196 protein-coding genes, 2 tRNA genes and 1 pseudogene (2 of these 199 cut by a window edge) are annotated in these 230,686 nt (G+C 71.9%); 115 read left to right on the top strand and 84 right to left on the bottom strand.

The window, feature by feature from the left end:
- Positions 1–603: the 3' portion of a CotH kinase family protein gene (locus A3CE_RS0147425; protein ID WP_020647167.1), read on the top strand. It extends 1,050 nt beyond the left edge of the window; the window shows 603 of its 1,653 coding nt (coding positions 1,051–1,653); the start codon falls outside the window, past its left edge; its stop codon occupies positions 601–603.
- Here the strand turns inward: A3CE_RS0147425 and A3CE_RS0147420 are convergent, their stop codons facing one another.
- Positions 604–1,482, bottom strand: coding sequence for a DUF3616 domain-containing protein (locus A3CE_RS0147420; RefSeq protein ID WP_020647166.1), 879 nt, complete (start codon positions 1,480–1,482; stop codon positions 604–606).
- A 135-nt stretch (positions 1,483–1,617) separates the two neighbouring features.
- On the opposite strand from A3CE_RS0147420, the gene A3CE_RS0147415 reads away from it, so the two are divergent.
- Positions 1,618–2,256 (top strand): hypothetical protein, encoded by a 639-nt coding sequence (locus A3CE_RS0147415; RefSeq protein ID WP_020647165.1) that lies wholly within the window; start codon positions 1,618–1,620, stop codon positions 2,254–2,256.
- Between the two features lie 6 nt (positions 2,257–2,262).
- Positions 2,263–3,174, top strand: coding sequence for a hypothetical protein (locus tag A3CE_RS0147410; RefSeq protein ID WP_020647164.1), 912 nt, complete (start codon positions 2,263–2,265; stop codon positions 3,172–3,174).
- Between the two features lie 16 nt (positions 3,175–3,190).
- Here A3CE_RS0147410 and A3CE_RS53010 read toward each other — a convergent pair whose 3' ends face one another.
- Positions 3,191–3,796: an RNA polymerase sigma factor gene (locus tag A3CE_RS53010; protein ID WP_020647163.1), complete on the bottom strand. Its 606-nt coding sequence runs from the start codon at positions 3,794–3,796 to the stop codon at positions 3,191–3,193.
- Positions 3,797–3,931: 135 nt separating this feature from the next.
- On the opposite strand from A3CE_RS53010, the gene A3CE_RS0147400 reads away from it, so the two are divergent.
- The 4 genes from A3CE_RS0147400 (at position 3,932) to A3CE_RS0147385 (ending at position 9,345) form a co-directional block, all read left to right on the top strand.
- Positions 3,932–6,703 (top strand): AfsR/SARP family transcriptional regulator, encoded by a 2,772-nt coding sequence (locus A3CE_RS0147400; RefSeq protein WP_020647162.1) that lies wholly within the window; start codon positions 3,932–3,934, stop codon positions 6,701–6,703.
- Positions 6,704–6,723: 20 nt separating this feature from the next.
- Complete coding sequence (locus A3CE_RS0147395) at positions 6,724–7,029, top strand: hypothetical protein (protein WP_020647161.1); 306 nt, start codon at positions 6,724–6,726, stop codon at positions 7,027–7,029.
- 19 nt (positions 7,030–7,048) lie between these two features.
- Positions 7,049–8,875 (top strand): RiPP maturation radical SAM C-methyltransferase, encoded by a 1,827-nt coding sequence (locus tag A3CE_RS0147390; protein WP_020647160.1) that lies wholly within the window; start codon positions 7,049–7,051, stop codon positions 8,873–8,875.
- A 68-nt stretch (positions 8,876–8,943) separates the two neighbouring features.
- Positions 8,944–9,345: a DUF6294 family protein gene (locus A3CE_RS0147385; RefSeq protein ID WP_020647159.1), complete on the top strand. Its 402-nt coding sequence runs from the start codon at positions 8,944–8,946 to the stop codon at positions 9,343–9,345.
- 28 nt (positions 9,346–9,373) lie between these two features.
- Here the strand turns inward: A3CE_RS0147385 and A3CE_RS0147380 are convergent, their stop codons facing one another.
- Entirely contained in the window at positions 9,374–10,039 is a 666-nt protein-coding gene (locus tag A3CE_RS0147380) for a hypothetical protein (protein WP_020647158.1), read from the bottom strand.
- Positions 10,036–11,304 (bottom strand): P-loop NTPase family protein, encoded by a 1,269-nt coding sequence (locus tag A3CE_RS0147375; RefSeq protein ID WP_020647157.1) that lies wholly within the window; start codon positions 11,302–11,304, stop codon positions 10,036–10,038. Before A3CE_RS0147375 ends, A3CE_RS0147380 begins: the two co-directional genes overlap by 4 nt.
- Positions 11,305–11,450: 146 nt before the next feature.
- On the opposite strand from A3CE_RS0147375, the gene A3CE_RS0147370 reads away from it, so the two are divergent.
- A complete protein-coding gene (locus A3CE_RS0147370; protein ID WP_020647156.1) occupies positions 11,451–12,059 on the top strand; it encodes an NAD(P)-dependent oxidoreductase in 609 nt (202 codons plus the stop codon).
- Between the two features lie 63 nt (positions 12,060–12,122).
- On the opposite strand, the gene A3CE_RS0147365 is transcribed toward A3CE_RS0147370, so the two are convergent.
- A complete protein-coding gene (locus A3CE_RS0147365; RefSeq protein ID WP_020647155.1) occupies positions 12,123–13,031 on the bottom strand; it encodes a LysR family transcriptional regulator in 909 nt (302 codons plus the stop codon).
- Positions 13,032–13,058: 27 nt separating this feature from the next.
- On the opposite strand from A3CE_RS0147365, the gene A3CE_RS0147360 reads away from it, so the two are divergent.
- From A3CE_RS0147360 to A3CE_RS53000, 3 genes are all read left to right on the top strand, one after another.
- Positions 13,059–13,841 (top strand): inositol monophosphatase family protein, encoded by a 783-nt coding sequence (locus tag A3CE_RS0147360; RefSeq protein ID WP_020647154.1) that lies wholly within the window; start codon positions 13,059–13,061, stop codon positions 13,839–13,841.
- 236 nt (positions 13,842–14,077) lie between these two features.
- Positions 14,078–14,419: a nuclear transport factor 2 family protein gene (locus A3CE_RS53005; protein ID WP_020647153.1), complete on the top strand. Its 342-nt coding sequence runs from the start codon at positions 14,078–14,080 to the stop codon at positions 14,417–14,419.
- 60 nt (positions 14,420–14,479) lie between these two features.
- Positions 14,480–17,329, top strand: coding sequence for an AfsR/SARP family transcriptional regulator (locus A3CE_RS53000; protein WP_245589738.1), 2,850 nt, complete (start codon positions 14,480–14,482; stop codon positions 17,327–17,329).
- Positions 17,330–17,419: 90 nt separating this feature from the next.
- Here A3CE_RS53000 and A3CE_RS0147345 read toward each other — a convergent pair whose 3' ends face one another.
- Positions 17,420–17,623 (bottom strand): hypothetical protein, encoded by a 204-nt coding sequence (locus tag A3CE_RS0147345; protein WP_020647151.1) that lies wholly within the window; start codon positions 17,621–17,623, stop codon positions 17,420–17,422.
- Positions 17,624–17,870: 247 nt separating this feature from the next.
- Here A3CE_RS0147345 and A3CE_RS0147340 point away from each other — a divergent pair, with 247 nt between their 5' ends.
- Positions 17,871–19,082 carry a helix-turn-helix domain-containing protein gene (locus tag A3CE_RS0147340; protein ID WP_020647150.1) on the top strand — a complete coding sequence of 404 codons (1,212 nt, stop codon included), beginning with the start codon at positions 17,871–17,873 and terminating at the stop codon, positions 19,080–19,082.
- Positions 19,083–19,195: 113 nt separating this feature from the next.
- Here the strand turns inward: A3CE_RS0147340 and A3CE_RS52995 are convergent.
- From A3CE_RS52995 to A3CE_RS0147280, 12 genes and pseudogenes are all read right to left on the bottom strand, one after another.
- Positions 19,196–30,757 (bottom strand): annotated as a pseudogene (locus A3CE_RS52995) (amino acid adenylation domain-containing protein); the annotation flags it as partial.
- Between the two features lie 13 nt (positions 30,758–30,770).
- Positions 30,771–31,979: an MFS transporter gene (locus A3CE_RS52990; protein WP_020647148.1), complete on the bottom strand. Its 1,209-nt coding sequence runs from the start codon at positions 31,977–31,979 to the stop codon at positions 30,771–30,773.
- 23 nt (positions 31,980–32,002) lie between these two features.
- Positions 32,003–33,175 (bottom strand): cytochrome P450, encoded by a 1,173-nt coding sequence (locus tag A3CE_RS0147325; protein ID WP_020647147.1) that lies wholly within the window; start codon positions 33,173–33,175, stop codon positions 32,003–32,005.
- Positions 33,176–33,254: 79 nt separating this feature from the next.
- Positions 33,255–34,013 (bottom strand): thioesterase II family protein, encoded by a 759-nt coding sequence (locus A3CE_RS52985; protein WP_020647146.1) that lies wholly within the window; start codon positions 34,011–34,013, stop codon positions 33,255–33,257.
- Positions 34,010–34,276, bottom strand: a complete 267-nt coding sequence (locus A3CE_RS0147315; protein WP_020647145.1) for a phosphopantetheine-binding protein — start codon at positions 34,274–34,276, stop codon at positions 34,010–34,012. The genes A3CE_RS52985 and A3CE_RS0147315 overlap by 4 nt, the downstream gene beginning before the upstream one ends.
- 10 nt (positions 34,277–34,286) lie before the next feature.
- Positions 34,287–34,481 carry an MbtH family protein gene (locus tag A3CE_RS0147310; protein WP_020647144.1) on the bottom strand — a complete coding sequence of 65 codons (195 nt, stop codon included), beginning with the start codon at positions 34,479–34,481 and terminating at the stop codon, positions 34,287–34,289.
- Positions 34,482–34,496: 15 nt separating this feature from the next.
- Positions 34,497–38,822, bottom strand: coding sequence for a non-ribosomal peptide synthetase (locus A3CE_RS52980; protein ID WP_020647143.1), 4,326 nt, complete (start codon positions 38,820–38,822; stop codon positions 34,497–34,499).
- Positions 38,819–43,528 carry a non-ribosomal peptide synthetase gene (locus A3CE_RS53885; protein WP_020647142.1) on the bottom strand — a complete coding sequence of 1,570 codons (4,710 nt, stop codon included), beginning with the start codon at positions 43,526–43,528 and terminating at the stop codon, positions 38,819–38,821. The genes A3CE_RS52980 and A3CE_RS53885 overlap by 4 nt, the downstream gene beginning before the upstream one ends.
- 81 nt (positions 43,529–43,609) lie before the next feature.
- The gene (locus A3CE_RS52970; protein WP_020647141.1) at positions 43,610–44,845 is read right to left on the bottom strand and encodes a glutamate synthase-related protein; all 1,236 of its coding nucleotides are present in this window, start codon (positions 44,843–44,845) and stop codon (positions 43,610–43,612) included.
- Positions 44,842–45,837, bottom strand: a complete 996-nt coding sequence (locus A3CE_RS0147290) for an asparagine synthetase A (protein ID WP_020647140.1) — start codon at positions 45,835–45,837, stop codon at positions 44,842–44,844. The genes A3CE_RS52970 and A3CE_RS0147290 overlap by 4 nt, the downstream gene beginning before the upstream one ends.
- On the bottom strand, positions 45,834–47,102 hold the full coding sequence (locus A3CE_RS0147285; protein ID WP_020647139.1) for a hypothetical protein: 1,269 nt from the start codon (positions 47,100–47,102) through the stop codon (positions 45,834–45,836). Before A3CE_RS0147285 ends, A3CE_RS0147290 begins: the two co-directional genes overlap by 4 nt.
- Complete coding sequence (locus tag A3CE_RS0147280) at positions 47,099–47,527, bottom strand: cobalamin B12-binding domain-containing protein (protein ID WP_020647138.1); 429 nt, start codon at positions 47,525–47,527, stop codon at positions 47,099–47,101. The genes A3CE_RS0147285 and A3CE_RS0147280 overlap by 4 nt, the downstream gene beginning before the upstream one ends.
- 317 nt (positions 47,528–47,844) lie before the next feature.
- Here A3CE_RS0147280 and A3CE_RS0147275 point away from each other — a divergent pair, with 317 nt between their 5' ends.
- From A3CE_RS0147275 to A3CE_RS0147265, 3 genes are read left to right on the top strand one after another with little or no spacing between them, the layout of a single operon-like run.
- The gene (locus A3CE_RS0147275; RefSeq protein WP_020647137.1) at positions 47,845–48,873 is read left to right on the top strand and encodes a TauD/TfdA family dioxygenase; all 1,029 of its coding nucleotides are present in this window, start codon (positions 47,845–47,847) and stop codon (positions 48,871–48,873) included.
- Positions 48,873–50,525 carry a non-ribosomal peptide synthetase gene (locus A3CE_RS0147270; protein ID WP_020647136.1) on the top strand — a complete coding sequence of 551 codons (1,653 nt, stop codon included), beginning with the start codon at positions 48,873–48,875 and terminating at the stop codon, positions 50,523–50,525. The genes A3CE_RS0147275 and A3CE_RS0147270 overlap by 1 nt, the downstream gene beginning before the upstream one ends.
- Positions 50,526–50,538: 13 nt before the next feature.
- Complete coding sequence (locus A3CE_RS0147265) at positions 50,539–51,300, top strand: thioesterase II family protein (RefSeq protein WP_020647135.1); 762 nt, start codon at positions 50,539–50,541, stop codon at positions 51,298–51,300.
- A 45-nt stretch (positions 51,301–51,345) separates the two neighbouring features.
- On the opposite strand, the gene A3CE_RS0147260 is transcribed toward A3CE_RS0147265, so the two are convergent.
- The 5 genes from A3CE_RS0147260 to A3CE_RS0147240 form a co-directional block, all read right to left on the bottom strand.
- Positions 51,346–51,591: an ATP synthase subunit c family protein gene (locus A3CE_RS0147260; protein WP_026469560.1), complete on the bottom strand. Its 246-nt coding sequence runs from the start codon at positions 51,589–51,591 to the stop codon at positions 51,346–51,348.
- 362 nt (positions 51,592–51,953) lie between these two features.
- The gene (locus tag A3CE_RS52965) at positions 51,954–53,384 is read right to left on the bottom strand and encodes an alpha-L-fucosidase (protein WP_125591418.1); all 1,431 of its coding nucleotides are present in this window, start codon (positions 53,382–53,384) and stop codon (positions 51,954–51,956) included.
- A gap of 22 nt (positions 53,385–53,406) precedes the next feature.
- Entirely contained in the window at positions 53,407–56,283 is a 2,877-nt protein-coding gene (locus tag A3CE_RS0147250; RefSeq protein ID WP_020647132.1) for a beta-galactosidase, read from the bottom strand.
- A 200-nt stretch (positions 56,284–56,483) separates the two neighbouring features.
- Entirely contained in the window at positions 56,484–57,278 is a 795-nt protein-coding gene (locus tag A3CE_RS0147245) for an SDR family NAD(P)-dependent oxidoreductase (protein WP_020647131.1), read from the bottom strand.
- Positions 57,279–57,281: 3 nt separating this feature from the next.
- Positions 57,282–58,082: an alpha/beta hydrolase gene (locus A3CE_RS0147240; protein WP_026469558.1), complete on the bottom strand. Its 801-nt coding sequence runs from the start codon at positions 58,080–58,082 to the stop codon at positions 57,282–57,284.
- A gap of 138 nt (positions 58,083–58,220) precedes the next feature.
- On the opposite strand from A3CE_RS0147240, the gene A3CE_RS0147235 reads away from it, so the two are divergent.
- The 5 genes from A3CE_RS0147235 to A3CE_RS0147215 all read left to right on the top strand — a co-directional run bounded on the left by A3CE_RS0147235 (position 58,221) and on the right by A3CE_RS0147215 (position 61,647).
- A complete protein-coding gene (locus A3CE_RS0147235) occupies positions 58,221–59,186 on the top strand; it encodes a LysR family transcriptional regulator (RefSeq protein WP_020647129.1) in 966 nt (321 codons plus the stop codon).
- Positions 59,187–59,656: 470 nt separating this feature from the next.
- Complete coding sequence (locus A3CE_RS0147230) at positions 59,657–60,019, top strand: hypothetical protein (protein ID WP_020647128.1); 363 nt, start codon at positions 59,657–59,659, stop codon at positions 60,017–60,019.
- Positions 60,016–60,612: a hypothetical protein gene (locus tag A3CE_RS0147225; protein ID WP_125591416.1), complete on the top strand. Its 597-nt coding sequence runs from the start codon at positions 60,016–60,018 to the stop codon at positions 60,610–60,612. Before A3CE_RS0147230 ends, A3CE_RS0147225 begins: the two co-directional genes overlap by 4 nt.
- Positions 60,609–61,037 (top strand): hypothetical protein, encoded by a 429-nt coding sequence (locus tag A3CE_RS0147220; RefSeq protein WP_020647126.1) that lies wholly within the window; start codon positions 60,609–60,611, stop codon positions 61,035–61,037. Before A3CE_RS0147225 ends, A3CE_RS0147220 begins: the two co-directional genes overlap by 4 nt.
- A complete protein-coding gene (locus tag A3CE_RS0147215) occupies positions 61,024–61,647 on the top strand; it encodes a hypothetical protein (RefSeq protein ID WP_020647125.1) in 624 nt (207 codons plus the stop codon). The genes A3CE_RS0147220 and A3CE_RS0147215 overlap by 14 nt, the downstream gene beginning before the upstream one ends.
- Positions 61,648–61,714: 67 nt before the next feature.
- Here A3CE_RS0147215 and A3CE_RS53880 read toward each other — a convergent pair whose 3' ends face one another.
- Complete coding sequence (locus tag A3CE_RS53880; protein ID WP_020647124.1) at positions 61,715–63,274, bottom strand: RICIN domain-containing protein; 1,560 nt, start codon at positions 63,272–63,274, stop codon at positions 61,715–61,717.
- Positions 63,275–63,503: 229 nt separating this feature from the next.
- On the opposite strand from A3CE_RS53880, the gene A3CE_RS0147205 reads away from it, so the two are divergent.
- The 6 genes from A3CE_RS0147205 to A3CE_RS0147180 all read left to right on the top strand — a co-directional run bounded on the left by A3CE_RS0147205 (position 63,504) and on the right by A3CE_RS0147180 (position 68,196).
- Positions 63,504–65,075 (top strand): HD domain-containing phosphohydrolase, encoded by a 1,572-nt coding sequence (locus tag A3CE_RS0147205; protein WP_020647123.1) that lies wholly within the window; start codon positions 63,504–63,506, stop codon positions 65,073–65,075.
- 78 nt (positions 65,076–65,153) lie between these two features.
- Positions 65,154–65,405, top strand: a complete 252-nt coding sequence (locus tag A3CE_RS54145) for a DsrE family protein (RefSeq protein ID WP_020647122.1) — start codon at positions 65,154–65,156, stop codon at positions 65,403–65,405.
- A 230-nt stretch (positions 65,406–65,635) separates the two neighbouring features.
- Complete coding sequence (locus tag A3CE_RS0147195) at positions 65,636–66,043, top strand: hypothetical protein (RefSeq protein WP_020647121.1); 408 nt, start codon at positions 65,636–65,638, stop codon at positions 66,041–66,043.
- Between the two features lie 48 nt (positions 66,044–66,091).
- A complete protein-coding gene (locus A3CE_RS0147190; RefSeq protein ID WP_020647120.1) occupies positions 66,092–66,733 on the top strand; it encodes a TetR family transcriptional regulator in 642 nt (213 codons plus the stop codon).
- A 58-nt stretch (positions 66,734–66,791) separates the two neighbouring features.
- Positions 66,792–67,253, top strand: a complete 462-nt coding sequence (locus A3CE_RS0147185; RefSeq protein ID WP_020647119.1) for an anthrone oxygenase family protein — start codon at positions 66,792–66,794, stop codon at positions 67,251–67,253.
- 235 nt (positions 67,254–67,488) lie between these two features.
- Entirely contained in the window at positions 67,489–68,196 is a 708-nt protein-coding gene (locus tag A3CE_RS0147180; protein WP_020647118.1) for a FadR/GntR family transcriptional regulator, read from the top strand.
- A gap of 9 nt (positions 68,197–68,205) precedes the next feature.
- Here the strand turns inward: A3CE_RS0147180 and A3CE_RS0147175 are convergent, their stop codons facing one another.
- The 7 genes from A3CE_RS0147175 to A3CE_RS0147145 all read right to left on the bottom strand — a co-directional run bounded on the left by A3CE_RS0147175 (position 68,206) and on the right by A3CE_RS0147145 (position 78,677).
- Positions 68,206–70,230, bottom strand: a complete 2,025-nt coding sequence (locus A3CE_RS0147175) for an AMP-binding protein (RefSeq protein ID WP_026469557.1) — start codon at positions 70,228–70,230, stop codon at positions 68,206–68,208.
- A gap of 299 nt (positions 70,231–70,529) precedes the next feature.
- Positions 70,530–72,803 (bottom strand): alpha-L-fucosidase, encoded by a 2,274-nt coding sequence (locus tag A3CE_RS0147170; RefSeq protein WP_043791499.1) that lies wholly within the window; start codon positions 72,801–72,803, stop codon positions 70,530–70,532.
- A gap of 176 nt (positions 72,804–72,979) precedes the next feature.
- Positions 72,980–74,005, bottom strand: coding sequence for an ABC transporter permease (locus A3CE_RS0147165; protein WP_026469556.1), 1,026 nt, complete (start codon positions 74,003–74,005; stop codon positions 72,980–72,982).
- Complete coding sequence (locus A3CE_RS0147160; RefSeq protein WP_020647114.1) at positions 73,998–75,497, bottom strand: sugar ABC transporter ATP-binding protein; 1,500 nt, start codon at positions 75,495–75,497, stop codon at positions 73,998–74,000. Before A3CE_RS0147160 ends, A3CE_RS0147165 begins: the two co-directional genes overlap by 8 nt.
- Positions 75,498–75,520: 23 nt before the next feature.
- Entirely contained in the window at positions 75,521–76,588 is a 1,068-nt protein-coding gene (locus A3CE_RS0147155; RefSeq protein ID WP_020647113.1) for a sugar ABC transporter substrate-binding protein, read from the bottom strand.
- A complete protein-coding gene (locus tag A3CE_RS0147150; RefSeq protein ID WP_020647112.1) occupies positions 76,585–77,358 on the bottom strand; it encodes an SDR family NAD(P)-dependent oxidoreductase in 774 nt (257 codons plus the stop codon). The genes A3CE_RS0147155 and A3CE_RS0147150 overlap by 4 nt, the downstream gene beginning before the upstream one ends.
- Positions 77,355–78,677: an enolase C-terminal domain-like protein gene (locus A3CE_RS0147145; protein ID WP_020647111.1), complete on the bottom strand. Its 1,323-nt coding sequence runs from the start codon at positions 78,675–78,677 to the stop codon at positions 77,355–77,357. Before A3CE_RS0147145 ends, A3CE_RS0147150 begins: the two co-directional genes overlap by 4 nt.
- Before the next feature lie 224 nt (positions 78,678–78,901).
- Between A3CE_RS0147145 and A3CE_RS0147140 the strand changes: the two genes are divergently transcribed.
- The 7 genes from A3CE_RS0147140 to A3CE_RS0147110 are packed head-to-tail and all read left to right on the top strand — an operon-like array spanning position 78,902 to position 84,939.
- The gene (locus tag A3CE_RS0147140; protein WP_020647110.1) at positions 78,902–79,753 is read left to right on the top strand and encodes a fumarylacetoacetate hydrolase family protein; all 852 of its coding nucleotides are present in this window, start codon (positions 78,902–78,904) and stop codon (positions 79,751–79,753) included.
- The gene (locus A3CE_RS0147135; protein WP_020647109.1) at positions 79,750–80,598 is read left to right on the top strand and encodes an amidohydrolase family protein; all 849 of its coding nucleotides are present in this window, start codon (positions 79,750–79,752) and stop codon (positions 80,596–80,598) included. The genes A3CE_RS0147140 and A3CE_RS0147135 overlap by 4 nt, the downstream gene beginning before the upstream one ends.
- The gene (gene larA / locus A3CE_RS0147130; protein ID WP_020647108.1) at positions 80,595–81,875 is read left to right on the top strand and encodes a nickel-dependent lactate racemase; all 1,281 of its coding nucleotides are present in this window, start codon (positions 80,595–80,597) and stop codon (positions 81,873–81,875) included. The genes A3CE_RS0147135 and larA overlap by 4 nt, the downstream gene beginning before the upstream one ends.
- Positions 81,872–82,543, top strand: coding sequence for a nickel pincer cofactor biosynthesis protein LarB (gene larB / locus A3CE_RS0147125; protein ID WP_020647107.1), 672 nt, complete (start codon positions 81,872–81,874; stop codon positions 82,541–82,543). The genes larA and larB overlap by 4 nt, the downstream gene beginning before the upstream one ends.
- A complete protein-coding gene (larC, locus tag A3CE_RS0147120) occupies positions 82,540–83,673 on the top strand; it encodes a nickel pincer cofactor biosynthesis protein LarC (RefSeq protein ID WP_020647106.1) in 1,134 nt (377 codons plus the stop codon). Before larB ends, larC begins: the two co-directional genes overlap by 4 nt.
- Entirely contained in the window at positions 83,673–84,476 is an 804-nt protein-coding gene (larE, locus tag A3CE_RS0147115; RefSeq protein ID WP_020647105.1) for an ATP-dependent sacrificial sulfur transferase LarE, read from the top strand. Before larC ends, larE begins: the two co-directional genes overlap by 1 nt.
- Before the next feature lie 19 nt (positions 84,477–84,495).
- Positions 84,496–84,939 (top strand): RbsD/FucU family protein, encoded by a 444-nt coding sequence (locus A3CE_RS0147110; RefSeq protein ID WP_020647104.1) that lies wholly within the window; start codon positions 84,496–84,498, stop codon positions 84,937–84,939.
- Positions 84,940–85,016: 77 nt separating this feature from the next.
- Here A3CE_RS0147110 and A3CE_RS0147105 read toward each other — a convergent pair whose 3' ends face one another.
- The 8 genes from A3CE_RS0147105 to A3CE_RS0147065 all read right to left on the bottom strand — a co-directional run bounded on the left by A3CE_RS0147105 (position 85,017) and on the right by A3CE_RS0147065 (position 95,115).
- Entirely contained in the window at positions 85,017–85,691 is a 675-nt protein-coding gene (locus A3CE_RS0147105; RefSeq protein WP_020647103.1) for a response regulator, read from the bottom strand.
- Positions 85,688–86,974 carry a sensor histidine kinase gene (locus A3CE_RS0147100; RefSeq protein ID WP_020647102.1) on the bottom strand — a complete coding sequence of 429 codons (1,287 nt, stop codon included), beginning with the start codon at positions 86,972–86,974 and terminating at the stop codon, positions 85,688–85,690. The genes A3CE_RS0147105 and A3CE_RS0147100 overlap by 4 nt, the downstream gene beginning before the upstream one ends.
- A 52-nt stretch (positions 86,975–87,026) precedes the next feature.
- The gene (locus tag A3CE_RS0147095) at positions 87,027–87,851 is read right to left on the bottom strand and encodes an ABC transporter permease (protein ID WP_020647101.1); all 825 of its coding nucleotides are present in this window, start codon (positions 87,849–87,851) and stop codon (positions 87,027–87,029) included.
- A complete protein-coding gene (locus A3CE_RS0147090) occupies positions 87,848–88,786 on the bottom strand; it encodes an ABC transporter ATP-binding protein (RefSeq protein ID WP_020647100.1) in 939 nt (312 codons plus the stop codon). The genes A3CE_RS0147095 and A3CE_RS0147090 overlap by 4 nt, the downstream gene beginning before the upstream one ends.
- Before the next feature lie 152 nt (positions 88,787–88,938).
- Positions 88,939–90,678 (bottom strand): GDSL-type esterase/lipase family protein, encoded by a 1,740-nt coding sequence (locus tag A3CE_RS0147085; protein ID WP_020647099.1) that lies wholly within the window; start codon positions 90,676–90,678, stop codon positions 88,939–88,941.
- Between the two features lie 16 nt (positions 90,679–90,694).
- A complete protein-coding gene (locus tag A3CE_RS0147080) occupies positions 90,695–93,832 on the bottom strand; it encodes a family 78 glycoside hydrolase catalytic domain (protein WP_125591412.1) in 3,138 nt (1,045 codons plus the stop codon).
- A 90-nt stretch (positions 93,833–93,922) separates the two neighbouring features.
- The gene (locus A3CE_RS0147075) at positions 93,923–94,273 is read right to left on the bottom strand and encodes a UBP-type zinc finger domain-containing protein (protein WP_020647097.1); all 351 of its coding nucleotides are present in this window, start codon (positions 94,271–94,273) and stop codon (positions 93,923–93,925) included.
- A gap of 404 nt (positions 94,274–94,677) precedes the next feature.
- Positions 94,678–95,115, bottom strand: coding sequence for a YdeI/OmpD-associated family protein (locus tag A3CE_RS0147065; RefSeq protein WP_020647095.1), 438 nt, complete (start codon positions 95,113–95,115; stop codon positions 94,678–94,680).
- A 141-nt stretch (positions 95,116–95,256) separates the two neighbouring features.
- Between A3CE_RS0147065 and A3CE_RS0147060 the strand changes: the two genes are divergently transcribed.
- Genes A3CE_RS0147060 through A3CE_RS57140 form a run of 4 tightly spaced genes read left to right on the top strand, consistent with a single transcriptional unit; the run spans position 95,257 to position 100,177 of the window.
- On the top strand, positions 95,257–95,949 hold the full coding sequence (locus A3CE_RS0147060; protein ID WP_020647094.1) for a response regulator transcription factor: 693 nt from the start codon (positions 95,257–95,259) through the stop codon (positions 95,947–95,949).
- Positions 95,946–97,439: a sensor histidine kinase gene (locus A3CE_RS0147055; protein ID WP_020647093.1), complete on the top strand. Its 1,494-nt coding sequence runs from the start codon at positions 95,946–95,948 to the stop codon at positions 97,437–97,439. The genes A3CE_RS0147060 and A3CE_RS0147055 overlap by 4 nt, the downstream gene beginning before the upstream one ends.
- A 33-nt stretch (positions 97,440–97,472) precedes the next feature.
- Positions 97,473–98,165 (top strand): DUF998 domain-containing protein, encoded by a 693-nt coding sequence (locus A3CE_RS53870; RefSeq protein WP_020647092.1) that lies wholly within the window; start codon positions 97,473–97,475, stop codon positions 98,163–98,165.
- A complete protein-coding gene (locus A3CE_RS57140; RefSeq protein WP_020647091.1) occupies positions 98,159–100,177 on the top strand; it encodes a glycosyltransferase in 2,019 nt (672 codons plus the stop codon). The genes A3CE_RS53870 and A3CE_RS57140 overlap by 7 nt, the downstream gene beginning before the upstream one ends.
- Before the next feature lie 165 nt (positions 100,178–100,342).
- Here A3CE_RS57140 and A3CE_RS0147040 read toward each other — a convergent pair whose 3' ends face one another.
- The 5 genes from A3CE_RS0147040 to A3CE_RS0147020 form a co-directional block, all read right to left on the bottom strand.
- Positions 100,343–102,190: an RICIN domain-containing protein gene (locus tag A3CE_RS0147040; protein ID WP_020647090.1), complete on the bottom strand. Its 1,848-nt coding sequence runs from the start codon at positions 102,188–102,190 to the stop codon at positions 100,343–100,345.
- Positions 102,191–102,381: 191 nt separating this feature from the next.
- Positions 102,382–103,839, bottom strand: coding sequence for an arabinofuranosidase catalytic domain-containing protein (locus tag A3CE_RS0147035; protein ID WP_245589737.1), 1,458 nt, complete (start codon positions 103,837–103,839; stop codon positions 102,382–102,384).
- A 36-nt stretch (positions 103,840–103,875) separates the two neighbouring features.
- Positions 103,876–104,907 (bottom strand): LacI family DNA-binding transcriptional regulator, encoded by a 1,032-nt coding sequence (locus tag A3CE_RS0147030; protein WP_026469553.1) that lies wholly within the window; start codon positions 104,905–104,907, stop codon positions 103,876–103,878.
- Between the two features lie 4 nt (positions 104,908–104,911).
- Positions 104,912–106,285 carry an RICIN domain-containing protein gene (locus tag A3CE_RS0147025; RefSeq protein ID WP_020647087.1) on the bottom strand — a complete coding sequence of 458 codons (1,374 nt, stop codon included), beginning with the start codon at positions 106,283–106,285 and terminating at the stop codon, positions 104,912–104,914.
- Between the two features lie 107 nt (positions 106,286–106,392).
- Entirely contained in the window at positions 106,393–107,136 is a 744-nt protein-coding gene (locus A3CE_RS0147020) for a FadR/GntR family transcriptional regulator (RefSeq protein ID WP_245589736.1), read from the bottom strand.
- A gap of 323 nt (positions 107,137–107,459) precedes the next feature.
- On the opposite strand from A3CE_RS0147020, the gene A3CE_RS0147015 reads away from it, so the two are divergent.
- The 13 genes from A3CE_RS0147015 (at position 107,460) to A3CE_RS0146955 (ending at position 126,364) form a co-directional block, all read left to right on the top strand.
- A complete protein-coding gene (locus A3CE_RS0147015) occupies positions 107,460–108,785 on the top strand; it encodes an ABC transporter substrate-binding protein (protein ID WP_051183846.1) in 1,326 nt (441 codons plus the stop codon).
- Positions 108,782–109,681, top strand: a complete 900-nt coding sequence (locus A3CE_RS0147010; protein WP_020647084.1) for a carbohydrate ABC transporter permease — start codon at positions 108,782–108,784, stop codon at positions 109,679–109,681. Before A3CE_RS0147015 ends, A3CE_RS0147010 begins: the two co-directional genes overlap by 4 nt.
- Positions 109,671–110,603 carry a carbohydrate ABC transporter permease gene (locus A3CE_RS0147005; protein WP_020647083.1) on the top strand — a complete coding sequence of 311 codons (933 nt, stop codon included), beginning with the start codon at positions 109,671–109,673 and terminating at the stop codon, positions 110,601–110,603. Before A3CE_RS0147010 ends, A3CE_RS0147005 begins: the two co-directional genes overlap by 11 nt.
- 30 nt (positions 110,604–110,633) lie before the next feature.
- Entirely contained in the window at positions 110,634–112,547 is a 1,914-nt protein-coding gene (locus A3CE_RS0147000; RefSeq protein WP_020647082.1) for a DUF8034 domain-containing protein, read from the top strand.
- Positions 112,548–112,717: 170 nt separating this feature from the next.
- Positions 112,718–115,039: a right-handed parallel beta-helix repeat-containing protein gene (locus A3CE_RS0146995; protein WP_020647081.1), complete on the top strand. Its 2,322-nt coding sequence runs from the start codon at positions 112,718–112,720 to the stop codon at positions 115,037–115,039.
- 27 nt (positions 115,040–115,066) lie between these two features.
- Positions 115,067–116,524: an arabinofuranosidase catalytic domain-containing protein gene (locus A3CE_RS0146990; protein WP_020647080.1), complete on the top strand. Its 1,458-nt coding sequence runs from the start codon at positions 115,067–115,069 to the stop codon at positions 116,522–116,524.
- Positions 116,525–116,534: 10 nt separating this feature from the next.
- Complete coding sequence (locus A3CE_RS0146985; protein ID WP_020647079.1) at positions 116,535–118,508, top strand: alpha-L-fucosidase; 1,974 nt, start codon at positions 116,535–116,537, stop codon at positions 118,506–118,508.
- A 69-nt stretch (positions 118,509–118,577) separates the two neighbouring features.
- Positions 118,578–119,666, top strand: a complete 1,089-nt coding sequence (locus tag A3CE_RS0146980; RefSeq protein WP_020647078.1) for a ricin-type beta-trefoil lectin domain protein — start codon at positions 118,578–118,580, stop codon at positions 119,664–119,666.
- A 153-nt stretch (positions 119,667–119,819) separates the two neighbouring features.
- A complete protein-coding gene (locus A3CE_RS0146975) occupies positions 119,820–120,569 on the top strand; it encodes a GH12 family glycosyl hydrolase domain-containing protein (protein ID WP_026469548.1) in 750 nt (249 codons plus the stop codon).
- A 172-nt stretch (positions 120,570–120,741) separates the two neighbouring features.
- Positions 120,742–122,373, top strand: coding sequence for a glycoside hydrolase family 27 protein (locus tag A3CE_RS0146970; RefSeq protein ID WP_020647076.1), 1,632 nt, complete (start codon positions 120,742–120,744; stop codon positions 122,371–122,373).
- A 154-nt stretch (positions 122,374–122,527) separates the two neighbouring features.
- On the top strand, positions 122,528–123,535 hold the full coding sequence (locus A3CE_RS0146965; protein ID WP_020647075.1) for a cellulose binding domain-containing protein: 1,008 nt from the start codon (positions 122,528–122,530) through the stop codon (positions 123,533–123,535).
- Between the two features lie 34 nt (positions 123,536–123,569).
- The gene (locus tag A3CE_RS0146960; protein ID WP_185839773.1) at positions 123,570–124,970 is read left to right on the top strand and encodes a glycoside hydrolase family 10 protein; all 1,401 of its coding nucleotides are present in this window, start codon (positions 123,570–123,572) and stop codon (positions 124,968–124,970) included.
- Positions 124,971–125,002: 32 nt separating this feature from the next.
- Positions 125,003–126,364 (top strand): glycoside hydrolase family 43 protein, encoded by a 1,362-nt coding sequence (locus A3CE_RS0146955; RefSeq protein ID WP_026469546.1) that lies wholly within the window; start codon positions 125,003–125,005, stop codon positions 126,362–126,364.
- A 126-nt stretch (positions 126,365–126,490) separates the two neighbouring features.
- On the opposite strand, the gene A3CE_RS0146945 is transcribed toward A3CE_RS0146955, so the two are convergent.
- Genes A3CE_RS0146945 through A3CE_RS0146935 form a run of 3 tightly spaced genes read right to left on the bottom strand, consistent with a single transcriptional unit; the run spans position 126,491 to position 130,970 of the window.
- Positions 126,491–127,564 carry a sugar ABC transporter substrate-binding protein gene (locus tag A3CE_RS0146945; protein ID WP_020647071.1) on the bottom strand — a complete coding sequence of 358 codons (1,074 nt, stop codon included), beginning with the start codon at positions 127,562–127,564 and terminating at the stop codon, positions 126,491–126,493.
- Between the two features lie 56 nt (positions 127,565–127,620).
- Entirely contained in the window at positions 127,621–128,136 is a 516-nt protein-coding gene (locus tag A3CE_RS53860; protein ID WP_020647070.1) for a hypothetical protein, read from the bottom strand.
- Entirely contained in the window at positions 128,133–130,970 is a 2,838-nt protein-coding gene (locus A3CE_RS0146935; RefSeq protein ID WP_245589734.1) for an AfsR/SARP family transcriptional regulator, read from the bottom strand. Before A3CE_RS0146935 ends, A3CE_RS53860 begins: the two co-directional genes overlap by 4 nt.
- A 120-nt stretch (positions 130,971–131,090) precedes the next feature.
- Between A3CE_RS0146935 and A3CE_RS59495 the strand changes: the two genes are divergently transcribed.
- Both A3CE_RS59495 and lexA read left to right on the top strand, forming a co-directional pair.
- Positions 131,091–131,216 (top strand): hypothetical protein, encoded by a 126-nt coding sequence (locus A3CE_RS59495; protein WP_020647068.1) that lies wholly within the window; start codon positions 131,091–131,093, stop codon positions 131,214–131,216.
- Positions 131,217–131,368: 152 nt separating this feature from the next.
- Complete coding sequence (gene lexA / locus A3CE_RS0146925) at positions 131,369–132,022, top strand: transcriptional repressor LexA (protein ID WP_020647067.1); 654 nt, start codon at positions 131,369–131,371, stop codon at positions 132,020–132,022.
- Between the two features lies 1 nt (position 132,023).
- Here the strand turns inward: lexA and A3CE_RS0146920 are convergent, their stop codons facing one another.
- Entirely contained in the window at positions 132,024–133,226 is a 1,203-nt protein-coding gene (locus A3CE_RS0146920; protein WP_020647066.1) for a cytochrome P450, read from the bottom strand.
- A gap of 97 nt (positions 133,227–133,323) precedes the next feature.
- On the opposite strand from A3CE_RS0146920, the gene A3CE_RS0146915 reads away from it, so the two are divergent.
- Entirely contained in the window at positions 133,324–134,778 is a 1,455-nt protein-coding gene (locus A3CE_RS0146915) for an MFS transporter (RefSeq protein ID WP_020647065.1), read from the top strand.
- A 111-nt stretch (positions 134,779–134,889) separates the two neighbouring features.
- Complete coding sequence (locus A3CE_RS0146910; protein ID WP_026469545.1) at positions 134,890–135,648, top strand: SDR family NAD(P)-dependent oxidoreductase; 759 nt, start codon at positions 134,890–134,892, stop codon at positions 135,646–135,648.
- An 18-nt stretch (positions 135,649–135,666) separates the two neighbouring features.
- Here the strand turns inward: A3CE_RS0146910 and A3CE_RS0146905 are convergent, their stop codons facing one another.
- Positions 135,667–135,918, bottom strand: coding sequence for a DUF4287 domain-containing protein (locus A3CE_RS0146905; RefSeq protein ID WP_020647063.1), 252 nt, complete (start codon positions 135,916–135,918; stop codon positions 135,667–135,669).
- Positions 135,919–135,978: 60 nt separating this feature from the next.
- Entirely contained in the window at positions 135,979–136,731 is a 753-nt protein-coding gene (locus A3CE_RS0146900) for a class I SAM-dependent methyltransferase (RefSeq protein WP_020647062.1), read from the bottom strand.
- 107 nt (positions 136,732–136,838) lie between these two features.
- On the opposite strand from A3CE_RS0146900, the gene A3CE_RS0146895 reads away from it, so the two are divergent.
- From A3CE_RS0146895 to tmk, 9 genes are all read left to right on the top strand, one after another.
- Entirely contained in the window at positions 136,839–137,438 is a 600-nt protein-coding gene (locus A3CE_RS0146895; protein WP_020647061.1) for a TetR/AcrR family transcriptional regulator, read from the top strand.
- A 94-nt stretch (positions 137,439–137,532) separates the two neighbouring features.
- Complete coding sequence (locus tag A3CE_RS0146890) at positions 137,533–137,823, top strand: hypothetical protein (protein WP_020647060.1); 291 nt, start codon at positions 137,533–137,535, stop codon at positions 137,821–137,823.
- A 124-nt stretch (positions 137,824–137,947) separates the two neighbouring features.
- Positions 137,948–139,153, top strand: coding sequence for a Shedu immune nuclease family protein (locus A3CE_RS0146885; RefSeq protein ID WP_063714225.1), 1,206 nt, complete (start codon positions 137,948–137,950; stop codon positions 139,151–139,153).
- A 1,437-nt stretch (positions 139,154–140,590) separates the two neighbouring features.
- Positions 140,591–140,830 carry a hypothetical protein gene (locus A3CE_RS0146880; protein WP_020647058.1) on the top strand — a complete coding sequence of 80 codons (240 nt, stop codon included), beginning with the start codon at positions 140,591–140,593 and terminating at the stop codon, positions 140,828–140,830.
- Positions 140,827–141,363, top strand: a complete 537-nt coding sequence (locus tag A3CE_RS0146875; protein WP_043791495.1) for a DUF6879 family protein — start codon at positions 140,827–140,829, stop codon at positions 141,361–141,363. Before A3CE_RS0146880 ends, A3CE_RS0146875 begins: the two co-directional genes overlap by 4 nt.
- A complete protein-coding gene (locus A3CE_RS0146870; protein ID WP_020647056.1) occupies positions 141,338–142,207 on the top strand; it encodes a helix-turn-helix domain-containing protein in 870 nt (289 codons plus the stop codon). The genes A3CE_RS0146875 and A3CE_RS0146870 overlap by 26 nt, the downstream gene beginning before the upstream one ends.
- Positions 142,208–142,329: 122 nt before the next feature.
- A complete protein-coding gene (locus A3CE_RS0146865; RefSeq protein ID WP_043791494.1) occupies positions 142,330–143,481 on the top strand; it encodes a radical SAM protein in 1,152 nt (383 codons plus the stop codon).
- Positions 143,478–144,056, top strand: coding sequence for a 3'-5' exonuclease (locus A3CE_RS0146860; protein ID WP_020647054.1), 579 nt, complete (start codon positions 143,478–143,480; stop codon positions 144,054–144,056). Before A3CE_RS0146865 ends, A3CE_RS0146860 begins: the two co-directional genes overlap by 4 nt.
- Complete coding sequence (gene tmk / locus A3CE_RS0146855; RefSeq protein ID WP_020647053.1) at positions 144,034–144,681, top strand: dTMP kinase; 648 nt, start codon at positions 144,034–144,036, stop codon at positions 144,679–144,681. The genes A3CE_RS0146860 and tmk overlap by 23 nt, the downstream gene beginning before the upstream one ends.
- A gap of 336 nt (positions 144,682–145,017) precedes the next feature.
- On the opposite strand, the gene A3CE_RS0146850 is transcribed toward tmk, so the two are convergent.
- Together A3CE_RS0146850 and A3CE_RS0146845 are read right to left on the bottom strand one after the other, a co-directional pair.
- Positions 145,018–145,092 (bottom strand) — tRNA-Val (locus A3CE_RS0146850).
- 39 nt (positions 145,093–145,131) lie between these two features.
- A tRNA-Val gene (locus A3CE_RS0146845) sits at positions 145,132–145,206 on the bottom strand.
- A gap of 211 nt (positions 145,207–145,417) precedes the next feature.
- Between A3CE_RS0146845 and A3CE_RS0146840 the strand changes: the two genes are divergently transcribed.
- Positions 145,418–146,863, top strand: a complete 1,446-nt coding sequence (locus tag A3CE_RS0146840; protein ID WP_020647052.1) for a DHA2 family efflux MFS transporter permease subunit — start codon at positions 145,418–145,420, stop codon at positions 146,861–146,863.
- A gap of 271 nt (positions 146,864–147,134) precedes the next feature.
- Here the strand turns inward: A3CE_RS0146840 and A3CE_RS0146835 are convergent, their stop codons facing one another.
- The 3 genes from A3CE_RS0146835 to A3CE_RS0146825 are packed head-to-tail and all read right to left on the bottom strand — an operon-like array spanning position 147,135 to position 149,729.
- Positions 147,135–147,779: a TetR/AcrR family transcriptional regulator gene (locus A3CE_RS0146835; protein ID WP_020647051.1), complete on the bottom strand. Its 645-nt coding sequence runs from the start codon at positions 147,777–147,779 to the stop codon at positions 147,135–147,137.
- A gap of 52 nt (positions 147,780–147,831) precedes the next feature.
- The gene (locus A3CE_RS0146830; RefSeq protein ID WP_020647050.1) at positions 147,832–148,716 is read right to left on the bottom strand and encodes an alpha/beta hydrolase; all 885 of its coding nucleotides are present in this window, start codon (positions 148,714–148,716) and stop codon (positions 147,832–147,834) included.
- Positions 148,713–149,729: an SDR family NAD(P)-dependent oxidoreductase gene (locus tag A3CE_RS0146825; RefSeq protein ID WP_020647049.1), complete on the bottom strand. Its 1,017-nt coding sequence runs from the start codon at positions 149,727–149,729 to the stop codon at positions 148,713–148,715. Before A3CE_RS0146825 ends, A3CE_RS0146830 begins: the two co-directional genes overlap by 4 nt.
- Before the next feature lie 120 nt (positions 149,730–149,849).
- Between A3CE_RS0146825 and A3CE_RS0146820 the strand changes: the two genes are divergently transcribed.
- The 3 genes from A3CE_RS0146820 to wsfD all read left to right on the top strand — a co-directional run bounded on the left by A3CE_RS0146820 (position 149,850) and on the right by wsfD (position 152,027).
- A complete protein-coding gene (locus tag A3CE_RS0146820; protein WP_026469543.1) occupies positions 149,850–150,269 on the top strand; it encodes a DUF6010 family protein in 420 nt (139 codons plus the stop codon).
- Positions 150,266–150,466 carry a hypothetical protein gene (locus A3CE_RS0146815; protein WP_020647047.1) on the top strand — a complete coding sequence of 67 codons (201 nt, stop codon included), beginning with the start codon at positions 150,266–150,268 and terminating at the stop codon, positions 150,464–150,466. Before A3CE_RS0146820 ends, A3CE_RS0146815 begins: the two co-directional genes overlap by 4 nt.
- Before the next feature lie 61 nt (positions 150,467–150,527).
- The gene (gene wsfD, locus A3CE_RS0146810; protein WP_043791491.1) at positions 150,528–152,027 is read left to right on the top strand and encodes a glycan biosynthesis hexose transferase WsfD; all 1,500 of its coding nucleotides are present in this window, start codon (positions 150,528–150,530) and stop codon (positions 152,025–152,027) included.
- A gap of 49 nt (positions 152,028–152,076) precedes the next feature.
- Here the strand turns inward: wsfD and A3CE_RS59490 are convergent, their stop codons facing one another.
- Positions 152,077–152,208 carry a hypothetical protein gene (locus tag A3CE_RS59490; RefSeq protein ID WP_260473725.1) on the bottom strand — a complete coding sequence of 44 codons (132 nt, stop codon included), beginning with the start codon at positions 152,206–152,208 and terminating at the stop codon, positions 152,077–152,079.
- A gap of 95 nt (positions 152,209–152,303) precedes the next feature.
- Here A3CE_RS59490 and A3CE_RS0146805 point away from each other — a divergent pair, with 95 nt between their 5' ends.
- Positions 152,304–152,558 carry an ArsR/SmtB family transcription factor gene (locus A3CE_RS0146805; protein ID WP_020647045.1) on the top strand — a complete coding sequence of 85 codons (255 nt, stop codon included), beginning with the start codon at positions 152,304–152,306 and terminating at the stop codon, positions 152,556–152,558.
- Position 152,559: 1 nt separating this feature from the next.
- Here the strand turns inward: A3CE_RS0146805 and A3CE_RS0146800 are convergent, their stop codons facing one another.
- Positions 152,560–153,807, bottom strand: a complete 1,248-nt coding sequence (locus A3CE_RS0146800) for a hypothetical protein (RefSeq protein WP_043791489.1) — start codon at positions 153,805–153,807, stop codon at positions 152,560–152,562.
- Positions 153,808–153,894: 87 nt separating this feature from the next.
- Positions 153,895–154,719, bottom strand: coding sequence for a hypothetical protein (locus tag A3CE_RS0146795; RefSeq protein ID WP_020647043.1), 825 nt, complete (start codon positions 154,717–154,719; stop codon positions 153,895–153,897).
- Positions 154,720–155,011: 292 nt separating this feature from the next.
- Between A3CE_RS0146795 and A3CE_RS0146790 the strand changes: the two genes are divergently transcribed.
- On the top strand, positions 155,012–157,315 hold the full coding sequence (locus tag A3CE_RS0146790; protein ID WP_245589733.1) for a PQQ-dependent sugar dehydrogenase: 2,304 nt from the start codon (positions 155,012–155,014) through the stop codon (positions 157,313–157,315).
- 31 nt (positions 157,316–157,346) lie between these two features.
- Here A3CE_RS0146790 and A3CE_RS0146785 read toward each other — a convergent pair whose 3' ends face one another.
- The gene (locus A3CE_RS0146785) at positions 157,347–158,639 is read right to left on the bottom strand and encodes a sigma-70 family RNA polymerase sigma factor (protein WP_245589732.1); all 1,293 of its coding nucleotides are present in this window, start codon (positions 158,637–158,639) and stop codon (positions 157,347–157,349) included.
- A gap of 339 nt (positions 158,640–158,978) precedes the next feature.
- On the opposite strand from A3CE_RS0146785, the gene A3CE_RS0146780 reads away from it, so the two are divergent.
- The gene (locus tag A3CE_RS0146780; RefSeq protein WP_020647040.1) at positions 158,979–160,373 is read left to right on the top strand and encodes an alpha/beta hydrolase domain-containing protein; all 1,395 of its coding nucleotides are present in this window, start codon (positions 158,979–158,981) and stop codon (positions 160,371–160,373) included.
- A 58-nt stretch (positions 160,374–160,431) separates the two neighbouring features.
- Here the strand turns inward: A3CE_RS0146780 and A3CE_RS0146775 are convergent, their stop codons facing one another.
- Positions 160,432–161,322: a DUF4394 domain-containing protein gene (locus A3CE_RS0146775; RefSeq protein WP_020647039.1), complete on the bottom strand. Its 891-nt coding sequence runs from the start codon at positions 161,320–161,322 to the stop codon at positions 160,432–160,434.
- A gap of 155 nt (positions 161,323–161,477) precedes the next feature.
- On the opposite strand from A3CE_RS0146775, the gene A3CE_RS52940 reads away from it, so the two are divergent.
- The gene (locus A3CE_RS52940; protein ID WP_020647038.1) at positions 161,478–161,906 is read left to right on the top strand and encodes a hypothetical protein; all 429 of its coding nucleotides are present in this window, start codon (positions 161,478–161,480) and stop codon (positions 161,904–161,906) included.
- Here A3CE_RS52940 and A3CE_RS0146765 read toward each other — a convergent pair whose 3' ends face one another.
- On the bottom strand, positions 161,907–165,020 hold the full coding sequence (locus A3CE_RS0146765; RefSeq protein ID WP_245589731.1) for an AfsR/SARP family transcriptional regulator: 3,114 nt from the start codon (positions 165,018–165,020) through the stop codon (positions 161,907–161,909).
- A gap of 227 nt (positions 165,021–165,247) precedes the next feature.
- Between A3CE_RS0146765 and fadD8 the strand changes: the two genes are divergently transcribed.
- Complete coding sequence (gene fadD8 / locus A3CE_RS0146760; protein WP_020647036.1) at positions 165,248–166,834, top strand: fatty-acid--CoA ligase FadD8; 1,587 nt, start codon at positions 165,248–165,250, stop codon at positions 166,832–166,834.
- 4 nt (positions 166,835–166,838) lie between these two features.
- Here fadD8 and A3CE_RS0146755 read toward each other — a convergent pair whose 3' ends face one another.
- Together A3CE_RS0146755 and A3CE_RS0146750 are read right to left on the bottom strand one after the other, a co-directional pair.
- Positions 166,839–167,210, bottom strand: coding sequence for a VOC family protein (locus A3CE_RS0146755; protein WP_020647035.1), 372 nt, complete (start codon positions 167,208–167,210; stop codon positions 166,839–166,841).
- A 4-nt stretch (positions 167,211–167,214) separates the two neighbouring features.
- A complete protein-coding gene (locus A3CE_RS0146750; protein ID WP_020647034.1) occupies positions 167,215–168,231 on the bottom strand; it encodes a YihY/virulence factor BrkB family protein in 1,017 nt (338 codons plus the stop codon).
- Positions 168,232–168,285: 54 nt separating this feature from the next.
- Between A3CE_RS0146750 and A3CE_RS0146745 the strand changes: the two genes are divergently transcribed.
- Complete coding sequence (locus tag A3CE_RS0146745) at positions 168,286–168,753, top strand: SRPBCC family protein (RefSeq protein ID WP_020647033.1); 468 nt, start codon at positions 168,286–168,288, stop codon at positions 168,751–168,753.
- A gap of 182 nt (positions 168,754–168,935) precedes the next feature.
- On the opposite strand, the gene A3CE_RS0146740 is transcribed toward A3CE_RS0146745, so the two are convergent.
- The 3 genes from A3CE_RS0146740 to A3CE_RS0146730 form a co-directional block, all read right to left on the bottom strand.
- Positions 168,936–170,528: a phytoene desaturase family protein gene (locus A3CE_RS0146740; RefSeq protein WP_020647032.1), complete on the bottom strand. Its 1,593-nt coding sequence runs from the start codon at positions 170,526–170,528 to the stop codon at positions 168,936–168,938.
- Between the two features lie 156 nt (positions 170,529–170,684).
- A complete protein-coding gene (locus A3CE_RS0146735) occupies positions 170,685–172,709 on the bottom strand; it encodes a CocE/NonD family hydrolase (RefSeq protein WP_020647031.1) in 2,025 nt (674 codons plus the stop codon).
- Between the two features lie 20 nt (positions 172,710–172,729).
- The gene (locus A3CE_RS0146730; protein WP_020647030.1) at positions 172,730–173,914 is read right to left on the bottom strand and encodes a zinc-dependent alcohol dehydrogenase; all 1,185 of its coding nucleotides are present in this window, start codon (positions 173,912–173,914) and stop codon (positions 172,730–172,732) included.
- 168 nt (positions 173,915–174,082) lie between these two features.
- Here A3CE_RS0146730 and A3CE_RS0146725 point away from each other — a divergent pair, with 168 nt between their 5' ends.
- Together A3CE_RS0146725 and A3CE_RS0146720 are read left to right on the top strand one after the other, a co-directional pair.
- A complete protein-coding gene (locus A3CE_RS0146725; RefSeq protein WP_051183845.1) occupies positions 174,083–175,024 on the top strand; it encodes a glycosyltransferase in 942 nt (313 codons plus the stop codon).
- A gap of 21 nt (positions 175,025–175,045) precedes the next feature.
- Positions 175,046–176,254, top strand: a complete 1,209-nt coding sequence (locus A3CE_RS0146720) for a glycosyltransferase family 4 protein (protein ID WP_020647028.1) — start codon at positions 175,046–175,048, stop codon at positions 176,252–176,254.
- A 64-nt stretch (positions 176,255–176,318) separates the two neighbouring features.
- On the opposite strand, the gene A3CE_RS0146715 is transcribed toward A3CE_RS0146720, so the two are convergent.
- Together A3CE_RS0146715 and A3CE_RS0146710 are read right to left on the bottom strand one after the other, a co-directional pair.
- Positions 176,319–177,209: a glycosyltransferase family 2 protein gene (locus A3CE_RS0146715; RefSeq protein ID WP_020647027.1), complete on the bottom strand. Its 891-nt coding sequence runs from the start codon at positions 177,207–177,209 to the stop codon at positions 176,319–176,321.
- On the bottom strand, positions 177,188–178,054 hold the full coding sequence (locus A3CE_RS0146710) for a glycosyltransferase family 2 protein (protein ID WP_020647026.1): 867 nt from the start codon (positions 178,052–178,054) through the stop codon (positions 177,188–177,190). The genes A3CE_RS0146715 and A3CE_RS0146710 overlap by 22 nt, the downstream gene beginning before the upstream one ends.
- A 131-nt stretch (positions 178,055–178,185) precedes the next feature.
- On the opposite strand from A3CE_RS0146710, the gene A3CE_RS0146705 reads away from it, so the two are divergent.
- From A3CE_RS0146705 to A3CE_RS52935, 8 genes are all read left to right on the top strand, one after another.
- Positions 178,186–179,151: an NAD-dependent epimerase/dehydratase family protein gene (locus A3CE_RS0146705; protein WP_020647025.1), complete on the top strand. Its 966-nt coding sequence runs from the start codon at positions 178,186–178,188 to the stop codon at positions 179,149–179,151.
- A 113-nt stretch (positions 179,152–179,264) separates the two neighbouring features.
- Positions 179,265–180,938, top strand: a complete 1,674-nt coding sequence (locus tag A3CE_RS0146700) for a carbamoyltransferase family protein (protein ID WP_020647024.1) — start codon at positions 179,265–179,267, stop codon at positions 180,936–180,938.
- Positions 180,938–181,498 carry a D-sedoheptulose-7-phosphate isomerase gene (locus A3CE_RS0146695; protein ID WP_020647023.1) on the top strand — a complete coding sequence of 187 codons (561 nt, stop codon included), beginning with the start codon at positions 180,938–180,940 and terminating at the stop codon, positions 181,496–181,498. Before A3CE_RS0146700 ends, A3CE_RS0146695 begins: the two co-directional genes overlap by 1 nt.
- The gene (locus A3CE_RS0146690; RefSeq protein ID WP_020647022.1) at positions 181,495–182,862 is read left to right on the top strand and encodes a PfkB family carbohydrate kinase; all 1,368 of its coding nucleotides are present in this window, start codon (positions 181,495–181,497) and stop codon (positions 182,860–182,862) included. Before A3CE_RS0146695 ends, A3CE_RS0146690 begins: the two co-directional genes overlap by 4 nt.
- Positions 182,863–182,890: 28 nt before the next feature.
- Complete coding sequence (locus A3CE_RS0146685) at positions 182,891–183,577, top strand: SDR family oxidoreductase (RefSeq protein WP_020647021.1); 687 nt, start codon at positions 182,891–182,893, stop codon at positions 183,575–183,577.
- Positions 183,568–184,518: a glycosyltransferase family 9 protein gene (locus tag A3CE_RS0146680; RefSeq protein WP_020647020.1), complete on the top strand. Its 951-nt coding sequence runs from the start codon at positions 183,568–183,570 to the stop codon at positions 184,516–184,518. Before A3CE_RS0146685 ends, A3CE_RS0146680 begins: the two co-directional genes overlap by 10 nt.
- Positions 184,511–185,833, top strand: a complete 1,323-nt coding sequence (locus A3CE_RS0146675) for a UDP-glucose dehydrogenase family protein (protein WP_020647019.1) — start codon at positions 184,511–184,513, stop codon at positions 185,831–185,833. Before A3CE_RS0146680 ends, A3CE_RS0146675 begins: the two co-directional genes overlap by 8 nt.
- 96 nt (positions 185,834–185,929) lie before the next feature.
- Positions 185,930–186,103 carry a hypothetical protein gene (locus A3CE_RS52935; protein ID WP_043791484.1) on the top strand — a complete coding sequence of 58 codons (174 nt, stop codon included), beginning with the start codon at positions 185,930–185,932 and terminating at the stop codon, positions 186,101–186,103.
- A 70-nt stretch (positions 186,104–186,173) separates the two neighbouring features.
- On the opposite strand, the gene A3CE_RS0146665 is transcribed toward A3CE_RS52935, so the two are convergent.
- Positions 186,174–187,274 (bottom strand): FUSC family protein, encoded by a 1,101-nt coding sequence (locus A3CE_RS0146665; RefSeq protein ID WP_020647017.1) that lies wholly within the window; start codon positions 187,272–187,274, stop codon positions 186,174–186,176.
- Positions 187,275–187,402: 128 nt separating this feature from the next.
- On the bottom strand, positions 187,403–188,752 hold the full coding sequence (locus A3CE_RS0146660; protein ID WP_020647016.1) for an aldehyde dehydrogenase family protein: 1,350 nt from the start codon (positions 188,750–188,752) through the stop codon (positions 187,403–187,405).
- 90 nt (positions 188,753–188,842) lie between these two features.
- Between A3CE_RS0146660 and A3CE_RS0146655 the strand changes: the two genes are divergently transcribed.
- The 7 genes from A3CE_RS0146655 to A3CE_RS0146630 all read left to right on the top strand — a co-directional run bounded on the left by A3CE_RS0146655 (position 188,843) and on the right by A3CE_RS0146630 (position 195,822).
- Positions 188,843–190,321 carry an HAD-IIIA family hydrolase gene (locus A3CE_RS0146655; protein ID WP_020647015.1) on the top strand — a complete coding sequence of 493 codons (1,479 nt, stop codon included), beginning with the start codon at positions 188,843–188,845 and terminating at the stop codon, positions 190,319–190,321.
- On the top strand, positions 190,318–191,361 hold the full coding sequence (locus tag A3CE_RS0146650) for a glycosyltransferase family 9 protein (protein WP_020647014.1): 1,044 nt from the start codon (positions 190,318–190,320) through the stop codon (positions 191,359–191,361). Before A3CE_RS0146655 ends, A3CE_RS0146650 begins: the two co-directional genes overlap by 4 nt.
- Before the next feature lie 168 nt (positions 191,362–191,529).
- On the top strand, positions 191,530–191,805 hold the full coding sequence (locus tag A3CE_RS57130; RefSeq protein ID WP_125591410.1) for a hypothetical protein: 276 nt from the start codon (positions 191,530–191,532) through the stop codon (positions 191,803–191,805).
- Positions 191,792–194,536, top strand: a complete 2,745-nt coding sequence (locus A3CE_RS53855) for an HD domain-containing protein (RefSeq protein WP_020647013.1) — start codon at positions 191,792–191,794, stop codon at positions 194,534–194,536. The genes A3CE_RS57130 and A3CE_RS53855 overlap by 14 nt, the downstream gene beginning before the upstream one ends.
- 201 nt (positions 194,537–194,737) lie before the next feature.
- Entirely contained in the window at positions 194,738–194,896 is a 159-nt protein-coding gene (locus tag A3CE_RS57125) for a hypothetical protein (RefSeq protein WP_245589730.1), read from the top strand.
- 135 nt (positions 194,897–195,031) lie between these two features.
- The gene (locus tag A3CE_RS52925; protein WP_020647011.1) at positions 195,032–195,463 is read left to right on the top strand and encodes a hypothetical protein; all 432 of its coding nucleotides are present in this window, start codon (positions 195,032–195,034) and stop codon (positions 195,461–195,463) included.
- Positions 195,460–195,822: a VOC family protein gene (locus A3CE_RS0146630; protein ID WP_020647010.1), complete on the top strand. Its 363-nt coding sequence runs from the start codon at positions 195,460–195,462 to the stop codon at positions 195,820–195,822. The genes A3CE_RS52925 and A3CE_RS0146630 overlap by 4 nt, the downstream gene beginning before the upstream one ends.
- Before the next feature lies 1 nt (position 195,823).
- Here A3CE_RS0146630 and A3CE_RS0146625 read toward each other — a convergent pair whose 3' ends face one another.
- The 4 genes from A3CE_RS0146625 to A3CE_RS0146610 all read right to left on the bottom strand — a co-directional run bounded on the left by A3CE_RS0146625 (position 195,824) and on the right by A3CE_RS0146610 (position 197,988).
- The gene (locus A3CE_RS0146625; RefSeq protein ID WP_020647009.1) at positions 195,824–196,258 is read right to left on the bottom strand and encodes a DUF6292 family protein; all 435 of its coding nucleotides are present in this window, start codon (positions 196,256–196,258) and stop codon (positions 195,824–195,826) included.
- Between the two features lie 119 nt (positions 196,259–196,377).
- Positions 196,378–197,010 (bottom strand): phosphoribosyltransferase, encoded by a 633-nt coding sequence (locus A3CE_RS0146620; protein WP_043793245.1) that lies wholly within the window; start codon positions 197,008–197,010, stop codon positions 196,378–196,380.
- Between the two features lie 46 nt (positions 197,011–197,056).
- Positions 197,057–197,395, bottom strand: coding sequence for a DUF6221 family protein (locus tag A3CE_RS0146615; protein WP_020647007.1), 339 nt, complete (start codon positions 197,393–197,395; stop codon positions 197,057–197,059).
- A gap of 41 nt (positions 197,396–197,436) precedes the next feature.
- The gene (locus tag A3CE_RS0146610; RefSeq protein WP_020647006.1) at positions 197,437–197,988 is read right to left on the bottom strand and encodes a copper resistance CopC family protein; all 552 of its coding nucleotides are present in this window, start codon (positions 197,986–197,988) and stop codon (positions 197,437–197,439) included.
- A 390-nt stretch (positions 197,989–198,378) separates the two neighbouring features.
- Here A3CE_RS0146610 and A3CE_RS0146605 point away from each other — a divergent pair, with 390 nt between their 5' ends.
- The 6 genes from A3CE_RS0146605 to A3CE_RS0146580 all read left to right on the top strand — a co-directional run bounded on the left by A3CE_RS0146605 (position 198,379) and on the right by A3CE_RS0146580 (position 203,541).
- Entirely contained in the window at positions 198,379–198,984 is a 606-nt protein-coding gene (locus A3CE_RS0146605) for a hypothetical protein (protein WP_026469534.1), read from the top strand.
- 2 nt (positions 198,985–198,986) lie between these two features.
- Positions 198,987–199,895, top strand: coding sequence for a copper resistance D family protein (locus A3CE_RS0146600; protein ID WP_026469533.1), 909 nt, complete (start codon positions 198,987–198,989; stop codon positions 199,893–199,895).
- A 24-nt stretch (positions 199,896–199,919) separates the two neighbouring features.
- On the top strand, positions 199,920–200,894 hold the full coding sequence (locus tag A3CE_RS0146595) for a cupredoxin domain-containing protein (RefSeq protein WP_020647004.1): 975 nt from the start codon (positions 199,920–199,922) through the stop codon (positions 200,892–200,894).
- A 71-nt stretch (positions 200,895–200,965) separates the two neighbouring features.
- The gene (locus A3CE_RS0146590; RefSeq protein ID WP_020647003.1) at positions 200,966–201,415 is read left to right on the top strand and encodes a hypothetical protein; all 450 of its coding nucleotides are present in this window, start codon (positions 200,966–200,968) and stop codon (positions 201,413–201,415) included.
- Complete coding sequence (locus A3CE_RS0146585; protein ID WP_020647002.1) at positions 201,412–202,023, top strand: cupredoxin domain-containing protein; 612 nt, start codon at positions 201,412–201,414, stop codon at positions 202,021–202,023. Before A3CE_RS0146590 ends, A3CE_RS0146585 begins: the two co-directional genes overlap by 4 nt.
- Positions 202,024–202,116: 93 nt before the next feature.
- Positions 202,117–203,541: a glycoside hydrolase family 76 protein gene (locus A3CE_RS0146580; protein WP_020647001.1), complete on the top strand. Its 1,425-nt coding sequence runs from the start codon at positions 202,117–202,119 to the stop codon at positions 203,539–203,541.
- A gap of 123 nt (positions 203,542–203,664) precedes the next feature.
- Here A3CE_RS0146580 and htpG read toward each other — a convergent pair whose 3' ends face one another.
- Positions 203,665–205,560, bottom strand: a complete 1,896-nt coding sequence (gene htpG, locus A3CE_RS0146575) for a molecular chaperone HtpG (RefSeq protein ID WP_020647000.1) — start codon at positions 205,558–205,560, stop codon at positions 203,665–203,667.
- A 219-nt stretch (positions 205,561–205,779) separates the two neighbouring features.
- Here htpG and A3CE_RS0146570 point away from each other — a divergent pair, with 219 nt between their 5' ends.
- From A3CE_RS0146570 to A3CE_RS0146550, 5 genes are all read left to right on the top strand, one after another.
- Positions 205,780–206,241 (top strand): HNH endonuclease, encoded by a 462-nt coding sequence (locus A3CE_RS0146570; RefSeq protein ID WP_020646999.1) that lies wholly within the window; start codon positions 205,780–205,782, stop codon positions 206,239–206,241.
- A gap of 98 nt (positions 206,242–206,339) precedes the next feature.
- Positions 206,340–207,692, top strand: a complete 1,353-nt coding sequence (locus A3CE_RS0146565; RefSeq protein WP_026469532.1) for a protein kinase domain-containing protein — start codon at positions 206,340–206,342, stop codon at positions 207,690–207,692.
- Between the two features lie 71 nt (positions 207,693–207,763).
- Positions 207,764–208,093 (top strand): hypothetical protein, encoded by a 330-nt coding sequence (locus tag A3CE_RS0146560; protein WP_020646997.1) that lies wholly within the window; start codon positions 207,764–207,766, stop codon positions 208,091–208,093.
- Positions 208,094–208,212: 119 nt separating this feature from the next.
- Positions 208,213–210,324 carry a hypothetical protein gene (locus A3CE_RS0146555; protein ID WP_020646996.1) on the top strand — a complete coding sequence of 704 codons (2,112 nt, stop codon included), beginning with the start codon at positions 208,213–208,215 and terminating at the stop codon, positions 210,322–210,324.
- Between the two features lie 14 nt (positions 210,325–210,338).
- Positions 210,339–211,496 (top strand): S53 family peptidase, encoded by a 1,158-nt coding sequence (locus A3CE_RS0146550; RefSeq protein WP_020646995.1) that lies wholly within the window; start codon positions 210,339–210,341, stop codon positions 211,494–211,496.
- A 65-nt stretch (positions 211,497–211,561) separates the two neighbouring features.
- Here A3CE_RS0146550 and A3CE_RS0146545 read toward each other — a convergent pair whose 3' ends face one another.
- The 4 genes from A3CE_RS0146545 to A3CE_RS0146530 all read right to left on the bottom strand — a co-directional run bounded on the left by A3CE_RS0146545 (position 211,562) and on the right by A3CE_RS0146530 (position 214,523).
- On the bottom strand, positions 211,562–212,212 hold the full coding sequence (locus A3CE_RS0146545; RefSeq protein ID WP_026469530.1) for a response regulator: 651 nt from the start codon (positions 212,210–212,212) through the stop codon (positions 211,562–211,564).
- Between the two features lie 3 nt (positions 212,213–212,215).
- Positions 212,216–212,605 carry a hypothetical protein gene (locus tag A3CE_RS0146540; RefSeq protein ID WP_020646993.1) on the bottom strand — a complete coding sequence of 130 codons (390 nt, stop codon included), beginning with the start codon at positions 212,603–212,605 and terminating at the stop codon, positions 212,216–212,218.
- A gap of 32 nt (positions 212,606–212,637) precedes the next feature.
- Positions 212,638–213,846: a cytochrome P450 gene (locus A3CE_RS0146535; protein ID WP_020646992.1), complete on the bottom strand. Its 1,209-nt coding sequence runs from the start codon at positions 213,844–213,846 to the stop codon at positions 212,638–212,640.
- 146 nt (positions 213,847–213,992) lie between these two features.
- A complete protein-coding gene (locus A3CE_RS0146530) occupies positions 213,993–214,523 on the bottom strand; it encodes a copper resistance CopC family protein (RefSeq protein ID WP_245589729.1) in 531 nt (176 codons plus the stop codon).
- A 107-nt stretch (positions 214,524–214,630) separates the two neighbouring features.
- On the opposite strand from A3CE_RS0146530, the gene A3CE_RS0146525 reads away from it, so the two are divergent.
- Genes A3CE_RS0146525 through A3CE_RS0146495 form a run of 7 tightly spaced genes read left to right on the top strand, consistent with a single transcriptional unit; the run spans position 214,631 to position 218,631 of the window.
- Positions 214,631–215,158, top strand: a complete 528-nt coding sequence (locus A3CE_RS0146525) for a L,D-transpeptidase (RefSeq protein WP_020646990.1) — start codon at positions 214,631–214,633, stop codon at positions 215,156–215,158.
- 13 nt (positions 215,159–215,171) lie between these two features.
- Positions 215,172–215,936, top strand: a complete 765-nt coding sequence (locus tag A3CE_RS0146520) for a putative protein N(5)-glutamine methyltransferase (protein WP_043791481.1) — start codon at positions 215,172–215,174, stop codon at positions 215,934–215,936.
- Positions 215,937–215,971: 35 nt separating this feature from the next.
- The gene (locus tag A3CE_RS0146515) at positions 215,972–216,448 is read left to right on the top strand and encodes an RNA polymerase sigma factor (RefSeq protein WP_020646988.1); all 477 of its coding nucleotides are present in this window, start codon (positions 215,972–215,974) and stop codon (positions 216,446–216,448) included.
- A complete protein-coding gene (locus A3CE_RS0146510; RefSeq protein WP_020646987.1) occupies positions 216,445–217,038 on the top strand; it encodes a methylated-DNA--[protein]-cysteine S-methyltransferase in 594 nt (197 codons plus the stop codon). The genes A3CE_RS0146515 and A3CE_RS0146510 overlap by 4 nt, the downstream gene beginning before the upstream one ends.
- Entirely contained in the window at positions 217,035–217,748 is a 714-nt protein-coding gene (locus A3CE_RS0146505; protein ID WP_020646986.1) for a 2OG-Fe(II) oxygenase, read from the top strand. The genes A3CE_RS0146510 and A3CE_RS0146505 overlap by 4 nt, the downstream gene beginning before the upstream one ends.
- Positions 217,745–218,122: a type 1 periplasmic-binding domain-containing protein gene (locus tag A3CE_RS0146500; RefSeq protein ID WP_020646985.1), complete on the top strand. Its 378-nt coding sequence runs from the start codon at positions 217,745–217,747 to the stop codon at positions 218,120–218,122. Before A3CE_RS0146505 ends, A3CE_RS0146500 begins: the two co-directional genes overlap by 4 nt.
- Complete coding sequence (locus A3CE_RS0146495; RefSeq protein ID WP_020646984.1) at positions 218,122–218,631, top strand: methylated-DNA--[protein]-cysteine S-methyltransferase; 510 nt, start codon at positions 218,122–218,124, stop codon at positions 218,629–218,631. Before A3CE_RS0146500 ends, A3CE_RS0146495 begins: the two co-directional genes overlap by 1 nt.
- Before the next feature lie 370 nt (positions 218,632–219,001).
- On the opposite strand, the gene A3CE_RS57115 is transcribed toward A3CE_RS0146495, so the two are convergent.
- Positions 219,002–219,394 carry a helix-turn-helix domain-containing protein gene (locus A3CE_RS57115; RefSeq protein ID WP_245589728.1) on the bottom strand — a complete coding sequence of 131 codons (393 nt, stop codon included), beginning with the start codon at positions 219,392–219,394 and terminating at the stop codon, positions 219,002–219,004.
- Between the two features lie 303 nt (positions 219,395–219,697).
- Here A3CE_RS57115 and A3CE_RS57110 point away from each other — a divergent pair, with 303 nt between their 5' ends.
- The 5 genes from A3CE_RS57110 (at position 219,698) to A3CE_RS0146460 (ending at position 224,988) form a co-directional block, all read left to right on the top strand.
- Positions 219,698–220,486, top strand: coding sequence for a hypothetical protein (locus A3CE_RS57110; protein ID WP_026469527.1), 789 nt, complete (start codon positions 219,698–219,700; stop codon positions 220,484–220,486).
- 157 nt (positions 220,487–220,643) lie between these two features.
- Complete coding sequence (locus tag A3CE_RS0146475) at positions 220,644–221,921, top strand: hypothetical protein (RefSeq protein WP_020646982.1); 1,278 nt, start codon at positions 220,644–220,646, stop codon at positions 221,919–221,921.
- Positions 221,918–222,373, top strand: a complete 456-nt coding sequence (locus A3CE_RS0146470; RefSeq protein WP_020646981.1) for a hypothetical protein — start codon at positions 221,918–221,920, stop codon at positions 222,371–222,373. Before A3CE_RS0146475 ends, A3CE_RS0146470 begins: the two co-directional genes overlap by 4 nt.
- Positions 222,370–223,779, top strand: coding sequence for a hypothetical protein (locus A3CE_RS0146465; protein WP_020646980.1), 1,410 nt, complete (start codon positions 222,370–222,372; stop codon positions 223,777–223,779). Before A3CE_RS0146470 ends, A3CE_RS0146465 begins: the two co-directional genes overlap by 4 nt.
- 24 nt (positions 223,780–223,803) lie before the next feature.
- Positions 223,804–224,988 carry a hypothetical protein gene (locus A3CE_RS0146460; RefSeq protein ID WP_020646979.1) on the top strand — a complete coding sequence of 395 codons (1,185 nt, stop codon included), beginning with the start codon at positions 223,804–223,806 and terminating at the stop codon, positions 224,986–224,988.
- A 175-nt stretch (positions 224,989–225,163) separates the two neighbouring features.
- Here A3CE_RS0146460 and A3CE_RS0146455 read toward each other — a convergent pair whose 3' ends face one another.
- Positions 225,164–225,796, bottom strand: coding sequence for a TetR/AcrR family transcriptional regulator (locus A3CE_RS0146455; protein WP_020646978.1), 633 nt, complete (start codon positions 225,794–225,796; stop codon positions 225,164–225,166).
- A gap of 62 nt (positions 225,797–225,858) precedes the next feature.
- Between A3CE_RS0146455 and A3CE_RS0146450 the strand changes: the two genes are divergently transcribed.
- Both A3CE_RS0146450 and pip read left to right on the top strand, forming a co-directional pair.
- The gene (locus A3CE_RS0146450; RefSeq protein WP_026469525.1) at positions 225,859–227,373 is read left to right on the top strand and encodes an FAD-dependent monooxygenase; all 1,515 of its coding nucleotides are present in this window, start codon (positions 225,859–225,861) and stop codon (positions 227,371–227,373) included.
- A gap of 48 nt (positions 227,374–227,421) precedes the next feature.
- Positions 227,422–228,384, top strand: a complete 963-nt coding sequence (gene pip, locus A3CE_RS0146445; protein WP_020646976.1) for a prolyl aminopeptidase — start codon at positions 227,422–227,424, stop codon at positions 228,382–228,384.
- Positions 228,385–228,396: 12 nt separating this feature from the next.
- On the opposite strand, the gene A3CE_RS0146440 is transcribed toward pip, so the two are convergent.
- The 3 genes in view from A3CE_RS0146440 to A3CE_RS0146430 are tightly spaced (at most 23 nt apart) and all read right to left on the bottom strand, a layout consistent with a single transcriptional unit that may run on beyond the window.
- On the bottom strand, positions 228,397–229,008 hold the full coding sequence (locus A3CE_RS0146440; protein ID WP_020646975.1) for a hypothetical protein: 612 nt from the start codon (positions 229,006–229,008) through the stop codon (positions 228,397–228,399).
- Between the two features lie 23 nt (positions 229,009–229,031).
- Complete coding sequence (gene dmpG, locus A3CE_RS0146435) at positions 229,032–230,057, bottom strand: 4-hydroxy-2-oxovalerate aldolase (protein ID WP_020646974.1); 1,026 nt, start codon at positions 230,055–230,057, stop codon at positions 229,032–229,034.
- Positions 230,054–230,686: the 3' portion of an acetaldehyde dehydrogenase (acetylating) gene (locus A3CE_RS0146430; RefSeq protein WP_026469524.1), read on the bottom strand. 267 nt of this gene lie beyond the right edge of the window; only the last 633 of its 900 coding nucleotides appear in the window; its start codon lies off the right edge, out of view; its stop codon occupies positions 230,054–230,056. The genes dmpG and A3CE_RS0146430 overlap by 4 nt, the downstream gene beginning before the upstream one ends.

The raw sequence follows: 230,686 nt of genomic DNA, 5'->3' as shown, positions 1-230,686 counted from the left end.
CAGGAGGTCCTGAAGCCGTTGCTCGACCGGATGGGCACGGTGCTGACCGGGCTCGGCGTGCCCGACATGCCCACGCAGCTCACCACGGTGCGGAAGCAGCTCCGGCTCGCCACTTCCGCCGGTTACCTGTGCGGCGGCCTGCCGGGCACCGACGGCGCCTACGTCCGCGAGGACCTCACCAACGAGTGCCTGCACGCCAGCGGGAGCGAAACCCTGCCCGCGCCCGACGCCGGGAGCTTCGAGGTCGTCCACCGCCTCCGGCCGGCCGGCGTCGACGACGCGGATCTGTGGTGCTTCGCCCCGCTCGGCACCGGGCAGTCGCTCGGCAGCAAGGCGTCCGGCCGGTTCCTGCACGCGACCACGACGACGTCGGGCCAAGGCCACGAACTGCTGTGCACGCGGGCGGCGGACGACGCCGAGCACGCCGAGGAATTCACGGTGGCGCCGATCGACCCGCCCGACGACGAATTCACCTACAGCGGCTACTTCACGTTGAAGAGCGTCCGGACCGGCCTGGGCGCGGCTTTCGGGACGGACCCCACGCCCGGCGGAAAAGCGCGGGTCCACCAGGACCCCACGCCGTCGAACCTGTACTTCTCCTGATCACAGGACCGCGTAGCCGCCGGCGTCGTCGACGACGAGGATCCGCTGCTCGCCGCCGGCCGAAAACGGTGTGACACCCTCCGGCTTCGCGGTCCGGTGGAAGGTGATGTCGAGCAGCTCCACCCGGTCGTCGCCGCGCGTCCACGTGCCGAGCCGGAACGGCGCGTCGCCGTCGCTGGTGGATCGCCCGAGCAGCAGCAGGAAGCCGCCGGTCCGCGCGTCGGCGGAAAGGTCGCGGACGCCTTGGACCACGGCCGGGTGGGGAAGGCGTGCGTGCACGACGGTGGGACGTCCCAGCGACTCGGTCGTCCACCGGGCGCCGGCGGCATCGACGGGGATCTCGACCAGGGTGACCCCTCCGGCCACGGCGGGTCCCCGCAGGCCGAACAGCAGCGCGCCCGCGTCCCAGGCGAGGCCCTCCACGTTCAGCCCACCCGCGTCCGGCGCCAGCAGGCCGGCCGCGGCCAGGGCGGGTTCGCGCGCGAGCAGCCAGTCGCGGAACCCGGCCATCGGCTCGGCGGGCAGGTCGCCGTCGGGACGGTAGCGGACGCGGACCAGGCCGTCGCAGATCCGGTGCCCGTTCTCGACGCACAAGGAGGAAGAGACGACGAGGAAGATCTCCCCGTCCCGGTCGACCCGCGTGAGCCCTTCCGGATCCCGCAGGCTTCCGGAGTCCACGCCGGTCAGCCGGCGCCGGTGAATCCGCTCGACCTCGCGGAACTCGGCGTCGAACTTCATTTCGAACAACGAAGCCGGGTCTTTGTTGTCGACGAAAACGAACCGCCGGGCGCCCACGCGCACGACTCCCGAGGCGTTGAACGGAAATTTCCCGTTCCGTTCGGGAAACGGTGCCGGCTTGACGTTCTTCCACCGTTCCACGTCGCCTCCCCTGCCGCGCCGGTGACGCGCTCGCCGGCGAAGGAAGTGTAAACCGGGCCGGGGCTTCGGAACTCGGAAAAGCCACGGTGTATCACCGCGCTCTCCGGCTGCTCCGCACTCCGAGGAGGAAAGACGATGAACCCGTTCCGTTCGATCCTGCCGGTCGTGGCACTGGTGGCCGGTCTGGCCGGCTGCTCGACTCCGGCCACTCCCGGCGCACCCAGCAGCACCGGCCAGAACACCGCCACGGTGGAACCGCCGCCGTCGACCCCGGGCACCGAGTCGAGCGGGGTCGAAACGCCGAGATCCGGCGACTACGGCGTCGCGATCTCGATCCCGCAGCTGCCGGTCGGGGGCGGCGCCGAAGACGAGACCGTCGAGAACCAGTGCGTGAACGTCAGCTGGCTGCGGCCGGGGAACCTGCCGGACGGCGGTGTGCGGGTCACCGGGATCCGGATCACGCCTTCGGATGCCTTCAGCATGGGCGGCGGCTGTGGAGGACAGCCCGCGTGCGCATCGTTCACCTTCCACGCGAATGGCGACAGCTGTTCCGTCGCGGTGAAGGCTCTCGGAACCACTGGTAGTGCGAAGCTGGTCGTCGAGGGCACGGCCACCTGCCCGTCCGGGCGGGAAGAGCTCTGCCGAGAGCTCCGGACGGGATCGAACCGGGAACCGATCCCGCTGACCCAGCCCGATGAGATCACCAGGCCGGAATCGCCGGTGACCGAGACCCCGCCGAGCTCGCCCGAAACCTCGCCGAGCCCGACCGGGTGACTTCCGATGGCCGAGGAGAACATGCCCGCGGAGAACGCCGCGCCCGGCAGGCTCGAGCGCCTCGTCGAGTCGGGCAAGGCCATCATCCCGCCGCTGACCCTGCTCAGCGCGCTGCTGTTCTACTTCGGCTACGTTTCGGCGCGTGCGCAGTACCAGTACTTCGGCGTCGACGTCGACACGATCGGGCTGGGCACGCAGGACTACGTCATGCGCAGCCCGCAGCCCCTGCTGACGCCGTTGCTGGTGTTCGCCGCGGCCGGTGCCGGCGCGGTCGCGGCGCACGCCGCCGTCCGGCGGCGGATCCACGCCCCGGCCTCCGTGCGGACGGTCGTCCGGCTGCGCCGGCTCGGCCGCGCCGGCCAGGTGGCGGGCCTGGCCGGCCTGGCAGGCGGGCTCCTGCTGCTCCTCGGCTACGTGTTCCTGCGTGACTGGCCGCTGTACGGACTCGTGACCCCGCTGCTGATCGGAGCGGGCGCCACACTGGCCCGCTCCGGCGCGGCGCTGCGCAGGCTCCTGCGGCCCCCGCCCGGCCCCGCGACGCCGCTCCGCCGGACCGCGACGGCGCTGCTCTACCTCGTCGTCGCCGTCAGCGCGTTCTGGATGACCGCCACCGTGGCCCAGTGGTCCGGCCGCGGACTTGCGATGTACGAGGCGAGCCGCCTGGACGAGCGCCCCAGCGTCATCCTCGACACCAAGGAAAGCCTGTTCCTGCGCAGCCCCGGCATCCAGGAAACGAAACTGCCGGCTTCCGAAGGGCAGACGTTCCACTACCGGTACCGGCACCTGCGGCTGCTGATCCACGGCAAGGACCGGATGTTCCTGGTGGCCGACAAGTGGTCGGCGAGCAACTCGACGATCATCGTGCCCCTGGACGACTCGGTGCGCGTCCAGTTCCAGTTCCAGAACCAGCAGCCCTGACTCCGCGCCGGGTGTATCAAGCCGTGGCCCGCCTGCTCTGGGGGACGTGCCCACCGAAATCCTGCCGGTCGACGGCGAGCAGCGCCGCGATCGCCGGCGTGCTGCGGACCCTGGCCAGGCACCGGGCCCTCGACGGGCCGATCGAGCCGACCGGGATGCCCAGCGTCGCGCTGATTTCCCGGTAGGACTTCGGCGGGTCGCAGAACAGCAACGCGAGCAGCTGCCGATCCCGCCGCGGCAGCTGGGCGCACGCCTTGCGCGCGGCGACCAGGCGTTCGGCCCCGATCACCGTGGCGTCGGGCGCGGGGTCCGCCGATTCGGCGAACATCTCGGCGTCGGACACGACCAGCCGGCTCCGGTGCCGCAGCAGCCGCAGGCACTCGTGCCGGGTGGTGGTGCGCAGCCACCCGGGCAGCGCCTCCGGTTCGCGGATCTGCGCCAGGTTCGTCACGAGCCGCAGCCACACCGCGCCGCTGATGTCCTGGGCGTCCGCGTCGCCGATCCGGTACTGCCGGCACACCGAGTGGATCAGCGAAGAATAGCGCGCGACCAGGTCGCGCCAAGCCCATTCGGCACCCCGCGCGGCATTTTCCAGCAATGGCGCCGTCGAGTCGTCCTGCATGGTCCCTCCCCGGACTCGCGTGTTCCCGGGTTCACGATTCCGCCACGCCCTCTACGCCGACCTTGCAGAGACCTTGCGGTGCGGGCAGCATCGACGAAGCCGGTTCGGACAGGTCGAGCACGGGGAGTCCGCCGCATGGAGTTTCTGCTGTCCGGGGAGGTGCAGCTCCGCGTCGCGGGGCGGCCGCTGGACGTCGGAACTCCACGTCAGCAGATGATTCTCGCGGCATTGGCCGTCGATGCCGGACGCCCGGTTCCGATCGAGACACTCATCGACCGCGTTTGGGGTGACGACCCGCCCGAGGAAGCGCGCAATGTGGTGTATTCCCACCTGAGCCGAATACGCCGGCTACTCGAACGGGTCAACGAGCTGGACGGCACCACGGCCGGCGTCCTCCGAAAAAGCGCGGGTTACGTGCTGGAAATCGACCCCGCCGCGGTCGATCTGCACCGGTTCGCACAATTGGTCGAAGCCGGGAACGATATCCGGGCCGCCGACGCCGACCGGGCCGCGGCGCTGGCCGAGGCCCTGCTCGCCTGGCGAGGTGCCCCGCTGGCCGGCATCCACGGCGACTGGGCCGACCGGGTCCGCACGACCTGGCACCGGCGCCGGCTCGACGCGGCCGTCCGCTGGGGCGAGCTGGAGCTGCGGCTCGGCCGGCCCGGCGCGGTCATCGCCGCGATGCCCGAGCTGGCCGCGGAGTACCCGCTCGCGGAACCGCTCGAAGCGCTGCTCATGCGCGCGCTGCACGCCGCCGGGCGCGACGCGGAGGCCGTCGACCGCTACGCCGCGGTCCGGCGGCGGCTGGCCGACGCGCTCGGCACCGATCCGGGTCCCGAACTGCGCACGCTGCACGCCGCGCTCCTGCGGGGCGAGCTGCCGTCCGCGCCCAGCGCCGCACCGGCCGCCGCCCCGGCCCAGCTGCCGCCCGACACCCCCGGTTTCGCGGGTCGCGAGAGTGCGTTGCGCCGCCTCGACGAGGTCAGGGGCGAGCCGTCGCCCGCCGCGCGGATCGTCGTCCTGTCGGGCACCGCCGGAGTCGGCAAGACCGCGCTCGCCGTCCACTGGGCACACTCGGTCGCCGTCGAGTTCCCCGGTGGCCAGCTGTACGTGAACCTGCGCGGCTTCGATCCGACCGGTTCGCCGGTGCCCCCGGCCGAGGCGGTCCGCGGGTTCCTCGAAGCCCTCGAAGTACCGGGCGACCGGATCCCTCGCGCCTTGGAAGCGCAGGTCGGCTTGTACCGGACCCTGCTGGCGAACCGGCGCGTCCTGGTCGTGCTGGACAACGCCCGCGACGCCGGGCAGGTGCGTCCGCTGCTGCCCGGGGCGCCGGGCAGCGTGGTGCTCGTGACCAGCCGTGACCAGCTCACCGGCCTGGTCACGGACGGGGCGCAGCCCATCCCCGTCGACCTCCTCGACACCGCGGAGGCCCGTGCGATGCTCCGCCGCCGGATCGGCGCGGACCGGATGGCGGCCGAACCCGCCGCGGCCGACGAGATCATCGGCCTGTGCGCCCACCTCCCGCTGGCGCTGGCCGTGGTGGCGGCCCGCGCGGCGATCCACCCCGGGTTCGGCCTGGCCGCGCTGGCCGGGCAGCTGCGGGACGCACGTGGCCTGGACGAATTCGCCGCCGCCGACGAAGCGACCGACCCGCGGGCGGTGTTCTCCTGGTCGTACCTGCGGCTGGACCCCGCGGCGGCCCGCCTGTTCCGGCTCTTCGGCCTGCACCCCGGCCCGGACGTCGGCACCCGCGCGGCGGCGAGTACGGCCGGCCTGCCCACCGGCCGCACGCGGGCGCTCCTGACCGAGCTCGCCCACGCGCACCTGATCGCCGAGCACGCCCCCGGCCGCTACACGCTGCACGACCTGCTGCGCGCCTACGCCGCCGAACTGGCCGGCGAAGAGGAGTCCCCCGCCGAGCGCGCCGCCGCCGTCCACCGCATGCTCGGCCACTACGCCCACAGCGCCTACCACGCCGACGGGTTCATCGATCCCCGGCTCGAAGTGCCGCCCACGCTGACCCCGTTGCCCGAGGGAGCCGAACCGGAACGGATCGTCGACGCCCGGCAGGCGCTGGCCTGGTTCGAGGCCGAGCACCGGGTACTGCTTCAGGCCGTCCATGCGGACGCCGAGTTCGACGCCCGGGTCTGGGAGCTCGCCTGGTCGATGCAGCGGTTTCTGACGAGGCGCGGGCATTGGCATGACGAGAGCGACGTGCTCACGGCGGCGCTGGCCGCCGCGCACCGCCTCGGCGACCAGCGCAAGCAGGCGTTCGCGCACCTGCATCGGGGCGTCACGCACGGCAGGTTCGGCAGGCACGCCGAAGCCGAGGACGATCTTCGGCTCGCGCTGACCCTGTACAGCGCGAGCGATGACGCCGTGGGACAAGCCTACGCACATCGTCAGTTCGCCTGGCTGCTCGATCGACGAGGGGCCGTCGCGGACGCGCTCTCGCACTCCGAACGGGCGCTGGAGCTGTTTCGCGCGGCCGAACACCAGGCAGGCCAGGCGACGGCGCTCAACGCCGTCGGCTGGTTCCACACCCTGCTCGGCGAGCACACCTCGGCCATCGAGTACTGCCAGCGGGCGCTCGACCTGCAGACGCTGCTCGGCGATCAGGACGGCGCGGCGCAGAGCTGGCACAGCATCGGCTACGCCCACAATCAGCTCGGCGAGCATTCCCGGGCGATCGCCTGCTACGAGAAGGCACTGGCACTCATGCACCACAACGGGAACCGGGTGATCGAGGCCCGGGTTCTCATCGACCTCGCGAACATCCGCCGCAACCTGGGCGATGTCGAGTCCGCCCGCACCGGGTGGCAGCAGGCCCACGACATCCTCGCGCACCTCGCCCATCCCGAAGCGGACGAGGTGCGCGCGAGGCTGGCATCAGTACACAGTGGATAGTGACCCGACAGGAGGGGCAAATGCTCGACGTCGTCAAGTTCAGCCAGTACGTCCAAACCTTCAAGAGCACCCTGGAGGACGAGGATGAGCGCAAGTTCTTGTCCGCCATCCTTTGGATCGCCTGGATTTTGACCGCGCAAAAGGAAGATCTCAAGGCCGGGTTCAACGAATCCTTCACGCCGGAACAAGCGGATTTGATCACGGCGTATTCGCACGGCAACTGGACCCTGCCCCCGCTTATCCAAGCCTCCCTCAACACCTCCATCAACGCCTCGATCAACGACTCGATCAACGCCGCCATCAGACCCTATACGGTGAAGCCGTGAGCAAGGCGGTATCCCGGCCATGACCGCTTCACCCGCCGTTCTCGTGTCCATGCCGTTCCTCGAAGCCGACCGGCCGTCCATCCAGCTCGGGCTGCTCAAGGCGATCGCGGAACAGCACGGGCTCCCGGTGCGGACGCTGCACCTGAACCTCGACTTCGCGGTGCGGATCGGGGCGGACCGCTACCGGGCGCTGGCCGAGCACCGCGGCCGGCAACTGGGTGACTGGCTGTTCTCCGTCGCGGCGTTCGGGGAGGCGGCGCCGGATCCGGACGGGAAGCTGTTCACCGAACTCGGCGCCGAACTGTCCTACTTGGACGACTCGCTGCCGGCGCGGGAATGGCTGACGACCGTTCGGGAGCACGACGTTCCCGCGTTCCTCGACACCGTGGCCGGGGAACTCGCCGGCAGCCGCGTGGTCTGTTTCAGCTCGACGTTCCAGCAGAACACGGCGTCGTTCGCGCTCGCCCGTCTGCTCAAGGAGCGCGATCCCGACGTCGTCACCGTGTTCGGCGGGGCCAACTTCGAGGGCGAGATGGGCCTGGAGCTGGTCCGGTCGATCGAGTGCGTCGACTTCGCCGTGCTCGGCGAGGGTGACGTCGCGTTCCCGCGCCTGCTGGGCGCACTGGCCAACGACAAGGACCCGGGCGGGATCCCCGGCGTCGCCCGGCGCGCCGGCGACGAGGTCGTCGCGACGCCGTCCGAGGCGCCGCACGACCGGCTCGACGACCTGCCCGTGCCGGACTACGACGAGTACTTCGAACGGGCGGCCCGGCTCGGGCTGCCGACCGGCCACATCGCGCTTCCGTTCGAGTCGGCCCGCGGGTGCTGGTGGGGCGCCAAGCACCACTGCACGTTCTGCGGGCTCAACGGAACCACCATGCGGTTCCGCGCGAAATCGCCGTCCCGGGTGCTCGGTGAGCTGGACCGGCAGGCGCGGCGGCACCGCACCTTCCGGTTCGCCGCGGTCGACAACATCCTGGAGCCGGGCTACCTCAAGACGCTGGTGCCGGCGTTGGCCGAGGCCGGCCGGGAGTACCGGATCTTCTACGAGGTCAAGGCGAACCTGACCCGCGCCCAGCTGAAGCTCCTCGCCCAGGCGGGCGTCACCGAGCTGCAGCCCGGCCTGGAGTCGCTCAGCTCCGAGGTGCTCCGGCTGATGGACAAGGGCGTCCGGGCCGCGCAGAACGTCAACTTCCTGCGCTGGGCCCGGTACTACGGGATCGCCGTCGCCTGGAACATCCTCTGGGGTTTCCCCGGCGAGCCCGCCGACGAGTACGCCGCGCAAGCGGCCGTCGTCCCGCACTTGGTCCACCTCCAGCCGCCGACCGGCGCGAACCGGCTGTGGCTGGAGCGCTTCAGCCCGCTGTTCACCCAGCCCGGCCGGTTCCCCTTGCGGGCCCGGGAGCCCGAGCCGAGCTACCGGCACGTCTATCCGTCCACAGTGGATATTCGGCGAATCGCCTACTTCTTCGGCTACGAGCCGGAGAACGAGCTGCCACCGGAGGTCTACGCCCCGCTGGCGGACGCCGTTTCGGCGTGGTCCGCGGCCTGGGAGACAGAACCGCCGGTGCTGCTGTACCGCAGCGCTCCCGGGTTCCTTCAGATCTACGACGGCAGGCACGCCGGGACCCGCGGTACCCACACGTTCCACGACACCCTCGCCGAGATCTACCTGGCCTGTGTGGACCGCCCCCGCACCGCCGCGGCCGTGCACCGGGAGCTCGGCCTCGCGGTGGGAGTTTCCGCGGTCGAAGGCGCTTTCCGGCGGTTCGGCGAACGCGGGCTGATGTTCCTCGACGGCACCCTCGCCCTCTCCCTCGCCCTGCCCGCGACACCCGGCCGGTGACCGGTATCAAGCCGGTCGTCCGCGCCTCTGTTCGTCGGGAACACCGGGACGAGCGGAAGGCGCGTGACATGGACCCGTCGGTCATCGTGCAGGCGGCGAGCGCCTCGGCGGAGCGGCTCACCGGCTGGACACCTTGGAAGTTCGGCTGGGGGACGATCCGGAGGGGCGCCGGCACGATGCTGGCGGGTGCCAAGTGGACGCTGTTCCCCGACGGGACCGCCGCCTTCGACGCAACCGTAACCAGCCGGGAGGACCACGACGTCTGGGTGGTGCGGCACGTCGACCTGCACGACGCCGGCGGGGCGATCCTGGGTTCACTCACCACCGAGCACCCGGTCGACGGGGACTGGCGCAAGTTCGTGCGGACCATGCCGAGCAGCGCGGAAGACTACCGGTTCCGCGCCTGGGCGACCTTCGACGTCGCCCTGTGGGGGCACATCGCGCACCTGAAGATGTATTCGAGCTGCTGACCGCAGTGTGGCGGTTCCGCCACGGTCGCTACGGCCGCCGCGACGGCGGGAGCGAGTACGGCACGGGCTTCCCGTCCCGGACGCAGGTCGCGGCCGGAACCGTCGGCGTGCCGGTCAGTTCGACGACGTCGCGGGCGCACGGGGACAGCACCGGGGCGTCGTCGCCGGCCGAGGCGAAGCCGACCACCGCGGCCACCGCGCCGGCCACGACGAGCGCGGCGGCGCCCGCCCCCACGAGGCCGCGCACCGGCCGCGCGGGCTCTTCCGGCGGAGCGACCCGCGGCCGCGCCACCGCGGCGACCTCGATCGGGAACGGCTCCGAACGGTCCGTCCGGAAGCCTTCCTCGTCGGCGAGGAACCGGCCGTACGTCGTGAGCGCCGCAGTCGTCGTCCAGGCCAGGGCCGCGGACGCCGTCACCGGCTCGCCGTCCGGGCACAGGAAGCCGTGCAGCAGCACGAGGGGACGGCCGTACTCGTCGCGAGGTTCGCCGCGGGCCTCCGCCGCCGTCACCGCGTGCTCGGCCCAGACGAGCACGCCGTGCGGCGTCGCCACGGCGCGCGAAGGCACGTCGTCCAGCGGGATCGCCGTGGCCTCCAGGAACCCGTGCTCCCGCAGGAAGCCCGGGACCAGCAGCGCCGAATAGCCGCGCCGCCGCCCGCGGGCGACCAGGAACGGCCACGCCCGGCCCGTCACCAGTCGCCCCAGCGGTCGCCGCCGAGGCGGGAGACGGGCAGTTTCGCCTCGAGCACCGCGACCTGCCGCTGCAGCTCGCCCACCACCCGCCGCCGGGCCTGGACGTAGTGCTCGGCCAGCCGGTCGGCTTCGCCGAGCCGCGCCAGCCGGTCGGCGCGCCCGGCGAAGTCCTCGTGCGGGCCGAGCGTGTCGAACAGCAGCGACAGGCCGGATTCGGCGATCAGGCCCGCGCCGACCGCGGACGCCAGCACCCGCGCGGCGTGCGTCGTGAGGTGGGCGCCGAGCGTGCGGAGTGCCTCGGCCGGGCCCATCCGCAGCCGCCGTTGCGCGGCCGCGAGCAGCTCTTCGCGGGTGGCGCGGTCGAGGGCGACTTCGGTCTGGCGCAGGATGTCCGGCACCACCACCGACAACGCGGCTTCGACGTTCCCCGGCCGGAACCGCCCGTCCGGCTTCTTCCGGACCATGCCGCCGGAGAAGACGGCGAAGTCGTGCCCGACCGCGGTGGCCGGGATCAGCCGCACGATCCGCCGGGCGCTGTGCACCTTGACGAGGTCGGCGAACCCCGGCGTCGCCATCAGCCGGTCGCGCACGATCCGCAGGCGCTCGTTCTCGTCCGGGTGCAGGTGGTCGAGCAGGTCCCACTTGGTGATCACGAAGACGATCGGGCTGCGCACCGGCAGCATCGCGTTGATCATGGCGTCGAGGGAGGCTTCGAGCATCAGCGCGCCGCGCTGGTCGCCCTGTTCGGCCTGCAGCAGGCGGAAGCCGTCGATGATGCCGACGAGCGCGTCGGCACCGGCGATCGCCTGCAGCAGCTTCGCCTGGGCGGTCGAGCCCGGCGCGTCCGGGTCGGTCAGCAGCTCACCCGGGTACTCGAGGTAGCCCAGCTTGACCACGGGCTCGGCCGCTCCGCCGACGTCGGCCATCACGCTGAACTCGAATTCACGCAGCTCGCCGCGGGTCGTGCCGCGCGGCCACTCCTCGTCGACGTCGGCCGCCTTGCGGTACCACCGGTTCAGCTCGATCAGCTGCTCGTGCGGGACGCGCAGGTAGAAGCCGCGGTCACCCGGGGTCTGCAGGCGGCGGTAGATCCCGGTCAGCAGCAAGGTCTTGCCCGAGCCCTGCAGGCCCAGCGTCACGATCCGGAACGCCGGGATCCCGCCGGGCGGCCCGGCCACCACCGCGGCGACGCGCCGGCGACGGTGCCGCCGCACGAGCAGCACGGCGACCAGGACCACGACGAGAACGATCAGCGCGGCGCTCACGGTTCCTCCCCTTTTTCCCTCACGGGACGGAGCCGCGGGCCTGCCCGGAAATACACCTGGTTTCCCCGGCGGATTGCGTGGCGGTAAATCACTGGTTTACTGGATTGTCTTTGATGTCAAGCCGCGAGAGCCCTAGCGTTGCCGACATGGACCTCACCGTTCTCGCGGCGTCCGGCCGGACCGGCCTCGCGCTCACCAGACAAGCCCTCCGCCGGGGTCACACCGTCACCGCGATCGCCCGCGATCCCGGACGCGTCGCCCTGGCCGGCTCCGCCGGTCTGCGCATCGTGGCGGCCGATGTGGACGATCCGGCGAGCGTCGCCGCCGTCATCGGCGCGGACTCGGTCGTTCTCTCCGCGCTCGGCACGGACCGGGCCGGGGTCCTGCTCGCCGGCGCCAAGGCGGTGGTCGCCGCCGGACCACGGCGGATCATCTGGCTCGGCGCGTACGGCACCGGCGCGTCCGCCGGCGTGGCGGGACCGGCCGCCGGCGTGCTTGCGAAACTGCTGCGCGACCGGCTCGGCGACAAGGTCGAGGCCGACAACACCGTCCTCGCGGCCGGGGGCACGGTCTTCCACGCGGGGCTGCTCGCGGACGGCCCGGAAAGCCCGGGGCGGCGCACGGCCGGCCTGGACGCCGCCCCCGTCCTGGACCTCACCACGACGATCAGCCGGGACACCGTCGCCGCGGCGATGCTCGACGAGGCCGAAGCACCGCGGTTCCCCGGCACGGTGGCCCTCCCGCTGGCCGGTTAGCGCGGGTCCCGAGCGCCGGGCCGGGAGCGCTCAGGCGTGGCTCCACGCCGGTGTGCCTGGCGGTCACTGCGGGTGGGCGGCGGTGATCTCCTCGACCGAGGCCCGCACCTGGCCGCGGAACCAGGCGTGGGCGAGGTCGGAGTCGTAGCGCTGGTGCCAGGTGCAGCAGATCGGCGCCGCCGGTGTCTCGACCGGCAGTGGCCGGGTGACCAGCCCGAACGCTTCGATGAGCGGCCGGCCGAGCACCCCGGTGCAGGTGACAAGCACGTCGCCGCGGCGGGCCAGCTCCAGGGCCGTGGCGACCGTCGCCACCGCGGCGATCACCCGGCGGCGCAGTCCTTCGGCGGCCAGCACGTCGTCGATCGGCGCGGTGAGCTTGCCGCGCCGGGAGATGACCACGTGCGGCTGCGCCGCGTACGAACGCAGGTCGAGGTGGCCGGCACACGGGTGTCCCGGGCGCATCGCGACGACCAGCGGGTCGTGGCCGAGGGTCTCGGAGCGGAACTCGGGCAGGTGCGGCCGTCCTCCGCCGAGCTCCAGGTCGACGCGGCCCTGCCGCAGGTCGTCCGTGTCGGCGGAATGCTCGGCCAGCACCCGCAACCGCACGCCGGGGGCCTGCTCCCGGAGCTTGCCGACGAGCACCGGGACCACCGAAGCGGCGAGCGCGTCGTGGCACTGGATCGTGAAGGTGCGGTCCAGCTCGGCGAGGATCAGGTCCCGGGCGGGCAAGAGCACGTCGCGCGCCCGCTCGACCAGCCGGTGGACGTCCTCGCGGACGGCCACCGCGTACGGCGTCGGCACCATCGCGTGGCCCGTGCGGACCAGGATGTCGTCGCCGGTCACGGCGCGCAGCCGCCCGAGGGTGCGGCTGACCGCGGGCGAGGACAGGTGCAGCCGCTCGGCCGCGCCCCGCACGCTGCCCTCTTCGAGCAGGGCGTCCAGCACCGTGAGCAGGTTCAAGTCGAGTTGCACGAAGGCAAGACAACCACAGGAGGATTCATGGACAAGGAACTGCTCGCTGCCACCGCCACCGCCGTGCGGCACGCCGGCGCCCGCATGCTGCGGCGCTACTCCCCCGAGTCGCGGCAAGCCGGGCTGACCGGACTGCTGACGAGCCTGCACGACAACGACACGGCCGTCGCCGACACGCTGCGACCGGCGTTGGCCGAGATCCGGCCGGAGGCGCGCTGGCTCGACGACGAACACGGGTCGGGCCCCCTGCCCGCCGGCGAGTGGTGGCTGATCGATCCCGTGGGCGGCAACGTCAACGCCGTCCACGGCATGCCGGACTGGAACATCGGCGTGAGCCTCGTCCGCGACGGGCGCCCGGTGCTGGCCGTGGTCTGCTTCCCGGTGCTCGACGAGACGTTCACCGCCCTCGAAGGCGGCGGGACGTTCCTCAACGGCGTCCCGGCGCACGTCTCCGGCAAGACGTCGCTCGACGGCGCCCTGGCCGGCACCGGCCAAGGTCAGCCCGGTCAGGACGCCGAGCTCCTGGACCGCATGGGCGCCTCCTTCGGCGTGATGTCGAAGGCCGCCCTCCACGTGCGGATCTCCGTGCCGGTGAGCCAGCAGCTCGCCCTGGTCGCCGCGGGCCGGATGGACCTGCACTGGCAGTTCGACAACGTGCGTTCGCAGGCGGCGGGCGTGCTGCTGGTCCAGGAGGCCGGTGGCGTGGTCACCGACCTCGAGGGCAGTCCCTGGACTCCGGCCTGCCGGAGCTACCTCGCCGCCGCGCCGGGGGTGCACGCCGCCGCCCTGGCCGTTCTCACCGCGGGATAGCCCGCGGATAGCGGGGCGCAAGCCGGCCCGGTCAGACTGGGCGGACCCGCCGGTCCGGGTGACGAAGCCCCGGCCCGGGACGACTCAGTGACATCCGGAGCTTCGCCCCGGGCCGGGGGCTGCGCCACCCGGACCCCCGCAAAGACGATCAGTGGAGGGACGCCGAAATGGCGCCAGCTGGAGCAGGGAAACACGGTCGGCCGAGTGCCGCCGCCGGCGCACTCGGAATCGACCACGTGCGGCTCAGCTACCACTATCTCGATATCGGGGACCTCGACGGATACGGTTCCCTTTTCACCGCCGACGCCGTTCTTTACTTTCCGGGAATCGCGCCGATAAGGGGCCGCTGCGCCATTGAAAGCTTCCGCGCGGCCAAGTCGCCGACGGCGCACACTCTGCAGAGCGTGACGGTGACGCACGGTGAGGTCGTGATGATCGGCGTGATTGCCGCCATTGGGCCGAACGGCGGAAGTACAAATACCGCCTTCATCGACAGTTTCACGCTTTCGGACTATGGGCTTATCACGGTCCAGAAGACAGACTTCGGTTCCGGGGAAAATTCACGAGCAGTCGGATGAGGTCGGGCAGCTTGTTCTGCCTGCCCGCGCCGGCCACGGAATCGGCATTGAGGGAACAGCGTGAGTTTGACCAGCGGGCCGCCGGGCGATCAGCCCGTCTACCGGATCCTCGGTCCCCTGGAGATCCGGGACCTCGCCGGCGGTGAGCTCCGCATCCCGCCCGGCCGCCAGCAGACCGTCCTCGCGGCGCTGCTGGTCGACGCGAACCGGGTGGTGAGCCTGGACCAGCTCATCGAGGCGATCTGGTACGACGATCCCCCGGCGACCGCGCGCACGCAGGTCCAGATCTGCGTCTCCCGGCTGCGCCGCGCGCTGGCCGCGGCCGTCGGCCCGGACACGCTCGTGACCCGCGGCCCCGGCTACGAACTGCAGGTCGCCGACGGGCAGCTCGACGCCCGGACCTTCACCGGCCTGGTCTCCGGCGCCGCCGACCTGACCAGGACCGGGGCCCTGGAAGACGCGTCCCGGATGCTCGGCGCCGCGCTCGCCCTGTGGCGCGGCCCCGCGCTGAGCGGGACCGGGAGCCGGCTGCTGGAGGCCAAGGCCAGCCACCTCGAGGAGCAACGGCTCAACGCCGTCGAAGCCCACTTCGACCTCGGGCTGCGGCTCGGCAGGCAGCACCAGCTGATCGGCGAGCTGGCGAGCCAGGTGGCCGCGAACCCGCTGCGGGAACGGCTGCGCGGCCAGCTGATGCTCGCGCTCTTCCGGTCCGGGCGGCAGGCCGAGGCGCTGGAGACCTACCGCGCCGGGCGTGAGCTGCTCGTCGAACAGCTCGGTCTCGAGCCGGGCGACGAGCTGCGCCGGCTGGAGGCCGCGATCCTGGCCGACGACGCCGGGCTGCGCCGGAGCCCTGCCCCCGAAGCGCCCGCGGCGCTGGCGCACCCGCCGGTGGTGCCGTTCCAGCTGCCGGCCGACATCGCCGACTTCACCGCCCGCGACGCGCTCATCGAGCACACCGAACGGCTGCTGCTCGGTCACCCGGGGCGCCGGGCGACCCCGGTGGTGGTGCTGGCGGGCAAGCCCGGCGTCGGCAAGACCGTGCTCGCGGTGCACGTCGCGCACCGGATCGCCGAGGACCACTGCCCCGACGGCCAGCTCTACTGCGACCTCGGCGGGACCCGCGCCCACCCGGCCGACCCGCTCGACGTCCTCGGCCGGTTCCTGCGCGCCCTCGGCGTCCCCGGCCCGGCGGTGCCCGGCTCGGTCGACGAACGCGCGGAGATGTACCGGCACCGGCTGGCGGGCAAGCGGATGCTCGTGGTGCTGGACGACGCCCACTCCGAGCGCCAGGTCCGCGACCTGCTGCCGGGCAGTTCCAGCTGCGTCGTCGTGGTGACCAGCCGCGTCCGGCTCACCGGGCTGGCCGGAGCCGGCGTGCTCGACGTCGACGTGCTCGATCCCGAGCAGGCGACCGGCATGCTCGCCACGATGATCGGGACCGAACGGGTGGCCGCCGAACCGGCCGCCGTCGACGCGCTGGTGCGGCTGGTCGGCGGGTTGCCGCTGGCGCTGCGGATCGTGGCCGCCCGGCTCGCCGCGCGGCCGAGCTGGTCGCTCGCGTGGATGCTGGAACGGCTTTCGGACGAACGCCGCCGGCTCGACGAGCTCGCGCACGGCGAGCTGATGGTGCGGGCCAGCCTCGCGCTGACCTACGACGGCTTGGCCGGCGACGCCCGGCGCCTGCTGCGGCTGCTCAGCTGCCTCGACCGCCTCAGCTTCCCGGTGTGGGTGGCCGCGGCGCTGCTGGAGGCCGACCCCTTGCGGGCGGCGGACCTGCTGGAGCGGCTCGTCGACGCGCAGATGCTGGAGATCTCGGCGATCGAACGGGACGGCAGCCCGCGCTACCGCTTCCACGACCTCATCCGGCTGTTCGCCCGCGAGCAGCTCGACGAGCACGAGCAGGCGAGCGGCCGCCGGGCGGCGCTGGCCAGGGTCTCGAGCGGCTGGCTGGGCCTGGCCAGCGAAGCGCACCACCGCATCTACGGCGGCGACTTCACCGTGCTGCACGGTTCGGCGCCCCGGCTGCGGCCGCCCGCCGACGCCGTCGACCGGATCCTGGCCGATCCGCTGCTGTGGTTCGAAGACGAGCAGGACAACCTGTGCTCGATCGTCGCGCTGGCCGCCGAGGCAGGTCTGGACGAGTGCGCCTGGGACCTGGCGGTCACGATGGTCGCGCTGTTCGAGAACCGGTGCTACTTCGATGCCTGGGAGCGCACGCACCGGCAGGCCCTGGAAGCCGTCCGCGCGGTGGCCAACCGCCGGGGTGAAGCGGCCTTGCTGTGCTCGCTGGGTTCACTGCAGCTGAGCCGGTCACGGCCGGACGCCGCGGCCGAGCCGCTGGCCGCCGCGCTGGCGACGTTCGAAGACCTCGGCGACGCCCACGGAACGGCGATGGCGCACCGCAACCTGGCCCTGCTCGACGAAGCCCGCGGCGCGGACCCCCAGGCCCGCTTCGAGCGGGCACTCGTCGAGTTCCGGGTGGCCGGGGACCCGGTCGGCGAGGCGTACGTGCTCGGCAGGCTCGCGCAGACCGAGCTCGACGCGGGTGACGAGGAGCGGGCGGGGGCGTACCTGGCCGAGGCACTGCGGATCTGCGACCGGACCGGGACGCCCCGCGTCGAGGTCCAGCTGCGGTACCGGCTCAGCGGGCTCCTGATGCGCCAGGGCCGGCACAGCGAAGCGGCGGACCTGCTGACCGGCCTGCTGACCCGGGCGCGCACGGCCCGCGACGTCGCCGGCGAAGCCCGCATCCTGCACCGGCTGGGCCTGGCCCACGCCCACCTCGGCCGCCGCGAAACGGCCGAGCGGCTGCTGGTGGAAGCGCTGGAGCTGCAGAGCCGGATCACCGGCGGCGCGCCGGACGACCGGGTCCGGGCCGACCTCGCGGCGCTGCAAGCACTCCCTGGCTGAGCACCGCTGGGAGTTCCCGATGACGTGAACGACCCTTTCCTGACGTCGGACGAGGTGAACGAGTCGTTCACGACCTCGCCGCGGGTGGGTTCACCACGGGGTGTCGGCAGAGGTGGCGCCCCACGGCGTGTCCAGCGGCGCCGCCCATGGGGTGTCCGCCGGGCCGGCCGCCCATGGGGTGTCGGATGAGACTGCCCAGGGGGTGTCCGCGGGAGCGGCCTGGGCCGCGGTGGCGGCGAGGACCGGGAGGAGAACCGCCGTGGCGATCGCGCCGAGGGCCGGAAGAATACGCACCGTCGTCTCTTTTCGTTCGGGGGGCGATGATTTTGTTCGTTCCTTGCCCCACCGACGTTAGGAACGCCCGGCATCGCGCCGCTATCGCCGGGGTGTTCCGGCCGTTATCGCCGGAGTTATCGTGCTCGCGGTGGCTGCGTGATAACGCCGGGATAGCCGCCCTCACGATGCTGATCCCGTGGTGGAAATCGCATCCGAACCGCCGGATCCCCGAAACGGGAACGGCGCTGACAGGAACGGACGATTCGTGCAGCGGAATTTCGGGGAACTGCTGAAGGCGCACCGCACAAAACGTGGTGCCACCCAGCGGCAATTGGCGGACCTGTCCACGGTGAGCATTCGCGCCATCCGCGATCTCGAGTCCGGCCGGGCGCACCGGCCGCGCCGGGACACCGTGCGGCTGATCGCGGACGGGCTCGGCCTGCGGGGCCGCGAACGCGCGGACTTCGAGGCGGCGGGCTGCCACCCGGCGGACGGCGACTTCCGGTTGCGGTGCGCCGACCCGGCTCCACCGCCCACGCCGCTGAACGCGCTGCTCGGCCGGGACGAAGAAGTCACGGCCGTGCGCGAGCTCCTGGCCGCGGGCAGCCACCGGCTGGTGACCATCACCGGGCTGGGTGGCGTCGGCAAGAGCCGGCTGGCCCAGGAGGTCGCCGTCGGGGTGCACGAATCGGGCGGGGTCGTCGTGCTGTGGTCGTCCGCCGGCGGCCGGGAACAACCCCTGCTGGGAACCGGTGGCCCGGGCGAGCTCGCGGTCCTGATCGGCGACCGTCCGGCCCTGCTGGTCCTCGACGGCCACGAGCCGGACCGGGTCCGGCTGGACGACCTGGCCGTCCTGCTGCGCGAATGCCGCGGGCTGCGAATCCTCGCCACCGCTGCGGCGCCGTTCGGGCTGCCCGGCGAGCGGGTCTTCCCGCTCACGCCGCTCGCCGTGCCCGAACCCGGGAGCAGTGACCCGGCCACACTGGCGGCCGTGCCGTCCGTCCGGCTGCTGGTCCGCGAGGTCCGCCAGGTCCGGCCGGGGTTCACCCTCGACCGGACCACGGCCGCGGACGTCGCCGCGCTGTGCCGTCGGCTCGACGGCATCCCGGCCGCGCTGGAGGCGGCCGCCTGCTGGTTCCTGGTCTACGAACCGGCGGCCGTGCTGGAGCACGTGCGGACCGACCCGTTCGCCCTGACCGCGGACCACCTGCCCGGGCTGCGCGACACCCTCGACTCGGCCGTCCGCGGCCTGGACGCCGCCGAGGTGTCCCTGCTGGCGCGCCTGACGGGGCTCGACGCGGGCTGGTCCGTCGGTGACGTGGCCGGGTTGACGGGCATCCCGGCGGCGGCCGGTGCCCGGTTCGTCCGCCGCCTGGTCCTGCACGGCCTGGTGCGCCCGGCGGGCCAGGACCGCACCCGGTTCCGCACGCTGGACCTGGTGAACGCCCTCGGCCTCGACCACCGCGTCGCGGTCTGACCCCGGCAAGCGGAGCGGGCACGAGTGCAGTGAACGACTCTTTCCTGACGTCCCACGCCATGAACGAGTCGTTCACGGCACCCGGGCCCGCCCCGCTCAGCCGGAACCCGTCGTCACGGCGCGCCGGACAACCGGCGGGCCACCACCGGGCCGATCGCCGCCCACGACTCCGGCCGTGTCAGCTCGCCGTGGCGGGCCCGGACTTCGTGCACCTCCAGCCGGCCCCCGACATACGGCTCCCACGCCGATACGGCAGGAGAAGCAGCATGTTTTCCTTCCGTGGCGCGGAAGAACAGCACGTCGCCGTCGTACGGCGCGGGCCGGTGCGACCTCGCCAGCGCGCTGTTGTGGGTGAACACCTCGGGCAGCGCGTCCACCGCTCGCGGCGCGAGCGCGGCCAGCGCGCTGCCCTCGGCGAGCAGGATCGAGCGGAACTCAGGCAGCCCCAACGGTTCCGTGACCCCGGAAAGGCCGAGCGAGGCCAGCAACGCCGCGAGCGGGTCGTCCGGCCCGGATGCCCCGGTGGGCGGGTACCCGTCCAGCATCGCCAGCAGCCCGATCTCCTCGCCCTGGGCCCGCAGCTGCACGGCCATCGCGTGCGCGACCTGCGCGCCGAACGACCAGCCGAGCAGGTGGTACGGCCCCTGCGGACGCACCCGGCGGATCTGCTCCAGGTAGTCCTTGACCAGCTCGTCGACGGTCGCCGGCCGGCGGTCGGGCTGGGTCAGGCCGCGGGACTGCAGGGCGTAGACCGGCCGGTCGACGTGCGCCAGCAGCCCCGAGTACACCCAGCCGATCCCGGCGGCCGGGTGGACGCAGAACAGCGGGGCACCTTCGCCCGCCGAGCGCAGCGGGAGCAGCACGGCCAGCTCGTCGCGGTCGGTCCCGGTGGCGGTGCCCGTCCCCAGCCGCCGGGCCAGCCCGGCGACCGTCGGGGTCTCGAACAGCACCCGGATGCCCAGTTCGGCCCCGAGTTCCCGGCGGATCAGGCTGATCAGCCGCCCGGCGAGCAGCGAATGCCCGCCGAGGTCGAAGAAGCCGTCGTCGACCGACACCTCGGGCACGTCGAGCACCTCGGTGAACAGGCCGCAGAGCGCGCGTTCCAGCGCCGTGCGCGGGGCACGGCCGGCAGCCACCGGCGCCTTCACCGGCGCGGGGAGCGCGGTGCGGTCGAGCTTCCCGTTCGGCGTGAGCGGGAGGGCGTCCAGTACGACGAACGCGGACGGCACCATGTGCCCGGGCAGGAACGCCTCGGCGTGGGCCTTCGGCGCGACGCCGGGGCCGGCGGCGAGATAGGCGACCAGTTCCGGGTGCCCGGGGCGGTCTTCGCGCAGCACCGTCACCGCCTGCCGGACCCCGGGGCAGCGGCCGAGCACGGCGTCGATCTCGCCGAGTTCGATCCGTACCCCGCGGACCTTGACCTGGTGGTCGGCCCGGCCGAGGAAGTCCAGCCTGCCGTCCCGCCGCCACCGCACGACGTCACCGGTGCGGTACATCCGCTCCCCCGCGCGGCCGAAGGGGTCCGCGACGAACGTCCGCGCGGTCAGGCCCGGCCGGCCGAGGTAGCCGCGCGCGAGCCCGGCGCCGGCCAGGTACAGCTCCCCCGGCACCCCGGCGGGCACCGGGTTCAGCCGCCGGTCCAGGACGTACACCCGCGTGTTCGGCACCGGACCGCCGATGTCCGGCGGACCGTCCCCGTCGGGCAGGACGTCCGCGCCGGTGGCCATCACGCTGCACTCGGTCGGCCCGTAGCCGTTGACCAGCCGGAAGCCGGCCCGGGCGGCCGGACGGCGGCGCAGCCGGTCCCCGCCGGCGACCACGACCCGCAGATCCGGACCCGCGAACGTGGGTTCGTCGAGCATCAGCTCCAGGCGGGGCGTGGGCAGGAACGCCACGGTGATCCCGGAATCGGCGAGCCACCCGGCGAGCGCGCCGGTGTCGTCGAGCGCGCGCTGCGAGGGCAGGTGCACCGACGCGCCCGCGGTCAGCAGAGGCCAGGTCTCGAAGACGGCGGCGTCGAACCCCAGCGCGGCGACGTGCCCGGCCCGGTCCGCGGGCGTGACGCCGAATTCGCGGTGGTACCAGGCGCAGAGGTGGGCGAGCCCGGTGTGGTCGAGGACCACGCCCTTCGGCGTCCCGGTCGACCCCGACGTGTAGATGACGTACGCGGCGTCGCGCGGGCTGAGCGTGACCGAAGGCGCGTCGGCGGGCTGAGCGGCGATCGCGGAAGCTTCGGCGTCGAGGCACAACACCCTGGCGGTCCCGCCGACGCGCGGAGCGAGGTCCGTCGTGGTGATCACGACTCCGGCGGCGGCGTCGGCGAGCATGAAGGCCAGCCGGTCGGCCGGATAACCCGGGTCGAGCGGCACGTACGCACCCCCGGCCCGCAGGACGGCGAGCTGGGCGACGAGCAGTTCGGGCCCGCGGGGCAGGCAGACGCCGACCAGCGCGCCGCGGGCGATGCCGAGGTGGTGGGCCAGCCGGTTCGCGCGCCGGTTCAGCTCGCCGTAGCCGAGTTCCCCGAATTCGCCCACGACCGCGACGCCGCCGGTGCGATCGGCGATCTGCGCCGGAACCGGGCGCCACGGGCCGAAGTCCACGGGGTCCGGCGCGGTGAGCAGCCGGCGTCGTTCGCCGGGCACCAGCAGGTCGAGGCCGCCGATCGGGGTGTCCGGCGACGCGATCGCCGCCGCCAGCACCCGGACCAGCCGGGTGACGAACCCTTCGACGGTCTCGCGGTCGAACAGGTCGGTGCGGTAGGCCAGCCCGCCGCCGATGCCGGAAGGGCGGCCGGGGTCCAGTTCGTGCAGCGACAACGCCAGGTCGAAGGCCGCGGTCCGCACGGCGACCGGCTCGCCGGTCACCTGCAGGCCGGGGAGCTCGAGGTCGGCGTCACCGGCGTTCTGCAGCACGAACAGCACCTGGAACAGCGGGTGCCGCGCGAGGGACCGGGCCGGGTTGAGCTCGTGCACCAGCCGCTCGAACGGGACGTCCTGGTGGGCGAAGGCCCCCAGGTCGGTTTCGCGGACGCGGGCGAGCAGTTCGCGGAACGTCGGCTCCCCCGCGGTGTCGACGCGCAGGACGAGCGTGTTGACGAAGAACCCGACGAGGTCGTCGAGGGCTTCGTCGGTGCGGCCGGCGACCGGGGTGCCGATCGGGACGTCGTCCCCGGCCCCCAGCCGGCTCAGCAGCACGGCGAACGCGGCCTGCAGCACCATGAACAGCGTGACCCCGCCCTCGCGCGCCAGGCCACGGAGCGCGCCGTGGAGACCGGCGTCGATCTCGACCGGTACCGAGTCGCCGCCGTGCCCGGCCACCGCGGGGCGTGGCCGGTCGGCCGGCAGCACCAGTTCTTCCGGGAGCCCGGCGAGCCGCTCGCGCCAGTAGGCCAGTTCGGCGCCCAGGACCGAGCCGTCGTCGTCCGGGTCGCCCAGGACCTCGTGCTGCCACAGGGCGTAGTCGCGGTACTGGACCGGCAGCGGTGTCCACTTCGGACTGTCGCCGGCGCAGCGGGCGGTGTAGGCCGCCGCCAGGTCCCGGACCAGGGGGCCCATCGACCAGCCGTCGCTGACGATGTGGTGCTGGACCAGCACGAGCACCTGCTCGTCCTCGCCGAGCACGAGCAGCTCGGGCCGGAACGGCCGGTCGGTGGTGAGGTCGAAGGTCGCGGCCGATGCCGACGCCAGCGCCTCGGCCAGCTCGGACTCGTCCACGGCACGCACCGCCGGCGGGACGTCGGCGACGCCGAGGATCTGCTGGCACGGGCTGCCGTCCAGCTCCGGGAAGATCGTCCGCAGGGCCTCGTGGCGGCCGGTGACGTCGGCCAGGGCACCGGCGAGCGCGCCGCGGTCGAGCTGTCCGGTGAGCCTCAGCGCGCAGACGACGGCGTACCCGGCGTCCCGGCCGTGCAGCTGGTTGAGGAACCAGAGCCGTTGCTGAGCGTGGGACAGCGGGATCCGGTCCGGGACCGGCCGCGGGCGCAGGGCGGGCCGGACGGGCCTGCCGTGGTCGATCCGGGTCGCGAGCCCGGCGACGGTCGGGTGCTGGAACAGGTCGCGGATCCCCAGTTCGGCGCCGAGCGCGGACCGGACGCGGCTGATCAGGCGCGTCGCCAGCAGGGAATGCCCGCCGAGGTCGAAGAACCCGTCGTCGATCCCGACGCGGCCGATGCCGAGCAGTTCGGCATACAGCCCGCAAAGGATCTCTTCGGCCGGGTCGCGCGGCGCGCGATAACTGTCCGAAATGGACTGGACGTCGGGTGCGGGCAGGGCCCGGCGGTCGATCTTCCCGTGGGGGGTCAGCGGGAACTCCGGCAGGACGACGACGGCGGCCGGGACCATGTACTCCGGCAGGACGGTCGCGAGGTGGGTCCGCACGTCGGCCGGTCCGGCGTCACCGGTGCAGTACACGACGAGCCGCCGGTCACCCGGGACGTCCTCGCGCACGACGGCGACGGCCTGGCCGACGGCCGGGTGCCGGGCCGCCGCGCCGGCGACTTCGCCGGGTTCGAGGCGTTGCCCGCGCAGCTTGACCTGGTCGTCGGTGCGGCCGAGGTACTCCAGTGCTCCCCCGTGCGTCCACCGCACGAGGTCACCCGTGCGGTACATCCGCGTGCCCGGGCCGCCGGCCGGGTCGGGCACGAACCGCTCGGCGGTCAGGCCCGGCCGGTGCAGGTAGCCGTCGGCGAGCTGGATCCCGGCGAGCCAGAGTTCGCCGGGGACCCCGGGCGGGACGGGGGCGAGCCGTCCGTCGAGGACGTACGTGCGGGTGTTCCACACCGGACGTCCGATGGGGACAGCGGAATCGCCGGGCGAGAACGGGTGGTGGCTCGCCTCGACGGCGAACTCGGTGGGACCGTAGAAGTTGGACAGCCGGGCGGGCAAGGCCGACACGCACCGCTGCGCCAGCTCCGGAGTCAGTGCCTCGCCACCGCAGAACAGCTGCCGCAACGAACTCACGTCACCCGGTTCGGCGAGGAAGGCTTCGAGCATCGCCGGGACGAAGTGCGCCACGGTGACGCTCTCGGTGCGGATCAGCTCGCGGAGGTACGCGGGGTCGCGGTGCCCGTCGGGCCGCGCGACGACCAGGGCCGCCCCGGTCAGCAGCGGCCAGAACAGCTCCCACACCGAGACGTCGAAGCCGGACGGCGTCTTCTGCAGCAGCCGGTCACCGGGGCCGAGGGGGTAGTCGCCCTGCATCCACGCGAGGTGGTTGACGATCCCCGCGTGCGACATCAGCACACCCTTGGGCCGCCCGGTCGACCCGGACGTGTAGATCACGTACGCCGGGTGAGCCGCGGTGATCGCGGGCAGCGGCCCGTCGCCGTCGAGCGCGGTGTCCTCGGTCAGCACCAGCGACGGCCGGGCGTCTTCGAGGAGGAACGCGATGCGGTCGGCCGGGTAGCCGGGGTCGACCGGCAGGTACGCCGCACCCGCGCGGTGGACGGCGTGCACCGCGACGACCAGGTCGATCGAGCGCGGCAGCTGCACGGCGACGACGTCACCGGGCCGGACGCCGTGGCCGCTGAGGGCTCTGGCCAGCCGGTCGACGCGGATGTCGAACTCCGCGTAGGTCAGCGACTCGCCCTCGAAAACCACCGCCGTCGCGTCCGGCGTCCGGGCCATCTGGCGGGAGAACAGTTCCGGCAACGTCTCCGCCGACACCGGCGCGTCCGTCGCGGTCCACGCCGTGAGCGACTGCCGGTCCACATCGGACAGCAGGTCGATCCGGTCCACTGCCGTGTCCGGCTCCGCCGTCACCGCGTCGAGGAGGCGGACCAAGCGGCCGGCGAGCGCCTGGGCGGTGGCGCGGTCGAACAGGTCGGCGGCGTAGGACAGCGAGCCGGTGATGCCGGCGGCGTGCTCGGCGAGGTTCAGCCCGAGGTCGAACTTCACCGCGTCGGAGTCCAGGACTTCGGGAGTGACGTCGAGGCCCGGCAGGACCGGATCGGCGTCGCCGGTGTTCTGCAGGACGAGGAACACCTGGAACAGCGGGTGCCGGGCCAGGGAGCGGGCCGGGTTCAGCTCGTGGACCAGCCGCTCGAACGGGACGTCCTGCCGGGCGTAGGCGGCGAGGCCGGTTTCGCGGACGCGGCCGAGCAGTTCGCGGAAGGTCGGCGCGCCACTGGTGTCGGTCCGCAGGACGAGGGTGTTGACGAAGAACCCGATCAGGCCGTCCAGTGCCTCGTCGGTGCGGCCGGCTATCGCGGTGCCGATGGGGACGTCCTCCCCCGCGCCCGATCGGGTCAGCACCGTGGCGAGCGCGGCCTGCAGCACCATGAACAGCGTCGCCTGCGCGGAGCCGGCCAGCGCCCGGAGCCGGTCGCTCAGCTCGGCGCCGATCTCGACCGGCACGGAGTCCCCGCGGTGCGACGCCACCGCGGGGCGCGGCCGGTCGAACGGCAGCGGCAGCTCGTCCGGGATTCCGGCCAGCTGATCCCGCCAGTAGGCCAGCTGGGCGGACAGCAGCGAGTCCGGGTCGTCCGCGTCACCGAGCAGGTCCCGTTGCCAGAGCGTGTAATCGGCGTACTGGACCGGCAGGGGCGCCCACTCCGGCGCATGGCCGTCCCGGCGTGCGGTGTAGGCCTCGGCGAGGTCGGCGACCAGCGGGCCCATGGACCAGCCGTCCGCGGCGATGTGGTGCAGCTGCAGCAGGAGCACGTGCTCGTCCGGCGCTTCGGCGCGCAATACCGCGCGGAACGGCGGTTCGCGGGTCAGGTCGAACGGCCGGGCTTCGAGCGGCCCTTCGACGACGGTCAGTTCCGGCCGCCAGTCCTCCAGGATCTGCTGACGCGGCTGCCCGTCGGCGGCCGGGAAGATCGTGCGCAGCACATCGTGCCGCTCCGCCACGTCACCAAGGGCCGCGCTCAGCGCGTCACGGTCGAGCGTTCCCCGCAGCCGCAGCGCGCACGGCATGTCGTAGGCACCGGTGTCGTCGCCGAACTGCAGGACGAACCAGAGCCGTTGCTGGGCCGAGGAAAGCGGCATCGGCTCGGGACGCGGAACCGGCCGCAACGCCGGCCGCGCCGGGTCCGCAGTGGACAGTCGAGGGGCGAGAGTGGCGACGGTCGGAGCGTCGAAGAGGTCGCCGATGCCGAGCTCCGCGCCGAACGCGGCCCGGATCCGGCTGACCAGCTTGGTCGCCAGGAGGGAGTGGCCGCCGAGGTCGAAGAACCCGTCGTCGATGCCGACCCGCTCGACGCCGAGGACGTCGGCGAAGAGCCCGCAAAGGATCTCCTCACGGGCATCGCGGGCATCGCGGGTCGCGGTGACGGCCAAGTCCGGCACCGGCAGCGCCTTGCGGTCCAGCTTGCCGTTCGGCGTCCGCGGCAGTCCGGGCAGCGCGACGAACGCCGACGGCACGAGGTGCCGCGGGACGAACGCCGCGACGTGGTCTCGCAGCTCGTCCGGGTCGGCGTCGCCCACGAAGTAGGCGACCAGGCGCTGGTCGCCCGGCCGGTCCTCGCGCAGGACGACGGCCGCCTCGCGCACGCCCGGGTGGTCGGCGGCGACGGCCGCGATCTCGCCCGGCTCCACGCGCAGGCCGCGCAGCTTCACCTGCTCGTCGGTCCGGCCCAGGTAGTCCAGAACCCCGCCGGCCCGCCACCGGACCAGGTCCCCGGTCCGGTACATCCGCTCGCCCGGCCCGCCGAAGGGGTCGGCGAGGAACCGGTCGGCGGTCAGGCCGCCGCGGTGCAGGTAGCCGTCCGCCAGCTGCGCCCCGGCGAGGTACAGCTCGCCCGGCACGCCCGGCGGCACCGGGCTCAGCCGGCCGTCCAGCACGTACGCGCGGGTGTTCCACACCGGCGCGCCGATCGGGACGGGTATGCCGGTGACGGTGTGGGCGGTGGCGTCGACCGCGACCTCCGTCGGGCCGTAGAGGTTGACCAGTTCGGCGGTGAGGGTCTTCGCGCAGCGGTCCGCGAGCGCGGTGGTCAGCGCTTCCCCGCCGCAGAAGACCTGGCGCAGCGACGGACAGTCCGCTTCGGACAGTCCGAGGATTCCGTCGAGGATGCCGGGGACCACGTACAGCACGGTGATCCGTTCGTTCCGGATCGTGCCGAGGAGGTACGCGGGATCGCGGTGCCCGTCGGGCCTCGCGACGACCAGGGCTGCCCCGGCGATCAGCGGCCGGAAGAACTCGAGCACCGAGACGTCGAAGCTGGACGGCGTCTTCTGCAGCACCCGGTCCCCGGCGGTCAGCGGGTGTTCGGCCTGCATCCACGCCAGGTGGTTGACGATCCCGGCGTGCGACATCAGCACGCCCTTGGGACGGCCGGTCGAGCCGGACGTGTAGATCACGTAGGCCGGGTGGCCCGGGGTGACCGCCGGCAGCGACGAGCCGGAACCGGGCTCGCCGAAGTCCGTCTCGGGGGTGAGGACCAGGGCGGGCCGGGCGTCGGCGAGCATGAACGCCACCCGGTCGGCCGGGTAGCCCGGATCCACCGGCAGGTACGCCGCACCGGCCCGGTGCACCGCGTACACGGCGGTGACCAGCTCGAGCGAACGGGGCAGCTGCACCGCGACGACGTCACCCGGCCCCACCCCGCGGTCGCGCAGGGCTCGCGCGAGCCGGTCGACGCGGACGTCGAACTCCGCGTACGTCAGCGACTCGCCTTCGAAGACCACCGCCGTCGCATTCGGCGTCCGCGCCACTTGCCGGGCGAACAGCTCCGGCAGCGTCGCGGCCGGGACCGGTGCCGCGGTGTCGTTCCACTGCGCCAGCTTCAGGCGGTCCACATCGGACAAAAGTTCGACACTGTCCACACGGAAGTCAGGATTCGCGGCCACTGTTTCGAGAAGGCGGACCAAGCGGTCGGCGACGTCCTGGGCGGTGGCGCGGTCGAACCGGTCGACGGCGAACTCGAGACTGCAGCCGAGCCCGGCGCGGCGCTCTTCGACCGTGAGACTCAGGTCGAACTTGGCGGTGCCCGACACGGTGTCGCCGGCGGTCACGGTCAGCCCCGGCAGGCTCCAGCCACCCCCGGCGGTCTCCGCCCCGAGGAACGACAGCAGCACCTGGAACAGCGGGTGCCGAGCCAGCACGCGGGACGGGTTGAGCTCTTCCACGATCCGTTCGAACGGGAGGTCCTGGTGGGCGAAGGCCCCGAGGTCGGCGTCGCGGACGCGGGCGAGCAGCTCGCGGAACGTCGGCGCGCCCGAGGTGTCGGTACGCAGCACCAGGGTGTTGACGAAGAACCCGACGAGGTCGTCGAGGGCTTCGTCGCCGCGACCGGCGACCGGGGTGCCGATCGGGACGTCTTCGCCCGCGCCGAGCCGGGTCAGCAGCAGCGCGAACGCCGCCTGGACGACCATGAACAGCGTGGCCTGGTTGTCCCGGGCCAGCGTCAGCAGCGCGGTGTGGGTGGCCGCGCCGACGCCGGCGGAGACGACGTCCTTGCGATGGGTCGGGACCGCCGGGCGGGGCCGGTCGGCCGGCAGCGCGAGCTCGTCGGGCAGACCGGCCAGGGTTTCGGTCCAGTAGCCCAGCTGGCGGGCGGCCAGGCTGTCCGGGTCGTCCTCGTCGCCGAGCAGGTCGGCCTGCCAGAGCGCGTAGTCCGCGTACTGCACCGGCAGCGGCGGCCACACCGGCGGCTTCCCGGCGAGCCGGGCGCCGTACGCGGTGGCGAGGCCGGCCATCAGCGGCCCGGTCGACCAGCCGTCCGCGGCGATGTGGTGCAGGCAGAGCACGAGGACGGCTTCGTCACCGGCCCGGAACAGGCGGGCGCGCAGCGGGATCTCGCGGGCCAGGTCGAACGGCGCGCTCCCGGCGGCCTCGGCGAGGTCGCCGAGGTCCGCCGGAGCGCAGTCGACGACCTCGAGGACGTGCTCGACCGGCGGGAGGACGTGCTGCCACGGCTCGCCGTGCTCGAGCGGGAACACCGTCCGCAGCGACTCGTGCCGGGCGACGACGTCCCGGCAGGCGGCCGCCAGCGCCGGGACGTCGACCGGCCCGGCGAGCCCGAGGGTGAGCGGGATGTTGTACGCGCGGTCCTGGCCCTCGACCCCGGCGAGGAACCACAGCCGCCGCTGGGCGGACGACAGCGGGACGCGGTCCGGGCGGGGCCGCCGGGCCAGCGCCGGGCGGACCGGGCCCGGCGCCTGGGCGTCGAGGGTGGCGAGGATCCCGGCGACCGTCGGAGCCCGGAACAGCGCGCGGACGCCGAGTTCGGCGTGCAACGCCGTGCGGATGCGGCTGATCAGCTGGGTGGCGAGCAGGGAGTGCCCGCCCAGGGCGAAGAACCCGTCGTCGAGGCCGACGGTGTCCAGCCCGAGCACGTCGGCGAAGAGGCCGCAGAGGATTTCTTCCCGCGCGGTCCGGGCCCCGCGGAACACCACCGGCGCGGCCTCGGGGACGGCTTCCGCTCCGACGGCGGCGACCCGCGCGAGATCGAGCGTCCCGAGTGGACGGTCCGGGTCTGCCAGGGCGAGGTCGAGCAGGCGCACCAGCATCGCGGCCATCTCGTCCACTGTGGACTTCTCGAAGAGGTCCACGGCGTACTCGAACTGGCACGAAACGCCGTTCGCGTGCTCGGCGAAGACGACGCTGAGGTCGAGCTTGGCCGTCGCCAGGTCCAGGGGCACCGGCGTCGCGTCCAGGCCGGGCAGGGTGAGCGCCGAGCCGTCGTCGTGCTGGAGGACGACCATCACCTGGCACAGCGGGTGCGCGGTGTCCGACCGGCCGGCGCCGAGGCGGTCGACCAGCCGGTCGAACGGCACGTCCTGGTGGGCGTAGGCGTCGAGGCCGGTGTCGCGGACCCGCGACAGCAGTTCCGCGAAGCTCGGGTCACCGCTCAGGTCGGTGCGCAGCACCAAGGTGTTGACGAAGAACCCGACCAGGTCGGCCAAGGCCGCTTCGCCCCGGCCGGACACCGGGGTGCCGAGCACGATGTCGTCCCCCGCGCCCCAGCGGTGCAGGAGTGCGGCCAGTGCCGCCTGCAGCCCCATGAACGGCGTGCAGCGCGCGGCCCGCGTGACCGCGACGAGCCGGGCGTGCAGCTCCGCCGGGAGCTCCACCTCGACGAGCCCCGCCGCGCCGCTCGTGCCGCCGTCGCGGTGGGCGGGCAGGACCATCCGGCCGGGCAGGCCCGCGAGCCGCTCGGTCCAGTACGCGAGCTGGGCGCTCAGCAGGCTGCCCGGGTCGTCCTCGGTGCCGAGCACCTCGCGCTGCCACTCGCTGAAGTCGACGTACTGCACCGGGAGCGGCGCCCAGTCCGGCGCGTGGCCGTCGAGCCGCGCCGTGTAGGCGGCCGCCAGGTCGCGGCCCAGCGGGCCGAGCGACCAGCCGTCGCAGGCGATGTGGTGCAGCACGAGCAGCAGGATGTGGTCGTCCGGGCCGAGCTCGAACAGCGTGACGCGCAGCGGCAGGTCCGCGGCGAGGTCGAACGGCCGGGCGATGGCTTCGGTGAGATCGTCGCCCGCCCGGACGTCGAAGCCGAGCCGTGCGGTCGCTTCCTCGGCGGACAGCACCTGCTGGCCGGGAACTCCGCCGGCGACGGGGATGACGGTACGCAGCACTTCGTGGCGGCCGAGTACGTCGACGACGGCCTCGCGTAGCGCGCGGCGGTCGAGCCGGCCGCGCAGCCGCAGCGGGAACGGGACGTTGTAGGTGGCGCTGGGACCTTCAAGCTGGTCGAGGAACCACAGGCGCTGCTGGCCGAACGACAACGGACGCACGGGAGGGATCCCTTCACTCGGGCAGGCGCAGGGCCCGGGCCGCCGCCACCGGCCCGCCGAAGGCGAGCAGGGCGCTGCAGATCCAGGCGACGACGGGGGTGGTGAAACTGGCGATGGCGCCGGAAACCGCGTAGGCCAGCGGCGCGCAGCCGATGCCGGACAGCGAAACCATCGACATGGCCACGCCGAGCCGGTCGGCGGGCGCGGCCTGCTGGTAGAGCGTCACCGCGGCCGGGCCGTTCTGGCCGGAGCACACGCCCAGCGCGACGGCCATCGCGGCCATCGCGGGCAGGGACGACACGAGGACCATGCCGAGCAGCAGGACGGCGATCCCGATCCCGCTGCCGACGAGCCGCACCGACATCGGCACGCGGTCGCCGAGCAGCGCGCCGAGCCCGGCGGACACCAGCGCGCCCGCCGCCCAGCAGGCGATGAGGAGGCCGACGGCGGACACCGCCCAGCCGCGCTCGATGACCACCTCGGGCAGGCCGGGGTTCATCGGCCACGCGAAGGCGAAGTCCAGGCACAGCCCGGAAAGGAACAGCAGCCGCAGCCGCCGGTCGGCCCGCAGCAGCTTGACGCCGTCGCCGGACCGGCGCCACAGCGGGACGTTCGAGATCGTCCGCGGCGCGTCGATCGCCTTCGTCGCCGGGGCCAGGCAGACCAGGGAAACCACGCAGCCGGCGCAGACCACCGCCAGCGCGATCCCGAGGTGCCCGGCCGCGACCAGCCAGGCCCCGAACGGCGACCCGAGGATCGGGGCGAACCGCGCGACCATGGTGCGCACCGAGTTCGCCGTGCTCAGCCGGTCCTTCGGCACCATGCGCGGCATCAGCGTGCCGAACGACGGCGAGCCCAGGCCCAGCATCGCGCCTTCGAGCGCGGCCACGACGACCAGCAGCGGCACCGACTGCGCGGACAGCGCGACGACGACCGAGACGGCCAGCACGGCGATCCGCACCGAGGTGGTGCGCAGCAGGACCGCGCGGGGACCGAAGGCGTCGCAGATCACGCCGCCGAAGATCATCGCCAGCGCCCGCGGCACCGATTCGGCCAGGGTCACCCAGGTGACCGCGGCCGTGCCGCCGAGCTGGGCGGCGGCCCAGACGGCGGCGATGAAGAACACCTGGTCGCCGATCAGGGAGACGCCCTGGCCGGTGAGCAGCAGGCCGACCCGGCCCCACAGCGCGGCAGGCCGCGGCGGCGCTTGTGTCGTCGTCATGGCTGATGTCCGTTCCGTCGCGCTCAGCGGGCCCGCAGGCGCACCGGGAGGTGGTCGAAGCCGAAGTTGATGATCGAGCGGTTGTGCACCGGGTCGCCGGTGGGTTCCAGCTCGGCGACCTGGTCGAGCAGGGCGGTGTAGATCGCCTTGAGCTCGGCTTTCGCCAGCGGCGCACCGATGCAGTAGTGCGCGCCGACGCCGAGGGCGAGGTGCCGGTTCGGGGATCGGTCGAGCACCAGTTCGTCCGGCCGGTCGAACACGGCCGGGTCGTGGTCGGCCGACCAGGTCCAGACGGCGACCTTGTCCCCCGGCTCGACGACGTGCCCGCCGAGCTCGACCTGTTTCGTGGCGGTGCGCAGCACGTGCAGGCCGACCGAGGTGAACCGCAGCAGCTCGTCGGTGGCCAGGTCGAGGTCGGCGCCGCCGGCCAAGGCCTGCCACTGGTCCGGGTGGTTCATCAGCGCCCAGACGCTCATCGCCGCGGTGTGCCGCACGGTCTGTACCCCGCCCACGACGATGTTGTCGAGGTTGAGCACGACGTCTTCGATCGGCAGCAGCCTGCCGTTGATCCGGTGCGTGGCCAGGGTGCTGATCAGGTCGCCTTCGGGCCGCTTGCGGCGCCGGACGACCTTCTCGAGCAGGTACGGCAGGAGCTTCTGGTGCCCGGCGCGGCGCGCGTCCGGCGTCTGGGCGAGGAAGGCTTCGTCGCAGACGGAGACGACCAGGTCGCGGTCGTCGCCCGGGATGCCGAGCAGGTCGCACATGACGACGAGCGGCACGGTGGCGAGGACGTCGACGAGGTCCACCTCGCCGCGCTCGACAGCGTCGCTGATGACTTTAGCCGCCAGCTCGGTGATGCTCTGGGCCGCGCCGCGCACGCCCTTGGGCGAGAAGTACGGCAGGACGGGGGCGCGGAGTTCGCGATGCCGCGGCCCGTCGGACAGCGCCATCATCTTGCCGGAGCCGGCCGGGGTGCCGCCGGTCCCGAGCAGCGAGCCGCCGGTGGAGCTGAAGCCGGCCGAGTCGGTGAGGACACGGGAGCCGAGTTCGTAGCCGAGCACGGACCAGACGGGCCCGTCGAGCGCGGTTTCGGTGCGGTGGACCGGGGCCTGCGCCCGCAGGGCGGCGACGATGCCGCCGGCATCGGGCCGGGCCCACAGCCCGGGATCGGTCAGGTCGACGGTGGCGGTGGTCACGGATGCCTCCTCGGGCAGCTACGACGGTCCAGGTCCGTGAATGGCACATTGAGGGACGTAGAGTCTCTCGATGTGCCATTCACGGACTTGGGGAAAGGTGCAGGGCGCGGAGCAGGGTGGCCGGGCCGTCGGACAGGGGTGTGGCGAGCAGGTGGCCGCCGTCCTCGGTCGAGGTGGTGAAGCGGCCGGTCGTGGCCGCGACCCAGCCCGCGACCACGGCCGGCGGCAGCGCCCGGTCGGCCGCTCCGGCCACCGCGTGGATGGGGAAGTCCGGCACCGGATCCGGCCGGTGGCGGTAGCTGCGGCAGACCGTCAGGTCCGTCCGGATCGCCGACACCGCCAGTTCGCGGATCGCCGCGTCGTCCGGCAAGGCCGTGGCCAGGCCGCACCTCTCGAGTAAGTCCGAAGCACCCTCCGAAGTCGGCGGGGTCGGACCCGGCCACGCGGGCGGCGGAGGCGCGCACGCCGGGACCACGATCCGGGGACGCCGCCCGGCAGGCAGGCCGCGGGCGACTTCGTACGCCAGCAACGCACCGAAACTCTGGCCATAGAACAGCGATCCCGGCCGCAGGTGCGGGGAAAGCCCGGCGACGACCGCCGACACCAGTGCGGTGAAGGAGCCCGGCATCGGGTCGCCGAACCGGCCGCCGCGGCCGGGCAGGCGGATCGCCCAGACCTCCCGCTCCGGGGCCAGCGCCGCGGCCAGCCCGGCGAACGCCGTGACGTCGCCGCCCGCGTGCGGGAAGCAGACGACCTGCGGTGTCCCGGCCGGCAGCGGGTGCGGCCGGTAGCACCAGTCGCCCGCGATCGCCGGCCGGGGACTCGCCGCGAGCGTCACCGCGTCCCCCGGCGGCCCACCAGCGCGACCACGGGCCGCGCCGGTGTCTCGGCCGCCGCGCGAACCGTCGAAACGAAGTCCGCGAGGGTGCGCGACGCCATCAGGTCACGCAGCGACAGGTCCACCGAGAACTCGTCCCGCACCCGGTACACCACGCGCAACGCGGTCAGCGAATGCCCGCCCAGCTCGAAGAACCCGTCCTGCGGCCGGACCTGAGCCACGTCCAGTTCCTCGGCCCAGACCGCGGCGATCGTCTCCAGCATCCCGGTCACCTCAGACCCCGAGCGCGACGCGCAGGCTCTTCGGGCGGATGTCGGTCCAGATCTCGTCGACCCAGGCCACGCACTCCTCGCGGGTCCCGCTCTTCCCGGCCGGCTGCCAGCCGGCGGGCACGGCCAGCTCGGCCGGCCAGATCGAATACTGCTCCTCGTCGTTGACGACGACGGTGAAGTCCTTGAACGCGTCCACAGTGGATTCCTTTCCTCAGATGAGCTGACGGCTGTCCGCGACGAGCGCGGCGAGTTCTTCGGTGTAGGCGGTGACATAGGCGTCCGCGACCTCGTCCGGGACGAGGGACCGCAGGTGGTCCACGGCCAGCAGGATCCGGCCCGACGCCGGGTCCTGCACCAGCGCGACGCCGAGCGCGAAGTTGGTCGGCTCGTAGCGCATGTCCGGCTCGCAGCCGATCCGGTCGTCGACGATGCTGGTGGCCGAGCCCGCGAGCCGTCCGAGGGCGTGGAACCGCAGGAACGCGAAGCACGCTTCGAGCCGCGGGCCGGCCATGAGCCGGGCGAGCCGCGCGAACGGCACCCGGCGGTGCGGCAGCAACGCGACCTCGTCCTCGTGGACCGAGCGCACCAGGTCACGCTCGGTGCAGTCCACGACCAGCGGCACGGTGTTGAGGAACAACCCGTAGGCCTCGGTGCCGCTGCGCTCCTCCAGCCGTCCGTTCACCGAAAGCCCGGTGGTGACGCGGTCGCGGCCGGTGATCCGGGCCAGCGCCCGCACGTGCGCGGCCAGGCCGACGGCCTTGACCGGGACGCCTGCCGCCGCCGCGATCGCGGCGAGCTGGGCCGGGGCGTCCGGCAGCACGCGCTCGAGGGTGCGCGGGATCTCCGCCGTCGCGGCCGCCGAGTCCGTCCCGGACGACCAGAGGGCGCCGTTCGCGCCGGTGAGGCGGTCCCGCCAGAACCGTTCGCTCTCCGCCGACGCCACCGCGGCCTGTTCGGCGGCGACGAAGTCGCGGAACGTCGACGCGGGTGGCGGGGCGGGCGGCGCGTCCGGGTCGGCGTGCCGTTCCAGGATCTCGGTGAGCAGGGACGTGAAGCTCCAGCCGTCCAAAATGGAGTGGTGCTCGGCGATGGTCAGCTGGAACACGTCGTCGGCCAGGCGCTGGGCCACGACCCGGAACAGCGGCGGGGTACGCAGGTCGAAGCGCACCGCGCACAGTCCGTCGAACACCTCGGTCACCGCGTCCCGTTGCGCGGCTTCGGAAAGACCTCGCAAGTCGGCCGTTTCCACCGGTGCCGGGGCTTCGGCGTGCACGAGCTGCATCGGCTGCCGGTAGCCGATCACGTCGAACGTCGTCCGCAGCACCGGGTGCCGGGCGATCGCCCCGGCGACCGCCGCGCGCAGGGCGCGTTCGTCGAGGCGGCCGGCGACCCGGTAGCTGTTGACGTTGTGGTAGCCGCCGGCGTCGCCGGACAGCTCCATGTGGTAGATCATCCCGAGCTGCATCGCGGCCATCGGATAGGCGTCGACGACGTCGCCGGGCAGCTTCGCCAGGTCCTTTTCGGACAGTCCGGCGAACGGCCGGGACGCCGGGGTTTCCCCGGCACACGGCTTCAGCAGCGGCGCGAGGGCGGCCGGCGTCGGCGCGCCGAACAGGTCCGGCAGGGTGAACGTCCAGCCGCGGTCCCGCAGCTTGCCCGCCAGGTGCACCGCGCGGATGGAGTCGCCGCCCAGGTGGAAGAAGTTGTCGTGCACCCCGGCGCCCGGGACGCCCAGCACGTCCGACCACAGCTCGGTGAGCAGCCGCTCCCCCGGCGTGCTCGGCGCGGTGTACGCGTTCGCCGCCCGTGGCGCGGGCGCCGGCAGCGCCGCCCGGTCCAGCTTTCCGTTGACCGTGACGGGCAGCCGGTCGAGCACGGTCACCGTCGCCGGGATCATGTGCTCCGGCAACGACTTCGCCAGGTGTGCCCGCAGTTCGGCGTGATCGGGGCCGCCGGTGACGTAGGCGGCCAGCCGGTCGTCGTGCACGGTGACCGCGCAGGCCCCGACCGCGGGGTGCGCGCCCAGCGCGTGCTCGATTTCGCCGAGCTCGATGCGGAAGCCGCGGATCTTGACCTGGCTGTCGCACCGGCCGACGTACTCCAGGCCACCGCCCGCGAGCCGGCGCGCGACGTCGCCGGTGCGGTAGAGCCGGGCGCCCGGCACGGGCGAGAACGGGTCGGGCAGGAAGCGCTGTGCGGTGAGCCCCGCCCGGCCCCAGTAGCCGTGGGCGAGCGCGCCGCCCCCGATGTACAGCTCCCCCGGCACCCCGGCCGGGCACGGCCGCAGCCACTCGTCGAGCACGTGGGCGCTCAGGTGCGGCAACGGCGTGCCGATCAGGCTGCGCTCGAACCCGGCCGGCCCGGGCACGTCGTGGGTGGTGACGTGCACGGTGGTCTCGGTGATGCCGTACAGGTTGCACAGCGGCGCGGACGACGCGTGCGCGAACCAGCGGCGGACCACCGCCGGGTCCAGTGCCTCGCCGCCGAGCATCACCTGCCGCAACGCCGGCAACGCGCGAGGTGTCGTCCGAAGCTCGGTTTCGAGCTGACGCAGGGCCGAGGGTGTCTGGCAGAGCATGGTCACGCCTTCGTCCGCGAGCAGCGCGGTGAACGCCTCCGGCGACCGGCTGACGAGGTAGGGCACGAGGACCAGCCGGCCGCCGTGGTGCAGCGGTCCCCACAGCTCCCAGACCGTCCAGTCGAAGGCGTAGGAGTGGAACAGCGTCCAGACGTCGGTCTCGGTGAACCCGAAGTGCGCGTGCCCGGACGCCATCAGCCGTCCGGCGTGCTCGTGGGCCACGGCGACGCCCTTGGGCCGGCCCGTCGAGCCGGAGGTGAAGATCAGGTACGCCAGATCGCCGGGCCGGACCGGCACCCGCGGCCGGTCCGCCGAGTACGCGGAGACGTCCCTGGCGAGGTCGAACACCGGCCACGGCCCGTCGGTGCCCTGGTCGGTGACGACCAGCCGCACCCCGGTGTCGCCGAAGACGAACGCGGCGCGGTCGTCCGGGGCGGCCGGGTCGACCGGCACGTACGCGGCACCGGCCTTCAGCACGGCCAGGATGGCCACGACGATCGCGTCGGTCCGGTCCAGCAGCAGGCCGACCCGGTCGCCGGGCCGGACGCCGGCCTCGATCAGGGCGTGCGCGAGCCGGTTGGCCCGCCGGTCCAGCTCGGCGTAGGTGACGCTCGCGCCGCCGAAGGTCACCGCGGGGCGGCCCGGGAACCGGTCCACCGAGTCCTCGAAGGATTCGTGCAGGCACCGCGGCTGACTGGCAGTGACGGCCACCGGCCACACCGGCTCCAGGTCGATCTTCCACAGTGGACTGTCCGGTTCGGACAGCACGGCGGTCAGCAGGGCCCGCCAGTGCGTGGTCATCCGGTCCACCGTGGCGGCGTCGAACAGGCTCGTGCGGTACTCGACCTCGCCGCGCAGCTCGCCGTCGTCGAAGGTGGACCACGTGAAGTCGAACTTGCTGGTGCCGTTGTGGTGCACCCGCCGGGTCGCGGTGAGGGGCCCGAACCGCAGCGGCGCGGGGTCTTCGGCGTGCGCGCCGAAGACGACCTGCACCAGCGGTGCGTGCCGGGGCGTGCGTTCGAGGGCCAGCGCGTCGACCACGACGTCGAACGGCACGTCCAGGCAGGCGTAAGCGTCGAACGCGGTGTCACGCACGTGCTCCACGAGGTCGCGGAAGCTCGCCGCGCGGTCGATCTTCAGCCGCAGCGGCAGGATGTTGACGAAGTAGCCGATCAGGTCGGCCAGCTCCGGCCGGTCGCGGGTGGTCACCGGGGTGCCGACGACCAGGTCGGCCGCGCCGGTGTAGCGGTTCAGGAGCGCGGCGAACGCGGCCAGCTGGACGACGAACGGCGTCGCGTCCTCCTCGGCCGCCAGCTCGCCGATCCGGGCCGCGAGCCCGGCCGGGAGCGCGAACTCCCGGGTGTCCCCGGCGAAGTCCTGCTGTGCGGGCGCTTCCCGGTCGGTGGGCACCGCGAGGCGTCCGGGTGCGCCCTGGAGCTGCTCGCGCCAGTAGGCCAGCTGGTCGTCATGAACCACGGCCTCGGCGGCGTAGCCGGCGTACTGGGTGGTCAGCTCGGGCAGCACGGGCTCGCGGCCTTCGACGGCCGCGGTGTAGAACTCCGCCAGCTCCCGCTCGAACACCCCGGCCGACCAGCCGTCCCAGACGATGTGGTGCACGACGAGGACCAGCGTCGTCGCGTCCACCAGCGTCGCGCGCAGCAGCGGCCCGGTGGTGAGGTCGAACCCGGCGGTCAGCTCGGGCTCACCCCGGTCCAGCGGGATCCGGACGTCGTCGTGGACCGTCTGCTGTGGACCGTCGGGGCCGAAGGAGAACGTGGTGCGCAGGACTTCGTGCCGCCGGACGATCCCGGCGATGCTCCGCTCGAGGACGTCCGGGTCGACGGCTGCGTCGAAGGTGAACACCCAGGGCACGGTGTAGGCGGCGGAGCCAGGGTTCCAGCGATCGAGGAACCACAGGCCGCGCTGGAGCCCGGAAACCGGAGAGGTGCGGCCGGTCATGCCCGCACCTCCAGCCGCTGGGCCAGCGCGCGGACGGTCCTGGCCGCGAACACCAGCCGCGGCGCGACCCGGGTGCCGGTCTCGGTGGACAGGCGCAGGGCGACGCGGACCGCGGCCAGGGAGTTGCCGCCGAGCCGGAAGAAGCTGTCGTCCATGCCGACCGCGTCGACTCCGAGCACCTCGGCCCACACCGCCGCGACCAGCCGTTCGGCCGCGGTGACGGCCGGCTCGGCCGGCACCACCACCACGACGCTCTCCGGGGACGGCAGCGCGGCGCGGTCCAGCTTTCCGTTGGGTGTCAAGGGAAGCGTGCCGAGCGCGGTGACGCTCGCCGGGATCATGTAGTCCGGCAGCAGCGTGGCGAGGTGGTCGCAGACGTCCTGGTAGCCGGGCGGGGTGTCCCGGGCGACGAGGTAGGCCGCGAGCCCGCCGGCGTGCGCGACCACGGCGCAGTCCTTGACACTCGGGTGCCGCGCCAGCGCGGCGGCGACCTCGCCGGGCTCGACCCGGAAGCCGCGGATCTTCACCTGGTCGTCGGCGCGCCCGGTGATGGTCAGCGTGCCCGCCGGCGTCCGGCCGCCGACGTCGCCCGTGCGGTACATCCGCGAGCCGGGTGGGCCGAGCGGGTCGGGCAGGAACCGTTCCGCGGTCAGGCCCGGCTGGCCAACGTACCCGAGGGCCAGCCCGTCGCCGGTCGCGTACAGCTCCCCTTCGGCCGACGGCCGGAAGCCGTCGTCGAGCACGCGGACGTCCTTGTGCGCGACCGGGACGCCGATCGGGATCGACGGCGTGCTCAGGTCGGCGTCGGCGACGACGTGGCAGGTGGTGAAGCCCATGCTCTCGACCGGCCCGTAGCCGTTGACGATCCGCACGTGCGGGTACCGCTCGCGCAGCCGCGCCACGTGCGCCACCGAGGCGCGCTCACCGCCGGTGAACACCACGCGCAGGCCGGCGAAGATCGCGGGGAACTCGTCGACGAGGAAGTTGAACAGGCTGGCCGACAGCTGCAGCTGCGTGACGCCGTGCCGGGCGACGAGCCCGGTCATCGTCTCGGGGTCCGGCCGCTGGCCCGGGTGCAGCACGCAGGTGCCGCCGAACAGGAGCGGGCCATACACCTCCAGGCCGAAGGCGTCCCAGGACACCGGCGAGCACTGCAGCCACACCTCACCGGGCGCGAACAGCGCGTAGTCCTGGTCCAGGTACGTCGCGGCGAGGGCGCGGTGCGACGCGGCGACGCCCTTCGGCCGTCCGGTCGACCCCGACGTGAACATCACGCACGCGACCGCCTCGGCCGTGACGGGAAGGCCGAGGTCGCCTTCGGCTCCTTCGGCCGCCGCGACGAACTCGCGGTCCACGACCAGGCGGGCCTGGACCGCGGCGATCGCGTCCGCTCGGCGGGCTTCGGGCAGTTCCGGGTCCAGCAGCGTGTACCCGGCGCCGGCCTTGAGCGCGCCCAGCAACGCCACCACCAGATCGGTGTCACGCTCGATCGACACGGCGACCACCGCACCCGCGGTCACGCCGTGGGCGCGCAGGCGCCGGGCGACGCGGTTGGCCCGCGCGTTCAGCTCCGCGTAGGTCAGTTCGTCGTCGCCGGAGACCAGGGCGACGGCGGCCGGGCTCCGGCGGACCTGCCGTTCGAACAGCTCGTGCACCGGCAGGTCCGGGCCGGCGGCGACCGGCGCCCGGAGGAGGCCGTCCGGGTCGGTGACCAGGTCGGTCACCGCCGTCCGCCAGGCCTCGCCGAGCGCCGCGAGGGTCGCGGCTTCGAACAAGTCGGTGTCGTACTCGATCCGCCCGGTGAAGCCGGTCCCGTCGTCCTCGACCGACCACGACAGGTCGAACCGGGACAGCTCGTTGACGTGCAGCCGCCTCGACAGCCGCGCCTCGCCGAACGGCAGCGGGCTCGGGTCGGCCGTGTGCATCTCGAAGACCAGCTGGAACAGCGGGTTCCGCTCACCCGACCGCTCCCCCAGCACCCGGCTCGTGATCTCTTCGAGGGGAACGTCCTGGTGGCGGTAGCCGTCGAGGGCAACGCCGCGGACGTGTTCGAGCACGTCCCGCAGGGTCGCCTCGGGCTCGATGCGGAACCGCAGCGGCACGAGCGTGATGAAGTAGCCGATGAGCGCGTCGAGCTCGGGGCGTTCGCGGACGCTGACCGGGGTGCCGAACACGAGGTCGTCCGCGCCGCCGGTCCGGTGCACGGCCAGGACCAGCCCGGCCAGCAGCACCATGAACGGCGTGGCGTCGGCGTCCCGCGCGAACTCCCGGACCGCGGCGGCGAGGCCGGCGTCGAACGCGAAGCGGTGGTAGCCGCAGATCTGCGCCGGTTCGGCGGGTCGCGGGTGATCGGGCGCCAGCGCCGGGCGGTCCGCCACGCCGCGCAGGTGCTCGGCCCAGTAGGCGAGCTGCGTCTCGGCGATCCCGTTGTCCTGCAACCACTTCGCATAGTCGGCGTACTGGACGGCCAGGTCCGGCAGCCGCGGCGCGCGGCCTTCGAGCAGCGCGGTGTAGCACTCGCGCAGCTCGCGGTCGAGCACGGCGAGGGAGCCTTCGTCCCAGACGATGTGGTGGAAGACGAGCACCAGGCTCGCGGTCGTGGCCGACGTCCGGACCAGGCGCGCCCGCAGCAGCGGCCCGGTTTCGAGGTCGAACGGCGTCCGGGCGTCGGCCGCGATCAGCCCGGCCGGGTCGGCGGCCTCGGTGATCCGGAACGGCACCTCGAGCCGCGGGTGGATCACCTGGCGCGGCAGGGTTCCGGTGACCTCGAACGTCGTGCGCAGGGTCTCGTGGCGGTCGACGACCTGCTGGAGCGCGGTTTTCAGCAGGTCTCCGTCCAGCAGGCCGGTGAAGTCGAACACCCAGGGCACGTTGTAGGTGGACGTGCCCGGCTGCCAGGCGTCGAGCAGCCAGAGCCCGCGCTGGAACCGCGAGAGCGGGGCTTCGGCGGCCGGGGTGCGGACCGGGCCGGGACGTTCTTCACCGGCGCTTTCATGCAGCGCGGCGGCGAAGCTCTCGAGGGTCGGCGCGTCGAAGATGCGGTACGGCGAAACCGGGCCGAACACTTCGAGCACGCGCCCGGCCACGCGGACCGCGGTGAGCGAGTCGCCGCCGAGGTGGAAGAAGTTGTCGTCGAGGCCGACGCGCGGTACGCCGAGGACGTCGGCCCAGATGGCGGCGAGCAGCTGCTCGGCCGGGGTGCGCGGGGCCCGGTAGCCGGTTTCGACGCGAGCCGGTTCCGGCAGGGCGGCGCGGTCGACCTTGCCGGCGGCGGTCAGCGGCAGCTGTTCGAGGGGCGTCACGCTGGCGGGGATCAGGTGTTCCGGCAGGGATTTCGCGAGGAAGTCCCGGATTTCCGGATAGCCGGGCGGTTCGGCCTTGGCGACGACGTATGCGGCGAGCTGGGTGCCGTTCGCGGACTCGTGGGGCACGACCGCGCAGGCGGCGACGGCCGGGTGCGCGGCCAGAGCGTTCTCCACCTCGCCGGGCTCGACGCGGAAACCGCGGATCTTCACCTGGTCGTCGGCGCGGCCGAGGAACTCCAGTTCGCCGTCCGCGGTGCGGCGGGCGCGGTCGCCGGTGCGGTACATCCGGGCGCCCGTGAACGGGTCCGGCACGAAGCGCTCGGCGGTGCGGCCGCCGTCGCCGAGGTACCCGGCCGCGAGGGAGGAGCCGCCCAGGTACAGCTCGCCTTCGTCGACGGGCCGCAGGTGCTCGTCGAGCAGGTGGGCGATCCGGTCGCCGACCGGGGCGCCGACGGTGACTCCCTTGCCGGGCCGGACTTCGTGCACGGTGGCGGTGATCACGGCTTCCGTCGGGCCGTAGGCGTTGAACAGCCGGACACCGGTACGCTCCAGCCAGGTCGCGGCCGCGGCCGGGGAGAGCCGGTCGCTGCCGGAGATCATCGTCCGCAGCGACGGCGGCACCGCGCGGCCGGCGCCGATCGAGGCGACGAGGTCGTGGAAGTAGCCGGCGGCGACGTTCGCGACGGTGACCCGTTCGGTTTCGAGCAGCTGCCAGAACTCCTCGGCGGACAGGAGCTTCGCCTCCGGGACGACGAGGCAGGCCCCGGTGGTCAGCGCGGTGGTGATCTGCTCGACGGCGACATCCACTGTGGACCGCGCGAAGTGCAGCACGACGTCGTCGGCGCGAAGGCCGAAGCGGGCGGAGATCGCCTCGACGTGCGCGGCCAGCGGCCCGTGCGCCACGGCGACCGCCTTCGGTTCGCCGGTGGTGCCCGAGGTGTGGATGAGGTAGGCGAGCTGCTCACCAGTCACGGGCGCGGCGACACTTGCCGGCTTCAGGACCTTCACCTCGCCGCCGTCCAACAGGAGCCGGACCCCGGCCCGCTCGATCAGCCGCTCGGTGCGCCCGGCGGGCGCCGCCGGGTCCAGCGCCAGGTGCACGCCGCCGGCCCGCCAGACCGCCAGCAGGCCGGTGACCTGGTCGAAGCGGTCCGTGCCGCGCACCGCGACCACGTCACCCGGCGCCGCGCCCGCGGCGGCCAGCCGGGCCGCCACGGCCGCGACCAGCTCCTCGAGCCCGCCGTAGGTGAGCACGCGGTCGCCGCGGCGCAGCGCCGGGCGGTCCGGCCACCGGGCCGCGATCCGCGCGACGCGCACCGGCACCGCGACCGGCGGGCCGGTCAGCTCGCCGAGGTCGAAGGAATCGATCGTCACGGCCGGTTTCTCGTCCTGCACCGACATGCTGGGCTCACCCCGAACTGACCACAAAGGACGGACACGGAACCTGCTGGGCCCGGGTAACCCCGTGCCACTGAGGAAAATCTAAGCGGTGGGAACGGCCTCGACCGGCAGCTGAAGCGGCAGTTGCCCGGCAGGCCAGACGTCGTCGGCCGCCAGCGCGTCCGGGCGGTACTTGCCCAGCGCGCTGATCAGCAGCCGGGCTTCCAGCGCCAGCGCCGCCACCAGCCGCTCCAGGCCGTGCGAGCGGTCTTCGTCCACCGCGACCAGTGCTGCCCGGCCGAGCGCCGCCGCGCGAACGCCCAGCGCGAGGGCCTTGACCACCCGCGTGCCTTCCCACATCCGGCCGCCGGCGAGCAGGCAGCCCTCCGGCGGCCCGATCCGGCGCAGGCACTCGGCCAGCGGCAGCCCGACGTGGCCGAGGAAGGCGGTGGGCGCCCAGCCCGTCCCGCCTTCCGCGCCGTCGACGGTGACCGCGTCCGCGCCCGCCGCCCACGCGACCCGGGCGGCCTCGGCGACGTCCCGGCCAGGCGGCAGCTTCACCCAGACCCGGGCGCGCGGGAAGTTGTTGCGCATCAAGCGGATCTGCTGGCGCAGGATCTCGCCGGTGAAGGTGCCGGGACTGCCGGAACGCAGGGTGTGTTCAGCCGAGCCGATGTCGGTGAGCGCGTACTGGCCGTCGACGCGCGCCGCCGCGGCCGCGTCCAGCAGCGTCATCCCGCCGAGGCCCGGTTTGGCGCCCTGCCCCACCTTCAGCTCGAACCCGAGCCGTCCCCCGTCGAGCAGCGGCGACGCCGAGGGATCGCTGTACACGAGGTTCCAGACCTCGGCGTCGGCGTCCTCGGTGCTCTGCTGGACCACGACGCCGCCGAGCCCGTCGGGCACCTCGCCGGCGTAGGCCCGGACGCGGATGAGCAGGGCGTTCGCGTACCCGTTGACCGGCACGACGTTCTCGCCGAGCACCATCGGGATGCCGAGCCGCCCGGCCTGCCGGGACGCCGCCATCGCGAGGTCGCCGCCGCCGAGCCGCGTCGACCCGAACGCCGAGAGCAGCAGCGGCAGCGGCGAGGCGAACCCGCCGATCACGGTGGCCAGGTCGACGTCGGTGAACAGTGGCTCTCGGCCCAGCTCGATCAGCTTCTCCAGCCGCAGCGGCACGAACACCGGCGGCACCAGCCTGGCCCGGTCCAGCTCGTCACCATCGGCGGCCGCGGCACCGAACACCTCGTTGCCGTAGGCGGACTCGGCCGGGAACACCGCGGCGGCACCCCGCGCGGCGCGGTCCCGGACGGCGGCCTCGGGAAAGCCGGCGGCCCTCACGGCGCCACCAGCCCGGGGACCTTCGGGTAGGCGTTGACCCGCCACACCGCGTCGAGCCCGGTGAGGAACCGGACGAGCCGCTCCAGGCCCAGCCCGAAGCCCGCGCTGGCGGGGATGCCTTCGCGGACCATGTCGAGGTACCAGCCGTACTTGGCCGGGTTCTCCCCCGTCTCGCGCATCCGCGTGACGATCCGGGCGTAGTCGGACTCCCGTTCGCTGCCGCTGGCCAGTTCGCCGAACCCGCCGGGCGCGAGGAGGTCGAAGTTGCGGAGGATGCCGGGTTCGGTCGTGCTTTCCCGGTCGTAGAAACCGCGAGAGCCCTTCGGGTAGTCGTCGACGAAGAACGGGCGTCCGGTGGTCCGGGACAGCAGTTCCTCGCCGGTCCAGTCGATCTCCGCGTCCGGGCTCTGCGGGTGGCCCAGCTCGTGCAGCCGGGCGACGGCGGCGGCGTGCGTCATGCGGCCGAACGTCCCGGACAGGACGCCGGCCAGCGTCGTGAGATCCCGGCCCAGCCCGGTCAGCTCGCCGGGGACCGTCGCCAGCACGTGCTTCACGACGTGCGTCAGCAGCCGTTCGGCGACGTCCTGGGCCTGCGCCCGGCTCGCGCCCGCCAGCTCGACGTCGATCTGGTGGAACTCCGCGAGGTGCCGCCGCGTCGAGCACGTCTCCACCGGCTCCGCGCGGACGTTGGGCGCGATGTAGAAGATCTTCCCGAAGCCGAGCAGCGATGCCTGCTTGTAGAGGATCCCGCTGGTCATCAGCTTGTAGCGGTGGCCGTAGTAGTCGACGTCCAGCTGCTTCGAGCCGCGGACGCCGGGGTCGGTCACCGGGCCGATCACCGGCGGCAGCAGTTCGGTGAACCCCTCGCCGCCGAGGAACTCGCGGACCGCGACCAGCACCTGGTGCTGCACGCGCAGCGCGCTCTGGGTGACGGGTGAGGCGAGGTGCACGGGCAGCGGCGGTGGCAGCTCCCCGTCGTAGGTGTCGTTCATAGCGCTCCTCCGGGTCCGGCCCCGGCCCGGGCGGGCCGGGGCGTGTCGAACTTCCGCTCCACGTGGCACAGCGCGGACAACAGCTCCGCCGAGCCGGTCCGGGACGGCCGCACGCCGCGAGCCGGCGGCCGGATCGGCAGGCCGCCGGTGTCCGCCCACTGCAGGCGGCCGGCGGCGTCGAGGTAGCTGCGTGCCCGGCCGGCGTTGTCCGGGTGCAGGCAATAGGGGATGTCGAGCAGGCCGCGGGCGAACGCGGCCGGCAACGTTCCGGCGAGGTCGTCGCCGAGGTCCAGGACGGCTTCGACCAGCGTCGACGCCTCTTCGTGCAGACCGGTGCCGGGGGCTTCGGCTCCCGCCCGCGGGGTTTCGGCTGCGACGCGCGCGGCGAGTTCGAGCGCGTCGACGTTCTCCTGGACGGTCGGGATCCGGTGGGCTTCGGCGGCCGTCTTCACGATCAAGCGGGCCGCGCCGGACCGCACCGCGAGCCGCGCGGCGGACGCCAGCAACCGGGCGGCACCGTCCGGCGTCCGCGGGTAGACGCCCATGTAGGCGTAGAGCACCACGTGCCACTCGACACCGGGCAGGTGCCGCGCGGCCAGCCGGCGCAGCGCCCGCACCGCCTCCTCGTCCTGCGCCGGGTCGGTCTGCTGCGCGTAGCTCAGCGAGACGCTGCGGATGCCGTGGCGGGCGAAGAACATCGCCTCCAGCACGCTGATCGCGACCAGCATGCTCGGCGGGCAGAGCTGGCCCAGCATGCAGCCGCCGAAGGTCTCCAGGTGCGGTACGCCGTCCACCGCCGTCAGCCGGTCGCAGGCCGCCACCCAGTGCCGCACGGCCGTCCGCAGCGGGGTCCGGCTGTAGGGCAGGCAGTACGACACCGGCCCGCCCTCGGTCGCGTCGAGACCGGACGCGACCAGCGTCCCGACGATGTCCCGCGGCCGGGCCGAACCGTGCCGCACCTGCACCGGGAACTCCGGGCCGACCACGCCGTCGAGCATCGCGCGGGTCACCTCCGGGCCGTGCGTGACGAGCGGGAACCCGTTGAGCGGAGTGCCTTCGGCCAGCGCCCGGGCCGCCGCGGCGAGATCGCCGACGCGGGTGTAGCTGTCGAGGGTCAAGGTGCCGACCGTGGTGGCCGCGGCCGCGCGGGTGCCCAGCAGGCCGGCCCGCATGGCCGACGGCGTCGCGAACCCCATCCGCGGCTGGACGACCAGGCGGCCCGCCGCGTGCTCCCGGGCGACGAACGCCCCGAACGGCACCGTCACGACGCCACCCCCACGGCGAGAGCGGCGAGGTACCGGCGGAAGGCCCCGATGTCGCCGTCGCCGAAGACGCGGTCGAACCCGGCCGCGCACAGCCGGAGCTCACCGGCCGCGCCGCGGGTGCCGTCGACGCCGAGCTTCCCGCCGATGACCAGCGCCGTGCCGGCCAGTTCGGGCAGCGCCCGCAGCCGGGGTGCCAGCCGCAGGCCGTCGGCGTGGCCGTGCCCGTTGACGGTGCTGATCACCACCACGTCCGGCCCCAGCCGGCGGCACTCGCCGACCACCAGGTCGTCCGGGACGCACGCGCCGAGGTTCGAAACCGCGAAGCCGAGTTCTTCCAGCAAAAGCTGCAGGTACACGAGGTTCCACGTGTGTGCGTCGGAGGCCGTGCTGCTGACCACCGCGACCGGGCGAAGTTCCGAAGTCACGATGCCGAACCTAGGAGCGGAACCGGGGCCCGACCGGCAGTTCGGGCGGCAGTCCTTGCGGCAAGTGCGGCGAGAACACCGGCGACGCCGAAACTGCCGCCGCACTGCCGCACCGCCTGCCGCCGCGCGGCCGCGTCGCCGCTTACTGTGCCGATAGTTACTAATCCGACCACAGTCACGGCCGAATGGCTTCGTAGCAACGGTTACGTGCCGCGCGGGGGTCGGCCTACTTTTGGCCGGATTAGTAACGTCGGCTCACGAGCGAATCGGGTGGTTCCACAGTGGACACCCGCGGCGGTGCGGTGAAAGGACATGCGATGGGTTCCCTGGGCGTCAAAGAATTCCTGCCGCTCGACTGGGTGGTCGGACCCGGCGAGCCGGCGAGCGCCGAAGTGCGCGGGCTGACCGGCCTCTCCGAGGCCGTGTCCTGGCTCGCCGCGGCGGCGCCGTCGCTGCGGGCGGCGTTGCACCGCCACGGCGCGGTGCACCTGCGTGGCCTGCCGATCGCGAGCGTCGAGGACTTCGGGCAGGTGCGCGACACGCTGATGCCGGCCCGCACGCCGTACCGCGAGAAGGCGACGCCGCGCAGCGACTTCGGCAACGGCGTCTTCTCGTCGACCGATCTCCCGGCCGCGCAGCGGATCCGGATGCACAACGAGAACAGCTACACGCTCACCTTCCCCGGGCTGCTGATGTTCTCCTGCCTGATCGCGCCGCCCGAGGGCGGGGCGACGCCGGTGGCGGACGTCCGGCAGGTGCTGCGCGCGCTGCCGCCGGAGCTCGTGGCGAAGGTCCGCGCGCACGGCTGGCTGCTGAACCGCAGCTACTCCGAGCACATCTCGACCGACTGGCGGACCGCGTTCGCCGCGGCCACCCGGGACGACGTCGAACGCTACTGCGCCGAGAACCTGATCGCGTGCCGCTGGCAGGACGACGGGCACCTGCGGACCAGCCAGCTGCGGCCCGGCGTCATCAGCCACCCGGTCACCGGCGAAGAGGTCTGGTTCAACCACCTGGCCTTCTGGAACGAGTGGTCCCTCGACGAAGAGCTGCGGGAGACGCTGATCGACGAGTTCGGCCGCGAAGACCTGCCGTTCAACACGGCGATCGGCGACGGCAGCCCGCTGACGCGCGAGGAGATGGCGGCGCTGGACGCCGCCTACGACGCCGCGACGGTGCGCAAGCAGTGGCAGCCGGGCGACCTGCTGCTCGTCGACAACGTCCTGGCGACCCACGGGCGCGACCCGTTCCGCGGGGACCGCAAGATCGTCGTCGCGATGGGCGAGCCCGTCGACGTCGCCGGCTGCGCGCCCACCGTGCGCCCGGCCGCGAGCGGAGCCCGCTGATGGCCGGCCTGCTCACCCGCTTCCACGCCGCGGTCCGCCGCTCCCCCGAGCGGATCGCCGTGCGGGACACCGCGGCCACGCTGACCTTCGCCGAGCTGGACCGCCGGACCGCAGCGCTGGCCGGCGCGCTGCGCGCCCAGGGCGTCGGGCGCGGCGACCGGGTCGGGGTCGCCCTCGGCCGGGGCCGCGACCTCGTCGTGGCGCTGCTCGCCGTCTGGCGGACCGGCGCCGCCTACGTGCCCCTCGACCCGGCCTACCCGGCCGACCGGCTGGCCTTCATGGCCGCCGACGCGGAGATCCGGGTCCTGGTGTCGGCGACGGCCGTGCCCTGGCTCCCGGCGGACGCGGTCGTCGTCGCGCCCGGCGCGGAGGGCCCGCTTGCGCCCGACACCGCCGTTTCGGACCTCGATCCGGCGTACGTGATCTACACGTCCGGCTCGACCGGCCGCCCGAAGGGCGTCCCGGCGCACCACGGCGCGGTGGCCACGCTCGTCGCCGCGCTGGAACAGGCGGGCATGTACGCGGCCGGGCCCCGGGTCGTCGCCTGGAACGCCAGCGTGTCGTTCGACGCGTCCGTGCAGCAGTGGGCCCGGGTGTGCCGCGGGGACACCGTCGTGGTCCTCGACGACGCCCACCGGACCGACCCGGCCCGGCTGGTCGCGTGGCTGGACGAAGGCGGCGTGACCGACCTCGACCTGACGCCGTCGCACTGGACGGCGCTGCGCGAGCACCTGCCCGGCCGCGCGGTGCGGCTGTTCATCGGCGGCGAGCCGATCCCGGAGCCGATGTGGCGCGAACTGGCCGAAAGCGGGCTGGAGGCGCTCAACCTCTACGGCCCCACGGAGTCCACAGTGGACGCCACGGCGACCTGGGTCACCGGGCCGGCCCCGCACATCGGCGTCCCGCTGGCCGGGATCCGGGCCCACATCCTCGACTCCGCCCTGCGTCCCGCGCCATCGGGCGAGCTTTACCTGTCCGGGCCCCGGCTCACGGCCGGGTACCTCGGCCGGCCGGGCCTGACCGCCGGCCGGTTCGTGCCCGACCCCTTCGGGGAGCCCGGCTCGCGGCTGTACCGGACCGGCGACGAGGTCCGCTGGTCGGCGGGCGGGACCCTGGAGTTCCTCGGGCGGCTCGACCGCCAGGTCAAGCTGCGCGGCTACCGGATCGAGCTCGGCGAGATCGAGGCGGTGCTGCGGGACTGTCCCGGTGTCACGTCCGCCGTGGTCGTGCTGCGCGACGAGCAGCTGGTCGCTTACCACGTGGGCGGCGGCGAACTCCGCGAGGCGGCCGCCGCGACGCTGCCGGAGTACATGGTGCCGGCCGCGTTCGTCCGGCTCGACGAGCTCCCGCGCACGCCGAACGGCAAGCTCGACACCGCGGCGCTGCCCGCACCGGAAGCCGGCTCCGGCGGCCCGGCTCCCAGCGGGCCGGTCGAAGAGCTGATCGCGGACGTCTGGTCGGAGGTACTGGGCCGCGACGGCGTCGGCGCCGACGACGACTTCTTCGCCCTCGGCGGGCACTCGCTGGTCGCCCTGCGCGTGGTCGCCCGGCTGAAGAAGAACTTCGGCGTCCCGGTGTCCACGAAGGACGTGTACCGGCACCCCAAGCTGGCCGACCTCGCCAAGCACGTCTCGGCACTCGCCACGACCTGAAAGGAGCACGGCGATGGACAACCCCAACACCGTGGTGCGGGCCAGACCCAACCCGGACGCGACGAAGACGCTGGTGTGCCTCGGTTTCTGCGGCGGCGGCTCCGGCCCGTACCTGCCGTGGGCCGACGTGCTGCCGCCCGACGTCGAGCTGGTGACGATCTGCTACCCGGGCCGCGACGGCCGCTTCCTCGACGACTTCGCCCCGGACTGGGACACCCTCGCCGAGGACGCGACGAACGCGGTGACCGCGGCCGCCGCACCCCGGCCGTACCTGCTGTTCGGGCACAGCATGGGCGGCTGGATGGCGTTCGACGTGGCGAACCGCCTGCAGCGGCGCGGCGGCCCGCTCCCGGAGACGCTGATCGTGTCGTCGGCGAACGCGCCGAGCCGCGGGCTCACCCCGCGGGACATGTTCCCGGCCCAGCAGGACACCGACGAGCAGCTGGTGGCGTGGATGCGCACCAACGGCCTGCTGCCCGGGTACGTGCTCGACGACCCGGAACTGAGCGAGATGGCCCTGGAGCTCATGCGGGCCGACATCCGGGTCCGGGACACCTTCGGCTACACCGAGGGCGCGACGGTCGATGTCCCGCTGGAAGTCCTCACCGGCGCCGACGACGACGTGATCGTGCCGGACGCGGCCGAGCAGTGGCGCTCGCTCGCCCGCGGCGGTTACCGGCACGTGGAACTGCCCGGCGGGCACTTCTACACCCCGGAGATCTGGCGGACCCTGCCGGCCCGGATCCCGGCACTCGCCCCGGTTCCGGCAGGCTGACCCGGAACGCTGCACGCGCTCGGCCGAGCGCGTGCAGCGACGGGTTCACTTGGTGTAGGTGATGAAGTAGACGACGACGCCGATCAGGGCCAGCACCTCGGTCAGCACGAAGGTCGAGTAACCCATGGTCTGCAGTTTCCCTCGCGCTTCCGGCTGCCGGGCGGTACCATTGATGACGGCGGCGAAGATGAGGCCGACGCCGATTCCCGGGCCGATGGCGCCCAGTCCGTAGCCGATGGCCGCGAGGCCGGGGTTGATGTTGGCGGTTTCGGCCAGAACGATGTCACGCATGAGCATTCCCCTCACATCGGTCCACGCGCACGCTCGCGCTCGCGTGGAGCAGCGGCAAAGCTGGACGAAGGCGTCGGGAATCGACGGCTTCCGTTGAGGTGGACGGTCTCGCCGGACAGGAAATTCGACGGGTCGAGATTCACAGGGACCGATCGGTTCGGTCACAGCAAGGATATCACCGAATCGCTCCACGCGCCGGTGCGCGCACGTGACACCACCCGGCATAGCGGAACAAGGAAACGAGCCGGTTTCAGCCGCGCCGCCATTCCACTACAGAAGTTGCCGGTCCGTGAATGGCACATTGAGGGACTTGAAGTCCCTCAATGTGCCATTCACGGCTTTACCGGCCGACCCGGGAGACGTCAGGAGCGGCCGCAGTCGATCTGGCTCGCCACCGCGTAGCCGCCCACCGCGGCCGTCGCCGTGAAGCGGACATACCGCGCCGCACGAGGGCTGAACTTCGCGCGCTTCATCGTCTTGTCCGCCGGCCACCCGCCGCGGGCCGCCGGCGAGAAACGGACGCCGTCGGTGCTCGTCTCGACCCGGAAGCCGGTCACGTTGCCGGTCGTGACGTACTCGCCGCCGGCCTCGTCCTGGCGGGGCAGGTAGGTGAGCATGTCGATGCCGTGGCGGACGGTTCCCAGGTCCAGGGTCACCGACTGCGGCAACGCCGCGGTCGGCTGCCACAGCGTCTGCTGCGCACCGCCGTTGTAGTCGCTGTAGCCGTCGATGGCCTTCGCCGCGTCGCCGCTCGTGGCCGTGGCCGCCACCGGCGCCAGGGGATGGGTCAGGCGCGGCGGCTGCGGCGGCAGCGGCGGGCGGGCCGGGTTCGGCCGCCACAGCGCGCCGGCCTCGCGCAGCCGGGCGACGATGGTGTCGTCGAGCAGCCCGCGCGGCCCCGGCGGGCAGTTCAGGATGAATGTCGACCAGCGCGGCTCCAGCTCCTCCAAATGCCGGTGCACGATCTCGTCCGCGGTCATCAGGGACGTCGTGGGCGTGCTCGGGTGCCAGAACCAGCCGTTGGACGCGATCGTCTGCCCCTGGCAGGCCGCGTACGTGTTGTCCGGCGCCGTCCACACGCCCTTCGGCTCCTCGTAGAACACGACGTCGGTGCCCCACGGTTCGGTGATCCCGGTCAGGCAGACCACCGCGCACCGCGGCTGCAGTGACCGGATGTGGTCGCGGATCTCGCCGTAGGGCACCTCCCGCAGCCCCATCTGCCACGACCAGCCGTCGATCACCAGCGCCGGGATGTCCCCGTAGCGGGTCAGCAGCTCCGTCAGCTGCCCCTTGACGAAGTCCAGGCCTGCCCGGCCGACCGAGCCGGCCGCCACCCCCTGCGTCCGGTCCCAGATGGAGAAGTACAACGCGGGCACCAGGCCCCGGGAGCGGAACGCGGCGACGTACTCGGCGACGACGTCACGGCGGTAGGAGCTGTTCGCCACCGTGTAGCCGGTCAGCTTCGACGGCCACAGGCAGAAGCCGTCGTGGTGCTTGGTGGTCAGCACGCCAAAGGTCATCCCGGCCGCCTTGGCCGCGTCCGCCCACTGCCCGCAGTCCAGCGCGGTGGGCGCGAACGACTTCGGGTCCTGGCCGGGGTCCACCCACTCCGCGTCGTGGAAGGTCCCCATGTTGAAGTGCAGGAACATCCCGAACCGCAGGTTCACGAAGAACGCCGGCGGATCGACGGCGGACGCTCCGGCGACGGGACCGCCGGAAAGGGCGGGCAGCCCCAGCAGCATCGAGGTGGCGGCCGTTGCCTTCAGCAGGTCACGGCGGGAAAGCTCGGACACGGCGAATCCCTTCGGGAGCGGGTCAACGGCCTCGGTACGCCGGGCTGGGGACGTCGGCCACCGGCACCCCGCCGCGGTGGGTCCCGAGATCGACCAGGCCGACCCGGCCGAGGCCGCGGGGGCCGTCACCCCACGAGGCGATCGCGATCGTGTTGCGGCCGTCCGCGCGCAGGATGCCCGTGGGCAGCGAGAAGACGTGCTGCGGGCCGACGTTGTTGAGGTACCGGCCCAGGTTCCAGCCGTTGACGAAGATCTGGGCGCGGTAGACCAGCGCCGGGTCGTCGTCGATGCGCAACCCCACCGCGGTGTCCTGGCCCGCGGGCAGGTGCAGCGAGAACTCCGTGCGGTACCAGGTGACGCCCGGCTCGGTGCGGGCCGCCGGCAAGGACGTCCGCTGCCAGCCGCGGTCGGGGAACCCGGGCAGCGACCAGCCCGCGCGTTCCCCGTAGAGGCCGCCGTTGTTGAACGGCCCGCGCACCGGATCCGCGAGGTCTTCGCCGCCGAGGGCGCCCTGGATCTTCCAGTGCACGTCCGGGGTTCCGCCGGTGAAAGCCGCGGAAACCAGCCCGCGCGGCTGCTTGTGCGCGTCGTTGACGTCCCAGTCCTCGTTGTGCCCCATGTTCTCGAGCAGCACCGACAGCACGTCGTCCGGTTTCAGCGTGCCCGCGGGGATGGCGAACTCGTGCGTGCCGCCGCCGCTGCTGCCCAGGTAGGTGCCGTTCAGCCACACGGAGTAGACGCCCTGGTTGCCGGTGATCCCGTTCAGCGTGACGGCCGTTTCCGTACCGGTCGAGGAGAAGTGGCCGCGGTACCAGACGTCGCCGTGGTGGAACCCGTAGTCGTCGGCGTTGAGCACCGGCTGGCCGGCGGGTGGCTTGGCCGGGTTGTTCGTGGTGGTGTGGTCGGCGGCCGTCCAGGGGGTGTCGTCGAAGTCCGGCTGTCGTTCCGGGGTCTCGTACTGTGTGCGCCAGCCGGTCAGCGCGGGCAGCGTGACCGGGGCCGAGCCGTCGAGCCTGCCCCGCAGCGTCCCGGCCGCGGTCCGGGTCACCGGCAGCGGACGGCCGTTCCACGTCACCCACCGGACCGACGGCGGCGCCCACACCTCGAGGTCGCCGGCGCGGGAGGTGTCGCCGGTCAGCGCGAGCAGCGGACCCGTCGCGGTGGCCGTGCGGACGAGGTCCGCCCCGCGCTCGAGCACGGGCCCGGCGGCGGTGTCCTGCTTCCAGAAGGCGGCCGAGGCCGCGGTGTCGGCGATCAGCAGCTCGAGCGGGGCCCGGCCGCCGCCCTCGACACGGACGCGGGCCGGCCCGCCGTGGCGGTAGTCGAGCCGCAGGTCGCCCCGCGCGGCGTCCCACGCGTGGTCCACGCTGCCGTCGAGCACGGTGACTTTCGGCTCGCTCGGATAACGAAGCACTGTTTCGCCGTCCTGCCCGGCGCCGCCGTACAGCACCGCGGTGTCGCGGCCGCCGATGCGGGCGTGCGTCATGAGCTCCGACGTCGAGTAGACCAGCCGCTGCCCGCCGAGGTCGTAGCCCGCCACGAGGAGCTTGGCCTCACGCCCGTCGACGTCCAGCGCGCCCTGCTGCGGCACGGCCGGGTAGGTGCCGTCGGGCACGGTCAGCGGGAACGTCGTCCGTTCGTGGGTGGTCGAGGTGGTGTCCTTGTGCTGCGCCAGCACGAACTGCGTCCGGGTGTCCGGATTGGACTGCGTCTTCAGCGTGACGGCCGGGTTCACGGCCGCGATGTCCGGGCCCGGGTCGGTCTTCGTGAGCGTCTCGACGGCCTGGGTGAAGTAGCCGATGCGCTTCTGCTCGTCGTACTTCGGCCCGAGCTGACGCGCTTCGGAGATGGCGGCGCCGTAGTCGTAGGAGGTGTAGACCACGTTGGGGTCGGGCAGCCAGCCCCAGCTGGTCCCGCCGTAGGTCATGTAGAAGTTCTGCAGGGTGAGGCCGGAGGCGATGTTGTTCTTGTAGAAGACGTTCTCGAACGACGCGTCGGTCAGTTCACGGCACTTGTCGTAGCCGGGACCGCCCCACGGGTCGAAGGAACCGCCCTGGAACTCCGCGACGAACATCGGGGTGTCCGGGGAGACCGGCCGGGTCCAGCGGAAGTCGGGCGCGGGCTTCCATGCCTGCGGGTTGCGGCAGTCGAACAGGTTCGGGTAGCCGTCGAAGGCGTAGAGGTCCGGCGCGCCCGGCTTGCCCGGCGCCCACTTCCCGCCCGGCCAGACGTCGTTGTGGAACAGCGGCACGGTGATGCCGTCGGCCCGCGCCTTGTCGGCCAGTGCCTGCATGTAACCGGCGTCGAGCACGGTGCCGCTGTACTCGTTTTCGACCTGGTACAGCACGATCGGGCCGCCGCCGTCGGTGACCTGGTGCCGCTTGAGGACGGCGTCGATCGCGGTGAACCACTCCTTGGCGGCCGCGACGTAGTCGGGCGCGCTCGTCCGGGCGAGCCCGGCCTGCTGGGTGAGCCAGCCGGGGAACCCGCCGGAATCGGTCTCGGCGTTGATGTACGGGCCGGGCCGCGCGATGACGTAGATGCCCGTCTGCCGCGCGATGTCGAGCAGCTTGCCGACGTCGCGGATCCCGGTGAAGTCGTAGACGCCCTGCTTCGGCGAGTGGAAACCCCAGTCGAAGTAGATCGACACGGCGTTGAACCCGGCGGCCTTCATCTTCTGCAGCACGTCCCGCCAGAGGTCCGGGCTGGGCAGGCGCCAGTAGTGGAACTCGCCCGACCAGACGTACAGGCGCTTGCCGTCGAGCTCGAGCGAGTACTTGTCGTAGGTGACGGTGTGCGCCGGCCGCGCGGCCGCCTCGGTGACGGGCGCGCTCGCGAGGAGGCCGGTCAGAAGCAGACCACAGAGCCCGAGTGTCTGCAAGCGCTTTCCGATCCCCACGGGTATCCCTTCCGCCGGCGGATTTCCGTCGATTCGATTCGATTCGAATCCACGCCCCGTCAAGGAATTCGAGGCGACGACACCGCACTATGGACCGGGAATTTTCCGCGTGTCAACGGTTCGCCCCGGAACTCCTACGACCGGCCGGTGGTTTCCGCGACGCGACAAGGTGATTCGATTTTTTCGGCGATTATTCTCCTTCAGTGTGTCTCGGTGGCGTAGCCGCCGTCGATGGCGAGGGTGGCGCCGGTGATGTTGCCGGCCACCCGGTCGCTGGCCAGGAAGGCCGCGAGGTTCGCGACCTCCGCGGGCCGGGTGAAGCGTCCGGTGACGGCGTGGGTGGCGGCCTCCTCGGCGACGGACCCCGGGTTCGCCCCGGTGGTGGCGGCGACCGTCTCGGCCACGCCGCCGGTGCCGAGCCACAGGTCCGTCGCGACCGGGCCCGGGTTGATCGCGTTGACGCGGACGCCGTGCGGGCCGAACTCCTTCGACACCGACTTCGTGAAGTTGACCAGCGCCGCCTTCGCCGCGCTGTAGTCGATGACGCCGGGGTCGGGCAGGATCGCGTTGACCGAAGCGATCGTGACGATGCTGCCCCGCCCGGCGGTCACCATCGTCGGCAGCACAGCGCGGGTGGCCCGGACCGCGCTCAGCAGGTTCAAGGTCAGCGACCGGGTCCACTCTTCGTCGGTGACCAGCAGGAAGCCGTTCGGCCGCGGGGTGACGGCGCCGACGTTGTTGACCAGGATGTCGATGCGCCCCAGCTCGGCCAGTGCCAGTTCCGCGAGCCGGCCCGGGCCGTCGGCGGTGCCGAGGTCGACAGCGAGCGCGTGGACTTTCCCCGCCTGGGCGAGCGCTTCGAGGTCCGGCCCGGGGACACGCGCGCCGGCCACGACGTGGGCGCCCTCCGCGACGAGGGCTTCGGTGACGGCCAGCCCGATGCCCCGACTGGCTCCGGTGACGACGGCGACCGCGCCGTCCAGACCGAGATCCACGGCCTAGATCCCCTGCTCGCGCAGCCAGGCGAGCACGGCGTCGGCGACTTCGCGCCAGCCGCTGTCGATGGTGAGCGAGTGACCGCGGCCCTCGAACTGCTTCAGCTCGGTGACCGCGGCGGAGTCCCGGTACTGCTTGAACGTCGAGCGGGTGACGACGTCCGGGACCGTGTGGTCCGCCGTCCCGGAGATCAGCAGGAGCGGGCCGCGGTCCTCCCGATGGGTGTCGACCTTCGCCTCGGAATGCAGCACGAAGTTCGCGGCCGCGGCCTGGAACAGCGGCCGGGCCGGGGACGGGATCGTCCAGCGCCGGAACAGGTCCCCCGACTCCTCGTCGGTCAGGGTGTTGCCGAAGCCGAACCGGAACTCCTTCTCGCTCAGCGACACGGCCCGGTGGAGGTTCGCCGGGTTGCCCAGCGCCGGCAGGCCCGCGCGCAGCTGCGCCAGCGGCAGCGGCAGGACGCCCTTGATCTGCGCGGGGTCGATGGCGACGCCGGCCAGGCCGATGCCCTGGCCCAGCAGCTTTTCGGTGATCAGGCCGCCGAAGGAGTGCCCGATGATCACCGGGGGCCGCTCGAGACCGGCGATGATCGACGCGAAGTGGCCGGTGGCGTCGTCGATGCCGATGTCGGCGACGGCTTGCGCGTTCTCGCGCGCCAGCTCGACGGTTTCGGGCTCGTGCGGCCAGCCGGGCGCGACGGGCGCGTACCCGGCCGCCCGGAAGTGGTCGATCCAGGGGTTCCACGAGGTGGCGTGCAGCCACAGACCGTGGATGAACACAACAGGGGTGCCCGGCTCGGCCATCGGTTCCTCCAGTACGTGCGGACTCCCCTCGAAGCCAACACGATCCGCCGCGGCGGCGCCAAGACCCGTTGCGCACGAATCGATAGCCGTGATGGCATCGTTGGCGCACTGCTCGCTCCTTCGCGTGGAAAGGCCCGCATGGACCTCGACCTCAGGTTGGTGCGGTACTTCGTCACCGTCGCCGACGAACTGCACTTCGGGCGGGCCGCCGCCAAGCTCTTCATCAGCCAGCCCACGCTGTCCAAGCAGATCCGCAAGCTCGAAACCGACGTCGGCGGGCTGCTGTTCGTGCGCGACAGCCGGCACGTCGCGCTCACCCCGCGCGGCGAGCGGTTCCTGCACCTCTCCCGGCAGCTGCTGGCCACCGCGGACCAGATGCTGCGCGAGCCCGCGCCGCACCACCTGCGGATCGCCCACATCTTCGAGCTCGATACCAGCCGGGTCGTCGCCGACGCGTTCCTCGCCGCCCATCCCGGCGTCCAGCTCGTCCAGAGCCAGATGGACAGCGCCCGCCAGCTCACCGCGCTGCTCGACGACCACCTCGACGTCGCGATCATCCGCGTGACCACCGACATGAAAGCCGCCCACCCCGCCGGCTGGCGGCACACGCTGCTACGGCTGGAGCCGTTCTGGCTGGTCGGGCGGCCCGGCGACCCGCGCCGGACGGCCGTGTCGGTGCACGAACGACCGCTCGAGGTCTTCGCGGACGGCCCCGGCACCGCGCTCTACAACGTGCACGGCCGGTATCTGAGCTCCCTGGAACAGCACACCGGCCTCGCCCTGCGCTGGCTGGGCAACCCCGGCACCTTCGACACCTGCCACGCCGCCCTCAGCCGGGCGAACGACAGCGCGTACCTGCTCGAGTTCGACAGCTACGCCCGCCGGTACGCCGACCGCGGCGTCCCGGTCCACCGGCCCCAGGAGCTGCAGCCGGTCTACCCGTGGTCGCTGGCCTGGCGGGACGGCGAGCCGGCGGAAGCCGTCGAGGCCTTCCTCGGGATCGCCCGGGAGACCGCGGCCCGCCACCGCTGGCAGCACCCCGAACGCGCGGACGCCGCGCCGCTGTGGGCCCCGCCCGAAGACCTCGCCGTGGCCACGACGTGAAAGCCGCGGGCTACGTCGACGCGAGGTAGCTCGACACCGCCGAAACGTCGCCGGCGCATCGAGCGGGCCGAGTCCGCACCCCCCCGCCCGGTCGCCGCTGAAGGCCATTCGGGTGGCGCCCGTAACTTCTCCTCGCGGCCGGACGACCCTGAAGAAAAGCGCTTCCGGGGAGGAGGCAGCATGAAGGAAACATCATTCGCGGCCTACCGCGAAGATCCTCGGCTTTTCGTGCTGACATTGGCGGCCGCGGCCACGTCGATCGCCGCGCTGCTGCTTCACCTCCTCGACGTCATCCGGATGCCTTACACACTTTCGTTCGTGACGCTGCCGGGCATGACATTCCTGGTTTGCCTCCTGGTAGTGGCGGGAAAGGCCGACCGGCCGATCATCACCGGGCGCCTGCGGTCCGGGCTCGCCGCCGGCCTCCTCGGTTTGCTGGCCTACAACGGACCCGCTGGGTCCTCGGGGCGGTGCTGGGCCTGGGCACGGGACCGTTCTATTCCATTTCCCTCTTCGGCAGCCTCATCACGGGAAAACCCCTCGGCTCCCCGGTGGGGGAAATCGCCGGCTGGGCGTACCACCTCAGCAACGGCGTCACGTTCGCGATCATGTACACGCTGGTCGCCGGCCCCGCCCGCTGGTGGTTCGGCCTGCTCTGGGGTGCGGCGCTGGAAGTGGCCATGCTGCTGATCTACCCGTCGAGCAGCATCCTGCGGCCCCCGGCCCTGATTCCCTTAGTCGTGGTGAGCCTGGCGAGCCACGCGATGTTCGGAACCGTCATCGGGCTCGTGTCCCGGGTCCGCTCCCCCACCCGGATCGGGGTCCGGTCATGAGCGGGCGCCGGGGAATCCTCGTGTTCGCCTGCTATGTCGTGCTGCTGGCCTGGCTGGACTGGATCATCCACCGCAGCGTCGTGTTCGTCATCGTCGTGGGCGGCGGCCTGATCGCCGCCGCGGTCCTGCGCTCCCGCATCGCCGAACGGCTCCGCCCCCAGCTCGAACGGCTCGAGGAAATACCGGTCCCGGTTCAGCGCCTGCTGATTTCCCTGGCCCCGCTGGTCTATTTCCTGCTCCGCGGCCAGGGGACGTCGGGGGCGGGGTTCGCGGTCACCGCCGCCGGCGCGCTGGTCGCCTCGGCCGTCGTCTTCCTCGGCCCGAAGATCGACCCGCCCCTCGGTCCGTTCTACGCCGTGCGCGACCGGCTGCTGGCGCGCTGGGTCCGCGTGCTGCTGGCCCCGGTCTTCGGCATTCTCGTCGCGTTCCTCGTCGTCCACGGTTCCCTGGCCGACCTTCCGGCCCTCTTCGGCGGCACCACGGAGTCTCCCCAATCGCCGGTCGACGAATCCGGAAGGTTCTTCCTCGCAACGCTGCTCGCGGGAACGGGCACCGTCCTGCTGCTCCGGGAAGGAGGCGAGAAAGCCCGATGAAGACCCGGATCGCCCTGCTGACCGCGGTCACCGCGTTTCTCACGCTGTTCCTGCTGACACCCCCGGCGGCGGCCGACAACTGCGACATCTTCATCAGTCCCGCCGACTGTCAGAACACCGGCTGGACGATCGGCGTGATCGCCACGATCGCCGGCGGGGTCGCCGTCGCGGCGGCCGCCACCACGGTGAGCTCCGGCGGCGAACCGGAAAAGCCGGAGCCGAACCCGCCACCGCCGGTCGTGCCGCGCCCGAAGCGACGGGACCGGGACGGCTCGTCGCCGGTGGACGTGCGGCCGATCTTCGACCCGCCGCGGATCGAAGCCGGACCTTCCGGGCCGGAAGCCCGGCACCACTCGGTGGCCCTGGAAGTGCACTGGGACCACGGCCGGCAGACAGTGCGGGAGGTGCCCCATGACCACACCTGAGCTCACGGACCGGACGACGGTGCGCTCGATGGCGTTCGGCTACGGCAGCAACGAAGCCCACGTCGCCGAGATGCTGACCCGGATCCCGCGAGGCGGGATCGCCGAAGCGAAACTGTCCGGGCGCCGCACGCTGCCGCAGCCGGCTTTCCGGCTGCTCAACAGCAGGATCCTGGAAACCGCGCTGGGTTTTCTCGACGAGAGCCTGTCCGGACCGCTGCTCGCCGGGCTCGGCAAGTACCAGGCCCTGACGAAAGCCGCGCAGGACACGCTTTCCCAGCCGCAGAAGCCCGAAGTCATGGTCACCCTGATCGACCCGTACGAGATCAAGTCACTCCAGCAGCCCTCCGTGGGCCTGGTGGTCGACGACGCCGAGATCGCCCGCGTCACCTTCGAAATCAGCCTGGTCTTCGGCCTGTTCGAGACCGCGGTAGCGGTGCGGCGGGGTGCCATCGAATCGGTCGTGGCCGACGCGTGCTCGCTCGCCGTCACCCTGTCACTGGTCGGCTGGAGCGAGCCCCTGCTGAAGCGGCAAGGGCAGCTACGGGTCCGGCTGCGCGTCGACCCGCCCGTGCCGATCCCGGTGCCGGGACGGCCACCGCGTAGCCCGTAGGCGCCGGACGCCTCGAAGACGTCCGGCGCCTACCGGGTCCTACGGACGAACCGTCAGGCCGCTTCGCTCAGTGCCCGGCCGGACCGGGGAGAACGTCCCAGATCTGGTCGGTCAACTGCGGCAGGCAGTCGTACTGCACCGCGCGAGCGTCGTTGACGTTGGTCCCGCCGTGCACGATCAGGCACCGGTTCGTCGCCCGGTTCCGGAGCTGCACACCACCCTGGACCTGGACGAGGTCCCACAGCTGGTCGGCGAACTGCGGCAAGCACTCGTACTGCGTCGCGGGCGCGTCGTTGACGTTGTTCCCGGCGTGCACGATCAGGCACCGCTTCGTCGCGCGGTTCCGCACCAGCACCCCACCGGAGGCCACCGGGTCGATCTCCCACAGCTGGTCGGTGAACTGCGGCAGGCAGTCGTACTGCATCGCGGGCGCGTCGTCGACGTTGTTCCCGCCGTGCACGATCAGGCACCGCTGGGTGGCGTGGTTCGTCACCAGCACGGCGTCCGGAACGGCGGTCGTTTCCCAGACCTGGTCGGAGAACTGGGGCAGGCAGTCGTACTGCGCCGCCGCCGCGCCGTTCTCGGGGTTCGCCCCGAAGACCACCAGGCACCGGTTCGTGGCCCGGTTCCGGACCTGCACGCCGCCGTCGACCTCGACGATGTCCCACAGCTGGTCCGTGAACTGGGGCAGGCAGTCGTACTGCATCGCGGGCGCGCCGTTGACGTTGTTCCCGCCGTGCACGATCAGGCACCGCTGGGTGGCGTGGTTGCGCAGCAGCACACCACCCGACGCGTTCGGTTCGATGTCCCACGCCTGATCGTCGAACGCCGACGGGCAGTCGAACTGGATCACCGGCGCGTCGTTGACGTTGTCCACCGCCCGGGCCGTCAGGCAGCGCTTCGAGTAGTGGTTGGTGAGCCGGATCGTGCGCGGCTGGACCTGCTGCGTGATCCACGCGCCGATGTCGTCGGTGCGCGCGGCCGTGCTGCCGCTGCGGGTCTCGGTGACCGCCAGGCAGCCGTGCTGCCACGACCGGCTCGCGATGCCGGCCAGGCGGAGGCCGCCGCTTTCCTGCCGCAGCACCGGGCCACCGGCGTCACCGAGACAGATGTCGTTCCCGGTGGGGCTGGTCATCGGGACCGTCGTCGCGGTGGCCTGGCCCAGGGTGTACTGCCCGGTCGCCAGCCGGTCGGGGACCCACTCCGTGGCGGTCCGGCCGTAGCCGTCCACGCGCACGCTCTCCCCCGCACCGGGCGCGGTGGCCGAGACGGCGAGCGGGGTGACGCCCGGTACCGGGTACGTCAGCTTGGCGAGGGCCACGTCGCGGTCGGCCCGGGCGATCACCTGGGACACGCGGAGCGCGTGACCGCTCGTGCCGCGGAGGTCGGCCTGGCCGACGACCACCGTGGCCGGCTTGGCGGGCGGCGCGGCCTGCTCGGAACTGCCGGGGAAGCACGAGGCGGCGGTGATCACCCACTGCGGCGCGATCAGGGCGCCGGAACACGCCGCACCGTCCATGGTGATCTTCGCGGCGAACCGGTCGGCGCCGTCGGCGACCGGCTGCCCGCCGGAGATCGCGTTCGCCGACGCGGGGGCGAGGAACGCGGCGGCCGTGAAAGCCGCCACGGCGACCGCGACCTTGGTGCCCGAACGCGTTCGCCGCGGTGCGGCGCCGGGCGAACGTCTTGAATGACTCATTCAGGGCTTCGGAGGTCCTGAATGAGTCATTCAAGACCTTGGGGGCCGGGCTACCGAGTCTCGTCACGAGTTGCCGTCACCGGGCCGGCGGGCGACGCTGGGTGGTCCTCGGTGGACGACGGCGCGTGCCGGGGCCGAGGCGGGAAGGTGGTGGTCCATGGCCGTCCCGCCGAACGGGCCGCGGCGAGCCGAGGTGCTCGCCGCCCTCTCGCTGGCCATCGACCTGGGGCTCGGGCAGCCGATGGAGCACATGCTGCGCTCGGCGGTGCTCGCCACCCGGCTCGCCGACCGGCTGGGCCTGGACGAAAGCCGGCGCGGCACGGTGTTCTACGCCAACCTCGTCGCCTGGATCGGCTGTCACGCCGACTCCCACGAACTGGCCGGCTGGTTCGGCGACGACATCGCCTTCCGGGCCGGCTCCTACCGGGTGAACTGGACCGGCCCGCCCTTCCTGCGCCTGCTGGTCACGCACGTGGGGCGGGACCGCGGGCTCCTGGCCCGTGGCGCGCTGACGGCCGCGTTCCTCGTCGGCGTCCGCGGCAGGCTGGCCGAGCTGATCCAGTCCCACTGCTCCTCGGCCGCCCGGCTCGCCGGGCGGCTGGGGCTGGGCGAGCCCGTCAGCACGGCGCTGGCCTGCACGTTCGAACGCTGGGACGGCAGCGGCCTGCCCGCCGGGACCGGTGGTGACCGGCTTCCGATCGAGGCACGGATCGTGCACCTCGCCGAGGTCGCCGAGGTCTACCTGCGCCGTGGCGGTGTGGCCTCGGCCGTCGCGATGGCCGAGGCACGCAGTGGCAGCCAGTTCGACCCCGCCGTCGTTTCCGCGTTCGCGAACGCGGCGGAGGACATCGCCGCCGGTCTTCTCGACGAGGACGTCTGGGCGCTCGCCCTGGCGCAGGCACCCGACCGCGACCGGGTCCTCGGCGACGCCGAGCTGGACGAGCTGCTGACCGCGATCGGCGACTTCGCCGACCTCAAATGCCCGTTCACCATCGGGCACTCCCGCGGGGTCGCCGCCCTCGCCGCCGAGGCCGCTCGCCGCGCGGGCCTGCCCGAGCCGGAGGTCCGGCTCGTCCGGCGGGCCGGGCTCGTCCACGACCTGGGCCGGATGGGCGTGCCCAACAGCATCTGGGAAAAGGCGGCCCCGCTGTCGGACGCCGAGTGGGAGCGGGTCCGGCTGCATCCCTACCTGACCGGCCGGATCCTGCGCCGGGTCCGCGGCCTGGAGGAGGTCGCCACGGTCGCCGCGGCGCACCACGAGCGGCTGGACGGCTCCGGCTACCCGCTCGGCGCGGCCGGCGCGGCACTGGCACCCCACGCGCGGCTCCTGGCGGCCGCCGACGTGTACCACGCGCTGGGCGAGCCGCGCCCGCACCGGCCGGCGCGCGACGCCGTCGACGCCGCCGAGATCCTGCGGCAGCAGGCGCGCGCGGGCCGGCTGGACGCGCACGCCGTCGACGCCGTCCTGTCCGCCGCCGGGCACGCGGCCCGCCGCCGGACGCCCTTCCCCGCGGGCCTGACCGGGCGGGAGGTCGAAGTGCTGCGCCTGCTCGCCGGCGGCGGGTCGAACCGGGACATCGCGCGGTCGCTCTCGATCAGCGAGAAGACCGTCCGCAACCACGTCGAGCACATCTACGCCAAGGCCGGCGTGTCCAACCGGACCGGCGCCGGGCTGTTCGCCCTCGAACACGGCCTCACGACGGCGTTTCCCGGTACCGCCGGAAGATGAGGCATCCGCCCCATGCGCCGGCGGCCGGCCGCGGCGAGGCTGGGCCGGTACCCGAACCCTCCTCGCAAGGAGCCGGCCATGCCGACCCGCGCCGTCATCAGCCTCACCACCGGACTCGAAGACACCGAGAAGGTCACCGTGGCGTTCCTCGTCGCCGTCGGGGCCGCCGAACAGCACCGGCCGACCCTGATGTTCCTGACCAAGGAAGCCGTCCGGCTCGCCCTCGACGGGTTCGCCCACGCGGTGGCCTGCGAAGGCTGCCCGCCGCTCGCCGACCTGGCCAAGCGGTACGAGGCCGCGGGCGGGCCTTACCAATCCGGCCAAAAGTAGGCCGACCCCCGCGCGGCACGCAACCGTTGCTACAAAGCCATTCGGCCGTGACTGTGGTCGGATTGGTAACGATCGGCACAGTACCTCGTCTGCCCGATCTGCTTCACCGCTCGCCACCTCCACGACGACGGCCTGCTCGCCAACGCCGCCCTCGGCGGCACCGTCCCGATGTGGGAGTGGATCGGCGACGAGCCCGTCACCACCGTCAGCTACTGACCCCGGAGAGCACCATGACCACCGAAGGCGAACAGTTCGCCAGCGCACTCGCCGAACAGGACCCGGCCGCGCTCCGCGCGGTACTGGCCGATCGGATCGACTTCGCCGCCCTCACCCCGGGCCGTCACTGGACGTCCACCGACCCCGCCGAAGTCGTCGGCGAGATCGTCCTCGGCCGCTGGTTCGGCCCCGGCCGCCGGATCACCGAACTGTGCTCGGTGACGACCGGCCGGATCGCCGGCTGCCGGCACGTCGGTTACCTGCTGCGAGTCGAGCGCGACGGCGTCGACCACCTCGTCGGGCAACAGGCGTACTACACGGCGCGCGACGGCGCGATCGACTGGCTCCGCATCCTGTGTTCCGGCTATCAGGCCGTCTCGGCGAGCGAGCCGGCCGCGGTGGCGACCGGATTCAGCCGCTAGAACCTTATAGCGGCGGGATTTCTCCGGTGACCGCAGTAACCTGAGCGCATGACCCGCACGGAAGAGGGCTTGCGCGAGCGGAAGAAGCGCGCGATGCGCCGGCAGCTGTCCGACACCGCGATGACCATGTTCCTCGAACGCGGCTTCGAGCCGGTCCGCGTCGCCGACGTGGCCGAAGCGTGCGGCGTGTCCGAAAAGACGGTCTTCAACTACTTCCCGAGCAAGGAGGCCCTCCTCCTGGATCGGCTCGAGGCCACGGCCGGCGCGCTGCGCCACCACCTCGCGGATCCCGCGCTCCCGCCGGTCGGCGCGATGCTGCGGGTCCTCGACGGCGAACTGGCCGGCCTCGAAACGACCCTGACCGCGGCCGGAGACCACGACGACGCGCTCACCACCTACCGCAGGTTCGGTGACCTCATCCGCGACACACCTTCGCTGCGGGCCTACCGCAGCGACGTCGCCTACCGGTATGTCGACATCGCCGCCGAAGCACTCGCTTCGCGAACCGGGCTCGAGCCCACCGATCCCGAAGTCCAGATCACCGCGGCGGCACTCATCGGGCTGTGGCGCATCCAGGTGCACGCCCTGCGCACCCACCTGCGTCCGGGCCGGCCGATCGCGGAGGCGGTTGCCACCGTGGCCGGGCAAGTCCGGCGTGCGGCTTCCCTGCTCGAAAGCGGCCTTGCCTGAGCGAGAACAAACTTTTTGCTACAGTAACTTTACTGTCACTGTAGCTTTAGGAGTCGCCGTGCCTTCGGTCGTCCTGCAAGCAACCGGGCTCACCCTGGCCGGTCTCCTCGCCGGCGAGGAGTTCGTCGTCCGGTACGGGGTCCAGCCGGCCTTGCGCCGCCTCGGCGACCACGCGCACGTCGCCGCGCGCGTCGCTCTCGTGCGCACCCTGCGCGTCGTCGTCCCGGGCATCATGGTTCCGACGGTTCTCGCCGGTGCCGCCGTGCTGATCGCCGGCAGCGGCGGCGACGGTGCCGGCTTCCGCTGGGCCGGAATGGCCGCGCTGGTGGCGTTCCTGCTGTTTTCGTTCCTGGGCACGGTGCCCCTCAACATGCGGGTGATCGACTGGCAGCCGGACAACCCGCCGCCGGACTGGCGGGCCACCGTGCTGCGCTGGCAACGGATCGACGTCGCGCGGTCCACGGCGGCGATCGCCGCCTTCGTCTGCTTCGTCATCGCCTTCGCGGCGCAGATCCCGTGATGTCGCCGGCGCCGATCCGCGAAACGTTCCCGCTCGGTGTCGAAGGGCTCCTGAAGTACCTGGACGCCCTGGCACCGACTGGCGAGACATCACATGTCCTCGGTACTGATTGACGCTCCCCGCGGCCCCATCACGGTGAATCTGTCGAAATCGCCGAAGACGAACGGCACCCCCGGCCTGAGACATCATACGACTGCTAGAGTGGCCTCTCAGGAAACCAGGCCCGAGGAGTGCGATGGCGAGGTCGTTGACCGACGAGGCGATCGACCGGATCCGGGAGTTCGTCCGCTCCGGCCGGTTCCCGGCAGGCGCCAAGCTGCCGCCGGAACACGAGCTGGCCACCGAGCTGGGGATCTCCCGGAGTCCCACCCGGGAAGCCGTGAAGGCACTGGCATTGGCCAGGGTCCTCGAAGTCCGCCGCGGCGACGGCACGTACGTCACCAGCCTCGCGCCGAGCCTGCTCCTGGAAGGCCTCGGCAGCGCGGTGTCGCTCATGCGGGGCGGCAGCGTGCTCGAGCTGACCGAAGTACGCCGGCTCCTCGAACCCGCGGCGACCGGGCTGGCCGCCACCCGGATCACCGACTCGCAGCTGCGCGCGGTGGGCGAGCTCCTCGAGGCGATGCACGAGGCCGTCGAGGACGTCGAACGCCTGACCGTGCTCGACGCCGCCTTCCACCGCGCGGTGGTCACCGCGACGGGCAACGAAACGCTCACCGCCCTGCTGGACGGGATCTCCTCCCGGACCCTGCGGGCGCGGGTCTGGCGCGGCACCGTCGACCGGGGCGTGACGCACGTGACGCTGTCCCAGCACCAGGCCATCTACGACGCGCTCGCCGCCCGCGAGCCGGCGGTGGCCACCGCCGCCGCGCTGATGCACGTCGACACGTCGGAACGCTGGCTGCGGTCCCACCTGGCCGGCATCCAGGACCTGGACGGCGAGTAGCCGGCCGCGTCACCAGCGGTAGATGCGGCGCAGGACCTGCTTGACGACCTTGCCGGTGGCGTTGCGCGGCAGGTCGTCGACGAACACGACGTCCCGCGGCACCGCGAACCGGGCGAGCCGCTCACGCACGTGGGACCGGACCGTGTCGACGTCCAGCCGGGCGCCGGGGACGAGCACGAGGTAAGCCGCCAAGCGCTGGCCGTACTTGGCGTCGCGGACCCCGACCACGGCCGCCTCCCGCACCTCCGGGAGGGTGAGCAGGACTTCCTCCACCGACGCCGGCGCGACGTTCTCGCCGCCGGACACGATCATTTCGTCCTCGCGGCCCTCGACGAACAGCAGGCCGTTGGCGTCGACGTAGCCGCGGTCGCCGGTGTCCATCAGCCCGTCCCGCACGTCCAGCTGCGCCCCGTCGGTGTACCCGTCGAAGAGCAGGCGGTTGCCGACGTAGAGCCGTCCGGTCGCGCCGGGCGGAGCCGGGGCACCCGTGCGGTCGAGGACGCGGATCGCCGTGCCGATCGGTGGCCTGCCCGCCGTGCCGCGGGCCGCCCGGAGATCGCGGGGGCCGGCGATCGCCGCCCACGACACCTCCGTCGAGCCGTACAGGTTGTAGAGGATGTCCCCGAACGCGTCCATGAACTCCTCGCCGAGCCGACCCGGCAGCCCCGCGCCGGAGCTGGCGACCACGCGCAGCGAGGAAAGGTCGTAGCGCGTCCGCGTCTTCTCCGGCAGGTCCAGCAGCCGCCGCAGCATGGTCGGCACCGCGAACAGCGCCGTGCACTGCTGCCGCTCGATCATCGCCAGCGTCGCTTCCGGGTCGAAGCGCCGGGGCAGCACCAGACCGGCCCGCAGGGCCATGCCGAGCTGGAGCGCGGCCAAGCCCCAGGTGTGGAACAGCGGGGCGGCCACCAGGATCGATTCCCCCGCCCGCAGCGGGATCTCCGACAGCACCGCGGCGGCGTCGGCGACGCTGTGCGGGGTCGGGCGGCGCGCCCCTTTCGGTGGGCCGGACGTGCCCGAGGTGAGCACGACGAGCCGGCCGGGCCTGCTCGGCGGGGCGATGCGGGCGGGCGGCTCGGCGTCGATCAGTTCTTCGATGGTCGAACCGTGCCACCCGCCGCCGGGAGGCCACGTCCAGAGCTGCGGGACCTCCGGCGGCAGCTGCCCGCGCAGGGCCGCGAACTCGGCGTCGGCGAGCACCAGCTGTGATCGGTGCCGGATGGCGAATTGGGCGGCCTGGCCCAGGGCCAGGCCGGTGTTCATCAGGGTCAGGTCCGCACCCAGCTTGCTGCAGGCGATCATCGTTTCGACCATCGCGTTGTGGTTGCGGCACATCAGGAGTACCCGTGCCCCCTCGGTGATGTCGTAGCGCTTCAGCACCGCGGCCAGCCGGGTCGTGCGCTCGTCGACCTCGCCGAAGGTCCGCTCGGACCGCTCGTCACACAGCGCCAGTGCCTCGGGCGTGCGGCGGGCCACCGACTCGTAGCCACCGGCCAGGGTCGAGCCCCACCGGCCCACCGACCGCAGCTGCTTGAGTGTCCCGGTGGGCTGGGCGGGGGTGAGGACGCCGGCCCGGACCAGGACCCGCCCCAGCTCGCGCTTCGAGGGGCGGCGCGGGGGCGGATCCGCCGCGGGGACCCCGCTGAGGTGATCGCACATCGTCTCGATCGCCTCGAGGATCCGGCGGCGGATCTTCGGGACCGCCGGCGAACGGCCGTCGAGCACCGTGAGCAGGACAGTGACCGCGGAGCCCTCCGGCACCGGACGCAGCACGACGGACATCCGGTGCTGCCTGCCGTGCACACTCGACCAGGCCAGGTGCTCGTCCCGGCGGTGGACGAAGATTTCGGCCTCGCCTTCGCCGCCGGCCCGGTACCGGTAGCGGGCGCCCCGGCCGGCGGTCTCCGAAACGGGCTCGCAGAACGTGATCCCGCGGACGAACCGCGGATAGAGCTGGGGGTTTCCCACGATCGTCCACAGCTTCGCGGGAGAATGCGGCACGGTAACGTTGATCTCGACGAGTTCCGGCTCCATCGTCACCCGGCCACCCGGGACGGTTCACCGGTATCGCCGCCGGACATGCCGGGAAACGCCCTCGGTTCGGTGATCATGGCTCGGCCCTCCCGTGCCGGTCCGGCGTATCGGCCCTTTGGCCGACAAGCCAGCATCCGTTTGCCCCCATCGGCGTGTCAACACATGCTCACACGATTCGATGGATTCAATCCGGAACGACGGCCGAGAACAAGAGAACCGCCGATTCTTTCACGCCTTTCTCACCTCGGCGGCGACGCGCCGGACCGGGCCGGCACCCGGGTCCGGCGCGTCGCCGCCGCTCAGACCACCGAGAACTGCCAGCGGAGGTTCGGGCTCCCGTCGTCGGACCACACCTTGAGCGGGGAGCCGGAGGGGACGTTCCCGCCGCCGTCGAGGACCAGGCCGGTGGCTCGGTTCGCGATCGCGAAGACGCCGCCGCCGGTGTCGGTGATCGACCACTGCTGGCTCGCCGCGCCGGTGTAGGCCGACTGCACGGGATTGCCGCCCGCCGCGGTGGCACCGGCGCCGTCGATCACGAGACCGTTGGTGCGATTGGTCAGCTTGACGAACCCGTCTCCGGCGTCCTCGATCCCGAACTGGAGGTTCGTGCTGTCGTCCGGCGTCCAGACCTTCAGCGTGCTGCCCGCCTCGACCGCGCCGCCGCCGTCCACGGCCAGTCCGCTGGTGACGTTGACGATGCGGAACCACCGCGCGGGATCGAACGTGACGCGCATCGAGACGATCGCGTCGTTGAACCCGGAGGTTCGCAGATCCGGCGTCGCCGTCACGAACTTGCGCGGGGTGCCGGTGAGGTTGTCCCCGGGGTAGCCGAGGACCTGGTAGCCGTCTCCCGGCCAGATCGCGGAAATCGTCTTGGGCTGGACGTTCTTCGCCTGCAGCTGCGCGGCCGGGTAGCTGCCGACCGCCAGCGCCGCGCTCACGCCACGGTAACCGACATCGGCGAACACGGTCGCGCCGGACGCGGGCCCCACCACCGGGATCCGGCCGTCGAACGTCAGCTTGAGCACGTAGGCGGGTGACCCGTAGGGCTTCGCCGACGGCAGCGTGACGTGCAGGGCGCCGGCGTCCTGGGTGTATTTCAGCGGGCCGGGGGCGCCGAGCAGTTCGACGCGCCGCAGGCCGCTCAGGTCGATCCGCTTGCCGGACAGCGTCGTGATGTCCGCCGTCGCACCGGGCCAGGCCAGCACGGTCGCGTAGAGCACACGGCCGGCCTTGTCGCGGGTGAACCGGAAGTCCTTGGCCGTGCCGACCTTCGGCGAAACGAACGAGCCGCCGCCCATCTTGGTCGGGCCCTCGCCGTAGACGTCCCAGGCGCGCGTGGCGTAGATCGACTCGCCGACGCGGCCGAGGTAGGTGCCGAAGTCGGCGAGGACCGCGCGCTGCTCGGCCGGGATGGTCCCCTCGAGCGTCGGGGAGATGTTGAGCAGCATGTTGCCGCCCTTGCTGACCCGGTCGATCAGCGAGTGGATCATCTGGGTGCTCGAGTAGTAGCCGATGCCCTGGGTGTAGCTCCAGCTGCTGCTGCTGATCGCGTCGTCGGTGAGCCAGTACGGCGTGACGATGTCGGCCGGGCCGCCGCGTTCGTAGTCCGCGACCTCGCCGTGGGTGGTGAACCCGTGGTCGAAGTGCTTGAACGTCGAGACGACGTCCTTGCCCCACTTCTGCGCCTGGTTGTAGTAGTAGGCCAGGAACTCCAGCCGTTGCTGCTCCCCCACCGCGCACGGGCCGCTGTTGATGCAGTAGCCGGGCGAGTTCAGCGAGAAGTCCTGCCAGAGGATGTCCGGCTTCGCGCGGTCGATCACCTCCTTGAGCTTGGCCAGCCAGAGCTTGTCTTCTTCGGCGCGCGGCAGCTGGCCGTACAGCTTGCGCAGGCTCGGGGTGGTCTGCGGCGGGGCGAAGTCGTAGAAGCCGTTGTAGTTGAACGCGTGGTGCATCGCGACCAGCAGCTTCAGGCCCTGCCCGCGGATGGCCTTGCCGAACAGGTCCAGCAGGTTCAGCCGCGGCCCCCGCGCCACCGAGTTCCACTCGTTGACCTTGCTGTCCCACATCGAGAACCCGTCGTGGTGCTCGGCAACCGGGCCGGCGAACTTCGCCCCGGACGCCTTGACCACCCTCGCCCACTCCTCCGGGTCGAACTGCCCGCCCCGGGAGACCAGCTCCGGCGCGAACTGCACGTGGTTGCCTGCCGTGTCGGTGCCGCCGTCGATGAACCGGTCGTAGCCCCACACCGTGGGATCGCCGTAGGTCGCCTTGTGGTGCTTGTTCTCGCCGCTGTCCGGGATGTACATGTTCCGGCCGTACCACTCGCTGCCGAACTCCGGCGTCGTGAACGCGCCCCAGTGCCAGTAGATGCCGAACTTGGCGTCCTGGAACCACTCCGGCGCAGGCGGGTGCCCGTCGACCGAGGGCCAGGTGGGCTGGTACGGCTCGGACGGCGTGGCGGCGGCCGCCGGGCCGGCCAGCGCCGGCGGCACGGCGGCGGCCGCGAGCCCGGCCGCCGCCAGGGCACCGAACTGCCTGCGGGACAACGGGTTCTGGGCAGGGGGCGTCATTGCACTCTCCAGAGGGTGACGGGGAGCTAACAGGAAACCAACCGGTACCGCAGGGTCGGGCGGCGACCGGCCCGGCTCAAACGCCCCAATGTGGCATTGGGTGCGTTGGACGCACCGAACGCCACATTGGGGCGCTTCACATCTCGCTGGGGACCGCGGCCGCTTCGCCGGAAGCGTCAGGTCTGGCGCTTCCCGCTGGTGATGCGGGACATCACCAGCGCGATGAGGATGATCGCGCCGTTGAGCGCGCCGATCCACTGCGCGGGCACGCCGGCCAGGGTCAGCACGTTCTGGATCATGTACAGCAGCAGGATGCCGGTGAAGGCGCCGAAGAGCGTGCCACGGCCGCCGTTCAGGCTCACCCCGCCGATGACGGCGGCGGCGAACACCGTGAAGATGTAGCCGTTGCCCTGTGCCGCGGCCACCGAGGCGAGCCGGCCCGAGAGCAGCAGCCCGCCGAGCGCGGCCAGGACACTGGCCCCGATCAGCACGATCCACACGATGCGGTCGGTCCGGATGCCCGCGGCCTTCGCCGCGTCCTCGTTCCCGCCGATCGCGTAGAGGCTGCGGCCGAACCGGGTGTAGCCGAGCAGGACGATCCCGCCGGCGAACAGCAGCACGCAGATCCAGATGGAGGCCGGGACACCGGCCCACAGCGTGGTGCCGAGGTAGAGCACCGAATCGGGCAGCCCGAAGAAGGTCTGGCCGCCGGAGATCCCGGTCAGCAGGCCGCGCAGCACGATCAGCATGCCGAGGGTGACGACGAACCCGCTCAGCCCGAACCGGACGATCAGCAGGGCGTTGAGCGCACCGACGACCACGCCGACCAGGAGCACCACGGGTACCGCGGCCCACGACGGCAGCAGCCCGAGCGAATGGCCGCCGCCGATCGTCAGCCAGGCCGCCACGCCGGGTGCCAGGCCGAACGTGGACTCCAGCGAGAGGTCCATCTTGCCGACGACCAGGACCATCGTCTGGGCGAGCACCAGCAGCGCGATCTCCGACATCGTCTGCAGGATGTTGATCACGTTGTCGTACTGGAGGAACACCGGGTTCACCAGCTGGCCGACGACAGCGATCGCGATGATCCCGGGCACCAGCGCGAAGTCGCGCATGCGGGCGAGGGCGATGCGCCGCGGCGGCCGCGTGGCGCCGGGCTCGGTCCGCGGCGGGACGTCCACCGCGGCGGGGCTTTCAGGCATCGAGGTCGACTCCTTCCATGGCGGCCACGACCTCGCGGTCCTGCCAGCCTGCGGGCATTTCGGTGGTGATGCGGCCGTGGACCACGACCAGCAGGCGGTCGCACAGCCGCAGGTCGTCCACCTCGTCGGAGGCGATCAGCACCGCGGTGCCCGCTGCGGCGGCTTCCGCGACCTTGCCCAGGAGGAACTCCTTCGACCGCACGTCGACCCCGGCGGTCGGGGTGATCAGCACGAGCAGGCGGGGGTCGCCGGCGAGCGCGCGGGCCATGACGACCTTCTGCTGGTTGCCGCCGGACAGCGCGGACACCGGCAGTTCCGGGCCGGGGGTCTTCACCGCCAGCCGCGCGATCAGCTGCCCGGCGAGCCGGTCGCGCAGGCCGGACCGGACGAAGATGCCCGGGCCGAGCCGGTCCATGACGCTCATCGTGGAGTTGTCCGCAATGGACATCTCCGGCACGAAACCCTGGTGGTGGCGGTCTTCCGGGACGAACCCGATCCCGGCGGCCAGCGCCGACGGGACGTCGCCGGGCCGCGGCCGCCGATCTCCGACGAAGACGGTTCCGGAGGTCGGCTTGCGCAGCCCGGCGAGTGTCTCGGCGACCTCGGTCTTGCCGCTGCCACCCGCCCCGGCCAGCCCCACGATCTCGCCGGGCGCGATGTCGAACGAAACGTCCTGGTAGTGCGGGGCGAGGCTCAGGTCGTCCACCCGGAGCACGGGTTCGAGGCCGTGCCGGGCCGAGGAGGCGCGCTCCTCGGCCACGATGGCGTTCTCCCCGGTCATCGCCGCGACGAGGTCGGCCTTCGGCAGCTCGGCGACCGGCGCGGTGAGGACGTGCCGGGCGTCGCGGTAGACCGTGACCGTGTCGCAGATTTCGTACACCTCCTGCAGGTGGTGGCTGATGAACAGGAAAGTGACGCCTTGCCGCTGCAGCTCGGCGATGTGACCGAACAGCCGGGTGATGGCGGTGCCGTCGAGCTGGGCGGTCGGCTCGTCGAGGATGACGAACCGGGCCCCGAACGACAGCGCCCGCGCGATCTCCACGAACTGCCGCTGCTCCACGCTCAGCTCCTTGGCCGGCCGGTGCACGTCGACGTCCACCGACCAGCGTTCGAGCAGTTCGGCGGCCGCGCGGCGCAACGAGGACCAGCGGACCAGCCCGCCGCGAGTCTCCTGCCGGTTGAGGAACAGGTTCTCCGCCACCGACAGCTCGGGGATGATCGTCGACCGCTGGTACACGCAGGCCACGCGCGACCGCCAGGCGTCCCGGTCGGCCAGGGCCGGGGCCGGTTCCCCGTTCAGCCGCACAGCTCCGGCGTCGGGCTCGGTCAGTCCGGTCAGGACGGAAACCAGCGTCGACTTGCCGGCGCCGTTGCGGCCGACGAGTGCGTGCGTCTGTCCGGGTAGGACGGTCAGGTCGGCTTCGTCCAACGCGACGGTGGCGCCGTAGCGCTTGACCACCTGACGGGCCTCGACGACCGGCACGGTGTTCATGTTCGGTTCCTCTCCGGAGCGCCTCAGCTCTTGCTGTTGCCCCACAGGGACTGGTCGTCGACCTTGACGCTGCTCACCGGCCCGAACGTGGCGCCGTCCGCGGTGACCAGCGGTGCGGCCAGCTGGTCCTCCATCAGGCCGTCGCGGACCTGGATGATGGTGCTGTCGTGGTCGGTCTTGCCCGGCGTGGGCGTCTTGCCGGCGATCGCGTCCTTGACGTACTGCAGGGCGTACTTGGCGAACAGGTCCGCGGGCTGGGACACGGTCGCGTCCATCTCGCCGGCCCGGATCTTGGCCAGTTCCTCGGGGATGCCGTCGTTGGACACGATGAACACGTGCTTCGGGTCGCTCGCCGGGACCGCCAGGCCGCGCTGCTTGAGCAGCTGCAGCGTGCCGGACAGGGCGAAGCTGGACTGCATGTAGACGCCCTTGATGTCCGGGTTCGCGGTCAGCCGGGTCTGCAGCTTCTGGGCCGCGGTGTTGGCGTCCCAGTTGGTGGCCTCGCCGAAGACCGTGATGCCCGGGAAGTCCTTCTTCATGCAGTCGTTGAAGGCCTCGGTCCGGTCGCGGCCGTTGATCGACGCGAGGTCGCCCTGCAGCATGACGACCTTGCCCTTGCCGGCGAGCTTGGTGCCGAGGAACTGGCAGGCCTTCTCGCCGTAGGCGCGGTTGTCGGCCCGCACGACCATGTAGACGTTGCCCTGGTCGGGACGGGTGTCGACGGACACGACCGGGATCTTCTTCCCGGCGAGCTGCTGCAGGGTCGGGATGATCGCCGCGGTGTCCTGCGGTGCCATCACCACGCCCTTGACGCCCTGGCTGATCATCGTCTGCACGTTGGCCGTCAGGTTGGCGACGTCGTTCTGCGAGTTCGTGGTCTTGAGGTCGAGGCCGAACTGCCCGGCGAACTGGGGCACGTACTTGATGTAGGCGTTCCAGAAGTCGGTGTCCGAGCGCGGGTAGTCGACCCCCACGACGGTTTTGCCGCCGGAGGCGGCGGTCGAGCCGCCGCCACTGCATCCGGCCAGTGCGGCCGCGGTCAGGACGCCGGCTGTGACGACAGTGGCGGCACGCAGGTGCTGGAACTTCATGACCTCTCCTCGTTGACAGGTTTGGGGCGGAGCCGCAGGCCGGACATACCGCCGTCCACGGCGAGATCGGTGCCGGTGGTGGCGCCGGAGTCCGGGCCGGCCAGGTAGCAGATCGCCGCGGCGACCTCCTCGGCGGTGACGAGCCGGCCGGTGGGCTGGCGCGCGGCGAGGGCGGCCAGCTCGGCTTCGGGATCGTCGGCCTCGGCCAGCAGCCGGTCGATCCACGGGGTGTGCGCGGTGCCCGGGTTGACGCAGCACACGCGGATGCCCTCGGCCAGGTGGTCGGCGGCCATCGCGCGGGTGAGCGCGAGGACCGCGCCTTTCGTGGCGCTGTAGAGCGCCCGTTGCGGCAGCCCGGCGGTGGCCGCGATCGAGCACGTGTTCACGATCGCCGCCGCGGGCGACTCGCGCAGGTGCGGCAGGGCCGCGCGGGTCACCCGCACCATGCCCACGACGTTGACGTCGAAGACGCGGTGCCACTCCGCGTCGTCGTTGTCGGAAACCGTGCCCTGCGCACCGATCCCGGCGTTGTTGACCAGGACGTCCAAGCCGCCGAGGTGCTCGGCCGCGGCGGCGACCGCGGCCCGCACCGAACCGTCGTCCGAAACGTCGGCCCGCACCCCGGTCAGGGGCTCCTCGACCTTGTCGTTCAGGTCGAGGCAGACGACGCGGGCGCCGCGCCGGGACAGCGTCCGCGCGGTGGCGAGCCCGATCCCGGACGCCCCGCCCGTCACGACGGCGCGGACACCGTCGAACTCTCCGCCGGTCACGCGACCACCACCGCGTCCCGCTGCCAGACCGGTCCGTCGGGGAACCGGTACTGAGCCACGGATTCCGCGTGCAGCCGCGCGCCGAGTCCCGGCTCGAGCGGAGCCAGGTAGCGGCCCCGCTCGATCCGCACCGGGTCGACGAAGTGCTCGTGCAGGTGGTCCACGTACTCGATGACGCGGTCGGTCTGGGTGCCGCTCACCGCGACGAAGTCGAACATCGACAGGTGCTGCACCATCTCGCACAGCCCGACCCCGCCCGCGTGCGGGCACACCGGGACGCCGAACTTCGCGGCCAGCAACAGGATCGCGATGTTCTCGGTGACCCCGGCGACGCGGCTCGCGTCGAGCTGGAGGACGTCGATCGCCTCCGCCTGCAGCAGTTGCTTGAACATCACCGCGTTGTGCGTGTGCTCGCCGGTGGCCACCTTGATCGGCGCGACCGCCCGGCGGATCGCGGCGTGGCCGAGCACGTCGTCGGGGGAGGTCGGCTCCTCGATCCAGTACGGATCGAACTCCGCCAGCGGGCGCAGCCATTCGATGGCCTGCCCGACTCCCCACGCCTGGTTGGCGTCGATGGCGATCCGGACGTCCGGCCCGACGACGTCGCGTGCCAGCCGCAGCCGGCGGATGTCTTCGTCGAGGTCGGCGCCGACCTTGAGCTTGATCTGGGTGAACCCGTCCACGACCGCCTCCGCCGCGAGCGCCGCCAGCTTCTCCGGCGAGTACCCGAGCCAGCCGGGAGTCGTGGTGTAGGCCGGAAAACCGGATTCCAGGAGTTCGGCCTGGCGCGCCGCGCGGCCCGGTTCGGCGCGGCGGAGGATGTCGAGGGCTTCGTCGCGGGTCAGGGCGTCCTGCAGGTACCGGAAGTCGACCAGGTCGACCAGGTCTTCCGGCGGCATTTCGGCCAGCAGCCGCCAGACCGGCTTGCCTTCGCGGCGGGCCCGCAAGTCCCACACCGCGTTGACGATCGCAGCCGCGGCCATGTGGATCGCGCCCTTGTCGGGGCCCAGCCACCGGAGCTGGCTGTCCCCGGTCAGCCGGCGGGAGAACGCGCCGAGGTCGGCGAGCGCGTCGGCCACCGGCATCCCCACGACCAGCGGCACGAGCGCCCGGACGGCGGCGACCTCGACGTCGTTGCCGCGGCCCACGGTGAAGGCGAGCCCGTAGCCCTCGTCACCGGCACTCGTGCGGATGGTCACGTACGCCGCCGAGTAGTCGGGTTCGGGGTTCATCGCGTCCGACCCGTCCAGGCTCAGCGAAGTCGGGAAGCGAACGTCGACGGCGTCGATGGCGCTGATCACTTCGGCCAACGTGGCCACCTCTCACTCGGCGCAGACAACATATGTATGGCTACGCGGCAGCCCAGGGATTGTCCAGCCCCGATCCGTAACACGGCGATAACTTGGACTCTAAGTAGCCAATAGCTACTTTTCGTGGTTTTACTTGTGATGACGCGTCGGATCTTTGATCGAGACATCATATGTCTGCTACGGTCCGGCGAGCGCCGGAGCGGGCGCGGCACGCCTACCCGAAGGACCCGACGATGCGCTTCCAACGCCTTGGCGACCCCGGTCACGAGATCCCCGTCGTCCTCGACGAGACCGGTGCGGCGCGGGACCTGCGGCCGCTGACCGCGGACATCGACGGGACCTTCCTCGCCGGCGACGGCGTCGCGCGGACCGGAACCGCCCTGCGCGACGGCACCCTCCCCGCCTTCGACCCGGCGGGCCTGCGCGTCGGCGCCCCGGTGGCCCGGCCCGGCCTCCTCGTCTGCATCGGGTTGAACTACTCCGACCACGCCGCCGAAACCGGTGCCGAGCCGCCCGCGGAGCCGGTCGTGTTCCTCAAGGCCACCAACACGATCGTCGGCCCCGACGACACCGTGCTCATCCCGCGGACCAGCACCCGCACCGACTACGAGGTCGAGCTGGCCGTGGTGCTCGGGCGGCGGGCGCGGTACCTGGCGACGCCGGAAGACGCCGACGCGGTCATCGCCGGGTACGCCATCTCGAACGACGTCAGCGAGCGCGACTTCCAGCACGAACGCGGCGGCCAGTGGACCAAGGGCAAGTCGTGCGAGACGTTCAACCCGCTGGGCCCCTGGCTGGTCACCCCGGACGAAGCCGGCGACCCGCAGGATCTTCGCCTGCGGCTGGCCGTCAACGGTCAGCAGCGCCAGGACGGCACGACGAAGAACATGCTCTTCGGCGTCCGGCACATCGTCTGGTACCTCAGCCAGTTCATGGTGCTCGAACCGGGCGACGTCGTGAACACCGGCACCCCGGCGGGCGTCGCGTTCGGCGCCAACGACTTCCCCTATCTGTCCGAAGGGGACGAAGTGACCGTGGACATCGACGGCCTCGGCCGCCAGCGCCACGGGATCGGCCGGGCATGACCGGCCGGCGCGTCGACGCGCACCACCACCTGTGGCAAACCTCCGTCCGCCGCCACGAGTGGCTGGACGGCGACGACACCGCGGCGATCCGGCGTGACTACACCACCGCCGACCTGCGGGCGGCCGCTTCGGGGATCGACGCGACGGTGCTCGTCCAGGTCCTGCCGGACTTCGACGAGTCGGTCGAGTTCCTCGCGACCGCGGCCGCGGAACCGCTCATCGCCGGCGTGGTCGGCTGGCTCGACCTCACCGGCTCGCCGGCGCGGGACCTCGAACGGCTGCGGTCGGCGCCGGGCGGCGAACTCCTGGCCGGCATCCGGCACCTCGTCCAGGCCGAGCCCGACCCGCACTGGCTGGCCCGCGAAGAAGTCCTGGCCGGGCTCGCGGCGGTGCGCGACGCCGGTCTGGTGTACGACCTGCTCGTGCTGCCCCACCAGTTCCCGGCGGCCATCACCGCGGCCCGGGCGCTGCCGGAACTCACCTTCGTCCTCGACCACCTCGGGAAACCCCCGGTCGCCACCGGGGACCTCGAGCCATGGGCGACCGGGCTGGCCACCCTGGCCCGGGAACCCAACGTCGTCGCGAAGCTTTCCGGTCTCGTCACGGAAGCCGACCGGCGGAACTGGACGCCCGCCGAGCTGCGGCCGTATGCGGAAACCGCGCTCGCCGCCTTCGGCCCCGACCGGCTGATGCTCGGGTCCGACTGGCCGGTGTGCCTGCTCGCGGGGACGTACGCGGAAGTCATGGCCGCCGCCGACAGCCTGATCGACGGCCTGACGCCGGCCGAACGCGACGCCGTCCGCGGCGGCACCGCGACCCGCGTGTACGGGCTGGCTGCGCGATGACGGCCCGGACGGTCCGGCTCGCCTACGGCGACACCGGCCTCGACCTGGCCATCGACCCGGCGGTCACCACCGTGGTGACCCCGGTGCACCACCCGGTCATCGAACCCGCGGCGGTGCTGCTGCGCCGGGCGTTGCGGGAACCGGTCGCCGGACCGCCGCTGCGGGAGCGGGTGCGGCCGGGACAGACTGTCGCGATCTCGGCGTGCGACGGGACCCGGCCGCAGCCGCGCGAACTGATGATCCCGGCGATCCTCGCCGAACTCGACGGCGTCGTCCGCCTCGAGGACGTCGTCATCCTGGTCGCCACCGGCACCCACCGCGGCAACTCCGGACCGGAACTGCGCGCGATGTTCGGCGACGAGGTCGCCGGCACGGTCCGGATCGTCAACCACGACGCGCGCGACCGCGCGAGCCTGACCTGGCTGGGGCGTCACGGCGACGACGTCCCGGTGTGGCTGAACAGCGAGTGGGTGGCCGCCGATGTGCGGATCACCACCGGGTTCGTCGAACCGCACTTCTTCGCGGGCTTTTCGGGCGGCCCCAAGCTCGTCGCGCCCGGGCTGGCGGCGCTGGAGACCGTGCTGGTGCTGCACGACGCCCGCCGGATCGGGCACCGGAACGCCACCTGGGGGATCACCGAAGGCAACCCCGTGCACGACGACGTCCGCGCGATCGCCGCGGCCACCGGCGTCACCTTCGCCCTCGACGTCATCCTCAACCGCGACAAGGCGGTCATCGGGGCGTTCGGCGGCGACCTGCTCGCCATGCACGCGGCCGCGACCCACGCCGCCCGCGAGGTCGCCATGCGGCCGGTCCCGGCGCCGTTCGACGTCGTGGTGACGACGAACTCCGGGTACCCCCTCGATCAAAATCTTTACCAAGCCGTCAAAGGGATGTCGGCGGCGCACCGGATCACCAAGCCGGGCGGGACGATCGTCTGCGCCGCAGAGTGCCGGGACGGCTTCCCCGACCACGGTTCCTACCGCGAGGTGCTCGCTTCGGCGAGTTCACCCGCGGCCCTGCTCGCCGAGATCTCGGCCCGGCCGGTGACCGTGCCCGACCAGTGGCAGGTCCAGATCCAGGCGAAGATCCAGGACGACTGCCGGGTCGTCCTGCGCAGCGACCACCTGACCGACGCCGACCTCGCGACGGCCCACCTGACCCGGACCACCGACATCGCGGCCACCGTCGCCGAGGCACTCGACCGGGCCGGGCCGGACGCGCGGGCCTGCGTGCTCCCGGAAGGCCCGCTCACGATCCCTTACGTACAGCCATGAGTACCGCCGACCTCGGTTTCGCGCGCGTCGACCTGGACCGCGAACACCGCCAAGGACTCCCCGAAGTCGTCTACGGGCCGGGAAAACAGCCCGGGCAGATCGTCGCCATCGTGCGGACGTTGCTCGCGCACAACACCGGCCCGGTCCTGGTCACCCGCGTCGAGCGCGAGACGGCGAGTGCCGTACTGGCCGCGGTCCCCGGTGGCGGGTACGCGCCGGGTGCGCGGCTCCTGGTCTGGCGCCCGGCCGAGACCACGGACTTCGCCGTCGCGGTGGCCGCCGCGGGCACGTCCGACGGTCCGGTCGCCGAAGAGGCCGCCGAAGTCGCCGCGGCCATCGGCCTGGGCGTGCGAACCGTCACCGACGTGGGGGTGGCCGGTCTCCACCGCCTCTTGGCCGAGACGGAACGGCTGCGCGAAGCCGACGCGGTCATCGTCGTCGCGGGCATGGAAGGAGCGCTGGCCTCGGCCGTCGGCGGCCTGGTCGCCTGCCCGGTGATCGCCGTCCCCACCTCGACCGGGTACGGCGCGGGACTCGAAGGCGTGACCGCGCTGCTCGCGATGCACGCCTCCTGCGCGGCAGGCATCACGGTCGTCAACATCGACTCCGGGTTCGGCGCGGCCATGGCCGCCTTCCGCCTCGCCCACGTCCTGCGGAGGCCACGGTGAAGATCTGCGTCATCTCGCCGTTCACCGGCCTGGCCGGGGACATGCTGCTGGCGGCGCTGGTCGACGCCGGAGCCCCGCTGGAGCGGATCCGCTCGGCCGTCGCCGCCAGCGGGCTGACGGGCTGGGAGCTGCGCGTCCAGTCCCTGCTCACCCACGGGCTGACGGCGGCCCGCGCCCTCGTGGACGTCACCGACGACGCCACCAGCCGGCCCGCGGCCGAACTGATCGCCATGGCCGGGCGGGTCGAGCCTGCGCCGGTCGCGGAACGCTCGGTCGCCGCGCTCCGCGCGATCGCCGAGGCGGAAGGCAGGCTGCACGGGGAGGCCCCCGAGCGCGTCCACCTCCACGAACTCGGCGGGCACGACACGCTCGTCGACGTCATCGGCGTCTTCGCCGCGCTCGACGCGCTCGAAGTGTCCACTGTGTACTGTGGCGCGCTGCCGCTCGGCGGCGGGACGGTCCGCACCGCGCACGGCGTCCTGCCCTGTCCCGCGCCTGCGACCGCGAGCCTCCTGAAGGGTGCGCGAACGGTCGGCAGCGAACTGACCGGCGAGACGGTCACTCCCACCGCGGCCGCGCTGCTGAAGGCCGCCGGTGCTCGATTCGAACCGCCGCCGGAGTTCCGCCTGCTGGCCACCGGGTACGGCGCGGGCACCCGGTCGCTGCCGGACCGGCCGAACGTCGCGGTCGTGCACCTCGGCGAAACGGCGGACGCCGGGACCCGCGAGCTGATGGTGCTCGAGACGAACCTCGACGACGTCACCGGCGAGGTGCTCGGCCACGCCGTCGGCGAACTGCTGGCGGCCGGCGCGCTCGACGCGTGGATCAGCCCGGTGACCATGAAGAAGGGCCGGCCGGCCCACGTCCTGCACGTACTGGCCGCGCCGGAGCACGCCTCCCGGCTCGGCGACCTGGTGCTCGCCGAAACCGGCAGCCTCGGGCTGCGCCAGTACCCGGTTCGCCGCACCGCGCTCGAGCGGGAGACCGAAACGGTCGACGTCCTCGGGATGCCGGTGCGACGCAAGCGCGGACCGCACGGGGCGAAACCCGAGCACGACGACGTCGTGGCGGCCGCGCGCGAACTCGGCCTGCCTGCCCGCGTCGTCGCGACGATCGCCGCGGGGCGCTGATGGACGGCACCGGGCTCGTCACGCACCTCGCCGGCCTCGGACGGCTGGCGGTCGCCTTCTCCGGAGGCGCCGACTCGGCGCTGGTCCTCGCGGCCGCCGTCCGCGCCCTCGGCCCGGCGGACGTGCTCGCGGTGACGGCGAACTCCGCGAGCCTGGCCGTGGTGGAGCTGGCCGACGCGCGGCGGATCTCGGCCGATCTCGGCGTCCGCCACCTGACTCCGGAGACCGCCGAGCTGGCCGAGCCCGGGTATGCGGCCAACGGTCGTCGACGCTGCTACTTCTGCAAGACCACCGTGCTCACGACGATCGCGGCGGTGGCCGCCGCCCAAGGGTTCCCGGCGCTGGCCACGGGCACGAACGCCGACGACGCCGTCGACCCGTTCCGGCCGGGCATCCGCGCGGGGGACGAAATCGGCGTGCACACCCCGCTGCGCACGCTCGGACTGTCCAAAGAGGACGTTCGCGCCATCGCCCGGGGCTGGGGTCTGGCGTGGGCGGACAAGCCGGCCGCGCCTTGCCTGGCGAGCCGGGTCCGGTTCGGCATCCCGATCACCACGGCCACCCTGGCGAGGGTCGAGCAGGCCGAATCGGCCGTTCGCCGGTTCCTGGACGACCGCGGTCCCGGCTGGCGCGACCTGCGGGTCCGCGACCTGGGCGGGACCGCCCGGATCGAGCTCGACGCGGCGGTGGCCGCCGAAGTCCACGACGATCCGCGGTTGCTCGATGCCGTGCGGTCACTCGGTTTCACCGAGGTCGCCGTCGCTTCCTTCCGCTCCGGTGCCCTCAACCACGAACCGGACTGACCCGAACGGAGAACCCGCGATGCTGCGTTACCCGTTGCTCCATCCCCCGCTGCTGCGGGCCCTCGCGGCGACCGGCCACGGTTCGCGCGTCCTGATCGCCGACGCCAACTACGCGCACGCCACCAACGTCGCTCCGGGCGCCGAGCTGATCCACCTGAACCTGCGCCGGGGGCTGGTGACCGTCGACGACGTTCTCGCTCCCCTGCTCACGGCCGTGCCGGTCGAATCGGTGACGGCGATGCTGCCGGACGACGGAAACCCGCCCGAATGCTGGAAGGGCTACGAAGAGCTGCTCGGCCCGGATCTTCCGCTGCGGCCGGTCGAACGGTTCGAGTTCTACCGGGCGGGCCGCGAACCGGAGGTGGCACTGTGCATCGCCACCGGCGACGACCGCCTTTACGCGAACCTCCTGCTGACAGTGGGATTCCTGCCCGCCGGCGGCTACTGTGCCGATAGTTACTAATCCGACCACAGTCACGGCCGAATGGCTTCGTAGCAACGGTTACGTGCCGCGCGGGGGTCGGCCTGCTTTTGGCCGGATCAGTAACCGGGCTCGTGGGGGCGAGTCAGCCCCAGGTCGTAGGCGACGATCACGGCCTGGATGCGGTCACGGGCCCCGATCTTCGCCAGCACCCGGCCGACGTGGGTCTTGACGGTGGACTCCGACAGCACCAAGTGCTCGGCGATCTCGCCGTTGGTCCGGCCCTGCCCGATCGCGACCAGGATCTCCCGCTCGCGCTCGGTCAGGGCCTGCCAGCGCGGATCCGCGCGGCCCTGGTCGCCGGCGGCGGGCAGGTGGTGGGCGTAGGCGTCGAGGAGCCGCCGGGTGAGCGCGGGCGCGACGACGGCGTCGCCCCGGGCGACGGCGCGGATGCCGGCCAGCAGTTCCTCCGGGTGCGCGTCCTTGAGGAGAAAGCCGCTGGCTCCCGCGCGCAGCGCCGCGTGCGCGTACTCGTCCAGGTCGAACGTGGTCAGCACCAGGATCCGGGAGCGTCCGCCGCTGGCGACGATCTGCCGGGTGGCTTCGATGCCGTCCATCCCGGGCATCCGGATGTCCATCAGGACGACGTCGGGCCGCAGTTCGGCCGTCCTGCGCACGGCCTCCGCGCCGTGCGCGGCTTCGCCCACCACCTCGGTGTCGGGCGTGGCTTCCAGCAGCATCCGGAAGCCGAAGCGCTGCAGGGGCTGGTCGTCCACGATGAGCACGCTGGTCATGCCGCACCGCCCGAGATCGGGGTGACGTCGAGGACGGCCCGCACGCTCCAGCCGCCGCCGGGCTCGGGCCCCGCGGTGACGGTTCCGCCGTAGAGCGCCGCGCGTTCCCGCATGCCGGCGAGCCCGTGCCCTTCACCGGGCGACGGCTCGCCGGTGCCGCCGGGCCGTCCGGTGTCGTGGACGTGGATCCGCAGCTGCGCGCCTTCCACGGTGAGCGCGACCTGGATCCGGGTGCCGGAGCCGGCGTGCTTCAGGCTGTTGGTGAGCGCCTCCTGGACGATGCGGTACGCCATCAGCTGCACTGCGTGGTCCAGGGACTCCAGCTCGCCGCCCGAACGGTAGACGACCTCGGGGCCGGCCGCGCCCAGCCTGCCGCACAACGCCTCGATGTCGGCGATGCGGGGCTGGGGATGGAGTTCGGGCGCGGTGGCCTGCTCGCGCAGGACGCCGAGCATGCGCCGCAGCTCGCCCAGGGCCTGGCGGCCGGCCTCCCCGACGAGCCGGAGCGCCTCCCGGCTGCGTTCGGGGGTGGCCTCGGCCGCGTACGCCCCGCCGTCGGCCAGCGTGATGATCACCGACAGGTTGTGGCCGATGATGTCGTGCATCTCCCGGGCCACGCGCGTGCGTTCGGTGACCGCGGCGAGCTTGCTGCGCTGGTCCCGTTCGATCTCCAGGCGGAGGGCACGGTCGCGCAGGTTGGCGAGCTGGGCCCGCCGGATCCGCACCGCGAACCCGAGGGCGACGGCCGCGGTCGCGGTGCCGACCAGGAAGAACAGCGCTCCCCAGACGGACACCACGGCCGAGACGCGCACCGCCACCGGGACGAGCAGGCCTGCCGCGGCCGCGCAGGCCCACGGCAGGTACCGGAAGCGGCCGTGCAGGGTGACGCTGTACAGGGCGACGAGCAGGGCGACGTCGGCCCGCAGGAACGCCCCCAGTGTCCACTGCAGCAGGAACACCGCCGCGATCACGGCGAACGCCGCGTACGGGGCCCGCCGCCGCCACAGCAGCGGCAGGATCAGCCCGGCCTGCATGGCCAGCATGGCAACCGTCGGGAGCTGCACGAACGTGATCGGCGGGCCGTCGCCGGGGCCGTCGCCGTCCCAGCGCACGAAGTCCGGCACGCCGAACAGCAGGACGACCACGGCGACCACGGCGGCGTCCAGCAGCCACGGGTGGTCCCGGTCGGCCCGCCGCAGCCGCCTGCCGATCCGGGCCACCCGCGTGAACAGCGGATGCCCGAGCAGCGGCAGGACGGCTTCGGCGGTGTCGTCGGTGCGCACTTCCCTCACCTGTCCATAGTGGACGAAAAAGCCCGGCGGTGCCCCGCCGTGTTCAGGCGTCGGTCCGCTTGAGCCGGTAGGCCGCCCCGGCCAGTGCCAGCACGGTCCAGCCCAGGGACACGACCAGCCCGGCCGTGGGTGACAACGAGGTGCTGTCGTGGGTCAGGGCGAACATGGCCTGGCCGGCGTTGCTGGGCAGGTACGGGCCGATGTTGTTCTGCCAGCTCGCCGGGAGCAGCGACATCAGGCCGGGGATCAGCATCAGGGCCCCGACCAGCATCGCGATGCCGCCCGCGACCGAGCGCAGCAGCGCGCCCAGTGCGGTCCCGATCACGCCGACCAGGCCCAGGTAGAGGCCCGCGCCCAACAGGCTGCGCACCACGCCCGCGTCCGCGAGCGTCATCGCCGCGGGCGTACCGGAGACGATGCCGCCGGCGATCACGAAGGTGATGAACGCGCCGACGAGGCCGGCCACCAGGGCGACCAGGCCGAACACCGCCGACTTGGACCACAGCACCGGGAGGCGGCGTGGGACCGCGGCCAGCGTCGAGCGGATCATTCCGGTGGAGTACTCGCCGGCGGTGACCAGCACGCCCAGGACGCCCAGCGCCAGCTGCGCGAAGTTCAGGCCGAACAGCGCCAGGCTGACGGCGGTCGCGTGGGCGAAGTCCTCGTCCATCGGCCGGGACTTGAACTGCGCGGCCGCGATCAGGCCGAAGGCGACCAGGAACACCAGGCCGAGGCCGAGGGTGATCCACGTGGAGCGCAGCGACCACAGTTTCGTCCACTCCGAGCGCAGGACCCGGGGCCCGGTCACCCGGTAGGCCGGGCGGACCGGCTGCTCGACACCGGCCGGGGACTCGACAACGGTGCTCATGCGGCGCTCCGGATCGTCTCGACGTTCGTGGTGGTGCCGTGGTACTCGACGGCGTCCCTGGTCAGGTCCATGAACGCCTGCTCCAGGGAGACCGTCCGCGCGGTGAGTTCGAACAGCGCGACGCCGTGCTGGGCGGCCTTGATCCCGATTGCCCGCGCGGACAGACCGGTCACCTGCAGTTCTTCGGAGCCGGCCTGGCCGGTGATCTCGACGCCCGGTCCGGCCAGGACCTCGCGCAGCCGGGCCGGGTCGGCGGTGGCCACCTTCACCGTGTCGCCGCCGGCCTCGCGGACCAGGTCGGCCACGGTGGTGTCGGCGAGCAGCCGGCCGCGGCCGACGACGACGAGGTGCTCCGCGACCAGCGCCATCTCGGACATCAGGTGCGAGGACACGAAGACCGTGCGCCCGTCGGCGGCGAGCCCGGTGAGCAGGTTGCGGATCCAGAGGACGCCCTCGGGGTCCAGGCCGTTGACCGGCTCGTCGAGCATCACCGTCGCCGGGTCGCCCAGCAGCGCGGCGGCGATGCCCAGGCGCTGGCCCATGCCGAGGGAGAACCCGCCGGCCCGCTTCTTCGCCACGGACTGCAGCCCGGTCAGCTCGATCACCTCGGCCACCCGCCGTCGCGGGATCCCGTGGGTGTGGGCCTGGGCCAGCAGGTGGTCGAACGCGGACCGGCCGGGGTGGATCGACTTGGCCTCCAGCAGCGCCCCGACCTCCTGCAGCGGGGCGGCGTGCCGGTCGTAGCGGCGGCCGTTGACGCGGACGGTGCCACCGGTCGGGGCGTCCAGCCCGATGACCATCCGCATCGTGGTGGACTTGCCCGCGCCGTTCGGGCCCAGGAAGCCGGTGACGGTCCCCGGCCGGACGGTGAAGTCCAGGTGGTCGACCGCGGTTTTCTCCCCGTACCGTTTCGTGAGCTGGTGTGCCTCGATCATCGCTCGTCCCCTGTGGTCCCGCGGGCCGGACATCCCCGGCCCGTCTCGTCCCCCACGCTAGAAGCGGGACCGGCGCGATCCGTGGTACCGCCGGACGAACTTCGGCGGGCGGGTGGTACCGCGGTACCACCCGCCCGCTCCGAAGTGGACGTTCACAGCCGGCCGGGCGGGACGGCCGCGGCCATGGCGGCGTAGCCCGCGTCACTCGGGTGGAGGTGGTCACCGGAGTCGTAGACGGCACGCATCGTCTCCGGATCCGCCGGGTCGCGGACGGCGGCGTCGAAGTCGGCCCAGCCGTCGAACACCCCGCCGTTGCCGCGGATGAAGGCGTTGACCTGGTTGCGCGCCGCCATGTGCGCGTCGCTGCTGCAGCTGCACCCCTTGATCGGGATGAGCGTGCCGGCGAGCACCCGGACGTGGGCGGCGTGCAGCTCGGCGGCGATCTCCTTCAGCCCGGCGATGACATCCTCGGCGCTCGTGCCGCTGTTGATGTCGTTGATGCCTTCGAGGACGATCGCCGTCCGCACCCCGGTCTGGCTGATCAGGTCGTGGTTCAGCCGGGCCAGTGCGTTGACGCCGGCTGTCCGGCCGTCGGGGAGGCCGCTGAAGGCGTCCTGCAGGATCCGGTTGCCGGAGATGCCTTCGTTGACGACGGCGCGGCCCGGCAGGCGCCGGGCCAGGAAGTCCGGCCACCGGCTGTTCGTGTTCGGAGTGGACGACCAGCCGTCGGTGATGGAGTCGCCGAACGCGACGACGGTGCCGGTGCCGCCCGGGCCGGTCAGGTCGATCCCGGACAGGATCGTCCAGAAGCCGAACGTGCCCGCCGTCGGGAACGCGACGCCGTCGCCCGCGTGGTCCCCGGTGCCGTCGGCCGTCGTGTACATCTCCTGCAGGGCGACGCTGTGCAGGGGCGCATTGGTGACGGTGCCCTTCAGGTACAGGCTCGCCAGCAGGTCCGCGCCGGCGGGCACGGAGAACGGCAGCGGGTCGCTGACCGCCTGGCCGCCCGCGGGCAGCGCGGCTTCGCGCCGCCCGCCGAAGGTGAGCGTCACCGGCGTGCGGACCGGAACCGCGCCGACGCTCCGGACCGCGATGGTCGCGTGGCCGACGGTCAGCGGCCCGGGGTCGTAGGCGTTGTCCAGCCGGATCCGCACCTGGGTGCCACCGCGGCTGGTGTGCTCGACCATCCGCAGGGTCCGCTCGGTCCACGGCCCGGCGGCGAGCCCGTCGTCCGTCGCCGTGGCCCAGGTCGCCGTCCAGGGACCGGCCGCAGGCCGGGTGCCGAGCGAAAAGACGTGCAGCCGGCCGCCCGAGCCGGTCTTCGGCAGGGTGACGGCGGTGACCGGGACGCTAGCGTCGAGCGGGACCGAGACGGTGTAGAGCTTGGCGGGGACCGCACCCGGGCCGTCCGGGGTGTTCCAGTGCGGGAACGCCACGGTCAGCCGGCTGCTCGGCCCGACGATCCAGTCGGGCGCGCCCAGCCGGAAGTCCTGGACGTGCCCGTCGGCGTACTCGAGCTGCCCGGTGCCTTCGGTTCCGGCGCCGGTGCTCGTCACGAGAAAGGACAGCGCCGCGCCGGTGAAGCGGCCGCGGACGCGCTGGCCGTCGGCGACGACGTTGTCCGGCGTCCCCGGTGCGGCGGCGGGCAGCCGCAGCTGCGCGCCGTCGACGGTGACGACCCGGCCGCGGTCCCAGCCCGCGGCGGTGAGGTCTTCGGCGACGAGGCTGTGCCCGAAGCCGTCGATGTCCGCGGCGGCCGGCGACGCGGCCGGGCTGGTGCTCGCGTTGTCGAAGGCGGCGGCGAGGCCGGGGTAGGTGACGGCGGCGTCCGCCGTCCCGGCCGGGACGAGGAGACCGGCGGCCAGCAGTGCGGCGAGCAGGATCGGCTTCAAGACGTCCTCCCGGAGGTCAAACGCAGTGGTGGGCGGTGAACTTCGAGGTGCCGGAGCCGACCGCGATCCGCTTCCCGGTGGGCAGCGTGACCGTGGCCGTCGTGTTGACGGGCACGGTGACGGTCAGGTCGAAGCGGCAGCCGGTCTGCGTCCACCCGGACGCGACCGGCCCGCGGACCGTGTCGATCGACGCCGCGACGTGCCCGAGCCCGGCGGGCACCTGCGGGGCGATCGCGATCGCCGCGTACCCCGGCGCCGCCGGCGTGATCCCGGCGAACTGCGTGTAGAAGGCGGCGTTGATCCCGGCGAACATCGCGTGGTCGTGGGTTTCCATGCCGGACTCGTACGTCCACTGCTCCCACGGCGTCGTCGCCCCACGGACGATCTCGTACCCGAAGCCCGGGTAGGTCTTCTGCCGGAGCACGGTCAAGGCGACGTCGATCCGGCCGGCCCTGGCGAGGGCCTCGGGCAGGTACCGGGTGCCGAAGATGCCCGTGTCGAGGTGCCCGCCGTCCTTGGTGAGGATCGTGTCGGCGAGCTTCGCGCCGACTCCGGCCACCTTGTCCGGCGGCACGATCCCGAAGGCCAGCGGGAGGACGCTGGTCGTCTGACGGCCGTCGCCGTAGGTGGTGCCGGCTGCGTCGAGGAAGTGCGCGTTGAACGCGGCGGCGATCGCGGCCGCCAGGTCCGCGAAGTGCGCCGCGTCGCCGGGATTTCCCAGTGCCCGCGCGGCTTTCGCGACGTCGTCGGCCTGCCGGTAGGACAACGCGGTGTTGACCAATGAGCGTTCGCTGAAGCACGCGCCGGCGGACGGGTTTCCCTGTCCCCCATTGGCGTTCGGGCTCCGGTCGGGCGGGCACCAGTCGCCGAATCCGCGGTCCTCCGGCCAGATGAGGCCGGGATAGGCGGCCGCGTTGGTGTCCACAAAGGACTTCATCGCCGGGTAGGCCGCCGCCAGCCGCGTGCGGTCGCCGTACTGCTCGTAGAGCGACCAGGCCAGGTCGACCGAGCCGCCGCCCATGTCCGGCAGCTGCGCGTTCCCGTCGTCGCTGGGCAACGCCGTCCCGGGCGGCAGGTCGAGCAGGTACTTGCCGTAGAAGGAATCCATGCCGAAGTCGAGGACGGACGCGTCGTGGTAGGCCTGCACGTCCATGCCCGGCGGCGTCCGCTCGTCGCGGACGGGGTTGTCGGTGGGCAGGCTCATCGAGTTGTTCAGGACCGCCCGGCGGTTGTTCGCCCAGATCGCGTTCAGCAGCGGGTCGGAGGTTTCGACGTGCCCGGTGGCGGCGACGTCGGCGTGCACGACCCGGCCGGCGACGCTGCCGAGGTCGGGTTTCCCGGGGTAGCCGGTGAGCTCGAGGTAGCGGAAGCCGTGGTAGGTGAACCGGGGCTCGTAGACCTGGACACCGGGTGCGGCGCCGAGAGTGTAGGAGTCGGTGGACGCGGCGTTGCGGTTGGTGGCGGTGTCGAGCATCCCGTCGGCGGTCGGCTCTTCCGCCGTGCGCATCCGGACGGTCGTGCCGGGCGTCCCGGCGACGCGCAGCTGCGCCCAGCCGGCGAAGTTCTCCCCGAAGTCGTAGACGTACACCCCCGGGCGCGGCTGCTTCACGGCCACGGGCCGGATGGTGCGGACCACCCGGATCGGCGGCGCGGTCGAGCCGGTGAGCGACGCGCCGGGGGCGGCCGCGGCCCGGACGGGGTGCCAGGCCGAATCGTCGAAGCCCGGCCGGTCCCAGCCGTCCTGCGCCAGCCGGGCGTCGTAGCTTTCCCCCGTGTAGAGGTCGTTGGCCGTCACCGGGCCGTCCGACCAGCGCCAGGAATCATCGGTCGTGATCGTCCGCCGGGTCCCGTCCGCGAAGGTGACGACCAGCGCGGCGATCCCCTGCTTCGGCCCGGTCCAGCGGAACCCGTACTGGCTGAAGCGCGGCCCGTACCCGTTGCCCAGCCACAGCCCGGCGGCATTCGATCCTTTGTGGACTTGCGCCGTCACGTCGAAGGAGTCGTAGAGGGCGCGCCGGTCGTACGGCGTGCTCCCCGGCGACAGCACCTGGTCGCCGACCTTGCCGCCGTTGAGGTGCAGTTCGTAGAAGCCGAGGCCGTAGACGTACGCGCGGGCGCTGGCGACGGGCTTGTCCAGGACGAACTCGTGGCGCAGCAACGGCGCGTCCGGCGACTGCGCGAGCAGCAGCGGGTCGCCCTGGGGTTCGAGCTTCCCGTCGGTGACCGTGGCCCCCGGGAACCGGGCGTCCGGTGTGGACGAAAAGTCGTCGGAAAACAGCGGTGCGCCGTCGAGGCTGTGCACGGTCAGGTTGTCGTAGGCGGCGGCCTCGGCCGTGCCCTGGCTGACCGACGTGCGGAACCCGATCGTGCCCACGCGGACCGCGTCGACCGGCCGGGAGTCCACCTCGGTGCCGTCGATCTTCGTGACGACAGTGGTCCCCCGCGCTTCGATCCGCAGCTGGTGGGGCGCGTTGACGGTCTGCGGGGTGATCACCGCGCCGAGGTCGGTCTCCCCGAGGAGCGCGAACGAGCCGTGACTCTTCACGTGCGGCCGCAGCAGCACCTTGCCCGGTGTCGTGGCCGCGTTCACCTGCCACATCAGGAAGTCGTCGGGGCCGGCGGCCCGGAAGACCACGCTCGCGGCTGCGGCCTTGATCGTGAAGTCGACGTCCAGGACGAAGTCCTGCCAGGCGTAGGCATCACCGGTGTCCGGTGTGATCCACTGCGCGCCGGCCCAGCCGGCCCCGGTCTCCCACCACGCCGTGCCGGCTTCGGCCGGAGCAACCCCGCGGGTACCCCACACTTCGACGGTCCAGTAGTTCCGTTTCCCGGCGGCACCGGCGGGCCCGCGGTAGGGCACGGCGACCGAGTCCGCGCTCGCGACGCGGCCGCTGTCCCAGACGTCGGCCCGGTGTTCGGCGAGCAGCCGGGGACTGCTCGCCACGAGGATCCGGTACGCCGTCTGCCGTTCGCCCGGGCGCGCGGAGCGCAGTTTCCAGCTCAGCGACGGGGTGGCGCTCGCGGACAGGGGATTGACAACGTTGTCGACGCGCAGATCGAAGACCTGCACCGTCGGTTCGGACGCGACGGCGTTCCCGGGCGGCAGCAAGAGAAAGGCGGACAGGACGGCGAGCAGCACGCGATATCCGGACATGAACGCTCCACCTCATTGTTGAAACGTTTCAAGCCAGAATAGCACCGAACTGGCAGCCCGAACAGGCTGCCAACGAGACAAGAATCGGGGTTATTGGTGCAGGTGCTGGGTCCAGTCCTCGGGCACGCGCCCGGCCGGCCCCGGCACGGCCTGGGTGAGCGGGCGATGCTCGGGACCGGCGAGCTCGGGGCCGGATTCGTACAGCACTTGTTCGTCGTAGTCCCAGAACCACTCTTCGCCGGGCTCGAAGCTGCGCGCCATCCGGTGTCCGGTACCGGTGGCGTGGGCGCTGGCGTGCTGGCTGGGCGAGGAGTCGCAGCACCCGACGTGGCCGCATTCCGCACAGCGCCGGAGGTGGAACCACCAGCCGGCCGGGTCCGCGGCCTCGCAGTCCGCGCACCCCGTGCCGCTCGGCGGTACCGAGGGATCGATTCCTTGCATACGCACTCCTTTGCTCGGTCTCCCGCGCGACGACGGCCCGCGCCTTCATCAAGAGGCTACGGCCCTCCCGGAGCCGGTGCGGTTGACCGCCGGAGTTCATCGAGGTCGAGGCCCTGCGCCGACGCGCGGCGCGCGGCTCAAGCGCCCGCTTGGACCAGGCGGAAGCGTCAGGTGCTGCCCAGCGGGGTGCCGCAGCCGTACTCGTGCCCGACCCCGCCAAGTCAGATTTTGCGCGGTCGAGGACGACGGCCTCGGTGCCCTCCGGTGCGCCGTCGGCAGCGATGTGCGTGACCGACCCCGACGGCGAGCCGTTGGCCGCGACCGTGGCCGGCGCGGCGATCTCCTCGTCGCGCAGCAGTTCGGTCCAGCCGGGCGCGGCCATCATCACGACCGGATCGCGGTGATCACTTCGCCTTGATCGCGTCGACCGCCTTGCCGATCCGGCGCCGGCGGGTCGCCTCCGATTTGGCTTCCTCGATCGAGCGCACCCATTCCTTCCGGTGCGTGTAGGACATCCTGTCGAACACCGGCCGGATCCCGGCTTGGTCGAGCGCGTCCGCGAAGTCCCCGGGAACCGCCACGATCCGGGGTTCGGTGTCCAGCTCGATCCGCACGTCGACCTCGTCACCCGCCGCCACCCCACAGCCCGCGCGGTTGTCGGCGCTCAACGGGATCATGAAGCGATCGCCCATCCGGGCCACGGTCGTCCGGTACGTGAACCCGTTGATGGTCACCTTCACCGCCGGCCTCCTCCCCGAGGCGAGGCCGTCGACCACCTCGTCGGGGACGGCGAAACCGGTCGCGGTCTTGCCGCCGAGCTCGATCGTCGTACGCACCTTCATCGCGCTTCTCCCTTGTACAGACGCACCGAGACTACAGACAGCGCCGCCGACGGTGTCCGGACAGCGTTCTTAGCCGTTTCTTAAAAGCCCGCCTGGCCGCGCCGCCGCGCTCACCGGACAATCGGCATCGGAGGTGGTGGGGTGCTGATCGTGATCGCGGACGACGAGGACGCGGTGTGCGACTCGTTGTCGCGGACGCTCCGGTTCGAGGGGTACGCGGTGAAGATCGCGAAGGACGGGCAGGAGGCGCTGGAAGTCATCCGGGAAAGCGGCCCGGACGGGGTCATCCTCGACGTCACCATGCCGGTGCTCGACGGCCTGGAAGCCTGCCGGCGGCTGCGCGCGGACGGGAACCTCGTGCCGGTGCTGATGCTCACCGCCCGCCAGGACGTCACCGCGCGGGTCGCGGGCCTCGACGCCGGCGCGGACGACTACCTCGCCAAGCCGTTCGCCCTCCAGGAGTTGCTCGCCCGGGTCCGGGCGCTGCTCCGGCGCGCGCGGTACGAGGCCGTCACGCCCGAGTCCCCGGCGGAGCTGATGTTCGGCGACCTCACGCTGGACCCGGCCACCCGGGAGGTCGTCCGCGCGGGCCGGCAGATCCGGCTCACCCGCACCGAGTTCGCGATCCTCGAGCTGTTCCTGCGCCACCCGCGGCAGGTGCTCACCCGGTCCGTCCTCTTCGAACACGTCTGGGGCTTCGACTTCGGGAGCAGCTCCAACAGCCTCGACGTCTACCTCGGCTACCTGCGCAAGAAGCTGGAAGCGGACGGCGCCGGCCGGCTCCTGCACACCGTCCGCGGCGTCGGCTACGTCCTGCGGGAGGAGCCGCTGTGAGGCCGGCCGACCGGCTGCGCGTCATCGCACGGCGGAAGTTCAGCCTGCGCGCGCGGGTCGGGCTGCTGTCCGCGTTCGGGGTCGCGCTCGCGGTGATCGTCGTGTCGCTGGCGGGCTGGTGGCTGATGCACGGCCGGATGTACGCCAACATGGATCTCCAGCTGAGCGCCGACACCGGCGCGGCCTCGCGGGCGGCCACTCCCGAGGCGGCGCTGCGCATCGTGCACGCCGCCGACGAGCTGCCGAGCAACTGGTGGGACAACGACCTGTCACCGGAAATCACGCAGCTGCTCGGCATGGCGGGCCCGCCGCCGCCCGTCGTCGTCCGGTTCCTCGACAGCGCCGGGCACCCGGTGTCGAGCAGCGCCGGCTCGGCGTGGCTGGGGCCGGTGAGCTCGCCCGCCGTCCGGATCGCGGCGACCGGGAGCGGCCTGGACCTCGCCGACGCCGGGCCGGGCGACGAGACGATCTACCGGGTGAGCACGACTCCCCGGGCCGGTGGCGCGGTCCAGGTCGCCGGCCGGGTCGTCGGCATCGAGAGCACCCTCGACGATCTCCGGACCCTGCTCACCTGGATCGGGTTCGCCGGCGCCGCCCTCGCGGGCGTGGTCGGCTGGGGCGTCGCGCGGGCGGGCCTGCGGCCGGTCCACCGGCTCACCGGTGCCGTGGAGGAGGTGGCCAGGACTCAGGACCTGGACAGCTGGATCCCGGCGGACGGCCGCGACGAGATCGCCCGGCTCGCCACCGCGTTCAACCGGATGCTGACCGCGCTCGCCGCGTCGAGGGCCGCCCAGCAGCAGCTCGTGCAGGACGCGGGCCACGAGCTGCGGACGCCGTTGACCAGCCTGCGCACCAACGTCGAGCTGCTCACCTACGCCGAACAGCAGCGTGCGTCCGGCAAAGTGCTCTCGCCGGACGACCGGACCCGGCTGCTGCGGGATCTCGGGGTCCAGGCCGAGGAGCTGACCACCCTCACGGCCGAGCTGGTCGAACTGGCCGCGGAGAACACCGACCCGGAGCCGTTCGAGCCCCTGGACCTGGCCGACGTCGTCGCCGGCGCTGTCATCCGCGCCCGCGCCCGGTGGCCCCAGGTCGTCTTCGCCGTTTCGGCCGTGCCCGCCGCGATGTCCGGCCGGCCGGGCGGGTTGTCCCGCGTGGTGCTGAACCTGCTGGACAACGCCGCGAAGTGGAGCCCGCCCGGCGGGACCGTCCAGGTGCGGCTGTCGGCGGCGGACGGGTTCGCCGAGCTGACGGTCGCCGACGAAGGACCGGGGATCAGCGAGCAGGACCGGCCGAAGGTCTTCGAGCGCTTCTACCGGGCCACCGCCGCCCGGTCCATGCCCGGCTCCGGCCTGGGGCTGGCGATCGTGGCGCAGATCGTCGAGGCGCACGAGGGCAGTGTGGTGGCCGGTGCGGCGCCGGGCGGCGGCGCGGAACTCAAAGTGCGGGTGCCCTCGGCTTTTCTTAACCGGCTCGGCGGTGGTTCTTAAAGTTCTTTCATTCGCGGGCCCGAGATTCGAATCGTGTACTCCGTCGAATCCCGGGCCCGTCCCGAGTCCGTGCCCCTCCGGCGAGGCAACGCGGGCGCGTGGGCCATCGCCGCGCTCGTGTGCTTCGGCCTGTCCGTGGTCACCGCGCTCGTCCTGCACGTCGCGCAGGCGGCCGAGGTCGATCCGATCCGGCAGGTGATCAGCGACTACGTCCTGTCCGGTGACACCACCGGCTTCGCCGTCTGCGTCCTGACGATGGCGGCGGGCACCGGGTGCCTGCCGGCCGGGCTGTCCCGGGCCGGGCTGCCGGTCACCCGGCCGATGGTGGCGCTGGGGTGCTGCTGGTGTGCCGGGCTGACGCTCTGCGCCTTCTTCCCCACCACGCCCACGGGCGCGCCGATGACGTTCTCCGCCGAGGTCCACCGCTACGCGGGCCTGGTGCTGTTCGTCAGCCTGCCGGCCGCGGCCGGGCTCTTCGCCCGGAGCGCGGCGGCCCACCCGGCACACCGCCGCCTCGCCGGGCGGATCCGGCGGCAGACCCGCTGGGCCTGGGGCGCGCTCGCGGTGTTCCTGCTGAGCCAGCTGCCGGTGCTCCTCGCACCGTCTCGCGCCTTCGACGGCCCGCTGTTCCAGGGGCTCACCGAACGGCTCGTGTTCGTCGTCTACCTCGTCCTGCTCGGCGAGCCGGCCCTCGCCGTCCTGCGTTCCGAGAGGAAATCATGCTGACACTGGCCATCGGTCTCGCGGCCGCCGGTGCGTGCTGCTTCGCCGCCACCGTCCACTTGCAACACCAGGCCGTCCGCGGGGCGACCACGAGCCCGGAGCTCGGACCGGCCGGGCTCCGGACGATCCTGCGCACGCCCGGCTGGTACGCCGGGATCGGGCTCGCCGGGCTCGGCGCCGCCCTGCACGTCCTCGCGCTCACCATGGCGCCGCTGGCCGTGGTGCAGCCGATCGGCGTGCTCACCCTCGTGCTCACGGTGTTCCTCGCGAGGACCGTGCTGACCCGGGCGGTGCTCGCCGCGCTGGCGATGAGCGTGACCGGTGTGGCGGGGTTCGTCGCACTGTCGGCGATGGCGACGAACACCGCTCTGCCGGCGCCCGGCCTCGGGACCGCGCAGTGGGCCGTGCTCGCCGCGGCGGGTCTGGCCGTGGCGGCCCGGTTCACCCGGGGCCGTGCCCGGTGCCTGCTCCTCGCGCTCGCGACCGCCGTGCTCTTCGGGTTCACCTCGGCGCTCGTCCGGGCGGCGGCGGTCGCCCCGCTCACCGGCGCGACCGCCGCCGTCGTGGTCGCCGAGGCGGGGGCGGCGACCCTCGCCGGGGCGTGGCTGCTGCACCAGGCCTACGCCAGTGGCCCCGCCCCGGTCGTGGCCGGCGCGACCACGATCGCCGACCCGCTGAGCGCGGTCCTCATCGGCGTCTTCGCCTACGGCGAGATGACACCGGGCCGGCTGGCCGGCATCGCCGTGCCCGGCGTCGTCGCCGTGGCTGGGCTGCTGCTCCTGGCCCGCGAGGTACCGGCGCCCGCGGAAACCGCTTCGGTTCGCCGTCCGCGTCGCGAGGGCCCGTTACGCGTCGCGATCACCGCGGACACCTACCCGCCGGACGTGAACGGTGCGGCCAACTTCGCCTACCGGCTCGCGTCCGGGCTGGCCGGCCGCGGGAACGAGGTGCACGTCGTCTGCCCGTCGCCCACCGGCGAGACGTTCACCGAGACGGCGGGCGGGGTGACGGTCCACCGGATCGGTTCCGTGCGCACGCCGTTCCACCCGACGTTCCGGATCTGCCCGCCGTGGCGCACCGCCAAGGCCGTGCCCGCGTTGCTCGCCGGGATCGACCCCGACGTCGTGCACACCCAGGCCCACTTCCTGATCGGCCGCAGCGCGGTGCGGGCCGCGACCGCGGCACGGAACATCCCCGTGGTCGCCACCAACCACTTCATGCCGGAGAACCTGCTGGGCTACGGTCCGCTGCCCCGCTGGACCCACCGCCCCCTCGCCCGGCTGGCGTGGCACGACCTCGTGCGGATCTTCGGCCGGGCCACGGTCTGCACGACCCCGACTCCCCGCGCGGCCCAGCTGCTCGAACAGAACGGCCTCAACCGGCCGGTGATGGCGATCTCCTGTGGGATCGACCGCGCGCACTACGCGGGCCCGCCGACGGAACCCGCCGCCGCGCCGTCGGTGTTGTTCGTGGGCAGGCTGGACGCGGAGAAGAACGTCCACGAACTGCTCGAAGCCGCCGTCATGCTGCCACCGCACGTGCGGGTGGAGCTCGTCGGCGACGGCAGCGAACGCGCCCGGCTGGAGGCGCAGGCCGCGCGGCTGGGCATCGCGGACCGGGTCACCTTCCACGGGTTCGTCCCGGACGAGGACCTGGTCCGGGCCTACCGGCGGTGCGCCGTGTTCTGCATGCCGGGCACCGCCGAGCTGCAGAGCCTGGTGACCATGGAGGCGATGGCGGCCGGCAAGCCCGTCGTGGCCGCGGACGCGATGGCCCTCCCCCACCTCGTGCACCCGGGACGCAACGGCTGGCTCTACCCACCCGGCGACCCGGCGGAGCTGGCCAGGCTGCTCACCGCCGTCCTGACCGACGAGCGGACCAGGACGGCCATGGGCAAGGCCAGCCTCGACCTGATCGGCGCGCACGACCTGGAGTCCACATTGGACCAGTTCGAAGGGGTCTACGCCGACATCGCCACCCACCCGGTCATCCCCGCTCTCTCGTCCGGAAAGTGAAGCACGCCATAGCAGCCGAGGTCATCACACCGGCCCGCTGAAACGAGCGGATCATCGCCCAGTTCCGGGCGCACGGCAGGTGCGTTCGTGAAGGCCACCTTGAGGAACTTGAAGTTCCTCAAGGTGGCCTTCACGAACTTCGTCAGGAAGCCGGACCGAGGGCCGTCAGCCGGCCGGAGCGATCCCCCACAGGCGCCAGGTCTGGTTGAGCGGGCTGCCCTGGCTGACCGCCCGGCACGGCCACTGGATCAGCTGCGCCCGCGCGGCGGTGGAGGCGCCGTTCACGTCGACGCACTTTCCGCTGTGCCGCGCGGCGAGCTGGTAGTCGTGGGAGTCGTTGCCGCCGTAGGTCACCTTGCGCAGGGTGAACTGCTGGTTCTGGGCGCCGTCCGAACAGCTCCCCTGCTGGACGGCCGCCGCGTCGGCGGTCGACGCGCCCGCCACCTCGAGGCATTTGCCCGACTGCTGGTTGGTGAGCGTGTAGGTGCCCGCGACGCCGGGTACCGGGCGGAAGTTCCACTGCTGCTGGTCACCGCCCTCGCAGGAGAACTGCTGCTGCCGGTTGCCGTCGGCGGTGCTCAGGTCCGTGTTGTCCAGGCACTGCTGGGAGTGCTGGGCGACGGCGACGGACTGGAACCCGGCGTCCCCCGGCGGGAGCAGCGTGATCGTGTAGCTGTCGTCGACGTTGGTGTGCGGGACGTTGACGGTCACCGCGCCGCCGGAGACGTTCACCACCGAGTTCTGGACGGTCACCGGGCCGGCGACCGCGGCGCCGCCGTTGTACGGGATCCGCTGGACGAGCACCCGGACCTGGTTGTTCTGGACGATCCCCGCGGTGGTGTCCAGGCGCCGCAGGGCCACCGCGACGGTGCCGGTCGTGCCGCCGCCACCGACCAGGACCTTCGCGACCCCAGTCGCCTTCGTGGCGAACGGGTCGTACGACCCGCTGGGCGTGGTCGCCACGATTGCGCCGGTCTGCGAGCCGTAGAACCGGTACACCCACCACTCGCCCTTGGGCTGGTACTGGCCCGCGGAGTTGTGGACGAGCAGGTTGGCGAGGTCGTTGTGCAGGTTCCCGCCGCTCGCCCAGTTCGCGCGCAGCCCGTCGGCGCCGGCCCGCTCCAGCCGGGCGATGTACCACGAGCCGTCGCCGGGGTTCTGCTCGTTCGACGCCCCGTACTCGTTGATCTGGTACGGACGCGGATGCGGGATGCCGCGCGAGCCGAGGGACGCGTCGGCCGCGGCGACGTTGGCCACCGGATCACCCGGCAGGGAGTGCCAGCTCACGATGTCCGGAACCACGCCGGCACCGCGGACGAAGTCGAGGTACTGCGTCCACCAGCTCGCCGACGTCGACGGGACGCCGGCGAGGCTCGGGCCGACGATCGGCTGCCCCGGGAACGCCGCCCGGATGCGCTGGTACGCACGCTGCCACATGGCGAAGTACTGGCTCTGCGGCCGGTTCCAGAACAGCGAGATGTTGGGCTCGTTCCAGATGTCCCACTCCACCGGGGCGCCGGTGGCCCGCACGTCGTTGATCAGGCGGGTGAGGAAGCTGTCGTAGTCGGTCCAGTCGCCGTTGTCGCCGGGGAACCGCGAGATCGGGTAGCCGTCCGCGCCCCAGAGGTCGTGCACGAGCAGGACGAACTGGCCACCGAGCGAGCGGGTGCGCAGCAGCTGGGCGCGGGTGGCGTTCCACCGCCGGTCGTACTTGCCGGACACCCAGCCGCCCGGGCTGTCCAGCTGCGCGCCACCGGCCCGCATCGCCTGGAACTTCACGTCGCGGAAGAAGTGGTCGGCCGGTGCCGAAGCGTCCTCGGTCATGCCGTAGATCCAGCCGGAAGCGCGGTAGGACGGCGAGCCGCCGGCGAGGGAGAAGTCGACCGAGACCGACTCGTCCGCGGCCCGGGCCGGCTCGGAGAGAGCCACGGTGGAGGCACCGGTCAGTGCTCCCGTGATCATGAGGGCGGCCAGGCCACGGCGGACGCGCGGCCGCTGACGCGAGAGGTCCACAGACGACTCCTTTGGCGGTGGACGTGCGGGGGACGATCCCGGGTCATCGAACCGGTTCGACCACCAAGGAACGTACGCTGCAGGCAATTCACCGACAATAGGCCAAACGGAGGCGAACCGGTTCGCCGAGGATGGACGTGCGAGAAGGGGGCCTCCCTCGCGGAAGGCCCCCTTCGGTGTGCCGCGCCGGCTCAGCGGTAGCCGGCGGCGACGACGTTCGCCTGCACCGCGTTCTCGGTCGCGTCCGAGGGGTAGCCCGCGACCATCGCCCCTTCGTAGAACGTCCCCGCGCTCAGGTTGGCCCCGCCACCGGGCTTGCAGCAGTCACCGCCGCTGCCCAGGATGATGGCTCCCTGCTTCTTCATCGGGCTGTAGCCGCCGGGGAGGCCGCCGTCCCACATCGTCGTGAGGCTGCCCGACTGGGCGTTGCTGCCCTTGAGCGCGAACCGGGACGTGCCGTTGTTCTTCAGCATCGCCGTGACGAACTTGCTGGGCAGCGCTCGCTGGTTCGGGTTCCAGGACTGGCTGCCACCGGGGTACAGCCCCCACTCGAGGTCGGCCTGCACCCACGGGCCCGATCCCTGGCAGCCGCCGAACCAGCACTCCGTGCCGAAGTTGATCGCGTCCATCGCCCCGGCGGCGTCGGCCTTCCTCGTCGTCTCGCTGTTGCCGTAGTCGAAGCAGCAGCCGCTGTTGACGTGCGTCCCGCTGGTCACCATGTACATGCCTTCCGGCGCGCTGCCGGTCGGCACACCGGTCAGGTGCCCGTCCCGCCAATAGCTGTTGCCGGGATTGATGTACAGCGAGTACGCCTTCGCGCCGCCGACCGTGAGGGACTCCGACGTCGCCTTCGCCGGGCTGCTCTGGCTGGACCCCGGCACCACGCTCGATCCCTGGTACCAGAGGTCGTTCCCGCGCCCGGACTGGTCGTAGACCACCGTGATGACACAGGTCGTGCCGGTGCAGAACGAGTCCTGGGCGGCCGCGTCGGCCGTCCCGCCCGCCGCCTGGACGGCGATGTTCCTGGTCGTGTTGTCGGACGAACGCCGGACCTGGTAGAGGTTGCCGGCGTAGGTGCCGTAGAGGGCCCGCGCCGTGCTGTGCGCGGCGACGCACGGCGTGCCACCCGACGCGTAGATGTCGCACGGCGCCGTGCCGCTCGGCGGTGGCGGCGGTGGCGGGGTCGTCCCGGCGCTCCACTTCTGGTTGCTCTGGCCGTGGCAGGTCCAGAGGATCACCGCGGTGCCGTCGGCCGTGCCGCCGCCGGTCACGTCCAGGCAGAGCCCCGACTGGACGCCGGTGATCGTGCCGTCGGCGTTCTGCCGCCACTGCTGGTTCGCCTGGCCGTTGCACGACCAGATGATCACGGCCGTCCCGTTCGACGTCTGGTTGCCGTAGGCGTCCACACACCGGGTGCCGTTCATCGTCCGCAGCTCGCCGGCCGCGGTGAACTCGTAGGCCTGCCCGGCCTGGCCGCCGCAGACCTGGATCTCCAACGGCGTTCCCGCCGTGTCGGTACCGCCCCGCACGTTCAGGCACCGGCCCGACGCCTGGCTCACCAGCGGTGCCGGCGCCGCCGAGGCCGGCACCGCGCCGGTCAGCACCGCCAGCACCATCGCGGCCACCATGACGATCACACGAACGGTCAAGGCTCCTCCTCGAGTTGTCCGTCCACAAAGGATTGATCAGGCCGACTTGCGTGGTACGAGCTGGGTGTCGAGCACGGTGCACCGGCGCGCGGGCGAGCCGTCGATCAGCGCCAGCAGCTCGCCGGTCATCCGCGCGCCCATTTCCTCCACCGGCTGCCGCACGGTGGTGAGCGGCGGATCCGTCCAGCTGCTGATCGGCAGGTCGTCGAACCCGACGACGGCGACGTCCTCGGGGACCTTCCGGCCCGCCCGGCGGAGCGCGCGCAACGCGCCGACCGCCATCATGTCGGAGGCGGCGAAGATCCCGTCGACGTCCGGACGGCGGCTCAGCAGCCGGGACGTGGCGTAGTCCCCGGACGCCTGCCCGAAGTCGCCGAACACCACGAGGCCGTCGTCGTACCGGCCGGCCCGCGCGACCGCCTGCCGGTACCCGAGCAGGCGGTCCACGCCCGCGGTCATGTCCTGCGGCCCGGCGATGGTCGCCACGGTCTGCCGTCCCCCGTCGAGCAGCCGCTGGGTCGCCAGCCGCGCACCGCCCTGGTTGTCGGCGTCCACGTACGACAGCCGGTCCGAGCGGCCCGCCTGGACCGGCCGGCCGCCGAACACCACCGGAATGCCGAGCCAGCCGACGTCGAGCGGCCGCCTGCCGTGCATGCCGACGACCAGCGCGCCGTCGACGTGCCCGCCGTCGAGGTAACGCAGGACCGGCTCCTGGTAGTCGTCCGTCGCCGGGACGGTGAGCAGCACGAGCTGCAGGCCCACCGCCGTCAGCTCCCGGCCGACCCCCGCGGCGATCCGCGGGAAGTACGGATCGGTGAACAACCGCGGCACTTCCTCGCACACGACCAGCGCGATCGAACCGGTCTGCCGCGAGGTCGTCGCGCGCGCCGCCCGTTGCCGGGCGTAGCCCAGCGCCAGCATCGCGGACTCGACCTGCTTGCGCCGCTGCGGGCTCACCCGCGGAAAGCCGTTGAGCACGCGGGAAGCGGTCGCCGTCGACACCCCGGCCGCCCGCGCCACGTCGGCCAACGTGGGGCGGAGCAGCCGGGGGGACTCAGTCGTGGACACGGGCTCAGGCTCGCTGGAGCTGGAACCGCTGGTTGGGGTTGCCGGTGAACGTCCACTGGGAAATCCGCGCGCCGTCGGCGGTCGAGACTCCCCACACGTCCAGCGCCAGGCCGCTCAGCCGGTTCACCAGGCTCACCGAGCCGTCGCCCTGGTCGACCACCCGCCACTGCTGGGCCGAGTTCGCCGCCTGCGGCTGCTGGCTGATGTCCGCACCGCTGTTCGCGTTCGCCGCCTGGAGCACCAGGCCGCTGTTCCGGGCCCGGATCCAGTAGTAGCCGTCACCGGTGTCGACGAAGTCGAACTGCTGGTTGAGCCCGCCGGTGGCCGACATCTGCTCGATCAGCGCGCCGGCCGCCGTGGACGAGCCGGTGATCTCCACGAGCTTGCCGCTGTGCTGGGCCGTCAGCTTGTAGTTCACGCCGGTCTGGACCGGCGGTGGCGGCGGGGTGGACGGGCCGAACTGCGTGATGAACTTCCACACCTCGCCCGAGGTCCAGGTCTGCCAGCCGCTGCCGCCGCCGTCCTTCGGACCCGGGTCGTGCCCGCCGTCGAAGGCGGCCCAGACGACCGGGTACCCGGCCCGGCAGCCGGAGTAGGCGGTGACGATGTGCGTCCGGCTCCCGCTCGACGGCTCCGGCGGATTCTGCGGGGTACAGCCGTTGTTGCGGACGAACTGGTCGCGCAGCTGGCGGCCGGAGGCGATGGGCAGGACGTTGTCCCCGATGCCGTGCATGCCGATGTACGCGACGGGCTGGGTGCCGCCGCTGCACCCGCTGAGGTTCGCGCCGGAGTAGACGGCGACCGCGCGGAAGACCGTCGGCCGGGCGCAGGCGAGCGCGTAGCTCATGCCGGCGCCGTAGCTGAACCCGCCGGCGAAGACCTGCGAGGTGTCGACGCACAGAGCGGCCTCGAGCTGCTTCAGCAGGTCGTCGATGAAGGTGACGTCCTGGCCGCCGGGGTTGGCCCAGCCGTTGCCATTGCCCTGCGGTGCCACGAAGATCGTGCTGTTGTTCGCGTTGTCAGCCAGCCGCCGGAGCCCGTAGTAGGACCAGTTGTAGCCGTCGGTCCCGCCCGAGTCGACGTCGTTCGCGGTCCCGCCGCGCCAGTGCAGGCCGACGAACAGGCGGTAGGAGTGGTTGTTGTCGTAGTTGTTCGGGACCCGCAGGATGTAGCTGCGGTTCTGGCCGCCGCTCGAAATCGTGTGGTTGCCACTCGCCAGCCCCGGCGCTTTGCCGCAGCCCGCGGTCCCGGCGGCCGCGGCCGCCGGTGACGCCACAGTCGGCGCAATCGAACTGCCGGCCTGCGCAGTGCCGCTCATGCTCAGCGCGAGCACGGCTCCGAGCGCGACCGACGCGAACAGGGATCTATGATTCACCATCACACGGCTCCCTCTGGTGATCGAACATCGTTGTCCTTCAGGGGTGTCGTCCACAGTGGACTCGCACCCCGGATCGCCGGAGGGGACTCGCGGGATTCGGGGTGCGATTATCGGCCGAAGAGGCGGCGCTGGATCTCCCGGCGGTAGTCCTCCAGGGTGTTGTCCAGATGGACGGCGGCGGCGTGGGCCGCCGCGTCCGGGTCGCCGTCACGGATCGCCCGGTAGATCGCGTCGTGCTCGTCGATGGCCTCGGACGCGTGCCCGCCGATCGCGCCGGACATCCCGATGATGTTCGACTGCCGTTGCAGACGGCGGGCCTCGCGCACGGCCGTGACGAGGAACTGGTTGTGCGAAGCGGCGGCGATCCCGGCGTGGAAGTCGTCGTCGCCCCGGTCGAAGAGCACGGACTCACCGGTCAGGTGACCGTGCCGGCAGGTCTCGGCGGCGGCCTCGATCGCGCGCAGCTCGGCGGGGGTGGCGTTGGCCGCCGCGAGCCTGCTGGCCGCGGTTTCCTGGATCCGGCGGAACTCGAAGAGCATGTAGACGTGGTCGAGATCGGCCGGAAGGAAGAAGCTCCCCCAGCGGGAACCGCCGAGCATGCCCTCGTCGTCGGAGACATACAGCCCACGTCCTTTGTGCGCTCGCACCCGGCCGATCGCCGAGAGGATCTTGACGGCCTCTCGCACCACGGTCCGGCTGGTTCCCATCCGCGCCGCCAGCTCGTTCTCGGTCGGCATCCGGTCGCCGGGCCGCAGATCCAGCTCGGCGATCAGCCGGAGGATCTGCTCGGCCACCACCTCGTAGCCGGGGCGATACGGGACAGGCGGTGCTACTTCCTCGTTACGGGTCACATTATGAGTATGACTTAGTGGCCCGGCGAGCACCTTACCTCGCCACGGCGGCATCTCGTCAATCTTTGTCGGGACGAAGTGAAAATTACATCGCAGGCGGCGGCGCGGACCCCGGGACGGAGCAATAGGCATGCCCACGGCTTGACGCCGGGCAGCCTCGCTGTTCTCATGGATCACCGAGTACGCAAGGGAAAACCCCGTCTGCGGCTTCGAAACTTTCGATCGCCGACCCGGACCGGCCGCGTCGAATGAGTCAGACACATCCTGCACCGGTCCGCCCGGCCGGCTTTCCCGGCGGGTGCCACGACGAAGTGGAGCAGCGCATGAGGGGCAGGAATCTCGCGGCCGTCCTCGCCGGGGCACTCGCCATGACGATCGCGGCGGGCTGCGCGAGCGGCGGCGGCGCGGCACCGGCCCAAAACGGCTTCACGCCGGCCCCGCAGGACGACGGAACCCTGACGGTGTGGGTGGATTCGACCCGGATGGCCGCCGCCCAGCTGTACCAGAAACAGCATCCCGAAGCGAAGCTCGACATCGTCAGCTACGACGGGGACGCGAACGGATCGAACTACCTGCAGACCAAGGTCGGCCTGTTCAACCGGACCGGCAGCGGCTGGCCGGACGTGGTGTTCAGCTCCCAGAACAACGAAGTGTCGTGGGCCAGGCAAGCGGGGTTCACGGCACCGCTGAACAAGGGCCTGCTGCAACAGTCCATTTTGGACGGCTGGGCGCCCGGCGCCAACGACCCGTGCACGGTGGACGGCACGGTGTACTGCCTGCGCAACGACCTCTCCCAGACCGTGCTCTGGTACAACGCGACACTGATGCGGCAGTGGGGTTATCGGGTCCCGGCGACGTGGCCGGAATACCAGGCGCTGGGCCGGAAAGTGGCCGCCGAGCACCCCGGCTACCTGGTCGGGGCGGCGGGCGACACGTTCACCCCGGAGATCTACCTGTGGGCGAGCAAGTGCGGCGCCAACCAGATCACCGGGCCGAAGGCCGTCACGGTGGACGCCACCGGCCCGAACTGCACCCGGGCGGCGCAGCTGCTCGACACCGTGATCAAGGCCGGCAGCATGTCCACCAGCAGCGTGTTCAGCTCCGACTTCGGCAAGAACTCCGCGGACAAGATCCTCCTGATGCCCGGCCCGTCCTGGTACGGCGGTGCGCTGTTCCAAGGCACGTTCAAGACCCCGAAGGGCCAGATCGCCGTCGCCCCGATGCCGCAGTGGCCCGGCGACCCGGATCCCTCGGTGGGCAACGTCGGCGGCGGGACGTGGCTGGTTTCCGCGCACAGCCACCACCTCAAGGCCGCCACGGACTTCCTCACCTGGGTGACCACCTCCGACGACTACCAGGGCAAGGTCGCCCCCGGCTACCCGGCGTACCAGGCGGCCGCGAAGACGTGGCTGGCGAACCAGGTGTCGTCCGGCTACTACGCGGGTGACATCACCGGGCCGCTGCAGGCCGCGGCCGGCCAGGTCTGGAACGGCTGGGGCTACGGCCAGTTCAGCCAGGAGGCGATCTGGGCGGCCACGGTCACCCCGGGCCTCACGGCGGGCAAGACCATCGAGTCGCTGCTCCCGGCGTGGCAGAGCGCGATCGAGAACTACGCCCGGTCCACCGGCTACGAAGTCAAGCAGCGATGAGCGCGCCGGTGGCCGGCCGGCAGTGGTCCGGGCGGCAGTGGTCCGGCCGGGCGGGCTACGGCTTCGTCGCCGCCTACCTGCTGCTGCTGGTCGCCTTCGGGGTCGTCCCGACCGGCTACGCGATCTCCTTCGCGGTCACCGACGCCGGCGGCGGCTTCGCCGGGTTCACGAACTTCGTGACGGCGGCGCGGGACTTCCGGTTCGCCGCCGCGGCCGGGCACGTCGCGCTGTACCTGGTGTGCTGGCTGGCCGCGCTGGTGGTGTTCGTGGTCGGGCTGGCCCTGCTGCTGTACCGCATCGGCGCGCGCACCACCGGCAAGGCACTGCGGTTCCTGTACTACGTCCCGGGTGCGCTCGCCGGTGCCGCCAGTGTCCTGGTGTGGCTGTTCATGCTGGACCCGGCGGTCAGCCCGGCCGGGTTCCTGCTGCGCGGCCTGGGATTCGACACCTTCGGCCAGGTCGTCGCGCTCGAGCACCTGCCGGTGCTGTTCACGCTGATCGCGTTCTGGACCGGCGCGGGCGGCTGGATCGTGGTGCTGTACGGGGCGTTGAACACCATCTCCCCCGACATCCTCGAAGCGGCCCGGATCGACGGCGCCGGTGCCTGGCACACCGCGTGGCGGATCCAGATCCCGTTGCTGCGCAAGTGGATCGTCTACATGGTGATCCTGGCCTTCGCCGGCGGCACCCAGCTGTTCGTCGAGCCGCAGCTGCTGTCCCAGGCCAGTGTCGGCGTGGCCGGCCGGGACTACTCGCTCAACCAGCTGTCCTACGACTTCGCCTTCCAGAACAACGACGTCGGCACCGCGGCCGCGATCTCGGTCGAACTGCTGCTGGTCGGCCTGGTCGTCGCGGCCGTGTTCGTGACCCGGTCGAGGTTCTTCGATGCCGACTGACCTGCGGCGACCGGCCGCCCCGGTCCGCGCCCCCGCCGTCACCCGGCCGCGGGCCCCCCGGCGACGCCGGCTGCCGAACCCCCTGCCCGGCGTCGTGCTCGCCCTGTTCGTGGTGTTCTTCGTCGTGCCGGTGCTGTGGCTGGTGCTGGCCGCGACGAAGACCGACGACCAGCTCGTGCACGGCCACCCGCTGTCCTTCGGCTCCTGGGCGGACCTGCGGGCCAACTGGGCCGCGCTGACCGCCTACCAGGGCAACGCGATCTTCGAGTGGCTGGGCAACTCCGCGCTCTATTCGTCCTTCGCACTCGTGATCACGCTGTGCGTGGCGGTCCCGGCCGGGTACGCGCTGGCCAAGACCGAGTTCCGCGGCCGGCGCGCGCTGCTCGTGACGACCCTGGTCGTCATGCTCATGCCGAACGCCACCCTCGTGGTGCCGCTGTTCCTCGAGCTCAACACCGCGCACCTGATCGGCACGATGTGGTCGATCGTCCTGCCGTACGCGTTCTACCCGTTCGGCGTGTACCTGGCCTACATCTACTTCACCACCGCGCTGCCGGGCGAACTGCTCGACGCCGCCCGGCTCGACGGCTGCTCGGAGTTCGGCGCGTTCCGCCGGGTCGCCCTGCCGCTGGCGACGCCGGTGGTCGCGCTGGTCGGGTTCTTCAGCTTCGTGGCCAACTGGACCAACTACTTCCTGCCGTACGTGATGCTGCCGGAAAGCAGCCAGTTCCCGGTCCAGGTCGGCCTCGGCACCCTGCTCAACGACGTCCCGCAGTTCAACCCGACCGCCGCCGGGCTCGCCGTCCAGCGTCCGGTGCTGGCATTGGCCACCCTGCTGGCGATCACCCCTGTGCTCGTCGTCTTCCTGTTCTCCCAACGATTTCTCGTCGCCGGCATGCTCGCCGGCGCCACCAAGAACTGATCCGCCCACGCGAACGGGAGGACGCCCGGGATGGACCCCGTGATCACGGCCTCGGTGCCGCTGCTCGAACCCCCCGGCTGGGCCGTGGCCCAGCGCGGCCTGTTCGACCTGCTCGACCGCGCCTGGCGCGCGTTCGAGCGCGACTTCACCGGACCCGACGGACGGCTGGCCTACGGCGGCCGGCTCTCCACCCGCGACGGGGTGGACGACTTCTACGAAACTTTCTTCAACTGGCCGCAACTCTATCTGCTCGGCGGCGCCGACGACCTGCTGCCGGCCTCCGAACGGCACTGGGAAGGCGTCACCCGGCAGCTCGCCGAGCTCGGGATGCTGGAGCGGGAGTACGAGCGCGGGTACGACTGGTTCCACCAGGGCGAGAGCCTGCTGCTGTTCTACTTCCTGTGCCTGGCCGCGCCCGGGCGCTGGGCCGGGCGGGCGCGGCGGTTCGCGGACCTCTACGCCGACCCGGCCCACGGCAACTACGACCCGGTGCACCGGATCATCCGGCGGCCGCACAACGGCAGCGACCGGAACCGGGAAGGCCTGTTCGACGGCCGGTCCTATCCCTGGCTCCCCGAAGAAGCCCGGATGTACGGCTTCCCGCTGGAGTGGGTCCTGCCGCCGGGGACCGCGGAGCCGCCGCGTGACGAGGACCCGCGCCTGGGCGAGCAGCTGCGCCGCCGGGCGGGCGTGGGCGACACCGCGGTCAACCTGGCCGCGACCGGGCTCGTGCTCAACGCCCTGATGCTGACCGGCGAGCCGCGGTACCGGGACTGGATCGCCGAGTACGCCGGCGCCTGGTGCGCCCGCGCGAGCGCCAACGGCGGGATCGTCCCGGACAACGTCGCCCCGGACGGCACGGTCGGCGGGCTGCTGGAGGGCCGGTGGTACGGCGGCCACTACGGCTGGTCCTGGCCGCACGGCTGGTACAGCGTCGGGCAGGCCGCCACCGTCGCCGCCCTCGCCGGGGCCGCGGCCACCGGGGACGAATCCTTCCTCGACCTGGTCCGCCCGGCCCTGGACGAGGTCATCGCCCAGGGCAAGGTGATGGCCTTCACCGAAGCCGACTCCAGCCTGCGGTCCCGCTGGACCGTCCAGCTCGGCCCGGACGTCGGGACGCCGACGCTGCATGTGCCCTTCCGCTACGCCGACCGGGGCTGGTTCGACTACAACCCGATGCTGATGTCCGTGCCGATCGCGCTGTGGCACCACTCCGCCGCGCCCGCCGACCGGAAGCGGATCGAGCGGCTGCGCGAGGCCGCCGGGTACGACTGGCGCACCGTGCGCGCGTTCCGGAACAAGGAGGAGTCCGGGCACGAAGAGCCCTGGTTCGCGTTCCTGGCCGGTGACGACCCCACCTACCCCGAGCGCATCCTGGCGGCCGCGCAGGCCCAGGTCCGCCACCGCCTGGCCCGCATGGAACGCCACCGCGGCCAGGACGTCGCCGAGGCCGACATCCACGTCTGGCAGCAGACCAACCCGGTAGTCACCGAGGCGCTGGTGCAGCTGACCTGGGGCGGCCCGCAGGTGCTCTACAACGGCGGCCTGCAGCAGGCGCGCCTGCGTTATCACGACGCCGACGCCCGGCGCCCCGGCCTGCCGCCGTCGGTGGCGGCGCTGGTTTCGCGCATCGAGCCCGACGCCACCGTCGTCGACCTGGTCAACCTGGATCCCGGGATGGACCACGCGGTGATCGTGCAGGCCGGCGCGTTCGGCGAAGACACGATCCGCACGGTGCACCACACCGTCTGCGAGGACCCGTCCTGGATCGGCGGTCTCTACGACTACGGGCATTCGGAGCCGAGGGTGACGTCGGCCCCGGCCCGCGCCGACGGGCCGTGGCTGACCGTGCGGCTTCCCCGCTCCACGAAAGTCCGGCTCACCTTGGGCCTCGACCTGCGCACCCGCCCGCCGTCCTACCGCACCCCCTTCGACACACCGTAACCCCCCGAGAGGTCCCCGCCATGCCGTCGCGCACCGCCGCCGCGCTCGCCACCACATTCGCCACCGCACTGATACTGTGCCGATCAGTACCAATCCGACCACAGCCACGGCCGAATGGCTTCGTAGCAGCGGTTACGTGCCGCGTGGGGGTCGGCCTACTTTTGGCCGGATTGGCACTGACCACGGTCGCCGCACCCGCCGCCCACGCCGCGACCGTCACCATCGCCGTCGCCCCGGACGGCAACGACACCAACCCCGGCACTCCCGACCAGCCGGTCGCCACCCCGGCCAAGGCCCAGCAGCTGGCCAGGGCCCAGGCGGGCGCCAACGACGTGGTCGTGCAGCTCGCCGGGGGCACCTACCGGCTGTCCGCCCCGCTGGCGTTCACCAGCGCCGACTCGGGGCAGAACGGCCACACCGTCACCTGGCAGGCCGCGGCCGGCCAGACCCCGATCCTCTCGGGCGGCACCCAGGTCGGCGGCTGGTCGGTGCAGGACGCGGGCCAGAACATCTGGGTGGCGTCCGTGCCGCAGGGCGCCGACTCCCGGCAGCTGTTCGTCGACGGCGCGCTCGCCCAGCGCGCGCAGATCCCGATCTCCCGCAACGACGTGCAGTTCACCACGAGCGGGATGACGATCACCAACTCCGCGCTGAACTACCTCGCCACGCTGCCGCAGCAGAACCGGATCGAGGTGGAGAGCCAGAACTCGTTCACCGACCGGTACTCCCCCGTCGACCACATCAGCGGCACCTCGATCGTCATGCAGCAACCCGCGTGGAACAACAACAACTGGGGCTACGACACCCTCGCCAAGCCCTTCGGCGGCGGCCAGCTCTTCCTGGAGAACTCCTACTCCTTCCTCAAGAACACGGGTCAGTGGTACCTGGACCCGCAGGCCGGGAAGCTGTACTACAAGGCACCCGGCGGCTGGGTCCCCGGCAGCCACGACGTCGAGCTGCCGAGGCTGACGTCGCTGCTGCAGATCAGCGGCAGCTACGACAACCCGGCGCGCAACCTCGCCTTCAAGGACCTGCACTTCGAGCACACGACGTGGCTCACGCCGAGCACGTCGGTCGGGTACGCGAACCAGCAGACCGGCACCTTCCTCCCGGCCGCGGTTCCGATGCCGGGTGATTTCCTGACCTCCTGCCAGTCGGGCTGCAAGCAGTTCGAGGGCGCCCGCAGCACCTGGGCCCAGGCGCCCGCGGCCGTCCAGATCTCGGCCGCCACCGGAATCTCCTTCAGCGGCAACACGTTCACCCACCTCGGCCAGGTCGCGCTCGGCATCGGCAACGACGCGAACGCGCACGCCTCCGGGATCGGCCTCGGAGCGTCGTCGGTCACCGTCGACCACAACACGTTCACCGAGGACTCGGGCGGCGGCGTCATCGTCGGCGGCGTGCGCACCGACGCCCACCACCCGTCCAACGCGGCGATGACGAACAAGGACATCACCATCTCGAACAACACGGTGACCCGGGTCGCCCTCGACTACCGCGAAATGGCCGGCATCCTCTCGACCTACGCCACGCACACCGTCATCTCGCACAACGACGTCTCGAACCTGACCTACGACGGCATCGACGTCGGCTGGGGCTGGGGCGCCAACGACCAGGGCGGCAGCCAGGACTACCGCAACCGCGGCCTGTACGACTACCAGCCCGTCTACAACACGCCGACGACGCTGCGGGACACCGTCGTCAGCTACAACCGGGTGCACGGCACGAAGAAGCTGATGCACGACGGCGGCAGCATCTACAACCTCTCCGCCAACCCCGGCAGCTCGATCGACCACAACTACATCTACGACAACAACCGCACGGTCGGGCTGTACCTGGACGAAGGCTCCCGCTACGTGAGCGTGTCGGCCAACGTGATCCAGGACTCCGGGGTCTGGGCCTTCACCAACGCCAACGGGTCCAACAACACCAGCGACAGCACCTTCAGCGGCAACTGGTACAACGGCGGCGCGACGCAGGTGGCCACCGGGCCGCCGCACAACAACGTCCTGACCGGGAACGTCCAGGTCAGCGGCACGAACTGGCCGTCGGGCGCCCAGCAGGTCATCGCCGCCGCCGGTCCGGGCGGCGGCACCGCCCCGGTCGCGGGCCCGGTGCACGCGGTGGGCGCGAACAGGTGCCTGGACGTCAGCGGCGTCAGCACCACGCCCGGCGCCGCGGTCCAGATCTGGGACTGCAACGGCGGCACGAACCAGTCCTGGGCCCGCACGAGTGCCCGTGAGCTGACCGTCTACACCGGAACGCGGTGCCTCGACGCCAGCGGCCAGGGCACCAGCCCCGGTACCAAGGTCGTCATCTGGAACTGCAACGGCCAGGCCAACCAGCAGTGGCAGGCCAACAGCAACGGCACGATCACCGGTGTCCAATCCGGACTGTGCCTGGACGTGACCGGTTCCGCCACCACCAACGGCACCCTCGTCCAGCTGGCGACCTGCGCCGGCGCGAACAACCAGAAGTGGACCCTCGGCTGAACGCGAACCCCTGAGAGAGGTTTCGTCATGATTTCATCGTTGAGAAGGAAGCTGCTGACCGCGGCCGCGGCACTCGTCCTGACCGCGGGCGCCGTCGCCTCCGCTCCGGCGGCCCAGGCCGCCACGCAGCAGGCGTGCGACATCTACGCCGCCGGCGGCACGCCGTGCGCCACGGCGCACAGCACGACCCGCGCCCTGTTCGGGGCGTACAACGGCCCGCTGTACCAGATCCAGCGGGCCTCGGACCAGAAGTACCTCGACATCGGCCTGCTGGAGGCGGGTGGCTACGCGGACTCGGCACCGCAGGTCTCGTTCTGCGCCGGCACCCGGTGCACGGTCACGAAGATCTACGACCAGACCGCCAACCACAACGACCTGCCGATCTCGTGGGGCGGGTTCTGGAAGGGCCCCGGGCCCAACGGCTCCGACATCGGCGCGGACGCGATGGCGCTGCCGGTGACGGTCGGCGGGCACCCGGCGTACGGGATCAAGGTCACCCAGGGCGTGGGCTACCGGGTGGACAACGCCAAGAACGTGCCGGTCGGCGCCCAGCCCGAGGGGATCTACATGATCACCTCGTCGAACTACGTCAACCAGTGGTGCTGCTTCGACTACGGCAGCGGCGAGATCTCCCACAACGACACCGGCAACGCCACCATGAACGCCATCTACTGGGGCACCGCCTGCTGGTTCAACGGCTGCACCGGCACCGGGCCGTGGGTCGAGGCCGACCTGGAGAACGGCATGTACCACACCGGAACCGGGTCCAACAAGGACCCGAACAACCCCGGTGTGCACCACCCGTTCGTCAGCGCCTGGGAGAAGAACAACGGCACCAGCAACTTCACCCTGAAATACGGCGACGCCACCACCGGCGGTCTCACCACCCCGTACTCCGGCGGGCTGCCGCGCGGCTACTCGCCCATGAAGCTGGAGCCGTCGATCCTGCTGGGCACGGGCGGGGACAACAGCGTCTCCGGCGTCGGCGAGTTCTTCGAAGGCGCGGTGACCAGCGGCTTCCCGTCGGACGCCACGGAGAACGCGGTGCAGGCCAGCGTCACCGCCGCCGGCTACGGCACCGGTGGCGGCCCGAACAACACCGGGCCGGTGCACGCGGTGGGCGCGAACAAGTGCCTGGACGTCAGCGGCGTCAGCACCACGCCCGGCACCCAGGTGCAGATCTGGGACTGCAACAGCGGCACCAACCAGACGTGGACCCGGTCCGGCGCCGGCGAGCTGACCGTCTACGACGGCACGCGGTGCCTCGACGCCAGCGGGCGGGGGACCAGCCCCGGCACCAAGGTCATCATCTGGAACTGCAACGGGCAGAACAACCAGCAGTGGACGTTCAACGCCAACGGCACGGTCACGGGTGTCCAATCCGGACTGTGCCTCGACGTCACCGGGTCCGGGACCGCGAACGGCACCCTGACGCAGCTGGCCACCTGCACCGGCGCGAACAACCAGAAGTGGTCCCTGAACTGAAAGGTCCCCCATGTCTTCGTTCGAGCTGTCCCGGCGCAAGCTGATCGCGGTGGCCGGGGTCGCCGCGGCCGCCGGCGTGTTCCGCGTCCGAACCGTGTGGGCGACCGAAGGACCGAGCAGCTACACCCCGAGCTGGTCGTCGGTGGACCAGCACCCGCCGGCGCCGGAGTGGTTCCAGGACGCCAAGTTCGGCATCTACTACCACTGGGGCGTGTTCAGCGTCCCCGCGTTCGGCAACGAGTGGTACCCGCGGAACATGTACGTCAACGGGTCCAACGAGAACAACCACCACAAGGCGGTGTTCGGCGATCCCTCGGCGTGGCCGTACCAGAACTTCATCAACGGCGCCCGCGACAAGGCGGGCACCTGGGTGCAGTTCGCGCCGAAGCTCAAGTCGGCGGGCGGCAACTTCGACCCGGCCGAGTGGGCGCAGCTGTTCGCCGACGCCGGCGCGAAGTTCGCCGGGCCGGTCGCCGAGCACCACGACGGCTATTCGATGTGGAACAGCACCGCCAACGAGTGGAACTCGGTGCGCACCGGCCCGAAGCTGGACCTGCTCCGGCTGCACGCGGACGCGATCCGCGCCAAGGGGCTCAAGCTGGTGACGGCGCTGCACCACGCGTACCACTTCAACGGCTACTACGACCACGTGCCGAACCAGCCGACCGAGTCGCTGCGGCGGCTGTTCGGTCAGAACGGCCGCGCGGCGGAAAACCAGCTGTGGTACGACAAGCTCCGCGAAGTCGTCGACGGCTACCAGCCCGACCTGGTCTACCAGGACTTCGACCTGAACCTGGTCGACGAAGCCCAGCGGCTCAACTTCCTCTCGCACTTCTACAACCAGGCCGTCGCCTGGAACAAGGACGTCGTCGCCAGCTACAAGGACGGCTTCAACAACCGCGGCGAGGTCTTCGACTTCGAACGCGGCGGCCCGGGGGACATCCTGACCCCCTACTGGCTGACCGACGACAGCATCTCCAGCTCCAGCTGGTGCTACACCACCGGCATCGGGTACTACTCGGTCAAGGCCATGCTGCACTCGCTGATCGACCGGATCAGCAAGAACGGCAACATGCTGCTGAACATCGCCCCGATGGCCGACGGCACGATCCCCGCCGGGCAGCGCACGATCCTGCTCGGCATCGGGGACCACCTGAAGCGGTTCGGCGAGTCCCTCTACAGCACCCGCGCCTGGGCGGTGTACGGCGAGGGGCCGACGAAGATGGGCGGCGGCTCCTTCACCACCCCGGTGGAAGGGACCCGGACCGACATCCGGTTCACCCGCAGCAAGGACAACACCGTGCTGTACGCGACAGTGCTGGGCTGGCCGGGGAGCACCTTCACTATCACCACCCTCGGCTCGAACCGGATCAACCTGGCCAACCTGGTGTCGGTCCAGCTGCTCGGCCCGGGCGCCGGCGCCGCCACGACCCTGACCGGCCGCACCCAGGACGGCTCGGGCCTGCACATCACCATGCCGTCGTCGAACCCGCCGTTCGACGCGCTCGCGTACGTGGTGAAGCTGACGTTCTCCGGGCAGATCCCCGCGCCCGGCACCGGTCCCCTGCCGACCGGCTGGGCGCGGATCGCCAACGTCACCACCGGGCTGGTGCTCGACGGCGGTGGCAACGTCGCCTCCGGTTCCCCGCTCAAGCAGTGGAACTGGGACGGCAGCAACAACCTGCAGTGGCAGCTCGCCGACGCGGGCGGCGGCTACTACCGGATCGTCAACCGCACCAACGGGCTGGTCGCCGACAGCGGCGGCAACAGCGCCAACGGCGCCACCTGCGTGCAGGCGTCGTCGAACGGCGGCAACAACCAGCAGTGGCGGCTGAACAGCCTGGGCAACGGCCGGTACCAGATCGTCAACCGGGGCACCGGCACGGCCCTCGACGGCATGGGCAACTCCACCGCCGGCTCGAGCGTGGGCCTGTGGACGCCCAACTCCAGCACCAACAACCAGTGGACCATCACCGGCCTGTGACCTGCCGAGGGCCCCGCCACTTTCCCGTGAAAGTGGCGGGGCCCTCGCAGCGAACCCGAAAGGAGCACCATGCGAACGAAACTCGGGTGGCTCGCCGCGTCGGCGGCCCTGCTCACTGGAGTCCTGCTACCGGCCGCCCCGGCCGCTGCCGAATCGAACGGCGGAGTCCGGGTCATGCCCCTCGGCGATTCCATCACCGAAGGCACGCAGGTCCCCGGCGGGTACCGGATCGGGCTCTGGCAGCGGGTCACGACGGGCGGTTACCAGGTGGACTTCGTCGGCTCACAGGCCAACGGGCCCGCCACGCTCGGCGACCACGACCACGAGGGCCACCCGGGCTGGCGCATCGACCAGATCGACGCGAACATCGTGTCCTGGCTGCGCGCGACGACCCCGCACACCGTCCTGCTGCACATCGGCACCAACGACGTCCTGCAGAACTACGACGTCGCACGGGCGCCCGCCCGCCTGTCCGGGCTGATCGACCACATCACGGCGACGGCACCGGACGCCGAGGTCTTCGTCGCGCAGATCATCCCGATCGCCAACGCCGGCCAGGACTCCACGGCCCGCACGTTCAACGCCGCGATCCCCGGCATCGTGCAGAGCAACCAGAACGCCGGCAAGCACGTGCACCTGGTGGACATGCACTCCGCCATCACCACCGCCGAACTGGTGGACGGTGTCCACCCGACGGCCGGAGGCTACGACAAGATGGCCGCCACCTGGTTCACCGCGCTGAAGTCGGTCCCGGGCAGCATCGGCACCCCCGGCCAGTCGACGGCCCGCCAGATCGTCGGCGCGCAGTCGGGCCGGTGCGCGGACGTCCCGGGTTCCGCCAACGGCACCGCGGTCCAGTTGCAGGACTGCGCCGGGGCGACGTGGACACCCAACGGCAAACAGCTGACGGCCTTCGGGTCGAAGTGCCTGGACGCGTCCGGGCAAGGCACGGCCGACGGCACCCCGGTGATCATCTGGGACTGCGGTGGCCAGGCCAACCAGCAGTGGACGGTCAACGCCGACGGCTCGATCACCGGCGTGCAGTCCGGCCGCTGCCTCGACGCGACCGGGCAGGGCACGGCAAGCGGAACCAAGCTGATCCTGTGGACCTGCAACGGGCAGGCGAACCAGAAGTGGACGCTGCGGGCGGCAGCATGACCAGCAGAACCGGGAGCGCTCCCAACATCTGGCCGAAAAATGAAAATTGATCACGGCCATCCTCTTTGCTCCGGCCGTGCACTGTGGTTTCATCGGTACGACTCAGACTGAGAGCGCTCCCAGAACTACACCACAACGAGGTGGAGGCAGCACATGAAACTGAGGCACGCATTGTCCGCGGTGATGCTCGCCGCGGCCGGGCTGGCGGCGCCGGTCGCCGTCGCGCCGGTCGCGCACGCGGACACGCTGATCTGCGACCAGTACGGCTCGACCACCATCGGCGGCCGGTACGTCGTCATGAACAACCGCTGGGGCAGCAGCGCGACCCAGTGCATCAACGTCACCGGCAGCGGGTTCCGGATCCAGACCCAGCAGGGCTCGACCAGCGGCGGGGCGCCACTGTCGTACCCGGCGGTCTACCTCGGGTGCCACTACACGAACTGCTCCCCCGGCACGAACCTGCCGCGGCAGCTCAGCCGGATCGGCAGCGCGCCGTCGTCGATCTCCTACAACTACGTCGGCGGCTCGGTTTTCGACGCCTCCTACGACATCTGGATGGACCCGACCGCCAAGACCAACGGGGTCAACCAGATGGAGCTGATGATCTGGCTCAACCACACCGGCAACGTCCAGCCGGTCGGCGGCAAGGTCGGCACCGTCAACCTCGGTGGCCGCAACTGGGACGTGTGGCAGGGCAACAACGGCGGCAACGACGTACTGTCCTACGTGGCCCAATCCCCGACGGCGAACTACTCGTTCAACGTCATGGACTTCGTGAACAACGTCGACGCCCGCACTCGCGTCGACCGCTCCTGGTACCTCACGAGCATCCAGGCCGGGTTCGAGCCGTGGAGCGGCGGCGTCGGCCTCGCGGTCAACTCGTTCTCCGCCAGCGTGAATTGATCCACGGCCGGCCGGGCGTCGTGAAGACGCCCGGCCGCCGTCCGATCTGGACTCGAACGCGCAATTGGCCTATATTTACCCCGAACCAATGTTAGCGCTAACAATTGCCCGTGCGTGGCCACCTCCGACGTTAGCCGTGTTTCTCCTCGCCCACCCCAGGAAAGGGGCAACGATGCCCGCTCGAACCCGCCAACGGGTCCTGCACCTGCTCGCCGCCACGGCAGCGGCGCTCTCGTTGTCCGTCGCCGCGCCGGCCGCCGTCGCCGCACACGCCGCACCAGGCAGCCCGGCGCTCACGCCTCCCCTGGGCTGGAACAGCTGGAACAGCTTCGGCTGCAACGTCAGCGAAGCCACCATCCACCAGGCGGCCGACGCGATGGCCTCCTCCGGCATGCGCGACGCGGGCTACCAGTACATCGTGGTCGACGACTGCTGGTTCGACCCGCAACGCGACGCCCAGGGCAACCTGCGGGGCTCGTCGAAATTCCCCAGCGGCATGAAGGCGCTCGGCGACTACATCCACGCCCGCGGCCTGAAGTTCGGCATCTACCAGGTCCCGACCGACCGCACCTGCGCCCAGCGCGGCGGGACCTACCCCGGCTCCACCGGCAGCCAGGGCCACGAAACCCAGGACGCCCGCACATTCGCCTCCTGGGGCGTGGACTACCTCAAGTACGACTGGTGCTCCCCCGCCGGCACCCGCGACGAGCAGGTGACCCGGTTCGGCCTCATGCGGGACGCGCTGCGCGCCACCGGCCGCCCGATCGTCTACAGCATCAACCCCAACAGCTACCACGCCATCACCGGCGACAAGTACGACTGGGGCCAGGTCGCCGACCTTTGGCGCACCACCGAGGACCTGCTCGACATCTGGCAGAACGGCAACACCAACAGCTACCCGATGGGCGTGGGCAACGTCCTCGACGTCACCGCACCGCTGGCCGCGCAGGCCGGACCGGGCCACTGGAACGACCCGGACATGCTCGTGGTCGGCCGGCCCGGCCTGTCCCTCACCGAATCCCGCACGCACTTCACCCTTTGGGCGCTGCTGGCCGCACCGCTGATGGCGGGCAACGACATCCGCACCATGTCCACCGACATCAGCGCGATCCTCCGCAACCCACGCCTGCTGGCCGTCGACCAGGACCGCCTCGGCGCCGGCGGACGCCGGGTACGCGACGACGGCGACGTCGAGATCTTCGCCAAGCCCCTGTCCGACGGGTCGGTCGCGGTCGGGCTGCTCAACCGCGGCGGCGCCACGGCGACCGTCAGTACCACCGCCGCACAGGCCGGGCTCTCCGGCAGCTCGTTCACCCTCACCGACCTGTGGACCGGCGGGACCGCCACCACCAGCGGCGCGATCAGCGCGAGCGTGCCGGCACACGGCATCGCCGCCTACCGCGTGTCCGGCGGCTCCCCGCTGGCCGCCACCACGTCACGCTTCCGGGACACGGGATCGGGCCGGTGCCTCGACGTCGACAACGCCTCCACCGCCTCCGGCGCGGGCACGCTGATCTGGGACTGCCAGACCGCCGCCAACCAGCTGTGGACCAGCTGGGCGAACGGCGAAATCCGCGTCTTCGGCGACAAGTGCCTCGACGGCAACGCCGGCGGCGCCCAGGTCCTCAGCCGGTCGTGCACCGGCCAGGACAACCAGAAGTGGACCATCGGCCAGGACGGCTCGATCCGCAACGCCCGCTCCGGGCTCTGCCTCGACGTCGAACGAGCCGGCACCGCCAACGGGTCGCACGCCATTCTCTGGACTTGCAACGGCCAACCGAACCAGAACTGGACGCGCGCCTGAACCGAAGGATTTCCGGTGCCGAAAGTTTCGAAAGAGGGGAGAAATGTAAGTTACCCGGATTCCGTCGTCGGCACCGATACCCGGATACGCTGTTCACCCGAGCGTGATACAGCGTGAAATGGAATACCCGCCCCGCGGCACGAAGGATTCCCCGATGAAACTCGCGAAGCTGATCGCCGGTGTGCTCGCCGCCTGCGCCGCGCTGGTCGTCGTGCCCGGGGCCGCGGAGGGCGTTGCCGCCGCGGTGCCGATCATGCCGCTGGGGGACTCGATCACCCAGGGCGGGTCGATCGGCGGCTACCGCCTCGACCTCGGGGCGAAACTGCGGGCCGACGGGCACGCGATCGACTTCGTCGGCTCGCTGGCCGACGGACCGGCGAGCATGCCCGACCGCGACCACGAAGGTCACCCGGGCTGGACCATCGCCCAGATCGACGCGAACATCGCCGGCTGGCTGAACCGCTTCCACCCGCACACGATCCTGCTGCACATCGGCACCAACGACATGTACGGCAGCGACCCGGCCGGGGCGCCGCGGCGGCTGTCGGCGCTGGTCGACAAGATCACGAGCCAGGTCCCGGACACCGAACTGTTCGTCGCCACCATCATCCCGATCAGCTTCGCCGACCAGACCGTCCGCACCTTCAACGCGGCGATCGCCCCCGACATGCGGGCCAAGGCCGCGGCCGGCAAGCGCGTGCACCTGGTCGACATGTACCCCTCGGTCGCCATCGCGGACCTGCCCGACGGCATCCACCCCAACGCGGCCGGCTACAGCAAGATGGCCACCACCTGGTACAACGCGCTCAAGGCGGTGCCGGGCAGCATCGGCGGCGACCCGCAGCCGCCGACGGGTGACGGCGCCTGCACCGCGACGCCGCGGGTCGTGGGTACCCCCTGGAACGGCGGGTACCAGGGCGAGGTGACCGTCGCCAACAGCGGCACCGCCGCCCTCGACGGCTGGACCGTGCGGTTCACCCTGCCCAGCGGCCAGAGCGTCGGCCAGATCTGGGGCGGCACGGCGAGCGGAACCGGCACGGTGACCGTGAAGAACGTCGCCTACAACGGCCCGCTCGGCGCCGGCGCCACCACGACTTTCGGCTTCCTCGTGTCCGGTCCCGGCGCGGCGAGCCTCGGCGCGGCCACGTGCACCAGCCCGTGACCGCGCACCCCGTCCCACGAATGAAGGTGTGAAGATGACAATGACAAAGCGGTCACTGTCCCGGGCCGCCCTCGCTTCGGCGTTCCTGGCGACCTCGGTCGGCGTTTCGCTGGTGCTCGCCACGTCCGCCTCGGGCGCGGCCTCGACGCTCGGCGCGGCGGCGGCCCAGACAGGCCGGTACTTCGGCACCGCCGTCGCGGCCGGCAAACTCGGCGACTCGACCTACGTGAACATCCTCAACCGGGAGTTCTCCATGGTCACGGCCGAAAACGAGATGAAGTGGGACGCCACCGAGCCCAACCGCGGCCAGTTCAACTACAGCGGTGGCGACCGGATCCTCAACCAGGCGGTGAGCAACGGCAAGCGGGTGCGCGGGCACGCGCTGCTGTGGTACCAGCAGGAACCGGGCTGGGCGCAGGGCCTGAGCGGCTCCGACCTGCGCCAGGCCATGATGAACCACGTCACCCAGGTCGCCACCCACTACAAGGGCAAGGTCTACTCCTGGGACGTCGTCAACGAGGCGTTCGCCGACGGCGGCAGCGGCGGCCGTCGCGACTCCAACCTCCAGCGCACCGGCAACGACTGGATCGAAGCCGCCTTCCGCGCCGCGCGGGACGCCGACCCCGGCGCGAAGCTCTGCTACAACGACTACAACACCGACGGCGTCAACGCCAAGAGCACCGGCATCTACAACATGGTCAAGGACTTCAAGTCCCGCGGCGTCCCGATCGACTGCGTCGGCTTCCAGTCCCACCTCTCCGGCAACCCGCCCGGTGACTACCAGGCCAACCTCCAGCGGTTCGCCGACCTCGGCGTCGAGGTCCAGATCACCGAACTCGACATCGCCGGCTCCAACCAGGCGCAGGCCTACGGCACTGTGACCCGGGCCTGCCTGGCCGTCGCCCGCTGCGCCGGGATCACCACCTGGGGCATCCGCGACACCGACTCCTGGCGCACCGGTGAAAACCCGCTCCTGTTCGACGGCAACGGGAACAAGAAGGCCGCGTACAACACCGTCCTCGACGCCCTGAACGCCGCCACACCGACCACCCCCACCACGCCGACGACCCCGACGACTCCCACGACTCCCACGACCCCGACGACGCCGACCACCCCCACGACCACCACGACCACGCCGCCGCCGGGTGACTGCACCGCCTCGGTCACGCTGAACCAGTGGAACGGCGGCTTCGTGGCCAACCTGAAGGTCACCGCCGGCAACTCCGGCCTCAACGGCTGGACGGTGACGACGGCCCTGCCCGGCGGCGCGGCCGTCACCAACGGCTGGAGCGCCACCAACAGCGGCACTTCCGGCACCGTCACCTGGTCGAACGTTTCCTACAACGGCACCGTCGCGGCCGGGCAGTCGACCGAGTTCGGCTTCCAGGGCACCGGCAACGCCGAAGGCGTCACGGCGTCCTGCGCGGCGCGCTGATCCCCCGATCCCCCACCACGAACGGAGACCCCATGCGACGCCGAGGACGCCTGCCCGCCTTGCTGACCGGTGTGCTGTGCGCCCTCGGCGCCATCGCCGGCACCGCGCACGCCGACAACCCCATCGTCCAGCACGTCTACACCGCCGACCCGGCCCCGCTGGTCCACAATGGACGCGTCTACCTCTACACCGGGCACGACGAGGACGGCTCGACCTACTTCACCATGAAGGACTGGCGAGTCTGGTCGTCCGCGGACATGGTCAACTGGACCGACCACGGCTCCCCGATGAGCCTGACGACGTTCAGCTGGGCCAAACAGGACGCGTGGGCCGGGCAGGCCGTCGAGCGCAACGGCAAGTTCTACTGGTACGCCCCGATGGTCGACCGCTCGACCGGCCGGATGGCGATCGGGGTGGGCGTCTCCGACAGTCCCACCGGCCCGTTCCGCGACGCGCTCGGCCACCCCCTGGTGGAGAACGGAGAGTTCGATCCCACGGTCTTCATCGACGACAACGGCCAGGCGTACCTGTACTGGGGCAACCCCAACCTGTGGTACGTCCGGCTCAACGCCGACATGATCTCCTACTCCGGCGGCCCCACCCAGATCCCGCTCACCACCGCCGGGTTCGGCACGCGTCCCAACGGTGGCAACCGTCCCACGCTGTTCGAGGAAGGGCCGTGGGTCTACAAGCGCAACGGCCAGTACTACAACGTGTTCGCGGCCAAGTGCTGCTCGGAGTTCATCGCCTACTCCACCGCGCCCGGCCCGACCGGCCCGTGGACCTACCGGGGCACGGTGATGCCCACGCAGGGCGGCAGCTTCACCAACCACCCCGGGATCGTGGACTTCAAGGGCAGCTCGTACTTCTTCTACCACAACGGCGCGCTGCCCGGCGGCGGCGGATACACCCGGTCGGTGGCGGTGGAGAAGTTCGCCTACAACGCCGACGGCAGCATCCCCACCATCACCATGACGAACGCCGGCCCGCCGCCGGCCGACACGCTCAACCCGTTCGTCCGGCAGGAAGCGGAAACGATCAACTGGGAATCGGGGATCGAGACCGAGCCGTCCTCCGAAGGCGGCATGAACATCGGCTGGATCGAGAACGGCGACACGGTCAAGGTCCGCAACGTCGCGTTCGGCGCGGGCGCGTCGTCGTTCACGGCGCGCGTCGCCTCGGCGGCCGCCGGCGGAACGATCGAGGTGCGCCTGGGCAGCGCCACCGGCACGGTGGTGGGCCGCTGCACGGTCCCCGGCACCGGCGGCTGGCAGACGTGGACCTCGGTGTCCTGCCCGGTCAGCGGAGCCACGGGTACGCAGGACGTGGTCCTGCGGTTCACCGGCGGCAGCGGCTACCTCTTCAACGTGAACTGGTGGCAGTTCTCCGCGTGATCTCTTTCATCCGCCGAGACTGTGGAACGGCGACTCGACGACGTCCTCCCGCTCCCCGGCCGCGAAGGACGGCGGCGCGTCGTGGGCCTCGAGCCGCACCGCCTGGCAACGACAAGATCCGGCGGGTCAGCCGGCCTCGTACAGTTCCGCGTTCAGGATCGTGCGCCGGGGCACGGTGTCACCGCGACGCATCTTGACGAGCAGGTCGACGGCGCCCACCGCCAGGCGGTGGGCGTCCTGGACGACGGTGGCCCGGAGCGGGCTGTCCCCGGTGTCGATCAGCGTTCTGGCTTCCAGCACACCGTCGACGCCGATCACGACGGTGGCCCGGGTGGCCGCCGAGGCGGCTGCCGTGAGGGCGTCGACGGCACCCAGCGCCATCTCGTCGTTGGTGCAGAAGATCGCGTCGAGGCGCCGGCCGGGTTCGAGGTGTCGGAGGTGAGCCTGTACCGCGTTGTACGCCCGGGAACGCACGAACTCGCACCGGTCGTCGGTGGCGAGGTCGACGTCGGGCAACGCGGCGCGCAGCACCTTTTCACAGCGTTTCTGCCTGCTGTCGTGTTCACGGCTGGCGATGATCAGCACCCGCGGGCGGTCCCGGCCGCGCAGCTGCCCGACCAGCCACTGTCCGGCCATTTCCCCGAGTTGCCCCGTGTCGTACCCGAAGAACGCGGTCCGGTCCGGGTATTCGGATTCGGTGGGGAAGGGTTCGAGATCTGAGAACACCACCGGCAGGCGCGCCGCACGGCAGAACGCCGCCAGGTCCTCCCGCAGCCGGACCACCTCGCCGGCGACGATGATGCCGCCGACGTAGCAGTGCTTCCTGTTCACGATGCGGCGCAGGTTACGAGCTTGCGCGCCGGCGTCGTAGTCGCGGTCCGGCACCTTGAGCACGAGGTCGATGTCTTCCCGGTCGAACGCGCGGTGCACCTGTTGCACGAGCGCCGCCACATAGTATTTCTGCTCGAACGCCGACGTCATCAGGAAGCCCGTGTTCGGCCTTTTCCGCGTCTTCAGCGCGAACGCGGCCCAGAAGGCGACGGCGACGGCGGCGGAAACCAGCGCGGACCAGACGAGCGTGGCGCCGGCCGAGATGCCGAGTTGCAGTCCTTTCGTGAGGGCAGCCAGGATGACACCACTCAGGACGGACGTGGTCACCGCGAACAGCGCCGGCGTCCGGTCCCGGTCCAGCCGAGCCATCCGGTCTCCTCCCTCGACGGCTCCCGATCGAGCTCGTTCAGGCGCGCGCGGGCTCGTCAGATACTGTGCGGCATACCGGTCGCGCAGTACAGCCGCCGATAGCCGGGCAGGGCGACGAGCGCGGTGGCGAAGAAGCGTCCGTCCCAGTCTTCGTCCTCGTTACCGAGCTCTTCCGGGGTCACGGGCCGCCAGAGGGACAGGAACAGGCCGGGCGCGTGGTAGGTGTGCCCGTTCTCGTCCCCGGTTACAGCCGTTCTCGCGCGGAGCGCGGCGACGACTTCGTCGGCCGGTGTCCGGAAGAGGTCGAGTCCGTCGTAGATCACCGCGTCCGCGCGATCGGGGCTGCCGAGCTGGATCGCTTCGACGCGGTCGGTCGCGTCGAAGTGGCAGTAGAGGGACACGCCCGACGGCCGGTCGACGCCCCATCCCGGGCGGCCGCCCTGGAACCCGCACAGGAACACGGGTTCACCGAGCCGCCGGAGCGTCTCCAGGGTTTCTTCGTCGGTGGCGCCGAGGCGCAGCGGCCCGACGACGTCGGGCGGCCGAACCTGGATGACCACGCCGGGTGTCATGTCGTCGCACCACCGTTTCCCGGGTTCTCCGAGGACGGGTCGAGCAGGGCACGCACGTCGTCGGCATCCGGTGTGCGAAGCGCGGTGTACGCGGCCAACGCCGCTTCGAGGTGAACTTGCGCTTCTGTGTCGTTCCCGTCCGCCAGGTACACCCGCCCCAGGCCGTGATGCGCCCGGGCGAGCTCACGCAGGTGGCCGGTTCGCCGGGCGAGCTCGAGCGCCTCCTCGTACCGCTCGATCGCCTCGGCGCCGGTCTTCGTGTCCGCGAAGTCGTTGAGCGCCGAGACTTCGAGGTTCGTGTTCCCGGTCCTGGCGAAATCCAGGGCACGGCGGAAGTGGTCGTCGGCTTCGTCGTGCCGCCCCAGGCCGGCGTAGACGCTGCCCAGCGCGGCGAGCACCGGTCCGCCGAGTCCCGCCGACCCCAGCTCCCGCGCGATCGCGCCGCTGCGTTCCAGGTGGTCGATCGCCGCCCGGTGGTCACCGCACCAGTGGTAGTGCTCGCCGAGGTTGCACAGCGCGATCCCTTCCAGCAGCGCGTGACCGGTCCGGCGGGCGGCGGCGAGGGCGAGCTCGCACTGCTCACGGGCGGCCGGGCGCCGGCCGCGCATGTCGTCGATGGTGGCGAAGCCGAAGCGGACCAGGCTCTCGAGAAGGTCGTTCCCCTGGTCCAGCGCGAAGGCCAGGACCTGCTCGAGATGACCGGCGGCTTCGTCGTAGCGGCCGAGCCGGATCAAGGCCACCTCGACGGCCTGGCGAGCGAAAGCCTCTTCCGGCGTGCCGGAGCGAGCCGCGGCGAGAGCGGTCGTGTGGAGGGTGAGTGCCTCGTGGTAGTGCGCCGCGATGTCCAGGTACCGCCACAGCGTCGCCGCCAACCGGACCACGTGCCCGGCCAGGGCTTCCGGGGCGCTCGTGGCCAGCGTCAGCATGGTGGTCCACTCGGCGTCCAGCCAGGCCCGGCCGGCCTGGGTACCCGCGAACCGCGGTTGCGGCCCGGCCGACCGCCCGGCCGGTGGCCGCATGTAGGGCTCGTGGGGCGAGAACAGGTCCATCGCCGCCGAGGCCCAGCACAGATAGTGGTCGAACAGCCGCGTCCACGCGGCGAGCCGGGTACCGGGGTCGTCGACCCGGGCCGCGAGCTCGGCGGCGTAGAGCTTGACGAGGTCGTGCATCCGGAACCGGCCGGGCGGGTTCTCCTCCAGGAGGTTGGCGGCGCGCAGTACGCGCAGGGGCCGGGCGTCGCCGAGCACGGCGATCGCGGCCGCGCGCCCGACGTCGCCGGTGGGCACTATCCCGAGCAGGCGGAACGCGGCGGCGGAACCCGGGTCGAGTGAGTGGTAGGAGGCGTCGAACACCGCACGCAGGCTCGCGGTCAGCTCGCCGGTATCGAGAGCGTCGAGCCGGCTTTCGCGCAGTTCGGCGGCCAGCGCGGCCAGCCGGCTTCCCGGCTGCGCGGCCACCCGGGCGGCGACGATCGCCAGTGCCAGTGCCATTCCCCCGCACTGGCGCAGGATTTCCCGGCCCGCCTCGGGTTCTTCGGCCAGCCGGGCCGCGCCCAGCTTGTGGGTGAGCAGTTCCCGCGCCTGGTGGTCGTCGAGGGTGCGCAGCGGCAGCGCGCTCGCGCCGTGCGTGGTGAGCAGGCCGCCGAGCTCGTGCCGGCTCGTGATCAGGACCGAACAGGCGGATCCGCCGGGCAGCAGCGGGACGACGTGCCCGGTGTCGCGCGCGTTGTCGAGCACCACGAGCAGCCCGCGCTGGGCCGTGAGGGTCCGGTACAGCGCCGCTTGCCCGTCCGGCTCCGGCGGAATCGACGCCGGGGCAACGCCGAGCGCGCTGAGGAATCCGCGGACGGCCCGCTCGGCGGGCACCGGTTCGTGGGCCGGGTCGAAGCCGCGGAGGTCGACGTGGAGCTGCCCGTCGGGAAACCGGTCCGCGTGGCCGGTCGCCCAGCGCACGGCCAGCCAGGTCTTCCCGAGGCCACCCGCGCCGGAGATCACCGCCACCGCACCCTCGGCGGCGAGCATCCGGTCGAGTGCCGCCAGTTCCGCGGTGCGGCCGGTGAAGGCGGACGGTGCGGCCGGGAGCTGCCGGGGCACCGGCCGCCCGGTGTCCGGCCCACCGCCGGCCAGGATGCGTTCGTGCAGGCCGCGCAGCCGCGGCCCCGGGTCGGCGCCGAGCTCGTCCGCCAGGCGTGAGCGGACCCGTTCGTACTCGCGCAGCGCGTCCGCCGGGCGGCCGTCGAGGAACAGCGCCTCGATCCGCTGCGCGGCCGCCCGTTCGCCGGTCACACCGTCCGGGACGGACCGGGCGAGCACGGCGGCGTGGGCGCCGGTGCGCAACCGCAGGTCGTCGCGGTCCAGGACGGCTGTTTCGTGCTTGCGCTCCAGCTCGCCGCGGACGCTGTCCACCCACGGCGAGTCCAGCTCGCTGAGCGGCGTCCCCCGCCACAGTGCCAAGGCCTCGTCGTACAGCGCGAGTGCCGCGTGGTCGTCCGCCGTAGCCCGCGCCCGCCGGAGGAGGCTTTCGAACCGGTGGACGTCCACGGCCAGCGGGTCGGCGGCGAGGACGTAGCCGCCGCGGTCACGCTCGATCGTCACGCCGTCCAGGGCGGCCAGGACCCCGCGCAGCCGGGACACGTACCCGTAGAGGGCGTTCCTCGGCTGCCGCGGCGGCCGCTCCCCCCACACGCGGTCGACGAGCCGGTCGACCGGCACCACCTGGCCGACGTCGAGGAGCAGCACGGCCAGGACGTCACGCTGACGCGCGTGCCCGACGTCGAGCCGGGTTCCCCCGGCCACGACCTCGACGGCCCCGAGCACCCGCAGGTCTGCCACCACCGTTCCCTCCCTGCCTCCAGGGTATGGGCGATCGGCGGCATCCGGGCAAGGCTTGTCCAAGGTTTTCCGAAGGGCTCCGGCGCACGGTGAAGACACCGAACGGCGGCCGAAGGAGCTGTGATGATCAACGACACCTACGTCCGGACCCGCGTCACCGAGGTCCAGCACGAGTTCGCGGCGGCCCGGCGCTGGCGACGGCGGCTGAGGCGCCTGGTGGATCGCGCCCGCAGGCGAAACCCGGGGTAGTCCGGCCCGTCCGGGGACGTGCCGTCTAGGGGTGGGCACGTCCCCGGACGGGTGAAGTCCGGCGGGCGACCGGCCACAGTGGACGCGAACGCGCACGCCACGGGCCGGGACCGGGCGGCGGCGGGCGGGCCGCAGCCTCTAGGATTCCGCCGGTGACCACCTACGACGACACGTTCGAGCACCTCGACCCTTCGGCGCTTCCGCAGCGGCAGCAGCGGATCCTGGTCGCGATCCGGGACTGGGTGGTCCAGCACGGCTACTCCCCCAGCACGCGCGAAATCGGCGAAGCCGTCGGCCTGCAGTCGACGTCTTCGGTCTCGAAGCACCTGGCCGCCCTCGAAGACAAGGGCTTCCTCCGCCGCGGCGCGACCGTGTCGCGCCCGATGGACGTACGCGCCTTCCTGCACGGCAGCGCGTCCGCCGAAGACAACGACTCGGTCCCGGTGCCCGTGGTCGGCGACATCGCCGCCGGCACGCCGATCTCGGCGGTCGAGCACGTCGACGACGTCCTCAAGCTGCCACGCGACCTGACCGGCCGGGGCACTGTCTTCGGGCTGCGCGTCCGCGGCGACTCGATGATCGACGCGGCCATCTGCGACGGCGACATCGTCGTGGTGAAGCAGCAGTCCGAAGCGCACTCGGGGCAGATCGTCGCGGCGATGATCGACGAGGAGGCGACGGTGAAGGTCTACCGCCGCCGTGACGGGCACGTGTACCTCGAGCCCCGCAACCCGGCCTACGACGTGATCGACGGCGACCGCGCGGTGATCCTCGGCGCGGTCGTCTCGGTGCTGCGCAGCGTCTGACTCACCAGGTGACCGGCAGCTCGTGCACGCCGTACACCGATCCGTCGTGCTTGAACGGGATCTTCCCCGGCTCGACGGCCGGCGCCAGGGTCGGGATCCGCCGGTACAGCGTGCTGTAGACGACCTGCAGCTCCAGCCGGGCCAGCGGCTGCCCGAGGCACTGGTGGACGCCGAAGCCGAAGGCCACGTGCCGGTGCGCGTCGCGGGTCAGGTCCAGCCGGTCGCCGTCCGGGAAGACCTCCGGATCGCGGTTGGCGATGTCGCTCGCCATGATCAGGCCCTCGCCCGCGCGGATCGTCTCCCCGGCGATTTCGATGTCCTCCAGCGCGACGCGCCGGCGACCATTGTGCGTGATGTTCAAGTAGCGCAACAGCTCTTCGACCGCCGACGCGACCAGCGCCGGATCGTCGCTCTCGCGCAGCAGCGCCAATTGGTCCGGGTGCTCCAGCAGGGCCAGGGTGCCGAGCGCGATCATGTTCGCCGTCGTCTCGTGGCCGGCGACGAGCAGCAGCAGGCCCATTTGCGCCGCTTCGACCCGGGTCAGCTCGCCCGCGGCGACCCGGGCGGCGACCCCGGAAAGCAGGTCGTCGGCGGGATTCTCGAGCTTCGCCCCCACCAGCCGGTCGAGGTAGCCGATCAGCGCCTGATGCCCGGCCAGGCGCTCCTCGGGCTTCGCGTCGCGGCGGACGATGACCTTGCTGTTCTCCTGGAAGAAGCCGTGGTCGGCGTACGGGACGCCGAGCAGCTCGCAGATCACCAGTGACGGCACCGGCAGCGCGAACGCCTCGACGAGGTCCACCGGGTTCGGGCCGGCCAGCAGCTCGTCGATCAGGTCGTCGACGATCCGCTGCACGGCCGGGCGCATCGCGGCGACCCGGCGGATCGTGAACGGCGCCGTCACCATCTTGCGCAGCCGCGCGTGCTCCGGGTTGTCCATCAGGATGAAGCCGAACCCGGTGCCGCCCTTCGGCAACGGCGCGGGGCTCGGGTACCCGGGCCGGGTGATGTCGGCGCTGACCCGGGGATCCACCAGCAGCGCCCGCTGGTCGGCGTAGCGGGTCACCAGCCACGGCGTGCTGCCGTCCCACAGCCGGACACGGGCGAGCGGGGTCTCCTCCTGCAGCGCGCGGGCGGCGGGTGGCGGGTCGAACGGGCAGCCCGCGGCCCGGGGCATCGGGAACTCGGGAATCTCGGTGGTCGTCATCGTTCCTCCGCGGTGGCCGTCAGTTCGTCAGCAGTCAACCGAAGACTGCTACGCTAAGTCAAGCGACTGATTTAATTACTCGTTCGGAGGACCGCTCGTGCCCGATCCATCCAGAGCCGCCGGAGAGACGTCGCCGCGCGCGAACCTCGTCGTCGCGGTCCTCGCCCTTGCCGGCATCACCGTATCGCTGATGCAGACGCTGGTCATCCCGCTGATCCCGGCCCTGCCCCGGCTGCTGCACGCCTCCGCCGCCGACGCCACCTGGGCCATCACCGCCACCCTGCTCGCGGGCGCGGTGGCGACGCCGACCATGGGCAGGCTCGGCGACATGTACGGCAAGCGCCGCATGCTGCTCATCAGCCTCGGCGCGCTGGTCGCAGGCTCGGCGGTCGGCGCGTTGTCCGACAGCCTGGTGCCGATGGTCGCCGGCCGGACCCTGCAGGGCCTCGCCGCCGGGGTCATCCCGCTCGGGATCAGCATCATGCGCGACGAGCTGCCCGCCGAGCGGCTCGGCTCCGCCACAGCGCTGATGAGCGCGTCACTCGGCGTCGGCGGCGCGCTGGGCCTGCCCGCGGCCGCCCTGCTGGCCGAAAACACCGACTGGCACCTGCTCTTCTGGACCGCGGCCGGGCTCGGCCTGGTCGTGACCGTACTGGTCGTGGCGCTCGTGCCGGAGTCGCCGGTGCGCACCGGCGGCCGCTTCGACGTGCCCGGCGCGGCCGGTCTTTCGATCGCCCTCGTGTGCCTGCTGCTGGCGATCTCGAAGGGCGCCGACTGGGGCTGGGGCAGCGCGGCCACGCTGGGTCTGCTCGGCGGCGCGGTCGTCGTCCTGCTGCTCTGGGGCCGATGGGAGCTGCGGACCGCGCAGCCGCTGGTGGACCTGCGGACGACCGCTCGGCGCCAGGTGCTGCTGACCAACATCGCGTCCGCGGTGTTCGGCTTCGCGATGTTCGCGATGTCGCTGGTCCTGCCGCAGCTGCTGCAGCTGCCGTCGGCCACCGGCTACGGCCTCGGGAAGTCGATGCTGGCGGTGGGCCTGGTGATGGCGCCGTCCGGGCTGGTGATGATGGCGCTCGCGCCGGTGTCCGCGCGCATCACGGCCACACGCGGCCCGAAGACGACGCTGATGCTCGGCGCGGTGGTCGTCGCCGCCGGATACGCGGTCGGCATCGTGCTGATGAGCGCGACCTGGCACCTGGTGCTGGTCTCGAGCGTCATCGGGGCCGGCATCGGGCTCGCCTACGGCGCGATGCCGGCGCTCGTGATGGGGGCCGTGCCGGTCTCGGAGACCGCGGCCGCCAACAGCCTCAACACGCTGATGCGGTCGATCGGCACGTCGGTCTCCAGCGCCACCGCGGGACTGGTGCTCGCCCGGCTGACGATCGAGTTCGGGCCCGTGACCCTGCCTTCGCAGAACGGGTTCCGGCTCGTGCTGGGGATGGGCTCGGCCGCGGCCCTCGTCGCGCTGGCCGTCGCCGCCTTCCTGCCTCGGCGGTCGTCGGCGGCGCCGGCTCCCGCGACTCCCGAACCGGCTGCCGTCGCAGGCCGCTGACGCACCACGCGCCGGCCGGTGCGCGCGTGGTGCGCGACCGGTCAGCGCCGGGCGGAAACCTTCGGTCAGCGCCGGGCCACGACGGCCCGCACCGACCCGGAGGAGCCGGAAATGACGAGCAAGAACGCTTTGGTGACGGGGGCTTCACGGGGAATCGGCCGGGCGATCGCCCGGCGGCTGGCCGCCGACGGCGCCGTGGTCGCCGTGCACCACGGCGGCAACGAGGTCGCGGCCAAGGAGACCGTCGCGCTGATCGAGGCGGCGGGCGGCCGCGCCTTCCCGGTGTGCGCCCGCTTCGGGGAAGCCGGCGCCGTCGACCGGCTGGCCGGCGCGGTCACCGACGCGTTCGGCGACGGCCTGGACATCCTGGTCAGCAACGCCGGCATCAGCTCGCACAGCACGATCGGCCAGCTGACCGAGGAGGAGCTGGACCAGCTCCTGGACATCAACGTCAAGACGCCGACGTTGCTGATCCGGCGCCTGGTGCCGGCACTGAACGAAGGCGGCCGGATCGTCATCGTCGGCTCGATGGCCTCGCGGATCGCCGTGCAGAGCCAGATCGGCTACACGGTCAGCAAAGCCGCGGTCGAGGCGCTCGCGCCGACGCTGGCCAACGAGCTCGGCCACCGCGGGATCACGGTGAACACCGTCGCGCCCGGGCCGATCCGGACGGACATGACCGAGCCGATGCTGGCGATCCCGGAGGCGGCGGCCGGCCTCACCGCGATGACGGCGCTGGGCCGGATCGGCGAGCCCGAAGACGTCGCCGACGTGGTCGGGTTCCTCGCCGGGCCGGACGGCCGCTGGGTGACCGGCCGCACGCTGGACGTCTCGGGCGGCACGTTCCTCGGCCCGATCACGCCCGCCTGAGCCCGCCGGCCGCCCGGGTCACGCCCGGGCGGCCAGGCCGTCGAGGTGGATCTCGCCTTCGCCGTGGTGCTCGGCGACGAACTCGGGCCCCTTGGTGACCAGCCGCGCGATCGCCGTGGCGTGGCCGTGGCCGAGGCCGTGCTCGGTCTTGAGCCACGCGACGATCTCGCCGTGCTTGGTGAGTTTCTTGCCGGCGGCCAGGTCGAGGAAGCCACGCGGGGTGATGCCGGTCTGCTTCTCGGCGTTGTCGAGGTAGGCCTGAAAGGACATGAGGACTCCAGAGGTCGGGGCCGGTCAGTGTCCCCAACCTCTCACCGACAACTTTTTTTGTCACGCCTTCCGCGCAGCGGCGGCGAGCGTCGCATACGGCAGCACGAAGCTGCCGCCGAGCCCGTCGATAGCCGCACCGACGCCGTCGAGCACGTCCGCCAGCACCTCCGGCGCCAGCCGGGTCAGACCACCCGTGGTCGGAAGGAAGTCGAGCCACTCGTCGCGGGTGTAGGACCGCTCCCACTCGAACCGCCACCGCTCGGGCTCGCCGAAGCCGCCGGCGTCGCGGATCCCGTCGGCGAACCTCGTGAACATGAGGTCGTAGATCTCGTCAGCACTCCTCGACTCCCCCGCGAACGGCGACCCGGGCAGCACTCGCCGGATGGCGCCGGCAAAGGCATCCGCCACCACAGCAGGCGGCTGGAACACGTGCGCGAACACGGCGAGCAGCCCATCAGGACGCAGCACCCCGGCCGCCTTGGCCGGACCCGCGACGGGATCGACCCAGTGCCAGGCCTGACCCGAGACGACCGCGTCGAAGGCCCGCCCGGCGGGCTCCCAGTCCTCGAACGTCGCGACCTCGACATCAATCCCGCCACCTCGAGCGAAGGCGGCCATCCGCGCATCGGGATCGACGCCGAGCACCCGGCACCCCGCATCGCGGAACTGCCGCGCTTCGATCCCGGTACCGCACCCGACATCAAGGAGGTCGAGGCCCGGACTCTCGGCCACGATCCGGGCAACCAGTTCGGCGGGATAATCGGGCCGGGCACGGTCGTAGCGATCGACGTCAACCCCGAAGGATTCAGCCATCGAGCGAGCTTCATGAGGCAAAGTGGGCATGCGCCCACCATAGTGGGCACGCGCCCACAACGACAACCACGTGGGCGTTCGCCGAGGGCGTACCGGAGAATGGCGCCATGCCGACCGGGGTCCACTTGCGCGACGTCCGCAAGCAGCTGTTCGACGCGGCGGATCGAGTCCTGCGCCGAGACGGCCCGAACGCGCTGACGAGCCGAGCGGTGACGACGGAGGCGGACGTCGCGAAGGGCGTACTGCACCGTCACTTCACGGACTTCGACGCGTTCCTGGCGGAGCTGGTCCGCAACCGCATAGCAGGCCTGGCCGACCAGGCAGCACTCTTGCACGCCGCCGCGGGAACACGAACAGTGGCCGAGAACCTCGTAGCCGCGCTGACGGAGCTGTTCGACCCGATCTCACTGGCCCTGGTGAGCCTGCTGTTCTCCCGCGACGAGCTACGCAACCGCCTACGCCGAACAGGTGAGGGGCTCCCCCTTCTGGTGGAAGCCCGGGAAATGCTCACGAACTACTTGGCGGCCGAGCGCGAACAGGGCCGCATAGCAGCGGACGCAGACGTGAACTCCCTGGCCTTGTCCTTGATCGGCGCGGGCCACCTCCTGTTCGCAGGCCGCCGCCGAGGCACACCGCCAGAGGACAACGAGCTGAGGAAAGTGGTCCACACGGTCATCGCCGATGTGGTGCAACGCCGACTGCTGTAAAAGTCCGAAGTAGACAAATCCACTCGGCCCCCACAAGACACTGAACGAGAAAGCCCCGTTCGCACATTCCGCGAACAGGGGCCACCGCGATCTCGTGGAGCTTCTCCACCGTTATTCGAACCGTCCTGACCTCCTGGGACCGCTGGTCAGCGTCTTGAAGCGGGTCAGGGAACCCGCCGAGGACGGTCACGAGAAGGTTACGACGATCGAGGACAGGACAGCGTCATCTGGGTACATCCGCCACGCCTTGACCGATGGCCAGGTCGGCGAGGTCATCGCCGCCTACAGGTCAGGCGAGACAGCCAAGAAGCTCGCGGAGCGCTACGACGTGCACATCAACACGATCAAGAAGAAGCTGCACAAACACGGGGTCAGGCGACACTAGGCGCTCACACTGTCCGTTCTATAACGAGAGAGATACAGACTGTAACAGCTGCACATGCTACGCGACTGTCACGGGCAGGAGAAAAGATCACACTGGGTTACAATGACAAAAGAGGCCGCCTGTTATGACTAGATTTTCCATTGCGTACACACCATCCGACACCGAATTCTCAGTTAGCGACGGCGACTTCTCCGCTCTGGAAACTCGCGACAGCGGCAACGGCAGCGACTTCCATTACTTTTTCGATACTCAAACAAACCGTCTCATCACTGACTTCGTCCTGGAAGACCGCCCACAGGTTGCAACCCTATGCCAAGTTACCTTGATCAAAAAGGACGACAACTACTCCCCCCGAATACGGCTATGGAAGAAAGACAAGACAAAGCTCGGCAAGAAAGTTGTGGAAACTGAGGTCACAGAGACCGAGGTTACCAAGATCATCAAGGCTACCGTTGACACAAGTGATGCCTACCAGAACTTCTGGAAGCTCATCCACTTCTTGCAAAGCTTTTCGGAGTTATCACTTCCAGACAATAACTTCCGGGTCGTCACTGACGATCGGGCAGAGTTAGCGAAAAGCTTTGAAGGCAAAGATAAGCAGACGATCCTAGAAGCCGTGCGGATTGCACTCGGTGGCTCAATCACCGAAGAAGATCTACACATGATGAGCAACCGTAAAGCTCAGCTCGAAGTATTCGAGAAGCTGCTCGACGACGCCGACTACTTTCAGCACGAGCAGGAGATGCTAGACAAGAAGCCCGAAGCCATCTGGCAGCGCTTCTTTGAAGCCAATCCCTGGATCTTCGGCTACGGCTTGAATCTCATCGCCTGCGAGCCTCTGGATGAAAGAAAGATGGAGCGCATCACCACGGGGGCCAACATCTTCACGGGCGCAGGTAAGCGAAGCGATGCTGTCATGCGATCTAAAGGCTATATCAGCAGCCTTGCCTTCTGCGAGATCAAGACTCACAGAACTCCATTACTTGACAAGGCAGCCTACCGTCCGCCGGACGTCTACCAAGCATCTAAAGAGTTAAGCGGAGGCTTGTCGCAGGTACAGAAAACCGTGAGCAAGGCCCTTCAGCTGATATCCAGCCAGTTGCATGAACTCTACGAGGATGACGGGACCCCTACCGGAATTCAGGTCTCAACGACCAAGCCGCGACAAGTTTTGGTCATTGGACACCTGCAGGAATTAGCCGAAGGCGGACGAGTAAACCCGGAGAAATTGACCTCATTCGAACTCTACCGCAACTCGATCCAAGACATTGAAGTAATTACCTTCGATGAACTGTACGAGCGAGCATGCTTTATTGTTCGAGACAACTAAGCTCGCAGCCTACGGTTCGCACGCCCGGTCGACCGCCACCATTTTTGGATGGCCACTCGAACGATGTACTCAAACACATGCAGAAGTATTGGCGCGTCCTGTTTCCCGCCTCTGACTTCATGAGCAACCTCGTAGGCGAGTTTCCTCGGAGTTTTCCACGGAACTTCGCACATAGATGCGGGAAACGGTATGCCAGCGTGCAAATCGCTCGATCGATACTCGTAGATGCGCCTCAACTGCTTACGCAACTTCGACCAATCTACTCTCGCACCTTGCGTCGTCGGCCTCCTAGGCGGCTGCGGCGGCTGATACCGCTGAAAGAAGTCGAGAAATTTTCTCGTCGATCTCCCTTGATCCGCAAGCCTACGAGCTGCCCATTCAATCAACTCGTCGTCTCCCGTCTCAAGCAGACGCTTCACGATCATTGACGGTTCCGTCTCCGGGAAGGCTCTTTTGAGTCGCGCGCCGGCCGGCAAGTCAGGAGCTAGCTGAGCGACCACTTCGGCGGCACTTACCAATCGGAGCCAAGCTTGTCTGGGGTCATCTTCTGCGATCCAGAGCGCCTCCTGATAAGTGCGCGCCGCCCTGATCAGCGCGGCGGCTTCCAAAGACGACAAACTCGAATAGAGTTCAATCAGCTCCAAAGCACGCAAACTTTCACCATGCGTTCTCCTCCAAGCATACGGAAGAACTCGCAAATAGTGTGGAGGAAAAGGTGAATAAGGAGTCGACTTCCTCTGTTGATGAGGTGCACCCCTCGGATCCTGACCCAGCTCGAAAACCCTAATGATTCCCGCTGACCGCACACGCCTACCGGTCGCGATTGATACCAGTGCAGCCACTTCGTCGCTAGCATCGCCACCATGATAGACGTCAGGGTCAGTTTGTTTCCAAGTATCGTCTACATAGTCATACGAAGGCTCATCCGAATGCGCATACTGCTCTACTCTTCCCATAAGACACATAGCCGGAGCGTTCAAATCTCCGTTAATGTAGAGCTCGCTAGGCAGCTGATCATATAACGGATCGATGAATCTAAACGGACCAGCGGATCCCTCAAGCGGCGCGAGCCAAGTATCGACATAAAACCCGATTTCCAGTGCGCCAATCGATGACGCCCCCTCCTCGGCTAGCCTTGCATTTCGCCACATCCACGGCCCCTTGTCTGCCGAGATATTCTTCGCCTCGCGTCGTTCAACCATCACCAATCCTTATCTGCAGACAGACGCAATCCGACCGTGTCAGGCACGGATTATGCACCCCTTGCGAAAGGCGCACAAATCATTAGGGACACAGGAGCGTCGATCCCGTCGGCGACACGCTCGTACGGCCACGCCTCCACGCTTTCAAGGATCCCCGCGTCGCGCCGGTTGACGACAACGCCGCACCGCGCGATGATGTATGAGAAATTTCTCCAACTTCGAGCAAGGAGGCCCTGTGCGCGCCGAGTTTCTTGGCAAGGACCCCGAGTCCAGCGAGGGAGACTCCCCTACGCTGTTCGCCACCGACCGGACTGACCGGGTGACCTACATCGCCCAGGGCTGGAAGGTGACCGACCCCCAGGCGCTCGCCGACGTCGGTTCGGTGCCGGACCACGAGACCTTGATCGAGATCCCCGAAGAGGTCCTGAAGTTCTACGCTCGCCGCTACGCACAGGAGAAGGGAACGGACAACTGACGTTCATCGAGCCAGGCCCGGAGTTCGCCAAGCTCTTCGAGACCTTCGAGCACACCGCCTACCGGCTGGAGACGCGCGATCAGTACAACTCGCCTCGTGAGGCCGAGTCGCTCCGCAAGTTCCTTGCCGGAGAGTTGAACGTCTCGTACCACGAGAACTGGCTGAACATGGTTCGCCAAGCCACGGCCGAAGGGCGCCACTTCTCACGCGTGCGGGTGGTGAGCTTCCCGCTCACCGACTACATCCGCTTCGGAATGTGGGTGGCGGGCTACACCCGCGAAGCGGGTGACGACATCCGCTACATCACCCGTGAGCAGGCAGCCGGCCTGCCGGACTACGACTACTGGCTGTTCGACTCCCGCAAGCTGCTCAAGATGCGCTTCACCGACGACGACCAGTTCCTCGGCGCGGAGGTCATCGAGGATCCGGCCGAGATCGTTCAGCACAACCACTGGCGTGATGCCGCGCAGCACCACGCCATCGAGCGAGATGAGTTTGTCGCCAAGTATGAGCAACGGGACGACCGGCGTTGACGAAGCGCGCAACGCGCTGGGCAAACGACTCCGCGAGCTCCGGATAGCCGCCAAACTATCCGGTAAAGAGCTCGCCGAGTCGTTGTCATGGGTGGGCTCCAAAATCTCGAAGATCGAGAACGGCAAGCAGACGCCGACCGATGACGACATCAGGGACTGGACGAGAGCGACTAAGTCAGAAGACCAGACAGCCAGTCTTCTCGCCGCACTCCACAACCTTGAGCTTCAGCACGCCGAGTGGCAGCGAGTACTCAAGGCGGGCATGAAGTCCCACCAGCTCACGCTGTCGCAGCTGGACGAGCGGACCAAGTTCTACCGCGGCTTCGAGAACACGGTCATTCCTGGCCTCATTCAGACACCTGAGTATGCCCGTGCCCGCTTCGCCCAAGTCGTCATGGTCCACAGGGTGCCTAACGACATCCATGAAGCCGTGAAGGCGCGGATGCAGCGGCAGGAGATGCTGTACCGGCCCGACAAGCGCTTCCACTTCGTCATCACCGAGGCCGCGCTGCGCTACCGGCTGGTGAGCCGCGACATCATGATCGGCCAGCTTGACCGCCTGATGGCGATGACCTCCATGCGCAACGTCAGGCTCGGGATCATCGACTTCAAGACCCAGTACGTCACCGATCCCCGGCACGGCTTCTGGGTGCTGGACAACCATCTTGTTCGGTTCGAGTCGTACTCAGCGGAGATCAACCTCCGCCAGCCCCAGGAGATCGAGCTGTACACCGGCATCTTCGAGCACTTGGCCGCCGTTGCCAGCTACGGCAGCGAGGCTCGGGCGATCATCAGCCGCGTCATGCACGAACTCGCCGGCGAGGCCGAAGACGCTGGCTCCTAATTTCCGCAGGTCAGACCCTTCAAAGTTTTTCGAGAAAAACCGAGCAAATTTCTGGCGGCGCTGTATCGGTCTGCTTACTCTCCAGAAGCGTCTACCCGCTGACCTCGGAGAAGAGCCGCCTGATGATGCCTGTGCCCCTGCTGACCAAGGACCAGATCAACCGCTTGCCCGAGCGCGCGCGGGAGGTGGTCGAGTACCGCAAGAGCGGCTTGAGCCTCAACCACATCCAAGGCTGTCCGCTGGGGTGCGCTTACTGCATCCGCCACACCTACGGCCTATGGGATGAGAACCAGCCACGGGCGCTGATGACGGACGCGGCGGCCGTCGACGAGCTGGTCAACCACCGGTACTTCCAGCCGCACGTCACGCCGATCCAGCTGTTCAACCGGGCAACCGAACCGTTCTTGCCGAAGGTGCGGCCGCACACCTTCGCTGTGCTTGAAGACCTGGACGCTCGCGAGCTGACCAACCACGTCCTCGTCATCAGCCGGCATCAGATGAAGCCCTACGACATCGAGCGGCTGAACCAGCTCCGGCACGTGAAGGTGACGCTGCTGTTCACGTACTCCGGGATCGACAACCCGAAGATCGAGCCGTACCCGTCGCAGGTCGCGGCCGATTCCTTGAAGCTGATGAGTGCGCCGGAGCTGCGGAAGTACCGGACGGTGCTGTACTGGCGCCCGCTGGTCCCCGGTCTCAACGACACCGATGAGCACCTCGACGCCGCCCACTCACTGAGCAAGCACGCCGACGCCACGGTGTTCACCGGTCTGTTCTACCGCGACCAGATCGCCGCTTACTACAAGGCCAACGGCATTCCTGAGCCCTATGAGGACACGGCGCGGCGCAAGATCGTGCCCGAGACCCTCGAGCGGCGCGTCCTCGACGCCTTCTCCGGTTCGTCGGCCTTGTTCCGCAAGACGTCCTGCGCGGTCAGCTACGCCCACGGGCTGCCGGACTACAACGGTCACTATGGCATCCGCGAGCTGTGCGACATCTGCCCGCTGAGCCAGCTCGAGGTGTGCGCTGGCGCCCATCGTGTCCCGGCTCGGGAAGACATACACCAAATCGCCCGCGTGTTGCCGGAGGCCGACCGCCTCAGGGTCGTAGACATCACCGAGCGGGCCGCCGTCGTGACGGGCTTGGCCGTGGAGCAACCGCGCTACTTCTTGCAGCACGCGCTTGGCTTCCAGGTCCACGACGCACGCCACCCGCACCACGCGAACCGGCACGGCCGCGCGGACATCGGATGGAAGGACAAGACCAGCTCATGACTGACTGGAGAAGCCTCAGCTACGTCGTTGTCGATGTCGAAGGCAACGGCCACCAGCCGCCCGACTTGGTCGAGCTGGCCGCGGTGCCCATCGTCGCCGGCATCGTCGGGGAGCCGAAAAGCTGGCTGGTGAAGCCCGACCAGCCGATCAGTCACTTCGCCCGCCGGATTCACGGCATCACCAACGAACAGGTCGCCGACGCTCCGGTGTTCGGCGACATCGAAGCCGACGTGCTCAAGGCGCTCGACGCCTCCGCCCTGATCGCGCACAACGCCCACGTCGACGTCGGGGTACTCCAGCGCAAGCTCGGCGACTGGGAATGCCCCGAGGTCTTCGACACGCTCAAGCTCGCCCGGCGCCTGCTGCCCGGTCGCTCGACCTACAAGCTCGGCTCACTGGTCGAAGAGTTCGACCTCGCCCGCGGCCTTGACGGCGAAGACCAGCCGCACCGGGCCACCTATGACGCCATCGTGACAGCCCGGCTGTTCGTCCACCTCGCAGGCCGGCGAGCGATCGAAGAACTGCGCCACCAGCCACCAGGAGGGAGTACCGATGACACCCCGGCTCTCTTCTGAGCGTAGGCACGGCCTGTTCGTCAGCGTCGACGGACCGGGCGGTGCAGGGAAGACCACGATCGTCCGCCACCTGGCGCAGATGCTCGTGGCCGACGGAGAACACGTCCACGTCACCGCGGAGCCGTCCACCAGCGGCATCGGGCAGCTGGCCTCCGATCTCACTCCGACCGTCACCGGTCATGCACTGGCCTGCCTCTACGCAGCCGACCGCTACCACCACGTCGAGACCGAGATCAAGCCACACCTGAAGTCCGGGCAGATCGTCATCTCCGACCGCTATCTCGCCTCCGGTCTGGTCGTTCAGCGCTTCGACGGCGTTGATCCCGTGTTCCTCTGGCAACTCAACGAGGAAGTCGAACGACCCGACCTCACCGTCATCCTCGAAGCCGACCCCCACGTGATCGCTGAGCGGTTGCTTGAGCGCGGGCCGCACAACCGCTTCCAGCTCGCTCCGGACAGCAGCCACGCCGAGGTCAGCTACTACCGCGATGCCACCAACGCCCTGGCGGATGCCGGTTTCGAGGTATTGCGCGTGGACTGCAGCAGCCGCCCACCAGAGCAGTCCGCCGCTGCCATCCGCGACCGGTTGACTGTGCTCCTCGCACCGAGCGAGGTGTGTGCCTGATGAACCAGTCGAGCAACAACGACGATGCCCTTCGCCGTTACCCTGAGCTTCGGCAGCTCGTCGCCGTCGAACGCGCTCAGATACAAGCACAGCTCACCGACACCGCCAGCAAGCTGGACGAAGGACGGCAGTTCTTCTCCGCCGCCCTCGCGCTGCTCACCGACGGCATCAAGGGCCTGGTCGAGGCTGGCGCAGGAACCGAACGCACCGTGCTGACCAGCGCAAACGATGAAAGCGGCTCCACCCTGGATGAGGGCGGAGCCGCTTTCGATCTTGCTTCCGACACAGCCCTTCTCGCCGTGGTCCTCGCGGACCACGGTTCAAGTAGGACCGCCATGGTGGGCGATACTGGGATCGAACCAGTGACCTCTTCGGTGTGAACGAAGCGCTCTCCCCCTGAGCTAATCGCCCGTCGCACGAACTTCCACGAGGTCCGAGGGGGCGGACTCGTGGTGCGCGATACTGGGATTGAACCAGTGACCTCTTCCGTGTCAGGGAAGCGCTCTCCCGCTGAGCTAATCGCGCGCTGCGGAACTTCGTACTGACAGTAACCATATCGGACGTCTTCCCCGGGCCGCGCAGGGGGTCCGGTGTGGTGCGCCGGGTGCGAAAACGCCGTGACACGTACGTGCGGAAACGGGCAGACTGCGAGGGACATCCGCCTTCACCCCGACCGTCGCCGGCGCCGAAGGCGGCCATCCCGCCGGCGCGGCCGACCAGGAGAGCTCCCGCCTCGATGACCGAAACCGTGTCCACCCCGCCCGCCGACGTGCCCCGCGCCCCGGCGCGCTCGGGACTCCTCATCGGGGTCCTCGTGCTGTCGGCGTTCGTGATGATCCTCAACGAGACGATCCTCAGTGTCGCGCTGCGCGAGCTGACCGTCGACCTCCGTGTCCCGACCACGACGGTGCAGTGGCTGACCAGCGGGTTCCTGCTGACCATGGCCGTTGTCATCCCCACGACCGGGTTCCTGCTGGAGCGGTTCTCGCCGCGGCAGGTGTTCCTCTTCTCGCTGTCGGCGTTCAGCCTGGGCACGCTGTTGTGCGCGCTCGCGCCCGGGTTCGGGATGCTGATGGCCGGGCGTGTGGTGCAGGCGTGCGGCACGGCGGTGATGCTGCCGCTGCTGATGACGACGGTGATGCGGCTGGTGCCGCCGGAGCGGCGGGGCGCGACGATGGGCACGATCACCATCGTCATCGCGGTCGCGCCGGCGATCGGGCCGACCATCGGCGGTGCCGTGCTTTCGCTGGGCTGGCGCTGGATGTTCTGGATCGTGCTGCCGCTGGCGGTCGCCGCACTGGTGGCCGGGGGGCTGCTGCTGCGCATCGACAGCGAACGCCGTCAGGTGCCGCTGGACGTGCCGTCGGTGCTGCTGTCCGCGATCGGGTTCGGTGGGGTGCTGTACGGCCTGTCGTCGACCGGTGAACCGGCCGGTGCCGAGCCGCCGGTGCCGCCGTGGCTCTCGATCGTCGTCGGTGTCGTCGCGCTGGTGGTGTTCGTCTGGCGTCAGCTGCGGCTGCAACGCCGTGACCGCGCTCTGCTCGACCTGCGGCCGTTCACGAACCGCAGTTTCGTCGTCGCGCTGGTGCTGACCGCGCTGCTGTTCGTGTGCCTGATCGGCGGGGCGGCGATCCTGCTGCCGCTGTACCTGCAGACGGTGCTGCACACCAGCACGTTCGTCAGCGGCTTGGCCGTGCTGCCCGGCGGGCTGGTGCTGGGCCTGCTGGGCCGCCCGGTCGGCAAGCTGTTCGACAAGATCGGCGCGCGGCCGCTCGTCATCCCGGGGGCGGCGGCGATGGCCGCTTCGCTGTGGCTGTTCACCGTGCTGGGGCCGGCGTCGCCGCTGATCGCGGTGATCGGGATCCACGTGCTGCTGATGGCCGGGCTCGGGCTGATGATGACGCCGCTGTTCACCGAGTCGCTCGGCTCGCTGCCCGACCACCTGTACCCGCACGGCAGCGCGATCCTCTCGACGCTGCAGCAGGTGGCCGGGGCGCTCGGCACGGCGGTGTTCGTCAGCGTGGCGACGCTCGGCAGTCACGACACCACGGCGGGCAGCCCGGATGGTTCGGGGCTGCGGGCCGCCTTCGTGGTCGCCGGGGTCTTCGGCACGCTCGCCTTCGCCGGCACCTGGCTGATTCGCCGCCGCACCCCGGTCGAGGCATCCACTTCGGACAGCTGAGAAAGTCCCGCTTCCGCTCGGCGAAGGCTGGGGGAGACCTGCGAGCGGAAGCGGGAGTTCGAGGCCGGTACGGGGGTCGCCTCGCGGCGAAAGGCACAACACGGCTCCTGCGTTACCGGCACTCCGTGAAGGCAAGGGGTGAGGCCCGGGGACACCGCCGTACCGACACCCGTTACAACGTCCCGCGCGCCGCGGTGTTCCCCGGCCGCGCGGGACGTGACGCGGCTCATGCCGCCGCCCGACTCACTGTCCACAAGGGACAGCGCAGGGGTCAGGACGCGGGCGTCACCGGGGCCAGCAGCAACCCCGTGATCGCGTCGATCAGGCCGGTGCCCGCGTCGTCCCAGCTGGCCCGCGGCGTCGCCGTGCCCTCCGCCAGCGCCCGCTCGCGTTCGGCCGTCATGTGGATCATCAGCTGGCGGGCCATGTCGCCCCGCTCGGCGCGGACCTCGGGCGGCAGGCCGTCCAGGCACCGGTTCAGCCCTTCGACCGCGCGCGCGAGCGCCGGCGACGACGACAGCGACTCCTCCACGACGATCGGCCGCAGCGCCGGGTCGGTCATGACCTGGGCACTGAACCGCGCGAACCAGGTCGGCGAACCCAGCTCCCGCAGGTAGCTCGTGGAGGGGCGGACCAGGCAGGCCACCCAGCCGCGCAGGTCGCCGTCGCCCTCGACCGCCTCGACGAGCTCGGCGCGCAGCCGTTCGATCCGCCCGAAGTGCTTCCGGGCGATCGCGCGGACCAGGTCGACCTTGGTGCCGAAGTGGTAGTTGACCGCGGCGTTGTTGCCCTGCCCGGCCGCCTCGCTGATGTGCCGGTTGGACACCGCGTGCACCCCGTGCTCGGCGAACAGCCGCTCCGCCGTCACGAGGATGCTCTCCCGCGTGGCACTCGCGCGGTCCGTCTTGACGTTCATCCACCCACCCGGTCACCCCGACGATCTGCCGGTCCCCACCTTACGGAGCCCGTCACCGGAGCCGTCCCAGCCACGCCCGCGCCGTGGCCAGGTAGCGGCGGCTGAACTCGGTGGCGGGCGCCCAGGCCTCGAACCCGTGCGGGCCGCCGGGCACGACGTGGAACGTCGTGGCGACGCCCGCCGCGCGCAGCCGGCGGGCGTATTCGGCGGCTTCGTCGTGGAACAGGTCGATGTCGCCGACGCCGATCCACGTCTCCGGCAGCCCGGCGACGTCGTCCCGGCGCGCGGGCACGGCGTAGTGGGGCACGACCGCCGCGCCGGGCTCGGTCCCGAGGTAGGCGTGCCAGCCGAAGCGGTTGAGGCGGTTGTCCCAGACCCGGTGCCCGGCGTCGTCGAGGCCGCGCCGGGCCGCGGTCCGGTCGTCCAGCATCGGGCAGAAGAGCCACTGCGCGCGCGGCCCCTCACCCTCGTCGTGCAGGCGCTGCACGAGCGCCGCCGCGAGCCCGCCGCCCGCGCTCTGGCCGCCGACGACGATCCGCTCCGCGGCGGCGTGACCGCGCAGCCACGTCCAGGCGGCGTGGCCGTCGTCGAGTGCCGCCGGGTAGGGGTGTTCCGGGGCGAGGCGGTACTCGGCGGACACGACCGTGATGCCGAGCTCGCGCGCCGTCTCCGCGCAGAACCGGTCGTCCTGGGCCGCGCCGCCGATGACCAGGCCGCCGCCGTGGATCCACAGCAGCGTGAGATCGGACTGCGGGGTGTGCGGCCGGTAGACCCGCAGGCCGGGGTGCAGCTCCACGGCGACGCCGGGCACCGGCGTCAGGCGCATCCGCGCGGTCGCCGCCCGCATCAGGCGCCGCGCCCAAGTCCGCTCCAGCGGCAGGCGCGGCATCATCCGGACCCGGCCGCGCAGTTCGGGCGCCACCGCGAACAGGTTCACTGCACCGACCAGCCGCCGTCGGACGGCAGCAGGGCGCCGTTGACGTTCACGCCGTCGTCGGCGAGCAGGAAGGTGATCGACGCGGCCAGCTGCTCGGCCGTGGCGATCGGCGGGATGAGCCCGAGGAATTCCCCGATCCGGCCCTGCCCGAACTCCGACGGCTCCCCCGGCAGCCCGATGCCGGTCGCGACGCCGCCGGGAGCGACGGCGTTGACGCGGATGCCGTGCGGCCCGTACATGAAGGCGCAGCTGCGGGTGATGCCGACGACGGCGTGTTTCGAAGCGGTGTAGGCGATTCCGGCGGCCGAGCCGCGTAGCGCCGCTTCGGAAGCGACGTTCACGATGGCGCCGGAGCCCGCCTTGAGCATCGCCGGGACGACCGCGCGGATGAGCCGGAACGTCCCCTCGACGTTCACGGCGAAGACGCGTCGCCACAGCTCGTCGCTCACCTCGTGAGCCGGTGAGAAGTCGTCGACGATGCCGGCGACGTTCGCCAGCCCGTCGATGCGCGGGCCCGCCGCGGCGAGGATCCGCGCCACGCCGCTCTCGTCGGTGATGTCGGCGGGCACGGCGACCAGTTCCGGGGCTCCAAGCTCGGCTGCGAACTCGTCCAGCCGGCCCGCCGAGACGTCGACCGCGACGACCCGGCCGCCTTCGCGGGCGATGCGCGACGCCGTGGCCCGGCCGATGCCGGACGCCGCGCCGGTCACGACGACCGTCCGGCCCTCGAACCGGCCGGGCACGATCCGCTCGCGCCACCCCGCCCGGGCGGCCCCGGGTGCCGGGGTCACCCCGTCGTTGGCCCGCGTCACCAGGTCGTCGACGACCTCCTGGGCGAGCCGGCCCTGACTGAGGGCGACCAGCTGCCGCAACGGCAGCAGCCGGACCGGCGCGAGGACGGTCTCGTCGACCCCCGCCTCGGCGAGCAGGGAACGGATGAGCGGGCCGCCGTCGGGGTGCGCGACCCAGTCGCCGATCGTGGTGTCCGCCGTGAGCGGTTCTGCGGTGGTCATGCGCGCAGCATACCTCTTTTTTAAGTCAATTGCTTGACTTAGTCTGGCTGGCGAGAATCCGGTGGAGCGTGGCGGTCCAGCCACTGGCCGGGCCGCGCCCCGGTTCCTAGCGTGATCGTCATGATCGAGGTGCTGGCGCCGATCCTGATCGGCCTGCTCTACGTCCTGCTCAACTCCTTCGTCCGCGAGCCGCACCGGCGGAAGTTCAACGCCGTGATGGTGGGCGGCGCGGGCGCGGCCTACCTCTCCGGCGGCGCGCTCGGTCCGTGGGAGCTCGTGTTCTGCGCGGTCATGGTCTACGTCGCCTTCCGCGGGCTCGACTCGTGGACGTTCATCGGCATCGGCTGGCTGCTGCACACCGGCTGGGACATCGTCCACCACCTGAAGGGCCAGCCGATCCTGCCGTTCGCCCACAGCTCGTCCTTCGGCTGCGCGATCTGCGACCCGGTGATCGCGATCTGGTGCTTCACCGGAGGCCGGTCCGTGTGGGCGTGGCGGCGGGTTGGCGCGCCGCCGGCGGGGGTACCCGGGGTGACATGAGCGCCGACGTCGAACGCGCCGCGCACGCCTACTGTCCCCGGTGCCACCCCGACCCCCGGCCCGGGGACGTCATCACGGCGCTGTGCGGCGCCCGCCACTCCTACTACGGCCGCCGCGAACGGCCGGTCAACACCTGTCCCGCCTGCGTGACGCTGGCTTCGGCCAACGTCTACGCCTGCGGGCACCCCGGCGCCTGAACCACTCCGGATTCGGGTGTTCCGGAACCACCCGGCGAACCGACCACATAGGCTGATCGGCATGAAGAGGGTGGGGATCGCCACGGCGACCGCGGCGGTCGCCGCACTCGCGCTGGCGCTGGTCCTCGGCTTGCTGGGCGGCACACCGACCGGCGCCGGGGACAACGGGGACGGCTATCGGTTGTTCTGCGGGCCGGGGCTCACGCCGTCGACGCCGGACCACAAGGCGAGCTGGCTGGGTGGGGTGGTGCTCGACTTCGGGCGCGGCACGCCGTGCCCGGACCCGCAGCCGTCCAGTGCCGCCGTGCTCTTCGGGTCCGTCGCGAACGGGCACGGGTCGTTCAGCCTCGTCGAACTCGGCTGGCTGTACGTGCTGCTGGTCTTCCTGGTCACCCTGCTCGCGGCCTGGGCGGTGCAGGCGCGCGGCACGCTGCGCCTGCTCTTCCTGCTACCGCCGCTGCTGCCCCTGCTCGAACCGGCCTTCGCGCGGCTGTTCGTGTCGACGTTCGCCGAGCCGGCCGGCCTGTTCGGCGCGTACACGCTGATGTGCGGGCTCGCGGTGATCGCCGCGACCAGGGCCGGCGACGGCTTCGCACGGCTGTCGGCCCTGCTCCTCGTCGCCGTCGGCGGCGTCGTGGGCGGGCTGGCGAAGATCGGCTTCCTCCCGTTGTTCGTGCTGGCCGTGCTCGTCTGCGCGGTCACCGCCGCCCGGCCGGGCCGGGGTGCCTGGTGGGCCGGCCGGATCGTCGGGCCGGTGATCGCCGTCCTGCTCGTGCTCGAGATCATCGCCCCGATCCGCACGAACCTCGCGTGGCAGGACCGCAACTACGCCGACGTCAACGCGGTCAACGTCGTCTACACCTTCGTCCTGGCCGACCTGCCGGGTTCGGCGCACCGGCTCGGCCTGCCCGAGGACGCGCAGCAGAGCGCGGGGCACGCGTACTACCCCGACGGCCCGGAGGCGCTCGCCGGTTCCGACGTCCTGCTCGAGCAACCCGGCACGGTCAAGCACAAGGCGTGGGACCTCCTGCTGGAGCACCCGGGCGTGCTGGCCGGTGCGATCGGCGTCGGCCTGCAGGCGACGCTGGGGCGGAGCCTGCCGTACCTGCCGGACACGCCGTGGTCGGCGGCGAGCCGTCCCCCGGACAACTCGGCCCCGGTCAGCGGCGACATGGGCGGCGACTCGACCACGTTCCAGCAGTGGCTCGACGGCATGGGCATCCCGTGGTTGCCCGCGGTGCTGGTCCTGCTCAGCCTGGCCGCCGCGGTGGTGGCGCTGCTGCGGAACCGCCGCTCGACGACCCGGTACGGCATCGTCGCCGGAGTGGCCGCGACGGCCGCGCTCGGCATCGCGGCGATGGCGGTGGTCGGCGACGGGTACTTCGAGATCGCCAAGCACGTGTGGCTGGCCGCGTACCTGCTCGACGTCGCGACCCTGGCGCTGGGCGTCGTGGTGGCGCCGGTCGTGCTGCGGCGGGGCCGTGAGCTGTGGAACCGCCGCCGCGCCGCGGCCGGGACGCCGGAGACGCGGGAACCGGAGCCGGCCACCCCGGTCAACTGAACTGACGTGAAGGCCACCTTGAGGAACTTCAAGTTCCGCAAGGTGGCCTTCACGAACTTGATGTCCTAAAAGGACGGTCACGCAGGGCGCGGATCAGTGCGGGGAGTGCTGCCACCAGCGCGATCCCCCGCACGACGCCGGCGACGAGGTACGGCGCCCGCAGCCCGGGTGCGTGCGCCACCAGCCCGCCGGTCAGGCTGCCTGCCGGAATCAGGCCCCAGCCGACCAGCCGGTACGCGCTGGTGACCGGCCGCGGGTGCGGTGCGGTGCGGTGCGTTGTGGACGGCCGGGACCCGGCCGCCGCCCGGCGGCACCGTCCGGCTGTTCGGCCGGGCCCGGGCCGGGCTCCTCGAAGCCCTGCGCTCCCCCGCGACCACGACCGACCTGGCGCGGGCGCTCGCGGTCACGCCCAGCGCCGTGTCGCAGCACCTGCGTGTCCTGCGCGAAAACGGGCTGGTGACGCGGGAACGCTCCGGGCGCCAGGTCGTCTACCTGATCACGGCGCTCGGAGCGTCCCTGCTCTCTTCTTGACTCAGCCCGCCAGCGAGGACAGCGGCACCGCGAACACCGAGCGGCCACAGACCTCGTTCTTCACCGAGCACTGGGCCGTTGACCACTCCGCCATGGACCACACCAGGCCCGTCGACGAGTCGTACGTCAACGACTCCGGGTGCATGGCCCAGCAGGCCGTCGTCCCGGAATCGCACGTCGCCGAGGTGCTCTTCGCCGTCGTCTGGGTCCAGAGCTGGCCGTTGATCGTCTCCGAGCTGTGGGCCACGTACCACTTGCCGTTGTTGGACAGCACCCCCTGGACGTTGCCCACGTAGCTGCGGAACGCCTCGGTCGCGGTCACCGTGCCGGACGACGTCGCCAGCAGGTAGTCCGTGCCCATCGAGTAGCGGTTGAGGCGGCCGTGGAGGTTCGTCTCCTTGAAGTACTCCGACGTCACGATGCTCGCCGGGCTGGTGCTGCGGTCCAGCGACAGCGACGAGAAGCACGGCACCGCCGTGTCGGACTTCATGTCGCAGACGCCGCCCGCATAGCTGTAGTAGCCGATCTGCATCATCGCGTACTTGTACGTGTAGGCGGCGTACCCGGCCGACGTCTTGCCGATCGTGCTCGACGTCGTGTCGGTCATCTGCAGGATGTGCTTGGTGCTGAACACCCGGATCGCGGTGGAGGTGTCGCCCTCGGCCGTCACGTAGATCTTGTCGCCGTACCAGGCCATCCCGCCCATGTGCGCCTGCGCGGCGGAGAAGGTGGTGCCGGTGCTGTTGGGCTCGGCCAGGTACATCATCCGGTACGACGGCTTGGCGGGGTCGTTGTAGTTGATCGCCTGGATCCGCGCGTCGTTGTACCGCTCGAGCTCGGCGGTGCCGTGCCAGCCGGACAGGATGATCTTGTCCGCGCCCCACTTCCCGTCGTTGTCGGCGTCGCCGGAGGTCGTGATGCTCTGCGGTGTCCACGCCGCCGAGCCGGCGCGGTCGGCGTCCCAGCACATCGACTTGGTGGCCACCGGCGCCTTGGGCAGCGAAGCCTTTTCCGCGGCGGTACAGCCGGTCATGTCGTAGTTGGTGTCGTTGACCACGGTGTTGAGGCTGACGTTCGGCAGCGCGTTGTCCAGCGCAGTGAGCGCGGCGGCCGGCGTGGCGTGCCACACCAGGTTCTGCTTGGTCGTCGTCGTCAGCGGGTCGCTGTAGGCGGCGCTCGCCGTCCCCGGCAGCGCCAGCGCGCCGGCCGCCACGGCCAGCGCGAGCACGAGTGCTTTCCGAATTCGCATGGACGTCAGTACGCCAGGCCGGAATCCAAATTTCGTACACCGTGTTTGTACGGCTTTGTACCGGCGTGGCGAACCGGCGCGAGCGCTTCAGCCGACGACGTCGATTTCGAACGGCTCGGAGGCGCTGTACTCGAGATCGGCCCACACCGCGCCGGGCAGGGCGAAGCGGCGGTGCGAGGTCAGTTTGTCGTCGTAGCCCGGCTCGGACTTGGGGTTGTGGCCGACCCCGGCCTTGTCCGAGCCCCAGGCGAAGATGTTGCCGACCCACATCGGGTGCGAGACGCCGTTGCCGTCGATCCGCGGGCGGACGACGACGGCGGCGCCGCTGCTGCCGGACAGGTTGAGCCGGACCGTGTTCGAGCCCGCGTTGGGCGGGGTCACCGTGATGCGTTCCATGATCTCCACTCCGGGTTCGGCGGACAGGGGTGCCGGTGGTGCGTCGTCGACGCCGGGCCAGTAGTCGGCGACGACGGAGATGTCGATGCCGGGCGGGACGTCGAGCAGGTACTGCGCCGCGATCGCGCCGGCCGGGATCTCGGGTTTCCCGGTGGCCGTGGCGATCCAGTACAGCGGCGGTTCGACCTGCTGGACGGCGAACGCGGCCTTCACCTTCGGCCACGTCGAGCGGTTGCAGTAGACGACCGGGTGGGCGAACCCGGACCGGCGCCGCATCGCCGCCCACCCGGGCGCCTGCCCGGGCGCGGCGTCCTTGGGTTCCACGTCCAGGACGTGGCCGTCGTTCGTGGACGCCTTCTTGACGATCCGCACCTTCAGCGCGTCCGGGAAGAGCGCCCAGTCCGCGGCCGTCCACGGCGCGTACTTGATCCGGTCGACGTACCCGGCCACCAGCACGGGCCGCCGGTCCTTCTTGAGGATGTTCCGCGCGGTGAGCGCGTCGTACATGGTGCGCATCGGCTGCCTCGGCTCGGGAATCGGCTGACATCGGCCGTTCCACCATCGCCGGGGCCCCGGCCGCGCCGCCACGCCGAACGGACGTCCCTTGGGGCGGACCGCCGGGCGAAGGCCCGCGGCCCCCGGCGACGACGATCATCAGTGTTACCATTATCTCGTTACCGGTGGAAACACGAACGGGATTGCGCGTTTCGGGGACATCTTTGGCTGTGCTGTAACAACTTTTGGACTTCCGGCGCCATAGGGGACGGCGTTCGCGCCAGTCCGGTCCCCAGCGCATCAGGAGTTCGTGATGGGTATTCGCCGTTCCGTGGTCCCCCGAAGATCAAGACGCACCCTCGCGGCCGGGGTGATCGTGCCGCTCGCCGGCGCGCTCGCGGTGGCCGTCGCCGCCGCGGCGCCCGCGGCCGCCGTGCCCGCCGGGTTCACCGACACGGTCGCGATCGGGGGCCTGACCTCGCCGACCGCCGCCGCGTTCGCGCCCGACGGGCGGGTCTTCATCGCCGAGAAGAGCGGGCTGGTCAAGGTCTTCGACTCCCTCGCCGACCCGACCGCGACGGTGTTCGCCGACCTGCGCACCCCGACCCAGGACTTCTGGGACCGCGGCCTGCTCGGGCTGGCCGTCGACCCCGCCTTCCCCGCCCGGCCGTACGTCTACGTCTCCTACACGCTCGACGCCCTGCCGGGCGGCACCGCGCCGCAGTGGGGCGACACCTGCCCGACGCCCCCGGGCGCCACCGACCAGGGCTGCGTCGTGACCGGCCGCGTCTCCCAGCTGACGATGGGCCCGGACGGGACCGCGGTCAGCGAGAAACCGCTGGTCACCGGCTGGTGCCAGCAGTTCCCCAGCCACTCGATCGGCGCACTGGCCTTCGGCCCGGACGGCGCCCTCTACGCGGGCGGCGGAGACGGCGCCAGCTTCAACTTCGCCGACTACGGCCAGGTCGGGAACCCCTGCGCCGACCCGCCCTCGCCCGCCGGGACGAACCTCTCACCGCCGTCGGCCGAAGGCGGCGCGCTGCGTTCGCAGTCCCCGCGCCGCCCGGCCGGCCAGCCGGTGCTGCTCAACGGCGCGCTGCTGCGCATCGACCCCGACACCGGTGCCGGCCTGCCCGGCAACCCCTTCGCGAGCAGCTCCGACGCCAACGCCCGCCGCGTCATCGCCTACGGGTCGCGCAACCAGTTCCGGTTCGGGTTCCGGCCGGGCACCGCCGAGCTGTGGGCCGGCGACGTCGGCTGGAACACCTGGGAGGAGATCAACCGCGTCGCCGACGCCGGGGACGCGGTGGCCGAGAACTTCGGCTGGCCCTGCTTCGAAGGCAACGCCCGGCAGGCCGGCTACGACGGCGCCAACCTCGACGTCTGCGAGTCCCTGTACTCCGCCGGCGGGCAGACCGCGCCGTACTACACCTACAACCACAACGCCAAGGTCGTGGCGACCGACCCGTGCCCCACCGGCGGCTCCTCGATCAGCGGGATCGCGTTCGAGTCGGGCAGCACCTATCCCGCCGAGTACGCCGGCGCGCTGTTCTTCGCCGACTCCTCCCGCGGCTGCATCTGGGCGATGCAGACCGTCGGCGGCCAGCCCAGCCCGAGCCGCCTGGTCCCGTTCGTGACCGGCGTCAGCACGCCCGTCCAGGTGCTGACCGGCCCCGGCGGCGACCTCTTCTACGTCGCGCTGGGCAGCGGTGAACTGCACCGCGTGAGCTACCCCGGCAGCGCGAACCGGCCGCCGGTCGCGTCGGCCACGGCGACCCCGTCGAGCGGGCCGGCCCCGCTGACCGTCCAGTTCGACGGCACCGGATCGACCGACCCGGACGCCGGCGACGTGCTGTCCTACGCCTGGGACCTCGACGCGGACGGCGCGTACGACGACTCCACCGCCGCCCGCCCCACCTGGACGTACACGACCGCGGCGGCGGTCGACGCCGGGCTGCGGGTGACGGACTCCCACGGCGCGACGGGGACCACGACGGTCCGCGTCACCGTCGGCAACCCGGCGGGGCTGGACCCGGTGCCCGTCATCGACACCCCGAGCAGCGCGCTGACCTGGTCGGTGGGCCAGACCGTGCCGTTCTCCGGCCGCGCGATCGACGCCCAGGACGGCGCCCTGCCGCCGTCGGCGCTGTCCTGGCGGCTCGCCATCCGGCACTGCGCGGCCAACGGCACCTGCCACACCCACAACGTCCAGGACTTCCCCGGCGTCGCCGCGGGATCGTTCGTCGCGCCGGACCACGAGTACCCGTCGTACCTGCAGCTGACGCTGACCGCGACGGATTCGACCGGCCGCACCGGGTCGAAGACGATCGACCTCCAGCCGAAGACGGTGACGCTGAGCTTCACCTCCAACCCCAGCCAGGCGACGCTGACCGTCGGCGGGACCCAGCAGCGCACCCCGTTCTCCCGGACGGTGATCGCCGGCTCGACCAACTCCGTCAGCGCGGACAGCCCGCAGAACCTGCCACCGTTCAACCTGAAGTACGCCTTCTCCAGTTGGGCGCACGGTGGGCCGCGGGTGCAGAACATCGTCGCGCCGTCGACGTCGGCGACCTACCAGGCGAACTACCGGCTCTGCTGGCTGCTGCAGCCCTGCTGAGCGGGACGACCCGGCGCCGGGGGGCGCCGGGTCATTCTCCCGGGTTCTTCGTCTTCTCGGCCTTCTTCGACTCTTTCGCGGCTTGTTTCGACTCCTTCGCCGCCTGCTTGGACGACTGCTTGGCCGCCTTCGCGGACTCCTTGGCCGCCTGCTTGTCCGGGTTGTTCCCGTTGGCCGCCGCCGAGTTCCCGGGGTCCGCGACCGCCGTCGACTCCCCTGCCGGCTGCGCCCCGGTCGTTTCCCCGTCTGGGGCGCCTGGCGTGGATGTGACCTGCGCGCCCGACGTCGGCTGGACGCCGCCCGGCGGGGCGCCGTCGCGGGAACCGGCCTGCGGCCCGGTGCGCACGGGCTGGGTCGTCGTGCCCTCGCTGCCGGAGAGCGGCGGCGGGGCGTCGCCGGAGTTGCTCGCGCCGATCGTCACCGTCGTGACCAGCGCCGCGCCCGCGGCGGCCACCTTCGCCGCCGTCGCCCAAGACAGGGCCGACGTGCCCACGCCGGTGGCACCGGACGAGGCCAGCGAGCCGGTCGTGGACAGCCACTGCGAGACGATCGGGACGCCGAGGATGAGCGGGGCGATCCCGGCGGGCAGCTCCTCGTTGAGCTGCCGGAGACCGGCGGCCAGTTCCCGGCAGTCCGCGCAGCGGTCGAGGTGGGCTGTGATCCGGTGCGCCTTCTGATCGCCGATCCCGTCGCGCACCCACTTGGCCAGCTGGCCGGAGACGGCCCGGCAGGCCCGCCGCCGCGCGGTGGGGACGTGCTGGTCCAGGTAGGCCTGGCGCAGGCCCTCCCGGGCGCGGTAGGCCAGCGCGGCGACGCCGTTCGCCGTCATCCCGAGATCCTGCGCGATCTGCGCCGGCGACTCGCCCATGATCTCGGTCCGCCACAGCACCTCACGCCACCGCTGAGGCAAACCGGCGAACGCCTCCGCGGCGACAGAGGCGTGCATCCGGCTGTCCACCGGCTCGTCGCTGCCCTCGCCCGGCAGCACGTCCGGCACCTCGGCGACCACCGAAACCGCCGAGTCCCGCCGCCGCCAGCTGATCATCGTGTTCCGGATGGTCGTCAGCAGATAAGGCCGGAAATCCTCGTCCGGGCCTTCGCCGGAACGCAGAATCCGCAGTACGCGGGTGAATCCTTCGGCGATCAGGTCGTCGCGTTCCGCCGCGTCGGCCGCGATTGCGGCCGCCACCCGCCGGGCGGCGACGAGGTGCCGGTCGTAGAGCTCGCCGTACGCCGCGACGTCGCCGCCGCGTACCGCGTCGATCAAGACCGCGTCGCTCGGGCCGTCCACCGTCCCGGCCGCCGCCGGCGCCACCTCGGTCACCACACCCCCTCGCCGTGCGTATGCACGTGCAGAACGTCCCGCGATAGTCGCGCAACGAGTGACACCTGCGCAAGGTTGCGTCGCCGAAAGGGCTTCCCCGGTTTTCTCCGGTCACGAGTACCGGGTGCGTGGACTTGTCACTTCCCTGCGCGTTGCCCGGTGGCTTCTCCCCGGAACCCGCGATCGTCGTTGCCTCGACCTATACCGGCGAGTAAAGACAACAGCGGTGGCCGGCCGGACCGGCGACCGCGTCCGATTTCCCATTTCCGATGTCCGATGTGGACGGTGCGGAGACCTGGAGCCGCTCGCGCGCACCGTCCGCCATCAGGAGGGTTTCCCATGCGCAGAGCCCTGCTCGTCCTGCTGATCGTGCTCCTGCCGACGTTCGCGATCCCCGTGGCGGCCGCGGCCGCCGACAGCCCGGCGGTCACCGCGATTCCCGCCGGCGCCGGGAGAGGCTGGCCGGTCAGCGGCGCCCAAGGCGTCCTCGACCTCGCCTCCCGCGGCTACGTGGAAGAGGAATACCTGCTCTCCGGCCACGCCGACACGTTCGCCCAGGTGGGCCTGTGGACCGACGACGGCCGCTGGGCCACGCGCGTCGACACCACCGGCAATCCCTACACCACCCGGTTGGTCGTCGTGCGGCCGCGCGACGCCGCGAAGTTCACCGGTACGGTCGTGGTCGAATGGCTCAACGTCAGCTTCGGCGTCGACATCCCGGTCGACTTCTCGCAGTCCTACGAGCACTTCGTCCGCGAGGGTTACGCCTACGTCGGCGTGACGACCCAGAAAGCCGGTGCGGACAAGCTCAAAAGCCTCGACCCCGCGCGGTACGACGCCGTGAACATCGGCGGTGACGCGCTTTCCTACGACATCTTCTCCCAGGCCGCGCAGGCGGTCCGGGCGAACCCGCTGCTGCTGGGCGGCCGGCGGCCGGCGGTCGTGCTGGGCACCGGGCACTCGCAGTCGGCCCTGCGGCTGACCACCTACGCCAACGCCGTCCAGCCGGTGCGCCGCAGCTACGACGGCTTCATGATCCACGGCCGGGCCGCGCTCGCCGCCCCGATCGGCGACGGCGTGATCGGGGCGCTCTCCGCGCGGATCCGCACCGATCTCGGCGTCCCGGTGTTCGTCCTGCAGTCGGAGACCGACGTCATCGCGTCGGCCTCGGTCCGGCAGGACACCCCGCTCGTGCGCACCTGGGAGGTCGCCGGCACCGCCCACGCCGACCAGTACGGCCTGAACCTGTACAACGCGGCCAACGCCCGCGACAAGTCGATCAACAACGGTGCCCCGACCACGTGCGACAAACCGGTCAACAGCATGACGTTCCGGTACGCGGAAAACACGGCGTTCCGCTACCTGGACCGCTGGGCGCGCGGCGGTGCGGCCCCGCCGGCCGCCACGCCGATCTCGATGCTGCTCAACCTCATCATCCTGCGCGACGGCGACCAGAACGCCCTCGGCGGCGTCCGCCTGCCCGACCTCGACGTCCCGCTCGCGTCGTATTCGCCCAACAACAGCGGCGGCAACGTGCCGGGCGCCTGCCTGCTGCTGGGCACGACCACGCCGCTGACGCCCGAGCGGATCCGGCAGCTGTACCCCGACCACGCCACCTACGTCGCGAAGTTCACCGCGGCGGCCGACCGGGCGGTGCGGGCGGGCCACCTGCTGCCGCCGGACCGCGACGAGGCCGTGGCCCGCGCGCAGGCGGCGCCGGTGCCGTCTCCTTGAGACGGACACGCGAGCCCGCCCCTCCCCTCTCCGGAGGGGGCGGGCTCGCCGCCGGGATTCAGTTGTTCGGGTCCGGGTCGAGCGCGATGGCCACATCGGTGATGTTCAACGGGAACTGCCCCAACGGCATCACCGCCGCCGCGCCGGTCAGCAGGTTCACGCTGAACAGCGTCGCCGAACCGCCGGACGGCACCACTGCCGCGAACGCCGTGTTCGAGACCGTCTTGCGGCCGGCCAGGTCGCTGTAGATGTCGAGGCCCGCGTTCAGGCCCGCGTCCACCCCGAGCGCTCCGGTCGGAGCGAGGGTGCCGTTGTTGGCCGGCGACTGGATGACCACCTGATCCGTCAACGTGTTGAGGTCGAAAAGCGTCGTCCCCGTGCCGGGGTCCAGGTCGTTGTTCGTGTACGCCGCCGCCGTGACGCCGCCGGTCGTGCCCGACACCGGCGGGGTGGTCAGGTACGGGTCCGCGATCGTGGAGTTGTTGGCCAGGTTGTGCCGCAGGTTCTGGCCGTTGTCGCTGATCACGCGCAGCCGGTCGGCGGCCGGGTTGAAGTCGACGCCGAAGGTGGTGCCGTCCAACGGGACGGAAAGCTGCGAGACCTTCTTGGCGACCACGGGAGTGGGCACCGGAGGGTTGGGCGGCGGGGTCGAAATGGTGTAGATGCCGCCGGCGTTGCCGACCCCGTACAGCAGGCCGTCCTGGACGCGGAAGTCGATCCCGATCAGCGACTTGTCGCCGACGAGCCCCATGACGGTCTGGACCCAGTTGAGCACCTGGGGCTGGTCGGTGGTGAACGTGGCCATCAGCGTGCCGTCGCCGGTGATGCCGAACGCGCGCAGGCCCGTGGCCTGGGCCACACTGTCGCCCGCCGCGCCGATCGTGACGGCGGTCGTGGCGGCCAGGACCGCGGCCGCGGCGGCGATGCCTCTCTTGAGCCTGGTCTTCATCGTCGTTCCCCTCCTCGAACTTCGTGGGCGAGAGGAAGCTATCCGGGCGAACTGGACAGCGATTGGACGTCGGCTGGACGCGGCGCATCGGCGTCTTGCGGGCCCCGCGCGCAGGCAGCAGATTGGGGACACACCAGGAAAAGAGGGGGTTGACCATGACCATCGTACGCAGGCTGGGAGTGCTCACGGCTGCCGCGGCGGGACTCCTCGCCGCCATCCCGCTCGCCACCGCCGCCGCCGCGGATGCCGCCGAGAAGACGTGCTGGACCACTGAGCGGGTGGTGCTGAAAAACGAAGGCGTGTGGACCTACAGCTACTGGGTGACGTGGTGCGCGGAGGGCAAGGACATCGTCTCCATCGAGCGTACGCAGACGAACAGGGTGCTCAACCGGGCCTGCAACTGGGTGGGTATCCGCGAGGCATCGGAGAAGCCGACCGAGGACGGCACCGGCCGAGAGGTCTTCACCCTGGGCGAGTTCCTCTGTCGCGGCGACGTCGGCGCCAAGGGCGTCAACCCGTGGGTGATCCTCAACCTCTACCCGGACGGCACCTCCAAGGTGATCGCCGAGGGCATCCATCCGTGATCAAGGAAGCCGGTCCAGGACGGCGAGCGTCTCTCCGAGGGCTTGACCCGTCTCGCGGTGCACGGCGAGCGCCCGGCGGGCGTGGTCCCCGGCGGCGCCACGGTCGCCGTGGACTAGCAGGATGCGGGCCAGCGCCGTCAGGGCCTGGCCCTGCAACGCCCGGTAGCCCGCCTGCTCGGCCAGTGCGAGGGCGTGCCGGGCAGGGCCGGGGTCGGCGGTGGCGGCCGCCAGGCCGATCAGCGCGTCGGCCTCCGGGTAGCGGTCGCCGGTCTCGCGGATCAGGTCGAGGGCCTCGCGGTACCGGCGGGCCGCGTCCGCCCGGTCGCCGAGGCGGTGGAGCACGGCCCCGAGGGCGGCGAGCGCTTCGGCTTCGGTCCGCGGCTCCCCCGCCTCGCGGGCCAGTGCCAGGCCGGCCCGGGCGCAGTCGAGGGCTTCGGCCCGGTGGCCGAGGTCGGCGTGGGCCAGGGCGAGCCGGCTGCAGGTTTCGGCTTCGCCGCCGCGGTTGCCCGCCTCGCGCTGCAGGTGGAGCGACCGGCTCAGCAGCTCCGCCGCCTCGGCCGCGCACCCTCGAGCCAGCTGCGCCTGCCCGAGGTTGGCGAGGTTGATCGCCTCGCCGTACCGGGACCCGATCCGGCGGTACCGATGCAGCGCCTGGGCGTAGTGCTCGGCGGCTTCGGCGAGCCGGCCCATCTCCCAGTGGACGAGACCGAGGTTGCCGGACGCGACGGCCTCCCCCGCCGGCTGGCCGATCCGCCTGCTGAGGGCGAGCCCGCGCCGGAACCGCGCCGCGGCGACGGCGAGCCGCCCGGCCTGCCAGTGGACGCACCCGAGGTTGCCGAGCACGGCGGCCTCCGCTTCGGCCCAGCCCGCCCGCCGCGCGAGCAGCAGCGCGGCGGTGTAGTGCCGGACGGCTTGGCGGTACCGGCCCTGGCGGAAGTTCAGGTCGGCGAGGCTGAGCCGCGCGGCCGCCAGCGCCCGCGGCTCGCCGTCCGCTTCGGCGGCCACCAGCCCGGCTTCGGCGGCTGCCGCCCATTCGACACGGCGCAGGCACATCCAGAAGTAGCCCCGCAGCGCGTCGGCGAGCCGCCAAGCCGCGGGCCGCCGACCGGTTTGCGCCGCCTGCCGGATGGCCGCGACGAGGTTGCCGCGTTCGGTGTCCAGCCAGTTCGACGCGTCGCCGAGCTCGGTGAAGCCGGCGGGGATACCGGCCTCGGGCCCCGGCAGCCGCAGCATGTGCGGGTAGAGCAGCCGGGCGGCGGCGTCCACCCCGCCCAGGTACCAGTCGTACAGGCGCCGCAGCACGCGGTCGCGGTCCGCCGCGGGCTCGAGGCGTTCGGCCTGCTCGGCGGCGTAGCGGCGGAGCAGGTCGTGAAAGCGGTAGCGGCCGGGCGCATGGTGTTCGACGAGGTGCGCGCCGGCGAGCCGGTCCAGCAGCGCGGCCGTCCGCGCCGGCGCGGTGCCGGCCAGCGCCGCGACGGCATCGGCGCCAAAGTCGGCGCCGGGAACCAGGCTGAGCAGCCGGAACAGCCGCTGCGCGTCGGTGGGCAACGCGGCGTGTGAGAGGCCGAAGGCGGTCCGCACCGCGGTCTGCTCGTCGCCCTGCACCGCGAGGGCGGCCAGGAGGTTGCCCTCCCGCAGTTCCGCGACGTAGTCCTCGATCCCGGAACCGGGCCGGTCGGAGAGGTTGGCCGCGGCGATCCTCAGCGCGAGCGGCAGGTGGACGCACAGCTTGGCGAACTCGGCGGCGGCGTCCGGCTCGGCGCGGACCCGGTCGTGCCCGAGGATGCCCGCCAGCAGCTCGACGGCGTCGTCGGGGCTGAGCACGTCGAGCGTGACACCGCGAGCGCCGTGCACGGCGACCAGGCCCGTCATACGGTCGCGGCCGGTCACCACCACCAGGCACCCCGCCCCGGCCGGCAGCAGCGGCCGGACCTGCTCGGGGCCGGCGGCGTTGTCCAGCAGCACCAGGGTCTTCCGGTCGGTCGTCAGGGTCCGGTAGAGCGCCGCCGCGGTTTCCGCGTCGGCGGGCACGCGTTCGGGCGGGATGCCCAGCGCGGGCAGGAACTGGGCGAGGATTTCGATCGGCTGCGCCGGGCCGCCCGCGGCGTGGCCGCGCAGGTTCGCGTAGAGCTGCCCGCCGGGGAACCGGTCCCGGACGCGGTGGGCCCAGTGCAGGGCCAGCGCCGTCTTGCCGACGCCCGCCGTGCCGGAGATCGCGGCGATCGCTCCGCCGGGCAGCAGGCTGTCCAAAAGGGACAGTTCGGCCGTCCGGCCGGTGAACCCGCGGGGTTCGGCGGGCAGTTGCTTCGGGACCCGGTCGGTGGAGCGGGGTTCGGCGGCGACCGGGACACCGTCGTCCGCCAGCAAGGCCGCGTGGGCCGCCAGGAGCTCCGGGCCCGGGTCGATCCCGAGCTCCTCGACGAGTCTGGCACGCGTCTGCCGGTAGTGCCGGAACGCTTCGCCCCGCTGGCCGAGCGCGTGGTGAGCGCGGATCAGGAGGGCCTGCGCGGCTTCGTCGAGTGGTTGCCCGGCGGCGGCTTCGGCGATGCCGGGCAGGACCTCGGCGGCGGAGCCGACGGCGATCATGGCGCCGGCGTATCGGGAAAACGCTTCCCGGTGCGCCGCGACCAGGGAAACGACCTTCGGGTGCGCGGCGAGCAGCGGAAGGTCGGCCAGCGGCCGGCCATGCCACAGCCGCAGCGCATCGCCGAGCGAAGCCGCGACGCGGGCGGTGTCGCCGTCGCGGTGGGCGTCGCTCGCTTCCGCGAGGAGCTCCCGAAACCGCCACAGATCGACGTCGACGGCGTCCCGCCGCACGGCGTAGCCACCACCGACATGGGGCAGTACGCCGCTGCCGGCCCGCGGCGCCCGGCCGGGTTCCAGCAGCCGGCGCAGGTGCTTGACGTGGGTCTGCACGACGTTCACCGCGCTCGGCGGCGGCCGGTCACCCCAGAGCGTGTCGACCAGTTCGCGCCGCGCCACCGCGTCGCCACCGGCGAGCGCGAGCACCCCGAGCACGGCCCGGCGGGCGGGCGGTCCCAGCTCGACCTCCGTGCCGTCGCACCAAGCCCGCACCGAACCGAGCACCTGGACGCGCACCGACCTCGTCGCCACCCCTGGTCCCCACTATCGGCTGCTGGCCAGGAAACGTAGTCGGCCCGGCCGGTGGGGCACAAGAAAGAGGCCCCGCTCAGGCTAGCGGTGCCCGGCGTCCGGACCAGGGGCCGATTCCGGCAGTGCAACCTGTTCCACCCACCCCATGAGCTGACAAACCCTTCCCCGCCCGCGTATGGTGTCGAAAACAGTAACGTGTTCTAGTTCGAGGTCGTGAAGGGACCGGGATGGACGAGCAGGCGATGCGGTATCCGAACCACCTCGGCCACCTGGTCGTCTCAGCCCTGAAGCGCCACCGGGACAAGCCGGTCATGGTGCTGGGCGACACCACGATGACCGGGGGCCGGACCGCCGAGCAGGTCAGCCAGTACGCCCAGGCCTTCGAGGCGCTCGGGGCCGGTACGGGCGCGCCGGTGGCGCTGCTGTCGCTGAACCGCCCCGAGGTGCTGCTCATCATCGCCGCCGGCCAGATGCAGGGGTCGCGGCGGACGGCGCTGCACCCGCTGGGCTCCCTCGACGACCACGCCTACATCCTCGGCGACGCCGGGATCACCACGCTGATCATCGACCCGGTGCCCGCCTTCGTCGACCGCGCGCTCGGCCTGCTCGAAAAGGTCCCCGGCCTCACTCAGGTGCTCACCATCGGGCCGGTGCCCGATCGGCTGAGCCACGTCGGCAAGGACCTGACCGCGGCCGCCGCGGGCTTCGAGCCCAAGCCGCTGGAGCCCGCCACCCTGCCGCCGGACCAGGTCGTCTCGATCACCTACACCGGCGGGACGACCGGCAAGCCCAAGGGCGTCATGGGCACCGCGCAGGCGATGACCACGATGACGCAGATCCAGCTCTCCGAATGGGAGTGGCCGGAGACGCCGAAGTTCCTCATCTGCACCCCGCTGTCCCACGCCGGCGCGGCGTTCTTCGCCCCGACGCTGATCAAGGGCGGCTCGCTGGTCGTGGTCCCGAGGTTCGACCCCGCCGACACCCTGCGGATCATCGAAGAGCAGCGGATCACCGCCACCATGCTGGTGCCGACCATGCTCTACGCGCTGATGGACCACCCGGACTCGCGCACCCGCGACCTCTCGTCGCTGCAGACGGTGTACTACGGGGCCGCGTCGATCAACCCGGTGCGCCTGCGCGAGGCCATCGACCGGTTCGGGCCGATCTTCGCCCAGTACTACGGCCAGTCCGAAGCGCCGATGGCGATCAGCTACCTCGCCAAGGGCGACCACGACGACGCGCGGCTGGCGTCCTGCGGGCGGCCGTCGGCGTTCCTGCGCACGGCCCTGCTCGGCCCGGACGGCGCCCCGGTGGCGCCGGGCGAGCCGGGCGAGATCTGTATCGCGGGGCCGCTGCTCGCGGGCGGCTACTGGAACCTGCCGGACGTGACCGCGGAGACGTTCCGCGACGGCTGGCTGCACACCGGCGACGTCGCCCGCGAGGACGAGGACGGCTTCTGGTTCATCGTCGACCGGGTCAAGGACATGATCGTCACCGGCGGGTTCAACGTGTTCCCCCGCGAGGTGGAGGACGTCGTGGCCGAGCACCCGGCGGTCGCGCAGGTCGGCGTGATCGGCACGCCCGACGACAAGTGGGGCGAAGCGGTGACGGCGGTCGTGGTCCTGCGCGAGGACGCGGACGACGACCTCGAACGCCTCACCGGCGAGATCCAGGCCGCGGTGCGGGAGCGCAAGGGGCCGGTGCACGTGCCGAAGCAGGTGATCGTGGCCGAGTCGCTGCCGATGACCGGGCTGGGCAAGCCGGACAAGAAAGCGCTGCGCGCCCAGTACGAGCGGCGGAGCGCGACCGTGTAGGGCGTTATACGGCCGTGCGCAGCAGGCAGAACTCGTTGCCTTCCGGGTCCTGCAGCACGACCCACGGCTCGGTGCCGTCCTGGCCGACGTCCGCCGGGCGGGCACCGAGGGCCGTGAGCCGGGCCAGCTCGGTCTCCTGGTCGCCGCCCGCCGGGCTGACGTCGAGGTGCAGGGGCAGTTTGCCGCGGCGCGGGGCGTCGGTCCCGGCCAGGATCAGCGTCGGCGGGCCCTGGCCGAAGGGGACGCCGGGCAGGCCCAGCTCGAGGCCGTCGGGTTCGTGGCCGATCACCTCGTAGCCGAGCACCGGGCACCAGAACCGCGCGAGCTTGTCCGGGTCCCGGCACTCCAGCACGAGCTCGGTGATCCGGCAGGCCATCCGCTCAGCTCCGTTCGGTTTCCCGCACTTCGGCGGCTTCGTCGTCGTCCATCGCCTTCGTGTCCCGAGGTGGCAGGAAGGGCTCGTCCTGGTCGTCCGCGGCCTCCCCCGCCTCGATGGTCCGGCCGCGGACGAGCTCGGCGTCCAGTTCGGCGCCGAGCAGCACGGCCAGGTTCGAGATCCACAACCATACAAAGAAGGCGATCACGCCGCCGAGCGAACCGTAGGTCTTGTTGTACGAGCCGAAGTTCGCCACGTACAGCGCGAAGCCCGCGGAAGCCAGCACCCACAGCACCACGGCCAGCAGCCCGCCGGGCGTCAGCCACTTGAAGCTGGGCTGCCGGACGTTCGGCCCCACCCAGTACAGCAGCGCGAACGCCAGGCTGACGAGCAGGGCGATCACCGGCCACTTCGCGATCTCCCACACCAGGATCCCGGTCGACCCGAGCCCGACCAGGTCGCCGAGCCGGCGGGCGACCGAGCCGGTCGCCACCACGCCGAGGGCGCACAGGGCCAGCAGCACCACGATGCCGACGGTCAGCGCCACCCGCAGCGGGAGCACCTTCCAGATCGGGCGGCCCTCCGGCATCCCGTAGATCGCGTTCGAGGCCCGCATGAACGCGCCGACGTAGCCGGACGCCGACCAGAGCGCGCCGAGCAGGCCGAGGATCGCCAGCGGCCCGGCCAGGCCGCGCGAGCCGGCGAGCTCCCTGATCGCGCCGACGAGGATGTCCTTGCCCTGGCCGGGGACGACCTGGTTGATGTTGTCGATCACCGTCTGGATCTTGTCCGGGCCGAGCAGGCCGAGAAGGGAGGTGAGCACGATGATGCCCGGGAAGATCGACAGCACGCCGTAGTAGGTGAGCGCCGCGGCCCAGTCGGTCAGGTTGTCCCGGTTGAACTGCTTGAAGGTCCGTTTGAGCACCGCGCCCCACGACCGCTTCGAGAGCTTGCCCGGGCTTTCGGGTTCTTTCCGTCGTCTGGCCACCGTCGCCACCTCCTGGTCCGTCGCGGCGGGCATACCCCGTCGGGGACTGGGTATGCCTGGATCGCCGTCGAGAAGCAGGAGGAAGCCGTGCCCGAGGTCAGCCGCGTGATCGACGTACCGCCCGACGCCGTGTTCGCCGTGCTCGCCGACGGCTGGCTCTACGGCGGCTGGGTGGTCGGCAGCTCGCACATCCGCGAAGTCGACGAGGACTGGCCCGCGGTGGGCTCGCGGATCCACCACAGCGTGGGCCCGTGGCCGCTGCAGATCCAGGACGTGACGGTGGTCAGGGCGGTGGAGCCGGGGCTGTCGCTGTCCCTGGAGGCCCACGGCTGGCCCCTCGGCGCCGCGGCGGTCGGCCTGACGCTGGTCCCCCACGGCGAAGGGCAGACGCTGGTCAGGATGACCGAGCACGTCACCCGCGGCCCCGGCAAGGTGCTGCCGGAGGCAGTTCAGGCGCTGATCGCGAAGCCGCGCAACAGCGAGTCCCTGGCCCGCCTCGCCGACCTGGCCACGGGCAAGCACGCCCGAGCACGCAACGGCCACCCCCACCCCTGACCCACCCCCGCCGAAGTTCGTGATGGCCACCTTGAGGAACTACAAGTTCCTCAAGGTGGCCATCACGAACCTGCGCAGGACCGGACCCATCGCAAGTCCGTGAATGGCACATCGAGGGACTCTACGTCCCTCGATGTGCCATTCACGGACTTGGGCTCGGCCGGGGTGAAGCGGCGGTGGGGTCAGCTGTAGAGGGCTCGGTGGGCCGCGCGGATCAGTGCCGCGTAGCCGGTGCCGAGGCGGCCGGAGCGGGCCAGGGCCGCGCGGGCCGCGTTGGCTCCCGGGCCGCCGTGGACCGCGCCGCCCGGGTGGGCCGACGCGCCCGCCAGGAACAGCCGGTCGACCGGGGTGTCCGGGCGGCCCGTGCCCAACACCGGCCGGAAGAACAGCTGCTGGTGGATCGCCGCCGTGCCGCCGTTGACCGCGCCGCCGACCAGGCCGGGGTCGTGGTCCGCCAGCTCGACCGGGCCCTGGATGTAGCGAGCCTTGATCAGGCCGGTGAAGCCCGGCGCGTTGGCCTCGACCGTCTCCTCCATCCGCCGGGCCCGGCGTTCGAGCGCGGCCCGGTTCTCCATCGTGCCGCGCGGGACGTGCGTGTACGCCCACGCCGACTCCGTGCCCGGCGGCGACCGGTCCGGGTCGCTCGTGGTCATCTGGCCCAGCAGCAGGAACGGGCGGCGCGGGGTCCGGCCGCGGGCGAGCTCGCCGCCGAACGCCGACAGCCCGTCCAGGTCCGTGCCCAGGTGGATCGTGCCCGCCCCGCGCGCCGCTTCGGCCGTCCACGGGATCGGGCCGGACAGCGCCCAGTCCACTTTCACCGTCGCACTGTCCCACTGGAACCGGCCCAGGTCTTCGACGAACCGTGGCGGCAGCCATTCCGGCGCGAGCAGCTCGCCGTACAACAACGGCGCCGGGATGTCGGCGAGCACGGCCTTGTGCGCCCGCACCGGCGCGCCGTCGGCGTCCCGGACCCCCATCGCCCGGCCGCCGGCGACGAGCACCTCGCGCACCGGACGTCCACAGTGGACTTTTCCGCCGCGCGATTCCAGGCGGCGCAGCAAGGCCGCGGTCAGCTCCCCGGCGCCCCCGGCGGGTACGGGGAATCCCTCGTCCTGGCCGATCATCGCCATCAGCCAGCCGAACACCGCGCTGCCCGCGTTGTCCACCGACAGGTCGCTGTGCGCGGCGTTGCCCGCCACCAGCAGCTTCGCGCCCTCGCCGTCGAACAGCTCGTCGCCGAACCGGCGCGCCGGCAGCGTGAGCATGCGCGCCAGCCGCAGCGCGTCGCCCGTCCCGGTGCGGCGCAGCAGCTTCAGCGCCGGGCGGACCGGCGGGAACGACGAGAACAAAGTCTCCAGCAGCGGCTCGCGGAGTTCGTGCCACTGCTCGACCATCCGCCGCCACGCGTCGCCGTCGCCGGGGGCGAACTCGTCCACCGACGCCGCCGTGCGGTCGATGTCCCGCGAAAGCACCGCGCACCGGTCGTCGGGCAGGACGTGCGCCAGCACGTCGGGTGCGTGCCGCCAGCTCAGGCCGTACTCCTCGAGCCGCAGGCCGCGGATCGCCGGGGACACCGCGCTCATCGGGTAGAAGGCACTGAACAGGTCGTTGCGGAAGCCCGGCTCGGTGACCTCGGCGGTCCGGACCGCGCCGCCGGGGTGCGCGGTCGCCTCTAGCACCAGCACCGACCAGCCCTCGTCGGCCAGGAGGTTCGCCGCCACCAGGCCGTTGTGCCCGGCGCCGATCACCACGGCGTCGAAGGCTTCCGTACTCACTCCGGCCTCCCGGCTGGTCAAGCGGCAGGGCCGCGTCATACCGAGGTTGCCAGCCCAGCTCGGTCTCCGCCAGCGCCGGCGTTCCCGGTGGCCCCGGTGGCCCCGGTGATCACGATCCGCACACGGAAGGCTTACCCCGTGTCGCGGCTCCGAAACTCAGACCAGGTCCCGGGGGATCCGCCGGTGCCAGTTGCGCGAGACGACCCGCCGGGCCCCGTCGTAGCCGTCGAGCTGGGCGTCGACGACGAACTCGGTGTCGGTGCAGGACACCCGGGTGCGGGTTTCGCTGCGCGCCAGCCACTCGCCGCGGGAGAAGGTGACCACCCACTCGGCTTCGGCCACCGGCGAGCAGAAGTCCTCGGCGACCCAGCTGTAGCGCTCACGGACGTCGCGGGTGACCTCCAGGTCGAGGTCGTCGTAGCGGACCGTCCCGGCGTTCTTCACGATGTCCAGCGCCGACCGGTAGCCGACGAGGTCCCGGGAGACGGTCCACCGCTGCTCCCCCGGCGTCACCGCGGTCACCGGGATCGGCGGCGCGCCTTCGGGTTCGCCGAACGGCCGGGCGGGCAGCTCGTCCGGCTCGGCGACCGGGCGCACCGGCAGCTCCAGCGCGCTGTGTCCGGTGTGGACGGACAGCAGCACCGGTGTCGGCGACGGCCAGGCCAGCGGCCAGTACGACGTGGACAGCGAAAGCCGGATCCGGTGCCCGGCCGGGAAAGCCTGCGCGACGGCGTTCAGCTCGATCTCGACTTCACACCGCTGCCCCGGCTCCACCGGCGCCGGCTCGTCGTGGCCGTCCCGGTGGGTCAGGTTGAGCAGCCCGTAGGTGACGCGCGTGGCGCGCCCGTCCGGCGCGACGTCGGACAGCCGTGCCGCCACCATCGCGACCGGCTGGTCGGCCGAGACCTCCAGCCGTACCTTCGGAGAGCCGAGGATCTCGCAGCGCTCGGTGAGCACGTCGGTCTCGAAGACGAGCGAGCCGCCGTCCTCCTCGCGCTGGTCGTAGGGCAGGTCCGGCGGGGCGCTGTAGGACGCCCACTTCCCGGAGAACTGCCCGACCGACAACGGCGACGACACGGGCAGGGCTTCGTCGGAGACGTCTTCCCCCGGCCGCGCGAGGCGGTGCGGGGCCAGCGGCAGCTCCTGCGGTTCGACGTGCGGTGACGGCCAGGTCGCCTCGCCGACCCACCGGCCGGGCCGGTCTTCGTAGGACGTCGAGGGCGGCACGCTCTCCTGCATCCAGGTCCGCAGCATCGGCCCGTCCATGGCGTCGTTCTCTTCGCCGCGCAGCCAGTGGTCCCACCACTTGACGACTTCCTGGAGGTAGCCGATCGCCGGCCCGGGTTCGCCGAGGTGCGGGTACTTGTGCGACCACGGGCCGATCAGCCCCCGGCGCGGGACGTCGAGGTGGGCCAGGAGCCGGATCACGGCGTTGGAGTAGCCGTCGGCCCAGCCGCTGGACGCCAGCACAGGCACCTGGACGTCGCTGTAGTTCTCCGAGACCGACGCGTGCCGCCAGTAGTCGTCACGGCTCTGGTGGCTGAGCCAGTTGTCGATCCACAGGCTGCAGTTCTCCAGCCGGTCCAGCCACATCTCCCGCCACCGCTCGCCGACGACCGCCGGGTCGGGCGGCAGCGTGGCGTAGGCGAACATCGTGCCGGACTCGGCGACGTTGTCCGACAGCAGGCAGCCGCCCATGTAGTGCATGTCGTCGGCGAAGCGGTCGTCGGTGAACGACGAGATCACGATGGCACGCAGGCTCGGCGGTTTCCGCGCCGCGACCTGCAGCGCGGCGAACGCGCCCCAGGAGATGCCCATCATCCCGGTGTCGCCGGTGCACCACGGCTGCCCGGCGATCCACTCGAGGACTTCTTCGGCGTCGAGCTGCTCGCGTTCGAGGTACTCGTCGGCCAGGACGCCCTCGGACTCGCCGGTGCCGCGGATGTCCACGCGGACGCAGGCATACCCGTGGCCGGCGAGGTAGGGGTGGTGGATCGAGTCGCGGGGCGCGGTGAGGTCCCGCTTGCGGTAGGGGATGTATTCGAGGATCGCCGGTACCGGCTCGGTGTCCGACGAGACCGGCCGCCAGACGCGGGCGGACAGGACGGTCCCGTCGGACATCGGGATCCGGACGTGGTCTTCCTCGGTGATTTCGTACGGCAGCGAGGTGACGGCTCGCAAGAGTCAGTTCCCTCCCGGGGTTACGGCTGCAGCAGGATCTTCTGGGCGCCGTCCAGCTTCTTCTGGAACATGTCGTACGCTCGCGGTGCTTCGGCCAGCGGCAGCTTGTGGGTGGCGAATCCCTCGACGCCGAGCGGGTCGCCGTCGCCGGTGAGCACCGGCATGATGTCGTCGAGCCAGTGCCGCACGTTGGCCTGGCCCATCCGCAGCTGGATCTGCTTGTCGAACAGCACCATCATCGGCATCGGGTCGACCATGCCGCCGTAGACGCCCGACAGGGAGATCGTGCCTCCGCGGCGGACGCTGTCGATCGCGGCGTAGAGCACGCTCAGCCGGTCGATGCCGGCCTTCTCGGTGATCTTCTCGCCGAGCGGCTGCGGCAACAGCCCGACGAGGGTGTGCGCCAGCTTCCCGACCGGGGCGCCGTGGGCCTCCATGCCGACCGCGTCGATCACCGAGTCGGCGCCGCGGCCGTTCGTGAGCTGGCGGAGGCTGTCGCCGATGTCCTTGTGGTCACGGGTGTCGAGCGCGGTGGCGCCGTGCTCGCGGGCGCGGGCGAGCCGCTCCGGCACCAGGTCGACGCCGATCACCTGGCCGGCGCCGCGGTGGCGGGCGATCCGGCAGCACATCTGCCCGATGGGCCCGAGGCCGAAGACGACGACCGTGCCGTCGCGCGGGACGTCCGCGTACTCGACGGCCTGCCACGCGGTCGGGACGACGTCGGAGAGGTAGACGAACCGCTCGTCCGGCGGGCCGTCCGGGACCTTGATCGGCCCGTAGTGCGCCTGCGGCACGCGCAGGTACTCGGCCTGGCCGCCGGGGACCTGGCCGTAGAGCTTGGTGTAGCCCAGCAGCGCCGCGCCCTTGCCCTGCGCTCTGACCTGGGTCGTTTCGCACTGCGACTGCAGGCCGTGTTCGCACATCCAGCAGTGCCCGCAGGAGATGTTGAAGGGGACGACGACCCGGTCGCCGGGCTTGAGGTTCGTCACCTCCGGCCCGACCTCTTCGACCACGCCCATCGGTTCGTGGCCGAGGATGTCGCCCTCGGTCATGAACGCGCCCAGCACCTCGTAGAGGTGCAGGTCGGAGCCGCAGATCCCGGTGGAGGTCACGCGGATCACCGCGTCGGTGGCCTCCTCGACCTTCGGGTCCGGCACCTCCTCGACGCGGACGTCACGTTTGCCGTGCCAGGTCACTGCCTTCATGGCTCTCCCTTTCCGCGTGCGGGTGTCTTGCCCCGGCTTCCCACGGGTGGGGGCGGACAAACGCGGGTCGCGAGGGCGTGTTCGCGGGAGCCGCGCGGCGAAACCGTCGGCGCCGGATACCCCGTTCGGCGGTACGTTTAACGCGCGATCTCCGGGCAATCAGGGAGCATGACCGATCCCGGATCCCGGCGCCTGAGAGTACTGCTCTGGCACGTGCACGGCTCGTGGACGGACGCCTTCGTCCGCGGCCGCCACGAATACTTCCTGCCGGTTTCGCCCGGCGGCGCGCCCTGGGGCCTCGGCAAGGCCGGGCGGGACTGGCCGTCGGTGACCGAAGTGCCGCTCGACGGGATGGCCGGGGCCGAGCCCGACGTCGTCGTCCTGCAACGCCCGGAAGAGCTCGAATTCGCCGCCCGCCTGGACGTTCCGGCCGTCTACGTGGAACACAACGCGCCCCGGCCGTACGCCGCGTCCAGCGAGCATCCCCTCGCCGGCCGCTCCGACGTCACCGTCGCGCACGTGACCCACTTCAACGCGGCGATGTGGGACTGCGGCCGCGCGCCCACGACCGTGGTGCCGCACGGGATCCCCGATCCGGGACCGCGCTACACCGGCGAGCTCGCGGCCGGCGTGTCGATGATCAACGAGCCGGTGCGGCGGCGGCGCGTCACCGGCGCCGACCTGCTCGGCACGCTCGCCGGACAGGCCCCGGTCGACGTGTTCGGCATGGGGACGAAGGAACTCGGCGCACCGCTGCGCGGCCTGGGCGACGTCCCGGCGCCGGCGCTGCACGACGAGATCGCGCGCCGCCGCGTCTACCTGCACACCGCCCGGTGGACGTCGCTCGGACTGTCCCTTTTGGAGGCGATGCACCTGGCGATGCCGGTGGTCGTGTTCGCCGCCACCGAGGCGGTCGAGGCGGTGCCGGCCGACGCGGGCGTGCTGTCGACCGATGTTTCCGTGCTGGCGCGGGGTTTCCGCGAGCTGATCCACGAACCCGACTTCGCCGCGCTCGCCGGCAAGAACGCCCGCGAACACGCCCTCAAGCACTACGGGCTGGGCGCTTTCCTCACCGCTTGGGACCACCTCCTCGCCGAGACGGCCCGTTGACCCGAAGGGAACGCCTCACCGATGAAGATCGCGATGGTGTCCGAGCACGCCAGTCCCCTCGCCGCGCTGGGCGAAGCCGACGCCGGCGGCCAGAACGTGCACGTCGCGGAGCTGTCGGCCGCGCTGGCGCGCATCGGCCACGACGTCACCGTCTACACGCGACGGGAGAGCGCCGAGGAGCCGCCCGAGGTGCGGACACCCCAGGGGTACCGCGTCGTCCCCGTGCCCGCCGGGCCGGCGCGCAAGATGCCGAAGGACAACCTCCTGCCGTACATGGGCGAGTTCGGCAGCTTCCTGCGCGACCGGTGGGCGCTCGAGCGGCCGGACCTGGCGCACGCGCACTTCTGGATGTCCGGGCTCGCGACGTCGCTCGCGGCGAGCGCGACCGGGACGCCGGTCGCGCAGACGTTCCACGCCCTCGGCGTCGTCAAGAAGCGCTACCAGGGCGACCAGGACACCAGCCCGGCCGACCGGATCCGGCTGGAGCGGATCATCGGCCGCCGGGCCGGGCGCGTGATCGCGACCTGCGCCGACGAGGTCTTCGAGCTGTCCCGGCTCGGCGTGCCGCGGTCGCGGATCTCGATCGTCCCGTGCGGCGTCGACCTCGGCCGGTTCTCCCCCGACGGACCGGCGGCCCGCCGCGGGCTGCCGCACCGCCTGGTGGCGGTGGGCCGGCTGGTCCCGCGCAAGGGGTTCGACATCGCGATCACCGCGCTCGCCCAGCTGCCGGACACCGAGCTGGTCATCGCGGGCGGCCCCGAAAAGGGCAGGCTGTCCCGGGACCCCGAGGCGGGACGCCTGCGGCAGCTCGCCGACCGGCTCGGCGTCGGCGACCGCGTGCGCTGGCCAGGGCAGGTGTCGCGGGAGCAGATGCCGGCCCTGCTGCGCTCGGCCGACGCCGTCGTGTGCACGCCGTGGTACGAGCCGTTCGGGATCGTGCCCCTGGAAGCGATGGCCTGCGGTGTCCCGGTGGTCGCGTCCGCGGTGGGCGGGCTGACCGACACGGTCGTCGACGGCGTCACCGGGCTGCTGGTCCACCCGCACCAGCCGAAGCAGCTCGCGTCCCGGGTCCGGCGGCTGATCGACGACCCGGCCCTCTGCCACGCCTACGGCACCGCGGGCCGCGACCGCGCGGTGGCCCGCTACTCGTGGGACCGCGTCGCCGCCGACACGCTCCGGGCCTACCACAAGCTGGTCCCGGAAACCGCCGTCACCGCCGAAGCCCGCTGACCCGGCTGTCCGTGAATGGCACATTGAGGGACTTGAAGTCCCTCAATGTGCCATTCACGGCCTTTCAGCCCACGTAGCGGCGGGCTTTCGAGGCGCGTTGGGGGGCTTCCAGGAGGCGGAGGCCGTGCTCGACGTGCGGCGGGACCACCCGACGCGAAGTGAGGACCCACGGGAGGCCGCGGGCGACGTCCAGGAGGGCCGCCGCCGTCGCCAGGTCGGTGGGCGCGGAACGCAGGACTTCGCGGCCGCGGCGGAAGACCGCCGGCCACGGGCGGCGCAGCAGGAGCGTCCAGAGTGTGTTGCGGATCCCCAGGCGACGCCGGTGACGCGGGTCGCGCAGCTTCGACGGCGCGTGGTGGATCACCACGTCCTCGGCCCAGCACATCCACCAGCCGCGCGCGGCGAGGTCGAGAGCGAACAGCTCCTCCTCGCCGCCGAGCCACATCCGCGTCGAGAAGCCGCCGACCTCGCGGAACGCACTGACGCGCACCGCCGTCAGGCCCGCCATGATGCCGAGCAGCGCCGGCCCCGGCAGCCAGTCCGGGCCCGGCACCGGCGACTCCCGCAGCTCCGGCGTGATCGGGTCCTCGGCCAGGCCGGGCTCGACCAGGCAGCGCCCGGTCACCGAGCCGAGGCCCGGAAACGCGTCAAGCAGGTCGGCGGCCCGGGTGAGCGCGCCGGGCTGCCAGGTCGTGTCGTCGTCGCAGAAGGCGACGTACGGGGTCGTCACCTCTTCGACGGCGACGTTGCGGGCCACCGCGCCGAGGTTCTCCGCCAGCCGGAACAGGCGGACGCCGGGGAACTCCCCGGCGACCATGTCGGCCGTGCCGTCCGCGGACCCGTTGTCGGCGACGAAGACCGGCGCCTCGTCCGGCAGGGACGTCATGTGCGCCAGCGTTTCACGCAGCTGCGAGCGCCGGTTGCAGGTGATGATCACGACCGAGATTCGCGCCATTCGGCGGTCCTTTCGAGAGTCCGGGCCTGGTGTTCGACGTGGTCGGGCAGGACGCGGCGGGAGCCGAGCGCGCGCGGCAGCCGCGCCGCGGCGCCGAGGACGGCGCCGGGCGCCCGCACCAGCGTCCTGACCACCTCCCGGCGGCAGACGCGCGGCGGGCGGCGCAGCACGGCGATGAGCAGCCGGTTGCGCAGCTCGGCCCGGCGGCGCCACGACGACGGCGGCCGCGACCGGGACGGGTGGTGGTGGGCACGCAGGCGCCCGACGTAACAGACCTCCCAGCCGCGTGCGGCCAGGTCGTAGGCCAGCAGCTGTTCTTCCGCGCCGAAGTGCAGCAGCGGGCTGAACCCGCCGGCCTGCAGGTAGGCCGTGCGGCGGACGATCGCGGAGCAGGCGAGGAAGCCCAGGACCAGCGGGCCGGGCGCGCCGTCCGGGCGGCCCAGCGGGCTGCGCTCCATTTCGGGCGTCACCGGGTCGTCCCGGCATTCCGGGCCGACGAGGGTGCGCGCGGCGAGCAGGCCGGTCCGCGGGTGTTCGTCGAAGATCCGCTCCGCCTCGGCGAGCGCGTCCGCCGCCCACCACGAGTCGTCGTCGCTGAAGGCGACGTACGGCGTCTCGGCCGCGACGACGCCGAGAGTGCGGGCGGCGGCACCGAGGTTGTGCGGCAGCCGGATCACCCGCACGTTCGCGTACCGCCCGGCGACGTCGGCCGTCTCGTCTTCGGACGCGTTGTCCAGCACGACGACCGGTGGCTTCGGGTCCAAAGTAGACAGATGCGCCAAGGTACGCGCCAATTCGCGGGCGCGGTCGCGGGTCGCGATGACGACGGTCGTGCGCGCGCTCATCGCGAACCCGCCGCTTCGCCGTGCAGGAAACTGGCCCATCCGGTGAGCAGAACTCGCATGGTGGGCCGCGTACCCGCTCGGGGTGGCCTTACACGGTTTCGCCGGCACGGGCGCCGGGTAGCCGCCCCGGCATGACGGATCCGGGAGCGACCAGGCGGTTCGAACGTGCGGTGGTGACCGGGGGCGCCGGCTTCGTCGGCGCGCACCTGTGCGCGCTGCTGCTCGAAGAGGACACCGAAGTGATCGCCGTGGACAACCTCGTGACGTCGTCGGCGGACACCCCCGACGCACTGCGCCGCCACGAGCGGTTCCGGTTCGTGCGCCACGACGTCACCCGCCCGATCCCCCTCGAAGACCGGGCCGACGTCGTGTTCCACCTGGCCTCGGCCGCGTCGCCGCGCGACTACCTGGCGCTCCCGCTCGAAACGCTGCGCGCCGGCTCGTACGGCACCGAGCACGCCCTCGAACTCGCCCGCCGTGACAGCGCCCGGTTCGTGCTCGCGTCCACCAGCGAGGTCTACGGCGACCCGCTGGAACACCCGCAACGCGAACGGTATTGGGGCAACGTCAACCCGATCGGGCCGCGCAGCGTCTACGACGAGGCCAAGCGCTACGCCGAAGCCCTCACCTCCGCCTACCGCCGCGAACACGGCGTCGACACCGCGATCGCGCGGATCTTCAACACCTACGGCCCCGGCATGCGCGCGAACGACGGCCGGATGATCCCGGCGTTCCTCGGGCAGGCGCTCGGGAACGAGCCGATCACCGTCACCGGCACGGGCGAGCAGACGCGGTCCATCTGCTACGTCGAGGACACTGTCCGCGGCCTCCTCGACCTCGCGCGGTCGCCCCATCCCGGCCCGGTGAACATCGGCAACCCGCACGAGCTGACGGTCCGTCAAGTGGCGGAGCGGATCAAGGAGATCACCGGGTCCGGTTCGGCGATCGAGTCCATCGACGCGGTGGTCGACGACCCGCGGCGGCGCTGCCCCGACATCTCCCTCGCCCGTGAGCTCCTCGGCTGGGAACCGAAGATCGACCCCGACGACGGCCTCCGTCGCACTGCGGCGTGGTTCCGCCGGGCGCCGTCGCCCTGAGTAGCGACGCCCTGGGCTTTTGCGTGCCATCGTTTATCAACGACTTCGCCGGGTAGCGCTAGGGGACGAGAGCGGGCCCCACGAGTCCGCACCGGAACGCCAGAGGCAGGTCGATGCGCATACTCGGGATCAACGCCGTCTTCCACGACCCGGCCGCGGCGCTGGTGGTGGACGGGGAGATCGTCGCCGCGGCGGAGGAAGAACGGTTCAGCCGCCGCAAGCACGGCAAGCAGGCGGTGCCGTTCTCCACTTGGGAGCAACCCGCCCAAGCCGCCGCCTGGTGCCTGGCCCAGGCCGGACTGTCCGCACCGGACCTCGACGCCGTCGGCTACTCCTACGACCCCGCGCTGGTCGAACCGGGCCTGCCCGGCCACGACCCGAGCGGCGAAGAGCTGCGGACCGAGTTCGCCCGGCGGGCACCGAAGTTCCTCGAGTCCGCTTTGCCCGGGCTCGACCCGGGAATCGTCCGGTTCGTCCGGCACCACGTCGCGCACGCCGCGTCGGCCGCGCTGGCCGCGCCGTTCGGCAACTGCGCGGTCCTCGTCGCCGACGGCCGCGGCGAGAGCACGTCCTCCCTGGCCGGTGAGTACCGGGACGGGCGGTTCAAAGAGCTGGCGGCGCAACGGCTCCCGCACTCGCTCGGCCTGCTCTACGAGGACCTCACCGAGCACCTCGGCTTCGCCCGCTCCAGCGACGAGTACAAGGTCATGGCGCTGGCCTCCTACGGCAAGCCCGAGTTCCTCGACGAACTCGGCGAGCACGTCCACGTCACCGGCGACGGCGGCTTCCACGCTTCCGGCGTCGATCTGTCAGCGCTGGCCCCGCGCCGCGAAGCCGGCGAGGAGCTCACCCCGCGGCACGCCGATCTCGCCGCCAGTGTCCAAAAGGTCCTCGAAGACATCCTGCTGGAACTGGCGAACTGGCTGCACGAACGCACCGGCCAGCGCGACCTGGCACTGGCCGGCGGCATCGCGCTCAACTGCGTCGCCAACACGCGGCTGCACGCCGAGGGCCCGTTCGACCGGATCTGGGTGCAGCCCGCCGCCGGCGACGCGGGCACCGCGCTCGGCGCCGCCCTGCAGCTGGCCGCCGACGCCGGGGAACGCGGTGCACCCATGGGGGACGCGGGCCTCGGTCGCGAATGGACCGACGAAGAGCTGGAAGAAATCCTGATCAAGGCGAAGCTGCCCTACGAGCGTCCGGCCGACCTCGCCGAAACCGTCGCCGAAGCGCTGGCGAACGACGCCGTGATCGCGTGGTTTCAGGGCCGCGCCGAATTCGGCCCGCGAGCGCTCGGGCACCGTTCGCTGCTGGCCCACCCGGGCCGGCGGGCGAATCTCGAACGGCTCAACGACGTCAAGGGCCGCGAACAGTTCCGCCCGGTGGCGCCGATGGTGCGGGCCGAGCGGGCAGCCGCGATCTTCACCCGAGGCCCGCTCCCGAGTCCGTACATGCTGTTCGTGCACGACGTCGCCGAAGACTGGCGGGACCGCATCCCGGCCGTCACGCACGTCGACGGCACCGCCCGCGTGCAGACCGTCGAGGAGCGCGAAAACCCCGTGCTGGCGCGGATGCTCGCCGCGTTCGAACGCCGGACCGGCCTGCCCGTCGTGATCAACACCAGCCTCAACACCGCGGGCCGTCCGATGGTCGACTCGCCCCGCGACGCGCTCGAGTGCTTCGGCTCGGCGCCGATCGACCTGCTGGCGCTGGGGCCGTTCGTGCTCCGGCGTCCCCGTCCCACCCGGCCCGGCGCGGCGTCGCCGGAGGAGAAGGAGGTGCCGTGATGGAAGACCATCTCGCCGCGCTGGCCGAAGCCGCCCGGCGGACCCGGGAATCCGCGCCCAAGATCACCGCGTGGGGACGGCACCTCGCCGGCGTCTTCGAAGCCGGCGGCCGGCTGCTCGCCTGCGGCAACGGCGGCAGCGCCGCCGAAGCCCAGCACCTGACCGGCGAGCTGGTCGGCCGGTTCCGCCACGAACGGCGGCCCCTCTCGGCGATCGCACTGCACGCCGACACGTCGGCGATCACGGCCATCGTCAACGACTACGGCGACCACGAGGTCTTCGCCCGCCAGGTGCAGGCGCACGGGCGACCGGGTGACGTGCTGGTCTGCCTGTCCACCAGCGGCGGCAGCCAGAACGTCGCCGCCGCCGCGAAAGCCGCGCAGGAACTGGGCGTCACGACGTGGGCGCTGACCGGGCCGGCCCCGAACCCCCTCGCCGCCCTGTGCGACGACGCGGTGACGGTCGAGGCGCCGACCGTCGCGACCGTCCAGGAGATGCACCTGGTGCTGGTCCACGGCTTGTGCGCGGCGCTCGACGACGCGCTCGGGGTGACCGCGTGAAGCCGCTGGTCGTCCTCGGCGACACGCTGCTGGACGTCGACGCCGAAGGCACCGCCGAGCGGCTGTGCCCGGAAGCGCCGGTGCCGGTGGTCGACCTGACGGCCCGCCGTCGCCGCCCCGGCGGCGCGGGGCTGGCCGCCTTGCTGGCCGCGCGGTCGGCGGCCGAAGTCGTCCTGGTGACGCCGCTCGGCGACGACGAAGGCGGCCGCGCGCTCGCCGGGCTGCTCGAGCCGGACGTCACCGTGCTGCCGCTGCCCCTGCGTGGCACGACGGTGTGCAAGACCCGTGTCCGCGCGGGCGGGCAGTCGTTGCTGCGCCTGGATTCCGGCGACGGCACGGCGACCGGCGACCCGCTGCCGGCCCGGGTGCGCGACGTCCTGGAAGACGCCGGCGCGATCCTCGTGGCCGACTACGGCCGCGGCCTGACGCTCAACCCGGACGTCCGGCGGCTCCTGCGGGAGCTGGCCGGGCGCATGCCGGTCGTCTGGGACCCACACCCCCGCGGGGCCCAGCCGGTGCCCGGCACCGCGCTGGTCACGCCGAACCTCGCCGAAGCGCGCGCGGTCCTCACCGGGCACGAGGAACCGGCCGAGCTCGCCAAGCTGCTGCGCGGCCACTGGCACGCCGGCGCGGTCGCGGTCACCGCCGGGTCGCGCGGCGCCGTGCTCGCCGACGGCCAGGGCGAAACGAACGTCCCGGTCCCCGCCGCGGCGCGGACACCGGGCCACACCGCGCCCGACACCTGCGGCGCGGGCGACCGGTTCGCCGCCGCGGCCACCGCGGCCCTGCTCGGTGGCGCCGGACCGGCGGAAGCCGTGGTGACCGCGGTCGAAGCGGCCGCCCGGTTCGTCGCCGCCGGCGGTGCGACCGCACTGTCCACGAACGACGGTCCCGTGCCCGACCCGCAGCCGTCGGCCGACGCCTTCGGTCTCGCTTCGCGGGTCCGGGCGAGCGGCGGCCGGCTGATCGCCACGGGCGGGTGCTTCGACCTGCTGCACCCCGGGCACGTGAGTCTCCTGCGGCAAGCCCGCTCGCTCGGCGACGCGCTCGTCGTCTGCCTCAATTCCGACGCTTCGGTGCGCGGCCTCAAGGGGCCCGGCCGCCCGCTCGTGCGGGACCGCGACCGGGCCCGGCTCCTGACCGCGTTGTCCTTTGTGGACGCCGTGACCGTCTTCGACGAGCCGTCCCCGGTCGCCGTGCTGGAGAAGCTGCGGCCCCAGGTGTGGGTCAAGGGCGGCGACTACGCGGAAGCCGACCTGCCCGAACGCGAAGCCGTCGAACGGCACGGCGGGGAGGTCGTGCTCGTCCCGGCCGTTCCCGGCTATTCGACGTCCCGGCTGGTCGCCGCCGCGGCCAGTGCCTGAAATCCCTGCCGACTCCCGAAGGAGAGCAATGCGACCCCTCGGCAACGTCCTGATCACCGGTGGCGCGTCCGGCCTCGGTGCCGCCACCGCCGTCGCCGTCCGCAAGGCGGGCGGCACCCCGTTCATCCTCGACCGCGTCCGTCCCGACGACCCGGCCGAGTACGTCGAAGCCGACCTGACCGACACCGCGGCCACCGAGGCCGCGGTTCGTGAGCTGGCCGGGCGCGCAGGCGGCCTGGACGGCGTCTTCACCGCGGCGGGCACCGACGCCTGCGGCCCGCTCGGCGAAGTGTCCACAGAGGACTGGGAGCGGGTGGTGAAGGTGAACCTGCTCGGCACCGCCGCCGTCGTCCGCGCGGCGCTCCCCTTCCTGGAACTTTCGCACGGCACGGTCGTCACGGTCGCGTCCACGCTGGGCATCAAGGCCGTTGGTGACGCGACCGCCTACTGCGCCTCGAAGTTCGGCGTCGTCGGCTTCACCCGGGCGCTGGCCGCCGAGCTGGCCGGGCGCATCGGCGTCACGCTCCTCATCCCCGGCGGGATGTGGACGCACTTCTTCGACGGCCGCACCGACCAGTACAAGCCGCCGCCGGACGCGAAGCTCAACCAGCCGGAGCACGTCGCGGACACCGTGGTCTTCGCGCTCGGCCAGCCGCCGGGCGCCGAGGTCCGCGAGCTGGTCGTGTGCGCCTCGGAGGAGGGGTCGTGGCCGTGAGCTCCGCCGTGCTCGTGCTGCGCGCGCTCGGGATCGGCGATCTGCTGACCGCCGTCCCGGCGCTGCGGGCCCTGCGCGCGGCGTACCCGGACGATCGCCTGGTGCTGGCCGCGCCGGAGGGACTGCGCGACCTGGTGGAGCTGATCGACGCGGTCGACGAGCTGCTGCCCACGGCGGGCCTCGGCGACCTCGACTGGCCGGGACCGCCGCCGAAGCTCGCGGTCAACCTGCACGGCAGCGGCCCGGAGAGCCTGCACGACCTTCTCGCCACCGACCCCGCCGAAGTGCTGACCCACCAGCACCCCGACTTCCCCGACGTGCCCGGCCTCGCGTGGCGCGACGACCTGCACGAGGTCGACCGCTGGTGCCGGCTCGCCGAGTGCGCCCACGGGGAGGCGGACCGCTCGGCGCTGCGGCTGCCGGTGCCGCCGGGCCCGAGCCCGGCCCCGGACGCCGTCGTGGTGCACCCCGGCGCCGCCTTCCCCGCGCGGCGCTGGCCGCCGGAGCGGTTCGCGTCGGTGATCGCCGCGCTGGCGGCTGCCGGGCACCGCGTGGTGCTCACCGGCAGCCCCGGCGAACGCGACCTGGCGCTTGCGATCGCCGGCCGCGCCGGGCTGGGCGAAGACGCCGTGCTGGCCGGGCGGACCGGCCTGGCGGAGCTGGCCGCGCTGGTGGCCGGGGCCGCGCTGGTCGTCTGCGGCGACACCGGCGTCGGGCACCTCGCGACCGCGTTCGGCACGCCGTCGGTGCTGCTGTTCGGCCCGACCCCGCCGCGGCTGTGGGGACCGCCGCCCTCCGCGCGGCAGCATGTCGTGCTCTGGGCGGGCAATGTCGGCGATCCGCACGGTGAGGAGCCCGACGGCGGATTGCTGCTGCTCGGCAAGGAACGCGTGCTGGCCGCGACGCGTTCGGCACTGGAAATGCGGGTCGTCCATGGCTGAGCACATCGGGATCGTCGGCGCGGGCTACGTCGGCTTGACCAGTGCCGCCTGCTTCGCCCGGCTCGGCCACCGCGTCACCTGCGTGGACACCGACGAGTCCAAAGTGGACGATTTGCGCCGCGGCGTCGTGTCGATCGCCGAGCCCGGCCTGGCCGAGCTGGTCGCCCAGGGCCTCGAGGACGGGACGCTCACCTTCACCACCGCCCAGGCCGAGCTGTACGGCGCCGGCCTCGTCCTGCTCTGCCTGCCCACCCCGCCCGGCGAAGACGGGCGGCCCGACCTCGGCGTCCTCGAAACGGTCGTGCCACAGCTCGGGCACCTCCTGCGGCCCGGCTGCGTGGTGGTCACCAAGTCGACGGTGCCGGTCGGCACCGCGGCGCGGCTGCCGCACCTGCTGGGCCGCGACGACCTGCCCGTCGTCGGCAACCCCGAGTTCCTGCGCGAAGGGCACGCCGTCGAGGACTTCCTGCACCCGGACCGGGTGCTCGTCGGCACGGACCCGCCGGATTCGCCCGCGGCGCGGCGGGTCGCGCGGCTGTACGAGCCGACCGGCGCTCCCGTCGTGGCGACCGACTCCGCCAGCGCCGAACTCGCGAAGTACGCGAGCAACGCGTTCCTCGCGGTGAAACTGTCCTATGTGAACGTCCTCGCCGAACTGTGCGAACGGTTCGGCGCCGACGTCCGCGAGGTTTCGCGCACCATGGGCCTCGACGCGCGGATCGGCCCCGGGTTCCTCGCCCCCGGCCCCGGCTGGGGCGGTTCGTGCCTGCCGAAGGACACGTCGGCCCTGCTGCACGCGGCCGAATCCGCGGGCGTCGACTTCGCCATCGTGCGCGACGCCGTCCGCGTCAACGCGCGGCAGCGCGCGCGGGTGGTGCGGACCGTCCGGCAGGCCGTCACGGGGTCGGCGGACGGGTCACTCTCCGGCGCCCGCATCGGGCTGCTGGGCCTGGCGTTCAAGGCGGGCACCGGCGACCTGCGCGACTCCCCGGCGGTCGCGGTGGCCGCGGACCTCGCCCGCGCGGGCGCGGAGCTGACCGCGCACGACCCGGCCGTCGGGTGCGTGCCCGGGATGGGCGCGGTCCAGGTCGTCGACGACCCGTACCTGGTGGCCAAGGACGCCGCGGCGCTCGTCGTGCTCACCGAATGGCCGGAGTTCCGCGACCTCGACTGGGCCCGGCTGGCCGCGTCGGCCGACCGGGCGGTCGTCGTCGACACCCGCAACCTGCTTGACCCCGACCGGCTGGCCGAAGCGGGGTTCACCCACGTCGGCGTCGGAACGAAGCCGTCGCCGGTGAAGGACCCGGCCTCATGACTAGTCCATTCGAGTGACATCACTGCGCCGGACGAGTGTGGCGCAGACCACGGGGGTAACTGGTCCGGGACCTTCGATCCCGGCAGAGGGGTTCACGTGCCGAACCGAGTCATGATCAGCCGCGACAGCAAGCCCATCCCGTGCGAGGAGTGCGGCCTGCCCACACTGCACGTCGCCCGCCTGGTGTCCGGCGACGGCACCCTGCTGGGCCAGACCATGGTGTGCACCGCCTGCCGGCGGCACCGCTCGGACGCGATCGCGGACCAGTAGGCGGCCCTGCCGTTGTGCGTGAAGGCCACCTTGAGGAACTTGTAGTTCCGGAAGGTGGCCTTCACGAACTTCAGCGGTCCCGCAGCATTTCCACCAGGTGCCGCGCGGGCAGGGTCATCGTGCCGAGGCCGAGCCGGGCCGGGACGCCGTCTTCTTCCGCCGTCACCAGCCGCCGCTCCAGCTTTTCGAGCAGGGCCCGGCATTCGTCCAGCGCGACCGGCTCCCCGACGACCGCGACCGCCTGCACGGCACCGGCCAGGCGGTGCATGAGGTCGGCCAGCGCTTCCCGCGCGTCCGGCCAGGGGTACTCGAACGGGTGCTCCTGGCGGCCCGCCGTCGTGCGCACCGCGGTGATCAGCTGCGACACCGCGGGCCACAGCCCGAGGAGTGTCCGCAGCGGACGTTCGTGGTGCGCCCCGTCGGCCGGGCGGCCGCGGCGCAGGTTCAGCATCCGCCCTTCCCGCGTCAGGCCGACGGCTTCTTCGGCGGCCAGCACCTGGCTGCGCGTGTCCTGCGCCTGGTTCAGCAGGTCCTCGAGGTCCTCCGGCGGCTCGTCACGGCGGACCAGATCGGACAGCGACTCGAGCAGGGCGGCCAGCGCCGTCGCGAGCCGATCGGCCGCCGCGGCGACGCGTTCGCCGTACAGCGGCGGGAAGATCAGCGTGTTCACGGCCACGCCGATCGCGGCGCCGATCGCCGTCTCCAGGAGGCGGTCGCCGAGCAGGACGGGCTCGCGGGCGGTGCCGTAGGAGATCAGCAGCATGCCGGTGACGCCGACCCAGACGCCGGAGTCGCCGAAGCGCCGCCAGCTGCCCGCCAGCAGGCCGACGAAGACGACCCCACCCAGCGCGACGACCTGCCACGGGATCAGCTGCCCCGCGACGGCGGCGAGGAGGACCCCGGTGGCCACCGAGCCGACCTGCTGGAGCCAGCCCCGCAGCGACCGGTAGACCGTCGCTTCGACCAGGAAAATGGCGGCGTACGGCGCGAGGAACGGCTGGGGCAGCCGCAGTACGACGGTGGCCAGCAGCCACGCGGCGGTCGCGGCCAGGGTGGCTTTGGCGCTCTGGACGAGAATCCGGCGTTCGCGGCCCGGCACCCGCAGCGCGCGGGCGAACCAGCCCAGCGGGGTCCGGTCGTGCCGCTCGGCGTCGGACGGGTTCCCGAACACGGCGGTCAGCCGCCGCCGGAGCGCCGCAGTCAGTCCCGGCCGAGCGCGGTGGGTCCGGTCGCGCCCCTCAGCACCGAGCCGCCGAAATCGCCCACCCGGGGCATCGGTGGGTCTGTCGCGCTGGTCGGTCATGCGGGCGGCGCGATGTGCACGAGCTTCGTCTGGGTCAGCTCGTCCAGCAGCTCGGGTCCGTAGCCGTAACCGTTCCCGCTGCGGCGACGCGGGTGCGCGGCCCCGCCGGGCGCGCCGCCGAACACGTTGTTGACCTTGACCGTGCCCGCCGGCAGCTCGCGCCACGCGCGCTGGGCGTGGCCCATCGATGCCGTCAGCACCGTGGCCGCCAAGCCGTAGTCACCTTCCGCCGCTTCGGCGAGACCCTCGTCGAAACCGTCGACGATCCGCACCGCGGCCACCGGGCCGAACGTCTCCTCCGTCATCACCCGCGAGTCCGGCGCGCAGCCGGTGAGCACCGTCGCCGGGTAGTGCGCGCCCGGGCCGTCCGGCACCTCTCCCCCGGCCAGTAGCCGGGCACCTCGCTCGATCGCGTCCGAGACGTGGGCATGCACGTGGTCGCGGTGCCGCCGGTCCACCAGCGGCGCCAAGGTCCGGGACGAAGCTTCCTTCACCAGCGCCGCCAAGAACGGCTCGGCGACCGCGGAACACACGTAGATCCGTTCGACGGCGACGCAGAGCTGCCCCGAGTTGGCGAACGCGCCCAGCGCCGCCTGGCCCGCGGCCCAGCCCGGGTCGACGTCCTCGTCGATCACCAGCGGGTCGTTACCCCCGTTCTCCAGCAACGTCTTCGCTCCCGTCGCGGCCGCGCTCGCCGCGATCGACCGGCCGGTCGCGGTGCTGCCGACGTGGGCGATGACGTCGACGTCGTCGCGCATCGCGAGGATCGCGCCGACCCCGCCGTCACCGTGGAGGGTCTGCAGCGCGCCGGCCGGGAACACGTCCCCGAGCACCTCACCGAGCAGCTGCCCGGTGTGCGGCGCGCGCTCGCTCGGCTTGTGCACCACCGTGTTCCCGGTCGCCAGCGCCGCACCCAAAAGCCCGCAGGCGACCGCGACCGGGTCGTTCCACGGCGTGAGCGCCACGACGACGCCGCGCGGTTCGGGCACCATGAGGTCCGTCGCGCCCACGCCGCCGAGCAGGCTGCGGCCGCGGTGGACCGGGCCGAGTTCGGCGTACTGGTCCAAAGTGCCCGCACCGGCGAGCACGCCTTCACGGGCTTCGTCCCACGGGCGGCCGGTCTCCGCCTCATTCGCCTTCGCCAGCTCGTCGGCGTGGGCCCGCACCCGTCCGGCGGCGGTGTGCAGCAGCGCGCCGCGTTCGGCGGCCGGGGTCCGGGCCCACCGCGCCCGGGTCCGGTTCGCCTGCGCCAGCGCGGCGTCGATCTCATCTTCGCCCGCGGCCGGCATCCGGCCCACCACGCTGCCGTCGGCCGGATTCCGGATTTCGATCGTCCCCGCGGTCATCCGCGCCTCCTTCTCGTCGAGGTCGGGTTACCCCTGCGCGAGGAGTTCGACACGCCGTTTGAGCGGCCGGCAAGCGGGTAGTCCGTCGCGGTGACTGCTTCGCTCGACTACACCGTGGTGATCCCCACGACGGGCCGGGAGACGCTTCGGCCACTGCTGGAAACCCTGCTCGGCGGGGAAGGCCCGCGGCCGGCGGAAATCCTCGTCGTCGACGACCGCCCGGGCGGGTCCGATCTGGACGTTCCCGGCGAAGTCCGCATACTCCGCTCCGGCGGGCGCGGCCCGGCAGCGGCCCGCAACCTCGGCTGGCGCACCGCGAAGAGCGAGTGGATCGCCTTCGTCGACGACGACGTCGTGCTCGCCCGCGACTGGCCCCGGCAGCTCGCCGGCGACCTCCTGCCGCTGCCACCGGACGTCGCCGCGTCCCAGGGCCGGATCACCGTCCCGCTGCCCACGGACCGGCGGCCCGCCGACGACGAGCGCGGCACCGCGGGACTCGAGCACTCGCGGTGGATCACCGCCGACATGGCCTACCGGCGCGGCGCACTCGCCGAAGCCGGCGGATTCGACGAACGGTTCCCGCGCGCGTTCCGCGAAGACTCCGATCTCGCGCTGCGCGTGGCCGAAGCCGGGCACCGGATCGGCCAAGGCGCGCGGCTGACCACACACCCGGCCCGCCGGGCAGGGTTCTTCTCCAGCCTGAAAGCCCAGCGCGGCAACGCCGACAACGCGCTGATGCGGGCCAAGCACGGCGTGCTCTGGCGCCAACGCACCGGTGCCGGCCACGGCAGGCTCGGCCTGCACGCACTGTCCACAGTGGCCGGTCTGGCCGCGCTCGCGCTGCCGGTGCTGCGGCAGCGTGGAAAAGCGCTGCTCGCGGCCGGGATCTGGGCCGGGCTGACCGCGGAGTTCGCGACCCGGCGGATCCTGCCGGGCCCTCGGACACCCGGCGAAGTCGCGCGCATGGTCGTCACCAGCGCGCTCATCCCGCCCGCGGCGTGCTACCACCGGCTGCGCGGGGAAATCGCGGCCCGGCGGCCCCGGCCGCCCGTCGCGGTGCTGTTCGACCGGGACGACACGCTGATCGTCGACGTCCCCTACCTGAACGACCCGGACGGCGTCCGCCCGGTGCCCGGGGCCGTCGAGCTGGTCCGCGGGCTGCGGGAGCGCGGAGTCCCGGTCGGGGTGGTGAGCAACCAGTCCGGAGTCGCGAAAGGACTGATCACCCCGGAACAGCTCGACGCGGTGAACGCCCGCGTCAAGGAGCTCTTCGGCCCGTTCGGCACCTGGCAGGTCTGCGTCCACGACGACGGCGACGGGTGTGCCTGCCGCAAACCCGCCCCCGGCATGGTGTTCCGGGCGGCCGACGAGCTCGGCGTCGATCCGGCGTCCTGCGTGCTCATCGGCGACACCGGCGCCGACGTCGACGCCGCTCTCGCCGCGGGCGCCCGCGCGGTGCTGGTGCCGACCGCCCGGACGCTCGAACCGGAGATCGCCAGGGCCCGCCGGGACGCCGCCGTCGCGCGGGATCTGTCGGAAGCGCTGCGCGTCGCCGGGTTCGCCGGATGACCCGGGTGCTCGTCGCCCGCCAGGACAACCTCGGGGACGTCCTGCTCGCCGGGCCCTGCGTCCGCGCGGTCGCCGCGTCGGCGTCGCACGTGACGCTGCTGGCCGGCCCGCACGGCCGCGCCGCCGCCGAACTGCTGCCGGGCGTGGACGACGTGCTGACGTGGACAGCGCCGTGGATCGACCCCGAGCCGCCGCCGGTGACCGCGGCGGACACCGGCGCGTTCGTCGCGCTCATCCGGGCGAAGTCGTTCGATCGCGCGTTGATCCTGACGTCGTTCCACCAGTCGCCGTTGCCGCTGGCGCTGCTGCTGCGGCAAGCCGGCGTGCCGTGGATCGGCGCGATTTCCGAGGACTATCCGGGCAGCCTGCTCGACCTGCGCCACCGCGTCGACGGCGATCCGCCGGAGCCGGTGCGCATGCTGTCCCTCGCCGAAGCCGCGGGTTTTTCGCTACCGCCGGACGATCACGGCGCCCTGGCACTGCGGCGCCCGCTGCCGAACACGAGCAGGCTGACCGGCGGCGGCGCGTACGTCGTGGTGCACCCGGCCGCGTCCGTGCCCGCCCGCCAGCCGTCCGCGGACTGGAGCCGGCGGATGGTGCGGGCGCTGGCCGGGGACGGGCACCGGGTGCTCGTGACGGGCGCGCCGTCGGAACGGCCCCTGACTCAGCACGTGGCCGGGACGTCGGCGGTGAACCTCGGCGGCCGGACGTCACTGGCCGAGCTGGCGGCGGTGCTGTCCGGCGCCCAGGTCGTGGTGGCGCCCAACACAGGCCCGGCGCACCTCGCCGCGGCGGCGGGCACGCCGGTGGTGTCGCTGTTCGCCCCGGTGGTGCCGCCGCAGCGATGGGCACCGTACGGCGTCCCCACGGTGGTGCTCGGCGACCAGCAGGCACCCTGCCGGGCCAGCCGCGCCCGGGCGTGCCCGGTCCCGGGCCACCCCTGCCTCGACACGATCGACCCCGCAGACGTCTGCCGCGCGGTCACCGCGCTCGCCCAGCCCGGCGTCGTCCCACCGGTCCCGGCGGCGGCAACGTCGTGAACGACTCTTTCCTGTCGTCCGGCGACAGGAAAGAGTCGTTCACGACGGCACCGGTCTGCTGGCGCGCCGCACCATGACTCTCCCCGCCGAGGTGAAAGCAGCCTGTAACAAAAACACGCACGCCGCGACCCTGAGAGCGGTCAGCCCACGAGGGGAGCGTGCGAATCCATGGCCCGGTCGGCGACACAGCGAAGCCGGGATCTCACGCTGCGCAGGCTGCCTGTCCTGCGCTGGACCGGCGAAAGCAGCCTCGGCGAGGTGTACGAGCGCGCGGAACAGGCCGCCCATGACGCGATCGACTGGTACCCGACGGAGAAAAAACGCAAAGCCCGCTGGTCCAGAGGCTTGCCCACGGCAGAGCAGGAATCCCAGCTGACCGGACCGCAGCTGCCACCAACCCCGGCGAAGGCGGAAAACGGAGGGCTGGGCAGTGCACGGATTTGAGCAGACCCCGCTGTGGCGGCACACCTTGGCGCCGCAGTCCACGGATGATCCCGAACGGGAACCTCGGGAGCACCTGCGGTCGGCTTACCTGCAGTTCCGCTCGACCGTCGAACCTCTCGCCGCCGAGATCAGCCGATCCATGCCGATGTTCACCGATCACTCGATCACTCACGTGGACGCACTGTGGGACACCGCCTCGCTCATCTGCGGCGAATCCTTCCCCCTGAACGCCGCCGAAGCGTTCGTGCTCGGAGGCGCGTTCCTGCTGCACGACCTCGGGATGGGACTCGCCTCCTACTCCGGCGGCTTGACCGCGATCGAAAACGACCCCCAGTTCGACGACCTGATGGCCAGCGCCCTGGCCCGGCTGCGACGCACGGATCCGTCGGCTCGCGGGGCGGCACTCGAACGGTCCGCTCGCGAGCAGACCGTCGCCGACCTGCTCCGGCTCCGGCACGCGGAGCAGGCCGAGCGGCTCGTGGCCACGACGTTCACCACATCCGACGGCGAAGGTTTTTACCTGCTTCAAGATGTCGTGCTCCGGCAGACGTTCGGGTCCATGATCGGCCGGATCGCCCACAGTCACTGGTTCGACGTGTCGGACCTCCGCGCCTTCGAACAACCCCAGGGCTCGTGCATCGACCACCCGACTTCCTGGGAAGTCGATCCGCTCAAAATCGCCTGCGTGCTCCGGCTCGCCGACGCGGCGCACGTCGACCAGCGGCGGGCGTCACCCTACCTGCACGCTTTCCGCAAACCGACGGGAACGTCCCACGACCACTGGTACTTCCAGGAGCGGCTGACCCGGCCACGCGTGCAAGCCGACCGGCTGGTGTACACCGCGACCCGGCCCTTCGGCCGCGACGAAGCGGCGGCGTGGTGGCTCGCCTACGAGGTGATCCGCACCATCGACAACGAACTGCGCCGAGTCGACGCGCTGTGTGCCGATCTCGACCGCCCGCGCTTCGCGGTCCGGTCCGTCGCCGGCGCCGATTCTCCCGCCCGCTTGGCGCTCTACATCCGCACGGATCTGTGGGAGCCGCTGGATGCCCGGCTGCGCGTCAGCGACGCGACCCAGCTGATCGCGAACCTCGGCGGCAAGGATCTCTACGGCAACAAACCCGAAGTCGCCATCCGTGAGCTGGTGGCGAACGCCGCGGATGCCACGAGGGCGCGGCGTGTCCACGAAGGCGACTACGGCGGCGCTGCCACGATCCGGCTGTCCTCGGAAGACGGCGAGTGGTGGCTCACCGTCGAAGATCACGGTATCGGCATGGCACCGGAGACGATGGTCACCGCGCTCACGGACTTCGGGCACTCCCGCTGGCTCGCCTCCGACATGCTCAACGACTTCCCGGGGTTGCTGGGCAAGGGCTTCCAGCCCACCGGCCGGTTCGGGATCGGGTTCTTCGCGGTCTTCATGATCGCCGACCAGGTCGAGGTGCGCAGTCTCGGCTACGACGAGGCACCGCGGTCCACCCACGTGCTCGAGTTCCGCCACGGCGTGACCGGCCGGCCGATGCTCCGCCAAGCCGACTTCCACGAGCGGCTGCGCAACAGCGGGACGCTCGTGCGGCTCAAGCTGCGTGAAGCTCCCCGTACCGAAGAAGGCCTGTTCCAGACCACGAACCGGCGCCTGTCGGAGACAGAACTGCTGCACAGCAGGATGACGCGGCTGTGCGCTCTGTCCGACGTCGACATCAAGGTCCAGGGTCCGGACGACTCCCAGCCGGTCCGGATCATCCAGGCCGACGACTGGCGCCGGATCAGCCGCAGCGAGCTGTTCCGCCGGGTGTACCGGCGTGAGGAGGCCAGCCACCTCGATCGCGTCGTGTACGACGGGTATGAGAAGGTCTTCATCGACCGTGCCCGGGATCTCCACGACCCGGACGGGAACCTCATCGGCCGCGCGATGATGGCGTCGGGCTGGGAAATCATCCATCCCGACCTACGTTGGATGCAGCCGCCGGAAGCCTCCATCTACGTCGGTGGTCTCTACGCCGACGAGATCAAGTTCTGCATGGGCGTCTTCTGCGGGTATCCGCTGACCGCCGACCGCCTCCGGGCGTTTCCGCTCGCGGATTCGGCCGAGTTCCGGCGGTGGCTGGAGGCACAGGCCGATTCGGTGGGTGAGGGCAAGTGGTCCGACCCCGTGGATCTCTGGTACGCCGGGTACCTTGCGCGGGGGCTCGACGCCAGCGCCCCACGACTTCCGTGCGCGCAGAGCACCCGGGGCCAGCTCAACGCGCACGAGCTGCGGGAATGGCTGCAGGGTCGCGGCGAAGTTTTGCTCGTCGCAGGTGCGAGCGTCAACTGGTTCGGCCAAGCCGGGCGAAGCACACAGTTCTTCACCTTCGAAGGCATCGGCGTCGAAATTCCTGACCACGCGTTGATCGTGGGACTCAACCCCGCCTGGTTTTACCCCGAAGAAGTACGACCACGTCCGCGGGACGAACGGTTTGTCGATGCGGTCGAGCCGCCGTCCGGCTGGGATGCCCGGACGTGGTGGTACGACACCGGCAACTTCGGTTCCGTCGGCTTGGTGGTGCGGACGATCGCCGAGCTGTGGGAGATCGACATCGTGGAAGCGGTGAACCTCATGGAGCCGCTGGCCATGCAGGACGACTGCGACCACCGGCCCCTGCTGGAGACCGCGGACGGCGCAGGACTGCACGTCACGGCGATCCGGATGCGCCGACCGGGCACGGACGACATCGGCGAATCTCGATAGGGAACACGCTGCGGCACCGGCTGTTCCCCCTCCGGGTGCAGCCGGCGCACCGTGCGTCCGGGTGGTGGGTCAACGGTTGCAGCTGAGCCGAATTCGACCCGGTGTCCAGCACCGCGAGCCTCGTCCGGCTGGTGTACGCGCGGGCGGCGTGTTTAGTCCTCGGCCGAGGTGGTAGCCAACCGGTGACGAAAGGAGATGCCCGTGTCGCTCCCGGCGCCCCTGCCCGCGGAAGCCGCCTCGCCACGGCGCGCTGTCGTCACCGGTATCGGCCGCTCGGTCGCGGAGGCCCTCGCCGACGGCGGCCTGCTCCTGATGGGTGCCCAGCACGAGACCCCCTACCGCGACTGGCGTTCCCCCTGAGACCAGGGGCCCGCGTCCTGGCTGCAGGGACCGGCGCGGGTCCCGGCCGCGGGCCGGGCGGCGGCTTCCCAGCACGCCGCCCGGCCCCTTCCACTCCCTCGTTTCCCACCCCTCCGGCGGGTAAAAGGAGGCACCATGACGACCGGCGAACCGGCGGCGGCGGGCGAGCCGACCGTCGTCGTGCATCACCGGCTTCACGCGGACTTCGCGGTCCCGTTCCCGTGGCTGCGCCGCGTCCTGGGCCCGGGCAGCGGCCTGGAACTGGACGCCGCCGGCCTGCGCGTCCGGTTCGGCCCGTGGCTGCTGGAGACTCCGCTGAGCAATCTGGCCGGTGCGGAGGCCACCGGCCCGTACCGCGTCTTCCGCGGCCTCGGCGTCCGGCTTTCGCTCGCCGACCGCGGCCTGACCTTCGGCACCACGACCCGAGGCGGCGTGTGCCTCCGGTTCCGGGAGCCGGTGGCCGGGATCGACCCGTGGGGCCGGATCCGCCACCCCGGCCTGACCGTGACGGTCGCCGAACCGCAGCTGGTCGCCGAAGCCGTCAACCGGATCGTGGCGGGCGCATGACGACCACCCGCATCCTCGCCGTGGCCCTCGACTGCCGTCAGCCGGACCTGCTCGCCGAGTTCTGGGAAAAGGCACTGGGGAACGGAAAGACCCGGACGTGGACCGACTCGCACGGCCTGACCTACCGCCAGATCGACTTCGCCGACGGCCCCGCGCTGTTGTTTCAGCCGGTCCCCGGAGAGAAGGCCGGAAAGAACCGGCTGCACCTCGACCTCGCCCCGGTGGGCCGCGACCAGCGGGCGGAGGTGGAACGGCTGGTGATGCTCGGGGCGAAGGTCCTCGACGACCCACCCGACGACCCGTGGATCGTCCTCGCCGACCCGGAGGGGAACGAATTCTGCGTGCTCCCGCCGCGTTAGCTCAGGAATGGCCCTCAGGCAGCGGGACGGTGTCGCCGGCATGGGCGGCCAGGCGTTCGTCGAAGCCGTCCGGGGCCCCGGCTCTGCGGAACCCCGGCGGATCCGGCTGTCCCGGGTACTCCTCGCCGTAGAGGTCCCGCACGAACGCCACCACGGTCTCGGGTGGCGGCAGGACGTCCCCGCCGAGGTAGGCGAGCACGATGACGTCCTCGCCGGTCGCCGACTCGACCGCCGCCGCCCAGCCGTCCCGCTCGTCCCACAGCAGCGCCGTCTCGTGGCCGGGGAACCGCGTGAGCCGCCGCTCCAGCGCGAGGTAGGCGCCGGCGGGTGCGTCGACGTCGCAGAACCAAGCGGGCACGTCCAGCTTGGCCGCGACGGCCAGCAGGTACTGCCTCAGCCCGCGCGCCGCCGCGCCGAGCCCGTCCCGTTCGATCATCGCGCCTGCCCATCCGCTCGGTGCCCCCGCCCGGTGATACCCCGTCACCCACTCGGTCAACCCGGCGTTCCCCAGGTGGAGCAGCACGTCACGGCCCGTCCAGTGTGGATTCCCGACGGTCACCGGCCGAGCAGCCGCAGCACGTCGTCGTCGCCGGTCTGGCGGAAGTCGGCGTACCACTGGCCGACCGCGCGAAATTCCGGCGGTTCGGCGACGCAGACGACGTCATCGGCCTCCTCCCGCAACCGCGCGGCCACGCCCGGGGCGGCGACCGGCGTGGCGAATACGAGCGTCCGCGGGTGGGCCGCCCGGATGTCCCGCAGCGCCGCGGTCGCGGTGACGCCGGTGGCCAGCCCGTCGTCGACGAGAAGGATGTCACGGCCGGTCAGGCGGATCGGCGCCCGGCCGGCGCGGTAGCGCTCGAGCCGGCGGCGCGCCTCCGCCCGCTCCCGGCTCTCCGCCCGCGCCATCCGGGCCGCCGTCAGCTTCAGCGTGCGCAGGATGGCTTCGTCGTAGATCGCCGGGCCGTCGGCGGTCACCGCCCCGACGCCGTACTCGCGCCGCCGCGGCGCGCCGATCTTGCGAGCCACCGCGACGTCCAGTTCGGCGCCAAGCCGGCGGGCGACCACGGCGGCCACCGGGACGCCGCCGCGGGCGAGCCCGAGCACGAGCGGGTCGGTCCAGTCGCGGCGCCGCAGTTCCGCGGCGAGCCGCCGTCCGCCGTCTTCGCGATCGGCGAAGACCCCGGACATCAGTGGCGGCTTCGCCCGTGCGGCTCGGAACACCGGCGGGAACCGCTCAGGGACGCCATTCGTCGCGCCAGTCGGGGTGGGCCTCGTACACGGACGCGATCAGCTTGACCGAGGCGTCGTCGTGGGCGTCGCGGATCTCGCGGCGCAGGAACTCGGCCTTCTCGGCGAAGGGCACCGGGTGCCGGTCTTCCATCGCTTCGACCGGCCCGCCGGCGAGCAGCAACCCGTCACCGTCGTCGGCGTACATGATCCGGAGCCGCCCGCGCCGCTCGGCCTCGTCGATCAGCGGCAGGCTGCCCGCCCGGAGACGCTCTTCGTCCTCCGCGAGCCGGGCGAGCACGAATTCGTCGAGCTTCGCGGTCGTGGTGTCGTCGAGGTTCGTCATACGCCAGGGTTACCCGGACGGCGACCGCCGCACACCCCCGCTCAAGCGTTCGCGCGCGAGAGCCGCCTGGCCACCGCGAACCCCGTCCCGAGCAGCACGGCACCCCCGGTGATCCACGGCCACAGTGGCATCGAGCCGTCGCCGCCCGGACTCGCCGCCCCCGCGGCGGCCGGCACCGCGGCCGCCGGTACCGCCTGCTCCGGGCCCGCGACGGTGAGCCGGAACGGGACCGAGCCGGAAACCGGGTGCCCGTCGGCGGAGGTGACCCGGTACCGGATGGTGTAGACCCCCGCCGGGCCGAGCGGGCGCAGCGGCGCGGACACCCGGGCGTCCACAACGGACGCCGGGCCGGCCTCCCAGTGCGAAGTGCCGTCGGGCCCGAGAACGGCGAGTTCGGTGAACTGGTTCTCGACGGGCTCGTTGAACACGAGCGCGGCTTCGGCCGGGGAAGTGGCGACGGCCGCGTCCTTGGCCGGAGTGCTGGACACCAGGACGCTGTGCGCGTCCGCCGCGGGCGCGCCGAGCAGGACCGCGCAGCCGGCGGCCGCCAGCGCGGCGGCGATCCGGACGCGGAAAGGCAAGCGGGAAGTCATGATTTCCTCGCGTTCTGGGAATTCGGGCGACAGGGGAACCGTAACGAGCACGCCCGGCCTCGCAACGGAAGCCGTGAAACGGCTGTGTTAAGCAATTCTCACCGCCGCACCGGACGACCACCCGCGAACCGGGCAAACCGGGCGACTACTCCAGTGGTTCGCCACCCCAGCCACCCGAACGGCGCAGCATTCGGGGCGTTCGGCGCAACTTCTCACCGTCGCGAGCTGCCGGCGAGGCTGTCGAGTTTACCTGGCCTTCATGTGAAGATCACCCTCTGAAACGTGACGGCTGGTTTTCTGCTCCCCACATCCCGTTCTTTCCCACCGCTCCCGGATTCCGGCACATCCCTTTTCCTGGGAGTGGATTCCCGTTCTTTGGAGGACGAAACCGTGCGAGGACCCGCCCTGCGCCGTGACCACGTCATCGCCGCGAGCCTGGCCGGCGCGGTCGTGATCGTCGTCGGCTACGCGTCCGGCATCGGCCTGCGTCCCGGTGGCACCGCCGATGCGGCCACCCCGCCCGTGGTCGCGGACGGCGGGCACCCCGCCACCCCGGCAACCCCCGGCACGCAACCACTTCCGCCGGGACTGCCGCCGTCGGACGTGCCGCCGGCCCCGCTGCCCGCGGTCCCCGTCGGCGACCAGCCGGTCCAGACCATGCCGTCGATGCCGGGCGACATCGGCGTGGTGCCGGCCCCGGCCCCGGAGCCCACGGAGCCCGGCTCGCCGGAACCCACGCCTCCGCCGACGACGCCGGTGCCACCGGGCACCGACGTGCCCCCGTGCCGGCCCGGTGTGCCGCAGCAGGTGCTGGACACCGTCGGCGGGCTGCCCCTGCTCGGCTCCGTCACCACCGGTCTCGGGGTGACCGGGCCGGACGGCGTCGGCGCGCTCGTCCTCGGCTACTGCCGCGCGACCGACGGCGGCCTGGAACCCGCGATGGTCCCCGCCGGCGCCGTCGGCGTCCCGGCCACGACCGTCCCGAGTGGACGGTGAGCGTGGAACCCGTCAAGGCCTGGTACGTGCTCGCCCGCACCGTCGACTACGCCGGCCTCACGCTGTTCGCCGGCGGGCTGCTGTTCCTGGCCGTCCTGTGGCCCGCGGGGGCAGGCCACCGCGGCGCCCGTTCGGTGCTGGTGGCCGGCTGGCTCCTCGGCCTGCTCGGCACGCTCGCCGGCCTGGGCCTGCAAGCGGCGTGGGCCGCGCAACGCCCGCCCGGCGACCTCCTCGCTCTGGACCTCCTCGGCCAGGCGCTGGACAGCCAGTTCGGGCGGATCTGGTTCGCCAGGGCGCTGCTCTGGCTGCTCGGCGGGGTGGTGCTGGCCTGGCTGCTGCAACGCGGCCGGGTCGCCGCGACGGCGTTGCCCTGGCGCGTCGGAGCCGGCGCGGTCCTGCTCGGGCTGCTCCGCACGACCGGGCTCACCGGCCACGCGGTGGAAAGCACCCGGCCGTGGCTGACCCAGCTCGCGGATCTCGCCCACCTCGCGGGCGCCTCCGCGTGGATCGGCGGTCTCGCCGTGCTGCTGTTCGGCGTCCTGGCCCGTCGTGACCCCGAGGAGCTCGCCACGGTCGTCCCCCGGTATTCGAAGCTGGCGATGACGTCGGTCGCCGTGGTGGTCACCGCGGGCGTGGTGCTCGCGTGGCAGACCATCGGCAGCATCGGCCGGGTATTCAGCACGACCTACGGGCAGACCCTGCTGGTCAAGCTCGCCGTGCTCGCCGTCGTGCTGCTCATCGCCCAGGCCAGCCGCAGCTGGGTGGGCCGCCGTCTCGACTTCGCCGTCGTCCTGCGCGGGGACGCCGGCACCGTCCGCCCGTTCGTCTATTCCGTCGCCGCCGAGACCACGCTCGTGCTCGTGGTCCTCCTCGCGGCGAGCTTCCTCGTCACGGCCAGCCCCGGCCGTTGATGGCCCTGTGAAAGGAGTCTCTCGATGGACAACCCCAACCCCGCCGCCCCCGAGCAGCCGGAGGTGGAGCGGCGACGGCGGAACTGGCCGATCGCCGTGGCGATCCTCGCCCTGGCGACGGCGTTGTTCAGTCTCTCCACGCTTCGCGGCGGGCAGACCGAACAGGCCGCGCCGAGCCAGGCCGCGAACGTCGACCTCGCCGCGCTGGCCCAGCAGGGCCCCCTCGCGGTCCCGCTCTACCAGGGCCTCGCCGCGGAACAGGCCGGTGGCGCCGCGGCGCCGGCTGCCGCGCCGTCGACGAAGTCCGTCGAGGCGATGGGCTACAAATTCAGCCCGGCGAGCCTGACCATCTCGGTGGGCGACACGGTGACGTGGACCAACCACGACACCGCACCGCACAACGTCGTGGTCACCGACGGGCCGGAGAAGTTCACCTCGCCGACCCTGCAGACCGGGCAGACGTTCAGCCACACCTTCACCAAGGCCGGGACCTACTCCTACTACTGCTCGATCCACCCGGACATGAAGGCCACGATCACCGTGACCGGCGCGGCCCCGACCACAACCCCGCCGACCTCGGCCCCGACGTCGGCGCCGACCACGACCCCGACCCACTCGATGCCGATGCCGTCCACCCCGGCCGGCGGCGGCTCCTGCGTGCCGAAGGCGGCCCTCCAGCCGATCATCGACCACATCAAGAGCGCGCACCTGGAGACCTCACCGGGTCAGCAGGTGCAGGACATCCTCAACCTGGACCAGTACATCAAGACCCACACGGTCTGGCTGGAAACCGTGCTCGCCCCGGCGTTCGACGGTTCGGGCAGCAAGGTCCTCACGGACACGCTCGCGCCGATCGTCGCGCACATCAAGAGCGCGCACCTCGACGAGTCGCTGGGCCAGCAGGTGACCGACCTGCTGAACCTCGACCAGTACATCAAGACGCACACGGTGTGGCTCGAAAACGTGCTCACGCCGCTGCTGAACCAGGCGAGCTGCTGAGGTTCGCCATCCCCGCGGGTGGCCCGGTTTCCCAGCCGGGCCACCCGCTCCCTTCCCCGGAGGCCATCCCCATGACCGACACCGCCGTCCTGCCGGCGATCGGCTACACCCTGCGCCGCGACCGCTGCGTCATCGAGGTTTCCCCGCGGCCGCCCCTGGTCCGCGGCCGGCTCACCGCGACCGGCGGGCACTGGACGCCCGGCTCGACGCTCACGGTCACCTTCGATCCCGGCTCGCTGCGGACCGGAATCCCCTTCCTCGGCCGGGCGTTCCGCGGTGGCGAACTCACCTTCACCGCCGACGTAGTCGGCGAAGATCCCTTCCTGGCCGAGGGCCGGGTGGCCGGCCGCGAGGTCCGGCTGTGCGGGGAGGTCCGGCACCGGGACGAACAAGGTGTGGTCGTCTGGGCGGTGGGAGTCGTCCCCCCGGTCCGGCGGAAACCGCGGCGGGCGGGACGGCTGGTGCGGCTGCTCGCCCGGCGGCGGCTGCGCGTCGAGATCGCGATCGAGTTCGTCCGATGAGGCGCGCCGCCCTCGTCGTCGCCGGCCTGCTGGTGTTCCTGAACCTGCCGTTCGCGGGCCAGGCCACCGCGGCGACGCAGCAGGTCATGATGCAGGACTACGCCTTCTCCCCGGCCGCGCTGACCGTGCGCGTCGGCGACACGGTCACCTGGATGCAGCACGACCAGGCGCCGCACGACGTCGTCACGACCAGCGCGCCGGTCGCGTTCCGCAGCCCGCAGCTGTCGGCCGGCCAGAGCTGGAGCTACACGTTCCGGCAGCCCGGGACCTACCAGTACTACTGCTCGGTGCACCCCGACATGCGGGCCTCGGTGACGGTCCTGCCCGCACCCACGACGGCGGCCCCGAAACCGGCGCCGACCACGCCGGCCGCGGCCAAACCGGCGCCGGCCCGGACCACGACGCCCGCCGCGGGCCCGGCCGGCGCGGCGCCGGTGACCACTCCCCCGGCCACCACGCCACCGGCCGCTCCGGCGTCCACGCCCCCGGTGGTCCAGCAGGCGGCCGCGGCGACCCCACCCACCCTGGACCCGATGCTGCTGGTCGCCGGGCTCGTCACCGGGATCGCCGTGCTGTGCCTGCTCCTGCTGGGCTCGCGAAGGGCGTGAATTCCTGTCCGGAACCTGTCCCGGGAAAGGACTGGACCACTGTGACCGATCCCTGAAAATGGAAGCATCGCCCTTCGGAGTGGAAGGTGGCCGATGAACTTCCTCGTTCCCTTGCTGAGCCTGGTCATGGCGGCTACTCCGGCCGCGGTGCCCGCCGCCGCCCCGATCTGCGGAAAATACTGTGACGCCAGGGATCCCGCGTTGTCACCCGGTGACCGCGAAGGGGCCTCGGCGACCGCCGGGTCACGCCGGATCTCCCTGCACTTCGACGACGGCGACGACATGGGCTGGGCGGCGATCACCGGCGGCGCGGCCGGCGACCACGTCTGGCTGGACCGGTCGTTCGACGCCGGGCGGACATGGGCGTCGGGCAGCAAGCTCGGCGACACCGCGACACCGTCCGGAGCGACCGGCTGGCGGACCCTGATGTACAACGCCGACGACTGGGCGAACAAGGGCGTCGGGCTGCTGCGCGCGTGCGGGCAGCCCACGGGGTCCGGGACCATCGCCTGCACCGGCTGGGCCCGCCCGACGTGGAACGCCTGGGACCGGCGCACCGCGGCCGCCACGGCGCTGATGGAGCGCTACAACCTGAGCACGGGCCTGTTCGACACCACCGGGTGGTGGAACTCGGCCAACGCGCTCACCGCGATCATCGGCAACGTCCGGGTCAGCGGCATGGGCAGCTACCGCTACGCGATCGACACGACGTACACGAAGAACCTCGCGGCGCAGGGCGGCAGCTTCCGCAACGACTACCTGGACGACACCGCGTGGTGGGGCCTGGCGTGGGTGGACGCGTACGACCTGACCGGCGACAGCAAGTACCTGAGCACAGCCCGCGCCGACGCCGACCACATGTACGCCTACTGGGACGGCGTCTGCGGCGGCGGGGTCTGGTGGAACACTTCGCGGGCGACGAAGAACGCCATCCCGAACTCGCTGTACATCCAGCTGAACGCGGCCCTGCACAACCGGATCCCGGGCGACACGGCGTACCTGGCGCGCGCTCGCGCGGGCTGGACGTGGTTCTCCGGCAGCGGCGTGATCAACGGCGCGAACCTGGTCAACGACGGCCTCGACATGTCGACGTGCGCGAACAACGGCCAGCCGGTCTGGACGTACAACCAGGGCGTGCCGCTGGCGGCTTTGACCGAGCTGTACCGCGCCACCGGCGACGCGGGCCTGCTGACGAAGGCCCGCGCGATGGCTTCGGCGTCGACGACGAACGCGGCGCTGAACCCGGGTGGCATCCTCCGCGACCCGGGCGAAACGGCGGGTGGCGGCGGCCTCGACGGTCCGACGTTCAAGGGCGTGTACGTCCGGGACCTCGCGGTGCTGAACGCGGCCCTGTCGGATCATCCGTACACGGGCTACCTGCAGCGCCAGGCGAACTCGGCGTACGCGAACGACCGGACCAGCGCGGACGCGTACGGACTGCTGTGGGCAGGCCCGTTCGACCAGCCCGACGCGGCCCGCCAGCAAAGCGCCCTGGACCTGATGAACGCGGCGCCGTGATCAGCCCCGCAACTCGCGTGATCAGACCCGGATCTCGCGTGATTGAGGCCGTAACTCGCGAGTTACGGCCTCAATCACGCGAGTCACGGCCCCGGACACGCGAGTTCCGGGCTCAGTCACGCGTCAGAGCGTCTTCTCCAGGCGGCCGGCCAGCAGCCTGATGAACCGCGACGGGTCGGCCAGCTCGCCACCCTCCGCCAGGAGCGCCATTCCGTACAGCAGCTCGGCCGTTTCGGCCAGGCCCTCGTCGTCCGGCCGCGACGCGTGCGCCTCGCGCAGGCCCGTCACCAGCGCGTGCTCCGGGTTGAGCTCGAAGATCCGCTTGATCGGCGGCAGCTCCTGCCCCATCGCGCGGTACATCTTCTCCAGCGTCGGCGTCAGGTCGTGCGTGTCGCCGACGATGCAGGCGGGCGACGTCGTCAGCCGCGACGACAGGCGGACCTCCTTGACCGTGTCGCCCAGGGCCGTCGCCATCCACGTGAGCAGGCTTTCGAAGTCCTTCTTCTGCTGCTCGCGGGCGACCTCGGTGGCCTTCTTGTCCTCGTCCGACTCGAGGTCGACCTGGCCCTTGGCGATCGACTGGAACTGCTTCCCGTCGAAGCCCGGCACCGCGTCGACCCACATCTCGTCGATCGGGTCGGTCAGCACCAGCACTTCGTAGCCCTTGGCCCGGAACGCCTCCATGTGCGGCGAGTTCTCGATCGCCGACCGCGATTCGCCGGTCATGTAGTAGATGTGCTGCTGGCCGTCCTTCATCCGCTCGACGTACGCACGCAGCGACGTCGGCTTCTCGGCGTCGTGCGTCGACGCGAAGGACGAAATCTCGAGAATGGCTTCGCGGTTCTCGAAGTCGTCGAGCAGGCCTTCCTTGACCGCGCGGCCGAACTCCTGCCAGAACGTCGCGTACTTCTCGGCGTCGGCGGTCATCATCGTCTTGACCGTCGAGAGGACCTTCTTGACCAGGCGGCGGCGGATCAGCTGGATCTGCCGGTCCTGCTGCAGGATCTCCCGCGAAACGTTGAGCGAGAGGTCCTGCGCGTCGACGACGCCCTTGACGAACCGCAGGTACTCGGGGACGAGCGACTCGCAGTCGTCCATGATGAAGACGCGCTTGACGTAGAGCTGCACGCCGCGCTTGCGCTCCCGCATGAACAGGTCCATCGGCGCGCGCGAGGGCAGGAACAGCAGCGCCTGGTACTCGAACGTGCCCTCGGCCTGGAGCCGGATCGTCTCCAGGGGGTCCTGCCAGTCGTGGCTGACGTGCTTGTAGAACTCGTGGTACTCGTCCTCGGAGACCTCGCTCGACGACCGCGCCCACAGCGCCTTCATCGAGTTGACGGTCTCGGCCTTGGCGTCCTCGCCCTCGCCCGTCATCCGGATGGGCCAGGTGATGAAGTCGGAGTACCGCTTCACGATCTCCCGGATCTTCGCCGGGGACGTGTAGTCGTAGAGGTGGTCCTCGGCGTCCTCGGGCTTGAGGTGCAGGGTCACCGCGGTGCCCTGCGGCGCGTCCTCGACCGGCTGGATCGTGTAGGTGCCTTCGCCGGTCGACTCCCAGCGGACGCCCTCGGCGGTGCCGGCGCGGCGCGTCATGAGCGTGACCTTGTCCGCGACCATGAAGCTCGCGTAGAACCCGACGCCGAACTGCCCGATCAGGTCCTGCGACGCCGCGGCGTCCTTCGCCTCCTTGATCTTGGTCAGGAAGTCGGCGGTGCCCGACTTGGCGATCGTGCCGATCAGGGCGATCACTTCGTCGCGGGTCATGCCGATGCCGTTGTCCCGCACCGTCAGGGTCCGCTCGGCCGGATCCGTCTCGATCGTGATGTGCAGGTCGGCCGTGTCCGCGTCGAGGTCCTTGTCGCGGTACGACTCCAGCCGCAGCTTGTCGAGGGCGTCGGAGGCGTTGGACACGAGTTCCCGCAGGAAGGTGTCCTTGTTCGAGTAGATCGAATGGATCATCAGCTGGAGCAGCTGACGCGCTTCCGACTGGAATTCCAGCGTCTCGATCGGGGTGGTCACTTCCGTTCCTTTCCGGTTCGGCGAGGGTGGGTCGATCCTACCGAGCGGCGCCGGGGGGCATCGACGCGACCGGCGGTCACGGGGCGTTTCTTCCGTACGCGCCCGCCGCGGTGAAACACGATTGACGCAGCTCAGGCCACTCGGCGACGATGATCCGTACCAGAGAGAAGCCGCCGGCCGGGCGGCTTTCCGCGTATTCGAAGCAGAAAGAGGTGCGCCGTGAAGGTTCTCGTCCTCAACGCCGGCTACGAGCCGCTGCAGACCGTTTCCGTCCCGCACGCGATCCGCATGCTCGTGCGGCACGTCGCCGAGATCCACGAGGCCGAAGACGGCCTCGCCTACGGGCTGTTCCCGCGCCCCAAGATCGTGCGGTTGCTGCGGTACGTCGTCATGAAGTGGCGATATACGCAGCCACCGCGCTGGTCCCGGCGCGGTGTGCTGGTCCGGGACGGGCACCGCTGCGCGTACTGCGGGCAGCGCGCCACCACGATCGACCACGTGCGGCCGATCAGCCGCGGCGGCGACCGGACCGACTGGCTCAACACCGTCGCCGCGTGCGGCGGCACGGCCCGCAGCTGCAACGCCCGGAAGGCGGACAAGCTGCCGGGCGAGGCCGGGATGAAGCTCCGCTTCGCCCCGTACGTCCCGACGTGGGACCAGCTGCACCGGCCCGGCGCCTGAGCGCGACCTGTCCGTCGGCATTCCGGCGGGCAGGTCGCTAAGCTCGAACCGATCGTCTTCCGCACCCGTGTGTCCGGTGGGAAGGCCGGGAGGTCGTCGTGACCGACGCAGGAGAGTTGATCGCCGGGCGCTACCGGCTGGCCGAGCGGATCGGCCAGGGGGCGATGGGCGTCGTCTGGCGCGCCCGCGACGAGCGGCTCGACCGCGTGGTCGCGGTGAAGCAGCTGGACTACGACCCGGCCATCGGGCAGGCCGCCGGTGACCAGGCGGCCCTGCGCGCCCTGCGCGAAGCGCGGCTGACCGCGCGGCTGCGGCACCCGCACGCGGTCACGGTGCACGACGTCGTCGAGGTGTCCGGCGAGCCCTACCTGGTCATGGAGTACCTGCCGTCGCGCAGTCTCGCGGACATCCTGCTCGACCGGGACAGGCTGCCCGCCGACGAGGTGGCCCGCATCGGCGCGCAGATCGCGTCGGCGCTCGCGGCCGCGCACGCCGAAGGCGTCATGCACCGCGACGTCACGCCCGCCAACGTTCTCATCGGCGAATCCGGCGTCGCCAAGATCGCCGACTTCGGCATTTCCCGGGCGACCGGCGAAGGACTGGTGACCGGCGGCGGCTTCATCGCCGGCACTCCCGCCTTCCTGGCCCCCGAAGTCGCCGGCGGCGGCGAAGGCGGCTTCCCGGCGGACGTGTTCGCGCTCGGCGCGACGCTCTACCGCGCGCTGGAGGGCACGCCGCCGTTCGGCACCGACGACAACCCGATCGCCCTGCTCCTGAAGGTCGCCAAGGAGGAGGTCATCCCGCCGCGGCACGACGGGCCGCTCGCCGAGGTCCTCGGCCGGCTCCTGCGGCGCGATCCCGCGGAACGCCCGACCATGGTCGAAGCCCAGGAGCTGTTCGAGGCGGTCACCGAGAACCGTCCGCTGCCGCCGTCGCGGCCCCGGCGGACCGCGACCCGCCTGATCCGCGTCCGGCGTTCGCGGCGCCCGATCGTCCTGGCCTCCGCGGCCGGTGCGGTCCTGCTGGCATTGGGCGTCGTGATCGGGACGGCGCTGGTCCCGGACGGCACGGCCACCGTCGCGGCGCCGGTCTCGTCCTCTCCTCCCGGCACGACGCCGCCGTCCCCGACGACCACCACCGACCTGGGCTGTGCCGCCCGCTACGAGGTGACGAACTCCTGGCCGGGCGGCTACCAGGTGGAGGTGACGGTCCGCAACGACCACGGCGCCGGCCTCTCGGGCTGGCGCGTCCTCTGGACGTTGCCCGCCGGGCACCGCATCAGCGACCTGTGGAACGGCAGCTTCACCGTCGAGGGTTCGGCGGTGACGGTGGAAAACGCGTCCTGGAACGCGAAGCTGGACGCGAGCGGGTCGACGACGTTCGGCTTCATCGCCTTGACGCAGAGCGGAAGCGGCGGCGCCCGCCCGTCCCTCACCTGCCGGACTCTCTGAGCACCCGAAAGCACCTGTTCCCCCGGCCGCGTGCTCTGCGATAGTCGGAGCGCGGCCTTCGGGGAGGCATCGTGCACATCAGGTCCAGGCGCCGGTCGATCCGTTTCGACGGACACACCGTCACGCTCAGCATCGCGACGACGAGCTGGGGAATCGTCCCCGACGACACCAAGAACCGGTTCCCGGTCGCGAAGATCACCCGGGTCGAGCACAGCCCGGCGACGGCGTGGAAACCGGGCAAGATCGTGTTCGTGACCCCGGATTCGTCCCCCGACGTCGTCACGAATGTGCCGATGTTCGCCGACAAGCTGGCCGGCAACGCGTTCCAGTACGACTACGGCGACCGCAAGAAGGTCGCGGAATTCCTCGCCGAGCTCGAGAAGGCACGCGCCCAGGGCTAGCGTCGCCACGGTGCGTCGCTGAGCCGATCGGCGTAATTCCGGCAAGATCGTGAACGTCCTTCAACGGTCGAGGCAACTGGTTCTCCGGAAGTGTGCTCAGCCATCACACGGAGGCGCCAGTGCGAAGAAGCTCGTCCATCATCGGGGTCCTGCTCGCGGGCCAGGCGGGCCTGGCCGGGCTCGCCCCGCCGTCCGCGGTCGCCGCGATCCCGCCGTCGACCGCGACGCTCGTCACCGGAGACCGCGTCACCGTCCGGACCACTCCGGACGGCCGTGACACGTTCGAGGTCCAGCCGGCCGCCGGGAAAGGCATGGCGCGGGCGCTGGTGCACCTGCGGCTCGGCGGTCGCGCCTACGAGGTCCCCGGTACCGCGCTCCCCTACCTCGGGCGTGGGCTGGACTTGAGCCTGTTCGACGTCAAGGCCGTGCTGGCCGGCGCGAAAGCCCCGGCCGACACCAGGACCTTCGGCGCCGCCCTGGCGAAGCAGTTCAAAGAGGACAACGCGCGCGGGCATTTCGGCGGGCAAGGCCTCTTCGCCGGTGGAGCGAGCTTCGCGCTCTCCGGGACGCCGAAGCGGCAAGCCGTCCAGCCGCGGTCGGTGATGCGCACGGTGTCGGTCGACGCCACCGACATCGGCGGGAAGCCGGCCGGCACCGGTATGGCGTTCCTGTACAACACCGACGACGGGAACCTCCTCGACCTGGACGAAACCCTGAACTACTTCTCGGGCGGCACGGCGAAGTTCAGCGTGCCGGACGGGAACTACAGCGCGCTCGGCGTCTTCTGGACGGCCGACGCCGACGGCAACCCGACCGAGCTGCGGTTCAGCGCGCAGCCCGAGTTCGCGGTCAAGGCGGACACGACCGTCCGCGTCGACGCGAAGCGCGCGTCCAGCAAGGTGACCTGGGTGACGCCGCGTCCGGCGCTGCTCGACGACAACGGGTTCCTGTTCCGCCGCGCCGCGAAGACGGGGCCGGCACAGGTGATCGACTTCGACGCGGGGCCCGGCGTGCCGATTTCGGTCTCCCCGACGGCCGTCCCGGTGCGCACCGGGGCCCTGCAGACCTACCCGTACAGCAGGCTCGTGTCCCCGCCCGGACCGGGCACGCCGTACGAATACGTGGTGCAGAAGGCGGCCATCGGCACGATTCCGCAGCAGTGGTACGTGATCACGGCGAAGGACGTCGCCACCGTCAACGCCGCCTACTTCAGCGAGTACGCCACGATGGGGCTGCGCCAGCGCAGCGGCATCTTCTCCTTCGAGGACGGCGGCGGCCGGCCGGCGCACGCGATCGAGCTGCCCCGGAAGCAGACGGAGTACGTCTCGGCCGCGCCGGACCTGATCTGGTTCGGCGCGCTCTCGAAGTACGTCGTGCCCGGGCCGGATCCCCGCTGGGCCGGGGCTCAGTACGAAGCGTTCCACCTCTACCAGGGCGGTTCCACCGTCACGGAGGACTGGAACCGGTTCCCGCTGCACGCGGCGGGTCGCGTGGCGCTGCTGCCCCTGACCGAAGGCCGGGCCCCGGAGCAACCGGCGGCCACCCGGGCGGGTGACCTGCTGCGGCTGGCGGTCACCCCGTTCAGCGACAACCAGGCCGGCCATACCGGGTTCGGGTTCGTCGCCGAGCCACGGGACACGCTGACCGGGCACTACACGCTGACCCAGGACGGCGCGAAGCTCGCGGAGGGCGGCGCCACCGCCGGGTCGACCGCGGTGAGCTTGGCCCAGGAAGTCGCCCCCGGGCCGTCGACGCTGGGCCTCACCATCGACGCGAGCCGCACGGGCCCGATGTACGCCCTCAGCACGGCGAGCCACACCGAGTGGACGTGGAAGTCGCAGCACGTCGACGGCAGCACGCTGCCGACGGCGCTGTACTGCAGCGCGCGTGGCCAGGAGCGGTCGTGCGCGGTCGAGCCGATGCTGACGCTCGGCTACTCGGTCGGCGGGCTGCGTCTGGACGGGTCTGCCCCGCGTGGCCCGCAGAGCTTGGACCTCACGGTCGGGCACCTGCAGCTGAGCACCGCTTCGCCGGTGACGGCCGCGACCGTGCAGTACTCGACGGACGGCACCACCTGGCAGGACGCGACCATGTCACCCCGCGGCGACGGCGTCTTCCACGCGGACTTCACCGCGGCCACGGACGTCTCGCTGCGCGTCACGGCCACCGACGCCGCCGGGGCGACGATCGCCGAGACGATCACCGCCGCCTACCACGTCTATCCGTACTGAGGGGAATGTCCACAGTGAACACATTGATTCGCGCGCTGACGTCGGTGTGCGCGGCGGCGGCCATCGGGTGCGCGGTCGCCCCGGCCGCGTCCGCGGCGCCGGTCCCGCGCCCGGCGTGTCCCGACACCGGTCCGGACGTCCTGCGGTGCCTCACGACGTACACACCGGGTGCGGCGCGCACCCTGGTCGACGGCCCGGCCGGCTGGGGTGCCGGCGACCTCGCGTCGGCCTACCGGCTGCCCGGCCAGCCGGGGCCGGACACCGTCGTCGGCATCTCGATCGCCTATGACGCCCCGAGCCTGGAGGCCGACCTCGCCGCCTACCGGACGCAGTACGGCCTGCCGCCGTGCACCACGGCGAACGGCTGCTTCCGGAAGGTGAACCAGCAGGGCACGCCGGCTCCCCTGCCGCCGGAGGACTCCGGCTGGGCGATGGAGTCCACATTGGACGTCTCGATGGTGTCGGCGGCGTGCCCGTCGTGCCGGATCGTCGTGGTGGAAGGCCATTCGCCCGGGTTCGCCGACCTCGCGGAGACGGAGGACACAGCGGTCCTGCTGGGCGCGAAGGTGGTGTCGAACAGCTACGGCGCGCGCGAAGGCAGCACTCCGCTGGCCTTCGCGAGCCACTACCAGCACCCGGGCGTCACGGTCGTGGCGTCCTCGGGCGACACCGGTTTCACAGCGGCGAGCTATCCGGCGGTGGTGGCCTCGACGATCGCCGTCGGCGGGACGTCGCTGGCCCGCGACCCGGACTCCCCGCGGGGCTGGACGGAGTCGGCGTGGCGACGCGGCGGCAGCGGCTGTTCGGCGTACATCGCGAAACCGGCGTGGCAGGCGGACACCCACTGCGCCAAGCGAACGGTAGCGGACATCGCCGCGGTGGCGGAGGACATCGCCATCCACTTCGCCGACGCCGGCGGCTGGATCAGCGTGAACGGCACCAGCGCCTCGGCGCCGTTCGTCGCCGGGCTGGCCGGCCGGTCCGGGCACGCGGGAGCGGTTCAGCCGGCCGGCCTGTACGCCAAGGCCGGTTCGTTCACCGACGTGACCACGGGCAGCAACGACCGGACGGGCACGGGCCAGAAGTGCGGCGGCGACTACCTGTGCCTCGCGGGCCCGGGTTACGACGCTCCGACGGGCGTCGGCGTCCCGGACGGCCTCGCCGGCTTCTGACGGCGAGCAGGCATGTCATGAACGACTCTTTCCTGTCGTCGGACATCAGGAAAGAGTCGTTCACGTCAATTCACGCCCGGACGGCACAACCCACGCTCGTACGCCAGCAGCCCCGCCGCCGTCCGGTGCGCGCAGCCGAGCTTGCGCACCACCCTCGCGACGCAGTCGCGCACCACCGGCTCCGGGAGGCCGAGCCGCGAGGCGATTTCGGCGTTCGTCAGCGCCGCCCCGATCGCGACGAGCACGTCGGTCTCGCGGGCCGACAACCGGTCCACCTGCGCCAGCCGCTCGTCGCGCGGGCCGGACAACCGGGTCGCCGCCGACACCAGCCGGCGGGTCGCGTCGGGGGACAGCACCAGGTGGCCGTCCGCGGCCAGGCGGACCACCTTGACCAGTTCGTTGCGGCGGGCCGAGCGCAGCAGGAACCCGGCCGCGCCGTCCCGCAGCGCGCGCAGGATTCCCGCGTCCGAGTCGAACGCCGCCAGCGCCACCACCGCGGACCGCCGGGAAACCGGCTCCCGCACCGGCAGTCCCAGGCGCAGGTCCAGCAGGATCACGTCCGGCAGCCGCCGCCGGAGGGTGACCAGCGCCGCCGTCGCGTCGGGGGCCGAACCGACCACCTCGATGCCGTCGGCCTCGCCGAGGATCGTGCCCACGCGGGCCCGCACCGCCGGGTCGCGGTCGGCCACGAGGACCCGGACCGGCGGGGCGAGCATCACTCAGTCCTTCGGCCGCAGGCGGATCAACGGCAGGTCCTTCTTCGACGCGCCGACCAGGTCCCGCCCACCGGGACCGCGAAGCCGCAGTTCACGGAACCGCACGGACGACAGCTGCGCGGCCTCGATCGGGTAGACGTCGCCGTAGCGCTTGATCTTGTCCACCAGCTCCTTGCCGAGCAGCTCGACGAGGCCGGCGTGCCGGGTCGCGCCGCCGCCCAGCGGCACGTCCAGCTGCGTGCGCACCTCGGGGAACCGCTGGTCCAGCTCAACGGCCAGCTGGTGGATCGTGACGTAGGCCTGGCCGAACTCGGCGGCGTCGGGTCCCGGCGGGATCTCCTTCAGCACCTTGACGAGCTTGTCGTCCATCCCGAGCTTTTCCCACAGGGTCACGTCTTGTTCCTCCACTAGCGGACGCCGATGGTCTACCAGAGGACCGGCACGCGGTCCACTCCCCCGGTGACACGGTTCGTCCGAACCTCGAGTTCATCCACCGGCACGGCCAGGCGCAGCCCGGGGAACCGGCGGAGCAGCGAACCGAACACGACCCGCAGTTCGGTGCGGGCCAGGCTCGCGCCGATGCAGAACCAGCCGCCGTAGGCGAAGCTGATGTGCGAGTTCGGCTTGCGGTCCGGGTCGAACGTCCCGGCGGCCGGGAACACCGCCGGGTCCCGGTTCGCGGCTCCGAGCGCCAGGACCACCGCGTCGCCGCGAGCGATGGCGACGCCGCCGATCTCGACGTCGTCGTGGGCGTAGCGCAGGACGCCGAGGCCGCTCGGCGCGGCCAGCCGCAGAATCTCCTCCACCACCCCGTGCACGCGGCCTTCGGGGTCGGCGGCCAGCGCGTCGCGCCGGGCGAGGTCGGTGAGCAGGTACAGCACGCCGAGGTCGATCCGGTTGGACGTCGTTTCGTGGCCGGCGAACAGCAGGCCGGCGGCGAGCCGGGCGACGTCGCCGTCGCCGAAGGACGGGTCGTCGGCCTGCGCGCGGACCAGGTCGGAGACGACGTCCTGGGCGGGCTGCCGGCGTTTGACCGCCGCGAGCCGGCTCATGTAGCCGGCGAACTCGTCGAGCGCCGCGTCCGCACCGTCGCCGATGTCCATCCGGCCCATCCGTTCCGACAGCACGCGGAACGTGCCGCGGTCTTCGTAGGGGACGCCGAGCAGCTCGCAGATCACCAGCACCGGCAGCGGGAACGAGAGGTGTTCGTGCAGGTCGACCGGCTCGTCCTCGTGCCGGGCCCGGTCCATCGCGTCGAAGCAGCCGTCGGCGAGCTCCTGGACGTGGCCGGCGAGCCGGCGGATCCGGTTGGCGGAGAACGCGGGCACGAGCAGCCGCCGCATCCGCGCGTGTTCGGCGTGCTCGGTCTCGTGGTCGCCCTGCGGACGGCTCAGGATGGCCGCGGCCGACAGCGCCGAGGCCTCCTCCGGTGCCGGGTGCGAGCGGCCGAACCTCGGGTCGGTGAACACCGCGCGGACCTGCTCGAACCCGGTGACCAGCCAGGCCGGGTCACCCGCCGGGGTGGTCACCGCGACCACCGGCCCCTGGCGGCGCAGCACCTCGAACAGGGGCGCGATCTCGAGGACGCTCGGCCGGTCGAACGGCAGGCGCGGGGTGTCCGTGGTGGCGGTCATGGGGGTGCTCCTCCCCGGGGGCGCGGCCGGGCGCGGACGGCCCACTCCCCCGGTCCCCCTGCCGTCCACGGTACCCAGGGCGGCCGTGATCAGGCGAAACGCTGCACTTTCGGGCTAACGCCACCCGACTGTCCATAGTGGACGGGTCAGCGTTTCGGACCTTTCAGCACGCGCACCAGCACGACGCCCGCCGCGAGCACGGCGGCGACCGCGACCAGGACCCACACCCAGCCGGGAATGCCGGTGGTGCCGACAGCGGCAGGCGCGGCCGCGGCGGTCGTCTCGGTCGGCGCCGTCGTAGCCGTAGTCGCCTGGGCGGACGCCGGGGCGGTGAGCGTGAAGTGCACGATGCCGGTGACGTTGTCGCCGTCCTTCGCGATGACTTTCCAGGTCAGTGTGTAGGCCTGGGCCCCGCCCGCCGGGGTCACCGGCACCGTCACGACCCCGCCCGTCACCGACGGCGTGGCGATCTGCCACCTGGCGCCATCGCGGCCGATGACCCTGACCGGGTCCGGCGGCAGCGTGACCGGCTCGCCGAAGGTCAGCTGGAGCTGCGTCGGAGCCGTCGCGAGCGAAGCGCCTTCAGCGGGTGAACTCGACACGAGCTCGGTGTGGGCCGAGGCGGGCCCGGCGAGCACGACGAGCCCGGTGAGGACGGCCAGTACGGCTCCGAACACGCGACGAAGGATCATTCGGACATCCTGCCCCATCCGGCCGGCGCAACCTCCGGGGCCGCTCAGCCGTACTGCTCTCCGGGAGGAATCCCCGGCGAGGAGGGAACGGCATGCGCGGAACCGGGGTGGCGGCCCTGCTCGGATCGGTGCTGGTCACGGCGGCCTGCGCGGCGCCGCACACCACGACGCCGAGCCCGATCGCGGAGCCGGTCCCGCTGACCACCACCCCGCCGCCTACGACGACCCCGCCGCACACGAAAACCCCGCCGCACACGAAAACGCTGCCGCCCCCGCCGCCGTGCGCCGTCACCACCGGGGCCTGCGTGAGCCTGGCGCAGCGGCTGGCCTGGCTGCTGCGGGACGGCCGGGTCGTGCGCGGCCCGGTCCAGGCCGGGTTCGGGCCGCCGGAGGACGCGACGCCGGCCGGGTCGTTCCACGTCGTGTGGAAGGACCGCGAGCACCGCAGCAGCGTCTACGGCACCGACATGCCCAACTCGGTGTTCTTCGCGGCCGGCGGCATCGCGTTCCACGCCGGGCCGCTGGACGCGCCTTCGCACGGCTGTGTCCACCTCACGGACACCGACTCGGCGGCGTTCTTCGACGGGCTGAACGTCGGGGACGCGGTGCAGGTCTTGTAGGCTCGTCCCCTTGTTGGCCATTCCTGATGTCGTCTCCCGGCTGCGCGCCGCGGGCTGCGTGTTCGCCGAGGACGAGGCGGACCTGCTCGTCGCGGCCGCCTCGACTCCCGCCGAGCTCGACTCGCTGGTGGAGCGCCGGGTCGCCGGGCTCCCGCTGGAGCACCTGCTCGGCTGGGCCGAGTTCCACGGCCTTCGCGTCGTCGTGCGGCCGGGGGTGTTCGTCCCCCGGCACCGCACCGAGTTCCTGGTCGACGTCGCCGTCTCGCTCGCGCCACCGGACCCGGTGGTCCTCGACCTCTGCTGCGGCTCGGGCGCGCTCGGCGCCGCGTTCACCGCGGCGGTGCGGCCGAGTGAGCTGCACGCGGCCGACGTCGAACCCGCCGCCGTCGAGTGCGCCCGCGTGAACCTCCCGGACGCCCGGGTCCACCAGGGCGATCTCTACGACGCCCTGCCGGCTTCCCTGCGTGGCCGCGTCGACGTCCTGCTGGCCAACGTGCCGTATGTCCCGTCGGAGGCCGTGGCGACCATGCCGCCGGAGGCCCGGCTGCACGAGCCCCTCGTGGCGCTCGACGGCGGCGCGGACGGCCTCGACCTCGCCCGCCGGGTCGCCGCGGGCGCGCCCCGCTGGCTGGCGCCGGGCGGCACCGTGCTGATCGAATCGAGTGAACGGCAGGCGCCCGTGCTGAGCCGGATCCTCGCCGCGGCCGGGTTGACGCCCGGGGTGCACGAGTCCGAAGAACAGGGCGCGACCGTCGTGACCGGCACCGCCGAGATCTGATCTCACGTTCCGGCGGCCCCGGACGTCTACCAGGTGTGATCGTGAAACCGTTCGAGCAGATCGTGGCCGAGCACGGGCCGATGGTCCTCCGGGTCTGCCGGGCCGTGCTCGGCCCGGCCGACGCCGAAGACGCCTGGTCGGAGACCTTCCTGGCGGCCCTGAAGGCGTACCCCGGCTTGCCCGCCGACGCGAACGTCCAGGCGTGGCTCGTCACGATCGCGCACCGCAAGGCCGTCGACGTCACCCGTGCCCAGGCGCGCCGGCCGGTTCCGGTCGGCGAGATCCCGGACCGGCCCGGCCACGCCGACACCCGCGACGGCGACCTGTGGGAAGCGCTGGCAAGGCTGCCGGACAAGCAGCGCGCCGCCGTCGCCTACCACTACCTGGCCGGGCTGCCCTACCGCGAGATCGCGGAGATCACCGGGGGCAGCACCGACGCCGCCCGCCGGGCGGCCGCCGACGGCATCAAAGCCCTGCGGGCCACCTATCCCTTGGAAGGAGCGCACTCATGATCGACATCATCGCGTCGCTTCCGGTGCCCTACGAGGTCCTCCCGGACCGCCTGCACGAGCAGCTCACCGAAGCCGCTTCCCGGGAGGGGCTGCTGGACGTCGCCTACCACACCGTCGACACGCCGGTCGGGTCGCTCCTGCTGGCCGCGACCGAGCAGGGCCTGGTCAAGGTGGCCTTCGACCGCCAGGACCACGAGGCCGTGCTGGCCGAGCTGGCCAAGACGATCAGCCCGCGGATCCTGCGGGCGCCCGCCCGGCTTGCCCCGGTCGTCCGGCAGCTCGACGAGTACTTCGCGGGCGGGCGGCGCGCCTTCGACGTGCCGCTGGACTTCCGGCTGGCCCGCGGGTTCCGCCTGTCCGTGCTGGAGCACCTGCCGGAGATCGCCTACGGGCGCACCGAGAGCTACGCGCAGGTCGCGGCGGCCGCGGGCAGCCCTAAGGCGGTCCGCGCGGTCGGCACCGCGTGCGCGCTCAACCCGTTGCCGGTGGTGGTGCCGTGCCACCGGGTCGTCCGGTCCGACGGGTCGTACGGCCAGTACGCGGGCGGCGAGGAAGCCAAGCGGACCCTCCTGACGATGGAGGCGGCGTGACAGCGTTCGAAAAGCGGGTCGCGGCAGCCGACTGGGACGCGGTGGCGGCGGAGGTCGACGACTACGGCTGCGCGCTCCTGCCCCCGCTGCTGACCCCGGCCGAGTGCGCCCGGCTGATCACGCTGTGGGAAGAGCCATCGCACTTCCGGGCGACGGTGAACCTGCGGCGCCACCGCTTCGGGGACCACGGCGACTACCGCTACTTCGCCGCGCCGTTTCCCGAGCCCGTCCAGCGGCTGCGCAAGGCGCTCTACCCACGGCTGCTGCCGATCGCGCGGGACTGGCACGCCCGGCTCGGCCGCGAGGCGGAGTGGCCGTCCACTTTGGACGAGTGGCTGGCCGTCTGCCACGCCGCCGGGCAGCGGCGGCCCACGCCGATCCTGCTGCGCTACGAGCCGGGCGGCTGGAACGCACTGCACCGGGACCTCTACGGCGACAAGGTGTTCCCGCTGCAGGTCGTGATCAACCTCAACGACCCGGGCACCGACCACACCGGCGGCGAGTTCCTGCTGGTGGAGCAGCGGCCGCGGGCCCAGTCGCGCGGCACGGCGACCCTGATCCCGCAGGGCCAGGGCCTCGTGTTCACCACCCGCGACCGGCCGGTCCGCTCGGCCCGCGGCTGGTCGGCGGCCCCGGTGCGCCACGGCGTCTCGGCGGTCCGCTCGGGCCACCGGCACACCCTCGGCCTCGTGTTCCACGACGCGGCATGACCTCCCTCGAGCTCGAGGCGATCGTGGGGCTGATCGGCCGGGCCCGCCACGTCGTCATCGGCACCGCGGCGGACCCGGCGTCGCGGGACGGCGGCGCGCGGATCGCGTCGGCGTGGGGCGGCCTGGTGCTGGCGACGGTGACCTGGCCGGAGACAGCGGCGTCGTGGCTGCGCCAGGCCCGGCGGTTCGCGACGCCGGAACCGGACGTGTGGGTGGTCAGCGCCACGCCGGCCGGCTGGGCCGGAATGGCGAGCCGGCTGCGGCAGTCGACATCGTGGAGTCCACATCGGACGATCGTCACCGCGCCACTGGCGGATTTCCGGCTGCCCGGCGTGCGCGGCGCCCGGGCCGACGGCAGCACTTGGGAGGCATGATGGACCACGCCACGATTGATCATGCCACGGTCGATCATGCCACGGTCGATTCCCCGATCGGCTCGCTGACCCTCGTCGGCTCCGGCGGTGTCGTGACCGGGTTGTACTTCCCGGGCCACTGGACGCGGCCCGACCGTACCGCGTTCGGCACGCGTGCGGATTCGGCGTTCCCCGAGGCCGTTCGTCAGCTGAAGGAGTACTTCGCCGGGCAGCGCACGGAGTTCGCCGCGCCGATGCGGGCCGAGGGCGACGAGTTCCAGCGTGCTGTCTGGGCCGAGATCGCGAAGATCCCCTACGGCTCGACAGCGACGTACGGCGACCTGGCCCGGGCGGTCGGCGGGCTGCCGCACGAAGTCGGCGCGGCGGTCGGGCGGAACCCGCTGAGCATCCTGGTGGCATGCCACCGCGTGGTCGGGAAGGGCGGAAAGCTGACCGGGTACGCGGGCGGGCTGAAACGCAAGGCGTTCCTGCTGGACCTGGAACGCCCGGCGCACGGAGGCCTCTGGTGATCAGACGCGGCTGAGCAGCATCGCCGCGCCGAGGCCGGTCATGGTCACGGCGATCAGGACGTCGAGAACGCGCCAGGCCATCGCTCGGCGAAGACCCCGGCCGGCTTCCGGCGCCGATCACCACGGACCGCCGGGAGCGGCCGACGCGTTCCCGCCGAACGGAGTCCGGAGACGCCCCAAGGCGGCCTTGGCCGCGTTTGAATCGGCACCGAGGCGCCTCCGTTGACGGCGGTGGCATGGCAGGAGCACCGAGGGCCGCCTTGGGTGCGTGAGACGCACCGAAAGGCCACCTCGGGGCGCATCCCCCGCACCGAAGGCCACCTGGGGCGCATCGCCGGGCCGCTGCCGGCGAACCTCGGGACGGGCGACGCTAGTCGGTGTCGCCGAGTACCGGAAGTCCCCCGGCGGCCGCCTCCGCGAGCGAGTCCTGGCCCGACAGCGCCGCCACCATCGCGGCTCGCGTGCCCACCCCGAGCTTCGTGAAGATCCGCCGCATGTGCGCCGACACCGTGTACAGGCTGATGTCGAGCACGCGGGCGATCGCCCGGTTGGTGTACCCCTGACCGACCATGCGGGCGATCTCGTGCTCGCGCGGGCTCAGCAGGTCGTGCGCCGACGGCACCACCGGCACGAGCAGGCAACGGACCCCCAGCTCCGTCAGGTCCAGCAGCGGGCGCCGCCCGGCCGCGTCCGGGTCGGCCAGCTCGGCCACCCGGCGGACCAGCGCCCTGGCCAGGCTTCGGACCGTTTCGTCATCGCTCACCACCGCGGCCCGCGCGCCCGTCCGATGACGCCTCGGACCGAACATGGGTGCCGCTGGAGCCGACAAACTCGTCGTCATCGACATTTCTCCCCCGATTTTCCCGCTTCTCCTCCTTGTCCAGGAAACCCCCAAAACGTCGGCCGCGCATCGTCGGTTTGTGTGACATCGGTGGTCTAGTCCGGTTGCGTCCGCCGCGGACGTGCCACTACCCGCCCGGCCCCGCGCGGCGTGGACTGAGCCGGGTGCTCACGGACGCACGGCGCCGGGCATCGCGGGTGTCTCAGCAAAGGAGAGGGGAACGTAATGAGCCGTCGTTACCCGGCCGTGGAAGGCGAGCTGGAAGACGAGCTGGACCGGGAGCTGGAGGCCGAGCTCGAAGGCGAGCTGGAGGTCGGCCTCGGTGAGCTGGAGGACGAGGACGAGGACGAAGACGAGTTCGGCGGGCTCGCCGGGGAGCTGGAATACGAGCTCGAAGACGAGGACGAAGACGAGGACGACTACGAGGACGAGGCGGAGGCCGAGTTCGAAGCGGTCGTCCGTGAGCTGGAAGCGGAATTCGAGTTCGAGGGCGAGGGTTTCAGCAATCCGGCCCGGCGCGTGTACTCGGACGCGGAAATGATGGCCCAGCTGGCGTTCCAGGCCGAAAACGCGGAGACCGAGCAGGAGGCCGAGGCGTTTCTCGGCGCACTCGCGCCGCTCGCGTTCCAGGCCGCGAAATGGGCCCTGCCGAAGATCGTCAAGCACGGGCCGCAGCTCATCCGCGGCGCGATCAACCTGGGCCGGCGGCTGTGGCGCAACCCCGCCACCCGGCACGCCGTCCGCCACGTGCCGCGGATCCTCGGCCGGACCGCGCGCGACATCGGCCGCCGCTACGCCGATGGCCGCCCGATCGATGCGCACTACGTCACCCGGCGGCTGGTCGGCCACACCGTGCACGCCGCGAACGGCCCGCAGCGCCACCGGCACCACCGGCACCACCACCGTCACCAGCAGCACCACCGGCACCAGCACGCCGCCCGGCACGCCCGCTCGGCACGGGCGCGCACCGGTGCGGGACGCCGCAAGGCGCGCGGCCGTGCGCGCCGCCGCTGAGCTGCGGGCCGCCCGGACCGCTGTCCGTTCCGCTTCTCGGGGGCTCCGGACGGCGGAGCCCCCGGCCCGGGACGAAGCCCAAGCTGTCACAGCCGCTCTTCGGGGGTTCCGGGTGGCAGAGCCCCCGGCCTGGGGCGAAGACCCAGCTGTCACAGCCGTGCCCACCGGATCCCGGCGGGCACGACCGGCGACCGGGGAAGACCTTTCGGGCTGGGCGCGGACCCAGGCCGTCAACGCGCGGCGGCACCTCGACGCGCTGCGGCCGTTCCGCTGGGAGGAGTTCGGCGACCCGGCGACCGGACCGAGCCGGGCGCACCTGGCCGCGGTCAACCGGATGATGGCGACGCTGCGCGAGCCGCTGCACACCGCGGTACAGGGGGTGCGCCGGGCGGCCGCGGAGCCGGCCGATCCGGAACCGCTGCTGCGCGCGAAGGCGCGGGCGCACCGCTGGGTGCGGGCGACCGAACAGGTCTGGGACTTCTACCTCGACCTGTTCAACCAGCGGCAGACCGCGTTCGCGCCGTGGCTGGTGGCCGGGGACCGGATCGCCCTGGACTGCTACCAGTACGCCTATCTCGGCCTCGGGCGCTGGCGGCCGATCCCGACGCCGCCGCCGTTCTGCTACCTGCGCCACGGCGGCGGCCCGGCGACCTCGCGGCGCGGGATTCCGCTGCGGCGCCTGGGAAACCGGTTGAACCCGTTCCCGCTCATCCAGCTGCCGTACCACCGGCTGGTCAACCCGTGGACGCTCGGCGCGATCCTGCACGAGGTCAGCCACAACCTGCAGAACGATCTCGGCCTGGCGCGCGCGATTCCCCTGCAGGTGGCGGCCCGGCTCACCGAAGCGGGCGTGCCTCGGCCGATCGTGGCGATCTGGGTCCGCTGGAACCGCGAGACGTTCGCGGACCTGGCCGCCGTGCTGCTGGGCGGCCCGGCGGTGGTCGGCTCGCTCTTCGACGTCATCGGCCGGACCGGGCCGGAGACTCTCGGCTTCTCACCGCGCGCGGTGCACCCCGTGCCGTACCTGCGCGCGAAACTGTCGGTGGAGCTGTTGCGGCGCATCGGGTTCCGCCGGCACGCGGACTCCTACGCCGAGCTGTGGCGGCGGCTCTATCCTGGTGCCCGGCTCTCCGGCGCCCCGGGCGCACTGCAGGCCACGGCCGCCACGGCGATCCCCGCGGTGGTGGACGCGATGTGCTTCACGTCGTTCCCCTCCCTCGGGCACCGGCCGCTGGCCCGGGTGCTGCGGTTCGAGCCCAAGGAGCAGGCGATGATCGAGGAGGCCGCCGAGCGGCTCGCCGACGGCGTCTCCCCCGGGGTGGTGCCGGAACGGTTCCTCATCGGCGCGGTCCGGTTCGCACTCGACGAGCGGATGGCACCACCCCAGCGGCTGGTCGGGTTCTTCATGGAGGAGCTGGGGAGGAAGTCGCGATGACGTTCCGGGCCGAATTCACCGTGCTGGCCGGCAAGGTCCGCCTCCTGGCCGACGCGTGGCACGCGCTGGAGCTGGCCGTGTGCGAGGACCGGCCGGGCGGTGAAGGGCTCGCGGTCGCCGACCACCTCGCCGAGGTCGTCACCGACGGCGCCGCCGAGCTCCAGGCGGCGACGCTCGCGCCGGCCACCGCCGATGGGCTGCACACGACGGCGGCGGCGCTGCTGTGGGTCCGGCGCCGGATCGACGACGAATACCGGTCCCACACCGAGGTTTCCGCGCTCCTGCGCGGGGTCCAGGGGCGGGAGACGGAGTGGCGCGGGTGGGTGAAGGGCGTCCGGCGCGGAGCCGACCGCTGCGCGGACGCGTTGCGGGACGCGGAGGACGCGATGCTGCGGTGCTGGCGGGAAGCAGTGGAACTGGCCGAACTCGACGGATGTGGGGCACACCGATGACGATCAACGACGACCGCGGCGCGCAGCTGCCGCCCGCTCAGGAATTCGACACGGCGTACCCGTCGCCGGCGCGGCAGTACTCCTCGGCGCCGACGACGGGCAAGCTGGCCGAGCAGGCGATCAGCGACGTTCTGGGCTGGCGGTGGCGGGAAGGCGACACGAAGGGTTTCGTCGCCGCGTTGACCGGCAGCTTCAAGCTGTCCGGGGCGCAGGGACGCACGGAGGCGACGTGGACTCCGCGGGGTTACGCCATCCAGGCGGACCTGGGCGCGGTCACCGGCGGCCAGGCGTCCCTGGCCGCCCGGGCCCGCAGCGCGGCGAAGGACGCGCTGGCGCTGCTCGACTCGCTCCGTCCACTGAGGACGAACGCTGATCCGGAGAACGCCGAGGGTTTCCGCGCTCTGGTGCGGCACGACCTGGAACAGATCCGCCAGGAACTGGAGAGCCCGCTCATCCGCGTGCCCCGGGTCGACCAGCTCTTCTCGCTGCTGCTGGGGCCCGCCACGACGTCGGGCGGGGGCGGGTCCGGCGACACGGACGCCGACCGCGTCGGCGGTCACCTCGGCCGGCTGCGCGACGAGTTCGGCCTGATTTCCGGCCAGGTCAACACGATCGAAGAGGAGCGCGTCCAGACCTCCTTCATCACGCTGACGGATTGGGTGGTGTCGTTGTTCCGGGGCTGGCTCGACTCGCGCGACCGGATCGACCCCTTCTCGCAGCCGGCGACCGGGCAGCCGTTCTTCGGCCCGGCCGTGGTCGCGCTCTCGCAGCTCCTGGCCGCCACCGCGGCTCAGGTCGACGAGGTGATCGCGATGCTGCAGTCGGTGTTCATCCAGCAGGAGGACCTCGAGGTGCTGCGGATCCCCGTCCCCGCAACGGACGGCGGCACGATGTCGCTGGGCGGGCTGCTGCGCTGGGTCCGCGACTTCGCTTCCGTCGAAGGCGGCCAGCTGATCGAATCCGCGGGCCGGGAAGGCGTCGGCACGGCGTTCGTGCAGGTCGCGACGCAGCTGCGGCAGATCGTCGCGGGCCTGCCCCGGCAGAGCCCTAACGGCGACAACCGCGACGTGCCGGACAACTTCCGCGCGACGCTGCCGCCCGGTTTCTTCAGCTTCCGCGTGCAGCGGGCCATCGACGAACTCGACGACCACCTGCAGGAGATCGTCCGGATCGCCGGGCCGATCGGGAACCCGGGACCACCGCCCACGTCCCCGCCGGGCCCGCTGGTCACGCTGCCGCCGGTGCCGACGGCGCCGCCGCCGACCGGCCCGGCGGGACGTCGGCCGGTGGTGCCGTCCGTCGCCGAGCTTCGCGAAGGGAACGCCGCGGAGGCGGCCGATCCATCCGAGCCATCCGAGGCGGAGACGCCGAAGACCCGGGCGCCGCGCAAGCGGTCCGGGCAGTAACCGGACCCGCACGGGAGGGACACCATGGGGACCGAGAAGGAATACCGGGAACTGTTCGACCGCGTCGCGGCGCTGCGCGGGCAGGTCGCGGGCAAGCTGGCCAACGAGCTGGGGAGCGACCCGAAGCTGGGCGACGCCCTGCTCAAGCAGCTGGACGACATGCTCGTCGCGGTCGAGACCGACCAGCGGACGAAGCCGGGGCCGGCCGACGGCGGGATCGCGTCGCTGGTGGGCATCGGCGACACGAGCGCGCCGGACCTCGGCCAGACGAGCATGCCACCGGGCGTCGACGCGTACGACGAGACCGTCGCTTCGGAACGCGTCATCGCCGTCGGCGACCTGTACTACCTCTACCAGCACGAGCGGATCGGCGTGTTCCGCGTCGTCCAGAAGCTGCAGGAGCTGTTCCAGCGCGGCGCGATCCGGTTGTCGGACGGACCGGGCGCGTTCGGGCTGTACCGGTTCGACCGGCGCGACGTGCTGCGCTACACCAAGCGTGACCGGATCGACGCGTACCGGCGCGTGCTCGGCTACGGCCGTGGCCTGGGTTCGGCCAACGCCCGGCCGAACACCGACTTCCACCAGCTGTTCACGCAGTTCAACAACCAGGTCGCGCTGTTCTGGCGGGACAAGCGGATCTCCGACGTCATCCGGGAACGGGCCTACGACCCGAGCTTCGGCAGCGTCGCCGTGGTCCGGCGCGGCGGGCTGGATCTGCGGAACAACCTGAAGTTCACCTCCTACGGTCACTTGAACGTGCTCCGCGTCGAGGTGATGCAGCTGCTGACCGAGGCGTTCCGGATCCTGGGCGCGGAGGACGTCCGCGACCTGTTCGGCGCGACGAACGCCTGGGACACCGTCGACAAGGTGCTGATCCGGTACTTCGACGAACGGCTGGTGTCGTCGCCGCGGCAGCGGATGGCGGTCACCGGGCGGCAGGTGCTGCGCTGGCTCGCCGCCCCGCACATCCTGGAGACGACGCGGTCGGAGTTCGAGGCGCTGCTGCTGGAGATCGCCGAGCCTGCCGAAGAGTGGATCACGTCGGCGCAGTCGCTGCGGGTGGCGGACCGGACGAGCTCGCCGGGAGTGCTGCCGATCGACCGCCAGCGCCCGGCCGGGGTCGCCGCGGAGAGCCGCGCCGACCGGCCGGTGACGCCGAGGCGCAACGGCCACCGGCCGGGGGCCGTGACGCTTTCGCGACGCGATTGACCCGATACCAGAACGGCAAGTCACCTCGGTGATGCGCCGCCCCGCGGATGAGGTGCTCGCGACCGGCCGGCGGAGGTTCCGCCCCGTGCAGGCCGGGAGCGCACCTCGGCTTCACCGGTCGCCGCACACTCCCGCGACCGGCTGCGGCGCGAGCCGCGGCCGTCGGGCGGCCAGGTCAGCCCGGGCTGCCCGGAAAGCCGCCCACCCCGTGCTCGGCCAGGTCGAAGGCCTGGTCGATGAAGCCGGCCTGCTCCCGCCGGACCGTCTCGACGTCGTCGCCCGCGAGTACCCTGCTCATCGCGTAGGCGAAGATCGTGGCGATGGCCGTCGTCAGCAGGCCGGCCGCCATGCGGGAGCGGAACGCGTCGCCGGTTTCCTCCGTGAACACCTCGGTGAACGCGTCCGCGATCTCGCGTTCCTGCTCGTACCAGCGCGCCATCAGCGCCGGACTCGACGTCAGCACCCACCAGAATCCCGGCCCGCCGGCGATCGCGCCGGAGAGAGGGTGCCCGGAAGCCAGCAGCTCGTGCTGGTGACGCCGCAACGCGGCACAAGCCGACAGGCCCGGGGGGCGGGACCGGACCACGGCCGTCAGCTCCGCCAAGCGATCGGCGTGCCGGTCGAGGAACAGGTCTTCCTTGCGGGGGAAGTAGTTGAACACCGTCATCTTCGAGACGCCGGCGGCTTCGGCGACCTCGGCGACCGTCACCTCGTCGAAGCCGCGCTGGATGAACAGGCCGGTGGCCACGTTCGAGATCAGCAGCCGCGTCGCCTGCTTCTTGCGCTCGCGCAGTCCGGGGTCCGCCATGCGCCGAGTATAGACCGGACACAAAGTTTGACTCGGTAAAAGTTTTGCGGCATCCTCAGAGCATGAACAGGGATGTGGTGATCTCCGGGGGCGGACCGGTCGGCTTGATGCTGGCCTGTGAACTGCGGCTGGCGGGCGTGGACGTGCTCGTCGTCGAACGGCTGCCCGAGCCGGACCAGACGATCAAGGCCGGGTCGGTCAACCTGACGACGGCCGAAGCCTTCTACCGCCGGGGTCTGCTGCCCGCGATGGACGAGGTCGTGCGGCGGAACTTCGAACAGATCCAGAAGTTCCTCGAGTCACGGGGCGGGGGCGGGCCGAAAGCTGTCCCGGTGGGGCACTTCGCCGGGATCATGGTCACCTCGACCGGCGTCGACTTCGGCGATCCCGCCTTCCGGGACGTCGGGCCCGCCGGCCGGGTGGTCGTGATCCAGCAGCAGGCCGTCGAGGCCATCCTGGCCGGACGCGCCGCCGAACTGGGCGTGGAAATCCGGCGGGGCGTCGAGCTCATCGGGTTCGACGCCGACGCCGACGGCGTGACCGCGCACCTCTCCGAAGGCGAACCCGTGCGCGCCGGCTGGCTCGTCGGCGCCGACGGCGGCCGCAGCTTCGTCCGCAAGCGGGCCGGGTTCGAGTTCCCCGGCACCGATCCCGCCGTCACCGGGCGGCAGGCGCTGGCGGAGCTGACCGGTGCCGAGGTGCTGCCCGCCGGCTGGCAGCACGGCACCGGCGGGCTCTACGTCCACGGGCCGACCCCCGGCCGGATGCTCACCGTCGAGTTCGACGGGCCCCCCGCCGACCGCGACGCCCCGATCACCGCCGACGAGCTCGAAGCCAGCTTCCGGCGGGTGTCCGGTGCGGACATCAGGGTGACGAAGGTCCACAGCGCGACGCGCTTCACGGACAACGCGCGCCAGGCGACCACCTACCGCCTGGGCCGCGTGCTCCTGGCCGGCGACGCGGCGCACGTCCACTCGCCCTTCGGCGGGCAGGGCCTCAACCTCGGCATCGGCGACGCGGTCAACCTGGGCTGGAAGCTCGCCGCGACCATCCGGGGCTGGGCGCCCGACGGCCTCCTCGACACCTACACGACCGAGCGGCACCCGATCGGCGAGTGGGTCTTGGAGTGGACCCGGGCGCAGGTCGCGCTGATGCGCAGCGACGTGCGGACCAAGGCGCTGCGCCAGGTCGTCACGGACCTGCTGCTCACCGACGACGGCGCGACGTACCTGGCGAAGAAGCTCTCGGGCGTCCTGCACCGGTACCCGATCGAAGGCGAGCACGACCTCACCGGCCGCGCCGCGCCCGACTTCGCGTTCGCCGACGGCACCCGCCTCGGCGAGCACCTCCAGGACGGCAAGGCACTCTTGCTGGACCTCGCCGAGGACACCGCACTGCGCGCGACGGCGAGCGGCTGGGCCGGACGGGTCGGGGTGCTGACCGCGAAGTGCGACAGCGAACCGGCGTTGACGGGCGTGCTGATCCGCCCGGACGGGCACATCGCCTGGGCTCGCGAGGACGGATCGACGGCCGGCCTCGAAGCGGCGCTTCGGCGGTGGTTCGGCGAACCCGCCTGACGCGGTGGGCGCGTCGGCTTCCCCGGCGCGCCCCGGCAGAATGGGCCGGTGATCGAACTCCACCCGCCGATCGAGCCCTACGACCACGGGCTGCTCGACGTCGGCGACGGGCACCACGTGTACTGGGAGACCTGCGGCAACCCGGACGGCAAGCCGGCGGTGGTGCTGCACGGCGGCCCCGGCCAGGGCTGCACGCCGGGCATGCGGCGGACGTTCGACCCGGCCCGGTACCGCGTCGTGCTGCTGGACCAGCGCGGCTGCGGCCGGAGCCGTCCGCACGCGGCCGACCCCGCGACGTCTCTGCGGCACAACACCACGAACCACCTCGTCGCCGATCTCGAACGGCTGCGGGAGCACCTCGGCATCGAGCGCTGGCTGGTGACGGGCGGCTCGTGGGGCACGACGCTCGCGCTCGTGTACGCCGAGCGCTTCCCGCACCGGGTGACGGAGATCGTGGTCAGCGCGATCAGCACGACGCGCCGGTCGGAGATCGACTGGCTGTACCGCGGCGTCGGCCGCTTTTTCCCCGAGGCGTGGCAACGCTTCCGCGACGGCGCCGGGGACGACGACGTCGTCGCCGCCTACGCCCGGCTGATGGCCGACCCGGACCGGCGAGACAGTGCCGCCGTCGCGTGGAACGCCTGGGAGGAAACGGTCCTCTCCCTGGAACCGGGCGCACCGGCCGGGCGCCACGCCGGACTCCACAGTGGACTCGACAGTGGACCACCGGACGACGCGCTGCTGGCGTTCGTCCGGCTCACCACGCACTACTACGCGCACGCCGGCTGGCTCGAGGAGGGCGCGGTGATCCGTGACGCCGGGCGCCTGTCCGGCATCCCCGGCGTGCTGATCCACGGCCGGCTCGACCTCAGCTGCCCGGTGACGACCGCGTGGGAGCTGGCCGAAGCGTGGCCGGGCGCCGAACTGCTCGTCGACGACCGGTCCGGGCACGGCGCCGGCGACGTCAAACGCGCCTGGAAGCTCGCCGCCCTGGACCGGTTCGCCCGTTAGCGCGGACCGGACCTAGAGCCGCTCGGCCAGCAGCTTCGCCAACCCGGCGTAGACCTCGTCGCGGTGCTTGACCACGTAGGCGATCGCGAGCCGGTTCTCGCCCTGGCTCCGCTTACCGGTGATGACCATCTCCGCGACGGCGGGGCCGACCCGATCGCAGAAGTACGCCCCCTCGCCGGCGCCGGGCACCGCCGTCACCGGGCCGCCGCAGTCCTTTTTGTAGTTCTCCAGGGACTCGGCGGGCCGGGAGGAGCCGGCCGGGGCGGTGATCCACAGTTCGAGCAGCCAGGGGTGCACGTACTTCCCCTCGTAACGGCAGTGGAACTCGGTGCCGGGAACGAACTCGCCCCCGGGCGGCAGCTCGGTCGCGATGAGGTCTTCGCTCGTCCCCAAGAGCTGTTGCAGCTCCGCGGTACCGAGGAACGGGCACGCGGCGGCGACCTTCGCGGGCGAGGCCGGCGGTGTGAACGGCGGCGGTGTGCGCGACGGCGGTTTCGTGGTCGTGCCCGGTTTCTCCGCGGTGAGCAGCACGGTGAACGGCGCGGTGGGCGCCCCCGGTGCCGAGCAGGCGGCAAGACAAGCCGTCACCAGTACCACCACGAGCGCCTGCCGGAATCTCCCCATACCGCCCAACTTAGCCCGAACGTCTACCCCTCGGCCGCCAGTTGCACGGCGACGTCGATGATCATGTCCTCCTGGCCGCCGACCAGGGCGAGCTCGCCGCAGCGGCGCAGGATCGCCTGCGCCGGGACGCCGTAGCGGTCCGCCGCCCGCTCCGCGTGCAGCAGGAAGCTCGAGTAGACCCCGGCCCAGCCCTGAACGATCGCGTTGCGGTCCAGCTTCGGCCACCGGTGCAGGTACGGGCGGACCACCTCTTCGGCCGCGTCGAGCAGGCCGGCGACGTCGAGGCCGGTGCCGATCCCCAGGCGGTCGAACACCGCCGCGAGGACCTCCGTCGGGGAGTTGCCCGCGCCCGCGCCGAGCGCGCACAGCGAACCGTCGATGTAGCGGACGCCGGCTTCGTACGCCAGCACCGAGTTCGCGACGCCGAGCGAAAGATTCTGGTGCCCGTGGTAGCCGACCCACGCCGTGTCGCCCACCTCGGCGACCAGCGCTTCGAAGCGGGCACGAGCCTCGTGCATCAGCAGCGCGCCGGCCGAGTCCGTCACGTACGCCGCCTGGCAGCCCGCGTCCACCATGATCCGGGCCTGCTTCGCCAGGTCTTCCGGCGGCGTCCGGTGCGCCATCATGAGGAATCCGGCGGTCTCCATCCCGAGCTCCCGCGCCAGCCCGAAGTGCTGCGGCGACACGTCCGCCTCGGTGCAGTGCGTCGCCACCCGCACCATCTCGGCGCCCGCGTCGAAAGCTCGCTGGAGGTCCTCGGCCGTCCCGATGCCGGGCACGAGCAGCACGGCGATCTTCGCCTGCTTCGCCTCTTCGCGTGCCGCCGCGATCAGTTTCAGTTCGTCGACGGCGGAAAAGCCGTAGGTGAACGACGAGCCGCCGAGGCCGTCGCCGTGGGTCACCTCGATCACCTCGACGCCGGCCCGGTCGAGGGCGCGCACCGTGTCGCGCACCTGCTGCTCGGTGAAGCGGTGCGCCATCGCGTGACTGCCGTCGCGCAGCGTCGTGTCGACGATCCGGACGTCGTGCTTCAGTTCCGGACGGCTCACGCCGGCACCTCCTGCTTCGCGCGCGCCATCAGCTCGCCGACCCGGGCGGCCGCGGCGGTCATGATGTCCAGGTTGCCGGCGTACTCGGGCAGGTAGTCGCCGTTGCCGCGGACCTCGAGGAAGATCCCGACCCGTGCGTTCCCGTCCCAGTCCTCGCGCGCGTCGTCGAACTGCGGATCCGCGCGCAGGGAGTAGCCGGGGACGTACTGCTGCACCTCGGCGACCATTTCGTGGATCGACGCGGTAACGGCTTCGCGGTCGGCGTCGATCCCGATCGCGCAGAACACCGTGTCCCGCATGATCATCGGCGGTTCGACCGGGTTGAGGATGATGATCGCCTTGCCGCGCCCTGCCCCGCCGATCTCGGCCACCGCCTGTGACGTCGTGCGCGTGAACTCGTCGATGTTCGCCCGCGTCCCCGGACCCGCGCCGCGCGAAGCGACCGACGCGACGATCTCCGCGTACGGCACCGGCGTGACCCGGGAAACGGCGTGCACCATGGGGATCGTGGCCTGCCCGCCGCAGGTGATCATCGAGACGTTCGGGGCTTCGAGGTGCGCGCCGAGGTTCACCGGCGGGCACACCATCGGGCCGAGGTGCGCCGGGGTCAGGTCGATCGCCTGGATGCC

Origin of the sequence: Amycolatopsis balhimycina FH 1894 (genome assembly GCF_000384295.1) — a bacterium.
In the GTDB taxonomy this organism is placed as follows: Bacteria; Actinomycetota; Actinomycetes; order Mycobacteriales; family Pseudonocardiaceae; genus Amycolatopsis; species Amycolatopsis balhimycina.
This window is presented reverse-complemented; position numbering and strand designations above follow the sequence as displayed.

Excerpts from the sequence above, each read along its gene's own strand:
- A3CE_RS0146865 (WP_043791494.1), top strand. The coding sequence starts at position 142,330 with ATGATGCCTGTGCCCCTGCTGACCAAGGACCAGATCAACCGCTTGCCC.
- A3CE_RS0147315 (WP_020647145.1), bottom strand. The coding sequence starts at position 34,276 with ATGCTGGAGACGATCGCCGCGGTCTGGGCCGAGGAACTGGACGTGGCT.
- A3CE_RS0146920 (WP_020647066.1), bottom strand. The coding sequence starts at position 133,226 with ATGACGACCACCGAGATTCCCGAGTTCCCGATGCCCCGGGCCGCGGGC.
- A3CE_RS0146870 (WP_020647056.1), top strand. The coding sequence starts at position 141,338 with ATGAGCAACGGGACGACCGGCGTTGACGAAGCGCGCAACGCGCTGGGC.
- A3CE_RS0146510 (WP_020646987.1), top strand. The coding sequence starts at position 216,445 with ATGATCGACATCATCGCGTCGCTTCCGGTGCCCTACGAGGTCCTCCCG.
- A3CE_RS0146625 (WP_020647009.1), bottom strand. The coding sequence starts at position 196,258 with ATGATCGAACGGGACGGGCTCGGCGCGGCGGCGCGCGGGCTGAGGCAG.
- A3CE_RS0146955 (WP_026469546.1), top strand. The coding sequence starts at position 125,003 with ATGCGACGCCGAGGACGCCTGCCCGCCTTGCTGACCGGTGTGCTGTGC.
- A3CE_RS0146820 (WP_026469543.1), top strand. The coding sequence starts at position 149,850 with ATGATCGAGGTGCTGGCGCCGATCCTGATCGGCCTGCTCTACGTCCTG.
- A3CE_RS0146685 (WP_020647021.1), top strand. The coding sequence starts at position 182,891 with ATGCGACCCCTCGGCAACGTCCTGATCACCGGTGGCGCGTCCGGCCTC.
- A3CE_RS0147260 (WP_026469560.1), bottom strand. The coding sequence starts at position 51,591 with ATGCGTGACATCGTTCTGGCCGAAACCGCCAACATCAACCCCGGCCTC.
- A3CE_RS0146750 (WP_020647034.1), bottom strand. The coding sequence starts at position 168,231 with ATGCCCGCCGCGACGGACCAGGAGGTGGCGACGGTGGCCAGACGACGG.
- A3CE_RS53860 (WP_020647070.1), bottom strand. The coding sequence starts at position 128,136 with ATGACACCCGGCGTGGTCATCCAGGTTCGGCCGCCCGACGTCGTCGGG.
- wsfD (WP_043791491.1), top strand. The coding sequence starts at position 150,528 with ATGAAGAGGGTGGGGATCGCCACGGCGACCGCGGCGGTCGCCGCACTC.
- A3CE_RS0147105 (WP_020647103.1), bottom strand. The coding sequence starts at position 85,691 with ATGACCAGCGTGCTCATCGTGGACGACCAGCCCCTGCAGCGCTTCGGC.
- A3CE_RS0146650 (WP_020647014.1), top strand. The coding sequence starts at position 190,318 with ATGACCCGGGTGCTCGTCGCCCGCCAGGACAACCTCGGGGACGTCCTG.
- A3CE_RS0146720 (WP_020647028.1), top strand. The coding sequence starts at position 175,046 with ATGAAGATCGCGATGGTGTCCGAGCACGCCAGTCCCCTCGCCGCGCTG.
- A3CE_RS52980 (WP_020647143.1), bottom strand. The coding sequence starts at position 38,822 with ATGACCGGCCGCACCTCTCCGGTTTCCGGGCTCCAGCGCGGCCTGTGG.
- A3CE_RS57140 (WP_020647091.1), top strand. The coding sequence starts at position 98,159 with ATGCTGACACTGGCCATCGGTCTCGCGGCCGCCGGTGCGTGCTGCTTC.
- A3CE_RS0146535 (WP_020646992.1), bottom strand. The coding sequence starts at position 213,846 with ATGACCGCCACCACGGACACCCCGCGCCTGCCGTTCGACCGGCCGAGC.
- A3CE_RS0146775 (WP_020647039.1), bottom strand. The coding sequence starts at position 161,322 with ATGAAGACCAGGCTCAAGAGAGGCATCGCCGCCGCGGCCGCGGTCCTG.
- fadD8 (WP_020647036.1), top strand. The coding sequence starts at position 165,248 with ATGGACGAGCAGGCGATGCGGTATCCGAACCACCTCGGCCACCTGGTC.
- A3CE_RS0146450 (WP_026469525.1), top strand. The coding sequence starts at position 225,859 with ATGAACAGGGATGTGGTGATCTCCGGGGGCGGACCGGTCGGCTTGATG.
- A3CE_RS0146715 (WP_020647027.1), bottom strand. The coding sequence starts at position 177,209 with ATGGCGCGAATCTCGGTCGTGATCATCACCTGCAACCGGCGCTCGCAG.
- A3CE_RS0146975 (WP_026469548.1), top strand. The coding sequence starts at position 119,820 with ATGAAACTGAGGCACGCATTGTCCGCGGTGATGCTCGCCGCGGCCGGG.
- A3CE_RS0147075 (WP_020647097.1), bottom strand. The coding sequence starts at position 94,273 with ATGCAAGGAATCGATCCCTCGGTACCGCCGAGCGGCACGGGGTGCGCG.
- A3CE_RS0147205 (WP_020647123.1), top strand. The coding sequence starts at position 63,504 with ATGGCCGTCCCGCCGAACGGGCCGCGGCGAGCCGAGGTGCTCGCCGCC.
- A3CE_RS0147265 (WP_020647135.1), top strand. The coding sequence starts at position 50,539 with ATGGACAACCCCAACACCGTGGTGCGGGCCAGACCCAACCCGGACGCG.
- A3CE_RS0146580 (WP_020647001.1), top strand. The coding sequence starts at position 202,117 with ATGAACTTCCTCGTTCCCTTGCTGAGCCTGGTCATGGCGGCTACTCCG.
- A3CE_RS0147385 (WP_020647159.1), top strand. The coding sequence starts at position 8,944 with ATGGACCCGTCGGTCATCGTGCAGGCGGCGAGCGCCTCGGCGGAGCGG.
- A3CE_RS0146725 (WP_051183845.1), top strand. The coding sequence starts at position 174,083 with ATGACCGATCCCGGATCCCGGCGCCTGAGAGTACTGCTCTGGCACGTG.
- A3CE_RS0147135 (WP_020647109.1), top strand. The coding sequence starts at position 79,750 with ATGACCGGCCGGCGCGTCGACGCGCACCACCACCTGTGGCAAACCTCC.
- A3CE_RS0147000 (WP_020647082.1), top strand. The coding sequence starts at position 110,634 with ATGGACCCCGTGATCACGGCCTCGGTGCCGCTGCTCGAACCCCCCGGC.
- A3CE_RS0146965 (WP_020647075.1), top strand. The coding sequence starts at position 122,528 with ATGAAACTCGCGAAGCTGATCGCCGGTGTGCTCGCCGCCTGCGCCGCG.
- A3CE_RS0147390 (WP_020647160.1), top strand. The coding sequence starts at position 7,049 with ATGACCGCTTCACCCGCCGTTCTCGTGTCCATGCCGTTCCTCGAAGCC.
- A3CE_RS0146790 (WP_245589733.1), top strand. The coding sequence starts at position 155,012 with ATGGGTATTCGCCGTTCCGTGGTCCCCCGAAGATCAAGACGCACCCTC.
- A3CE_RS0146500 (WP_020646985.1), top strand. The coding sequence starts at position 217,745 with ATGACCTCCCTCGAGCTCGAGGCGATCGTGGGGCTGATCGGCCGGGCC.
- A3CE_RS0147010 (WP_020647084.1), top strand. The coding sequence starts at position 108,782 with ATGAGCGCGCCGGTGGCCGGCCGGCAGTGGTCCGGGCGGCAGTGGTCC.
- A3CE_RS0147155 (WP_020647113.1), bottom strand. The coding sequence starts at position 76,588 with ATGAAGTTCCAGCACCTGCGTGCCGCCACTGTCGTCACAGCCGGCGTC.
- A3CE_RS0146495 (WP_020646984.1), top strand. The coding sequence starts at position 218,122 with ATGGACCACGCCACGATTGATCATGCCACGGTCGATCATGCCACGGTC.
- A3CE_RS53010 (WP_020647163.1), bottom strand. The coding sequence starts at position 3,796 with ATGCAGGACGACTCGACGGCGCCATTGCTGGAAAATGCCGCGCGGGGT.
- A3CE_RS0146590 (WP_020647003.1), top strand. The coding sequence starts at position 200,966 with ATGACCGACACCGCCGTCCTGCCGGCGATCGGCTACACCCTGCGCCGC.
- A3CE_RS0147140 (WP_020647110.1), top strand. The coding sequence starts at position 78,902 with ATGCGCTTCCAACGCCTTGGCGACCCCGGTCACGAGATCCCCGTCGTC.
- A3CE_RS0146910 (WP_026469545.1), top strand. The coding sequence starts at position 134,890 with ATGACGAGCAAGAACGCTTTGGTGACGGGGGCTTCACGGGGAATCGGC.
- A3CE_RS0147015 (WP_051183846.1), top strand. The coding sequence starts at position 107,460 with ATGAGGGGCAGGAATCTCGCGGCCGTCCTCGCCGGGGCACTCGCCATG.
- A3CE_RS0146825 (WP_020647049.1), bottom strand. The coding sequence starts at position 149,729 with ATGACCACCGCAGAACCGCTCACGGCGGACACCACGATCGGCGACTGG.
- A3CE_RS0147065 (WP_020647095.1), bottom strand. The coding sequence starts at position 95,115 with ATGAAGGTGCGTACGACGATCGAGCTCGGCGGCAAGACCGCGACCGGT.
- A3CE_RS0146630 (WP_020647010.1), top strand. The coding sequence starts at position 195,460 with ATGACGACCACCCGCATCCTCGCCGTGGCCCTCGACTGCCGTCAGCCG.
- A3CE_RS0146710 (WP_020647026.1), bottom strand. The coding sequence starts at position 178,054 with ATGAGCGCGCGCACGACCGTCGTCATCGCGACCCGCGACCGCGCCCGC.
- A3CE_RS0147275 (WP_020647137.1), top strand. The coding sequence starts at position 47,845 with ATGGGTTCCCTGGGCGTCAAAGAATTCCTGCCGCTCGACTGGGTGGTC.
- A3CE_RS0147175 (WP_026469557.1), bottom strand. The coding sequence starts at position 70,230 with ATGGAGCCGGAACTCGTCGAGATCAACGTTACCGTGCCGCATTCTCCC.
- A3CE_RS0146840 (WP_020647052.1), top strand. The coding sequence starts at position 145,418 with ATGACCGAAACCGTGTCCACCCCGCCCGCCGACGTGCCCCGCGCCCCG.
- A3CE_RS0146885 (WP_063714225.1), top strand. The coding sequence starts at position 137,948 with ATGACTAGATTTTCCATTGCGTACACACCATCCGACACCGAATTCTCA.
- A3CE_RS0146660 (WP_020647016.1), bottom strand. The coding sequence starts at position 188,752 with ATGACCGCGGGGACGATCGAAATCCGGAATCCGGCCGACGGCAGCGTG.
- A3CE_RS0146835 (WP_020647051.1), bottom strand. The coding sequence starts at position 147,779 with ATGAACGTCAAGACGGACCGCGCGAGTGCCACGCGGGAGAGCATCCTC.
- A3CE_RS0146460 (WP_020646979.1), top strand. The coding sequence starts at position 223,804 with ATGGGGACCGAGAAGGAATACCGGGAACTGTTCGACCGCGTCGCGGCG.
- A3CE_RS0146970 (WP_020647076.1), top strand. The coding sequence starts at position 120,742 with ATGCCCGCTCGAACCCGCCAACGGGTCCTGCACCTGCTCGCCGCCACG.
- A3CE_RS0146730 (WP_020647030.1), bottom strand. The coding sequence starts at position 173,914 with ATGAAGGCAGTGACCTGGCACGGCAAACGTGACGTCCGCGTCGAGGAG.
- A3CE_RS0147240 (WP_026469558.1), bottom strand. The coding sequence starts at position 58,082 with ATGGCCGAGCCGGGCACCCCTGTTGTGTTCATCCACGGTCTGTGGCTG.
- A3CE_RS0146705 (WP_020647025.1), top strand. The coding sequence starts at position 178,186 with ATGACGGATCCGGGAGCGACCAGGCGGTTCGAACGTGCGGTGGTGACC.
- A3CE_RS0147370 (WP_020647156.1), top strand. The coding sequence starts at position 11,451 with ATGGACCTCACCGTTCTCGCGGCGTCCGGCCGGACCGGCCTCGCGCTC.
- A3CE_RS57130 (WP_125591410.1), top strand. The coding sequence starts at position 191,530 with ATGGCCCGGTCGGCGACACAGCGAAGCCGGGATCTCACGCTGCGCAGG.
- larE (WP_020647105.1), top strand. The coding sequence starts at position 83,673 with ATGGACGGCACCGGGCTCGTCACGCACCTCGCCGGCCTCGGACGGCTG.
- A3CE_RS0147235 (WP_020647129.1), top strand. The coding sequence starts at position 58,221 with ATGGACCTCGACCTCAGGTTGGTGCGGTACTTCGTCACCGTCGCCGAC.
- A3CE_RS0147290 (WP_020647140.1), bottom strand. The coding sequence starts at position 45,837 with ATGAACGACACCTACGACGGGGAGCTGCCACCGCCGCTGCCCGTGCAC.
- A3CE_RS52940 (WP_020647038.1), top strand. The coding sequence starts at position 161,478 with ATGACCATCGTACGCAGGCTGGGAGTGCTCACGGCTGCCGCGGCGGGA.
- A3CE_RS0146595 (WP_020647004.1), top strand. The coding sequence starts at position 199,920 with ATGGACAACCCCAACCCCGCCGCCCCCGAGCAGCCGGAGGTGGAGCGG.
- A3CE_RS0146795 (WP_020647043.1), bottom strand. The coding sequence starts at position 154,719 with ATGCGCACCATGTACGACGCGCTCACCGCGCGGAACATCCTCAAGAAG.
- A3CE_RS0146895 (WP_020647061.1), top strand. The coding sequence starts at position 136,839 with ATGCCGACCGGGGTCCACTTGCGCGACGTCCGCAAGCAGCTGTTCGAC.
- A3CE_RS0147180 (WP_020647118.1), top strand. The coding sequence starts at position 67,489 with ATGGCGAGGTCGTTGACCGACGAGGCGATCGACCGGATCCGGGAGTTC.
- A3CE_RS0146675 (WP_020647019.1), top strand. The coding sequence starts at position 184,511 with ATGGCTGAGCACATCGGGATCGTCGGCGCGGGCTACGTCGGCTTGACC.
- A3CE_RS0146985 (WP_020647079.1), top strand. The coding sequence starts at position 116,535 with ATGTCTTCGTTCGAGCTGTCCCGGCGCAAGCTGATCGCGGTGGCCGGG.
- A3CE_RS0147005 (WP_020647083.1), top strand. The coding sequence starts at position 109,671 with ATGCCGACTGACCTGCGGCGACCGGCCGCCCCGGTCCGCGCCCCCGCC.
- A3CE_RS0147400 (WP_020647162.1), top strand. The coding sequence starts at position 3,932 with ATGGAGTTTCTGCTGTCCGGGGAGGTGCAGCTCCGCGTCGCGGGGCGG.
- A3CE_RS0147110 (WP_020647104.1), top strand. The coding sequence starts at position 84,496 with ATGCTGCGTTACCCGTTGCTCCATCCCCCGCTGCTGCGGGCCCTCGCG.
- A3CE_RS0146620 (WP_043793245.1), bottom strand. The coding sequence starts at position 197,010 with ATGTCCGGGGTCTTCGCCGATCGCGAAGACGGCGGACGGCGGCTCGCC.
- A3CE_RS0146980 (WP_020647078.1), top strand. The coding sequence starts at position 118,578 with ATGCGAACGAAACTCGGGTGGCTCGCCGCGTCGGCGGCCCTGCTCACT.
- larA (WP_020647108.1), top strand. The coding sequence starts at position 80,595 with ATGACGGCCCGGACGGTCCGGCTCGCCTACGGCGACACCGGCCTCGAC.
- A3CE_RS57110 (WP_026469527.1), top strand. The coding sequence starts at position 219,698 with ATGAGCCGTCGTTACCCGGCCGTGGAAGGCGAGCTGGAAGACGAGCTG.
- A3CE_RS59495 (WP_020647068.1), top strand. The coding sequence starts at position 131,091 with ATGATCAACGACACCTACGTCCGGACCCGCGTCACCGAGGTCCAGCAC.
- A3CE_RS0146990 (WP_020647080.1), top strand. The coding sequence starts at position 115,067 with ATGATTTCATCGTTGAGAAGGAAGCTGCTGACCGCGGCCGCGGCACTC.
- A3CE_RS0146815 (WP_020647047.1), top strand. The coding sequence starts at position 150,266 with ATGAGCGCCGACGTCGAACGCGCCGCGCACGCCTACTGTCCCCGGTGC.
- A3CE_RS0146945 (WP_020647071.1), bottom strand. The coding sequence starts at position 127,564 with ATGGCTCGGCTGGACCGGGACCGGACGCCGGCGCTGTTCGCGGTGACC.
- A3CE_RS0147415 (WP_020647165.1), top strand. The coding sequence starts at position 1,618 with ATGAACCCGTTCCGTTCGATCCTGCCGGTCGTGGCACTGGTGGCCGGT.
- A3CE_RS0146780 (WP_020647040.1), top strand. The coding sequence starts at position 158,979 with ATGCGCAGAGCCCTGCTCGTCCTGCTGATCGTGCTCCTGCCGACGTTC.
- A3CE_RS0146455 (WP_020646978.1), bottom strand. The coding sequence starts at position 225,796 with ATGGCGGACCCCGGACTGCGCGAGCGCAAGAAGCAGGCGACGCGGCTG.
- A3CE_RS0147190 (WP_020647120.1), top strand. The coding sequence starts at position 66,092 with ATGACCCGCACGGAAGAGGGCTTGCGCGAGCGGAAGAAGCGCGCGATG.
- A3CE_RS0147080 (WP_125591412.1), bottom strand. The coding sequence starts at position 93,832 with ATGTCCGGATATCGCGTGCTGCTCGCCGTCCTGTCCGCCTTTCTCTTG.
- A3CE_RS0147025 (WP_020647087.1), bottom strand. The coding sequence starts at position 106,285 with ATGGTGAATCATAGATCCCTGTTCGCGTCGGTCGCGCTCGGAGCCGTG.
- A3CE_RS0147090 (WP_020647100.1), bottom strand. The coding sequence starts at position 88,786 with ATGATCGAGGCACACCAGCTCACGAAACGGTACGGGGAGAAAACCGCG.
- A3CE_RS0147095 (WP_020647101.1), bottom strand. The coding sequence starts at position 87,851 with ATGAGCACCGTTGTCGAGTCCCCGGCCGGTGTCGAGCAGCCGGTCCGC.
- A3CE_RS52925 (WP_020647011.1), top strand. The coding sequence starts at position 195,032 with ATGACGACCGGCGAACCGGCGGCGGCGGGCGAGCCGACCGTCGTCGTG.
- A3CE_RS0146465 (WP_020646980.1), top strand. The coding sequence starts at position 222,370 with ATGACGATCAACGACGACCGCGGCGCGCAGCTGCCGCCCGCTCAGGAA.
- A3CE_RS0147160 (WP_020647114.1), bottom strand. The coding sequence starts at position 75,497 with ATGAACACCGTGCCGGTCGTCGAGGCCCGTCAGGTGGTCAAGCGCTAC.
- A3CE_RS0146470 (WP_020646981.1), top strand. The coding sequence starts at position 221,918 with ATGACGTTCCGGGCCGAATTCACCGTGCTGGCCGGCAAGGTCCGCCTC.
- A3CE_RS0147360 (WP_020647154.1), top strand. The coding sequence starts at position 13,059 with ATGGACAAGGAACTGCTCGCTGCCACCGCCACCGCCGTGCGGCACGCC.
- A3CE_RS53885 (WP_020647142.1), bottom strand. The coding sequence starts at position 43,528 with ATGTCGGTGCAGGACGAGAAACCGGCCGTGACGATCGATTCCTTCGAC.
- A3CE_RS0147225 (WP_125591416.1), top strand. The coding sequence starts at position 60,016 with ATGAGCGGGCGCCGGGGAATCCTCGTGTTCGCCTGCTATGTCGTGCTG.
- larB (WP_020647107.1), top strand. The coding sequence starts at position 81,872 with ATGAGTACCGCCGACCTCGGTTTCGCGCGCGTCGACCTGGACCGCGAA.
- A3CE_RS0147270 (WP_020647136.1), top strand. The coding sequence starts at position 48,873 with ATGGCCGGCCTGCTCACCCGCTTCCACGCCGCGGTCCGCCGCTCCCCC.
- tmk (WP_020647053.1), top strand. The coding sequence starts at position 144,034 with ATGACACCCCGGCTCTCTTCTGAGCGTAGGCACGGCCTGTTCGTCAGC.
- A3CE_RS0146860 (WP_020647054.1), top strand. The coding sequence starts at position 143,478 with ATGACTGACTGGAGAAGCCTCAGCTACGTCGTTGTCGATGTCGAAGGC.
- A3CE_RS0147220 (WP_020647126.1), top strand. The coding sequence starts at position 60,609 with ATGAAGACCCGGATCGCCCTGCTGACCGCGGTCACCGCGTTTCTCACG.
- A3CE_RS0146545 (WP_026469530.1), bottom strand. The coding sequence starts at position 212,212 with ATGCTCGCCCCGCCGGTCCGGGTCCTCGTGGCCGACCGCGACCCGGCG.
- A3CE_RS52990 (WP_020647148.1), bottom strand. The coding sequence starts at position 31,979 with ATGACGACGACACAAGCGCCGCCGCGGCCTGCCGCGCTGTGGGGCCGG.
- A3CE_RS0146585 (WP_020647002.1), top strand. The coding sequence starts at position 201,412 with ATGAGGCGCGCCGCCCTCGTCGTCGCCGGCCTGCTGGTGTTCCTGAAC.
- A3CE_RS0146610 (WP_020647006.1), bottom strand. The coding sequence starts at position 197,988 with ATGACTTCCCGCTTGCCTTTCCGCGTCCGGATCGCCGCCGCGCTGGCG.
- A3CE_RS0147165 (WP_026469556.1), bottom strand. The coding sequence starts at position 74,005 with ATGCCTGAAAGCCCCGCCGCGGTGGACGTCCCGCCGCGGACCGAGCCC.
- A3CE_RS0146525 (WP_020646990.1), top strand. The coding sequence starts at position 214,631 with ATGCGCGGAACCGGGGTGGCGGCCCTGCTCGGATCGGTGCTGGTCACG.
- A3CE_RS54145 (WP_020647122.1), top strand. The coding sequence starts at position 65,154 with ATGCCGACCCGCGCCGTCATCAGCCTCACCACCGGACTCGAAGACACC.
- A3CE_RS0146800 (WP_043791489.1), bottom strand. The coding sequence starts at position 153,807 with ATGCGAATTCGGAAAGCACTCGTGCTCGCGCTGGCCGTGGCGGCCGGC.
- A3CE_RS0147195 (WP_020647121.1), top strand. The coding sequence starts at position 65,636 with ATGACCACCGAAGGCGAACAGTTCGCCAGCGCACTCGCCGAACAGGAC.
- A3CE_RS0146440 (WP_020646975.1), bottom strand. The coding sequence starts at position 229,008 with ATGGGGAGATTCCGGCAGGCGCTCGTGGTGGTACTGGTGACGGCTTGT.
- A3CE_RS0147170 (WP_043791499.1), bottom strand. The coding sequence starts at position 72,803 with ATGACGCCCCCTGCCCAGAACCCGTTGTCCCGCAGGCAGTTCGGTGCC.
- A3CE_RS0146695 (WP_020647023.1), top strand. The coding sequence starts at position 180,938 with ATGGAAGACCATCTCGCCGCGCTGGCCGAAGCCGCCCGGCGGACCCGG.
- A3CE_RS0146900 (WP_020647062.1), bottom strand. The coding sequence starts at position 136,731 with ATGGCTGAATCCTTCGGGGTTGACGTCGATCGCTACGACCGTGCCCGG.
- A3CE_RS0146615 (WP_020647007.1), bottom strand. The coding sequence starts at position 197,395 with ATGACGAACCTCGACGACACCACGACCGCGAAGCTCGACGAATTCGTG.
- A3CE_RS0146700 (WP_020647024.1), top strand. The coding sequence starts at position 179,265 with ATGCGCATACTCGGGATCAACGCCGTCTTCCACGACCCGGCCGCGGCG.
- A3CE_RS0146905 (WP_020647063.1), bottom strand. The coding sequence starts at position 135,918 with ATGTCCTTTCAGGCCTACCTCGACAACGCCGAGAAGCAGACCGGCATC.
- A3CE_RS0146755 (WP_020647035.1), bottom strand. The coding sequence starts at position 167,210 with ATGGCCTGCCGGATCACCGAGCTCGTGCTGGAGTGCCGGGACCCGGAC.
- A3CE_RS0147395 (WP_020647161.1), top strand. The coding sequence starts at position 6,724 with ATGCTCGACGTCGTCAAGTTCAGCCAGTACGTCCAAACCTTCAAGAGC.
- A3CE_RS0147410 (WP_020647164.1), top strand. The coding sequence starts at position 2,263 with ATGGCCGAGGAGAACATGCCCGCGGAGAACGCCGCGCCCGGCAGGCTC.
- A3CE_RS0147215 (WP_020647125.1), top strand. The coding sequence starts at position 61,024 with ATGACCACACCTGAGCTCACGGACCGGACGACGGTGCGCTCGATGGCG.
- A3CE_RS0146960 (WP_185839773.1), top strand. The coding sequence starts at position 123,570 with ATGACAATGACAAAGCGGTCACTGTCCCGGGCCGCCCTCGCTTCGGCG.